Here is a 226,489-nt window from a genome sequence, read left to right as displayed (position 1 = left end):
CAGCGGGGCAGTGGCTTGGAGCGTGGGGTTCATGGACGACAACTCATTCGGACAGCGCGACGACTTCGACCCAGATCAAGAGTTCAGGTTTCAGAGGCCGAGCGCGTGCGGCAGCCACAGCGACAGCGCGGGCACATAGGTCACGGCGATCAGCACCACGAACAGCGCGACCAGGAAGGGCGCCGCCGCCCGTGTGACGACCCCGATCGGCAACTTGGAGACCGCGCTTCCGACGAACAGCACCGTGCCGACCGGCGGCGTGATCAGGCCGATACCCAGGTTGACCATCATGATCATGCCGAAGTGCACCGGATCGACGCCGAGCAGCTTGACCACGGGCAGCAGGATCGGCGTGAGAATCAGGATCAGCGGGGACATGTCCATCAGCGTCCCGAGGACCAGCAGCATGACGTTGATCAACATCAGGATCACGTACTTGTTGTCCGAGACGCTGGTGAAGAAGGTCGTGACCTTCAGCGGAATCTGCATCAGCGTCATCATGTAGCCGAAGCTGGCCGCGAAGCCGATCAGGATCATCACGATCGTCACGGTCTTCACCGTGCGATGCACCAGCTTCGGGAGGTCGCGCCACTTGTAGTCGCGGTAGATGAACATGGTGACGAAGAATGCCCAGACCACCGCGATCGAGGCCGATTCATTGGCGGTGAATACGCCCGACAGGATGCCCCCGAGGATGATCACCATGGTCATCAGCCCCCACATTGCATCGAGGCAAATCTTCAATGCCTGTCGCAGCGGAATCACCTCGCCCTTGGGGTAGTTTTTCCGGCTGGCAATGACCAGGCACAGGACGGCAAGCGTCAGGCCCATCAGCAGCCCCGGCACCACGCCCGCCACGAACAGGCTGGCGATCGAGACCGAGCCGCCGGCGGCCAGCGAATACAGCACCGCGTTGTGGCTGGGCGGAATCAGGATGGCCTGCACCGAGCCGCTGACCGTCACGGCGGTCGCGAAATCGCGCGGATAGCCTTTCCTTTCCATTTCGGGAATGAGGACCGAGCCGATGGAGGCGGTGTCGGCCACCGACGATCCGGAGATTGCGCCGAAGAAGGTGGAAGCCAGGATGTTCACCAGCGAAAGGCCGCCACGAATGAAGCCCACCAGCACGCCCGCGAACGCCACCAGCCGGCGCGACATGCCGCCCTCGGCCATGATGGCCCCGGCCAGCACGAAGAAGGGGATGGCCAGCAGCGAGAACTTGTTGACGCCGGATGCGAGCTGGATCATCACCGCGTCCAGCGGGATGTCGATCCAGAACGCGCCGATCAGCGCCGACAGCCCCAGGGCGTAGGCGATGGGCATGCCCACCATCATCAGCAGCGCGAAGCTGCCGAGCAGAACGAGGGCGTCCATCAGCGGGCTCCCTCGGCGTCGGCGAGTTCCTCGTAGCGCACGACGTCCCGGTGCGCCTGGCTGCCGAAGACCATGCGCTCGATCACGAAGACGAGCGTTGCGGCGGAACCGATGGGCAAGGCGGCGTAGGTGACGCCGACGGGCAACCAGCTCAGTTCGCTGATCGACTGGTGCCACGTCTCCATGCACAGCCGCGTGCCGTAGTAGGCGACGAACGCGCACACGAGGATCATCAGCAGGTCCACCAGCACCGAAATGACCTTCTTCAGGGAGTCGCGCAGGAGGTCGGTGATCATCGACACGGCGATGTGCGCACCGGCCCGATAGCCCGCCGCGGCCCCGACGAAGGTGAAGACCATCATGAACAGGATCGCGACGGGCTCCGGCCACTGCGAGCCGGTGCCAAGCACATAACGCGTGAACACCCCCCACGGAATGATCAGGGACATCAGGAAGATGGCGAAACCGGCCAGCCAGATGCAGGCCAGGTACAGCCGATCGCAAACGCGCACGAAGAGGGGGTCCATGGCGGAGGGCGCTCCCTATTTCGTCGCTTCGATGCGCTTGATCAGGCCTGCGTAGTCGGCACCGTACTTGGCCCGGACCGGCGCCGTCGCGTCATAGAAGGGCTTGTTGTCGATGTTGATGAATTCGACGCCCGCCGCCTTCAGCTTGGCCGTGTAGTCGGCCACGCTCTTGTCCCACAGCGCGCGCTGCTCCAGTTGCGCTTCGCGCGAGAACTTCTTCACCAGCGCCTGGTCGTCCTTCGACAGCTTGTCCCAGGTGACTTTGGACATGACGAAGATTTCGGGAATGATCAGGTGGTTGGTCTGCGTGTAGTACTTGGCGCCGGCCTGGAAGTGATTGGCGGTGAAGAGGGTTGGCGGGTTGTTTTCCGCACCATCGACCACGCCCGTCTGGATGGCGGTGAAGACTTCGCCGTAGCCCATCGAGATGCCGTTGCCGCCCATCGCGTTCATCGTGTCGACGAACAAGGGGTTGCCCATCATGCGGATCTTCATGCCCTTCAGGTCGGCGGGCGTGCGTACCGGCTTCTTCGTATAGAGGCTGCGCGAGCCGCCGTCCATCCAGCCGAGCCCCACGAGCTTGGCGGGCGACGCCGTGATCTTGTCGAGCATTTCCTGACCGATCGGCCCGTCGATCACGGCGCGCATGTGGGCTTCGTCGCGGAACACGAAAGGCATATTGAAGACGTTGACTTCAGGCACCACCGGGCCGATGGGCCCGAGCGAGGTGCGCAGGATCTGGATCGCGCCCACTTGCGTCTGCTCGATCATCTCCTTCTCGCCGCCAAGCACGGAGCCGGGGAACATCTGGATCTTGATGCGCCCCTTGGTCGCCTCTTCCAGCTTCTTGCCCATGTGTTCGATCGCCACCACGTTGGGGTAGCCCGCGGGATGCACGTCGGCGGCCTTGAGCGTCATCGTCTGGGCGGATGCCAGCCCGGGAAGAGTGGTCCAGGCAATGGCCGCCGCGGCTGCGCAGGCGGCCATGAGGGTGCGAGAGAGCGTCATGAAAAGTCTCCTGTGGGTGTGTGTGATCGTGGGACGCGAGAAAAAGAGGTGCCCGGCGACTCGCCGGCGTCTTATCCGAAGGGGCCCTGGGCGGTGAAGGCGCCGCCTTGGTAGATTGCGTTGGGGTCGTCGGCGGCTACGGGCGGCTGCGCCTCGACCTTCGCGCGGAACACCTCGGAGCTGTCCTGTGGCTGGAAGCCGAGGTGCGCCGCGGCGTGGTTGTCCCACCAGACATCGCGGTTGGCCGACATGCCGTAGACGACCGTGTGCTTGACGTCCGGCGTGAAGAGCGATTTCTCCATCAGTGCCGTCAGGTCGCGGAAGCTGAGCCAGGTGCTCATCATCCGGCGGTTGGCCGGCTCGGGAAAGGAGGAGCCGATGCGGATGCTCACCGTCTCGATGCCCCATCGGTCGAAATAGAACTGCGCCATGTCCTCGCCGAAGGACTTGGACAGGCCGTAGTAGCCGTCGGGCCGGCGCGCGGCGTGGGCGTCGAGGCGCTCCGTCTGCTTGTAGAAGCCGATCACATGGTTGGAGCTGGCGAAGACCACCCGCTTCACGCCGTGGCGGCGCGCGCCTTCATAGATATGGAAGACGCCCTTGATGTTGGCTTCGAGGACTTCCTCGAAAGGGCGTTCGACGGAGACGCCGCCCAGGTGCACGATCGCGTCGCAGCCGGCGACCAGCGCATCGACCGCGGCCTTGTCGGCCAGGTTGCAGGGTACGACCTCCTCGTGCGGGCCCATGGCCGGCGCGAGCGCGGCGATGTCGGACACGCGCAAGATGTGGGCGAACGGGCGCAGGCGCTCTCGCAGGACCTTGCCCAGGCCGCCGGCGGCCCCCGTCAGCAGCAAGCGGTCGAGGCGGGGAGGGGAGGAAGGAGCGCTCATCGTTGCTTGTCTCTCTGAGTCATAGGTTATCTGTTGTCGTACAACGCTCAGTTGATTATCATCACCGCATGTCGAACCTGTCAACGGGGACAACCGCAGCCGCCGAGCCGGCCGCCTTGGGCGCAAGACCGCGCCGTCGCGGCCGCGGACTTGCGCATGGCCTGGTCGACGACCTGGGTGAGAAGATCCGCAGCCAGCAGCTGCGCCCCGGCGACAAGCTGCCCACCGAGTCGGCCATCATGCAGGCCTACGGGGTCAGCCGCACCGTGGTGCGCGAGGCGCTGTCCAAGCTGCAGGCCGGCGGGCTGGTCGAGACGCATCACGGCATCGGCACCTTCGTGCTGCAGCCCCGCGCGGCGGGCATGTTCCGGCTGGAGGGCTCCGACATTGCGACCACGGTCGACGTGCTGGCGGTGCTGGAGCTGCGCATCAGCCTGGAGACCGAGTCCGCCGGCCTGGCCGCCACCCGCCGCAACGAGGAGCAGCTGGCCGCCATGCGCGGCGCGCTCGACGACTTCGAGCGCAACGTGGCTGTGGCGGGGGACACCGTGGCACCCGACTTCCGCTTTCACCTGCAGATCGCGCAGGCCACGGGCAACCCCTACTTCGCGGACATCATGAGCCACCTCGGCACGACGATCATTCCGCGCACCCGCATCACGGCCATCCGCAACCATGACCGCCGCGGCGAGTACCTGAGCCGGGTCAACCGCGAGCACGAAGAGATCTATGCGGCCATCGCGCGAGGCGATCCTGAATCGGCGCGGGCGGCCATGCGCATCCACCTGACCAACAGCCGGGAGCGCCTGCGAGTGGCGCAGGAAGCGGCCCAGCGCGATGCAGAGGCGCCCGTGCATGGCGGCGGGGTCTCTTCCACCTGAGCGGCGCGCGCGTCGCGCTGGACATCGCAAAGATTGAGTTGTACGATGACTGATAACTTAGAACAACATCACCGTTTTTGCGGCGCATGCATGCGCCTCCCATTCCTTCATCCCAGGAGACCCAAGTCATGACCTTGAATCGACGCGATCTCGTGCTCGGCGCCGTTGGCGCGAGCCTGCTGGCCGGCTCTGCCCAGGCAGCCGATGCCTGGCCTTCGAAGCCCCTGCGCATCGTGGTGCCCTACCCGCCGGGCGGCTCCTCCGACATCATTGCTCGCGCCATCAGCCAGCCCTTGTCGGTGGCGCTCAATCAGTCGGTGATCGTCGAGAACCGCGCGGGCGCCAACGGCAATCTCGGCGCCGACCTCGTGGCCAAGGCGCCCGGCGACGGCTACACGCTGCTGCTGTGCGACGTCGGCGCGCTCGCGATCAGCCCGTCGGTCTACACCAAGCTCGCCTTCGATCCGTCGAAGGACCTGCGCGGCGTGACCATGCTGGCCTATTCGCCGCACTTGCTGGTGGTGCATCCGTCGGTGCAGGCCAACAGCCTGAAGGAACTGGTCGCCCTGTCGAAAAAGGCCGACCTGAACTTCGCCGTGACCGCCACCGGCAGTGCACCGCACCTGGCCGGAGTGGCGCTCGAGCGCGCCAGCGGCGCGCGCTGGCAGTACGTGCCCTACAAGGGCGGCGTGCAGGCCATCCAGGACACGGTCGGCGGCCAGACCCAGGTGCTGATGAACGGCATGCTCGCGACCCTGCCGCACGTGCAGAGCGGCAAGCTCAAGGTCCTGGGCGTTTCCAAGTCGACCCGCATGCCGCTGATCGGCGACGTGCCCACCATCGCCGAGCAGGGCGTACCGGGCTTCGAGTCGGGCACGTGGCAGGGATTGCTGGCGCCTCGCGGCACGCCCGAGGCCGTCATCCAGCGCCTCAGCAAGGAACTCGTCACCATCATCCGCTCGGCCGACATCCGTTCGCGGTTGGCCGGTCAGGGCGCCGAAGTCGTGACCATGACGCCGGCCGAGCAGGAGCAGTTCTTCAACAAGGAGCGCGCGCGCTGGGCCAAGGTGGTCGACGCGGCGCAGATCAAGCTCGACTGAAGCTCTCCCCCAGGGTGGCTCACTTCGTATAGCCGCCCACCCCCTCACCCGGGGCAGCACCAGCGGTCCGCCAAAGCCGGTTCCGTGGTTCCCTTCACCTTTCCAGGATCTTCAGATGAATCCCCAAGAACTCAAATCCATCATGGGCTCCGGCCTGTTGTCCTTTCCGTTGACCGACTTCGATGCCGAGGGCAACTTCGACAAGAAGGGCTATGTCAAGCGCCTCGAATGGCTGGCCCCCTACGGCGCGAGTGCGCTGTTCGCGGCCGGCGGCACCGGCGAGTTCTTCTCGCTCACCGGCGACGAGTACCCCGAGATCATCGAGACGGCGGTGCAGACCTGCCGCGGCAAGGTGCCGATCATCGCTGGCGCGGGCGGCCCCACGCGCTTCGCCATCCAGTGCGCGCAGGCGGCCGAGAAGGCCGGCGCGCACGGCGTCCTGCTGCTGCCGCACTACCTGACCGAAGCCGGCCAGGAAGGCCTGGCCGCGCACGTGGAGGCGGTGTGCAAGAGCGTGAAGTTCGGCGTCATCGTCTACAACCGCGGCCAGAGCAGGCTGTATCCCGATACCCTGGCGAAGCTGGCAGAGCGCTGCCCCAACCTCGTCGGCTTCAAGGACGGCATCGGCGACATCGAACTCATGAGCTCGATCCACCTGCGCATGGGCGACCGCTTCGCCTATCTCGGTGGCCTGCCGACGGCCGAGGTCTATGCAGCGGCCTACAAGGCGCTGGGCACGCCGGTGTATTCCTCCGCCGTCTTCAACTTCATCCCGAAGACCGCGATGGACTTCTACAAGGCGGTGGCGGACGACGACATGGCGACGCAGCACCGGTTGCTCAAGCAGTTCTTCATGCCTTACCTGGAGATCCGCAACAAGGGCCAGGGCTATGCGGTGAGCATCGTCAAGGCCGGCGCGCGCATCGTCGGGCACGATGCGGGCCCGGTGCGCACGCCTCTCACCGAGCTCAAGCCGCAGGAGTACGACGCGCTGGCATCGCTCATCGGCCAACTCGGGCCGCAGTAGGGTTGCAGGGGCGGGCACTGGCCGAGGCGCCGCGGCTCGCCTATTCTTGAGACAGCGTGCGGGGCCGCCGAGAGGGCCCCGCACTTTTTTCCGACCGACACAAGGACTGCCATGCAGAACTTCGACAACCTGATCAATGGCGAATGGCGCGCCGGCGCGAGCTACAGCCCCAACACCAACCCGAGCAACCTGCAGGACGTGCTCGGCCACTATGCCCAAGGCGACGCCGCCCAGGTCGACGAGGCCGTGGCGGCGGCCAACGCCGCCTTCCCGGCCTGGTCCATCGGCAGCGTGCAGGCGCGCTCGGATGCGTTGGACAAGATCGGCAACGAGATCCTGGCGCGCAAGGACGAGCTGGGCACGCTGCTGGCGCGCGAAGAGGGCAAGACCCGCGCCGAAGGCATTGGCGAGGCCACGCGCGCGGGCCACATCTTCAAGTTCTTTGCCGGCGAATGTCTTCGCCTGGCGGGCGAGGTGATCCCGTCGGTGCGCCCCGGCATCGGCGTCGAGATCACGCGGGAGCCCGTGGGCGTGGTGGGGCTGATCACCCCGTGGAACTTCCCTATTGCCATCCCGGCATGGAAGGTTGCGCCGGCGCTGGCCTACGGCAACTGCGTGGTGCTCAAGCCCGCGGACCTGGTGCCGGGCTGCGCCTGGGCGCTGGCCGAGATCATCAGCCGCTCGGGCATCCCGGCCGGCGTCTTCAACCTGGTGATGGGGCGCGGCAGCGTGATCGGCGATGCGCTGGTCAACCATCCGGGCATCCAGGCCATCAGCTTCACGGGCTCGGTCGGCGTGGGCCGCCGCATTGCGGTGCAATGCGCGACGACGCACAAGAAGGTGCAGCTCGAAATGGGCGGCAAGAATCCGCAGGTGGTGCTCGACGATGCCGATCTGAATCAGGCGGTCGAGCTCAGCGTGCAGAGCGCGTTCTATTCCACCGGGCAGCGCTGCACCGCGTCCAGCCGGCTGATCGTGACCGAGGGCATCTACCCGAAGTTCATCGAGGCGATGAAGGCGCGCATGGCGAAGATCAAGGTCGGTGATGCGCTTGCGCAGGGGACCGACATCGGCCCGGTGTCCAGCGAGAGCCAGCTGCGCCAGGACCTGGATTACATCGAGATCGGCCAGGGCGAAGGCGCCAACCTCGCTGCTGGCGGTGACCGGTTGAAGCTGGACACGGACGGCTACTACATGTCGCCGGCGCTGTTCAGCGAATCGGTGGCGAGCATGCGCATCAACAAGGAAGAGATCTTCGGGCCGGTGGCGAGCGTCATCCGCGTGAAGAACTACGAGGAGGCGCTGGCGACGGCGAACGACACGGAGTTCGGGCTGTCGGCAGGCATCGCGACGACTTCGCTGAAGTACGCGACACACTTCAAGCGGCACAGCCAGGCGGGGATGGTGATGGTGAACCTGCCGACGGCGGGGGTGGATTATCACGTGCCTTTTGGGGGGCGGAAGGGGTCCAGCTATGGGGCGCGGGAACAGGGGAGGTATGCGCAGGAGTTTTTTACGGTGGTGAAGACGGCGTACACGCTGGCCTGAGTTCTTCGCTCTCCCTCTAAGAGAGGCGGGTGGGGCACTTTGGCGTCGATTTGTACGTTGCTGTTGTGTTAAGGCTGGAGCCGGGGGTTCGTCCCGGCGGCCGAGTCACTTTCTTTTGCTTCGCCAAAAGAAAGTAACCAAAGAAAAGGCGACCCCACTGCGCGTGACCCTCCGCTTCGCTACGGGCAACCTGCGGTGCTCGCTTTTCGCGGGGTCCGCGCAAACTCGCTTCGCTCAAACACGCGCGGCCCTGATCCGCGAAAAGCTGCGCTCCTCGGCACGCGCAGAGGGGAGTGGGGACCGTTCGGGCCATCACTTCGTTCGGCCAACGACGGCCTCGCTGCGCGAGGCCTAGAACATGTGAATGCGTGACCGTGCGAACGTAAGCACGAGCACGAGCACGAGCATGTGCATGTCATGTGCATGTGCGCGTACGCGTGCGTGTCCGGGGTGTGCGTATGCGTGTGCATGTGCGCGAGAGCCAACGTGAGCGAGGACCAAGCGCTCACGCCCACCTGCATTCCACACGAGGGCGCGCCGTGGCGCGTTGAATTCCAAATCCCCTCTGGCCGCGCCGAGGAGCGGAGCTTTTCGCGGATCAGGGCCGCGCGTGTTTGAGCGAAGCGAGTTTGCGCGGACCCCGCGAAAAGCGAGCACCGCAGGTTGCCCGTAGCGAAGCGGAGGGTCGCGGCCAGTGGGGTCGCCTTTTCTTTGGTTACTTTCTTTTGGCGAAGCAAAAGAAAGTGACTCGGCTGCCGGGACGACGCCCCGGCTCCAGCCTTAAACCAACAGCAACGTACGAAATTGACCGCCCGGTGCCCTCACCCCAACCCTCTCCCGGAGGGAGAGGGAGCAAGACGGGGACCTCACCCCAGCCCTCTCCTCGAGAGAGAGGGAGCAGAGAGAGGTCACCCCGCGCGCCCGCGCCGAAGCAAATACTCGACCGCCTCGAAAACCCCTTCGCTGAACAACGCCAGCACCGCCGCCGGCACCGCCCCCGCCATCAGCAACTCGCGGTCATTCAAAGCCAACCCCGTCACGATCCGCTCCCCGAACCCTCCTGCGCCAATGAAGGCAGCAATCGTCGCCGTCCCGATCGCGATAGCCGTCGCCGTCCGCACACCCGCCAGCAGTGTCGGCAGCGCGAGCGGCAGCAAGACCAGCCGCAGGCTCTGCCCGCCGGTCATGCCCAGCGCCGTGCCGGCCAGCCGCAGCCCAACCGGCACCTCGGCCAGACCCGTCACGGTATTGCGCATGATGGGCAGCAGCGAATAGAGGGTGAGCGCGATCAGCGCAGGCAAGGTGCCGATGGCACCGATCAGGGAGATCAGCACCGCGAGCAGCGCGAGCGACGGCACGGTCTGCAGCAGGCCGGCAAGGCCGAGCACCAGAGCGCGCAGCCGCAGGTGCGGGAACACGGCAATCCCCAACGGCACGGCGATCAGGATCGCCAGACCCACCGAGATCGCCACGAGCAGAAGATGCTGGCGCGCGAGCCGGCCGAGGTCGGGGCCGAAGAGCTTGGCGACGAAGCCGCGCGCACCTTCGCTGCCGCTGGCGCCGGCGACGGCCTTCCCGCCCACGCCACCTTGCGCCAGGAAATCGCGCGCGATCACGTCGAAGGCCGCACCCTGCAGTTCGGCACGTGCGTTCATCGCGATCATGGCGCGCTCGTCGATGCGGCCCTCGAGCTTCTGCAGCGCGGCCCAGGCCGCCGGCCAGCGCGCGGGCACGTCCAGCCGATACAGGACCACCGCGTCGTAGCGCGGGAAGTAGCCGCGGTCGTCGGTCAGCACGCGCAGGCCGAGGTGCTCGATCTTGGCGTCCGTGGTGTAGATGTCGATGACGTCGACCTGCTTCGCCGTCATCGCGTCGTAGGCCAGCCCATGGTCCAGCCCGATGGGCTTCTGTGTGAAGCCGTAGCGCGCGGCCAGGCCTTGCCAGCCGTCGGCGCGGCCGATGAATTCGTTGGACAGCCCAAGCCGCAGCTCGGGATGGCGCGCCAGGTCGCCGAGGGTGCGCACGCCGAGCCGATCGGCATCGGCTGCGCGCATGGCCAATGCATAGCCGTCGTTGAAGCCGAGCGGGATGGCGATGCCGAGCCCGAGCGGCGCGAGCGCTGCGTTCATCGCCTCGCGCGTCATGGGCTGCGGATTCTTGAGGATCTCCAGCGCGATGGTGCCGGTGTACTCGGCGTAGAGATCGATGCTGCCGGAACGCAGGGCCTCGTAGACGATCGCGGTGTTCCCCAGTCCCTGCCGCAACCGCGGCGGCGCGGGCAGATGGGGTGCGGCGGTCTGCGCAAGTACCTCGGCCAGGATGTAGGACTCTGTGAAGCGCTTCGAGCCGATGTCGAGGCTCGCTTCCTGCGCCTGCGAGGATGCGGCAGCGCAGAGCAGGGCCAGGCAGAACAAGGCGAGAAGCCGCAGGGGGTGCAGGCAATGCATCCGGCGCAGTGTATCGACGTGCCCCGGAGTCCGACAGGTTGCGCTCCTACAGGAGATCGTGAGCGGGGCTGATGCGGTGCCGTGCCCCCTGCCAGCAGAGTGCCGATCGTGCTCATCAATTACGTCCGGCGTGGCCAAGGCAAGTCGCTGCTGCTCGTCCACGGACTGGGCAGCAGCTGGCGCTCGTGGCAAGGCATCATGGAACCGCTGGCCGCACAGCGAAGCGTGACCGCGATCGACCTGCCCGGCTTCGGCAAGAGTCCGCCACTGGACGGCGAGGTCTCGCTGCAGACGATGGCCGACGCGCTCGCGCAATTCCTTCGGGAGCACGAGCTGATCGGCACCGATGCGGCCGGCAGCTCGGTCGGGGCGCAACTGCTGCTCGAGCTGGCGAGGCGCGGCGGCGTACTGGGCTCGGTGGTGTCGCTCGGGCCGGGCGGCTTCTGGCTGGGCTGGGAGCGCTTCGTCTTCGCCGCCTCGGCCTGGTTTGCGCACCGGCTGGCGCGCAGCCTGCAATTTGCCATGCCGACCCTGAGCGCGCACGACTGGTCGCGCAGGCTCCTGCTGGCCCGGTTCTCGGTGCAGCCCGCCGCTTTGCCGCCTTCCATGGTGCTCGAGGAAATGCGCAGCTATGCATCCGCGTGCTCGTACGGCGCGATGTTGCGTGCGCTTCTGCGAGAGCCGGCGCTGCAGGGCGCGGCTGCGGGCAGCTTGACCAGCCCCCTGGTGATCGGTTGGGGGCGGCTCGACCGCGTCTGCCTCCCGCGGCAAGCAGCGCGGGCCATGCAGCTCTACCCCGGGGCACGCCTGCACTGGTTCGAGCGCTGCGGCCACTTCCCGCACTGGGACGCGCCTGAGGAGACCACGCGCCTTATCCTCGAAGCCACGGCCGACTGAACAACCCACCCGAAACCCGCGAAGGACTGCATGGCCCCCGAGAACAAGACGCACAAGGACAAGACGCACAAGGCGCGACCGACGAAGAGCAAAAAAAACAGCAGCCACAGCGACGACCGTTTCGCGCCGCCGCCGCCATCGGCTGACATCCATGGAGCCAAGGAATTGCCGTCGGTGCTGGTCGAGGGCTACAGCCTCCAGTTGCGCGGCGAGCAGGGCTTCCTGGGCGACCAGGCCAGCCAGACGGCTTTCCGCGAGCTGCTCGAGCGCTGGCGCCGTCGCGTTCGCAAGAAGGGCAAACGCGACCCGCTGGGGCACCAGCATTCCAGGGATCTGGCAAAGGGCACGCTCGATGCGGCGTTGAAGGCCGGCAAGGCCACGGAGGCCACCGACGTGGTCCATGCCGCCATCGAGGAGTTCGCCGAGTCGCTGGCTGACGTCATCCGGAGCTTCCTGCGGCAGCCGTCATGGCAGGGCGTCGAGCGCATCGTGGTCGGCGGCGGCTTCCCGGAAAGCGACGTGGGCGAGCGCGCGGTGCTGCAGGCGGCCGCGATCCTCCAGGAGATGAAGGTGCAGGTGCAACTTGCGCGAATCTGCCACGAGCCCGACGACGCGGGACTGCTCGGCTGGCTGCACCTGACCCCGCCCGAGCTGCTGGAGCACTACGACGCCATCCTCGCGCTGGACATCGGCGGCACCAATGTGCGTTGCGGCATCGTGAAGACGCGGCGCAAGCGCGCAGCCGACCTGTCGAAGGCGAAGGTGCTGCGGCGCGAGAAGTGGCGCCACGCCGACGACGGCCCGAATCGCCGCGAACTGGTCGCACGGCTGGCGGAAATGCTCGAGGCGCAGGTCCGCTATTGCGAGAAGAAGGGCATCCGCCTCGCACCCTTCGTCGGCATCGGCTGCCCAGGCCTGATCCGCAAGGACGGCTCGATCGCGCGCGGCGCGCAGAACATGCCCGGCGACTGGACCAGCGAGCACTTCCATCTGCCCACCGAACTGGCCAGGAAGATCCCGACCATCCGCGGCATCCCGACCATGGTGCTGATGCACAACGACGCCGTGGTGCAGGGGCTCAGCGAATTGCCCTTCATGCGTGACCTCAAGCGCTGGGCGGTGCTGACCATCGGTACGGGGATGGGCAACGCGAGCTATACCAACCTGGAGCCCGCGAAGCGGCCCAAGGACGACTAGGGTCCGTCACAGCTGGTACGCGATCGTCAGCAGCAGGCCTTCCGCCACGTCGCGCACCAGGCCGGGCCGCCGTGCGCGGTAGGTCTCGCCGGCCGAGGCGGTGGTCTCGATCCACTGCGCGAGCCAGTCGATCTGCTCGGCGCCGTAGAACACGACGGCCGCCTCATGGTTCAGCAGCAGGCTGCGCATGTCGAGGTTGATCGACCCGCACAGTGCCAGCTGTTCGTCCACCACGACGGCCTTGGCGTGCGCCATGAAGGGCAGCATGCGAAAGCTGACGCCGGCGCGCGCGAGGTCGCGCATGGCCCTGGCGCGCACGAAGTCGGCCAACCGATGGTTGGATCGCGCCGGCATCGCGATCGTGACCTGCACGCCGCGCCGCGCTGCCAGCCGCAGCGCATCGCGCAGACCGTCGCCGGGCACGAAGTAGGGCGTGATCGCGAGGAGGCGGTGCTCCGCGCGAAAGCAGGCGTCGATCAGCAGCGCGTGAGCGGTGTCCTCGGTCTGGTCGGGCCCGCTGGGCAGGAACTGGGCGAGCTCGCCGGCTGGCGGCTCGTCGGCTGCGATGGCGCGCGGCTTGCGCCCGCGCACCGAGGCCCAGTCGTGGTCGAACTGGCGAGCCGCGGCGGCGGCCACGCTGCCCCGCAGGTCGAAGGACAGGTCGCGCCAAGGCTGCGGGTGCTCGTGGTTGCCGAGGAAGTATTCGCCCGCGAGGTTGCGCCCGCCCGACCAGAGCCAGCCATCGTCGGCGATGGTGAGCTTGCGGTGGTTGCGCAGGTTGCGTGGCCCCGTGCGGCGCAGGCCGAAGATGGGGCGGAACACCGCGATCTCCGCGCCGGCATCGCGCAGCGTGTCGAAGTGATGGCGCGGCAGCGACAGCGCGCCGAAGCCGTCGAGCAGCACGCGCACCTTGATGCCTTCGCGCGCGCGGCGCGACAGCCGGTTGATCGCCTCGTGCCCCAGCGCATCGTCGCCGATGATGAAGGAGCAGACATCGATGCGCGTGCGCGCGCCCTCGATCACCTCCCACAGCGCGTCTCGCGCAGCGCCGCCGTCGGGGTGGAAGCGTACCGGGCTGGGGCCGGGCGGTGCGAGGCCGAAGCTCTCGATCAGGTCGGCGGCCCAGTGGCCGGCCGGTATCGAGCGCGGGGGCCGGGGCGAACCCGAGGGCCGCAGCTTGCGCTGGCCGAACAACAGGTACGTCGGCAGGATGAGGTAGGGCAGCAGCGCAAGACCCATGACCCAGGCGATCGCCGTGGCGGGCGCGCGATGCTCACGTCGCCCGCGCGTGGTCAGCACATAGACCAGCAACGCGAAGGTGACGACCAGCAGGTGCTGCGACGGCGAAGGCAGCCAGTCCAGCCAGTCGTCGATTCGGTTCACGCGGCGATGGCCCGATTCAGGAATTGACGGGCTCGAGTTGCGACTGGAGGGCGGCAGGTACCGGCCGTCCCTCCGATGCAAGGAAGCGCATCATCGGCCCGACCACGGCACGCACTGCCCCACGCGCACCCACGCGCTCGCGCCAGGCCAGCAGGCGGGGCGTGGCGTCCGTCATGCCGGCCCCCTTGCGGTCGGCGAAGACCTGGGCCATGTAGAACGCGATGTCGGCGAAGGAGTAGGGGCCGGCCAGGTGGTCGGCGTGCGCCAGGCGCTCTTCCATCTGCTCGTAGAAGCGGGTACAGGCGGCGCAGGCCGTCACTGCCGCATCGCTGCGCATGTCGTGCTGCAAGCCCATCAGCTTGATCACGTGCGGGAAGAACACCTCGTCGGACAGGTGCTCGAGCTGGCGGGCCCGGGCGCGGCCGGTGATGTCACGCGGCCAGAGCGGCGGCTCGGGCACCTTGTCCTCGAGGTACTCGAAGATCTGCGTCGAGTCGAACACCTCGACCTCGTCGTCGATCAGCACCGGCACCTGCCGCTTGGGATTGACGCGCAGCACCTCGGGGTGTTTGGGCAGGTAGTTGTCGTCCTTGTCGAAAGGCACCATGACGGCTTCGATCGCGATGCCTTTCTCGAGGGCGGCGATCTGCGCCTTGGCGCCGAACATGCTGAGGGGGCCGGTGAAGAGCTTCATGGAGCGCGATCATGCCGCGACTTCACCGGACCTGCACCTCAGGCGGAGCCCCAGACCTCCTGCGCGGTCTCGACCACCAGCCGCAGCTTGCTGCGCTGGTCCTCGACCGCGATCTTGTTGCCGTGCACCGTGCTGGAGAAACCGCATTGCGGCGACAGCGCGAGCTGCTCCAGCGGCACGTACTTGGCCGCAGCCTCGATGCGCTCCTTGAGCTCGTTCTTGTCTTCGAGCTGGCCGAACTTGGTGGTCACCAGGCCGAGCACCACGGTCTTGCCCTTGGGCAGGAAGCGCAGCGGCCGGAAGTCGCCCGAGCGTGCGTCGTCGTACTCGAGGAAGTACGCGTCCAGGTCCATCTCCTTGAGCAGGGCCTCGGCGACGGGTTCGTAGTTGCCGGCCGCGGCATGGGTGCTCTTGAAGTTGCCGCGGCACAAGTGCATCGCGAGCGTCATGCCCGCGGGCTTCTGCGCCACCACCTTGTTGATGAAGGCGGCGTAGCGGTGCGGCAGCTCGTTGGGGTCATCGCCGCGCTGGCGGGCCGCCTCGCGCATCTTCTCGTCGCACAGGTAGGCGAGATTGGTGTCGTCCATCTGCACGTAGGTGCAGCCCGCCTCGGCGAGCGAGCGCAGCTCGTCGCCGTAGGCGCGGGCCACGTCGTCGTAGAAGACCGGGTCGAGCTCGGGGTAGGCCTGCTTGCTGATCCCCGCGCGGCCGCCGCGGAAGTGCAGCATGGTCGGCGAGGGGATGGTGACCTTGGGCGTGTTGCCGGGCGAGACCTGGCTCTTGAGGTACTGGAAGTCGGCGAGCTGGATGGCCTTGGCGTGGGTCACCTTGTCGATGACGCGCATCACCGGTGGGGCGAGCTCTTCGGTGCCGTCCGGCTTGCGGATGGTGACCGGGATGTCGGTCTTCACGCCACCGAGCTGCTCCAGGAAGTCGATGTGGAAATAGGTCCGGCGGAACTCGCCGTCGGTGATGCTCTTGAGGCCGATGTCCTCCTGGAACTTCACGATCTCGGTGATGGCCTTGTCTTCGACCTTGCGCAGCTGTTCGGGCGTGATCTCGCCCTTGGCTTTCTGCTCGCGGGCTTCGAGCAGGTACTGGGGACGCAAAAAGCTGCCGACGTGGTCATAGCGGGCGGGCAGGCGGGCGTGTTCGGACATGGTGGGCTCCGTCGAAATCTTGGAAAGGAACGAGCGATCGTAAACGGTCGGGAATTGGCTCGGATGGATACAGTGATGTTGGTGTTTTCCCTTAAAAAAGCCACTAGGTATTGGATTTTGACTTCTCAATGTATACATTGCGTATCCTATGAGTCGCTCCAAAAGTCCCTTCCCCCTCGATGCCTGGTATGCGGCGGCCTACGACGTCGAGCTCAAGCACAGCTTGCTCGCCCGCACTGTCTGCAACCAGAAGCTGGTGCTGTACCGACGCAGTGATGGCCAGGTCGCCGCACTGGAGGACGTTTGCTGGCACCGCCTGATGCCGCTGTCCCTCGGTCGGTTGGAGGGCGACGAACTGGTCTGCGGCTACCACGGCCTGGTCTACAACAGCCAGGGCCGCTGCACCCACATGCCGAGCCAGGAGACACTCAATCCGTCGGCCTGCGTGCGCGCCTACCCGGTGGTGGAGAAGCACCGCTTCGTCTGGGTCTGGCCCGGCGACCCTGCCAAGGCCGACCCGGCGCTGGTGCCCGACATGCACTGGAACGACGACCCGGCCTGGGCCGGCGACGGCAAGATGATCCGCGTGGCCTGCGACTACCGGCTGGTGGTCGACAACCTGATGGACCTCACGCACGAGACCTTCGTGCACGGCTCCTCGATCGGCAACCGCGCAGTGGCAGAGGCGCCTTTCGTCGCGACGCACGGCGATCGCTCGGCCACTGTCACGCGCTGGATGGAGAACATCGACGCGCCGCCGTTCTGGGCTGCGCAGATCCGCCATGCGCGTGGCTACGAGGGCAAGGTCGACCGTTGGCAGATCATCCGCTTCGAGGGCCCATGCACCGTCAACATCGACGTGGGCGTCGCGCCGGCAGGCAGCGGCGCGGTGCCGCGCGACGGTGATCCAGGCGATCGCAGCCAGGGTGTGAATGGCTATGTGCTCAACACCATCACGCCCGAGACCGACACCACCTGCCTCTATTTCTGGGCGTTCGCGCGCAACTATTGCATTGGCGAGCAGCGGCTCACGCACGAGCTGCGCGAGGGCGTGGCCGGCATCTTCCGCGAGGACGAGCTGGTGCTCGAGGCGCAGCAGCGCGCGATGGACGAGCGCCCCGGACGCGATTTCAACAACCTCAACATCGACGCCGGCGCAATGTGGGCGCGCCGGTTGATCGACCAGTTGATCGCGAAGGAGCGGCCGGTTGCGCCCACCATTCCGATCCGGCCGGCGCCGGTGACGGAGGGCGCGTGAGCGTCGGCGCGGAAGGCAGCGAGGCCGGCAGCTCGCAGGCCGTGAAGGCCCAGCTGCGGCTGCGCGAAATGGTGCTGGCCGGCGAGCTGCCGGGCGGCACGCGCATCGCCGAGGTCGCGATCTCGGAGCAACTGGGCGTGTCGCGCACACCGGTGCGCAGCGCGCTCATGCGGCTCGAGCAGGAAGGCCTGCTCGAGGCCCTGCCGAACGGCGGCTACGCGGTGCGCACGTTTTCCGAGCGCGACGTTGCCGACGCCATCGAGCTGCGCGGCACGCTCGAAGGCTTGTCGGCGCGGTTGGCGGCCGAGCGCGGCGCGGCGCCCGTGGTGCTGCGCGAGGCCCGCGCCTGCCTGCGCCGCATCGACGAACTGCTGAGGGAGCCCGCGCTCGACGACGCGGCTTTCTCGCGCTACGTCGAATTCAACGGGCAATTCCATCGGCTGCTGTCCGAGATGGCCGATAGCCCGCTTCTTGCGCAACAGATGGAGCGCGTGATCAACCTTCCATTTGCATCGCCCTCCGCCTTCGTGGTGGTGCAGGCCAACTCGCCGGCCGCGCGCGACATGCTCGTGATCGCACAGGACCAGCACGGCCAGGTGCTGGACGCGGTCGAGAACCGTGAGGGCTCGCGTGCCGAGTCGCTGATGCGCGAGCACAGCCGCCTCGCGCAGCGCAACCTGCGCGAGGCGCTGCACGGCGCGCACGGCCATCCGCTGCCGGGCGTGCAGCTGATTCGCCGGCGGGCCTGAACACAACATTCCTGCGATGAACAGCGAAATCCACTGGATGCCTGCGCGCATCACGGCCTGCCGCGATCTGACGCCCACCGTGCGCGAGTTCGAGCTCACCCCCGAGTCGGGCATGGCCGGCGGCTACGAGCCGGGGTCCCATCTCCAGGTCCAGGTGCTGGTCGGGGTGCCGGGCGCAGGCCGGGTGCAGACGCGCCACTACTCGCTCGTGGGCGAGCCGGACGGGCGCACCTGGCGCATCGCCGTCAAGCGCCTCGACGACGGCCGGGGCGGCTCGCTCGCGATGTGGCGACTGGCGCCCGGCGATCGGCTGCTGCTGACGCAGCCGCAGAACCACTTCGGGCTCGACATCACGGCGCCCGGCTACCTGCTGGTCGCGGGCGGCATCGGCATCACGCCGATGGTGTTGATGGCGCAGCGCCTCGGCGCGCTGGCCGCACGCAAGGGTGTGCCGGTGCGCATGCTCTACGGCGCGCGCAGCAGCGAGGAGCTGGCCTATCTGCCATTGCTGCAGGCCGCGCTGGGAAGCCCGGAGACCAGCAGCGTCCAGACCCACATCGGCAATGCGTCCATCGATTTCGCTGCCGAGATCGCGGCGCTGCCCCACGGAGGCCAGCTCTACACCTGCGGGCCCGTGCCGATGCTGGAGGCGGTGAAGCGCGCCTGGATGGGGGCGGGGCGGGCACCGGCGGACCTGCGCTTCGAGACGTTCGGCAGCAGCGGCCGGCTGCCCGTGCAGGCATTCGAAGTCCGCATTCCGCGCCATGACCTCCGCATCCAGGTGCCCGCGGAAAGCAGTCTGCTCGAAGCGCTCGAAGCCGCGGGCGTGCAGACGCTGTGGGACTGCCGCCGCGGCGAATGCGGCCTGTGCGCCATGGACGTGCTCGCCGTGGACGGCGAGATCGACCACCGCGACGTGTTCCTCAGCGAAAAGGAGAAGCGCGAAGGCCGGCGCATCTGCGCCTGCGTGTCGCGCGCCGTCGGCAGCATCACGCTCGATTCCGCCTGGCGACCGGACGCGCCGTGACGGTCAGGAGCTTGCGCGATCATCGCGCAAGTGGTCGATGTATCGCGCAGAATGCAGAACCGTGGATCGATGACATGGGCGCCTTAGGTGTTTGCCAAGGCGCCAACATGATTTTGATTGATCACAATACGCCCCGTTCAGATCCCCATCACAAGGAGACTTCCATGCAACGTCGCCACCTCCTGCAGGCCGCGAGCCTCACGGCCCTCGCCCTCGCCATGCCGCTGGCGCAGGCCCAGGGCAACACCTTCAAGATCGGCCTGGTGCTGCCGATGACAGGTCAGCAGGCCACCACCGGCCGTCAGATCGAGGCCGCGGCCCGGCTTTACATGGCGCAGAACGGCGACACCGTGGCGGGCAGGAAGGTCGAGCTGATCGTCAAGGACGACACCAGCCTGCCCGACGTGACCAAGCGCCTGGCGCAGGAGCTGGTGGTGAATGACAAGGTCAACGTGCTGGCCGGCTTCGGCATCACGCCGTCCGCCATGGCCACCGCGCCGATCGCCACCCAGTCGAAGACGCCAATGGTGGTGATGGCCGCCGCCACCTCGAGCATCACCGAGGCCTCGCCCTACGTCGTGCGCACCAGCTTCACGCTGCCGCAGGTCTCGGTTGCCATGGGCGACTGGGCGCCCAAGAACGGCATCAAGTCGGTGGTGACGTTGGTCAGCGACTATGGGCCAGGCAACGACGCCGAGAAGTTCTTCGCCGAGCGCTTCCAGCTCAACGGCGGCAAGGTGCTCGACAAGCTGCGCGTGCCGCTGCGCAACCCGGATTTCGCACCCTTCCTGCAGAAGGTGCGCGACGCCAAACCCGACGCACTGTTCGTTTTCGTGCCCTCGGGCGCCGGCGCGGCGGTGATGAAGCAGTTCATCGAGCGCGGCATGGACAAGGCCGGCATCAAGTTGATCGCCACCGGCGACGTGACGGATGACGACCAGCTCAACGACATGGGCGACGGTGCGCTGGGCGTGGTCACTTCGCACCATTACTCGGCGGCGCATCCGTCGGCGGCCAACAAGAAGTTTGTCGAGGCCTTCCAGAAGGCCAACAAGAACATGCGCCCCAACTTCATGGCGATCGGCGGCTACGACGGCATGCGCGTGATCTACGAGGCCCTCAAAACAACCAAGGGACAGGGCGGCGGTGACGCGCTGCTGGCTGCGATGAAGGGCCAGCTCTTCGAAAGCCCGCGCGGCCAGGTGCTGATCGATGCGCAGACGCGCGACATCGTGCAGGACGTGTACCTGCGCAAGGTCGAGAAGAAGGACGGACAGCTCTACAACGTCGAGTTCGACGTCATCAAGGCGGTGAAGGATCCCGGCAAGAACAAGCAGTGATGCATCCAGCGACCGCGCGCTCCAGGGGCGAGCCATGTTGACTATCCTCTTCGACGGCATTGCCTACGGCATGCTGCTGTTCGTGCTCGCGGTCGGGCTGGCGGTGACGCTGGGGCTGATGAACTTCATCAACCTCGCGCACGGGGCGTTCGCGATGGCGGGGGGCTATCTCACCGTGTTCGCGATGCAGAAGGCAGGCGTTCCCTTCCTGGCCTGCCTGCCGCTCGCCTTCGTGCTCGTGGGGCTGCTGGGCGCGCTGCTGGAGCGCACGCTGTACCGGCCGATGTACGGCAAGTCGCACCTGGACCAGGTGCTGTTCTCGATCGGGCTGGCGTTCATGGCGGTGGCAGCGGTCGACTATTTCGTCGGCTCCTCGCAGCAGAACGTGCACTTGCCCGAGTGGCTGCGCGGGCGCACCGAGATCGGCGACGGGGCGCTGCTGCTGGGCATGGGCCATTACCGCATCTTCATCATCGTGCTGTGCGCGCTGCTCACGGTGGTGCTGCAGCTCATCCTGTCGAAGACGCGCTTCGGCAGCCGGCTGCGCGCGGCGGTGGACGATCCGCGCGTGGCGGCGGGGCTGGGCATCAACGTCAACGTGGTGTTCCTGGCAACCTTCGCGGTGGGCTCGGGCCTGGCCGGGCTCGGCGGTGCGCTGGGCGCCGAGATCCTGGGCATGGACCCGACCTTCCCGCTCAAGTACATGATCTATTTCCTGATCGTGGTCTCGGTCGGCGGCACCTCGTCGATCACCGGACCGCTGCTGGCCGCGCTGCTGCTGGGCATCGCCGATGTAGGGGGCAAGTACTTCATTCCCAAGATGGGCGCGTTCACGGTGTACCTGCTGATGATCCTGATCCTGATGTGGCGTCCGCAGGGATTGTTCACGCGGCGGGGAGGGCGTTAGCAGATGGATTCACGCGACGCGCTGCTCGCCAGGACGCGCTGGCGGCCATGGGAGTTCGTCTTCTGGGCGGTTGTCTTCGTGCTGCCGGCGCTGCTGCCCTCGAAGGCGCTGATGATCAACGAGATCGCGATCATTGCGCTGTTCGCGCTGTCGCTCGACTTGATCCTCGGCTACACAGGCATCGTCTCGCTGGGCCATGCGGCTTTCTTCGGCTTCGGCGCCTACACGGCCGCGCTCTTCGCCAAGCACGTGATGCCCGACCCGACCGTGGGCCTGGTGGTTGCCATCGTCGCGTCTGCCGCGGTTGGCGCCTTGGCCAGCGTCACCATCCTGCGCGGCAGCGACCTCACGCGGCTGATGGTCACGCTGGGCACCGCGCTGCTGCTGCTCGAATTGGCGAACAAGCTGGACTGGCTCACCGGCGGCGCCGACGGGCTGCAGGGCGTGGTGATGGGGCCGGTGCTGGGCCTGTTCGACTTCGACCTCTATGGCCGCACGGCAGCGTGGTACTCGCTGGCCGTGCTGCTGCTGCTGTTCATCGTGATGCGGCGCCTGGTGCAGTCCTCCTTCGGCGCCACGCTCAAGGCAATCCGTGACAACCGGCTGCGTGCGATGGCGATCGGCATTCCGGTGGTCTCGCGCATCGCGGTGATCTACACGGTCGCGGCAGGAGTGGCCGGCGCGGCGGGCGCGCTGCTCGCGCAAACGAGCGGCTTCGCCTCGCTCGACGTGCTGGCCTTCGACCGCTCGGCCGACGTGCTGCTGATGCTGGTGATCGGCGGCGTGGGCTGGCTCTACGGCGGCATCGCAGGGGCCATCGTCTTCAAGCTGCTGCAAGACGCGTTGTCGACGGTCACGCCGCAGTACTGGATGTTCTGGGTCGGATTGATCCTCGTGCTGCTGGTGCTGGTCGGGCGCGACCGGCTGCTCAAGCCCTGGACGTGGTTCGGCAGGCGAGCGGGTGCGGCGCGATGAGCGACAACATCGTGCTCTCCGCCACCGGGCTGGTGATGCGCTTCGGCGGCATCACGGCCACGGACAATGTGACGCTGAACCTGAAGCGAGGTGCGCGCCACGCGCTGATCGGCCCCAACGGTGCCGGCAAGACCACGCTGGTCAACCTGCTGACGGGCGTGCTCACGCCGACTGCCGGACGCATCGTCCTGGAGGGCGAGGACATCACGCGCCTGGCACCGCATGCCCGCGTGACGCGTGGCATGGTGCGCACCTTCCAGATCAATCAGCTCTTCGACTCGATGACGCCGCTGGAAACCTTGGCATTGGTCGTGTCGCAGCGCTCGGGCCTCGGCGCGCAGTGGTGGCGCCCGCTGGGCGCCGCAGCGCAGGTCTCGGAACGGGCCGAGCAGCTGCTGGAGCAGTTCCGTCTCACCGACGTCGCGCGCCAGGCGACGCGGGAGCTGGCCTATGGCAAGCGCCGCCTGCTCGAGATCGCGATCGCGCTGGCCTGCGAGCCGCGCGTGCTGCTGCTGGATGAGCCGGTCGCCGGCGTGCCGGCGGGCGAGCGCGAGGAACTGCTGCAAACGGTGTCCGCGTTGCCGGCCGATGTCTCGGTGCTGCTCATCGAGCACGACATGGACCTGGTGTTCAGCTTCGCCGACCGCATGACGGTGCTGGTCAACGGGGCCTTGCTCACGGAAGGCGACCCGGACACGATTGCCAACGATCCGAAGGTCAAGGAGGTCTATCTGGGGCAGGGGGCCGTGCATGTCTGAGCTGTTGCGCATCGACAAGCTGAGTGCCGGCTACGGAGAGGCCGTGGTGCTGCACGACATATCGCTCGGCCTCGGCGAGGGCCAGACGCTGGCACTGCTGGGCCGCAACGGCACGGGCAAGACCACGCTGATCAACACGCTGGCGGGCGCGACGCGCCAGCACGGCGGCAGTATCACGCTGTCGGGTTCGGCGCTGCACAAGCTCTCGCCGCACCAGCGCGCGGCGGCCGGCATCGGCTGGGTGCCGCAGGAGCGCAACATCTTCAAGTCGCTCACGGTGCACGAGAACCTGACGGCAGTGGAGCGGCCCGGCCGATGGAACCCGCAACGCGTCTATGAGATGTTCCCGCGCCTGGCCGAGCGGAAGCGCAACCTGGGCACGCAACTGTCCGGCGGCGAGCAGCAGATGCTGGCCGTGGGACGTGCGCTGGTGGTGAATCCGCGCCTGCTGCTGCTCGACGAGCCGCTCGAGGGGCTGGCGCCGATCATCGTGGAGGAACTGCTGCGCGCAATTCGCCGCATCACGCAGGACGAAGGCCTCGCGGCCATCATCGTCGAGCAGCATCCGCAGGCCATCCTCGCCATTTCCGACCAAGCGGTGGTGCTGGACCATGGCACGGTGGTGCATGCCGATCGCGCCGCGACCTTGCGTGACCAGCCCGAGGTGCTGGAGCGCTTGCTGGGCGTCTCGCGCTGACGGCGCGCCGGGCCTACACTGGTCTGTCAACGACTCGCCACAGGAGACTCGCACATGGCAAGCATTCGGCGTGAAACGCAGGTGGCCGCGAGCGCCGCGCAGGTCTGGGAGGCGGTGCGCGACATCGGCGCCATCCACCACCGGCTGGTGCCCGGCTTCGTGACCGACTGCAAGCTGGAGGGCGATGCGCGCATCGTCACCTTCGGCAACGGCGTGGTAGCGCGGGAGGTGATCGTCGACCTGGACGATACCGCGCGGCGCCTGGTCTGGTCGGCCAGCGGCGGCCGGCTCAGCCATCACAACGCATCGCTGCAGATCTTCGACGAGGGCGGTGGGCAAAGCCGGCTGGTCTGGATAGCCGATTTGCTGCCGCGCGAGATGGCGGGGCCCATCGCCGGCATGATCGATGAGGGGATGCGCGTCATGAAAAAAACCCTGGAGGCGCAGGAGACCGCTCGCTAGCCTGGGCGCCCCCGTTTACCAGCGATCTGAGCTCATCAACGGTTCCCAGCGGCCCCCGCGCGGTCGATAGACGCCGACACTGCCGTACAGCTGCTCGCCGTCGGGCCCGAACTTCATCACGTTGGTGACCGGGGCCATGAAGTCGAGCTCGCGAAGCTTGGTCGTCAGCACCTTGCCATCCACCGAGTTGGCTCGGTGCACCGCGTTGGACAGCAGGTACATCGCGTCGTAGGCATAGTGCGACCCATACACCGGCGGGTGGCCGTACGCAGCGCTGAAGGCCTCGACGAACTTTGCGCCGCGGTAGAACTCCCGCGGCTCCAGCACGGGCGATGTGGCGAAGACTTCGAGCGGGAGCTTTCGTGCGAGCAGCTTGTTCGTCTTGAGCGTATCGCCGCCAACGATCTTGATGTTGGTCAGCTCGGCGGCTGCCAGCTGTTCGATCAATGCGACGACTTGGAAGTCCGCAAGGGTGGTGACGATGGTCTCGACCGAACGGGTCTTCAACTCCTTGACCAGCGAACCGAATTCGGTCGTCTTGTCATCGAAGGATCGGCGCAAGGCGACGGTTCGGCCATGGCCGCTGAGCGATTTTTCCGCAAGGTCGGCCAGCGCCTTGCCATACGACGTGCTGTCGTCGACGACCGCACAGGCACCTGCGCTTTCGCTCAGCGTGGTTGCTGCATACGCGCCCATTGCGCGCCCCTGGATCGTGTCGCTGGCCACCAGCCGCAGCGTGGTCGGGAAGCCGAGCTGCGTGTACTTGGGCTGGGTGGAGATCGCGAGCTGGGGGATGTTCCTTGCGGCGTAGATGGGCGCAGCCTGAATGCTCACACCGGAATTGAGATGGCCGATGACGGCAACGACGCCCTCGTCGACGAGATGGCTGGCAACCTGCGCGCCGACGCCTGGGCTCGATTGATCGTCGACGGCAACGATCTGGAAGTGCACGGTCTTTCCGTCCACCACGACGCCGCTGGCGTTGATCTCCTTCACCGCCAGCTCGACGCCCTGGAGCATGTCCTTGCCCAATGCGGCCAGTGGGCCCGACAAGGGCTGGGCGACGCCGATCTTTACCGTGTCGGGAATCTTGGAACAGGCAATGAGCCCGACGAGCGCGAGTGCTGAAAAGCCGATACCGACGAGTCTCATGTAACCCCCCGAAAAATTAGTAGAAAAAAATTCTACGAGGGGGTCTTGGGAATCCGGGTCGTTCAACAGATTTCGCGACCTTTCACCTCCTTCAGCTCGCTGCGGCGCGCTCGCGCAAGTGCGCCACCAGCAGCTTGGCGGCCGGCGAGAGATTGGCTTCGCTGCGAAAACAGATCGCAAAGCGTCGCTCGGCCCACGGGTCGGACAGCGGCACCACGCGCAGTCCCAAGCTCTGCACCACCGGGTCGACCACCTCGCGCGGCACCACGGCGATGCCCAGGCCGGCACGCACGCAGCGCAGCGCTGCATCGAAGGTCGACACCACCGCGCGGTAGCTGAGCGGACGCCCGATGATGGCGGCGGCGCGGGCCAACATCGTGTGGACCGCAGTGGAGGCTGGCAGGCCCACGTGGTCGAACTCCAGCGTCTCCTCGAAGCTGCAGCGCCGCCGCCGCGAGATCGGGTGCGAGGGATGAGCAACCAGCGCCAGCCGGTCGCGTCGGTAGGGCCAGGCCTGCAGGCCTTCCAGGTCTGCCGCGTCCCAGCACACGCCGACCGGCGCCGAGCCTTCGCGCAACGCGCGCACCAGGTCGCGGCTCAACGCCTCCTCGATGTCGACGCGAATGTCACGGTGCGCCGGCGCCTGCAGGAAATCCGCGATGTCGTCGGGCAGGAATTCGGCGATGGAGGACACGCTGGCCAGCACCCGCACCTGGCCCTTCACGCCACGTCCGTAATCCGCCATGTCGCGGGCCACGCGGTCGGCACTGGCCAGCATGGCGCGCGCGTGCTCCAACAGGATCTCGCCGGCCGCCGTGGGCGTGACGCCGCGACGGCGGCGCTCGAACAGCGTGGCACCGACCACGCTTTCGAGCTGGGCCAGCCGCTTGCTGATGGCGGAGGCGACGATGTGGTGCTGTTCGCCCGCTCGCGCGATGTTGCGGGTCTCGCAGACCGCCACGAAAAGGCGCAGGCTCGTGAGGTCCAGGTCTCGCATGGCGTTCCAGATGGGAATGTTTGGCATGCCAGATTACCGCTTTTGCAAACGATAGGGAACGCCTAGAGTTCTGGCAAGAACCGGTTTCCTGCCGGCCACGAGAGACAAAGCCCATGCCCGAATCGAATCCGCGCCTGCCGAGCGTCGCCGTCATCCGCGAAGTCGGCCTGCGCGATGGTCTCCAGAGCATCGCCACCATCCTGTCGACCGAGCGCAAGCGCGAGTGGATTCGCGCGGCCCATGCCGCCGGCCAACGGGAGATCGAGGTCGGCTCCTTCGTGCCGGCGCGCCTGCTGCCGCAGCTGGCCGACACAGCCGAGCTGGTGAGCTTTGCCAAGACACTGCCCGGGCTGTTCGTTTCGGTGCTGGTGCCGAACCTGCGCGGCGCCGAGAGTGCGATTGCGAGCGGCGCCGACCTGATGATCGTGCCGCTGTCGGCCAGTCACGCGCACAGCGTGGCCAACCTGCGCAAGACACCCGACGAAGTGGTGGCGGAAGTCGCCCGCATCCGCGCGGCACGTGACGCGGCCGGCGCGAAGACGCTGATCGAAGGCGGCGTGGGCACCGCTTTCGGGTGCACGCTGCAGGGCGAGGTCGATCCAGGCGAGGTGCTGCGTCTGATGCAGGCCCTCCTCGACGCCGGCGCCGACCGGGTGAGCCTGGCCGACACGGTGGGCTACGCCGACCCGGCGATGGTGCGCAGGCTCTTCGAGCAGGCGCTGAAGATCGCAGGCGAGCGCTTCTGGTGCGGCCACTTTCACGATACGCGCGGCCTGGGCCTGGCCAATGTCTACGCCGCGCTGGAGCTGGGCGTGAGCCGCTTCGACGCTTGCCTTGCCGGCATCGGCGGCTGTCCGCATGCGCCCGGCGCGAGCGGCAACGTGGCCACCGAGGACCTCGCGTACATGCTGGGCAGCATGGGCATCGCGACGGGGGTGGACATCGGGCCGCTGCTCGCGCTGCGTGCGCGCGTGGCCGGTTGGCTCCACGGGGAGACACTGCACGGCACGCTCTGGCGCGCCGGCCTGCCCAAGACCTTCACGCCCGAAGCCCTGGCGGCCTGACACGAAAGCACCATGAAAAACGAAGCTGATTCCCTGCCCCTCGCCGGCGTTCGCGTGGTCGAGTTCACCCACATGGTGATGGGCCCCACCTGCGGGATGATCCTGGCCGACCTCGGCGCCGAGGTGATCAAGATCGAGCCGCCCGGCGGAGACAAGACGCGCCGGCTGCCGGGCCTCGGCATCGGCTTCTTCCGCTCGTTCAACCGCAACAAGAAGAGCGTGGTGCTCGACATCACGAGCGACGAGGGCCGAGCCACGGCGAGCGAGCTGATCGGCGAGTGCGATGTGATGCTCGAGAACTTCCGGCCGGGGCTGATGAGCTCGCTGGGTCTCGACTACGAGACCCTCTCGAAGAAGTACCCGCGGCTGATCTATGTCTCGCACAAGGGCTTCCTGCCGGGGCCGTACGAGAAGCGGCTCGCGCTCGACGAGGTGGTGCAGATGATGGGTGGCCTCTCGTACATGACGGGCCCGCAAGGGCGTCCGCTGCGCGCAGGTACCTCGGTCAACGACATCATGGGCGGCATGTTCGGCGCCATCGGCGTGCTGGCGGCGCTGCGCGAGCGCGAGCGCACTGGCCGCGGTCAGGAAGTGCAGAGCGCGCTGTTCGAGAACTGCGTGTTCCTGTCCTCGCAGCACATGCAGCAGTTCGCAATGACCGGGGAGCCGCCGCCGCCCATGCCTTCGCGCGTATCCGCCTGGAGCGTCTACGACGTTTTCGCGCTCGCCGGGGGCGAGCAGCTCTTCATCGGCGCGGTGAGCGACAAGCAGTTCCTCACGCTGTGCCGCGTGCTCGAGGCACCCGAACTCGCGACGGACCCGGGGCTGGCGACCAATGCGCTGCGCGTGGCGGTGCGCCCGGCCTTGCTGCAGCGGCTTGGCGAGATCCTGGCGCACCATCGCGTCGACGAACTCGCCCCCAGGCTCGAGGAGGCTGGCATTCCCTATGCCCCGATCGTGCGACCCGATCAACTGCTGCAGGACCCGCACCTGAAGGCCAGTGGCGGCCTCGTGCCGATGGAGACCGACGACGGCGGCATGACCGAGGTGGTGCTGTTGCCGCTGCTGATGGGCGGCCGCCGCCCCGGCGTGCGGCAGGCGCTGGCGCGCGTGGGCGAGCACACCGACGAGGTCCTGTCGCAACTCGCGGCGCGCGCTGCGGCCTGATCGACCCGCCCCTGAACCATTCGACAGAACCAAGGAGACACGACATGAACCCCATCCTCTCGCGCCGCACGATGCTCGGCTTCGGCACGTGCATGTTCGCTACCGCCGCGCTGCCCGCCCTGGCGCAGGGCGGCTCAGACAAGCCGGTGCGCATCGTCCTGCCGATCAGCGCCGGCTCGGGCGTGGACACCATCGCGCGCGCCGCCGCGCCAGCCCTGGGCAAGGCCTTCGGACAGCCGGTGGTGATCGAGAACCTGCCGGGCGCGGGCGGCATCACCGGTACATCGGTCGTGGTCAAGGCGGCGCCGGACGGGCTCACGCTCGGCATGGTGTCGAACAACCACGTGATCAACCCGAGCGTCTACAAGAAGATGCCCTTCGACGCCATCAACGACATCACGCCGATCAGCGTGGTGGGCGCGACGCCGCTGGTGCTGGTGGTGAATCCGAAGGTGCCGGCGAAGAACGTGAAGGAATTGGTGGCGCTGCTCAGGGCGAAGCCCGATGGCTACAACTACGCGTCCTCGGGCAACGGCACCATCATCCACCTGGCCGGCGAGATGTTCATGGACGAGGCCGGCGTGAAGGCGCGCCACATCCCCTACAAGGGCACCGGCCCGATGGTGACCGACATGATCGCGGGCCAGGTCGAGATCGGGGTCGTGGCCTTGCCGGCGGCGCAGCAGCACATCAGGAGCGGTGCGTTGCGTGCCATTGGGCTGTGCGGCCCGGCACGCTCGCCGGCGGCGCCCGAGATCCCAACCATTGCAGAGCAGGGGCTGCCCAACTACAGCGTGGAGGGCTGGTTCGCCGTGATCGGTCCGGCCAGGCTGCCGGCGGCGGAGATCAAGCGCGTGCACGATGCCGTGGTGGCCGCCTTCGGCACGGCCGAGATGCGCGAAGCCATGGACAAGCAGGGCAACATCATCAGGCCGACGACGCCGGAGGAGGCCGCCCGCTATTTCCGCAGCGAGGCCGATCGCTACGCGGCGCTGGTCAAGAAGGCGAACGTGACGCTGGAGTAGCCGGCGCTGTCTCGGGTCCTACCGCGCGGTAGAGTGCGCGCACAAAATCGGACTGCGTGATCATCCCGGTGAGCCGTCGCTCGGCGTCGATGATCGGGATGTGGTGGTGGCCGCCTTCGGAGAACAGCGGCACCAGTTCCACCATCGGCCGCTCCTCGCTGGATACGCGGACCTGCCGCGTCATGATCTGGCCCACCACCTCGGGCTTGCTCGACATCACGCTGCGCGTCGCGCGAATGAAGTCGCGCAAGCGGCCCGCCAGGCCGTCGTGGTGGTCCAGGTCGATATGCCGGAAGAAGTCCGCCTGCGTCACGATACCCACCACCCTGCGGGTGCGGTCGATCACCGGCAGCGCCTTGATGCGGCGTGCCTGCATCAGGGCCCAGGCTTCCTGCAAGGGCGTGCCGAACTCGGCGACCACGGGGCTGTGCGACATGATGTCGGCGCAACGCACAGTGCCCAGGCGACGGCGGTAGGACTCCAGCTCGGTCTCGCGGATCAGCGACTCGAGATCGTCGCGGCTGATGTCCAGCACCTGGTTGTAGCGCGCCAGCACCGCGTCGACGTCGGCCGAGCTGAAGCGTGCGTCAGCCTGCGGCATGCGCGGCGCCAGCTGGACGTGCGGGTAGCGCCGTCCGGTCAGGCTGTTGTAGAACACGCCGGCCAGCACCAGCAGCACCGAATCGATGAGCACCGGGTGGAGCGCAAAGGTGAAATGCGTGGTGTGGTTCAGCGCCACCAGCAGCGCCACCGCCCCGCCGGGCGGATGCAGGCAGCGCAGCGCGAACATCAGCGCGATGGCCAGCGCGGTCGCAGCCGGGCCGACCCACGCGGCATCGGGCATCCAGCGCGCGCAGGCGACGCCGACCAGCGCCGAGAACATGTTGCCCGCAACCACCGGCCACGGCTGGGCGAGCGGGCTGGCGGGCAGTGCGAACACCAGGACCGCGCTGGCGCCCAGTGGCGCGATCAGCCACTGGCCACCGCTGCCCAGTTCGGCCAGCTGCAGGATCAGCACCGTCAGCAGCAGGCCCAACCCGGCACCGGCAACGGCGCGCAGGCGTTCGCGCGTATTGACATTGGTACGGGCCGGCAGCCAGGAGCGGGCGAAGGTCCGCAGCGCCTCGCGCTCCATGCTCAGGCGGCCTCGCCGGCGACCCTGCGACCGATCTCGGGCCAGCGGCCATGCAGCCAGCCCCAGGCCACCAGGCCGATGCCCATCATCCCGATAGAGGTCAGCGCCAGTGCGAGCGTCGAATGCATGACCAGCGGCGCGATCACGCCTGCCACGAGGCCATTGGCGGTCGAGCCGATCACGGCCTGCAGCGAGGAGGCCATGCCGCGGCGCTCCGGATGCAGGTCAAGCACCAGCAGCGTGACCACCGGCACCATCAGCGCCCAGCCGAAGGCGAACACCGCAAGTGGCCACAGCGCCCAAGCCGCGTGCGGGGTGAAGAGGGCATTGGCGATCACGTTGACGATCGAAGTCAGCAGCATGATCAGGAAGCCGTCACGGATCTGCCGCTTGGGGGCCACCTTGCCCGCCATGCGCCCGCTCGCCCAGGCACCGGACATGATGCCACCGATGGTCAGCAGGAAGAACCAGAAGAACTGCGTGGGCGCCAGCGCCAGGTGGTCGCCGAGGAAGGCGGGCGCGGCCAGTACGTAGAGGAACATGCCGTTGAAGGGCACGCCGCTGGCCAGGGCCAGGAGCAGGAAGCGCGGGTCGGAGCACAGGTCCCAGTAGCCGCGCATCAGGTGCCGCACTTCGAAGGGTTGTCGCTGGCTGTGGTGCAGGGTTTCGGGCAGCAGTTTCCAGTTGGCGGCGAACAGCACCACGCCCACCGCGACCAGAAACCAGAAGACGCTGTGCCAGCCGAGGTGCACGAACAGGAAGCCGCCAATGATGGGCGCAATTGCAGGCGCGACGCCGAAGTAAATCGTGACCTGGCTCATCACCCGCTGCGCCTCGGCGGGCGGAAACATGTCGCGGATCACCGCACGCGAGACCACGATGCCGGCACCCGTCGACAGGCCCTGCAGCGCACGGAAGAGGACCAGTTGGCCGATGGTCTGCGAGAGCGCGCAACCCAGGGAGGCGACGGTGAACACCGCCAGGCCCCACAGGACCACCGGGCGCCGGCCGAAGCTGTCGGATAGCGCGCCGTGGAACAGGTTCATGAAGGCGAAGCCGAACAGGTAGGCCGAGAGCGTCTGCTGCATCTCGGCAGGCGTCGCTCCGATGGTCTGGGCGATGCCTGCGAAGGCCGGGATGTAGGTGTCGATCGAGAAGGGGCCGAGCATGCCCAGGACGGCCAGCAGAACGGCCAGCGCCCAGCGTGGCGCGTGCCAGAGTTTGTTGGCGTCGGGATTCATGCGGCCAGTCTCCGTTTCTTCGTCTTGTCTTCGTGTCGCGGCCAAAGAGAACGCCCGCCGCCGGTGAAGGCAAAGCGGGCGTTCGGGCTCGAGGATCCGCTAGGGGATCAGAGCGTATCAATAAAGCTGCGCAGCTTGTCGGAACGGCTCGGATGCTTGAGCTTGCGCAACGCCTTTGCCTCGATCTGGCGGATACGCTCGCGCGTCACATCGAACTGCTTGCCCACTTCTTCCAGCGTGTGGTCGGTGGACATCTCGATGCCGAAGCGCATGCGCAGCACCTTGGCCTCGCGCGGCGTCAGGCTGTCGAGGATGTCCTTGACCACATCGCGCAGGCCTGCCTGCATCGCGGCCTCGATCGGCGCGGTGTTGCTGCTGTCCTCGATGAAGTCGCCCAGGTGCGAATCGTCGTCGTCGCCGATGGGGGTCTCCATCGAGATCGGCTCCTTGGCGATCTTCATGATCTTGCGGATCTTGTCTTCCGGGATCTCCATCTTGGCGGCCAGGATGCCGGCGTCGGGCTCGAAGCCGAACTCCTGCAGGTGCTGGCGGCTGATGCGGTTCATCTTGTTGATGGTCTCGATCATGTGCACCGGGATGCGGATGGTGCGCGCCTGGTCGGCGATCGAGCGCGTGATCGCCTGGCGGATCCACCACGTCGCATAGGTCGAGAACTTGTAGCCGCGGCGGTATTCGAACTTGTCGACCGCCTTCATCAGGCCGATGTTGCCTTCCTGAATCAGGTCGAGGAACTGCAGGCCGCGGTTGGTGTACTTCTTGGCGATGGAGATCACGAGGCGCAGGTTGGCCTCGATCATTTCCTTCTTGGCATCGCGCGAGGACGACTCGCCCTCGTTCATGCGCTTGTTGATGTCCTTGAGCTCGGCCAGCGGCACCACCACGCGCGACTGGATGTCCGTCAGCTTCTGCTGCAGTTCCTGCACCGGCGGGATGTTGCGGGCCAGCACGGCGCTCCAGGGCTTGGCGGACGCGGCCTGCTTCTCCACCCACTTGAGGTTGAGCAGGTTGGAAGGCACGCGGTTGCCGTTCTTGTCGTAGCCGCTGAAGTCGCGGATGAACTCGTCCTGCGGGAAGCCGCACTTGTCCACGATGATGCGGCGCAGTTCGCGCTCTTTCTTGCGCACGTCGTCCACCTGGGTGCGCACCAGGTCGCACAGCTTCTCGATGGTGCGGGCCGTGAAGCGGATGGTCATCAGCTCTTCCGAAAGCGCGTGCTGCGCCTTCTGGTAAGCCGGCGTGCCATAGCCTTCCTTGTCGTAGATCTTGTGGACCTTCTCGAACAGCGAGGCGATGCGGTCGAAGCGGGTGAGTGCCTCGTTCTTGAGCTCCTCGAGCTTCTTGGTCAGCGCCTTGGAGCCGCCCTTGCCGTCGTCGTCGTCTTCCTCGTCGAACTCGTCGAAGTCTTCCTCGGCCACGTAGTCATCGGCTTCATTGGGATTCGAGAACCCGTCGACGATGGTGGAGATGACGACCTTGCCCTCGCGGATCTCCTGGCCCAGGCGCAGGATCTCGGCGATGGTGGCGGGCGAGGCCGAGATGGCCTCCATCATGGCCATCAGGCCGCCCTCAATGCGCTTGGCGATCTCGATCTCGCCCTCGCGCGTCAGCAGCTCGACCGTGCCCATCTCGCGCATGTACATGCGCACGGGGTCGGTGGTGCGGCCGAATTCGCTGTCGACGGTCGAGAGAGCGGCTTCGGCCTCTTCCTCGGCTTCTTCCACGGTGGTAGCCGTGGGGGCCGTGTTGTTCAGCAGCAGGGTCTCGGCGTCGGGCGTCTGCTCGTAGACCGCCACACCCATGTCGTTGAGCATGGTGACCACGACTTCCATGGTCTCGGCGTCGACCAGCTTGTCGGGCAGGTGGTCGGAGATCTCGCCGTGCGTCAGGTAGCCGCGGGTCTTGCCCAGGGTAATCAGGGTCTTGAGGCGGGAGCGGCGCTTCGCCAGGTCTTCCTCCGACAGCACGGTCTCGTCAAGGCCGAACTCCTTCATCAAGGCGCGTTCCTTGGCCTTGCTGATCTTCATGCGAAGCGGCTTGACCTTCTCTTCGGTCGCTGCGGGCTCGTCACCGACCAGCTCGTCCTCGATGTCGGACAGGTCGACGTCGCTGGCGGGCGCTTCGGCGGCAGCTTTGGGCTTGCGGCCGCGCTTGGCGCCGCCAACGGCGGGTGCGGCACCGGCCGCCTTGGGCGGACGGCCGACCTTGCGGGCGGCGGTGGCGGGTGCGGCGGCGACCGCTGCTGCAGCGGTCTTCTTGAGTTCGGCGGTGGGGGACGATTTAGTGGGCACGGTTTTCACTTTCGTTGCGGCTGTGGCCTTGGACGCGGCGGTACCCGTCTTAGTTGCCGGCAGAGCCGCAGCTTTCAACGGTCTCTCTGCAACCGGTTTGCTGGCAGCGGACACGGCAGGCTTCTTTGAACTGGGCATAAGACCTCGTACAACAAGAATTGGACCAACAGAATCACAGGCGCCAACAGCCCGGCGCAGGCAGGAGCACAAAAACGGAAAGAGGCGAACAAAAGGCCGCTGGCGACCCCTCGAACGCACTTCAAAAGACAAGATGTCGGGCGAACATTTGGTGTGCAGTCCTTGCGGTTTTTGACCCGTATCCCGACGTGTATTCATCGGAAACTGCGTTGCGCATCGAGTCGGCCCGGAGGTGCTGCTGTCGCTCTTGCCTTATTTCGCTTGTATGCGAAGCCTTACATTATAGCGCCCTGCGCTTTTTTCAAGCAATTCCAGCCTGGGCTTAGCGTGGATGCAGGCGAGCGCGCAGCTCCAGCCGCCGCATTTCCAGGGCCTTGTAGCGCTCAAGGGCACGCGGATCGCTTCCCACGGCGTCGATGGCCTCACTCTGTTGAGCCTTGAGGCGATCGTCCAGCATGAAATCGAGCACGTTGCGCAGTTCGCGCGCAGCCTCCGTTGCGTGCTCGCCCTCCGGGTCTCCGAGCGGCGCGCCATCCGGGCCGGTCATGACCCGCAGCGCCAGCGCCTCGAAGTCAAGGCCGCGCAAGCCCTCGCGCAGCGCCGCCCAGGGCTGCACACCGTGTTCGTGCAGCTGGCTGTCCAGCCAGGCGAAGAGCTGCCCGTGTTCGCCGGGGAGTTCGCAAAGCAAGGCGTGGAGCTCGTGGGGCAGCGCCTCCCATTCCGCCATGTTCGACAGCAGCAGGCGCGCGGCTACATCGTGGCGGCCCAGGGGCAGGGTGCGGCCGCGCGCAGGGGCACGTGCGGCAGAGCCGCGGGAGGTGTACCGGTCTTCCCGCGGCCGAGCCCGGCCTTCGCGGCGCTCCCGCGGACCGGATCCGACGGGACGGGCGGCGCCGGGAGGGAGCCAGAGCTCGCCCAACTCATGGGCGCTCAACTGGACCATCTCGGCGATTTCGGTAAGCAGCTGACGCTTGAGTGCGCCCTCGGGCAGGGAGCTCCACAATGGCCGGGCGTTGCTGGCCAGGTGGGCGCGCCCTTCCGCGCTGCCGAGGTCGCAGCCCTCGCGCGCGACTTCGACCATGAAGCGGCTCAGCGGCGTGGCCTCGCTCACGAAGCGCGCGAAGGCGTCGGCGCCGAACTCGCGGATGAAGCTGTCGGGATCGTGCTCGGTCGGCAGGAACAGGAACTTGACACTGCGCACGTCGGTGGCGTAGGGCAGGGCGCCGTCCAGCGCCTTGCGCGCCGCGCGCCGGCCGGCGGCGTCGCCATCGAAGCTGAACACCACCGATTCAGTGAAGCGGAACAGCTTCTGGACATGATCCGCGGTGCAGGCCGTCCCCAGCGTCGCGACCGCGTTCGGGAAGCCCAACTGGGCCAGCGCCACCACGTCCATGTAACCCTCGGTCACGAGCGCATAGCCGCGGTCGCGGAAGGCAGCCCGCGCCTCGTAGAGGCCGTAGAGCTCGCGGCCCTTGCTGAAGACCGGGGTCTCTGGCGAATTGAGATACTTCGGCTTTTCGTCACCCAGGACCCGGCCGCCAAAGCCGATGCATTCGCCCTTGACGTTGCGGATCGGGAACATCACCCGATCGCGGAAGCGGTCATAACGCTTGCCTTCGCTGTTCTCGTCGGCCTCGCCGACGATGACCAAGCCGCTCTCGGCCAGCAGCGGGTCGTCGTAATCGGGGAACACGCTGGCCAGCGTGCGCCACCCGGGCGGGGCGTAACCGATGCCGAACTGCCGGGCGACCTCGCCCGAGAGGCCGCGGCCCTTGAGGTAGTCGATGGCGGTCTTCGATTGGCGCAGCTGCTTGCGGTAGGCCTCGCCCGCCTTCTCGAGCACGTCGGACAATGTGGCTTGCTTCTGGCGCTGTCCGGCGGCTCGTGCGCGTTCCTCCGGCGATGCGTCATCTTCGGGCACCTGCAGGCCGTATTGGCCGGCGAGGTCTTGCACCGCCTCGACAAAACCCATGCCGGCATGCTCCATCAGAAAGCCGATCGCATTGCCGTGCGCCCCGCAGCCGAAGCAGTGATAGAACTGCTTCGTGGGGCTGACCGAAAATGAGGGCGACTTCTCGCCGTGGAAGGGGCACAGCCCCATGAAGTTGGCGCCGGCCTTCTTCAGCTGGACATAGCGCCCGACGATCTCCACCACGTCGGCGCGTGCGATCAATTCCTGAATAAAAGAAGGGGGGATGGTCATGTAGGCGGAGAGCGGCAAATCATACGCAAGACCTCATGCCAGCGCGCCCCGGGGCATACTGGCCGATTAGGATCCGGGGCCTCGTCTGCATGATTCGCCGTACCGTCCGCCACGCAGCGCCCTTGCTGCGCCATCCTCTGCGCTTCGCCTGGGAGGCGGTCAAGGCGTTCCGGGCCAACCAGGGGCTGCTGCTCGCGGGGGCGGTCGCTTATTACGCACTGCTGTCGATCGTGCCGATCCTGATCCTCAGCGTGATTGCGATGTCGCACTTCATCGACCAGGCGGAACTGTTGAGTTCGGTGGGCCGCTACCTCGAGTGGCTGCTGCCGGGCCAGTCACGCGCCCTCGTCGGCGAGTTGTCGAACTTCCTGGCGCATCGCGACCTGATGGGGCCGGTGTTGTTGGTGACCATGATCTTCTTCAGCTCGCTCGCGTTCACCGTGCTCGAAAGCGCGATGGCGGTGATTTTCCATCACCGCAAGGCCGACCATTCACGGCATTTCCTGATTTCGGCGGTGATGCCCTATATCTACATCCTCTGCCTGTGCGTCGGCTTGCTGCTGGTCACCCTGGTGGCGGGCGCGTTGCAGGTGATCGGGCAGGAAAGCGTCGAACTGTTCGGCCGCAGCTGGTCGCTCTCGGGCGTGTCGGGCGTGTTGCTGTATCTGCTCGGGCTCGGCGGCGAGATCTTCATGCTCACCTCGCTCTATCTGGTGATGCCGGTGGGCCGGCTGCGGCTGCGGCACGCATTGCTGGGCGGCGTGACCGCGGCACTGCTCTGGGAGGTCACGCGCCGAGTGCTTGTGCTCTACTTCGCCACACTGTCGCAGGTGAACGTGGTGTACGGCTCGCTGACCACCGCGATTGTGGTGTTGCTGAGCCTGGAGATCGCCGCCACGCTGGTACTCTTCGGAGCCCAGGTGATTGCGCAATATGAGCGCCTCGAGCGCACCGGCAGCACGGCGCCGATTCCAGGCGAGATCGCGGCGGTCAGCGCGGCGCCAGCCGGATCGCCCCGTCGAGCCGGATCACCTCGCCGTTCAGCATCTCGTTCTCGATGATGTGCTTCGCCAGCTTGGCGTAGTCCTCGGGCGTGCCTAGGCGCGAAGGGAAGGGCACGCTGGCGGCCAAGGCGTCCTGAACTTCCTTGGGCATTCCGAACAGCATCGGCGTACCGAAAATGCCCGGGGCAATTGTCATGTTGCGGATGCCGCTACGCGCGAGGTCGCGGGCGATGGGCAGGGTCATGCCGACGATTCCGCCTTTCGAAGCGCTGTAGGCAGCTTGGCCGATCTGGCCGTCGTAGGCGGCGACCGAGGCGGTGGAGATCAGCACGCCGCGCTCGCCAGTGGTTTCGGGCTCATTCTTGCCCATGGCGTCGGCCGCAAGGCGGATCATGTTGAAGCTGCCGATCAGGTTGACCGTGACGGTCTTGCTGAACACGGCCAATGCATGGGGGCCGTTCTTGCCGACCGTCTTTTCGGCAGGTGCGATGCCGGCGCAGTTGACCAGCCCGACCAGCTTGCCCAGTTTCTGGGCGGCGGCCACGGCGGCCTGGCCGTCGGCTTCCAGGCTCACGTCGCACTTGACGAAGACGCCGCCGATGTCCTTGGCAACCGCCTCGCCCTTGTCGGCCTGCATGTCGGCTATCACCACCTGGCCGCCGTGGGCCGCCAGCATGCGGGCCGTGCCTTCGCCGAGGCCTGAAGCACCGCCGGTGACGATGAAAACCTTGCCTTCGATCTGCATGTGCTCAACTCCTCAAGAATGCCTTTGTCCGGGGATCATAGACGGCAAAAAAAAAGCCCCGTCCGAAGATGGGGCCCTGAAATTGGATCCCGAAGGACCCAAGGAGACAATCGTCGCCCGCTTGAAGCGGGCTCGTCAGTGATCAGGCGCGCTTGCGAGCAGCGGTCTGAGCAGTGCTCTTGGCGGCGTTCACGGCCGTGTTCGAGACGGCTTGGAAGTTCGCTTCCGCCACATCGCTGGCTTGCTTGACGGCTTTCTGGACCGACTCGAAGGCGTTGTTAGCGGCGGCCACGGCGCTCTTCATCACGGCAACGGCGGTTTCCGAACCGGCGGGGGCGTTCTTCGCGGCGCTGTCGACGAGGCCGACAAATGCTTGCTGGGCTTCAGCGGCCTTGCCTTCGAATGCCTTGCTGAATTCGGCGCTCGTGCCTTGGGCAATCTCGTACAGGTGACGGCTGTAGGCGGCAGCCTTTTCGGCCATCGGCTGGAACAGTCCGGCTTGCAGCGCCAGCAGTTCCTGCGCGTCCTTGGCGCTGAGCAGCGCTTGCGTGGTGCCGGCGGCTTCCGTCAGCGCTGCCTTGGAGGCGGTGACGTTCAGTTCGACCAGTTTCTCGATGCCTTCGAAAGCCTTGGTGGTGAGGCCGAACAGCGTTTCGACGTTGGCCTTGTGGGAGGCGATGATTTGGTCAGCGGTCAGTGCCATGTGGAAGCTCCTATTAAATGGATGGGGTGAACCCGGGAGTGAGCTGCCCCTCCAAAAATTTATGTTGCGGCGCAGCATGGCGGAAGTATAGGCAACGGCATGGGGCTCTCCAAGAGGTTTTTGCTGCTTTGCAGCAATTTAGAAGCGGCTTTCTAAAACCGTCCACGACAATGTTTCCCATGCGTGCTTTTTATTCAGGGCACTTCGTCCTGCCCCTTCCGGCGGGGCACCGCTTTCCGATGGGGCGCTATGTGCTGTTGCGCGAGCAGATGGAGCAGCACTTGCCTGAAGTCGAAATGCTGGAGGCGCCACGTACCAGCGATGGCGAACTCGCGTTGGCCCACACGCCGAAGTGGATTGCCGCAGTCACCGACGGCAGCGTCGACGCCCAGGCTATGCGGGAGATCGGCTTTCCCTGGAGCGAAGCCATGGTGGAGCGCTCGCGCCGCTCGACCGGCGCCACCATTGCCGCCTGTCGCACCGCCTTGGTCGAAGGCGTGTCGGGCAACATGGCCGGCGGCACTCACCATGCCGGCCCCGAGCGCGGTGGGGGCTTCTGCGTCTTCAACGATGCCGCGGTGGCGGCGCGCCTCATGCAAGCGGAGCAGGGCCGCCGCGGCCGTGCGGCGTTGCAGGTGGCGGTGATCGATCTCGATGTGCATCAGGGCAATGGCACCGCGCGCATCTTTCGCGAGGACCCGAGCGTGTTCACGCTGTCGATCCATGGGCAGAAGAACTTCCCGTTCCGCAAGGAGGTGAGCGACCTGGATGTTGAACTGCCCGACGGCTGTGGAGACGCCGACTATCTGGCGGCGCTCGAGCATGCGCTCGATGAGCTCGACCGGCGCTTCTCCCCCGGCCTCGTGATCTACCTGGCGGGCGCCGACCCTTTCGAGCATGACAGGCTCGGGCGCCTCAAGCTGAGCTTCGATGGCCTGGAAGCGCGGGACAGGCGCGTTTTCGACTTCGCATGGCAGCGCCAGATCCCTCTCGCGTTCGCGATGGCTGGCGGTTACGCCAGCGACATTGGTGAGACGGTGCAGATTCAACTCGGCACCTTCCGGGTGGCTCTCGACTATTGGCGCCGATGGCAGAATGCCGCCGCAAAAGGACACCCATGAACCGCACGGCCGCTCCGGAGGCGAATGGCCCGGAGCCGAACGCGACACTCCAATGAACCGCGTGGCCGTTCCGCAGCCAAAGCTACTCGCATGACCGCCAAGCCCCCTCCCAAGCCCACTCCTTATCACCGCAGCGTCTTTCGCGTCTTTCGCAGCATTCCTACGCGCTGGGCCGACAACGACATGTACGGGCATGTCAACAACGTCGTCTATTACGGCTGGTTCGACACGGCAGTCAATGCGCTGCTCATCGAGAGGGGGGCGCTCGACATCCATCACGGCGACATCGTCGGCTTCGTGGTCGAGACGGGGTGCAACTACTTCGCGCCGCTCGCCTTTCCACAGACGGTCGAGGCGGGCGTCCGCGTCGCGCATGTCGGTAGCTCGAGCGTGCGCTATGAGATCGCGCTGTTCGCCGAGGGGGCCGACACAGCCGCGGCGCAGGGCCATTTCATCCATGTCTATGTCGACCGCGCGACGCAGCGACCCGTAAAGCTGCCGCCGTCGCTGCAGGCGGTCGTCAGCGAGCTCCGCCTCAGCGATCGGGCATGAAAAACGGCGCCCTCGGGCGCCGTTGTTGTGGAACTGGCGCCCGGCGCCGTTCACTTCTTCGCGTGCATGGCCTTGATATCCGCCTTGCCCTTGGTCTCGTCGGCCTTCGCCTGCTTTTCGCAAGCGCTCTTGGCGTCGCCCTTCTGGTCGTCGCACTTTTCCTTGGCGACTTCGTAGTTGGCTTTCACCTTCTCTTCCTCTACCTTGCGCGCGTTCGAATCGCTGGGCTTGTATTGCTGCTCGAGTTCAGCCTTGGCCACGTTCTCCTTGCCCTTGGCTTCCTTCTGGCACACATCCTTTGCGTTGTCCTTCATCGGGTCGCACTTGGCTTTGTCAGCCTTGTAGGTCGCCTCGATCTTCTCCTTGGCAGCGTTGTATTCGTCCTTGGTCAGCGCGCTGGCCTGCGTTGCTACCAGGCATGACGATGCGATTGCAAGCATGAGCAGATGTTTTTTCATGGGATGTTCTCCTTGAAGTTGCCGGGATCAATACTTTTCGTACCAGAGTGCTGCAGGCGTACGGCCGTCCCGGCTTTCCCAGTCGGTGACCTGCCTCTCGGCTTCGTCCCGGCTGATGCCATGACGTTCCTGGACGCGTCCGAGCAATTGGTCGCGCTTTCCGGCGATAACGTCGAAGTCATCGTCGGTCAGCTTGCCCCACTGCTCCTTGACCTTGCCCTTGAGCTGCTTCCAGTTGCCTTCGATCGTGTCTTTGTTCATCGACTTATCTCCTTCAGATGAGGTTTCGTCGCTTGCCCAGTACTTGTGTGGCCAGCGTGAAACGACTGTCGCCCGCAGCTCCGGACTCAGCAGTAGGACGCTCGGGGAAGGGACCGTAGGCACTTGCCGACGTGGCCCGTGATAATCGGACGCACGCAGAAACAGGACACCGGCGCGCCGCATCATCATCATGATCATTCATAGCCTGCTCGACACCGACCTCTACAAGTTCACGATGATGCAAGTGGTGCTGCATCACTTCCCGGGCGCGCGTGTGGAGTACCGCTTCAAGTGCCGCAATGCCGGCATCGACCTGGCACAGTTCGCCTCCCAGATCCGCGAGGAGATCCGCCATCTGTGCTCGCTGCAGTTCCGGGACGCGGAGCTGAGTTACCTGCGCTCGATGCGCTTCATCAAGAGCGACTTCGTCGACTTCCTTGGGTTGTTCCGGCTCAACGACAAGTACATCAAGATCACTCCGTTGCCTTCGGGGGAGCTGGACATCCGCATCGAGGGGCCATGGCTGCACACCATCCTGTTCGAAATTCCGGTGCTGGCGATCGTCAACGAGGTCTACTTCCGTAACACCCATCCCGACCCCGACACCGCCGAGGGCCGCCGGCGCCTCGAGACCAAGTTGACGCAGTTGCAGGGACCGGGGCTGCAGGACCTGAAGATTGCCGACTACGGAACCCGGCGCCGCTTCTCCAAGGACTGGCACGAGGAGGTGCTGCGTACCCTCAGCGCCCGGCTCGGTCCGGTGACCTCGCCGCCGCAGCGCAGCCTCGAGAGATCGCCTCAGTTCGCCGGCACGAGCAACGTGCTCTATGCCATGAAACTCGGCCTGATCCCCCTGGGGACCATGGCCCACGAGTACCTCCAGGCTTGTCAGGCGCTCGGTCCACGCCTGCGCGACAGCCAGGTCTTCGGATTCGAGTCGTGGGCGCGCGAGTACCGCGGGGATCTCGGGATTGCGCTGTCGGACGTCTATGGCATGACCGCCTTCCTTCGTGACTTCGACCTCTACTTCTGCAAGCTGTTCGACGGCGCCCGGCACGACAGCGGCGATCCATTTCATTGGGGCGAACGCATGCTCGCCCACTATGCCGCGAACCGCGTCGATCCACGCACCAAGACCCTGATCTTCAGCGACAGTCTCACGTTCCCGCGTACGATCGAGCTCTACCAGCAGTTCCGCGGCCGTTGTCAGCTGGCCTTCGGCATCGGTACCAACCTCACCAACGACCTCGGGTACGAGCCGCTGCAGATCGTGATCAAGATGGTCCGCTGCAACGACCAGCCCGTGGCCAAACTGTCCGACACGCCTTCCAAGAACATGTGCGACGACGAGCGCTATCTGGCTTACCTGCGCCAGGTCTTCGAGATTGCCCAGCCGCCCGCATGACAGCTTCGTACGCGCGCAACAGATTCCTCCGCCCGCTGGTCACCGCCGCACTTACGACCCTGCTGCCCGCCACCGCTCTCGCCGCCGATATCGACGGTGGCAGCTTGTCAGCCTGGTGGGGCTTGCCCTTTGCCGGAATCCTGCTGTCGATTGCATTGATGCCCCTGCTGGCACCCTTGTTTTGGCATCACCACTACGGCAAGGTGGCCGCGGGCTGGGCGCTCGCCTTTCTGCTGCCTTTCGCGGCAATGCATGGAGTGAGCCTGGCTGCCGCGCAGCTCCTGCATGCGCTGCTGGCGGAGTACATCCCCTTCATCATCCTGCTGACGGCGCTGTTCGCGGTGGCCGGCGGCATCCACATCCGCGGCAACCTGCACGGCACGCCCGGGCTCAATACCGGAATCTTGGCGATCGGCGCGGTGCTCGCAAGCCTGATGGGCACCACCGGCGCTTCCATGCTGTTGATCCGACCCCTGATCCGCGCCAACGACAACCGGCGGCACCGTGTGCACGTCATCGTGTTTTTCATCTTCATCGTCTCGAATGTGGGCGGCTCGCTGACACCGCTGGGCGATCCGCCGCTGTTCCTCGGCTTCCTGAAGGGGGTGGAGTTCTTCTGGACGGCGCGCAACATCCTGCCCGAGACGCTCTTCATCATCGGCATCCTGCTGGCGCTGTTCCACGCGCTCGACCGCTGGTACTACGGCAAGGAGGGCGTGCTCCCCTTCGACCCCACTCCGGACACGCGCCGGGTCGGCTTCGATGGCGCGGCCAATTTCTGGCTGCTGGGCGGCATCGTCTGCCTCGTGCTGCTCAGCGGCATCTGGCAGTCTTCGATCGCCTTCGAGATCCACGGCACCGTGCTCGGGCTGCCCGGGCTGGTGCGCGATTGCGGCCTGGTCGCAATCGCGTTGATCTCGCTGCGGATCACCAAGCCCCGAGTGCATGCCGACAACCAGTTCGCCTGGGCGCCGATGCTCGAGGTCGCCAAGCTCTTCGCCGGCATCTTCCTCACCATCATCCCGGTCATTGCGATGCTCAAGGCAGGCGTTCATGGTCCCTTCGGCGCCGTGGTCGCTGCCGTGACGCGGCCGGACGGGCAGCCCGATCCAGCGATGTACTTCTGGGCCACCGGGGCGCTGAGCTCCTTCCTGGACAATGCACCCACTTATCTCGTGTTCTTCAACACGGCGGGCGGCGATCCCCAGGCACTCATGACCACGTATGCGTCGACCCTTGCCGCGATCTCGGCCGGCGCCGTGTTCATGGGCGCGAACACCTACATCGGCAATGCGCCCAACCTGATGGTCAGGGCCATCGCAGAAAGCCGCGGCGTGCGCATGCCGAGCTTCTTCGGCTACATGATGTGGTCAGGCGCCATTCTGGTGCCGCTGTTCGTCCTCTCCACCTTCATCTTCTTCCGTTCATCATGAGCAAACCCAAGATCCTTGTCGCCCGTTCGATCTTTCCCGAAACCATTGCGCGGCTGCAAGCGCATTTCGAGGTCGAGTCGAACCAGGACGACCAGAGCTGGAGCAAGGCCCAGCTGATCCAGAAGCTGCAAGGCAAGCAGGGCGCCTTCACCACCGGCAGCGAGCGCATCGATGCCGAGGTGCTGGCTGCCTGCCCCGAATTGAAGATCTGCGCCAACATGGCGGTCGGCTACAACAACTTCGATGTCGACGCGATGACCGCCCGCGGCGTGCTGGCCACCAACGCGCCCGACGTGTTGACGGAGACCACGGCCGACTTCGGCTTCGCGCTCCTGATGGCCACCGCGCGCCGCATCACGGAGAGCGAGCATTTCCTGCGCGCCGGCAAGTGGGAGAAATGGAGCTACGACATGTTCGCCGGCTCCGACATTCACGGCGCCACCCTGGGAATCATCGGCATGGGACGCATTGGCCAGGGCATCGCCAGGCGAGGCGCGCATGGCTTCGGCATGAAGGTGATCTATCACAACCGCTCGCGGCTCGATGCGCAGCTCGAGGCCGAATGCAAGGCCAGCTACGCGAGCAAGGAAGAGCTGCTGAAGACTGCCGACCACGTGGTGCTCGTGGTGCCTTACTCGCCGGCTTCGCATCACACCATCGGCGCCGCCGAACTGGCCCTGATGAAGCCAACGGCCACGCTGGTCAATATCGCCCGCGGCGGCATCGTGGACGATGCAGCACTTGCGCAGGCGCTGCGCGACAGGCGCATCGCGGCGGCGGGGCTCGACGTGTTCGAGGGCGAGCCCAAGGTGCATCCGGCACTGCTCGAGGTCCCGAATGTCGTGCTCACGCCGCATATCGCGAGCGCCACCATCCCGACGCGGCGTGCGATGGCCGAGCTGGCGGCGGACAACCTGGTCGGATTCCTGGTCCAGGGCAAGCCGGTCACGCCTCTCAACCCCTCGGTACTGGGAAGCAAGTAGATCCGTCATGCCTTTGCCGGAATCCTGGATCCTGATCGGCCTTGCGGCGCTCAACATCGTCCTGCTGCTTTGGCTGCTGCTTCGCAAGCCGCCGGCGCCCGACCACAGCCCGCTGGTCGCGACGCTCGGCACGGCCAACGAACGCATCGAACGTGAGCTGCGGCGCGAGATCAGTGAGTCCTCTCGCGGTGCGCGGCAGGAGACCAGCCAGGCCTTCGCCACCTTCCAGCAGGCGCTGGTGCAGCAGGGGGCCGAGGCCACCCGCACGCAGAACGCGCAGATCGACGCCTTCGCGCAGCAGCTGGCGCTGCTGCAGAAGACGCTGGCCGACACGCTGAACACGCAGCTGCAGGGGTTGTCCGAATCGAACGCACGGCGGCTGGCCGAGGTTCGCGCGACGATGGAGACCCAGCTCGCGCAGCTCCAGCAGAGCAACACCGCCAAGCTCGACGAAATGCGCAAGACCGTCGACGAGAAACTGCAGAGCACGCTCGAGGCCCGGCTGGGCGAGAGCTTCAAGCAGGTGGCCGACCGGCTGGAGCAGGTGCACAAGGGCCTGGGCGAGATGCAGACCCTGGCGATCGGCGTCGGCAGCCTGCAGCGCGTACTGACCAACGTGAAGACGCGCGGCATTTTTGGCGAGGTGCAGCTCGAGGCCTTGCTCGAGCAGGTGCTCACGCCCGAGCAATACGCGCGGCAGGTCGAGACCAAGCCGCGCAGCGGCCAGCGGGTTGATTTCGCGATCCGATTTCCGGGCCGGGGCACCGATGGCGCGCCGGTCTGGCTGCCCATCGACGCCAAGTTCCCGCGCGATGACTACGAGCGCCTGCTCGATGCCCACGAGCGCATCGACGCCGGCGCTGCCGAGCTGGCGGCTCGCGCGCTGGAGGCGCGCATCCGCACCGAGGCGCGCTCGATCGCCGAGAACTACCTCGCGGCGCCACACACCACCGATTTCGCGATCCTGTTCCTGCCGGTCGAGAGCCTGTATGCCGAGGTGCTGCGCCGCCCGGGGCTGATGGACGCGATCCAGCGGCAGCACCGCGTGACGCTGGCGGGACCGACCACGCTGCTGGCAATGCTCAACAGCCTGCACATGGGCTTCCGCACGCTTGCCTTGGAGCAGCAGGCCTCCGAGGTGTGGAAGGTGCTCGGCGCGGTCAAGACCGAGTTCGAACGGTACGGCGAATGGGTGGCGCGCATCAAGGAGCAGGTGGCGAAGGCCTCCGACACGCTCGACAAGGCCGACACACGCGCCAAGCAGATGCGCCTGGCCTTGCGCAAGGTGGAGGCGCTGCCCGAGGCGCAGTCGCAGGCTCTGCTGCCGGCTGCCGACGACGGCGAGCTGGCCACGTGAGCGGTGAACTTCTGCGCCTGATCGCGGCGCAGGTGCTGCTGCATGCGGCCATGACCGGCATGCGCCTGGGCGCTCCGTTGCTCGCGCTGCAACAGGGCTACAGCGCGGCGGCCGTGGGCCTGCTGATCGCGCTGTTCGCGCTCACCCAGGTGTTCCTGGCGCTGCCGGCCGGGCGCTTTGCCGACCGGCACGGGCTCAAGCGCCCACTGATGCTGTCGGTGATCGCAGCCTCGTCGGGAGCCGGGTTGGCCGCCGTGCTGCCCACGTTCCCGGTGCTTTGCTTGTCGGCCCTGCTGACCGGGGGTGCCACCGGTGCGGCCGTCATTGCGCTGCAGCGCCATGTCGGGCGCGCCGCGGCCAATCCGGTGCAGCTCAAGCAGGTGTTCAGCTGGCTGGCGATCGCCCCGGCGGTGGCCAACTTCGTCGGCCCCTTCTGCGCAGGCCTGCTGATCGACCATGCGGGCCGGAGTCCAGCGGACCTGCCGGGTTTTCGGATCGCCTTCGCCGCGCTGGCACTGCTGCCGCTCGCCGGCTGGTTCTTCGGGCGCCGCACGCGGGAGCTGCCGTCGATCGTTCACGCGGTAGGTGGGTCGAGGCCGCGTGCGTGGGACCTGTTGCGCCAAGCCATGTTCCGCCGCCTGCTGTTCGTGAACTGGCTGCAATCCTCCAGCTGGGACGTGCATGCCTTCCTGCTGCCCATTCTGGGCCACGAGCGCGGACTCGGTGCGTCGGTCATCGGGTCCATCCTCGGCGCCTTCGCCATCGCTGCTGCACTGATCCGGATCGTGCTGCCGCTGGTCGCCGCCCGGGCATCGGAGCGCAGCGTGATTGCCACATCGTCGGTGATCACGGCGCTGATGTTTTCGATTTACCCGCTGCTGTCCTCGGCGCTGGCCATGGGCATCTGCTCGGTGGTGCTGGGCTTCGCGCTCGGCGCCGTGCAGCCGATGGTCATGAGCATGCTGCACCAGATCACCCCGCACGAGCGGCACGGCGAAGCGCTCGGGCTGCGGCTGATGGCCATCAACGCCTCCAGCGTCGCCATGCCGATGATCTTCGGCTCGATCGGCGCGCTGATTGGCATCGGTGGCGTGTTCTGGCTGGCCAGCGGAGTGTTGGCACTGGGGACGCGGGCGGTCTGGGGCCTGAAGACGTGAGCTCCCGCCCGGCCTTTCCGAAGAAGGCTCGCGCCGCGGCCAAGACGAGTTGCCCGGGTGGGCCCGCGCGCGCCTGCCCGGGTCAGAGCTTGTAGAAGCCCTTGATCGCGTCCCACGCGTCGTGCGGCGTGTCCACGTACTCGATCAGCTTCACGTCGTCGGGCGAGATCACGCCTTCTTCGGCCAGGAAGTCGAAGTTGATCAGCTGTTTCCAGTAGCTCAAGCCGAAGAGCACGATCGGCACGGGCCGGGCCTTGCGGGTCTGCACCAGCGTGATCACCTCGAACAGCTCGTCCAGGGTGCCAAAGCCGCCCGGAAAGGCCACCAGCGCCTTGGCCCGCATCATGAAGTGCATCTTGCGGATGGCGAAGTAGTGAAATTTGAAGCTCAGCGCCGGCGTGACGTAGGGGTTGGCTTCCTCCTCCATCGGCAGGGCGATGGCCAGGCCGACCGAAAGTCCGCCCCCCTCGTAAGCGCCGCGGTTGGCCGCCTGCATGATGCCGGGGCCTCCGCCGGTGCAGACGAAAAGCTTGTCTTCCGGGTCCTTGTCGTCGCTGTACTCGGCGACCAGCTTTCCGAAGGCGCGTGCTTTCTCGTAGTAGTGCGAACTGCGCGCCAACCTGCGCCAACGTGCAGCGGCGACCGCGTCGCCAGCGGCATCCGCCTGGGCAATCAGGGCACCGGATTCCTCCTCGCTGCGGAAGCGCGCGCTGCCGAAAACCACCACCGTGTTCTCGATGCCGTGGGCACGCATCTCGAGATCGGGTTTCATCAGCTCGAGTTGCATGCGCAGGCCGCGCGTTTCGCGCCGCAACAGGAACTCGGGGTCGGCGAAGGCGAGCCGCGAAGGGTCGGCGTTGAGAGGAAGGCCCTTGTCGGCATGGGCCTGGAGCGTGGCCCAGGCATCGGCAAGGCGCTTGTTATGGAGGTCGTGTGCGTTGTTGGGCATGGTCTGTGCGGAATTCGGCCTAGGATTGTGCGCGCTGCAGCCTCATCGATCTCGTGCGCAAAAAAGGCTCCCGAAGGAGCCTTTACAGCGGATGCGGGAGCGCTCAGACGCGCTTGCGGTATTCGCCCGTGCGGGTGTCGATCTCGATGCGATCGCCCTGGGAGACGAACAGCGGCACCGGGACCTCGAAGCCTGTGGCGATCTTGGCGGGCTTCAGCACCTTGCCCGAGGTATCGCCCTTGACGGCCGGCTCGGTCCAGGTGATCTCGCGTTCGACGCTGGTGGGCAGCTCGACCGAGATGGCCTTGCCGTCGTAGAACACCACTTCGACCGGCATGCCGTCTTCGAGGTAGTTGAGCGAGTCACCCATGTTCTCGGCCTCGACCTCGTACTGGTTGAATTCACTGTCCATGCAGACGTACATGGGGTCGGCGAAGTAGGAGTAGGTGCAATCCTTCTTCTCGAGCACGATCTGCTCCATCTTGTCGTCAGCCTTGAACACGACTTCGGTGTTGAAGTTGGCGATGAGGCTCTTGAGCTTCATGCGGACAGTGGCGGAATTGCGGCCGCCGCGGCTGTACTCGGTCTTGAGCACGACCATCGGGTCCTTGCCGTGCATGATCACGTTGCCGGCGCGGATTTCTTGAGCGATTTTCATAGTCAGGGTTTCTGGATGTTGGCCGCTCGGTGTGTCTGGGCCTGGATCCATGGACACATTCACCGCGGCGGGTTCAGCGGATGCAGCGGCACCTGAGCAAGGCCAGGCCCGAAATCCGCAAAGCCCATAATTCTAACTTTGTTGGACGACGAACCGCCGCAAACGGGTCAGAAGGCCATCCTGCTCGAGCAGGCGATCGCGTGCGGCGGCCGCGACGGCCTGCCACTGCGCCAGTGCCTCCGGGCCAAGGTCCGGCAGCTCGCCCTCGGCGATGCCGTTCCAGAGGTGGTGGAAGCGGCGCAGCCCGGGCGGAGCGTCCAGCCAGTCCAGCAAGGCGTCGAGCTTGGCGTGGTGTGCGTCATCGTCCTGGGCGTAGATCTGCCAGATGAAGGGCGCCCCGGCCCAGAGGGCGCGCACCAGCGAGTCCTCGCCCCGCACGAAATTCAGGTCGCAAGCCCACAACAGATGGTCGAAATCGGTTTGGGACAGGTATGGCAGCCATTGGATCGACAGCGCGCCGCGCTTTCCGGGTCCGGGCGGCAAGGCATCGGATGCGCGGCCGGCCGTCACCAGCAGGCGAGTGGGCTCGCTTGCCTGCTCGAAGTGCGCCAGCAGAGCGCCGAGCGCCGGCGGTTCGTAGCAGAAGAGGCAGACCAGTCGCTCGCCGTTCCAGTCAATGTTCTGTTGCGCAAGCCAGGCGGAGCGGTCGAAGCGCACACGGCGCGCCGGCAGGTCATCCTCGCGCAGCAGCCCGCCCGTCGCGCGGGTGAAGCCGGGATAGAAGAAGTGCTTCGTCAGGCCCGCGCCCGGGCCCTTGAACACGGGCGAAGGCAGCTTGTGCAGGCGCTCGACGTAGGGTTCGGCGGAAAGGTATTCGAGATTGAGCCAGACCCGGCGCGGCGCTCCCTGCGGGACGGGTTCCGCAAAGCGCGCGACGAGCTCCGGCGCGGGGTCGCAGCCGAAGGCCTCGATCAGGACATCCGGCGGTGGCGCAACGCCGGCTTCCTGCGGGGCGCCGGCCTCGGTCCACGTGACCACGCTGACCCCCGGGTGGCCTTGCGGCGCCATCCATGCCAGCGCCGAGGGGTCGTCGATCCAGAGCCGGACCGCGTCGCCCGTGTCCGCAAGCCCGCACGCCAGCCTCCAGCACACGCCAGCGTCGCCATGGTTGTCGATGACCTTGCAGAAAATGTCCCAACGCATCCCGGGATACTCTACAACCCCTCCCCGGCGACCGGCCGCGCTCGCGCCAGCACAATAGCGCCCGATGTCAGACATGCATTCCGATCAATTGCTCAGCGAGGTTGCGGCGCTTCCACAATTGCCGGGCGTCTACCGCTATTTCGACGCCGCGGGCGCGGTGCTGTACGTGGGCAAGGCGCGCAACCTGAAGAAGCGCGTGGCCAACTATTTCCAGAAGAACCACGCCGGCACGCGCATCGGCCACATGATCTCGAAGATCGCGCGCATGGAGACCACTGTTGTGCGCTCCGAGGCCGAGGCGCTCCTGCTCGAGAACAACCTGATCAAGACGCTCAAGCCCCGCTACAACATCCTGTTCCGGGACGACAAGAGCTACCCCTATCTGAAGATCGCCTCGCACGCCTTTCCGCGCCTCGCGTACTACCGCGGATCCGTCGACCGCAAGCACCGCTACTTCGGCCCGTACCCGAGCGCCTGGGCGGTGAAGGAATCGATCCAGCTGCTGCAGAAGGTCTTCAGGCTGCGCACCTGCGAGGACACGGTGTACGCGAACCGCACGCGCCCCTGCCTGCTCTACCAGATCAAGCGCTGCACCGGACCCTGCGTGGGCTACATCACGCCGGAGGCCTATGCACAGGACGTCGCAAATGCCGAGGCCTTCCTGCTCGGCGATACCCAGGCCGTGCTGTCCCAGCTCGAGGCGCGCATGACGGCGCATGCCGAGAAGCTGGAGTTCGAACAGGCGGCCGAGCTGCGCAACCAGATGTCGGCGCTCTCGCGCGTGCTGCACCAGCAGTCGATCGAGATTGCCTCCGACAAGGATGTCGACATCCTCGCGGTCAAGGTGCAGGGCGGCAAGGCCTGTGTCAACCTCGCAATGGTGCGTGGCGGCCGGCACCTGGGCGACCGCGCCTACTTCCCCGTTCACATCGAGGACGCGGCGCAGATGGAGCGGGGTGCCCAGGGCGCCGAAGGCGAGGAGGCGCCCGGCGCCTTTGCCGGGTCGGTCGAGGTCCAGGTGCTCGAGGCCTTCATCGCCCAGCACTACATCGACGTGCCGGTCCCACCCACGCTGGTGCTGAGCGAGCTGGTGGGTCGCGAGCTGATCGAGGCCGTCTCGCAGCAGGCCGCCACGCGCGTGACGGCCGTGTTCCAGCCGCGGGAGCAGCGGCGTCACTGGCTGGAGATGGCGCAGACCAATGCGGGCCTGCAGCTCGCACGCCTGCTGGCCGAGGAAGGCTCGCAGCAGGCGCGCACGCGCGCGCTGGTGGACGCGCTGGAGCTCGCGCCCGATGACCTCGACAACTTCCGCGTGGAGTGCTTCGACATCTCGCACACGGCGGGCGAGGCCACCCAGGCATCCTGCGTGGTCTTCGAGCATCACGCGATGCAGAACCGCGAGTACCGCCGCTACAACATCGAGGGCATCACGCCGGGCGACGACTATGCGGCGATGCGACAGGTGCTTCATCGCCGCTACGGCAAGCTGGCCGAGGCGATGGCTGCGGAGAGCGATGCGCCACCGGCGGGCGATGCAGCCGGCGTGGGCAGCGATGCCCGGCCAGGTACGCGCAGCGCGCGCATGCCGGACCTGGTGCTGGTCGACGGCGGCAAGGGTCAGGTATCGATGGCGCGCGAGGTGTTCGGCGAACTGGGGCTGCCGCTGTCGCTGATCGTCGGGGTAGAGAAGGGCGAGGGCCGAAAGGTGGGCCTGGAGGAACTGGTCTTCGCCGACGGGCGCGACAAGGTGTACCTCGGCCGCGACTCGGCGGCGCTGATGCTGGTTGCACAGATCCGCGACGAGGCGCATCGCTTCGCCATCACCGGCATGCGTGCGAAGCGCGCCAAGGTGCGGGTGGGCGGCAGCCAGCTCGAGGACATCCCCGGCATCGGGCCCAAGCGCCGGGCGCGGCTGCTGCAGCGCTTCGGCGGCATACGGGGCGTAGCGGCGGCGAGCGTGGAAGACATTGCGTCTGTCGATGGCATTGCCTTCGAGCTGGCGGAGGAAATCTACCGGGCCTTGCACTGAAGCGGCCAGCCCGGAGGCGAGCCATATACTCGTCGCCATGTTCTGGACGCTCCCCACCATCATGACGTGGACGCGCATCGTCGCGATCCCGCTGATCGTGGGGGTGTTCTATCTGCCCCTGAGCGAGCCGATGCGCAACATCGTGGCCACGGTGCTGTTCATCTTGTTCGCCGCCACCGACTGGCTCGACGGTTTCCTCGCACGGCGGCTCAATCAGACCTCGGCCTTCGGCGCCTTCCTCGATCCGGTGGCCGACAAGTTCCTGGTGTGCGCCTCGCTGCTGGTATTGGTGCACCTGAACCGCGCCGACGTGTTCGTCGCGCTGATCATCATCGGGCGCGAGATCGCAATTTCCGCCTTGCGCGAATGGATGGCGCAGATCGGCGCCGCCAAGAGCGTGGCGGTCCACATGATCGGCAAGGTCAAGACGGTGGTGCAGATGGTCGCGATCCCGTTCCTGCTTTTCGACGGCATCCTGTTCGGTGTGATCGACACCGGCACCTGGGGTCAGTGGCTGATCTGGATCTCGGCCGTGCTCACGGTCTGGTCGATGGTGTACTACCTCCAAAAGGCCGTTCCGGAGATCCGGGCCCGCGCCAAATGACGGTGGCGACGGCGTCGGCACCGGTATCGGGGTGGGTGCGGGCCATGCCCGCGATCTTCGTGTTGATCTGGAGCACCGGCTTCATCGTTGCGCGCTATGGCATGCCCTATGCCCCGCCGCTCAAGTTCCTGGCGGTGCGCTATGCGCTGTCGGTGCTCTGTTTCCTGGCCTGGGTGTGGGCGGCGCGCGTGCGCTGGCCACCCGGGCGCGCGCAATGGGGGCATCTGGCGGTCACCGGCATCCTGATGCAGGCGGGCTACCTCGGTGGGGTCTGGGCCGCCGTCCGGGCCGGCATGGGCTCGGGCCTCGTTGCGTTGCTGGTCGGCATCCAGCCTGTGCTCACGGCCATCTGGCTGTCGATGCATGGCGGCGCGATCTCGCGCCGCCAGTGGGCCGGCCTTGCGCTGGGCTTCGCCGGCCTCGTGCTGGTGGTGCTGCGCAAGCTCGGGCAGGGCGGCGAAGTGAGCGCGCTGACCATGGGGCTGGCGCTGATGGCGCTCATCTCCATCACCGCCGGAACCCTGTATCAGAAGCGCTTCGTTGCGCCCTGCGACGTGCGCGTCGCCGGCGCGATCCAGCTCGCGGCGGCGCTGCTGGTCACGCTGCCCTTCGCGGCCCTGGAGGCCGACAGCATCCAGTGGAACCTGTATTCCGGCGGCGCGATGGCCTGGTCCGTTCTGGCGCTGTCGCTGGGCGGCAGCTCGCTGCTCTACATGCTGATCCAACGCGGCACCGCGACTGCCGTCACCAGCCTGCTGTACCTCGTGCCGCCCTGCACGGCGCTGATGGCATGGCTTCTCTTTGCCGAGCCCATCACGGTGGCCACGCTGGTGGGCATCGCGATGACGGCGGTGGGCGTGAGCCTGGTGGTGCGCTGCGAGCGCTGAAGCGCTCGCGCGCGGCGGAGTCACCGGACCATCTTCGCCCTCGAGTGACCGGGCGGCTCACGCACACGCTGAGCTGCTGTGCGATCGGCACGCCGTTCACCCGTGATCAGGCTCCTTCTACGGGCCCGTCCTCATCCTTTTTCCATGCGTGTGGTCCCCGGCACGCCGGATTCCGGCTCCGCCGGCGTGGCCGATTCGGTCTCCTCGTAGTAGGTGTAGATGCCCACACGGATCCGGCCCGATGCGTTGCCGGCCGCCGAGGTGAAGGCCCGTGTCATCTCGCGCGTCAGCTCGTGATGCAAGCCGCTCCAGCGTTGCCGGACCAATTGCTCGATCGCTCGGCAATCATCCATGGACACGCCGTGGGCGTAGACCGCGCGCTCGAGCATGGGCGCCCGTTCGCCCAGCGTGTTGGAGACGGCGGCCAGCAGGTGGTCGCGGGCGTTGTCGCCGAAGAAGGCCAGCATGGACTGCAGATCCTTCGCAGGCACGAAGGCGTCGGCGGTGAGTTCGACATGGCCTTCGTGCTCGGCCACCATGTTCAGGCGGGCCAGCTCGTCCAGGATGGCGCGGTGGTGCATGTTGCCGCGGCTGGCTTGCCTGGCCACGGTTTCGAACGAAGGTACGCCGGCTTCGGCCACGATCGGCAGGCGCCGGTGTTCGGGATGCTCGGCCAACATCTGAAGCCACAGGGTGAAGGTCTTGGCGGCTGCGGACATTTCGGTATGGGGCAGGGGTTCGCTCAGTTCGCGGACCTTGGCCGTGACCGCCTTGCGATTGAGCCCGGTCGATACCGAGAGTTGACTGATGTTGGGGTTCTTCACGCCCTGCGCCTGCCAGGAACGCCGCGCCTCGGTCAGCAGCAGGTCGCGCAACATCTCCTCCAAATGGGGATGCTTGACTCCCATGGCCAATGCGAGCCGGATCACCGGGCGCATCACGCGTGCGCAGGCGGCCAGTGTCCAGGCGAGCTGGTTTTCCATGTCAGTGAGGGGCCCGCCCCATGCCCATGTTCCTTTGTCGTTGGCGCCGAAGGGGACTCGGCCGGCCGATTTTGCAAGTCGTCGAGGATCGCATGAAAAATCCCTCGCCGCCTTTCAGGCGCGGGTCCGGGGCGCCGTCCGCGGTGGAGGCCCGCCTGGCAGTGCTGGCCGCCAGGGCTCCGGGCGAAACTGTTCGACCAGGAAGTCGACCAGCAGCCGGACCCGGCGCGGCGTCCTGGCCTGCCAGGGCGCGATCCACTGGATGTCGGCATCTGGCATCGACCACTCCGGCAGCACGCGAATGAGTTCGCCCGAACTCAGCTGCGGCGCGATGTCCCACAAACTGCGAAGCACGATGCCGTGGCCGGCAAGGCACCAGTCGCGCACCAACTCACCGGAATTGCTGGACAAGGGGCCACTGACGTGAACGCGCGCGGAGGCGCGATTCTTCGCGTTGCTCAAGGTCCACACAACGGAGCGTCCAGCCGGCGCAGCCTCGTTCTCGTGCACGACCAGGCACTCGTGCCCGGCAAGATCCTGCACATCCCCAGGGGTTCCGCGCCGTCGCAGGTAAGCCTGCGAAGCCGCCAGCACGCGCTGGTTCCGCGCGAGCCGCCGTGCCACCCAATCGCCCGCGTGACGGGCCGGCGCGGACCAGAGCCAGATGGCGCCGTCGTAGCCTTCTGCGCCGAGGTCGGGAAGGCGTTCTGTCAGGTGCAGTTCGATTTGCAAGGCGGGGTATTGCTGCCCGAACCGGGCGAGCGCGGGGCCCAGCCAGCGTCGCCCGAATCCGAAGGTGGCGGCGATCCGCAACGCGCCGCACGGCTCCTTCTGCCGTTCGCGCAGCTCTGACTCGAGTGCCCCGAAGCCTTCGAGCAGGCGTTCGGCATGTGTGCAGACGGCTTCGCCTTCGGCAGTGAGGTTCAGGCGGCGCGTGGTGCGTTCGAAGAGTCGATGCCCCAGGCCCTGCTCGAGGTGTGCGAGCCGCTTGGTGACGACCGAGGGCACCACGCCCAATGCGGCAGCCGCGCCTGCCAGGCTCCCGGCGTGGCGCACGGAGAGAACCAACTCGAGATCACTGCGTTCCATTCGTTCCTTGGCGGAAAGAGTCAATTCGCTGATTGTTTCTTGATAAGTCTCAGTAGCGCAACGCACAATCACGTGATGCAGAACGGTTTTCCCTCCTTTCACGTGTTTCGCGACGGGGTCCGCCTGCATGGGCGCGTCGGGGGTCAGGGGACACCCTTGCTGCTATTGCATGGCCATCCACAGACCCATGCCATCTGGCATCGCGTGGCGCCCGCATTGGCCCACCGCTTTACGCTGGTGATGATGGATCTTCGCGGCTATGGCGATTCGGATCGGCCGGCGGCTGATGACGCGCACGTTGCTTACAGCAAGCGCGAGATGGCAAGGGATGCAATCGCCGTGATGCGCAGCCACGGCTTCGACCGTTTCCATGTTCTGGCGCACGATCGCGGCGCGCGCGTTGCGCACCGGCTCGCCATGGATCATCCCGAAGCTGTCGAGCGGCTGATGCTGCTGGACATCGCGCCCACGCTCGCCATGTACGAGCAGACGTCCAATGCCTTCGCCCGTGCGTACTGGCACTGGTTCTTCCTGATCCAGCCGGCGCCGCTTCCCGAGGCTCTCATCGAGTCCGATCCGGCGCGCTATGTGCGCAGCGTGATGGGCAGCCGGCATGCCGGCCTGGCACCCTTCGCATCCGAGGCACTGGCCGAGTACGAGCGCTGTGCCGCCATCGCCGGTACGGCGCGCGGCATCTGCGAGGACTACCGTGCTTCGGCAACGATCGACCTCGAGCATGACCGCGCCGATATCGCCGCCGGCCTGAAGCTTGCGCAACCGCTGCGCGTGTTGTGGGGCGAGCATGGCGCCGTCGGGCGCTGCTTCGATGTGCTGAGGCTCTGGCGCGAGCGCGCGGTGCGCGTCTCCGGCGCTGCGCTGCCCTGCGGCCACTATGTTCCCGAAGAGGCATCCGAGGCGCTGACCGAGGAAGCATTTCAGTTTTTTGTTTGATACATGAAGGAAGACATCATGAGCGGCAGGAAGCGTATCGCCGTGATCGCCGGAGACGGCATCGGCAAGGAAACCATGCCCGAGGGGCTGCGCGTGCTCGATGCGGCGGCCCGCAAGTTCGGCATCGATCTGCATTTCGATCACTTCGATTTCTCGAGCTGGGACTACTGCGAGAAGCACGGCAAGATGCTGCCGGACAACTGGAAGGATCAGATCGGCGGCCACGACGCGATCTATTTCGGGGCCGTCGGGTGGCCCGAGAAGATTCCGGACCACGTCTCCCTCTGGGGATCTCTGCTGCTGTTCCGCCGCGAGTTCGACCAGTACATCAACCTGCGGCCTGCGCGACTGATGCCCGGCATCGTCGCGCCTGTGGTGCGGCGCGACGGCACGGCGCGGCAGCCGGGCGAGATCGACATGTACATCGTGCGCGAGAACACCGAGGGCGAGTACTCGAGCATCGGCGGGCGGATGTACGAGGGAACGGCGCGCGAGATCGTGATCCAGGAGACGGTGATGTCGCGCACGGGCGTGGACCGGGTGCTCAAGTTTGCCTTCGAGCTGGCGCGGTCGCGTCCCGGCAGGCACCTGACCAGCGCTACCAAGTCCAATGGCATCTCGATCACCATGCCGTACTGGGACGAGCGCGTCGCTGCGATGGCGAAGAGCTATCCGGACGTCAGGCTCGACAAGTTCCACATCGATATCCTGACGGCGCATTTTGTGCAACGCCCCGACTTCTTCGACGTGGTGGTCGCCAGCAACCTGTTCGGCGACATACTGTCCGACCTCGGCCCCGCCTGCACCGGCACGATCGGCATCGCGCCGAGCGCCAACCTGAATCCTGAGCGCAGCACGCCGTCGCTGTTCGAGCCGGTGCACGGCTCGGCGCCGGATATTGCAGGCAAGGGCATCGCCAATCCGATTGGCCAGATCTGGTGCGGCGCCATGATGCTCGATTTCCTGGGGCACAGGAACGCGCACGACGCCATCCTTGCCGCGGTCGAGAAGGTCCTGGCGCCGGAAAGCGGGGCGCCGCGCACGCCTGACATCGGGGGCAGCGCAAGCACCATCGACCTGGGCCGCGCGATCGCGCAAGCGCTCTGAACGAAGCCGTCGCGGAAAAAGGGACCGCGCAAAACATCACTAGAATCGCGGGCCTCGCTGGATTCCGCGGCGTCCTGTCGTATTGACACCCCGTGGACCAGTGGTTGTAATCCTTGTCGGCAGTGCGCTGCCGGCGCGTCAGAACTGCCATCCTTTCTTCTTAAACGAACCCCGTGGCTTCGTCACGGGGCCGGCACTGCCTCTGACGCTACCCGATCAACTATTTATCCTGCAAGGGGTCCTTGTGAACAAAACCGAACTGATTGAGCACATCGCAAAAAACGCCGACATCTCGAAAGCCGCTGCCACCCGCGCACTGGAATCGACCATCGGCGCCATTCGTACCACGCTCAAGAAGGGCGGCTCGGTCTCGCTCGTCGGTTTCGGCACTTTTGCTGTGGGTAAACGCGCTGCACGCACGGGCCGCAATCCGCGCACCGGCGACGCGATTAAAATCAAGGCCGCCAAGATCCCGAAGTTCCGTCCCGGCAAGGCGCTGAAAGATGCGCTGAACTGAGAATCGGATCACGGTTGGGTGCTTAGCTCAGCTGGTAGAGCGGCGCCCTTACAAGGCGTAGGTCGGGGGTTCGAGCCCCTCAGCACCCACCAACCGATGCAAAGGCGAACAGTAGTTCGCCTTTTTTGTTTTTCGCTGGAGAGACCCCATCCATGTTCGATTTCATCCGACAGCACAACAAAATCCTCATGGTTGTCTTGTTCCTCTTGATCGTTCCGTCATTCGTGGTGGTCGGCGTGCTGGACCGCTACAGCAGGTCCGGCGATCAGGGCGAGAAGGTCGCCAGCGTAGCGGGCGAGAGCATTCGCCGTCCGGAGTGGGATGCGCAGCATCGCAACGAGGTCGATCGCATTCGCCAGCAAAAGTCGGACGTGGATCCCGCGATGTTCGATACCGACGCGCAGCGCTACGGGACGCTGGAGCGGATGGTGCGCGACCGCGTGCTGGCCGCCGCTGCGGCCCAGGATCATTTCGTGGTGACCGAGCAGCGCCAGCTGGAGATATTCCAGAACGATCCCGGGCTGGCGACCTTCGTCGTCGTCAAGGATGGCAAGCGCCAGTTCGACCGAGAGCTGTTCTTGCGCGCAACCGGCATGACACCGGAGCAGCATCAGGCCGCGCTCGCTGCGCAGATGGTGCGCCAGCAGGTACTGAAGGGCATTGCAGATACGGCCCTCGCGACGCCGGCACAGACCGCCGTCATGCTCGACGCCTTTTACGACCGGCGCGAGATCCAGGTGGCGCGCTTCGCTCCAGGTGAGTTTGCGACGAAGGTCGCCGTCAGCGATGCGGACCTGGAGACCTATTACAAGCAGCACGTCGCGCAGTTCCAAGTGCCGGAGCAGGCGAGCGTCGAGTACCTTGTGCTGGACCTCGACGCTGCCAAGAAAAACATCGCCGTCAACGAGGCCGACGTGCGCGCCTACTACGAACAGAACCGCGAACGTCTGGGCACGAAGGAGGAGCGGCGTGCCAGCCATATCCTGATCACCGTGCCCCCGGGTGCCCCGACGGCCGAGCGGGACAAGGCGCGGGAGAAGGCACAGGGATTGCTGGCAGAAGTCAAGAAAGCGCCAGGCAGCTTCGCGGACATTGCGCGCAAGAATTCGCAGGACCCGGGGTCGGCGGAGAAGGGCGGCGATCTCGACTTCGTGACGCGCGGCGCCATGGTGAAGCCGTTCGAGGACGCGATGTTCGCGCTCAAGAAGGGCGAAATCAGCGACCTGGTCGAGACCGAGTTCGGCTACCACATCATCCAGCTCAATGACATCAAGCCAGGCGTGGTGCCGCCCTTCGAGCAGGTGCGCGCGAAGATCGAGGACGAGGTTCGCAGCCAGCAAGCGACGCAGGAGTTCGCCAAAGCTGCCGAGACCTTCACCGATGCCGTCTACCAGCAGCCCGACAGCCTGAAGCCCGCGGCCGAGAAGCTGAAGCTGACGATCCGCACCGCCGACAAGGTGACACGCATGCCGGCACCCGGCGCGACGGGGGCGCTGGCGAGCCGCAATTTCCTGAATGCCTTGTTTGCAGCCGATTCGTTGGACCGCAAGCACAACACGGAAGCGATCGAAATCGGTCCCAACCAGCTCGCTTCGGGGCGAGTGACGCAATATGCCCCGGCACGCGCTCAGCCTTTCGAAGAGGTCAAGGACAAGGTGCGCGCACAGCTCGTCTCGGAACGCGCCGCGGCTCTGGCCAGGGCAGAAGGCGAAGCCAAGCTCACGGCTTGGCAATCGAATGCGGCCGGTGCGAACCTTGGTGCGGCGCTGACGGTTTCTCGGGTGGAGACGCAGTCGCAACCGATGCCACTGATCGAGGCGGCACTGCGCGCCGATCCGGCCAAGCTGCCCGCGCTGGTGGGCGTGGACCTCGGGTCGCAAGGATATGCCGTTGTTCGCGTCAACAAGACCGTGCCGCGCACGCCACCCGCGACCGAGATGGCGCAGCAGGAAACCCAGCAGGTTGCACTGGCGACGTCCGCCGCGGAGGCGGCTGCCTACTACGAGCTGCTCAAGAGCCGGTTCAAGGCCGAGATCCTGGTACCGAAACCGGTCGATGCGGGCATTGTCGTCGGACGCTAGCTTTTTTCCGGCTACAATTACTGGCTCTGCGGTGGCTGTAGCTCAGTTGGTAGAGTCCCAGATTGTGATTCTGGTCGTCGTGGGTTCGAGTCCCATCAGCCACCCCAAACCCATTCAAAGCGCCGGTCATTCGACCGGCGCTTTTTTTTTGGCTCACGCGGTGCTTGCGGCAATTCTGACTTGAATTAGAATTCGTGCTTCCTAATTCGGAGGAACTTGTACCAATGGCCTCAACACTTGCCGACATCAATTCCCAGATCAAGAAGCACGACGAGCAGATTGCGCAATTGCGCAAGCAAGCCGAGGAACTGCGCAATCAGGAGCGCTCAAGCGTGGTCGAGGAGTTGCGGAAGAAGATCGCAGAATACGGCCTGACAGCAGCCGATTTGAAGCTCGCGAGTCGCGGCGCCACCAGGCGAGGACCTTCCACCGCCGCGCCAAAGTCCGCCGCAAAGTACCGCAGCCCGACCGGAGAAACCTGGTCAGGCGGCCGCGGTCGCAAGCCGCGCTGGATTACCGAGGCACTGGCCGCCGGCAAATCGCTGTCTGAGTTCGAGATCCACTGAGGACTGGTTCCTCGCATAAAAAAGCCCGCGCTGCGGGCTTTTTTTTATGGCGGCGCGGGTCATCAGTTGACCATGACGAGCTTTCCCTTCACCCCGCGCGAGCCCATGTGAGCATAGGCTGCCTTGAGTTCGGCCATCGGCATGGTGGCGTCAATCACTGGCTTGATCTTGCCTTGGGCGTACCATTTCACCAATTCGGCCATCATCTGCGCATTGGCCTTGGGCTCGCGCTTGGCGAAATCACCCCAGAACACGCCGACCAGCGATGCGCCTTTGAGCAGCATCAAATTGAGCGGCAGCGAAGGGATGGGTCCGGCGGCGAAACCCACCACCAGATAGCGTCCCCGCCAGCCAATCGAACGGAACGCGGGTTCTGCGAATTCACCGCCCACCGGATCGTAAATGACGTCGGGACCTTTGCCGTCAGTCTCGGCCTTGATCGCATTGCGAAACCCATTGGGGAGCGCATGCGTGGTGTAGTTGATCGCGAGGTCTGCGCCGATGGATTTGCACAGCTCACATTTCTCGTCCGTCGACGCGGCGGCAATCACCTTGGCGCCGGCGTTTTTGGCGATCTGTATGGCGGCAGTGCCGACCCCGCCGGCTGCGCCGAGCACCAGCACGGTCTCGCCAGGCTTGAGCTGAGCCCGATCCATCAGCGCGTGCCAAGAGGTGGCATAAATCATGATGAAGGCGGCCGCATCGACATGGCCGAAGCCCTCGGGCAGGGGCATGCAGAGGGCCGCGGGCGCCAAGGTGTGGGTACCGAAGCCGCCAGTGCCCGACAGACAAGCAACGCTTTGGCCCACGCGCAAGTGGGTGACTCCTTCGCCGACGGCGGAGACCACGCCGGCGTACTCCGATCCCGGTACGAAAGGCAGCGGCGGTTTTATCTGGTATTTGTTCTGCACGATCAGCAGATCGGGAAAGTTCAGGCTGGCCGCCTTGATCTCGATCAGCACCTGGCCCGGGCCAGGCGTTGGGGTTGGCAGTTCCTTCCAGGTCAGCGCATCGACGCCGGTCGGGTTTTCACAGAGCCATGCGTGCATGCTCGGGTCTCCTTGGGTGAATCAGGGGGCAACGGATCCGGTTCATGATAGGACGGGCTGCGGGCGGGCATTGTCCCTGTCGTGACGCGTCCGCCGCCTACAATCGCGCGCACTATCAAAGCCATGAAGATACTGATTTCGAACGACGATGGCTTCCAGGCTCCCGGCATCGTGGCATTGCACGATGCGCTCAAGGACGTAGCGGAAGTCGAAGTGGTTGCGCCAGAGCACAACAACAGCGCCAAGTCGAATGCGCTCACACTCGCGGCACCGCTATACGTGCACAAGGCGCACAACGGTTTTCGCTACGTGACCGGCACGCCGGCGGATTGCGTGCATATCGCGCTCAAGGGGCTGCTCGACTATCGGCCCGATCTCGTGGTGTCGGGCATCAATAACGGCGCCAACATGGGCGACGACACCATCTATTCAGGCACCGTCGGAGCCGCAATGGAGGCGTACCTTTTCGGCATTCCGGCGATTGCCTTCTCGCAAATCGAGAAGGGCTGGGCGCACGTCGACGCCGCAGGGCGTGCGGCGCGAAGGCTGGTAGAGCAGATCGAGCGGGATCGCATGCTTGGTGGCCCGGCATTCCTGCTCAACGTCAACGTGCCGAACCTGCCCTTCGAGGAGCTCAAGCCCGTCAAGGTCTGCAGGCTAGGGCGCCGTCATGCCGCGGAGAAAGTCATTACCCAGGACAGTCCGCGCGGGGAGACCATGTACTGGATCGCCGGCGCGGGCGGCGCCAAAGACAGTGGTGAAGGCACCGATTTCCATGCGACGGCCGCCGGGCACATTGCGTTGACGCCGCTGCAGATCGATTTGACCGACCACGCCAATCTGGAACAGTGGCGCCAGACGGTCGCGCGACTGGGTGGGCCTCCCTGACCATGGCGAGTCAACGGCCAGGGTTTCCGGTGCGGCTCACGCCCACCGCATCGGCGGCGACGCGCGGCCGGCCTTCGGCTGTTCCCGCGAAGCCGCTCGTTCATCACACGCCATCGATGGCGTCCGAGGCAGTGCGCGCCCGCATGGTCCAGCGGCTCGCTGCGCAGGGCATCGCCGACGCGCGCGTGGTGCGTGCCATGAGCACGGTCGAGCGTCACCGATTCGTCGACAGCGCCTTGGTCAACCAGGCGTATGAAGATACGAGCCTGCCGATCGGACTGGGCCAGACCATCTCGAAGCCCAGCGTGGTTGCGCGCATGATCGAGTTGCTGCTCGGTGCGCCGGCCTTGGCGAACAAGCCTGGCGATCGGCTCGGACGCGTGCTTGAGATCGGTACCGGCTGCGGCTACCAGGCCGCGGTGCTGAGCCATGTCGCGACGGAGGTCTACAGCATCGAGCGCCTGCGCGGCCTGCATGAGCGTGCACGCGTTAATCTGCGCCCCTTTCGCCTGGCCACGGTTCACCTCCTCCTTGGCGACGGCATGATGGGCTATGCGAAGGGCGCGCCCTATGCCGGCATCATTGCCGCAGCCGGCGGCGAGGCGGTGCCGGAGACATGGCTTGCGCAGCTCGCCGTCGGCGGCCGCATCGTCGCGCCGACGCAGTCGTCGACGGGCGGACAGGCCCTCGTCGTCATCGACAGGACGGCACGCGGACTGGAGCGCCGCGTTCTTGAGGCGGTTCACTTTGTCCCCCTAAAATCGGGAATTGCTTGAAGGAAGAACACATGCAGGGTATTGGCAATCGGGGCTGGCTTGCTGGCGTGATGCTGCTGGTCGCACTCTTGATTGCGGGGTGTGCCGCGAAGCGCGGGCCCGTTCCCGTCGAAGACCGCGGCACGATGATCGGTGCGCCAGTTGCTGCCTCATCGACGGCTCCAGGCGCACCTTCCATCACCACCGATGCATCGGGCAAGCCGCTGCCCGGTATCGAGAATTACGGCAAGCCTGGCTACTACGCGGTGCGTCCCGGCGACACCATCCGCCGCATCGGCACGGAGACGGGCCAGAACTGGCGCGACATCGCGCGCTGGAACAACCTCGAGAATCCCGACCTGATCGAAGTGGGTCAGGTACTGCGCGTGATTCCGCCTGCCGGCGCAGCCACGACGCCGGCAACGACGCCTGCAACCCTTGCGTCTGATGCAGCGCGGAGCGCAGCGCCCCCGGCTGCCCCCGCATCGGCCGCTTCTTCCGCGCCGACTCCCGCTGCTGCTGTGAGTGCTGCCGCCAAGCCGACGCCGTCCATCGTGACCGCCTCGCCTGCAACACCGGCCGCAACGGGCTCCGGGGACGAAGACGTCGGCTGGATCTGGCCTGCGCAGGGTTCGCTGATCGCGGGCTTCGATGAGGCCAAGAACAAGGGCCTCGACATCAGCGGCAGGGCCGGCGATTCAGTGCTCGCCGCGGCCGATGGGCGCGTCGTCTATGCCGGGGCCGGGTTGCGCGGCTACGGCAACCTGATCATCCTCAAGCACAACAATACCTATCTCACCGCCTACGCCCACAACCGCACGCTCCTGGTGAAAGAGGACCAGTCGGTGCAGAAGGGCCAGAAAATTGCCGAGATGGGCAACAGCGACGCGGACCGCGTGAAGCTTCACTTCGAAATCCGTCGGCAGGGCAAGCCTGTCGATCCGGCGCGCTATCTGCCCGCCCGGTAGGACCATGCATGGCCGCCTCTCGCCCGCGTCGCATTCAGATCGTGCGGCGCGCGGCGGGCAACGGTAGTGCCGCGCCCATCAGCGCTTTCGGATCGGCGGTTCCTGCGGCGGAGGCAACCGAGCGTGCCGACAGCGAGGTCGCACGAGACGTTTCGCGTGATGCCGCCGCGCTCGATCTAGGTGGCGAGGGCGGCGATTCGCTGACGCTCTACCTGCGTGAGATCCGGCGCACCGAGCTGTTCACGCCCGATGAGGAATATCGCACTGCCTGCGCGGCGCGCAGCGGGGACTTCTCTGCCCGACAGTCGATGATCGAGCACAACCTGCGGCTCGTGGTGAACATTGCCAAGGGCTATCTCGGCCGCGGTGTACCACTGGCGGACCTGATCGAAGAAGGCAACCTCGGCCTGATGCACGCGATCAACAAGTTCGAACCCGAACGCGGTTTTCGCTTCTCGACGTATGCCACCTGGTGGATCCGCCAGTCGATAGAGCGCGCAGCCATGATGCAGGCGCGCGCGATTCGTCTGCCGGTGCATGTGGTGCGCGAACTGCAGCAAGTGATGCGTGCGCGGCGCGCACTGGAAGGCGATGCCGACTTCATTGCCCGCCGTCCCGACGGCGTGCGGGTGGAAGACGTCGCGGCGCTGCTGGGCCGTGAGGTCCAGGCGGTCGCCGATCTGTTGGCGCTGGCCGAGGCGCCGCGTTCGCTCGATGCCGGCGGTGAACGCAGTGAGGACAGCTTCAGTCTGGCAGACACGGTGGCATCGGAGGACGAGCACAGTGATCCGACGGGCATCACCCAGACGCATGAAGTCGAGAAGCTCCTCGATCAATGGATCCTGGCATTGAGTGAGCGCGAGCGCGAAGTGCTGGAAGGGCGCTACGGACTGCACGACCGCGAGCCCGAGACACTCGAAGTGCTGAGCGTGCGCCTGGGTCTCACGCGCGAGCGCGTGCGGCAAATCCAGAACGAGGCCCTTGCCAAGATGCGCCGCCAGCTTGCACGAGCGGGCGTCCAGCGCGACGCGCTCCTGTAGGCGTCTTCGGGGCGGGCGTGCCGGCCTGAGACAATCCATATATGACGGATTCGATAGAAAAGAAAGAGGCGCAGCAGCAGCTTCGCGATGAATGGCTGGAGGTCGAGTCGCTCGACCTTGACGCACAGGGCGTGGCACACAAGGCCAGCGGCATGGTGGTGTTCATCGAAGGCGCGCTGCCTTTCGAGGAAGTGCAGCTCAAGGTGCAGCGCAGGAAGAACAACTGGGAACAGGGCACCGTGACAGAGATTCGTCGAGAGTCCTCGCAGCGTGTGCGTCCCGGCTGTCCGCATTTCGGACTGCATGCCGGTGCTTGCGGCGGCTGCAAGATGCAGCACCTCGACGCCGCAGCGCAGGTGGCGGTGAAGCAGCGTGCGCTCGAAGACAACTTGTGGCATCTGGGCAAGGTGCGGCCGGAGAACATGCTGCGGCCGCTCGAGGGTCCCACCTGGCACTACCGATATCGCGCTCGCCTGTCGGTGCGTCACGTGATCAAGAAGGGGGCGGTACTGATCGGCTTCCACGAACGCAAGAGCCGCTATCTCGCCGATATGCAGGTGTGCCCCGTGCTGCCGGCGCGCGTCAGTGCCATGCTGATGCCGCTGCGTGAGCTCATCGGATCAATGGACGCGCGCGATACCTGCCCGCAGATCGAACTGGCCTGCGGCGATGCACCCGATGGGGCAGGGCTCGGCGTGATTGCGCTGGTACTGCGGCACCTCGAGCCCCTGTCGACCGGGGATATCACGCGGCTCAAGACCTTTGCGGCCGTGCACGAGGGGGTGCAGTGGTGGCTCCAGCCGAAAGGACCGGAAACGGTGCGCCCGCTCGAATCCGACGAGCCGATGCTGGCTTACCAGTTGCCGGAGTTCGGCGTTACGATGCCTTTCAAGCCGACCGATTTCACACAGGTCAACGCCTCCATCAATCGCGCGCTCGTCAGCCGCGCCTTGCGCTTGCTGGACGTGCAATCGGAGGAGCGCGTCATCGACTGGTTCTGCGGGCTGGGCAATTTCACGCTCCCGCTCGCGACCCGTGCGCGGGAAGTCTTGGGCATCGAAGGCAGCGCCGCGCTCGTAGCCAGAGCGACCGAGAACCTGACGCGCAACCAAGCGCCGGCGCCCGGCCGGGAGGCGCTCGCTCCGACGCGCTTCGTCGCGCGCAACCTGTTCGAGATCACGCCCGCAATGCTGATGGCAGATGGGTCAGCAGACAAATGGCTGGTGGATCCGCCGCGCGAGGGCGCTTTCGCGCTGGCGAAGGCCCTGGCCGATCTGCACCAGGAAGCCGATGATTTACCGAGGGACGGCTGGACGCCGCCCAGGAGGATCGTCTACGTCAGCTGCAATCCATCGACGCTGGCGCGCGATGCGGGCCTGTTGGTCCATCAGGCGGGCTATCGTTGTACTTTCGCCGGCGTGGTCAACATGTTCCCGCACACCGCGCATGTCGAGTCGATTGCGGTGTTCGAACTGCCATAGAAATTGGCCCCCACGCTCCCTCACTTCGAGTGGTCACTGTTCACCGAGGGGGCTTTCATCTTGGGGCCTGCAATGAAAAAAGGGCCCGAAGGCCCTTTCAGCTGAGGAGCCGGCGATCAGTCGCGCTCGCCGCCGAAGATCCCGAGCAGGGCGAGCAGACTCTGGAACACGTTGAACATGTCCAGGTAGAGCGCCAGCGTGGCGCTGATGTAGTTGGTTTCGCCGCCGTCCATGATCTGCTTGAGGTCATACAGCATGAAAGCCGAGAAGATGCCGATTGCCGCGACCGAGATCGCGAGCATGCCGGCGCTGGAGCCGACGAACACGTTGATGATCGCGCCGATCATCAGCACCAATGCACCGACGAACAGCCACTTGCCCATGCCGGACAAGTCGCGCTTGATCACCGTGGCCAGCGAAGCCATCACGAAGAACACGCCTGCCGTACCGCCAAAGGCGGTCATGATCAATTCGGAGCCGTTGCTGAAGCCCAGCACCATTGCGATGAGGCGCGACAGCATCAGGCCCATGAAAAAGGTAAAGCCCAGCAGAACGGGGACGCCGGCCGCGGAGTTCTTGGTCTTCTCGATGGCAAACATGAAGGCGAAGGCACCGCCCAGGAACACCATGAGGCCAATGCCGCCGCTGAGCGCGCGGGTGATTCCGGTCGCGACGCCGAGCCAGGCACCCAATACGGTAGGCAGCAGGCTCAACGCGAGCAACCAGTAAGTGTTGCGCAGGACGCGTTGCCGCTCGGCTTGCGGCAGCGCCTGTCCGTAGCCGACGGAAGTGGCAAGGGTGTTGACGCGGTCGTTCATTGCTGAAACTCCTGATGTTGGCTGCAAAGCAGCAGTTGGGGGCATTCTAGGGGGCTGCAAGGATCCGGCCGGGAAAAGACCCGCCTCTTCATGGCGCTAAAGCGCACCGCAGATTTCGGAGGCTCGGGCGCTATGCTTGGCGTTTGCTCATTACTTGCAACAACCATGAAGACCAAGTCCTTTCTCGAACTCGCCGATGTCAAGGTGATCGCCGCCGCAGCTGAGGCCGAAGCGCTCAAGAACAACTGGGCCGTGACCATCGCCATCGTGGACGATGCCGGCAACCTGCTGTGGCTGCAGCGATTGGACGACGCCGCCGCCATCTCGTCGCATATCGCGCCCGCCAAGGCCCACACAGCGGCCATGGGACGGCGCGAGAGCAAGGTCTACGAAGACATGGTCAATGGCGGCCGTACGTCCTTCTTGTCGGCGCCTGGCATCGACGGCCTGCTCGAGGGTGGTGTGCCGATCGTCAAAGACGGCCAAGTGATCGGGGCCGTCGGCGTGAGTGGCGTCAAGTCCAACGAAGACGCACAGATCGCCAGGGCGGGCATCGCCGCGCTCGGTCTCTGAGGTCAGCCCATGCAAAACGCCGACGTTGGGTCGGCTTTTTTAAGTTCGACGTGAAAAAAAGCTTGGCTAGTGGCAAAGAAGCCGTTGGCTAGCAAAAAACGACCCTTTGGAGATCAGATCTCCTCGAGTCGCCCCACGATGAAACTTGAAAGAGGGGCGAACCGACCTACTTCGTGAGGATCAGCTTGCCAAGTTTGGTGGCCTGGAGCCGGTACAACGAGCCGTTGTGCATGATGCCTATGCTCTTGCCGCCTTTGAGAAGCTCTGCGCTCTCGAGTAGAGGGGCAGGCCGCGGAGGCTCGCTGCTTGCGCGGCCGCCGCCCGAATGATCGAGTGAGGGATGGCTCAGGACAGTGAACGCGTTGGACACGGCTTGCATCGTGATTCCTTCATCGAAAGTTGATTGAATGATAATGATTCTCAACTAAAAGTCAATCACACCGATGAGTTTTTTCCGGTCGCGCGTGGCTATCTGGCTTCCGGTTCGGTAATAAAGCCGATCTTGCGCACGCCCGCTTCGCGTGCCGCCGACATGGCTTGCGCCACACGCTCGTAGCGCACTGCCTTGTCGCCGCGGATGTGCAGCTCGGGCTGCGGGTCCTTGGTGGCCTCTGCGGCCAGGCGCCCCTTTAATTCGCTGTCCTCGATCCTCTGCTCGTTCCAGTAATAGCTGCCATCGGCCGCTACGGTGAACAGGATGTTCTGTGGCTTGGTCTGCTCCGGTTCGCTGCTGGCGCGGGGAAGGTCGATATTCACGGCATGCTTCATCACGGGGACAGTGATGATGAAGATGATGAGGAGCACGAGCATGACGTCGACCAGCGGCGTCATGTTGATCTCGTTCATGACCTCGTCGGGTTCGTCCTGGGTACCGAAAGCCATGGTATTCCTCAGCTTTTCTTGAGCGGGACCACGGTGGCCTCGACGCCGCTTTGCACCCGCGCGCCGGTGACAAAGTAGGCATGCAGGTCATGCGCGAAGCTGTTGAGCTTGGTCAGCACGAACTTGTTGCCCCGCACCAGGGCGTTGTAGCCCAGTACGGCCGGAATGGCGACCGCCAGGCCCAGCGCCGTCATGATCAGCGCTTCGCCGATCGGCCCGGCCACCTTGTCGATGGTGGCTTGACCCGCCGAGCTGATGCTCATCAGGGCGTGATAGATGCCCCACACCGTCCCGAACAGGCCGATGAACGGCGCCGTAGAGCCGACGGAGGCCAGGATGGCGAGGCCCGTCTGAAGGCGTGCGGTGAATTCGTCGATGCCGTTGCGCAGCGCGCGCGTGATCCAGTCGCTGACGTCGAGCGCGTCGTGCAGATGCGCCTTGGTATTGCGATGGTGCGCCGCGGCCTCGCGACCCTCCAGGGCCAGCGCACGAAACGGGTTGGCGTCAGCCTTGCCAAGCTTGTTGAGCGCGGTAGCAAAGTCTTCGCTGTGCCAGAAGTCCTGCGAGTGCTTGGCGAGGCGCTTGTACCGGATGATGTCCAGCGCCTTGATCAGGATCACGATCCACGACGCGAGCGACATGCCGATCAGGAGCAGAGCCACCGCCCGAGTGACGAAGTCGCCCTGGTTCCAGATGCTCATCAGGCCAAAGTGGGAATCCATAAGCGCTCCAAAGAAAGATCAATTCAGTACAAAGTTGACGGGAGCGTCGTAGGACATCGTTTGCGCGACGCCGCCGACCTTACCGGGTGAGAAGCGGCACCTCAGCATGGCCTCTCTTGCGGCCTCATCCAGGCGATCGAAGCCGCTGGATTTGCGAATATCGACCTGCTTCGGCAAACCATCCGCGCCCACGACGACCTTGACAACGACCTTGCCCTGCTCGCCCAGACGCCTGCTCATGGCGGGATAGTTAGGCTTGCAGCTCTGCGCGTACTCCGCCTCGGCCGAAGGCAACTGCACGGCGGGTGGTGCCGGCGGAGCGGGCGGCGGTGCAGGAGGTGCCGGTGGGGCGGGTGGCGCGACAGGGGCTGGAGGCGGGGGAGATTCCATCGTGCCGACCGGGGCATTCGGCGCGGGCGTGGGTTTGGGTTCGCGAATCGCTTGAGGCCGCGGGGGGGGCGGCGCCTTGGTGACCTGAGGCTTCGGTGGGGGTGGTGGTGGCGGAGGAGGCGGCACTTCCTTGGGTTTGGGCGGTTCGATGAATTCGCTCAGGATTTCCACCGGGATGACCACCTCGGCGGCCCGCCGCAGCAGGCCGCTTTGCAATGCCCAGAGCGCCGCGACGTGGAACAGAACTACGCCCCCAGCGATGAGCGCATTGCGTGAGAGGCCTAGTACGGTAGGAGGCTGCGGGGAGAAGCGGTCAGACACGATCAAACATTCAAGTGCCGGACACCGTCGAAGGCGCCCGATGCAGCAAACCGCTGTCTGTTACCTATGGAAGATCCACCATGCGGAGCCGCTGACGATGATCAGGCTGATGCCGAGGGCCGAGAAGAGTTCCATGTCCTGCTTTCCGTCATGGCGCTCGCAAGCTGGAACGAACTCGGCTCCGATTCGCGGTTGAGCGCTGCGATCGGCTGAGAGGCGCTGCACTGCGCGACCACGTCGCGTGCACAGGTCTCGCATTGGCCGCACTGGGTGGCGACGCCCAGCTCAAATTGCACTTCGTCGAAGGTCATTCCGGCCCGCACGTGGCGCGCGATCTCACGATCAGACACTCGGCGGCATACGCAAACGATCATGGCAGTGGGCGGCAGTCTGGCTGGCAGTTGGTTGGACAAGTGATTATAAATACGAATTCCTCGCATTTGCAATAACTATGAGGCCCGACTGGGCAAAAAAAAGCGGGGCCCCTGCGGGCCCCGTCGTCTGAGCGAGTCAACTGTCCTAATCGACCTCGCCCATCTGCGACTGAAGGTAGTTCTGCAGCCCGACCTTGCCGACCAGATCAATCTGGGTCTCGAGGAAGTCGATGTGCTCTTCAGTGTCGTCCAGGATCTCTTGCAGGAGATCACGCGAAACATAGTCGCGAACCGCCTCGCAGTGTGCAATTCCGTCCTTGATGGTGGCCTGCGCGCCCGTTTCGGAGGCGAGATCGGACTGCAGGATTTCGGGTACGTCCTCGCCTACACGAAGCTTGGCCAGGTCCTGAAGGTTGGGCAGGCCGTCCAGCATGAAGATCCGATCCATGAGCTTGTCTGCGTGCTTCATCTCACCGATGGATTCTTCGTATTCCTTCTTGGCCAGCCTGTCCAAGCCCCAATGCTTGAGCATGCGGTAGTGCAGGAAATATTGATTGATCGCAGTCAGCTCGTTTTTCAATTGGGCCTGCAAATGATCGATGACTTGGGGATCGCCCTTCATGGTTCTTCCTTGTTCTAAAAGCATGGATTGTGTGAGCGGCACCAAGGCGCAGGCAAGAGAACCCATGTTGGAGCGCTCTGCATGCGTGTGATGTTGATAGGTGTTCGCATTGACCGGGCTGAGGCATAGGGCGTACTCATTCTAAGCATAGCCAGATCCTATCGATGTCTGGTCTACCATTGGTTATACTAGCAGTTCGCTATTTACATCAAGTCTTACTAAGGAACCTACATGTCCCTGATCAACACCGAAATCGTTCCGTTCAAGGCCACCGCTTATCACAACGGCAAGTTCGTCCCGGTCAGCAACGAAAACTTCAAGGGCAAGTGGTCGGTCGTGGTCTTTTATCCGGCTGACTTCACCTTTGTGTGCCCGACCGAACTCGGTGACTTGGCCGACCACTACGCTGAATTCCAGAAGCTCGGGGTCGAAATCTATGGCGTGTCCACCGACACACACTTCACCCACAAGGCCTGGCATGACACGTCCGACACCATCGGCAAGGTGAAATATCCCCTGATCGGCGACCCGAGCCAGCAGCTCGCACGCGCCTTCCAGGTCCTGATCGAGGAAGGCGAAGACGCCGGCCTTGCTTATCGTGGCACCTTTGTGATCGACCCCGAAGGCAAGATCAAGACCATCGAGGTGCACGACAACGGCATCGGCCGTGACGCCGCCGAACTGCTGCGTCGCGTGAAGGCGGCCCAGTATGTCGCCGCCCACCCGGGTGAAGTCTGCCCGGCGAAGTGGACCGAGGGTGCCGAGACGCTCAAGCCGTCGTTCGATCTGGTCGGCAAGATCTAAGCCGCCCATTCGCGCCAAGCCCGGGCGCATTCGCACCCGGGCTTTTCTATTTCTGTCTTCCGATTTTCAAAGAGGAGAGTTCACCATGCTCGATGCCGGCACCAAAGCACAACTGAAAAGCTATCTCGATCGCATCACACAGCCCGTTGAAATCGTCGCTTCGCTCGATGACAGCAAGGCGTCGATCGATCTGCAATCGCTGCTGAATGATGTGGCGGAGTCGTCGTCCCTGGTAAAGGTCATCGAGAGCCGCGATGACAACCACCGCAAGCCATCGTTCTCGATCAATCGCCCGAGCCAGAGCCACGGTCCGCGGTTTGCCGGCCTGCCCATGGGCCACGAGTTCACCTCGCTCATCCTGGCGCTGCTCCAGGTCGGCGGCTACCCGCCCAAGGTGGAGCAGGCCGTGCTCGAGCAGATCCGCGCGCTGGACGGCGATTTCGAGTTCGAGGTCTATATCTCGCTCACCTGCCACAACTGTCCCGACGTCGTGCAGGCGCTCAACCTGATGGCGGTGCAGAACCCGCGCATCAAGACCACCATGATCGACGGCTCGCTGTTCCAGGACGAGGTGAAGGAACGCCAGGTCATGGCCGTTCCCACGGTTTTCCTTAACGGTACCGAGTTCGGCCAGGGCCGCATGAGCCTGGAAGAGATTCTCGCGAAGATCGACACCAGCGGGGTTGAGCGCGAGGCAAGAAAGATCGCCGGCAAGGCCCCCTTCGATGTCCTCATCGTGGGTGGTGGCCCCGCCGGTGCGGCAGCGGCGGTGTACGCCGCGCGCAAGGGCATCCTGACGGGCATTGCCTCCGAGCGCTTCGGCGGTCAGGTGCTCGACACCTTGGGCATCGAGAACTTCATCTCGATCAAGGAAACAGAGGGGCCCCGCTTCGCCTTGGCGCTGGAAGAGCATGTGCGTCACTATGACGTCGACATCATGAATCTCCAGCGCGCATCGGCGCTGGTGCCTGGCAAGGATCTGATCGAGATCAAGCTGGAAAACGGCGCCTCGCTCAAGAGCCGCTCAGTCGTGATCTCGACTGGCGCACGTTGGCGCAACATCAATGTGCCCGGCGAGCAGGAGTACAAGAACAAGGGTGTGGCCTATTGCCCCCATTGTGACGGGCCGCTCTTCAAGGGTAAGCGTGTTGCGGTGATAGGCGGCGGCAACTCGGGTGTCGAGGCCGCGATCGACCTGGCTGGGATCGTCGGCCATGTCACGCTGATCGAGTACGACACGCAGCTGCGTGCGGACGCGGTGCTCCAGCGCAAGCTCAAGAGCCTTGCCAATGTCGAGATCATCACCAGCGCGCAGACAACCGAGATCACCGGCGACCAGCAAAAGGTCAACGGCCTGATCTACAAGGATCGCGTCACGGCCGAGGCTCGCAATGTGCCGTTGGAAGGCGTGTTCGTGCAGATCGGCCTGGTGCCCAACACTGACTGGCTGAAGGGCACGCTCGAACTCTCCAAGTACGGCGAGATCGTGGTCGACGCGAAGGGCCAGACGTCGGTGCCCGGTGTGTTCGCGGCGGGTGATGCGACGACAGTGCCGTTCAAGCAGATCATCATCGCAGCCGGTGACGGCGCAAAGGCGGCGCTGAGTGCCTTCGACTACCTAATCCGGACTTCGGCGCCGGCGGAGAAGGCCGAAACTGCCGCCGAAGCGATGGCTTGACCGGCGGTTCGGGAGGGAGCCGTCGCGACTCGGCTGCTGCGAGCAGAGCCACGATCCCCAGCATGGCGACCTTCGAGTCGGGTCCGGAGTAATGCTGCAGCCCGACAACCGGCCACACCGGCACCAGTGCCTGCGACCGCGGCACGGTCGATCCTGAGTGAAACCCAGCTCTGAGACCGACGCTCAATAGGTCAGCCGCTCAGGCCGCAGTTCCTGCAGGATGGTCGTGGCGATCTCCTCGATCGACTTGGTTGTGGTCGACAGCCATCGGATGCTGGCGCGCCGCATCATGGCCTCGGCCTCGCTCACCTCGTGCCGGCAGTTCTCGATGCTCGCGTAGCGGGAATTCGGCCGCCGCTCGTTGCGAATCTCGCTGAGGCGCTCGGGCTGGATCGTGAGCCCGAAGATCTTCTTGCGGTGCGGCATGAGCGCTGGCGGCAGCTGCCGGCGCTCGAAGTCCTCGGGAATCAGCGGGTAGTTGGCTGCCTTCAGGCCGTGCTGCATCGCCAAGTAGAGCGAGGTCGGCGTCTTGCCGCTGCGGCTGACGCCTATCAGGATCACGTCGGCACTTTCAAGGTCGCGGTTGCTCTGGCCGTCGTCGTGCGCCAGGCTGAAGTCGATGGCCTGGATGCGGGCGTTGTATTCCTTGCTCTTGCTGACGTCGCTGAAGCGGCCGATGCGATGGTTGGACTTCATCGCCAACTCGATCTCGAGGGGCCGCACGAAGGTGCCGAACATATCGAGCAACATGCCCTTGCAGCCGGTCTCGATCACCTCCAGTACATCCATGTTCGCCAGCGTCGTAAAGACGATGGGCCGAAGCCCTTCCACCTCGGCCGTATGGTTGATGCGCCGGACCGCCTGATGCGCCTTGTCCACTGTGTCGGTGAAGGGCAGCCGCACATGGCGGGGCTTGATCTCGAACTGGGCCAGAACGGCGTTGCCGAAGGTTTCAGCGGTAATGCCGGTGCCGTCGGAGACGAAGAAAACGGTGCGTGTGTGCATGCTTGGCGGCCTTGTCCTGCGGCGAGCCGACCCACTCGGCGCCTACAATCCGGCCCATTATCGGGAATGCGCGCGTCCATTCCCATCGCCCACGCCTTCATCCATGCACACCGCCCTTGCGCCCAGAGCAATCAGAACGATCGCGCCGCGCCGTCTGCATGTCGCCCCGGTTTCAACTTCTGGAGCTTTCCCATGTCTGCACTCTTCGAAGCGACCGCCTTGGTCGTACCGTTTGAAAACCTGAGAATGACCGACGTCGAGTCGGTGGGCGGCAAGAACGCCAGCCTCGGCGAGATGATTTCCCAGCTCCCCCAAGGGGTGCGAGTGCCCACCGGTTTCGCGACCACGGCGCATGCGTTCCGGCAATTCCTGGCCCATGACGGCTTGGCCGATCGCATCAGCGAAAAGCTCAAGAGCCTGGATACGGAAGACGTTCGCGCTCTGGCCACGGCTGGGGCCGAGATCCGGGCCATGGTCGAGGCTCAGCCCTTTCCCGCCGATCTGGCGCAGGCGATCACGGCAGCGTTCGCCACGCTGAGCGCAGGCAATACCGAGGCCTCTTTCGCTGTGCGCTCGTCGGCCACGGCGGAAGACTTGCCCGACGCCTCCTTTGCCGGTCAGCAGGAGACCTTCCTGAACGTGGTGGGCATCGACGACGTGCTCCACAAGATGAAGGAAGTGTTCGCCTCTCTCTATAACGATCGCGCTATCAGCTACCGCGTCCACAAGGGCTTTGCCCACGACGTGGTGGCGCTGTCGGCTGGTGTGCAGCGCATGGTACGTAGCGACCTCGGTGCCGCAGGCGTGATGTTCACCATCGACACGGAGTCCGGCTTCGACGGAGTCGTCTTCATCACCTCCAGCTACGGGCTGGGGGAAACGGTGGTGCAAGGCGCCGTGAACCCGGACGAGTTTTACGTGCACAAGCCCATGCTCAAGGCGGGCAAGCGCGCAGTGATACGCCGCAATCTCGGCTCCAAGCTCATCCAAATGGAATTTGCCACTGCCGCCGAGAAGGCGGCCAGCGGCAAGCTGGTAAAGACGACCGACGTGCCGACTGAGCAGCGCAACCGCTACTCGCTCACCGATGCCGATGTGGAGCAGTTGGCCAAGTATGCGTTGGTCATCGAGGAACACTACGGCCGCCCGATGGACATCGAGTGGGGCAAGGACGGCACCGACGGGCAACTCTACATCCTGCAAGCGCGCCCCGAGACCGTGAAGAGTCAGCAGCAGGGAAAGGCCGAGCAGCGCTACAAGCTGCTCGCCAAGGGCGCCGTGCTGGCAGAGGGCCGCGCCATCGGCCAGAAGATCGGCACGGGACCGGTGCGCCTGGTCCACAGCATCGGCGAGATGGACAAGGTCCAGCCTGGGGACGTGCTGGTGACCGACATGACCGACCCGAACTGGGAGCCGGTGATGAAGCGTGCCTCCGCAATCGTCACCAATCGCGGCGGACGCACCTGCCATGCCGCGATCATCGCGCGGGAGCTCGGCATCCCGGCGGTCGTCGGCTGCGGCGACGCAACCGATCTGCTCAAGGATGGCACCCTCGTCACGGTGAGCTGCGCAGAGGGCGACACCGGCTTCATCTACGACGGCCTGCTCGAGACCGAAGTGACCGAGGTCCAGCGCGGCGAGATGCCGGAAATCGACATTAAGCTCATGATGAACGTGGGCAATCCTCAACTGGCGTTCGACTTCGCCCAGCTGCCGAATCACGGGGTAGGGCTGGCGCGGCTTGAATTCATCATCAACAACAACATCGGCGTGCATCCCAAGGCGATCCTTGATTACCCGAATGTCGACGCCGACCTCAAGAAGGCCGTCGAATCGGTTGCTCGAGGCCATGCTTCCCCGCGCGCGTTCTACGTCGACAAGGTCGCCGAGGGAGTCGCCACTATCGGTGCGGCCTTCTGGCCCAAGCCGGTGATCGTGCGCTTGTCGGATTTCAAATCCAACGAGTACCGCAAGCTGATCGGCGGCAGCCGCTACGAGCCGGAGGAAGAGAACCCGATGCTCGGCTTCCGCGGCGCGGCACGCTACCTCAGCGAAGATTTCGGCGAGGCTTTCGCGATGGAATGCGAAGCCCTAAAGCGCGTACGCAACGAGATGGGCCTGACCAATGTGCAGATCATGGTGCCTTTCGTTCGCACGCTGGGCCAGGCAGCGCGCGTAACCGAACTGCTTGGTGACCACGGCCTCAAGCGTGGGGAAAAAGAACTCAAGCTGATCATGATGTGCGAGGTGCCCAGCAACGCGATCCTTCCGGAGGAGTTCCTCGAATTCTTTGATGGCTTTTCGATCGGCTCGAACGACCTGACACAGCTCACGTTGGGACTGGACCGGGATTCAGGCTTGGAACTTCTGGCGGCAGACTTCGACGAGCGCGACCCCGCTGTCAAAGCCTTGTTGGCGCGCGTGATCAAAGCCTGCAAGGAGAAGGGCAAGTACGTGGGCATCTGTGGACAGGGTCCCAGCGACCACCCCGACTTCGCCGCTTGGCTGGCTGAGCAGGGCATCGAATCGATCTCGCTCAACCCGGACAGCGTGATCGATACCTGGCAGCAGCTGGCGCAGCGCTGATCAGCCGTCGAGGGTGCGGCGGGGTTGGTCTTGTCCCGCCGCATTACAACTTTCGTCACAACTCGGGGCTGTAATTTTCCTGTCAGCTTCCGCTTCTCGCAAGTAGATGCTTCTTTGATGTCAAACTTGGCGCCTACCTGGAGGGAGCCACTCGGGGGATTGTTCGACAAGGGCCGATTCGAGCCTGAGAGCGCCCTGATTTCACATGAGGACGCCATGATTCTTGTGAAGACTGACGCCGGTCAGCAGGTGTTCAAGGACCGCTCGGTCCGCCTCACGCCGCGCCAACGCTCCGCCTTCATCCTGTTTGACGGGAAGCGTTCGGTGAGCGATGTGCTCCAGGCCGGCATGGGAATTGCCCGAGCGGACATCGACCAGATGGTCGAACTCGGCTTGCTGGGGCGAGTCGGGAGCTCGGCGGATGCAGCGAATGCCGGGACTGTAGCGGTCCCACCCTCTGGGCCGATCTCGACCCAAACCGTGGACGACCCCGGGCAATCGCAATCGACGATGTCTGGCTTATCTGTAGACCCAGCGGAGCGCTCGAACCAGCAACGCTACAAGGACGCCTATCCGATCGCAACGCAGCTCACTGGCAGCCTCGGCTTGCGCGGTTTTAGGCTGAACCTGTCGGTTGAAGGCAGCTCGGCCTACGAGGACCTGCTTGCCCTGGCACCGAAGATACGCGCGGCCGTGGGAGCGGACAAGGCCGCGCCGTTTGACCGTGCCTTGGGAATCTGACGGCGGCGCGCCAAGGCACTCCAGAATGGCGGTGGCCTGCTACAATAGCCGGCTTTGCCTTGCCACACTGCGACTGACGCTGCGGGTGGCTTTATCCCTTCCACGGAAGATCCACAAGGAGTGCCATGCGTCACTATGAAATCATTCTGCTGATCCATCCGGATCAAAGCGAGCAAGTTCCGGCCATGCTGGAGCGCTACAAGGGCATGATCACCGCCGGCGGCGGAAAGGTCCATCGTGTCGAGGATTGGGGGCGTCGCCAGCTGGCCTACCAAATCAACAAGCTCAACAAGGCGCACTATCTGTGCGTGAACATCGAGGCCGAGCAAGCTGTGATGGCCGAACTCGAGCATGCTTTCAAGTTCAACGATGCCGTTCTGCGCCACCTTACGGTCGTCAAGAAGAAGGCGGAGACCGGTCCCTCGTCGATGATGAAGACGGTGGAGCGCGAAGAAGCTCGCAAGGCCCAACAGGCCGAGTACGCCGCCAACAACAACTGATCGTGTGAGCGCTGCCGCAGTTAATCAGCTCATGCTGACTGCCTGCGTTGCCGAACTCGGTGCCTTGCGTTTTACGCCTGCCGGCGTGCCCGCCATTGATTTACGGCTCGAACACGAGTCGATGGTGACCGAGGCGGCCCAGCCCCGGCAGGTCAAGACGGTTCTGAAGGCCGTTGCGTTCGGCACAGTGGCCGAGCGGCTCGCGAAGCAGGCGTTGGGAAGTCTCTGGCGTTTCCAGGGCTTTCTGGCCACACCGCGCAACGGCAAGCACCCAGTGCTCCACATCCAGGATTTTCAGCAAGATTAATATTCAAGAGGTCCCACAATGGCCACGTTCAAGAAGTTCAACAAGGACAAGCGTCCGAAGCGCAACACCCAATCGCTGCTGTTCAAGCGCAAGCGCTTCTGCCGCTTCACTGTCGCTGGTGTCGAAGAAATCGACTACAAGGACATCGACACTCTGCGCGATTTCATCAGCGAGAACGGCAAGATCATTCCCGCGCGCCTGACCGGCACGCGCGCAATCTACCAGCGTCAGCTCAATACAGCGATCAAGCGCGCCCGCTTCCTTGCGATGGTGCCGTACAGCGACCAACATCGCGTTTAAGGAGGCGAACATCATGCAAGTCATTCTTCTAGACAAGGTCGTCAACCTCGGCGTACTCGGCGAAATCGTCAAGGTCAAGGACGGCTACGCGCGCAACTTCCTCATTCCCTCGGGCCGCGCGCGCCGTGCTACCGAAACCAACAAGGCTGAGTTCGAGGCCAAGCGCGTCGAACTCGAAAAGGCCGCTGCCGCCAAGCTGACCGAAGCGCAGGCGCAAGGCGAGAAGCTCGGCGGCTCCGCTGTCAAGCTGACGCAGAAGGCCGGTGTCGATGGCCGCCTGTTTGGTTCGGTCACCAACCAAGACATCGCGGACGAGCTCAACAAGCAGGGCTACAAGGTCGCGAAGTCGCAGGTGCGCATGCCGAGCGGTCCGATCAAGACCGTCGGCGACAGCACTGTCAGCGTCGCGTTGCATACCGACGTGGTGGTCGACATCACTGTCACGGTTTACGGCGAGAGCGCTTAACACCTTCGACGACGAGAAAACAAGGTCGCCGCTGCGACCTTGTTCTTGTGGGGCCGCCTTCGGGCGGCCTTTGTTTTTTGCAGCCGCAGTTGTCCCTCGCGCTGCACCGATAAGTCACCGCTTATCCACAGCCTTATCAAGTGACGTAGCCGATCGTGCGCCTTAGCATGTGCGGCTGCAAGGAAGTTCATGTCCGCCGTCTTCTCCTATGCCGACAACGACCCGTCGGCCGATCGTCAAATCGCACAGTTGCGCATCCCGCCCCATTCAATCGAGGCGGAGTCGAGCGTGCTCGGTGGCCTCCTGCTCGACAACGGCGCCTGGGACCGCATGGGAGATCTGCTGGTAGACGGTGACTTCTACCGCCATGAGCACAAGCTGATCTACGCAGCCATCGGGGCGTTGATTAACGCCAGCAAGCCAGCCGACGTGATCACCGTCTTCGAGCAGCTGCAGAACCTGGGCAAGGCCGAGGAGGTCGGCGGGCTGAGCTACCTCAATTCGCTGGCGCAGTACGTGCCGAGCGCCAGCAACATCCGCCGGTACGCCGAGATCGTGCGCGAGCGTTCGATCCTGCGCAAGCTGGTGAGCGCGAGCGATGAGATCGCCACCAATGCGTTCAACACGCAAGGCAAGTCCGTCGACAAGATCCTCGACGAAGCCGAGCAGAAGATCTTCAACATCGGCGAGGAAGGCTCGCGTATGAAGCAGGGGTTCCAGAGCATGGAATCCCTGGTGGTCGAGTTGCTCGACCGCGTAAGCGAGATGGCGGAGAACCCGAACGACATCACGGGCGTGCGCACCGGTTTCTACGAGTTCGACAAGATGACCTCGGGCCTGCAGCCCGGGGACATGATCGTGCTGGCCGCGCGGCCGTCCATGGGCAAGACCTCGTTGGCGATCAACATCGCCGAGCACGTGGCTCTCAACGAGGGGCTGCCAGTGGCGGTGTTCTCGATGGAAATGGGTGCCTCCCAACTTGCGGTGCGTATCGTCGGCTCCATCGGCCGCATAGACCAGGGCCACCTGCGCACCGGCAAGCTCAGTGACGAGGAATGGCCGCGCCTGACCGAAGCCATCGAAAAGCTGCGCAACGTGTCGTTGCACATCGATGAGACGCCGGGGCTGACCACCAGTGAGCTGCGGGCGAACTCGCGTCGCCTTGCGCGTCAGTACGGGCGGCTCGGCCTGATCGTTGTGGACTACCTTCAGTTGATGAGCGTGTCCAGCAGCATGAACGACGAGAACCGCGCGACGGCAGTCGGCGAGATCTCGCGCGGCCTGAAGATGCTGGCCAAGGAGCTCAAGTGCCCGGTGATCGCCTTGTCGCAGCTCAGTCGTGGGGTGGAGAGCCGAACCGACAAGCGTCCCATGATGAGTGACCTGCGCGAGTCCGGCGCCATCGAGCAGGATGCCGACTTGATCATGTTCATCTACCGGGATGACTACTACAACAAGGACAGTAAGGAGCCTGGGGTGGCCGAGGTGATCATCAGCAAGCACCGCAACGGCCCCACCGGCACTGTCAAGCTGGCCTTCCTAAAGCCGCTCACGAAGTTTGAGAACCTAGCGAGCAGCGGCGACGATTTCTAGATCTACTGCAATTGCGACGGCCGAGGTTCCGCCGGATCTTGTTGCAGGCGCCGAAGCATCTCGGCTAGCGTCTTGCCGGGCTCATCGCGAAAGCGCTCCGGCAAGACCTCGATGCAATCGATGCGGTCGAGGCGGAACCCGCGAAAGTCCTCCCGCAGCTCGCACCACGCCGAGAAGGTCCAGACCCGGCCCCAATAGAAACAGCCCAGCGGTCGCACGACGCGCTGGCTCGGCGCGCCACTGACGTCGTGGTAGTCCATGCGCAGCTTGTTGCGCGACTGAACGGCTTCGCGCAGCGTTTGCAGGCGCAGCCGCGTTCCATCGTCCAGGGCGAGCGCAGGCGCGAACAGCGCCAGGCTCTCGGCCGATACCCGCGCGGCCGGAGGGAGCACCGACAGGATCTTGCCGAGCGCAGTCTGGATGTCCTTTGCCATGGCCGGATCGACCCAGCTCTGGGCGAGGCGCGCCGACGCCACCAGCGCTGCGGCCTCATCGTGCGTGAACATGAGTGGCGGCAGGTCGAAGCCCGCACCCAATCGATAACCCACACCGGCCTCGCCCTCGATCGGCACGCCTTGGCGCTGCAAGTCGGACACGTCGCGGTAAATGGTGCGGTCCGATACCTCCAGCCGCTGTGCGAGAAAAGCGGCGGTGGTGAGGCGCCGGCCGCGAATCAATTGAACAATCTGGAACAGGCGGTCGGCGCGGCGCATAGGGATGAATGGTCAAGGTCGGGCGAGTTTGTTCGCGAAGTCTTCCACGAAATTGGTGCCGCACCCACCCTCATGGCCCTCGAACTATTGCACTTGCGATCTCACGCGCGTATCACGCCGATGTGAATCGCGACCTGGTCGGGGCCGCTGTAGGCTTCGAAATCGCTGCGATAGCTGCGATGGATGTCGGGATGCCGCTCGAAGTACTGCCAGATCGACTCCCAGAGGGAGAGCACCATCTGCGGCATCTGGCCCCGACCGGTGAAGACGAGGTAGTCGCCGGCTTCCACGTTCACAGCGAAAGGCGCGCCCGAGACCGCGACGCCGGTGGTCAGGTCGAAGGCACCATGCGCGTCGGATTCGTAGGCGGAATACACGCCGTAGAGCCGCATGTCGTTGACTCGGTTAGGTGTCACGGCGTATACGCGTTCGTCGAAGAAGCGCGTCCAGAGCTTGCCGATGCGGGCCGAGTGCTGCTCGTGCTCGGCGTGGTTGCTGGTGCGCACGGTGAGGCCGGCGATATTGAAGCCTCGATGGCGTTGAAGCTCAGGTTGCATGGTTCTCTCTCCAGGTTCGTTTCGTCTCGAAGTGGGCGCCGGGGCTCCTGAGACGCTCAGTGCGTCGGCGATCCAGTGCGTGAAGTCGAGACGCCATGCTGCGCGCTGGCTCCTGACAACGTCGTGTCAGCAGCCCAGCCGGCTTGTCAGCCAGCGCGAGTTACAGTACCTCGCTCGCGAAATCAGCCAGCCGCGAGCGCTCGCCGCGTGCCAGTGTGATGTGGCCGCTGTGGGGCCATCCCTTGAACTTGTCGACGGCAAAGGTCAGGCCGGATGAACCTTCGGTGAGGTAGGGCGTGTCGATCTGCGCCAAGTTGCCCATGCAGATGATCTTGGTGCCCGGGCCTGCGCGCGTAACCAAGGTCTTCATCTGCTTCGGCGTCAGGTTCTGCGCTTCGTCGATGATCACGTACTTGTTGAGAAAGGTGCGGCCCCGCATGAAGTTCATGCTCTTGATCTTGATGCGGCTGCGGATCAGCTCGTTGGTAGCCGCGCGTCCCCACTCGCCAGCGCCGCCGCCGTCGCCCTTCGCCAGGAACTCGAGGTTGTCGTCGAGCGCGCCCATCCATGGACCCATCTTCTCCTCCTCGGTGCCAGGAAGGAAGCCGATGTCCTCGCCCACGCTCACGGTCGCCCGGGTCATGATGATCTCGGTGTAGCGGCGATCGTCCAGCACCTGAGTCAGGCCTGAGGCCAGCGCCATCAGTGTCTTGCCGGTGCCGGCTGTGCCGGTCAGGGTGACGAGGTCCACCTCCGGGTCCATCAGCAGGTTCATGGCAAAGTTCTGCTCGCGGTTGCGGGTGTTCACGCCCCACACGGCATTCTTGATAGAGCCATAGTCCTTGAGCGTCTTGAGCACAGCCGTCCTGTCGCGAATCTCCGTCACGCGGGCATACATGCTGGGCTCGCCCGGGGCTTCGAAATACACGAATTGGTTGATGTAGAGGTTGGGCACGAGCGGACCGCTGACGCGATAGAAGGTGCTGCTGCCGCTTTGCCAGCTCTCGATCGGCTTGCTCTGGCGGGTCCAGAAGTCGGGTGGCAGTGCCAAGGCGCCGGAATAGAGCAGGTCGCCATCTTCCAGTGTCTTGTCGTTCTGGTAATCGTCCGCCGCCAACCCGAGGGCGCGAGCCTTTACCCGCATGTTGATGTCCTTCGACACCAGCACCACCTCCTGTTTGGCGCGCCCCGGCTCGTCCTTGGCGTAGAGGTCCCGCAATGCGTGGACTACGCCGAGGATCTGGTTGTCGGCTTTGCCCTGCGGCAAGCTTGTCGGCAGTGAGTAGTCCAGTGGATCGGTCTGGAAGAACAGCTTGCCCCCGGCCTCTCGATGGCCAGTCGTATCGAGTTTCAGCCCCTTGCCGATGTCGGCGCCCTGCGCTGCGGCGAGCGCATCCAGCGTGCGGCTGGCCTGGCGACCGTTGCGGGCCACCTCGGTTGTTCCCTTCTTATGCCCGTCGAGCTCCTCCAGCACGATCATCGGCAGGAAGATGTCGTGCTCTTCGAAGCGGAACAGGCACATGGGGTCGTGCAGCAGCACATTGGTGTCCAGCACGAACAGCTTGGCCGGGCCATTGGCTTTGCCGCGCTTCGTCTTGATCGGGCTGGCTGCTTCCTTGGCTGCCGTTGCGGGGCGACGCTCCTCCTGGCTGCGCGTCACTGGCGTGACGGGCAGCGGGGCTTTGAGGCTCTGCAGGGCCGGGGCCTCGACGGCAACACTACCTTCTGCTGCGCGCCGATCGAATAATTCGAGCGGCTGAGGTCCGCTGGACCGGGTCTCTTCGGCATGCCGATCGGAGGAGCGACGGCCGCCCTTCCCGTGCAGGGAACGGGCAGGTGCGTCGTGCGCGTCTGGCGAAAGCAGTGCAGCGCGTTTCGTGGGTGCGGGAGGCAGGGGCATGGGGCGGTTCGCTCGCAGGAAAGAAAGGGCCAGAAAGCGAAAAAGCCGCCTGAAGACCCAAGCGGCTTTGTTCGGTGGATGCGGTCGCGGAGCTCAACGGCATGGAACCATTATGCACATCGGCTGCGACAGGTTCCGTGATCGTTGCGCATCGCCAACGCGTGCTGGCAAACGCTCACGCATGTTGCCGATCAGGCGATTACTTCTTGAGCGTCTTGACGGCCTTGAGGACTTCGTCGACATGTCCTGGTACCTTCAGGCCGCGCCATTCGGCCTTGAGCACGCCGTCTGCCCCGATGAGGAAGGTGCTGCGCTCGATGCCCTTGACCTTCTTGCCGTACATGATCTTGTTCTTGACGACACCAAACATGTGGCACATCTTCTCTTCGGTGTCGGCAATCAGCTCGAAAGGAAGCTCGAGCTTGGCCTTGAACTCGTCGTGCGACTTCATGTTGTCGCGGGAGACACCGAAGACGGTGGCTCCGGCCTTCACGAAATCCTTGTAGCGATCGCGGAATTGCATCGCTTCGGTCGTGCAACCTGGCGTATTGTCTTTGGGATAGAAGTACATCACCAGCACTTGCCCGAGGTGCGAGGTGTTCGATACCTTGATGCCGCCGGTGGCGTTGGCGTCGAATTCAGGGATGGGTTTGTTGACAACGATCGCCATGAAACTTGTTTTCTCCGTTTGATTCCATGTTCGAGTCGGGCTTTTGGCACTTGCTCGCGGCTCACGCCTCAAGCGCTCGATACGATGGAGATTGGTCGTTGCTCGACTGGGCAGCTCCCTGAACGTTTACTGGGTGGGGCCCCGGTTCGCAACCCACTATTTTAGCTTGAAACGCTCCTAATTAACCATCGTCGGGTCTCTCGATCAGCAGAGCTGCGACCACGTGCCGGCCTTCGCCTGCCAGGATGTTGTAGGTACGGCAGGCCGCGCCCGTGTCCATGGTCTCGACGCCCGTGCGGCAAGCCATCAGCGGCTGGATCCACGCGGGCTGCGGGAAGCGGATGCGGGCACCGCTGCCGAAGATGACCAGTTCGGCGCCCAGCGAAGCCAGCTGCGCGAAATGCTCGGCGCGCAGCTCTTCGAAGCGGCTGCAGTCCCAGGCAAAGCGCTCGCCGCGCGAGCCCACCACCACGCTGTTCTCGATGCGCTCGTGGTTGACCGCCACCCAGCCAGGACCATGCGCCGTCAGGGTCTGCGCATCGGATTTGTCGGGCTGGAGCTTCATCGAGGAGGGGCGGGAACTGTGGTCAAATTATAGGTTTTCTCCCGCGCACCCAGCCCCTGGAGGGACTTTGAAACCGCTCAAGAAATCGGCCAAGCTGGCCAACGTGCTCTACGACATCCGCGGTCCCATCATGGACGCTGCGAAGCAGATGGAGGAAGAGGGCCAGAAGATCATCAAGCTGAACATCGGCAACCTCGCCCCGTTCGGCTTCGATGCACCTGAAGAGGTGCAGCAGGACATGATCCGCAATATCGCGGTCTCCTCCGGCTACTCGGACAGCAAGGGCATTTTTGCGGCGCGCAAGGCCGTGATGCACGAAACCCAGAAGCAGGGCATCGCCGGCGTCACCCTGGACGACATCTACCTCGGCAATGGGGCGAGCGAACTGATCGCGATGGCCGCCAACGCACTGCTCAACGACGGCGACGAACTGCTGCTTCCCGCGCCCGACTACCCGCTGTGGACGGCCGTCGCGAGCCTCTCGGGCGGCAAGCCGGTGCACTACCTGTGCGACGAGGAAAACGGCTGGATGCCCAGCCTGGCTGATATCCGCGCCAAGATCACGCCGCGCACCAAGGGTATCGTCGTCATCAACCCCAACAACCCCACGGGCGCGCTGTACTCGGACGAACTGCTCAAGGGCATCGTGGCGATCGCGCGCGAGCACGGGCTGGTGATCCTGGCCGACGAGGTCTACGACAAGGTGCTGTACGACGGCGTCAAGCACACCGCCATCGCGAGCCTGTCCAAGGACGTGTTGACGCTGACTTTCAACTCGCTGTCCAAGAGCTACCGCTCCTGCGGCTACCGCGCCGGTTGGCTGGTGGTCTCGGGCGACAAGAAGATGGCCCAGGACTACATCGAGGGCCTGAACATGCTCTCGAACATGCGCCTGTGCCCCAACGTGCCGGGACAATGGGCGATCCAGACCGCGCTGGGCGGCTACCAGAGCATCAACGACCTGGTCGGCCCCGGCGGCCGCCTGAGGCACCAGCGCGACCTGGCCTACGAACTGATCACGGCGATACCTGGCGTCAGTTGCGTCAAGCCCAGCGCCGCGCTCTACATGTTCCCCCGCCTCGACCCGAAGATGTATCCGGTCGAGGACGATCGCCAGTTCTTCCTCGAGGTGCTGAAGGAGACCCGGGTGATGCTGGTGCAGGGCACCGGCTTCAACTGGTCGACGCCCGACCATTTCCGTATCGTGTTCCTGCCCCATGAGGAAGACCTGCGTGAGGCAATCCAGCGAATCGCCGACTTTCTCGAGCGCTACCGCAGCCGCAACGCCTAGCAGACGTGCTTGTGCCCCACTTCCACAGCCAGACGAATCGAATGAAACCCATCCAAGTAGGCCTGCTCGGCATCGGCACGGTCGGCAGCGGCACCTTCAAGGTGCTCCAGCGTAACCAGGAAGAAATCAAACGCCGCGCAGGGCGCGGCATCGAGATCACCATGGTGGCCGACCTCGACGTGGCGCGTGCCAGGGCGGCGGTGGGCGAGGGCGTGCAGGTGGTGAACGATGCCCATGCCGTCATCGCCAACCCCGACATCGACATCGTGATCGAACTGATCGGCGGCTACGGCATTGCCCGCCAACTGGTGCTGGAGGCGATCGCGGCCGGCAAGCACGTGGTCACCGCCAACAAGGCGCTGCTGGCGGTGCACGGCACCGAGATCTTCGCGGCAGCCCACGCCAAAGGCGTGATGGTGGCCTTCGAGGCCGCGGTGGCCGGTGGGATCCCGATCATCAAGGCGCTGCGCGAGGGCCTCACCGCCAACAGCATCCAGTGGATTGCCGGAATCATCAACGGCACCACGAACTTCATCCTCTCCGAGATGCGCGACAAGGGCCTGGATTTCGCCACCGTGCTGAAGGAGGCGCAACGCCTGGGGTACGCAGAGGCCGACCCGACCTTCGACATCGAGGGCGTGGATGCCGCTCACAAGGTCACGCTGATGAGCGCCATCGCCTTCGGCATCCCGGTGCAGTTCGACAGGGCGCATGTCGAGGGCATCACCAAGCTGGCGGCGCAGGACATCAAGTACGCCGAGCAGTTGGGCTATCGCATCAAGCTGCTGGGCGTGACCAAGCGAAAGGCGCAGGGCATCGAGTTGCGCGTGCATCCGAGCCTGGTGCCGGCAAAGCGCCTGCTCGCCAACGTCGAAGGCGCGATGAACGCCGTGGTGGTCAACGGCGATGCCGTCGGCACGACGCTGTACTACGGCAAGGGGGCAGGCAGCGAGCCGACCGCCAGCGCGGTGATCGCCGACCTGGTCGACATCACCCGCCTGCACACGGCCGACGCGGCGCACCGCGTGCCGCACCTGGCCTTCCATCCCGACGCGATGAGCGATCTGCAGGTGCTGCCGATGTCCGAGGTGGTCACCAGCTACTACCTGCGCATGCGCGTGGCAGACGAGGCCGGCGTGCTGGCCCAGGTGACTGGCTTGCTTGCCACCGCCGGCATCAGCATCGATGCGGTGCTGCAGCGCGAGGCCGACGAGGTGGGCGGCGAAGGCTCGACGCAGACCGACCTCATCATCCTGACGCACGACACCCGCGAGGGCACGCTGGACGACGCGCTGGTCCAACTCCAGGCGCTGCCTACCGTGCTTGCCCCGATCGTGCGCATTCGCAAGGAAGAGCTGTCCTGATGCGCTACCTGTCGACGCGCGGCCATCCGGAGCGCCGCCGCTTCTGCGAGATCCTGCTGGAGGGCCTGGCGCCCGACGGTGGCCTTTACCTGCCCGAGCGCTACCCGCAGGTGGACGCCGCCATGCTCGCCCGGTGGCGTGGACTGCCGTATGCAGAGCTGGCCTTCGAGGTCCTATCCCTCTACATCGACGACATCCCCACGACTGATCTGAAGGCAATCTGCGCCAAGACCTACACCGCGGAGATCTTCGGAACGCCCGACATCGTGCCGCTGCGCGAGCTCGAGGACGGCGTGTACCTGGAGGCGCTGTCCAACGGCCCGACGCTCGCCTTCAAGGACATGGCGATGCAGCTTCTGGGCAACCTGTTCGAGTACGAGCTCGGGCGCCGTGGCGAGGAGCTCAATATTCTCGGCGCCACCAGTGGCGACACCGGCAGCGCGGCCGAATATGCCATGCGCGGCAAGCAGGGCGTCCGTGTGTTCATGACCTCGCCCGAAGGACGCATGAGCCCCTTCCAGCAGGCCCAGATGTTCAGCCTGCAGGACCCCAATATCCACAACATCGCGATCGTCGGCGTGTTCGACGATTGCCAGGACATCGTCAAGGCGGTGTCGAACGACCTCGACTTCAAGCGCAAGTACAGAATCGGCACGGTCAACTCCATCAACTGGGCACGTCTGCTCGCGCAGGTGGTGTACTACTTCGCCGGCTATTTCCAGGCCACGGGCACCAACGACAAACAGGTCAGCTTCGCCGTCCCGTCGGGCAACTTCGGCAATGTCTGCGCCGGCCACGTGGCGCGCTCGATGGGCTTGCCCATCCGCACGCTGGTGGTGGCGACCAACGAGAACGATGTGCTCGACGAGTTCTTCCGCACCGGCGTGTACCGCGTACGCTCCGCGGCCGATACGCACGAGACCTCCAGCCCGTCGATGGACATCTCCAAGGCCAGCAACTTCGAGCGCTTCGTGTTCGATCTGGTCGGCCGCGATGCAGTCAGGACGCGGAGCCTGTTCCAGGAAGACCTGGGCAGGACAGGCCACTTCGACCTGAGCGCCGATCCCACCTTCGGCGACGCGACGGCGCGCTTCGGCTTCGCAAGCAGTCGCAGCACCCATGCCGATCGCCTCGCGACCATCCGCGACACCGACAAGCGCTTCGCGACCCTGGTCGACACTCACACCGCCGACGGCCTCAAGGCCGCGCGCGAACACCTTGAGCCCGGCGTGCCGATGATCGTGCTCGAGACCGCGCTGCCTATCAAGTTCGCCGAGACCATCGTCGAAGCCCTGGGCCGCGCGCCCGAGCGTCCTGCGCGCTTCGAAGGCATCGAGGCGCTGCCGCGGCGCGTGGTCCAGCTGCCGGCCGACGCTGAAGCCGTCAAGGCCTACATCGTCCGGCACTGCGCCTGAGAGAAGGTATGAACGACCCCGTCATGCCCGCGTCGAACCCATTCACACCGCCCGAGCCTTCGAGCCGCGCATGAAAGTCATCGGCTTCGCCGGCTTCTCGGGCGCGGGCAAGACCACGCTCGTCGAGCGGCTGATCCCGGTGCTCAGGTTCAACGGCCAGCGCGTTTCGGTGGTCAAGCATGCCCATCACAAGTTCGACATCGACCATCCGGGCAAGGACACCTACCGCCATCGAGAGGCCGGAGCCTTCGAGGTGGTCGTGGCTTCCGACAAGCGGCTCGCGCTGATCCGCGAGTTCGAGCGGCCGACGCAGCTCGGCGTGCACGAGCTCGTCGCCGAGCTCGACGCGGGTGTGGACTGGGTGCTCGTCGAGGGCTTCAAGCACAGCGACCTGCAGAAGATCGAGATCTGGCGCGAGCCCGACGAAGGACAGGCGCCCCGGCCTGCGCGCTATGCCGACGATGCCTTCATCGTCGCGATCGCCACGGACACGCCCGAACGCCTGCCGCGCGCCACCACGCTGCCGGTGTTCGACCTGAACGACGTCGATGGCATTGGCGCCTGGCTCCTGCAGAACGCGAGCCGTTTCGAGTACAAGGTGGATCGCCATGACTGACGCTCCCAGACGCCCTCCCTTGATGCCGCTCGACGAGGCATTGGCGCGGCTGCTCGCCGCCGCCACGCCGCAGATGGGCATCGAATCCGTGTCCACCTTCGAGGCCGATGGGCGCGTGCTCGCGCAGGACGTGCGCTCGGGGCTGACCGTGCCGCCCCGCGACAACAGCTCGATGGATGGCTACGCGGTGCGCAGTGCCGACTGTGCCGCGCCCGGCGCGGTGCTGCGCGTGTCCCAGCGCATCCCCGCCGGCACCGTGGGTGCGCCGCTGGCCGCCGGCACGGCCGCACGCATCTTTACCGGCGCGCAGATTCCGTCAGGCGCCGATGCGGTCGTGATGCAGGAAGACGCCGTCGCGCTGCCGGAAGACGGCGAACTGGGCAGCGTGCGCATCGAGCTCGTGCCGGCGATCGGCCAGTGGATCCGCCGCGCCGGCGAGGACGTGACCGTCGGCGACGCGGTGCTCGCGCGCGGAGAGCGCCTGACGCCCGCAGGGCTGGGGCTGGCCGCCAGCGTAGGCCTCGACCGGCTCCAGGTGGCGAAGCGCCCGCTCGTCACGCTGCTCTCTACCGGTGACGAACTCGTGATGCCCGGCGAGGTGGCGCCCGAGGCGATGAAGCCGGGCTCGATCTACAACTCCAACCGCTTCTTCATGCGGGCCCTGCTCGTGCGGCTGGGCTGCGAGGTGCACGACCTCGGCATCGTGCCTGACCGCCGCGACGCAACCATCGAGGCGCTGCGCAGCGCCTCGGAGCGCAGCGACCTGATCATCACGACAGGCGGCGTCTCGGTCGGCGAGGAGGACCACATCAAGGCAGCCGTGCAGGCGCTGGGGCAGCTCGATCTTTGGTCGCTGTCGATGAAGCCGGGCAAGCCCTTTGCCTACGGCCGCATCGGCAATGCCCATCTCACGGGGCTGCCCGGCAATCCGGTCTCCAGTTTCCTGACCTTCCTGCTCCTGGTGCGTCCCTTCCTGCTGACGCTGCAGGGCGCCATCCGCGTGGCGCCGGCGCCGGTCGCGATGCGCGCCGACTTCGACTGGCCGCGAGCCGATCGGCGGCGCGAGTTCCTCCGGGCCCGCCGCAACGCTGCCGGTGGCCTCGACCTGTTCGCCAACCAGAGCTCGGGCGTGCTGACCTCCATGGTCTGGGGCGATGGCGTGATCGACACGCCGGCCGGCCAGTCCTTCAAGGCCGGGGACATGGTGCAGTTCATTCCGTTTTCTTCCTTGCTGGGCTGAGCATGAAGGTCACCGTGCGCTACTTCGCCTCGGTGCGCGAGGCCCTCGGCACCGGCAGCGAAGCCATCGAAACCCGAGCCGCCGACCTGGGCGCGCTGCGCGACGAACTGATTGCACGCGGTGAGCCGCATGCCAGCGCACTGGCCCGCGGCAAGGCGGTGCGCATGGCGCTCGACCAGGTCATGAGTGCCGAAGGCGCCGTGCTGCGCGAAGGCCAGGAGGTGGCCTTCTTCCCTCCGGTCACGGGCGGCTGAGCGCCAGCGCGGTGCCACAATCCCGCCATGAGCGGCCCGCGCGTTTTCATCCAGATAGCTGATTTCGACCTTGCCAAGGAGGTCGCCGCGTTACGCGCCGACGACAAGCGCGTCGGCGCTGTCTGCAGCTTCGTCGGCACCGTGCGCGACCGCAACGATGGCGATGCGGTGGCATCGATGGAGCTCGAGCACTACCCGGGCATGACCGAAAAGTCCATCGAAGCGATGATCGACGAGGCCCATCGCCGATTCGACATCCTCGGCGCCCGCGTGATCCATCGTGTGGGCCTCCTGCAGCCGCTCGACCAGATCATGATGGTGGCCGTGGTCTCCGCGCACCGCGGCCAGAGCTTCCAGGCCTGCGAGTTCCTGATGGACTACCTCAAGACGCAGGCGCCGTTCTGGAAGAAGGAACAGACCTCCACGGGCGCGCGCTGGGTCGATGCGCGCGTCGATGACGATGCGGCCCTGGCGCGCTGGGGCATCCAGGGCAGCAACGCCTAGGCGCGACCGGCCTATTGCGGCGTGAAGCCGCTCGCCTTGATGATCTGTTCCCAGGTCTGCGTATAGGTGCGCACGCGGCCCGCGAACTGCCCTTGCGGCTCGTACGCCACCGTCAAGCCCATGGTCGTGAGCTTCTGCTTCACCTCGGGCATGGCCAGCACCTTGGCCAGGGCCTCGCCGAAACGGTCGATCACCGGCTGCGGGGTGCCCACCGGCGCGAACACGCCGTAGTACGGCAGGTCTTCCAGATTGGCGAAGCCCAGTTCGGTGAAGGTCGGCACCTGCGGCAGCAGCGCCTGGCGCTTGGCGCCGATGGTCGCGACGATGCGCAGCTTGCCGGCCCGGTGGTTCTCGATGAAGTCGGGCACGGAGGCGATGCCGGCGCTGATCTGGTTGCCCAGCATGTCGGCCGTCATCGGTGCGCTGCCGCGGTAGGGCGCCGCCTGCACGTCGATCTTGTACTTGGCGCCGATCATCTTCACCAGGAACTCGGGGATCGAGGCCGGGGCCGGCACGCCGATGGTGTCCTTGCCGCCGCGCTGGGTACGTACCCATTTCAGGTATTCGTCCAGGCTCTTCGCCGGGGTTCCGCCCGAAACCGCCAGCACGTTGGCGAAGGTCGCGAAGCCGGCCACGGGCACGAAGTCGGTGGCCGAGTTGTAGCCGGGATTCTTCACGACCTGCGGCAGGATCGAGATGGTGTGGTCGTGCGACAGCAGCAGCGTGTGACCGTCCGCCGGCGCCGCCTTCAACGCCTGGGCCGCGATCTGACCGCCGGCGCCCGCCCGGTTCTCGACCACCACCGGCACACCCAGCTGGTCCTTGAGCTTCTCGCCCAGCGTGCGGGCAATCGCGTCGGTGCCGGCGCCTGCCGGGAAGCCGACCAGCAGCTTGATCGGTGCGCCTTGCTGCTGCGCTTGCGCGAGGCCTGCGAGGCCAGCCACCGCGGCGGCCAGTCCAAGCGCGAAAACACGGCGCGACGCGCGCGGCAACCTTGTAGAGAACATGAGCGACTCCAGTCGATGTGTAAAGGGAACGAGACGAGGAGACGAGCAACTGGCGTGACCGTCTTCCGGCAGGGCGCTATTCTGAACGAGCTGAGCGAGCGGAATCGGCCTTCAGCGGCGGCGCAGCCGATGCGCCATCGAGACGAACGCAGCCAGCGCCGGGTTGTTGTTGGACGGACGGAATGCCAGCCCGAGCTGGTATTTCACCGGCCCATTGCGACGGCGCACCTGGACGTAGTTCACGTGGTCCATCTGCACGGCTTGCATGGCCTGCGGGACGAGCGCGATGCCGATGCCGCCGCCCACCAGCGCGAGGATGGTCTGCATCTGCGCGGCCACCTCCACGAAATGGGGAATGAAGCCGCAGTCCTGGCAGGCCGCCATCACCACGCTTTCGAAGCCCGGCCCTTCCTTGAAAGGAAAGCCGACGAAGCTCTCTGAAGCGAGGTCGCGCAGCTGCACGCGTGGCTGCTGCGCCAGCGGATGCGTGTCGGGCACCGCCAGCATCAACTCCTGCTCGCAGTGGGGCTGGACCCGGAAGTCGCCTGCGTCGTGCAGCGGTGGCACGACGATCCCCACGTCGGTTGCGCCGCTGAGCAGGGCGGCCATCTGTTGTGCGGTGGTGTCGCCGGTGAGGACGAGCTTGACGTCCGGGTAGTCCTCGCGAAAGCTGCGCAGCAGCTGCGGCACCACGCCGAGTGCCGCGCTGGGCACGAAGGACAGGCGCAGCGTGCCGACCTTGCCCGCGGCAGCGCGTTGCGCGATTTCCACCGAGAGCTGCGCGTGGGCCAGCGTGCGCCGGGCCTCGCGCAGGAAGGCTTCGCCGGCGACCGTCAGCCGCACATGGTGGCGCGTGCGGTCCAGCAGGACTGCACCCACCTCCGCCTCGAGCCGCTGAACAGCCACCGAAAGCGGCGGCTGCGAGACATGCAGGCGCTCCGCCGCGCGCCGGAAGCTGCGCTCTTCCGCGACCGCGACGAACTGCCGGAGCTGGCGAAGATCCATCGGGCGATTCTAGGGATGGTGATCGCAAGGCCCTATCACCAGGGCATGAAAACGGTATTGGACGGAACACGTGCCATGCCGGAGCATGCGTCCCGCAAGCCTTCAATTCAACACGAAAGCCCCACGATGCAGCCATCCCTCCTCGAAGAACTCACGCCCGTGCCCAATCCGTACCCCATCAAGTCCGAGATCGAGTACCCCGAGGTCTGGCGCCTGTGCGAGCAGTCGCGCGAGCTGGCCTGGAATCCGGCTGCCATCGACTTCTCCGACCTGCGCGAGGCCGAGCTCCCGATGGAGGTGCGCGAGGCCGGGGCCGAGTGGTGGAGCCTGCGCGCCTGGATGGAGCACGGCGCCATCTCCTATGGCACCGAGCGCCTGCGAGAGGCAGTGTTCGCCCACCAGCCCTTCGAAATCAAGCAGCACATCGTCAACTTCATCGCCGAGGAACTGCGCCATCACGAGGCGTCCTTCCTCGTTGCGCGGAACCTGGCGGGCTACCAGGACGAGCCGCGCGCCGATTACTTCAAGGCCGTGATCCCGCGCTTCCACGACGAGCGCGACGAGAAGGCGATGTCCTTCTTCGCCGGCCTGGCGGTCAACACGCTGTTCGAGCAGCTCTCGGGCGAACTGCTGCAGGCGCGTTACGAGAATGCGCGCTTCAAGTCGATCCGCAGCGCCTGCCAGCTGATCCTGCGCGACGAGGCACGGCACATCCAGTTCGGCCGCATCATCATGCGCCGCTTCTTCTCGGAGCTGTCCGCGGACGACCGCCGGCTGCTGGGCGAGAAGGTGGCCAAGAAGCTGCGTGGCAGCCTGCTCAATGGCGTCTACGCGGTGGTCAACCTGCCGGACGACGAGCGTGCACGGGCCGGGCGCAACCGGGCCCTCGCGGCCGAGCACGGGCTGGGCGCCACCCATCCCGACCAGGAGATCGCGATCATCCGCCGCGCACTGGAGCAGATCCGCGGCGATGTCGCTCCTTATGGCGTCGAGATTCCGGAAGTGCCGGAAGTCGACCGTGCCGCCGTCGCAATGCACTGAGGAGCACGTCATGGCCCGACTGTTGAAGATCCTGGGCTGCTGTGCGCTGGCGCTCGCCGGTGCGTTCGTCCTCGCCCCGCCCGCGGGTGCGCAGGGCGCCTATCCGGGTCATCCGGTCACGATGGTCGTGCCTTACCCCGCCGGCGGGTCGGCCGACATCCTTGCGCGCACCTTGGGCCAGAAGCTGGCGGAGCGGCTCGGGCAGCCGGTGGTGATCGACAACCGGGCCGGCGCCGGCACCGCGATAGGCGCCAAGCATGTCGCGGGCGCGCCCGCCGACGGCTATACGCTGTTGATGGGCACAGTCAGCTCGCAGGCCATCAACCCCGCGATGAACAAGGTGGGCTACGACCCGGTCAAGGACTTCACGCCTGTCGCGCCGCTGGCCTCCATTCCCTTCGTGCTGGTGGCTCATCCCTCCTTCCCTGGCAAGAGCGTGGCCGATGTGATCGCGCAGGCCAAGGCAAGGCCGGGCGAGCTGAGCTACGCCTCGGCCGGGCTCGGCACCTCCAACCACCTGGCCGGCGAGCTGCTGGCCTCGGCCGCCGGCATCCGGCTGCTGCACGTGCCCTACAAGGGCAGCGCGCCCGCGCTCAACGACGTGGTGGCGGGGCACCTGCCGCTGATGTTCGACCTGCAGGCCACGGCGCTGCCCTATGTGCAGTCCGGCAAGCTCAAGGCGCTGGCCCTGACCGGCAGGGCGCGCAGCGCACTGCTGCCCGACGTGCCCACCGCGATCGAAAGCGGCCTGCCCGGCTACGAGGTGAGCGCCTGGTTCGGCGTGTTCGCCCCGGCCGGCCTGCCTGCGCCGGTGCTGGAGCGGCTCAACAGCGACATCAACGCCGTTCTCAAGGCACCGGAGATGCAGAAGCGCCTGCAGGAGCTGGGCGCCGAGCCCGAGCAGGGCAGCGCGGAAGCCTTTGCGAAGTTCACGCGCGACGAGGCTGCCAAGTGGTCCGCCGTGGTGAAGAAGGCGGGGCTGGTGCAATGAGAGCCCGGGCCGGTCCCGAGTCGAATGGCGCCGCACCACGTTGCGCGCAGGCCGCCTGGTGAGCGCGGCCCCGGATCGATGATGGAAGGCCCCGAGGCGCTGCGCGCCCTGATGGCCGACATCGGCCCGCGCTGGGGGACGGACCTGCCTGGCCACAGCCAGCAGGTCAAGGAGGCCTATGCGCCCCTGCTGGCCGCCGCGCCCAGGGCGCCGCTGAGGGTGGCCCGCAACATCGTCTACGGCAGCCATCCGCGCCAGGTGCTCGATCTTTTCAGCCCGGCTGGCGCGATGCGCTCGCCGGTCGTCGCCTTCGTCCATGGCGGCGCCTTCGTGCGTGGCGACAAATGCGTCAGCACCGAGCTCTACGACAACGTGTTGCACTGGTTCGCGCGCCAGGGCTTCGTCGGCGCCAACATCGAGTACCGGCTGGCGCCCGAGGCGCCGTACCCGGCCGGCGCGCGGGATGTTGGCGAGGCCATGGCCTGGCTGCACGAGAACGTGGCCCGCCATGGCGGCGATCCGCAGCGAATCCTCTTGATCGGCCATTCGGCCGGCGGCACGCATGTGGCCAGCCATGCCCTGGACCCGTCGCTGCGCAGCGGTGCCTGCCATGCACAGGCCATCGTCCTTATCTCCGCCCGCCTGCAAGCCGACCAGTCACCGCGCAACCCCAATGCCGCCGCCGTCAGGGCCTATTTCGGCGAGGACATCTCGTTGCACGAGGCGCGTGCTCCGATGCGGCTGGCAGGCCGCAGCGAGATCCCGACCCTCATCGCGATCGCGGAATTCGAGAATCCGCTGCTCGATGTGTACGGACTCGAGTTTGCGCACCGGCTGGCAGCGGCGAGCGGCCGGGCGCCGCGCTTCCTGCAGATGCGGGGCCACAACCATATGTCCATCGTGGCCCATTTCAACAGCGGCGAGGAGCGGCTGGGCCGGGAAATCGTGGAATTCTTTTCGTCACTGTCTTCCTCCCTGTAGGGCGCGAAACTGGGCCGACGAAGCCCGGAATTGCCTCGCTCCACGCTTGAAATGCCTGCTCTGGCCCCCCACCTCCCGGGAAACCGGAGTCATTCATGCGCCAAGACAAACTCACCACCAAATTCCAGGAAGCCCTCGCCGATGCGCAGTCGCTCGCGCTGGGCAACGACAACGCCTACATCGAGCCGGTCCACCTGCTGGTGGCCATGTTGCGCCAGGGCGAGGGGCCGCGCGCCCTGCTCGAGCGTGCGGGCGCCAACGTGCCGGGCCTGCTCAATGCGGCCGAGGCGGCGATCAAGCGGCTGCCGCAGGTGCAGGGCCACGACCAGGTCCAGGTCGGACCCGAGCTGGGCAAGCTGCTGCAGGCCACCGAGAAGGAGGCCATCAAGCGCAACGACCAGTTCATTGCCGGCGAGCTCTTCCTGCTTGCCCTGGCCGACAGCAAGGCCGACATCGGCAACCTTGCGCGCAGCCATGGCGTGACGCGCAAGTCCGTCGAAGCCGCCATCGACGCGGTGCGCGGCGGCCAGGGCGTCAACAGCCCCGAGGCCGAAGGCCAGCGCGAATCCCTCAAGAAATACACCCTCGACCTCACCGAGCGCGCCCGCCTGGGCAAGCTCGACCCCGTGATCGGGCGCGACGAGGAGATCCGCCGCGCCATCCAGGTGCTGCAGCGCCGCACCAAGAACAACCCCGTGCTCATCGGCGAACCCGGTGTCGGCAAGACCGCCATCGTCGAAGGCCTCGCCCAGCGCATCGTCGCCGGCGAGGTCCCCGAGTCCCTCAAGGGCAAGCGCGTGCTCTCCCTCGACATGGCCGCCCTGCTCGCCGGTGCCAAGTACCGCGGCGAATTCGAGGAGCGCCTCAAGAGCGTGCTCAACGAACTCGCCAAGGACGAGGGCCAGACCATCGTCTTCATCGACGAGCTGCACACCATGGTCGGCGCCGGCAAGGCCGAGGGCGCCATGGACGCCGGCAACATGCTCAAGCCCGCGCTCGCGCGCGGCGAGCTGCACTGCGTGGGCGCCACCACCCTCGACGAGTACCGCAAGTACATCGAGAAGGACGCCGCCCTGGAGCGCCGCTTCCAGAAGATCCTGGTCGGCGAGCCCAGCGTCGAGGCCACCATCGCCATCCTGCGCGGCCTGCAGGAGAAGTACGAAGTGCATCACGGCGTCGACATCACCGACCCGGCCATCGTCGCTGCGGCCGAGCTCTCCGACCGCTACATCACCGACCGCTTCCTGCCTGACAAGGCGATCGACCTGATCGACGAGGCTGCCGCCAGGATCAAGATCGAGATGGACTCCAAGCCCGAGGTCATGGACCGCCTCGACCGCCGCCTGATCCAGCTGCAGATCGAGCGCGAGGCCGTGCGCCGCGAGAAGGACGAGGCCTCGCAGAAGCGCTTCGGCCTGATCGAGGAAGAGATCGCCAGGTTGCAGAAGGAGATCGCCGACTACGACGAGATCTGGCAGGCCGAGAAAGCGCAGGCCCAGGGCAGCGCGCATGTGCGCGAGGAGATCGACAAGATCAAGTTCCAGATTGCCGAGTTCACCAGCAAGGGCGACTTCAACAAGGTGGCCGAGCTGCAGTACGGCAAGCTGCCGGGCCTGGAGAAGCGCCTGAAGGAAGCGCAGGACACCGAGGCCACCAAGGGCAAGTCCAGCGCGCCCACGCTGCTGCGCACGCAGGTTGGCGCCGAAGAGATCGCCGAGGTGGTGGCGCGCGCCACCGGCATCCCGGTCTCCAAGCTCATGCAGGGCGAACGCGACAAGCTGCTGCAGATGGAAGACAAGCTGCACGAGCGCGTGGTCGGCCAGGACGAGGCCATCAGCGCGGTCGCCAACGCGATCCGCCGCTCGCGCTCGGGCCTGTCGGACCCGAACCGCCCCACCGGCTCGTTCCTCTTCCTCGGCCCCACCGGCGTGGGCAAGACCGAGCTGTGCAAGGCGCTCGCGGGCTTTTTGTTCGACAGCGAGGACCACCTGATCCGCGTCGACATGAGCGAGTTCATGGAGAAGCATTCGGTCGCGCGCCTGATCGGTGCGCCGCCCGGCTACGTCGGCTACGAGGAGGGCGGCCACCTGACCGAAGCGGTGCGCCGCAAGCCCTACAGCGTGCTGCTGCTCGACGAGGTCGAGAAGGCGCATCCGGACGTGTTCAACGTGCTGCTGCAGGTGCTCGACGATGGCCGCCTGACCGATGGCCAGGGCCGCACCGTGAACTTCAAGAACACGGTGATCGTGATGACCAGCAACATCGGCTCGCCCATCATCCAGTCGATGGTGGGGCGCCCGGCCGAGGAGATCAAGGATGCGGTGTGGGGCGAGCTGAAGAACTACTTCCGCCCCGAGTTCCTGAACCGCATCGACGAGACCGTGGTCTTCCATGCGCTGGACGCCAAGAACATCGAGGCGATCGCTGCCATCCAGCTCAAGGTGCTGCAGGAGCGCGTCGCGAAGATGGACCTTGCGCTCGAGGTCTCGCCGGCGGCGCTGGCGGAGATCGCCAAGGTGGGCTTCGACCCGGTGTTCGGCGCTCGGCCGCTCAAGCGGGCGATCCAGCATCGTATCGAGAACCCGCTGTCGAAGCTGCTGCTCGACGGCACCTTCGGGCCGAAGGACACGATCGTGGTTACCACCGACCCGATCCGCAACCCGGGACAGTTCGACTTCCGGAAAGCCGGGGAACCTCGCACCGAGGCCGTGGCCTAATCCGGATGAGGAATTTTCTCCTGCGCTTTGTGCTGTTCCTGCTGGGCCTGGTCTTCGCCGCGAGCCTTGCTGCCGCGGTGATGCTGTTGGCGGCCGTGTGGGGTCTGCGCTATGGCTGGGCCCGCCTCACCGGGCAACCGGTGCGGCCCTGGGTGATGCGCTTCGATCCGCGCCACGGCTTCGACCGTTTCCGTGCAGCGGGGGCGCGAGCCGAGCCCACGGCAGCCGACATGGCGAGCGCCCGGGCACGTGGCGAGGCCACGGGCAGCCCGGTGCGTCTGCGTGACCGCGGCGGCAATGTGACGGACGTACAGGCGCGCCCTGCGACGCGCGCCGAGTAGCCGCCGGTCCCCAGCCCGGGAGGTATCCGTGCGCAACGCCTTGTGACGCGATGTAAGCGCTTGGCCGACCTCGGCCCGTGATCTCCGCTGACTGCACCGTCGATTGCATGGGTCTTCAATCGCGCCACTCTCCGACGCGACGAAGCCGCATCGTGCGGCTGCCGTGTCGGGCAAGGAGCGAGACATGGGCGATGGCCGAGACGGCAAGGACACACCTGCATCCACTGAGGATCGCGACACGATTTCCCGTCTTGCTCCCGAGCCATCGCGGCGATCGTTCATCCGAGGAGCCGTGCTCTATGCCATGTTCGTCGGCAGCGGCGTCAGCGTGTCGGGCTGCGGCGGTGGAGGCGGAGGTGGTGGGTTCGGCGGCGGCGTTATTGGCGGTGGAGGTGGAGGTGGCAGTGGCAATGGTGGTGGTGGCACGCCAGAGGGTGCCGCACCGCTGTTCTCGCACGGCGTCGCCAGCGGCGATCCGCTGACGGATCGCGTCATCCTGTGGACCCGCGTCACTTCGGCGAGTCCCGGCGCCCTCAACCTGAGCTGGGAAGTCGCGAGCGATGCAAACTTCGGCGTCATCGTGGCCCGCGGCACGACCAGCACGGGGCCCGAGCAGGACTACACCGTGAAGGTAGACGCCACCGGGCTGCTGCCCGCGAGCGAGTACTACTACCGCTTCTATGTCGGGTCGGAGCGTTCACCGGTCGGACGCACGAAGACCCTGCCGACCGGCAACGTCTCGCAGATCCGGCTCGGCGTGCTGTCCTGCACGAACTTCCCGGCGGGCTACTTCAATGTTTGCGCCGAACTCGCCAAGCGCAGTGACGTCGACCTGGTCCTGCACCTGGGCGACTACATCTACGAGTACGGGGTGGTGGGCTTCGCGTCGCAACTGGCGATCGCGCTCGATCGCGAATCGCAACCGTCGCATGAGATCCTGACGCTCGAGGACTATCGCCGTCGTCACGCGCAGTACAAGTCCGATCCGGATCTCCGCGCGCTGCATGCGCGGATGCCGATGATCGCGGTGTGGGACGACCATGATCTTGCCAACAACGCGTGGGCTGGCGGCGCGGCCAACCACGACCCCGATAGCGAAGGCGCATTCACCGCCCGGCGCCTGGCCGCAGTACAGGCCTATCGCGAATGGCTTCCGATCAGGATGCCTGACCCTGCCAATCCGCTGAAGATCTACCGGACCTTCGACTTCGGCACGCTCGCGTCGCTGCACATGCTGGACACGCGGATCATCGGGCGGGATATCCAGGTCAATCTCGACGCCTACCTGGAGGGCGCGGCCGACAGCCCCTCTCGCCAGTTGCTCGGCGCCGAGCAATCGGATTGGCTGTCAGCGCGCATGGCCGCTTCCAGCGCCACCTGGCAGGTGCTGGGGCAGCAGGTGTTGATGGCGCGCATGGAGATCCCGCTCAGCGTTGCAAGCGCCTTCACGCTGGAGACGGTGAGCGACTATGTGCTGGCACAGTCCACGCCGGAAGCCTTGCGCAGCGACAGCCAGCGTGCATTGCTGGCCCAGCGCCGCGTTCCCTACAACCTCGATGCGTGGGACGGCTACCCGGCCGCTAGGGAAACGGTGCTCGCGGCGGCCCGTTCGATGGGCAAGAACCTGGTCTCGCTCGCCGGCGACACCCACAACGCGTGGGCCAGCAACCTGACCGATGCGTCCGGGCAACGCGTCGGCGTCGAGTTTGCAACGCCCTCGGTCAGCTCGCCTGGACTCGAGATCCTGCTGCCGCTGATCTCCGGGCCCGTCTTGACGGACGCCTTCCCCAAGATGGTGAAGGACCTTCGCTATGCAGAGACGAGCAAGCGCGGCTATGTCGTTCTCACTTTGACGCCGTCCGAGGCCCGGGCTGACTGGACGGAGGTCAGCACCGTGCTGAGCCGCTCGTACACGGCGCGGCTCGCGATGAGCCTCCATGCGCTGCCGGGCGCGAACAACCTGGACGTGCTGCCGGTGTAGCGTTCGCCCCGCGATCGCACCGGTTCGGCGGCGGCAAAATGGCGCATGCCCGCGCCGCGCCCGCTCGTCCCCATCGACCCCTCGGAGGTCGAGTTCAGCGCCATGCGCGCGCAGGGCGCAGGCGGCCAGAACGTCAACAAGGTGTCGAGCGCCGTGCACCTGCGCTACGACATCCGCGCCAGTTCACTGCCGGACGCTGTCAAGGAGCGCCTGCTCGCCCTGCGCGACAGCCGCATCACCCAGGAAGGCGTGCTGGTCCTGAAGGCGCAGCGCCACCGCAGCCAGGACATGAACCGCGCCGATGCGCTGGCGCGGCTGCAGGAATGGGTCGACAGCGTGGCACTGCCGCCGCGCGTGCGCCGGCCGACCAAGCCGAGCTATGGAGCCAGGCAGCGCCGGCTCGAGGGCAAGAGCCAGCGCGGGCAGATCAAGCGTCTGCGCGGGCCGGTGCAGGACTGAGCGCCGGCGCGACTTCGTCGGAAACCTGCATGGTGCCCAAAGCCGCAAGCGCATCGGCGTCGGTGCGGTAGATGAACATCATCGGGCCCGGCGCCAGCAGCCCGGCGCGCTCCAGCACCTGCTGCACCGGCAGCTTGAGGCCGCTCAGATGGAGCCTGACGCCTTTGGATTCCAGCAGGCGGCGGATTGCGCCGAATACCTCGGCGCCGGTCACGTCGATGCGGTTGATGGGCTGCGCGAAAAGGCAGATGTCGGTGAGCTCCGGCCGCATCGCCAGCGTGACCGTGATGGCGCGCTCCAGCGTGCTGGCGGTCGCGAAGTCGAGCTCGGCGTCCATGCGCATCGCGTGCAGCTGGGGCGCCACTGGCGGCAGGTTCCAGAGGTGGCGGTCGCGCAGGCTGCCGTCCGGATGCAGGCCCACTTCGATGATTCGGGGATGCAGGTGCCCGTACATGTAATGGCTCAGGCTCATCAGCAAGCCGGCGAGCACGCCCCAGTAAATGGAGGGCGAGGTGGCGATGGTGAGAACGAAGGTCACCAGCGCGGTGACCGCCTCCACGCGCGAGATGCGCCAGAGCGACACGAACTGCCCGGGCCGCACCAGCCCCAGCATCGCAATCACCACGATGGAGGCCAGCACCGCCTGGGGTACGTGGTAGAGCAGCGGCATTGCCCACAGCAGCGCGGCCCCGATCAGCAGCACGCAGAACACGGTGGCCCAGCCCGTTTGGGCGCCGGCATAGAGATTGATGGCCGAGCGTGAGAAGGAAGAGCTGGTGGGGAAGGCGCCCGAGAAGCCCGAGGCGATCTTTGCGAGCCCCTGGCCGATCAGGTCCTGGTTTTCGTTCCACAGCTTGCCGGCGCGCGCGTTGTCCACCTTGGCGCTCGAGGCCGTTTCGAGGAAGCTCACCAGCGTGATCATCAGCGCCGGCAGCAGCAGGGCCCCGAAAGTGCCCAGCGGCTGCGTGCCGGGCCAGTAGAAGGCGGGCAGGCCCGAAGGCAGGGTGCCGACCACCGCGCCGCCGCGCAGCGCGTAGCCGATGGCAGCGCTGATCGCCGCGCAGACACCCACCACCACCATCGCTGCCGGAAAGCGGGGGAGGCGCTCCTTCGCGATCCATAGCGCTGCCATGCTGCCGAGTCCGAAGGCGATCGCCAGGAAATCGGGCGGCGGCCCGTGCCACAGCTGGCCGATGCTGCGGCCGGTAAAGCCGAAGAGCGCCGGCACCTGCGACAGGATGATCAGCACCGAAGCCGCCTGGGTGAAGCCCATCAGCACCGGCGAGTTGACCAGGCGCAAGACCCAGCCGAAGCCGCCTATGCCCAGCAGCAACTGGATCGCGCCTGACATGAAGCACAGCCACACGGCCAGGGCGACCCACTCGGCACTGCCCGGAATCGCGAGCGGGCCGAGGGAGGCCGCAACGAGCAGGCTCGACAGGGCGGTCGGCCCGACCGAGAGCCGGGTCGATGCGCTGAACAGCACGCCGATGAGCGCAGGCAGGAGCGACGCGTAGATGCCCGTGACCAGCGGCATGCCGGCGAGCGCCGCATAGGCAACGCCCTGCGGGATCACCATCAAGGCGACCGTGATGCCGGCCAGCGCCTCGCCGGTGAGAAGGGCGCGGCTGGGGCGGGGCCAGCCGAGGAAGGGGAGCCAGCGCGCGAGCTGGTCGCGGTTCAGGGCCATGCCTTCACCGCGGGAAATGATTCGGGGTGCACCCGCCGATCATACGAAAGCGCCTCGAGCCTCAAGCCTTCGCGGTGCCCGAAGCGATCTTGCGTGGTCTTGTCCGGTAGGTCGCAGTCGGTTCCTGCAGCAAGCCAGCCGGCCTCGGCGGGGGAAGCACCACTCGCTACTTCTTCCTCTTGTGCTGGAAAGCCGTCGGCGATTGACCGGTCGCTGCCTTGAACATCGCACAGAACGCACTGTCGGTCGCATAGCCGCTGGCCGACGCCACCTGGCTCACGGCCATGCCGCGCGCAAGCAGCGGCAGCGCATGGGCGAGCACCGCTTGCTGGCGCCACTGCTGCCAGCTCATGCCCAGCTGGTCGCGGAACAGGCGCGCGACCGTGCGTTCGCTGGCGCCGATGGTCTGAGCGCGCTCTGCCAGCGTGGCGCGGCCGGCGGGGTTGCGCAGCAGCGTCTCGCAGAGTTGGCGCAGGCGCTTGTCGGCGGGCAGCGGTACGTCGATGCGGATCTGCGTCGCGCGTTCCAGTTCGTCGACCAGGAGCGGTGCGATCCAGCGTTCGCGCTGCGCCGCATGCGGATCGGCCGGCGGCGTGCCGTCAGGCGTGGTGTCCAGCGCCAGCATCAGGGCGCGCAGCAGCGGGCTGATCTCCAGCACCTCGCATTTCTCCCAGACAGGGCCGAGCCAGCTGTGCAGATAGACGGTGCGCAGCTCCGCGTCCTCTATCAGTGTGATGCTGTGCGCCATGTTGGCAGGCACCCAGAGTGCGCGCGAGGGCGGCACGATATAGCTGCCGTCCTCGGTGCTGAGGCGGATCACGCCCTTCGTCGAGAACGTGAGCTGCGGCCAGGGATGCGTGTGCAGCTCGACAATGGTGTCGGCTTCGAGGAAATGCTCCTTGGCGCGCAGCGGTCGCAGCGCATCGGGCACATAGCGCTCTGGTGTGAGCGGGACCACCACATGGGCCGGCGGGGGGACTCCCGGCTGCACGGCGCGGCGGCGTGCGGGCATGTCGGGTGCAAAGGCGGGCGACGGCATGATTTCGACAAATGTTGTCTCTGTATCGCCATTCTGCCGCGGCCTCTCGGCATACCATCCAGGCCTCCCACGGTTTCTTGTTGCAATTCATGTCTTCGATCGACGCTTCTCCCGCCCGCGATACCCTTCGTTCCGACGCAAGGCTGATCGGCGTCGTCGGCCTGGCACACGCCATCAGCCATTTCGCGCAGCTGGTGCTGCCCCCGCTGTTCCCCTGGCTCAAGGATGCTTTCAACGTCAGCTATACCGAGCTCGGCGCCGTGCTGACGGTGTTCTTCGTGGTCTCGTGCGTGGTGCAGGCGGCCTCGGGCTTCCTGGTCGACCGGATGGGGCCACGGCCGGTGCTCTTCGCTGGCCTCGGATTGCTGGCGCTGGCGGCCATCGGCTACGCGCTGGCGCAGAGCTATTGGATGCTGCTGGCGAGCGCGGTGGTGGCCGGTGTCGGCAATGGCGTGTTCCATCCGGTCGACTACACGCTCTTCAACCAGAAGGTGGCGCCGACCCGGCTGGGCCATGCATACAGCGTGCACGGCATCACTGGCAGCCTGGGGTGGGCGCTGGCACCGGCCTTCGTGGTGCCGCTGGCGATTGCCTTCTCGTGGCGCGTGGCACTGGCCTCCGCCAGCGTGCTGGCCCTGGTCGTCCTGCTCGTGCTCTGGCTCAATCGCGCCGTGCTGGCGCTGGATGTGAAAGCCGTGCACAAGGCGACCGGCGCCGACGCCGCAGCCGGCGGCGAGCTGGCCTTCCTGAAGATCCCGGCAGTGTGGATGTGTTTCTGCTTCTTCCTGGTCTACGCGATGGTGCTGAGCGTGGTGCAGACCTTCGCGCCTGCGGCCGCCGGGCACCTGCATGCCGTGCCGGTCGCCCTGGTCGCGATCTGCCTCACCGTCTACATGGTGGCCAGCTCCGGCGGGATGCTGGTGGGCGGCTTCCTCGCCTCCGACCCCAGCCGGTGCGAGCGCATCGTGGGCTTCGCTTTCGGCGTTGCGGCAATGCTGGCCTTGGTCCTTGCGCTGGTGGATTTCCCGCCGGTGCTGGTGCCTGCGATGTTCGGTGCCATGGGCTTCGCTTCAGGTATCGCCGGGCCCTCGCGCGACCTGCTCGTCAAGCGCTCGACGCCGGCCAATGCATCGGGCCGCGTCTACGGCGTGGTGTACGCCGGCATCGACATCGGGCAGGCGGTGGCGCCGCTGATCTTCGGCCGGCTGATGGATCACGGCCAATACATGAGCGTGATCATCGGCCTGGCGGTGGTGCAGGCGCTGCTGATCGCCAGCGCCTTCAACGTGCGGCGGGTGCGGCGCGAGGCGCTCGTGCCCGCGTCGGCCTGATGGCCCCCCAAGCTCGGCACTGCGTGTCCTCTCTGCTCCCCGAGGGGGCTGCGGCCGCCTTGGGGCGGCCCTGCGGCGTCTGGCCTCCGCATTGGATTCGTCGCTCTATCTGATCGTCGCGCTCGGCGCGATCGTGGCTGGCTTCGTACAGGGCCTGTCGGGCTTCGCCTTCGGCCTGGTCGCGATGTCCTTCTGGGCCTGGACCGTGGACCCCCGGCTGGCCGCGGTGCTCGCTACTTTCGGCGGGCTGACGGGCCAGGTGATCGCCGCCGTCACGGTGCGGCGCGGTTTCGACCGCGCCTTGCTGCTGCCCTTCGTGCTCGGCGGCCTGATGGGCGTGCCGCTGGGTGTATGGCTGCTGCCGCGCCTCGACGTGCCGCTGTTCAAGGCCTGCCTTGGCGGACTGCTCGTGCTCTGGTGCCCGGCCATGCTGATGGCGCGCAACCTGCCGCGGGTGAGGGCTGGCGGGCGCGCGGCCGATGGCGTGGTCGGCATGATCGGCGGGGTCTGCGGCGGGCTCGGCGGCTTCACCGGCGCCCTTCCGACGCTCTGGTGCACGCTGCGCGGGCTCGAAAAGGACGTGCAGCGCTCGGTGATCCAGAACTTCAATCTCTCGATGCTGGTGGTGACCTTCTCGCTCTATCTCGGCACCGGCCTCGTCGCCCTCCCGATGCTGCCGCTGCTGGGCATCGTCGCCCTCGCGGTCCTGGTGCCGGTGCTGCTCGGCGCGCGGGTCTACGTCGGCATCAGCGAGGCGGCCTTCCGCCAGATCGTGCTGAGGCTGCTGACGCTGTCGGGCGTGGCACTGCTGGTGTCCTCGTTGCCGGTATTGCTGGCTCGCGGCCCGCTCAATTGAGGTAGTCGAGGAAGGCCGGAATCACTTCCCGGAGGAAGGCGATCTCGGATTCCTGGATGCCGCACGGCTCCAGATCGAAATGAATGAAGGTGCCGTACGGCGTGCCATCCGCGCGCGTCAGCAACTGGCCGTAGTAGGACTCGACGAAGCCCGCGTAGGGGCGATTCGTGAGGCGCTGGTCCTTGGACGCGTGCCGGGTCACGAACTCGCCATGCTCCATGGCGTACTGGCAGAAGCTCCTGCCGAGCGGCACGACCTTCAGCCAGGTGCGGTATTCGGAGGTGCGATCGAAGGCGTGCGCCGCGTGCATCACTTCGCCGTTGAGCTTGTAGATGGCGGTAAACCGGTAGTCGGTCCGATCGTTGAGCAGGGCCAGCGCAGGGGCGATCCCGCGGTTGGCCAGAACGCTGCGCACTGCCATGGCGGGCGCTGGCAAATCAGTGTCGAGCATGAAATTCTGAAATGGCGTGGGGCGCGAATCTTACGAAATTCTTACGGTCCGTGCGCACCGTTTCGACCCCCAATTTGTCAGCGCAAACCCTTGGTCGACGCCCGGTGCAGTGGTTGTTCATCGCGAACGCCTGCGCCTGCAAGACGTCGCGATGAAGGAGCCGGGCCTCCCGGGGCTTTCCTCAGGCGGACACCAATGCATCGATGCGCCTCAGCGCCTCCAGCGTCTTCACACAAGCCTCGGCCACCTCGGTCCCCTTGACCGCGAAGTGGCGGTGAAAGTACTTGCGATGCTCCACGTGTTCGTGGAAGTGGTGCGGCGTGAGCACGGCCGAGAAGACGGGCACGTCGGTTTCCAGCTGTACCGCCATCAGCGCGTTGACCACCGTGCCGGCGACGAACTCGTGGCGGTAGATGCCGCCGTCCACCACCAGCGCGCAGCCGACGATGCCCGCATAGCGCCCGGACCGCGCCAGCCGCTTGGCATGCAGCGGGATCTCGAAGGCGCCGGGGACGTCGAAGATGTCGATGTCGGCCCGGGGCACGCCCTGGCGTTCCATCTCTTCGAGAAAGGCGTCGCGCGCCTGATGGACGATGTCTGAATGCCACTGCGCCTGCACGAAGGCGATGCGCTTGCCGCGCGAGTTGCCGGACGCGCCGACGGCAGAGAGGGGAAGGTCGTTGATCTGACTCATGGTTTGCCTTTGAAGAAGGGTTGCCTGAATCAGGGCGCACGAGCCCGCAGCAGCCAGGCGCATGGGGATGCGCCCGCCCGGCGGCGGGATCGCGCTCTCTTTCATCCGGACTATGAGGTCTTGTGTGGCCGCCACTGACGGCAACACGAGCCCTGACCGTCGGCCCCGGGATCTCACCAGGTCTGCTGACCCCGTGGCGCACGGGGCGCCGCGGGCGCTCGCGGGCTCGTGCGAACAGGTCGCCATCACCGCCGGTGGGGAATTCCACCCCGCCCTGAGAACGCTTTGCCGCAGCGCTCTCGCGCGGCGGCCCTGCGATTCTAGGACTGCCGCGACACGGGCGTTGTCGCGTGGGCGGCAGACCCGGTCAGACCACGCTGCGGTGGCGCTCGATGCAGATCGCCAGCGTTTCGTCGCCCGGCCGCTGCCACCAGTCGAGCGCCGAGAAGATCTCGACCTCGCTGAAGCCGGCGAAGCCCGCTGCCTCGATCCAGCCGCGGATCTTGCGCAGTTCGACCACGCCGTCGCCCATCATGCCGCGGTCGTTCAGGAGGTCGCGGGTGGGCGTGAGCCAGTCGCACACGTGGTAGGCCAACAGGCGCTCCCTGCCCGCGCGCGCGATCTGCTGCTGCAGCTTCGGGTCCCACCAGACGTGGTAGACGTCGAGCGCGACACCCAGCATGCCCGAGCGCTGCGGGTCGAGGTCGTCGCAGAGGTCGAGCGCCTGCTCGAGCGTGTTGATGCAGGCGCGATCGGCGGCCTGCATGGGATGCAGGGGCTCGATGGCGAGCGGCATGCCGACCTCGCGCGCGTATTCGAGCGAAGCGGCAATGCCGTCACGCACCTCGCGGCGCGCACGGGCGATGTCCTTGTACTGCACCCGGCCCTCGAGCGCGCCGGGCAGGGCGCCGACCACCAGCACCAGGCAGGGCGCGTCGAGCGTCTTGGCTTCGTCGATGGCGCGGCGGTTGTCTTCCAGTGCCGCCTTCAGCCCGGCGGTGTCGGATGCAGGAAAGAAGCCGCCGCGGCAATAGCCGGAGAGGCCGATGCCGCAGGCCCGCAACTGCTTGCCAATGCGCTCGAGCCCGACTGCGGCGACCTGGTCTCGCCAGGGGCTGATCGCGCGGATGCCCTGCGCTGCGCACTGGTCGATGAGGCGGTCCAGCGGCACCTCGACGCCTTGCTGCTTGCGGATCGTGGCGGTGTTGATGGAGAGCCACTCGTGGCCTTGGGAGAAATCGCGCATGGAGCCGGAAGTTGAGGGAGAACGAAACAAGCAAAGGGGCTCAGCAGGACATCGGCTGCATCGCATCGAAATCGGGCATGGCCGCGCTCGCAAAGCCGGCGCAATCCAGCGACCCGAGGCGGATGCGCCCGTCGCGGATGCGCAGGCGCACCGCGCCGTGGGAACGCTCGTAGACATCGCCGTGCGCGTCCAGGAAGGCCTGCTGCTCCGCGAGCGGCAGCGCGGCCATGCCATTGACGTAGTGGTGGCCGTTGCGCTCGACGTGCGTGATGCCGAGCAGGCTGACCAGCGCCAGGTCCTGCTGCACGGCCAGGCCGGCCTGCGTCGTCAAGTCTTCGCCTGACATGAAGTAGTGCGTCTGCGACTGCTGCGAATTCCACCTTGCGCAGCGTGCGGCATTGAGCAACGACTTGTAGAAGCCCTTGCAGGTCTTCGAGGAAACGCCGGCATAGCCGCGTGCACGCGCCTGCACGAAGCTGTCGAGCTCGCCATCAGACTCGTCGATGATCACCGGCTTGCCGATGCTCGCGCTGCGCACGTCGCGAAGGTCGCGCTCGAGCGCGACACTGCGCGCGATCGGCTGTTCGACGAAGAGGATCGACGCATAGAGGCGCGCCAGTGCAGGCGTTTCGCGCATGCGTGCCATCAGCTCCGCAATGTCGGCTGCGTCGGCGTACTGCTCGTTGCCGTCGAGCGAGACAAAGTAGGGCTCGCCCATTCGGTCCAGCACGTCCTCGATGGCGCCGAGGCGCTCCAGGTCCGATGCAAGGTCGCCGCCCACCTTGAGCTTGAAATAGCGGTGGCCGTAGACGCGCACCACCTCCTCGAGCGTCTCGGGCAGGCCGTCGGCTACCGGGTGCTTCAGGTCGGCCGCGGTGATCGCATCGAGCATGCCGACCGTGTGGCGCGCTTCGATGGTGCCGGCCGGGCTCAGGCTCGCCAGGAAGGCTTGCATGTCCAGTCCGCCGAACTCGGGTCGGCCCGGGCCGATGCCCGCGACGTTGCTGCGCACTGCGGCGTAGAACGAGGTCTGCAGCGCGCGGCACAGCGCATCGAGAATCGCACGGTCGAGCAGCGCGGGCCCATAGCTCGCGAGCAAGGGGTTGAAGCCGAGCCCTGTGGCAGCCAGGCGGTGCGCGTCATGGTGCCGCGCAAAGTGGCCGAATGCCGTCGCGGGCGTGGCGTCGCTCAGGTAGGCCTCGCGCGCGAGCGCGGCAACGCGGCGCAGCTGGTCGAAGTTGTCCTCATTGCTGAGCGCGAGGTTCTTGTCGAACCACTTCGGCGCCATCAGCTCCGCGGCGGCCCCCCAGGCGCTCGATCCGTCGGCGAATTCGATGCGCACGCGTGCGAAAGCCTGGGGGCATTCGGTCAGCGTGACCACGCCGAAGCGGAAGGGCAGGCGCAGCACCACCGGCCGCTCGTACAGGGCGATCTCGCGTACGGCGAAGCGCGGCGCGTCATGCATGTCCAGAAGCCTCCTCGAGCCCGCGCAGATAGCCGATGGCTCGCGCCGCCGAACCCATGCCGTCTGGCACGTAGTCGAAGGGTTCCACGGCGACGATGCCCTCGTAATGCCCGGCTGACTTCATTTCTTCCAGCGCTGCCAGGATGGGAGCGAAGCGCATGTGGCCCTGGCCGGGGCCCCGGCGATTGGGATCGTTGACCTGGACATGGGCAATGTGGCCGGTGGGCATCCATCGGCGCATGAGCGCGGGAATGTCCTCGCGCTCCATCTGGCCGGCGGCGCTGCAGTCGATCATGGTCCTGAAGGCGGGCGAGTCGACGGCGCGGACCAGTTCCACGGCCTCTTCCACCGTGTTGAGAAGGTCGGTCTCGGCGATGGAGAGCGGCTCGATGCAATAGATCACGCCGCATTGTTGCGCGGTTCGCGCTGCAGCAGCCAGGCATTCGCGCGCACGCTCCAGCGCTGTAGTGCGCGTCTCGCCGGGCGGCACCGAGCGCTGCTTCGGCGAGCCGTGCACCAGGTAGCGCCCGCCCATGAGCGCGCAGAGCTCGACGAGGCGCTGCATCACGGCGGTGCTGCGCTGCCGCAGGGCGGCCTCGCGGCTCACGATCGAGAGACCGGCCGGCGCCACCAGCAACCAGTGCAGGCCGCTGATCTCGAGGCCATGCTCGTGGGCGATGCGGCCGAACTCGCGCGCCTGCGCATCGCCGAGGTTCATCGGGTCGGTCGCGAGCGTGAACGGCGCCACCTCGAGCGCGTCGTAGCCCAACGCGGCAGCGGCCCGGCATTGTTCGGGGAAGGGCAGTTCCTTCAGCACTTCGTTGCAGAGCGCGAACTTCATGGGCTGGCGTCCTTCAGGCACTGCGATGGAACGCGAAGCGCTTGGCAGCGCCCCAAGCCCGTCGCACGCGCGCATTGACTGCGGGGATGTACATCAGCATCGTCAGGATAGTGACTGCCGCCAGCGCCGCGCAGATCGGGCGCGTGAAGAAGGGACCGATGCTGCCGTCCGACAACACCAGCCCGCGGCGCAAGCTCTTGTCCAGCAGGTCGCCCAGAACCAGCCCAAGAACGAAGGGAGCCATCTCGTAGCCGCGGCGGCGCAGGAAGAATGCCCCGATACCAATCGCGAGCATCGCGTAGACGTCGAAAAGGCGCGATGCGATGGCGTACGCGCCGACAGTGCACAGCACAAAGATGATGGGCATGAGCACGGAGCGCCTCACGCGCAGCACAAGCATCAGCGGTCGCACCAGAAACAGGCCGAAGAAAAGAATGCTGATGGTCGCCAGCGTGGTCATCGCCACGACGTCGTAGATGAAATGCGGCGTCTTGATCATGAGCATCGGGCCCGGCTGGATGCCGTGGATGATCATGGCGGCCATCAGCACTGCCGAGGGAGCCGAGCCAGGAATGCCGAGCGCCAGCGCCGGGATGATGCCGCCGGGAATGGCCGACATGTCGCCGGTCTCCGCCGCCATCAGGCCGTCGATCGAGCCCTTTCCGAACTGCTCGCGCTCGCTGCTCGCCGCCTTGGCGGCCGCGTAGGACATCCAGGCGCCGGAGTCCTCGCCGACGCCCGGCAGGATGCCCGTCACCACGCCGATGACACCCGAGCGCAGCACGGTGCGCCAGTATGTGAGGACTTCACGGAATCGAGGCAGCACGGAATCGCGCAAGTCGATGATCTTGCGCTCGATGGGGTCGGCCAGCGAGGTCAGCACCTCGGCGAAGCCGAAGGCGCCGATCAAGGCCGGTATCAGCGCAATGCCGCCGGAGAGTTCGTCCCAGCCGAAGGTGAAGCGGTCGTACGCATAGAGGCCTTCCTGGCCCATCTGTGCGACCAGCAGCCCGAGGCAGCCCATGAGCCAGCCCTTGAGCGGGTCCTCGCCGACGATGCTGCCGGACATGGTGACGCCGAAGAGCGCGAGCCAGAAGAACTCGAAGGCGCCGAAGGACAGCGCGATCTCCGCCAACGCCGGCGTGAACATGGCGAGGCACAGAACGCCAAAGAGCGTGCCTGTGAAGGCGCCCGAGGTCGCGATGCCGATGGCGCGGCCGGCTTCACCCTTGCGCGCGAGCGCAAAGCCATCGGCGCAGGACGCCGCATTCGCAGCCGTGCCGGGAATATTGAGGAGAATGGCAGTCCGGCTGCCGCCATAGATGGTTCCGACATAGGCACAGATCAGGATCAGGATCGCATCGTTGGGCGTCAGCTTGATCGTCAACGTCGTCAGCAATGCAATGCACAGCGTGGCCGACAGGCCGGGCAGCACGCCGACGATGATGCCCAGCAGGGCTCCGCCCAAGCCATAGGCGAGTGACCAGACATTCAGGAAGCCGAGGTACGACTCCCCCAGCATCCTCAGGCCATCGAACATGCGCTCTCCTGTGGTTTCAGGGCAGGTGCACCAGGAACAGCTCCTGGAACACGAAAGTGACGATGACGCCGGTCCCCAGTCCCACTGCCAGCGCGAACGCCAACCCACGCACGCGCTGGTTCCTTGCGCTGCGTTCGGCGAACTGCAGGACGGCGATCGAGCCAGTGACGAAGACAGCCGTGGCGAGCCAGAAGGCGAGGCCGTGGCCGACGAGGCCGGCAGCGAAGCCGACGCACAGCGCGAGCACTGTTGCAATGCGCCGGAACTCCGCTCGGTTGTTTTCGCCGAGCGCGCCCGGGACATTCGGCGACGCAGCAAGGCGGCGCCAGGAGCGGTAAGCCAAAAGGAGCCCGAACAAGACGATCGCGCCGCCAAGGCAGCCAGGCAGCAGGCCCGGTACCGTGTAGGGGTTGATGTCCTGCTTTTCAAGGCGGTCCATGCGCAGCGAGCCGACGATCGTGGCGACGCCGAGCGCAACCCAGCCAAGCGCCTGACGCAGGTCCGAGCGCGGCGAAGTCCTTCGCGCCAACGCTGCCGCATCGGCCTGTGCCTCCGCCGCCGCGTCGTCGCGGTCGCGCTCGGCCGCTTCGGTCGTCATGGCCGCGCGATGCCGAGCGTTTCGGGCGAGACCTTGGCCTTGCCGCTGTCGAAGAGCAGCCAGGCGTTGGCCTGGATGGCCGGCGTCACCGCGGCCTGCGCCTCGGCGCCGTACAGCGGCGCGAACAGGGCGCCGCGGCTGGTGGCGTACTTCTTCAGCACGTCGCTCCTGGCGATGTTGTCGACCCAGATCTTCTCCACCGTCTTCACCACCTCGTCGGGCACGCCCTTGGGGATGAAGATGCCGAAGTAGTTGGCCGGCGCCTTGAATCCCGGCAGCGTCTTCGACAGCGGCTCGATGGTGCCGAATCCTTCCAGCTCCAGCGCCTTGTCGCTGACCGTCGCCAACGGGCGGATGCGCTTGCCGCGGATCATGTCCGCCTGCTCGACGGCGAGCTGCGTGGTGACCTCCGTCTCGCCGGCCACGGTGGCCACCACGGCCGGGTTGCCGCCGTCGTAGGTCACGTGCCGGTACTTGACGCCGGTGCTCTTGGCGATCAGCTCCATCGCGTTGTGGCCGGCCGAGGTCACGCCCGCCGTGGCGACGCTGATCTGCCCGGGCTTGGCCTTCATGGCATCCAGCAGCTCCTTGGCATTCTTGTAAGGCGCGGCCGCATTGACGCCGATGACCTGCACGTTGGCGACGTTGAGGAACACGTGCCAGTCGGCCATCCTGGTCTTGAGCATGCCCAGGGTTTCGTAGGAGCCGAGGTCCTGCGCCGCGCCTGCCGTCCAGGTGTAGCCGTCCTTGGGTGCGTCGAGCGCGCTCTTGCTGCCGATCGAGCCCGAAGCGCCGGGCTGGTTCACGATCACCACCTTCTGGCCCAGCGACTTCTCCATCTCCGCCGCGGTCACGCGCGTCACCTGGTCCGTCGAGCCGCCGGCCGCCCAGGGCACGATGATGGTGATGGGGCGCGAAGGCTTCCACTCCTGCGCAAGGGCGGGCATGCCCACCGCGGCGAGTGCGGCGGCGAGTGCAAAGCTTCGGATCAAGTGGCGCTTCTGCATGGTGTCTCCGTTGATGTGTTGAAGTGAGGGAAACGGGATGCTTGAAAGGGTGGCTGTCCGGGGCCGTGCTGCGATTCTCCGGTGCGTGCTTCAGCCCTCGATGCCGTGCAAGGCCAGCAGCGTATTCATGCGCGTGACCGCGAGCTCGGGTTGCTCCAGCAGATTGGCGGCGTCAGCCAGCCGGAAGAGCTCGGCCAGGTGCTGTAGCGAGCGCGTGCTCTGCTGGCCGCCCACCATCGTGAAATGCTTCTGGTGGCCGTTGAGCCAGGCCATGAAGACCACGCCCGTCTTGTAGAAGCGCGTGGGCGCCGCGAAGATGTGGCGCGACAACGGCACGGTGGGGCCGAGGATGGCGTGGAACTTCTCGGTGTTGCCTTGGGCCAGCTCGCCCAGCGCGGCGCTGGCCGCCGGCGCGATGGCGTCGAAAATGCCCAGCAGCGCATCGCTCTTGCCATGCGTCGGCTCGCTGCCATGCCCGTCGCCGGCGATCAGCTCGGCATAGTTGAAGTCGTCGCCGGTGTACATGCGCACCCCGGCCGGCAGCCGGCGGCGCATCGCGATTTCCTTGTCCTTGTCCAGCAGCGAGATCTTGATGCCGTCGACCTTGTGCGGGTGCGCCGCGATGATGCCGAGGGCCGTATCCATGGCGGCGTCGACATCCTTGGTGCCCCAGTAGCCGGCCAGCGCCGGATCGAACATGTCGCCCAGCCAATGCAGGACCACGGGTTGCCTCGCCTGCGACAGGATCCGGTCGTAGACACGCTCGTAGTCGGCGGGGCTTCTTGCCACATGGGCCAGCGCGCGGCTGGCCATCACGATCAGCTTGCCGTCCAGCGCTTCGATGGCCTCCATCTGTTCCTCGTAGGCGCGGATCACGTCGTCGACGCTCTTCGCGTCGATCAGGCTCAGGTGATCGGTGCCGCAGCCCGACGCAACCAGGGCGCCGGGCACGTCCTTGGCCGCGTCGAGCGAGCGGCGGATCAGCTCCAGCGAGGTCGGCCAATCCAGGCCCATGCCGCGCTGTGCCGTGTCCATGGCTTCCGCCACGCCGAGCCCCAGCGACCAGAGATGGCGGCGGTAGGCGATGGTCGCGTCCCAGTCGACGGCGCATTGCAGCCATGGGTCGACCGCCGCCAGCGGGTCGGCCACCACGTGCGCGGCCGAGTAGGCGATGCGATTGAAGCCCATGCCGCGTGGCGGCTTCACGGGGGTGGTGCCGCGCAGCGTGTAGGGAGCGAGCGTGCCGGCGGCGGCGGGGAGGGTCAGTGAAAAAGACATCTGCGCTTCAGATGTTGAGTTCCGGCACATCGATCCAGCGGCGGTCCTGCCACGATTCAAGCGCGGCTTCGACCAACTGCACGCCCTTGGCGCCCTCGGGCAGGGTCCACTTGTACGGCGCGTTCTCGACCACATGGCGGATGAACTGCTCCCACTGGATCTTGAAGCCGTTGTCGTAGACCTGCGAGTCCGGGATCTCCTGCCACTGGTCGAAGAAGTTCATCGTCTGCTTCTCGTCCGGATTCCAGACCGGTCGCGGCGTGGCAACGCGCGACTGCGCCCTGCATGACGACAGGCCCGCGACCGCGGAGCCGTCGGTGCCGTCCACGTGGAAGGTCACGAGGTCGTCGCGTCGCACCCGCGTGGCCCAGCTCATGTTGAGCTGGGCGATCACCGGCTCGCCGGCGTGGCCGCGCAATTGGCAGGTTGCATAGGCCGCATCGTCCGCCGTGGCCTCGTAAGGCTGGCCGTTCTCGTCCCAGCGCTTCGGGATGTGCGTCGCCCCGATGCAAGACACCGATTGCACTTCGCCGAACAGGTTGTCCAGCACGTAGCGCCAGTGGCACATCATGTCCAGGATCATCCCGCCACCGTCTTCCTTGCGGTAGTTCCACGACGGTCGCTGGATCGGCTGCAGGTCGCCTTCGAACACCCAATAGCCGAATTCCAGGCGCACCGACAGCATGCGGCCGAAGAAGCCGGCGCGGCGCAGCATGTCGAGCTTGCGCAGGCCGGGGAGGAAGAGCTTGTCCTGCACCGCGCCGTGCTTGAGCCCCGAGCCCTGGGCCAGGCGCGCGATCTCGACCGCCTCGTTGAGGTTGGTGGCGATGGGCTTCTCGCAGTAGACGTGCTTGCCGGCGCGGATGGCCTTGGCCAGCAGGGTGGGGCGCATCTGCGTCGTGCCGGAGTCGAAGAACAGGGTGTCGTCCTTGTTCTCCAGCGCGGCATCCAGGTCGGTGCCCCACCGCTCGATGCCGTGCGCCTTGGCCAGCGCCTCGATCTTCTCGGCGTTGCGGCCGATCAGGATGGGGTCGGGCATCACCCGGTCGCCGTTGGAAAGCGTGACGCCGCCCTGAGCGCGGATGGCGCAAATGGAGCGGATGAGATGCTGGTTCATGCCCATGCGTCCGGTAACGCCGTGCATGATGAGTCCGAGTCGTTGTGTGGCCATGTCAGAAGGTCTGCCGAATGAAGAGGTTGTGCGAGGGAAATGCGTGGGAGCTCACTGGGGTGCGAGGCCGGCGGCCTTCACCAGCTTGGCGTTGCTGGCGATCTCTTCCTTGATGTAGGCGTCGAACTGCTCGGGCTTGAGCGTCCAGGCGTCGGCGCCCACCTTCAAGAAGCGCTCCTTCACCTCGGGGCTGGCGAGTGCCTTCGCCACTTCGTCGTGCAAGCGGTTGACGATGTCGCGCGGCGTCTTGGCCGGCGCCATCATCCCGATCCAGAAGTTGAATTCCGAACCCGGCACGCCGGCCTCGGCAGTGGTGGGCACGTCGGGCAAGGCGGCGGCGCGCTTTGGCGAGCCCACGGCCAGGGCCAGGAGCTGGCCTTCCTTGATCTGCCCGATCACCGGCGCGATCGGCGAGAAGTAGTAGTCGACGCGGCCGGCCAGCACCTCGGTCACGGCTTCCGCCGAGCCCTTGAAGGGAATGTTGGTGGCATCGATGTTGGCCGCCATCTTGAATTTTTCGGCGTTCAGATGGGTGGCGCTGCCTTGGCCCGCGGAGGCGAAGTTGACCGTGCCGGGCTTGGACTTGGCAGTCGCGACCAGGTCCTTCAGCGTCTTGATGTTTTTCGAGGGCGAGATCACCAGCGCGTTGGGCAGCGAGGAGATCGGCGTGACGCCGGAGAAATCGCCCACCGTGTCGAAGGGCAGCTTGGCGAAGGTCGAGGGACTGACCGTGTGCGAGGACGAGTGGATCATGATCGTGTAGCCGTCCGGCGCCGCCGTGGCCACGGCCTGCTGGCCGATGGTGCCGCTAGCGCCGCCGCGGTTGTCGATGACCAATGTCTGGCCCATGCTGGCGCCCATCTTGTCGGCGATGGCACGGGCAATGATGTCGGTGGTGCTGCCGGCGGCGAAAGGCACGATCACGCGGATCGGCTTGTTCGGGTAGGCGCCCTGTGCGCTCACGCTCAGCGCGGTGCAGAGCGCCAGCGTGGCGAAGAAGGCGTGGCGGCGGGTGGTGATGGGCACTGTGTCTGTTCCTGTTGACGTGGACTGAGCGGCAAAGTCGAAACTGCAATTCACCAAAAAGTGAATTGTCAATTCTAGGAAGCCGTTCGCGAGCCCGTCAACGGCTCGGCCCTAGGAGATACCCGCATCAGTGCAGGACGTAGCCCAGCACCAGGTCGGTCATGTGCGACAGGCGCTGCGCCATTGCCTTGGGCGCGCGCAGGTCGCGGCCGAAGATGGCCGAGAGCGTGTCGTTGTTCGAGAGATAGAAGTAGCAGAGCGCGGCGATCGAGATGTAGAGCTGCACCGGATCGATGCCGGCGCGGAAGAGGTTTTTGCGCCGGCCGCGCTCGAGCACCCCGTCGAGCAGCTGGACCAGCGGCGAGTTCATTTCCTGAATTCGCCCGGAGCGCTTGAGGTGCGCGGCGCGATGCAGGTTCTCGCTGTTGAGCAGCGTGATGAACTCGGGGTGCTCCAGGTAGTAGTGCCAGGTGAAGGAGACCAGGCGCCGGATCGCCTCCACGGGTTCGACCTCGTCCAGGTGCAATTGCTGCTCGGCATCGCGGATATCGGCATAGGTGCGCTCGAGTACCGCCAGGAAGAGGTCGTCCTTGCTGCCGAAGTAGTAGTAGATCAGTCGCTTGTTGAGTCCCGCGCGCGCGGCGATGCTGTCCATGCGTGCGCCGGCCAGGCCGCGTTGCGCGAACTCGTCGCGGGCCGAGTCGAGGATTGCGAGCTGCGATCGGTCGGCATCGCGTGAGCGGGGTTCGATGGGCGCTGTCGGCGGCGTCTTCATGGGTGCAATTTAACCAATTGGGGAATTAAGGCAAGTATTCCTGCGGTGTGCGGATAATCGCGGCTCCTTTTGATATTGCAGCAGAGAGGCGCCCGCCCATGAGTTCGTCGCAATCCGCAGGCCACCTGATCGTCGAGTGCCTCATCGAGCAAGGCGTGGAACTTGCGTTCGGGGTGCCGGGCGAAAGCTTCCTGGCGGTGCTCGATGGCTTTCATGCCTATGCCGAGCGCATCCGCTTCATCGTCAATCGCCAGGAAGGCGGAGCGGCTTTCATGGCCGAGGCCCACGGCAAGTTGACGGGCCGGCCCGGCATCTGCTTCGTGACGCGCGGCCCCGGAGCGACCAACGCCTCGATCGGCGTGCACAACGCCTTCCAGGACTCGACGCCGATGGTGCTCTTCGTCGGCGATGTCGGCAGCGACTTCCGCGACCGCGAGGCTTTCCAGGAGGTCGACTACGGCAGTTTCTTCGGGCCCAGCACCAAGGGCTTTGCCAAGCGCGTGGAGCGCATCGACGATGCCGACCGGATTCCCGAGTACGTGGCGCGCGCTTTCGCGACGGCCATGAACGGACGCCCCGGCCCTGTGGTGCTGGTGTTGCCGGAGGACATGCTGCGCAGCATGTCCTCGGCGCGACCGCTGGCACGCGTCGAGGCCGTTCAACCCTGGAGCGATCCGGGCGCGCTGCGGACCCTGCGCGAGCTGCTGATGAAGGCGCAGCGTCCGCTGGTGATCGCCGGCGGCGGCGGCTGGACCGTGCAGGCGGCGCAGGCGCTGCAGCGCTTTGCCGAGAACTGGAAGCTGCCGGTGGCGAACGCTTTCCGCTTCCAGGATACCTTCGACAACCATCACCCGCTCTACGCCGGCGACGTGGGCATCGCGATCAATCCTCGACTGGCCGAGCACGTGAAGCACAGCGATCTCGTGCTGGCCATCGGGCCCCGGCTGGGCGAGATGACGACGGGCGGCTACACGCTGCTCGAGGCGCCACGGCCCGCGCAGACGCTGGTTCACATCCATGCGAGTGCGGAGGAGCTCAACCGCGTCTACCAGGCGGACCTCGCCATCAACGCCGGCATGAGCGCGGCGGCGCGCAGCCTGGAGGTGCTGAGTCCCCCGGCCGAATTGCCGTGGGAGCCGTGGGCCGCGCAGTTGCATGCCGACTACCTCGCCAACCTGGAGCCGCAGGCGCTTGCCGGGTTGCCGGCCGAGTCGCCGCGCGGCGCCGTCGATCTGGTGGCGGTGGTTCGTACCCTGCAGCAGCACCTACCGGCGGATGCGGCCATCACCAACGGGGCCGGCAACTTCGCCAGCTGGGTGCACCGCTACTTTCGCTACCACGGCCTCGCCAAAGGCCACAAGACGCAGCTGGCGCCGACCAGCGGCGCCATGGGTTACGGCGTGCCGGCGGGCATCGGGGCGAACATCGCGACCGGCCGCGTCGCCTTCACCATCGCGGGCGATGGAGACTTCCTGATGAACGGGCAGGAACTTGCTACGGCCACGCAGCATGGCGGCAAGAGCATCATCTTGCTGCTCAACAACGGCATGTTCGGCACCATCCGCATGCATCAGGAACGCGAGTACCCGGCGAAGGTGAGCGGCACGGCCCTGGCCAACCCGGACTTCTGCGCACTTGCGCGCGCTTATGGCTACGTTGCCGAGCGCGTCACCGAGACCGCGCAGTTCGAGGCGGCGCTGCTGCGTGCGCTGGCGGCCGATACGGGCACGCTGATCGAGATCCCCCTCGACCCCGAGGTCATCACGACGCGCGGCACGCTGTCGGTCATCACCAAGGCGGCGCAGGCGCGCGGGGCCCGCTGAGCCGCTGCAAGCGCTGGGCCGCTGCAAGAAAAAAGCCGGCTTGCGCCGGCTTTTTCATTGAAGCGCCTGGTGGCGCTCCGGGAGGTCACTTCACGTGCTTGCCGATCAGCGAGGCCAGCTCGAACATCGAGACTTGCGGCTTGCCGAAGATTTCCTTCAGCTTGGCGTCAGCGTTGATGTTGCGCTTGTTGGCCTTGTCCTGCAGGTTGTTCTTCTTGATGTAGTCCCACAGCTTGCTCACGACGGCGGTGCGCGGCAGAGGCGTCGAACCCACGACGGCGGCGAGCGCCGGGCTGGGGGTGAGGGCCTTCATGAACGCGGCGTTGGGCGTGCGCTTCTTGGCGGGAGCAGCCTTCTTAGCAGCAGCGTTCTTTGCGGGGGCAGCCTTCTTGGCGGGTGCCGCCTTCTTCGCCGGAGCAGCCTTCTTGGCCGGTGCGGCCTTCTTCGCAGGAGCAGCCTTCTTTGCAGGCGCTTTCTTGGCCGGAGCCTTCTTTGCAGTTGCCATGGTTGATTTCCTTTTTAAATTGGTCACTTTTCACCAATGAAAACGGTGTCTCCACTGGCACTGCGGATGCTAAAGGAGAAGAAACGCGTTTCCAAGGGAAAAAGGGACTTTTTCATTGGGAGCTGTTGTTTTTACAGAGGAGAGACGGGAGTGCTTCGCACTCTGAAGCGCCTTCAGGCCCTGTCGCCGCGCTTCAGGCGCGGCGCGAAGGCCAGGTCGCGAGCACCACGCCGAGCAGCGCAAATGCGAAGGCGCACACCTGCAGCAGCGACAGCTTTTCGCCGAGCACGAGCACGCCGACCATGGCCGCGCTCACGGGCAGCATCACCGTGAACACTCCCGCCTGCGAGGCCGGCACCCCCTTGAGGCCCGTCATCCAGAGCCACACCGTCCAGATGCTGGCAGCCAGCGCATAGACCACCAACAAGACCCACAGGCCCGGCGGAACAGCGCCGAAGTCGAAGCGCAACGCGAACCACAACCCCAGCGGCGTCGAGAGCACGAAGCCCCAGAGATTGATCAGCGACGAGATGCGCTTGGGTCCGAGCTTTCCGGTGAGCGACTTGCCGATCACCGCGTAAGCCGCCTCGCAGAGCACCGCGCAGAACACGAGGAGGTTGCCGAGCCAGGCCATGGAGACAGCAGTGGTGCTGCCCGTGGGGGCGGAGGGCTGCGTGGGCGCGAGCGCAAGGAGGCCGATGCCGCCGGCCGCGCAGGCGATGGCGAGCGCGGTCCGTCGCGTGATGCTCTCGCGCAGGAAGACCCGGCTGCCGATCGCGACCGCTGCGGGGATCGTGGCCATGATCACGCCCGCCGATACGGCGCTGGTCAGGCTCACGCCGAACAGCATGCAGATCGAGAACAGGAAGTTGCCGAGGAAGGACTCGAGGAAGACCAGGCCGCGCGTGCGCGCCGTCATCGCTGGCTCGTTGGGGGGACGACGCAGCCAATGCGGCATCGCCAGGGCGGCGATGCCGAAGCGGAGCCAGGCAAGCAGGAATACCGGGAAGGCGACGACCAGTGGTTTGGAGAGGGCGACGTAGCTGCCGACCAGCGACATGCTGAGGGCCAGGCACCCATAGGCGACGAGGCGGCCGGGCGCGGGGAGGGCGGGGTTCAATAGACTGGTCGTATTGCGAGGACGAGCCGATGATGATGCCCCATTCACCCTGCAAGCCACGCCATGTGTTTGTCTACGGCACCTTGCGGCGCGGCGGGCGCAACGACATTGGACGGTTCCGCCCCGCTCCGCGCTACGTGGCTGACGCGCGCATCCAGGGCACGATGTACGACCTGGGCAGCTATCCCGGCGCGGTGCTTGGCGGCAGCGGCGTGCTGATCGGCGAGGTCTACGCCATCGCGCCGGCGCTCGAGCCGCAGCTCGACCAACTGGAGGAGGTGCGGCCCGACGACAGCGGCGAGTACATCAAGCGCGAGCTACAGGTGCAAGCGGGTGCCTGCCAGCTCCTTTGCCTTGTTTACGAGATCCATCCGGCGCGCATTGAGGGGCGGAGCGTGATCGCTTCGGGCGACTGGTTCGATCGCGCGGCCCGGTTTTCATGACCGAGGAGATCTTTTTGTAATGCGGAATAGAGACATGCTGCGTCGCAATATATTTTCTCAATATGAGAAAAAACATTCCGCATTGGGAAAACCCAACTCTAAGTCCTTGAATATAAAGGTAAAAAATTATGTCTTCTATAAGACATAAGACAGGAGCCATGGCGTAAAGTTGGCTTCAAGCCTCAGCGCTCATCCTCAATCAACCCTTGGAGTGACCATGCCTCAAACCATTACCGAACAACTGAGCCGCGAACAGCAGATTGCCGCGCTCGAGAAAGAGTGGGCGACCAACCCGCGCTGGAAGGGCATCAAGCGGGGCTACAGTGCCGCCGACGTGGTGCGCCTGCGCGGGTCCTTTCCGATCGAATACACGATCGCGCGCCGCGGCGCCGAGAAGCTGTGGGACTTGGTGAACAACGAACCCTACGTCAACTGCCTGGGGGCGCTCACCGGTGGCCAGGCAATGCAGCAGGTCAAGGCGGGGATCAAGGCGATCTACTTGTCAGGCTGGCAAGTCGCGGCCGACAACAACAGCTATGCCGCCATGTACCCCGACCAGTCGCTGTATCCCGTGGACTCGGTGCCGACCGTGGTCGAGCGCATCAACAACACCTTCCGCCGTGCTGACGAGATCCAGTGGTCCAAGGGCACCAATCCCGGTGACAAGGGCTACGTCGACTACTTCGCGCCCATCGTGGCCGATGCCGAAGCGGGCTTCGGCGGCGTGCTCAACGGCTTCGAGCTGATGAAGGCCATGATCAAGGCGGGCGCCGGCGGCGTGCACTTCGAAGACCAGCTCGCTTCGGTCAAGAAATGCGGCCACATGGGCGGCAAGGTGCTGGTGCCGACCACCGAAGCGGTGCAGAAGCTGATCGCCGCGCGCATGGCGGCCGATGTCTGCGGCACGCCGACGCTGGTGATCGCGCGTACCGACGCCGAAGCGGCCGACCTGCTGACCAGCGATTACGACGAGAACGACAAGCCCTTCCTCACTGGCGAGCGCACAGCGGAAGGCTTCTACAAGACGAAGAAGGGCATCGATCAGGCTATCTCGCGCGCCATCGCCTACGCCCACTATGCCGACCTGGTGTGGTGCGAAACCGGCACGCCGGACCTCGAGTTCGCGCGTAAGTTCGCGGATGCCGTGCACAAGGTGCATCCGGGCAAGATGCTGGCCTACAACTGCTCGCCGTCCTTCAACTGGAAGAAGAATCTCGACGACGCCACCATCGCCAAGTTCCAGAAGGAGCTGGGCGCCATGGGTTACAAGTACCAGTTCATCACGCTGGCAGGCATCCATTCCATGTGGTTCAACATGTTCGACCTCGCGCAGGACTACGTGCAGCGCGGCATGTCGGCCTATGTCGAGAAGGTGCAGGAGCCGGAGTTCGCGGCGCGCGATCGCGGCTACACCTTCGTGTCGCACCAGCAGGAAGTCGGCACCGGCTACTTCGACGAGGTGACCACCGTGATCCAGGGCGGCAAGTCGAGCGTCACGGCACTCACCGGCTCGACCGAGGAAGAGCAATTCCACTGATAACCCGCTGTCACTGAGGTTGATCCCCGCGCGAGTAATCCGCGGGGATTTTTTTGTCTGCACGGCTTCAGACATCTTTTCGTCGACCGCGGGCACGACACGTGCGCGCCCGCCTGTTCAACGTACCGGCCAGGCCGTTGAGCTGTTGGAGGTGCCAGGGCTTAACAACACGCGCTCCAATCCCGAACTCAGCGGCTAGAATCGCAAGCTTCCGTCAGAGCAGCAACAAGGGCGAGAAAGGCATCCTGGTTATGACACCGCGAACTCCGCCGCGAGAAATGAGCGGCCTTTTCCTTGAAGGAGAAGGCTGGTAGGCCGCGCAGGCTGGAAGTTTCCAGCGCCCTCACTCATAGCCAAGCGCGGTCCGACGACCGCGCTTTTTGTTTTCTCGCCGAGGTTTTTCCATGATCCAGATCACGCTCCCCGACAACTCGCGCCGCGAATTCCCTGGCCCGGTTTCCGTGGCCGACATTGCCAGGTCCATCGGCCCCGGCTTGGCGAAGATGACGGTGGCTGGCAAGGTGGATGGCCGACTCGTCGATGCAAGCGACCTGATCGAGCAGGACGCCAAGCTGCAGATCATCACGCCCAAGGACGAGGAAGGCTTGGAGATCATCCGCCATTCCACGGCGCATCTGGTCGGCCACGCCGTCAAGCAGCTCTTTCCGACGGCCAAGATGGTGATCGGACCCGTGATCGAGGAGGGCTTCTACTACGACATCTCGTACGAGCGCCCCTTCACGCCCGATGACATGGAGGCGATCGAGGCGCGCATGCGCGAACTGATCGCCCAGGACTACGACGTGGTCAAGAAGATGACGTCGCGCGACGAAGTCATCGAGGTATTCAAGTCCCGTGGCGAGGACTACAAGCTGCGACTGGTCGAGGACATGCCCGACGAGAAGGCGATGGGCCTGTATTACCACCAGGAATACGTCGACATGTGCCGCGGCCCGCATGTGCCGAACACGCGTTTCCTCAAGGTGTTCAAGCTCACGAAGCTGGCGGGCGCCTACTGGCGCGGCGACGCCCGCAATGAGCAATTGCAGCGCATCTACGGCACGGCGTGGGCCGACAAGAAGCAGCTGGACGACTACATCCGTCGCATCGAAGAGGCCGAAAAGCGCGACCACCGCCGGCTTGGCAAGGAACTGGACCTGTTCCACATCGATGAGGTGGCGCCGGGCGTGGTGTTCTGGCACCCCAAGGGCTGGGCGATCTGGCAGCAAGTCGAGCAGTACATGCGAAAGGTGTACCGTGACACGGGGTACCAGGAGGTCAAGGGACCGCAGATCCTCGACAAAAGCCTGTGGGAGAAGACGGGTCACTGGCAGAACTACCGCGAGAACATGTTCACGACGGAGTCGGAGAAGCGCGACTACGCGCTCAAGCCGATGAACTGCCCGGGCCATGTGCTGATCTTCAAGAGCGATCTGCGCAGCTACCGTGACCTCCCGATCCGCTACGGCGAATTCGGGCAGTGCCACCGCAACGAGCCCTCGGGCGGCCTGCACGGGATCATGCGGGTGCGGGGCTTCACGCAGGACGACGGCCACATCTTTTGCACGGAAGACCATATCCTGGAGGAGTGCGTGGCCTATACGGGCCAACTGCTCAAGGTGTATGCCGATTTCGGCTTCAAGGACATCCTCTACAAGGTGGCGACGCGGCCCGACAACCGCATCGGCTCCGATGAGCTCTGGGACAAGGCCGAAAGTGCGCTCATGGAGGCATTGCGCCGCTCGGGCGTGGACTTCGTCATTTCGCCCGGCGAAGGTGCCTTCTATGGCCCCAAGATCGAATACACGCTGCGCGACGCCATCGGCCGGCACTGGCAATGCGGGACGATGCAGGTGGACTTCAACATGGCCGAGCGGCTGGGTGCCGAGTACGTCACGGAGTCGAGTGGCAGGGCTCATCCGGTGATGTTGCATCGGGCCATCGTCGGCAGCCTGGAGCGCTTCATCGGCATGCTGATCGAACACCATTCGGGGGCGCTGCCCGCCTGGCTCGCGCCGGTACAGGTGGCGGTGCTCAACATCAGTGAAGGGCAGGCCGATTACGCATCTCAAGTTGCGAAAACGCTGCTAGATCAAGGGCTTAGAGTTTCGCTCGATCTGCACAACGAAAAGATTACGTATAAAATACGGAAGCATTCGTTGCAAAAGCTTCCCTACATCCTCGTCGTGGGCGACAAGGAAAAGGAAGCAGGTGCCGTCGCAGTGCGCGCCCGGGGCAATCTTGATCTCGGTGCCATGTCGGTGGAAGCGTTCTCCCAAAAGATCGCTCACGACATCCAACACAAGCTTTGAATTTGAACGGATTCAAAGGCTGATTTTGATCAATCAGGCTGCTTGTGGGCGTGGACTCGAAGGTGTTCGCTACAGATTTTGTAGCAAATTGATTGAAGGATCCGACCATCGCTACTGCATTTCGCGACCGCCGCCACCGCGAGGAACGCCAACACCGCCTGAACCGGGAGATCATGGCCCCGGAAGTCCGCCTGATCGGGCCCGAGAACGAGCCATTGGGCGTCGTGAGTCTTGCCGAGGCCTTGCGGCTGGCCGGCGAGCAAGACGTGGATCTGGTGGAAGTAGTCGCGGCGGCCAATCCGCCGGTCTGTCGCCTGATCGAGTACGGCAAGTTCAAGTACCACGAGCAGAAGAAGGCCGCCGAGGCGAAGTCGAAGCAGAAGGTCATCGAGGTCAAGGAAATCAAGTTCCGGCCCGGGACCGACGAAGGCGACTACAACATCAAGATGCGCAACATCCGGCGCTTTCTTGAGGAAGGCGACAAATGCAAGATCACGCTGCGCTTTCGAGGCCGCGAGATCACGCACCAGGAACTCGGCCTGGCGCTGCTCCAGCGCATTCGCGACGACCTCGGCGACAGCATTGTGGTCGAGCAGTTCCCGAAGCTCGAAGGCCGGCAAATGATCATGATGATCGCGCCGGGCCGCAAGAAGGGCGGCGGCGGTCCAGCCAAAGCGGCCAGCGAGCCGACGACGGCACCCGCTGCGGCCTGAGGCGCGGCGGCAGTAGAAGGTTCGAAGGGATTTCGCCGCTGCCAGCGTCTCTGGGCGCAGGCAGTGGCGGGATGAAGAAGTGTCTCGGGGCCAACAAGACCGGCGGAATCATCCTCGGCGCCTCACGAGCACAAACGAAAGGAGCATTCACATGCCCAAAATGAAGACCAAGAGCAGCGCGAAAAAGCGTTTCCGCGTTCGTCCCGGTGGTACCGTCAAGCGCGGTCAAGCCTTCAAGCGTCACATCCTGACGAAGAAGACCACCAAGAACAAGCGTCACTTGCGTGGAGCAACGGCAGTGCATGAGACCAACATGGTTTCGATGGCCGCCATGTTGCCCGGCAGCGGCATCTAACACGACGAACAAGGAGTACACACATGCCTCGCGTCAAACGTGGTGTTACGGCCCGCGCCCGCCACAAGAAGGTTCTCGCACTTGCCAAGGGTTTCCGCGGTCGTCGCGGCAACGTCTTCCGCATCGCCAAGCAGGCGGTGATGAAGGCGGGCCAATACGCCTACCGTGACCGCCGTACCAAGAAGCGCGTGTTTCGCCAACTGTGGATCGCCCGTATCAATGCTGCTTCACGTGAACTGGGCCTGACCTACAGCCAGTTCGCCAACGGCATCCGCAAGGCCGGTATCGAGATCGACCGCAAGGTCCTGGCCGATATCGCCGTGCACGACAAGGCCGCTTTTGCCGGCATCGTGGAGCAGGTCAAGGCCAAGCTGGCTGCTTGATCTCGCAAGCAGGCTGCCCCTCCTCGAGAGGCGGCCTGCGCCCACGGTACAAGGGCTGGCGCTTGAAAGGGCTCCAGCCCTTTTTTATTCGCGACACCGGCCTTTCTCTCTCTCACGCTCAAGAATTTCCATGAACGAGTTGGACTCCCTGGTCGATACCGCACGTGCAGCCTTCGCCGAAGCCAAGGCACCGGCCGAACTCGAGAATGCCAAGGCGCAGTTCCTCGGCAAGGCCGGCCGCATCACCGAGCTGATGAAGGGCATGGCCGCGCTGTCCGTCGACGAGAAGAAGTCGCGCGGCGCCGCGATCAACCTGGCCAAGCAGGCCATCGAGGCCGCCCTGGCAGCGCGCCGCCAGCAACTCGCCGACGAAGAGCTCGCCGTCCAGCTGCGTGCTGAAGCGCTCGATGTGACGCTCCCCGGCCGCCGTCGCGCTGGCGGCGGCCTTCATCCGGTGAGCCGGACGATGGAACGCATCCAAGCCATCTTCTCGAGCATGGGCTTCGACGTCGCCGACGGCCCCGAGATCGAGACCGACTGGCATAGCTTCACCTCGCTCAACAATCCTCCCAACCACCCTGCGCGCTCGATGCAGGACACCTTCTACGTCGACATCAACGGCGAGGATGGCATTCCCTACAACCTGCGTCCGCACACCAGCCCGATGCAGGTGCGCTACGCACACCAGCACATCAAGAAGTACAAGGCCGAGTTCGCGGCCGCGGCGGCCGACACCACCGGCACCGTCAAGGCGCCTGAGATCCGCGTGATTGCTCCTGGCCGGACCTACCGCGTCGACAGCGACGCCACGCATTCGCCCATGTTTCACCAGTGCGAAGGATTGTGGTTGGGCGAGAACGTGAGCTTCAAGGACCTGAAGGTCATCTTCACCGACTTTTGTCGTACCTTCTTCGAGACCGATGATCTGGTGCTGCGCTTCCGGCCCAGCTTCTTCCCTTTCACCGAGCCCAGTGCCGAGATCGACATCCAGTTCCAGACCGGTCCCTTGGCCGGGCGGTGGCTCGAGGTCTCGGGTTCAGGCCAGGTGCATCCGCAGGTGGTGCGCAACATGGGCCTGGACCCCGAGCGCTACATTGGCTTCGCCTTCGGGATGGGCCCGGACCGGCTCACGATGCTGCGCTATGGCGTGAACGACCTGCGCCTGTTCTTCGATGGCGATCTGCGATTCCTGAGCCAATTCCAATAAACAGACAGAACGAGAACGCGAGATGCAATTCCCCGAGTCCTGGTTGCGCGAGTTCTGCAATCCGCCCATCGACAGCGACGCACTGGCCGAGACGCTCACCATGGGTGGTCTCGAGGTCGAGGAGCGCCGGCCAGCCGCCCCTCCTTTCAGCAAGGTGGTGGTCGGCGAGATCAAGGAGGCCGAGACGCATCCCAATGCCGATCGGCTGCGCGTGTGCCAGGTCGATGCGGGGCACGGCACCCTGCTCAACATCGTGTGCGGCGCCCCCAATGCGCGCGCCGGCATCAAGGTGCCCCTGGCGCTGGTCGGCGCCGAGCTGCCGCCGGGCGAAGACGGCAAGCCCTTCCTGATCAAGCTTGGCAAGCTGCGCGGTGTCGAGAGCGAGGGCATGCTGTGCTCGGCGCGAGAGCTCAAGCTCAGCGATGACCATGGTGGCCTGCTCGAGCTGCCGGCCGACGCGCCGGTCGGTGCCGACGTGCGCGAGCTGCTGAATCTCGACGACACCCTGCTCACCCTCAAGCTCACGCCGAACCTCGCGCACGGCCTCTCCGTCTACGGCATCGCGCGAGAGCTCGCGGCACTGACCGGTGCGCCGCTCAAGACGCCGCCAATCCCGCCAGTAGCCGCCTCGGTGCCCGACAAGCTACCGGTCAAGGTCGAGGCCCCCGACCTGTGCGGCCGCTTCTCGGGTCGCGTCGTCCGAGGCGTCGATACCAAGGTCGCCACTCCGGCCTGGATGGTCGACCGCCTGGCGCGCTGCGGACAGCGCAGCGTGTCGGCGCTGGTCGACATCTCGAACTATGTGATGTTCGAGTACGGCCAGCCCAGCCACATCTTCGACCTCGACAAGATTCACGGTGGCCTGGTCGTGCGCTGGGGCAGGGCGGGCGAACAGCTCAAGCTGCTCAACGGCAACACCGTGAGCCTGGACGAGAAGGTAGGCGTGATCGCCGACGAACGCAGCCAGGTCGAGTCGCTGGCCGGCATCATGGGCGGCGATGCGACCGCTGTTTCCGACGACACGCACAACATCTACGTCGAGGCGGCCTTCTGGTGGCCCGAGTCTGTCCAGGGCCGGGCGCGCCGCTTCAACTTCTCGACCGACGCAGGTCATCGCTTCGAGCGCGGCGTCGATCCGAGCCGCACCGTGCAGATCATCGATCGCATCACCCAGCTGATCGTCGAGATCTGTGGCGGCCAGCCCGGCCCGATCGACGACCAGACCTTGCGGCAGCCCGAAGCCCGACCTGTCACGCTGCGTGTCGAGCGTGCCGCGCGCGTGATCGGCATGCCGCTGACACAGGCGCAGTGCCGGGATGCCTTGCGTCGGATGGGCTTCCCGGTCGAGGAAGGTAAAGGCACGCTGGTCGTTACGCCGCCGCCGCATCGCTTCGACTTGCTGATCGAGGAAGACCTGATCGAAGAGGTTGCGCGGCTCGTGGGCTACAACAACCTGCCCACCGCGCCTCCGCTGGCGCCGATCGCTGCTCGCGTGAGCCCTGAGTCGCAGCGCAGCAACTTCGGCGTGCGCCATCGGCTCGCCGCGCTGGGCTACCAGGAGACGATCAACTTCAGCTTCGTCGAGGCGCACTGGGAAAAGGAGCTCGCGGGCAATACCAATCCGATCAAACTGTTGAATCCAATCGCCAGCCAGATGAGCGTGATGCGCTCCTCGCTGGTCGGTTCGCTGCTCCAGGTCCTGAAGTTCAACCTCGACCGTCGCGCGCCGCGTGTGCGCGTGTTCGAACTGGGGCGCGTGTTCCTGCGCGACGACGCGGTCGCAACCACGGACAGCACTGTCAAGGGCGTGCATCAGCCGATGCGCGTAGCCGGGCTGGCCTGGGGCGACTCTGAGGCCGAGCGCTGGGACGGCAAGCCACAGCGCGCCGACTTCTTCGACGTCAAGGGTGATGTCGAGGCGCTGCTGGCGCCCCGCGTAGCGACCTTCGAGGCTACGGAGCATCCGGCGCTGCATCCCGGCCGTGCCGCGCGCGTGCTGCTCGACGGCCGGCCGGTGGGCGTGATCGGTGAGCTCCATCCGCGCTGGCGCCAGCAATGGGATTTCCCGCAGCCGCCGGTGCTCTTCGAACTCGAGCTCGATGCCGTTGTCGCGCGAACGTTGCCTGTGGCGCGCCAGGTGCCCAAGCATCAGGCGGTCGAGCGCGACATTGCCGTGGTGGTGGCAGAGGCCGTCACGCACGACGCGCTCATGCGCACCATCCGCACGGCCGTCGATCCGGGGCTGTTGCGTGACGCGGTGCTGTTCGATATCTATCGCCCGACGGTGGGCCGTGATGCGCCGGTCGGTCCCGGGGGACTGATGCAAGGCGAAAAGAGCATGGCCGTACGCCTGCGCTTCAACAGCGGCGCGGCTACCCTGACCGACGAGCAGGTCGAAGCGGCAGTCGCCGCGATCCTCGAACAATTGAGCGCGCGGCTCGGCGCGCATCTGCGGGTATGAAGCTCATGGATTTCACGCTCGAAGCCCTTGAAACGCCGGCACTGACCAAGGCGCACCTGGCCGATCTCCTCTTCGAGCAGATCGGCCTCAACAAGCGCGAGTCCAAGGACATGGTCGAGGCCTTCTTCGACCTGATCGCCGGCAGTCTGATCGAAGGCACGGACGTGAAGATCTCGGGCTTCGGCAACTTCCAGATCCGCGTGAAGGCGCCGCGCCCTGGGCGCAATCCGCGCACCGGCGAGGCGATTCCCATCGGCGAGCGGCGCGTCGCCACCTTCCATGCCAGCGCCAAGCTCAAAGACCAGATCCAGGGCAGCGCTGGCGACGAGGGCTCGCAGGAAGTGGAATGGAGCCTCGGCACCGAATAGTTCTTGGCCCTTGTGCCCGCGGTGGAGTAATCTCTAAGGTTGTTCTCGCACCGCCTTGATTTCAATGGAGAAAACGCTCCTTCCGTCCATTCCCGTCAAACGATACTTCACGATCGGTGAGGTGGGCGAACTTTGTGGGGTCAAACCGCATGTGCTGCGCTATTGGGAGCAGGAGTTCACCCAGTTGCGTCCGATGAAGCGGCGCGGCAACCGCCGCTATTACCAGCACCACGAGGTACTGATGATCCGCCGCATCCGCGATCTGCTCTACGACCAGGGCTTCACCATCAGCGGCGCGCGCAACAAGTTGCAGGAGATGGTGCAAACGGAGCGCGATCGCCGCAAGGCCGGCGAGGTGCCGCTCGAAGGTCTGGAGGCGGTCGAGATCGACCAGGAGGAGTTCGACGCCGCGCTGCAGGAAGACTTCGATGCGTCTCGCAGAACGACCCCGGCCACCGAGCTGTCGCAGCTGCTGCGCCTGAAGCGCGAACTCTATGAAATTCGCGAGCTGCTAAGCCCCAACCACTGAAGAACCGCACGCTATAATTGGGAGCTTCGGTGTGTGGCGCAGCCTGGTAGCGCACTTGCATGGGGTGCAAGGGGTCGAAGGTTCGAATCCTTTCACACCGACCAACATAACGTCCAAGGGCGTCCGGCTTCATCCGCCGGACGCCCTTTTTCATTGGGGAACTGGGCAAATCTTGTCCGGAGGCATACACTGAAATCCGGTGACTGCCAGCCCCAGGCGGGGGTACAGAAGGGGGTACAAACCTCCTGAACCCCCCAGGATGGCGGTTTTGTACCCCCAACCCTTGGATGTACCCCATGCCGTTGACCGATGCCGCATGCCGCAACGCCTCCTGTCCGCCTGATCGCAAGCAGGCACGCTACGCCGACGCAGGTGGCCTCTATCTGGAAGTCTCGACTTCGGGTTCTCGCCGATGGTTCTGGAAGTTCAGGATCGAGGGGGTCGAGAAGAAATTCGCCCTGGGCTCCTATCCCGACGTGAGCCTTGCGGCGGCGCGAAAGGCACGTGACGCGGCCAAGGCCCAGAAGGCTTCCGGAATCAATCCCATACAGGCGCGTCAAGTCGTTAAGCTCAAGGCGGCCGTGAACACCGGCGATACCTTTCGAGAGACGGCGCTCGAGTGGTTCGACAAACACCATGAGCGCTGGAGCGGCCACTACGCCACGCGCGAGAAGCGCAACCTCGAAAAGGACCTGTTTCCGTATTTCGCTGCCCGTCGCATCAGCGAAATCGAGGCCATCGAGTTGTTGGCGGCCCTGCGCCGTGTCGAGGAGCGCGGCGCTCTCGGCGTGGCCAGCCGGGTGCTGATGACGGCACGCGCGGTGTGGCGCTACGCGGTCGCCACCGCCCGGGCGCCGCGCGATATCACGGCGGATCTCAAGGGCGCACTCACGCCCCACAAGAAGCGGCACTTCGCGGCGATCACCGATCCGGCCCCACTGGGGACGTTGATACGCGTCATCCGGGGTTACCAGGGCGGTCCCATTGTGCGGACGGCGCTGCAACTGGCTCCCATGTTGTTTCAACGTCCCAACGAACTTCGCGGGGCCGCCAGGGCCGAGATCGATCTCGACGGGGCGCTCTGGACCGTGCCCGCTGCGCGGATGAAGCGGCGCATCGATGGCAAGCAACATGGTGATCCGCACTTGGTGCCTCTGCCCAAACAGGCTGTGGAGTTGCTGCGCAAGCTGCATCCCATTACGGGCCACAGCACGTTGGTCTTCCCGGGCGAGCGTAGTCATGAGCGGCCGATCTCGGACAACACGTTGCGTGCAGCGCTTCTGACCCTGGGGTACGGCCCGACCGTGCAGACGGTTCATGGCTTCCGAGCGACAGCCCGGACCTTGCTGGCGGAAGTGCTGGAGATCGATCCACTGGTGATCGAAGCTCAATTGGCGCATGCGGTCAAGGACGCCAATGGGCGCGCCTACAACCGGACGCAGTACTTCAAGCAGCGCACGGCAATGCTTCAGCGGTGGGCAGACTATCTGGACGTGCTGGCTACCAGGGCGAGTTCTCCGCTGGCTGAGCTGAAGAAGGTCGCGTGAAAACGACTCCTGTTGGGTGATAGCACGGCACCTTCGATCTGCCGTGGAGCGCCGTCCGAGCAGTACGTCGTCGCGGTGCGCTGGTGCCTGGAGGCGGGCGTCATTGCTCCGGGGGCGGCTCTGCGGGAGCGGCCCTTCGCGCAGGTCAGCCGACACGGACGGCGGCTCCGAACCGGCCATCCAGATGCCAAGATCGGCAGCTGCGGAGCTGCCATTGGCTGCTAAGCCGCAGGCACAGTCTCGGCGGTCTGGTCGTCAAGGTAGCAGCACCCGAGATAAGTCAGCGACTGGCCGAGACGCTTGACTGAATCTGACTATTGCACGTTGCATGTCCTCAACTCGCACAGACTTGTGCAGAATCTGTACACCGCCCGTTGCGCAGTGGCCTCCCTGCAAATTCAGGGAATCTCCGCGACTTTCGGGCCATTCGCACCGATTGCGGAAAAACTGTAGAACTTCGCTGTATCGCCCAGATGGCGAAACTTCTGGCGAGCCAGTTGCAGCAGTTTTTCGTCGCAAGTGGAAATCACAAACTGCTTACTGCCTTCAGGCGAGTTCTGCAGGCCAGAAATTAGGTCGAGAAGCGCATATGTGTTGAGGTCATCGAAGTGAGTCACTGGGTCATCCATCATGACTGAGGAGAACCCCGACCACGTCTGTGAACTGCAGGCCGTCAAGAACAATCCGAGCACCAACGTCTGGACTTGCGACTGACTGAAATAGTCTGTCGGTCGAAGGCTCTCGTCGTTTCTCTTCACCTGCACCGCAATGGACGACCCCTTGCTTGCGACCTCGATGTCTCCGAAGCCGTATACGGGTCGGAGTCTGCGCTGAATGACCGCCGTTCGAGGGCCATACTCCTGGGTGAAATGCTGTGTCGCGGCGGCCCGCTGGCTTCCGAGAAGCTTATGAATGCCCTCGAAGTACTTCACCCATGGCGCGACCCTAGCAAGAGTCGCTTCTTTCTCGTCAGCTACTCGTTTGTGCTCGAGCAGCCGATTGTTGATGCTGGCGAACGCAGCAGAGGTAGCCGCGGCGTCGAGGGCGACTTCCAGTTCGGCCACTCGGGTCGCAAGTACTTCCGCTGAGCCCTGTCGCGCAACAGTCGCTGCAATCGCAGCCAAGATTTCGTCAGCGTTTGCCTCGGCCGAGAATCCGGAGGTAGCCAGCGACGCCGTCAACGCCTGAACCCGGCCCTCCAGCGCGCTGAGGTGACGCGCCGCACTTTGATGCGCAACTCTGGCGGCCAGTAGCCGAGCATGCGATGCAGCGAGTTCCGCGCGACGGGCGTCCGCGGCGTTGCTCGCCGCCTGGGCGGCCGCTGTGGCATCGGCCTGACGACGAACTGCTTCCGAGAGCGCCCGCTCCAGTTGTGGAAGGTCAGTGGCGACGTCGAAGGCTCCTCGGCGCGGGTCGCTGACCAGTGCATACAAATTCTGCTGGCTTGCGGCCAAGTGTTCTGAAAGAGCGTCAACCAATGCACCAGCCGAACGCTCGGCGTCCACACGTGCCTGCACGGTGTTCTCCGCGTCCTTCTTCGCCTGCCTCGCACCCTCTAGCTGAGCACTTGCTTGTTCCAGCGTACCCTTTGCTTGGGCCAGCACCCCGTCAAGCTGGAGCGAGAAGCCGTCTGAGAACTGCAGACCAACGGTCGCCAGAGCTCCATCGAAGGCGACCCGTTCGCGCAGCAGGGCCACGCGTACCCCAGCCACTTGCGCCTTCTCGCGTTCAACCTGCTGCAACTGCTCCTCAATTTGCCGTTGCGACTCCTTGAGCCCATCAAACTTTCTGGATTCTTGCGTCCATTGGTCTGAAATTTGAAGAAGCGCTTCGTTTTGGCCTAGACGCCGGTCGATGGCATCCAAAAGACCTTCCAGCGTCCCGTGGTCATGCCCGCACAAGAGGCAATTTCCGTCGGATACGTGCGACCGAAGCGAAGCTACCTGTTCCTGGATTTCTGAAGCGCTCTGACGTGCTGATGCAAGTTCGCGCCGCACTCTGTCAACGACGAGGTTCTGGTCAGCGACGGCTTGACGCTCCTTGCTCAGTCTCTCGTTCAGTTCAAGGGCTACTTGAGTTAGGCGCTCTTCAGTTCCTTGGACTTCGGTCGTCAGCGCTGGAAGCAACTGGCCGCGTTCGAGCTGGTCCCGCACCGCCTGGACTCTTGCAACACGTTCAGCAGCCGAGCGATGCTGGGCCTCGGCCTGACTCAATAAGTTGCTCGCCGCAGCAACCGCTGTTGCTGCGTCAGACTGAAGACTGCGATGCGTCTGGCGTACAAGCGCCGCTTCCTCCAACTTCGCCTTTAGATCAGCCAGCTCTTGCGAGAGTTGCGCAAACTGAGGGCGGGCTTCGACGACCCAAGCGGCGGCGTCACGGGTCGCCTTGTCGTCGTCCTCCGTGGCCCGGAGGCGTGCAAGGCTGCTCTCTGACTCCTGCACCTGGGTTTCTTGCTCTCTGAATACGGTGTCAGCCCTCGTCAATGTTTCGACGTAGTCTGATAGTGGCGCCGCCTGCGCCTTTAGCTCTTCTTGCGCACTTCGAAGCTCGGTCAAGGACTCGAGGCACTTTTCCAATGCGGGCTTGCTGGACGCAGCCTCTATGCGCTTGCCTTCGAGGAAGGCACGGAGGCTGCGCATGTCCCGCGCCGACCCCATTTCGGCCAGACTGAACCCTGCGTTCTCAATATCCTGCTCCAGCGCTCGAGCGCGAGCGTCTAGCGTCTCGGAAGAACCGCCCGCACTTTGAAGGCCTTGGAGCCTGCCCAGCTCGGCTTGGTCGACAGCAGCTTTGTCAAGCGCCTGCTGAAGCCGCGCTTCGGCGTCATCCACTTGCTTCTTCGCAAGGTCTAGAACCTCCTTGGACTTGTTCAGGCCAACGACGTAGTCATCGAACGCAAGCATCCGCGACACGATGTCTCCTGGCAGCTGGCAGGACTCGGCAATCTCCTCAGTCAAAGCTTGTCGGTCTTGACTGAACAGGTGGGTGGCGCGGAAGAGCGCGACCAAGTTGTCGACACGGTCGCTTACCGAGAGCTCGCCGCCCGTCAGTAAGGCCAGAATGTCTTTTCGCTCCTTGGGCTGGCCGTCTAGCGTCGCCTTGTTTGGTTCAGCAAGGTCCCGAACAATCGTGTGCATTTTGCCGTCGCGCTCGAAGGTCAGCGAAACGGTCGTCGGCTCGTCGCCGCAGTCAAGGTTTTTTGCGACCTTCGCGAACGCAGGCGCGCCTTTCGGGAAGCGATGCACGCCACCGGTGACCACGAAGTCGATCGCATCAAAAAATGAGGTCTTACCGAATCCGTTGGGCCCGTAGAGGACCGTGACCGCGGAGCCAAGAACAAACTTCTTTGGGGCTCGGTATGCGCGGAAGTTCTCAATTGATATTGACCGAAGAATGGACTGGCTCCGCGGCTCTTCCGGGACTGCCTGAACGGCGTCGAACGAACCGGTGGTCAACCCGGACGGTTGTCCGTATTTCTCCTCCAGGCACGCCTGAAGAAGAGTCTGCGCCCCCGTACCCGGCACAACTAGGCGACTTGCCAAATCCGTACTCACATTCCGACTGCGCAGCAACGCCTGTGCCGAGGGTGGGCGGATGGAGGCGCCCTTGATGCGTTCCAGCGGAAGAAAGGGCAGACGTGTCAGGCTGCCGGCGATGTCTTGATGCAGCTGGACGACGAACTTGCGGCAAAAGTAGACGTCGACCTCCACCTTCGAGCAGAACTCCTGCGTCGCCACCAGCCCGCTTGGCAGGCAATAGATGAAGGACACGTCCTTCGTTGCCCAGGACGCGCCCTGTGCCATGAAATGCTTCTTGAACGCCGTGTAGAGCGGCGCGTAGTCAGCCTCACCGCCAAAAGCAAATGCTTCCAACGCGTGCCCACGCTGCATCAAGACCAGCGGAGGGCAGTTCTCAACGAGCTGCATCTCGCTCAGGTCCACGTTGCTAATCGCATCGCCAAGTGCCGCTTTCATGGCGGCTGGCAAGGCATTGAGCTCAGCCGATAGCGTCATGGAGTGCCTTTTCTAGCTCTGAGCGCGCGGCGGCGCCCAGATATGCGTCAATGAACGTGCGATAGCCGACCTGGATAACGGCACTACCCGGGTCGGTGAACTTGTAATCTTTGGACAGCGGTTTGCCCGAATCGAGGAAGCTACCCAGCCTTGTATTCCAGGCAAGGTTATCGGCGTCTCTAGACACCACGACGAGCCTCCCACGGCGCTGTGCTGCCCGTTCCTTGACGTGCTCTGCGCACGTCTCATGCGTCTCTCCGCGCACTGCTATCGCCTCGAAAGTACATGCACCCTTGGTGACGGTAGCTTGAGAGCCCTGACCGTGAAACTGACAGGGGTACTGTGCGGCCCCAAAGATTGAGAACGTGTGAAGCACGTGCTCGACCGCGGTGGACTCTTTGTCAGTCCACGTGTCCGAACTGGAAGGCTTCATACCAGCGGCCGATGCCAGGACCAAGTCCGTGAGTTCCGGCGCAGGCATAGGTCGAAGCGACGACACAACTTGGCTGTGAGCCGTCGCACAGATGCCGGCCAGGTTGGCGCCAGCGTGTCGGAGAGCAAGCGACTTGCTGGCATCGTCCAGGTCATCGTTCATCCACTTGACGACGGCCTGAACAGCTGCGGCAGGGGCTCTGGGGTCGCTAGTCGGCCCGAAGGGATGGACCGTCGCCTCTCTAACGGCGATGTCTTTTCCCGCGTTGCCTGGCACAAGCGAGCGCGGATTGACGACGAGGAACGAGTGCACACATGCACCGCGCTCCCGGAAGACCGCATCGCGGAAGTTGTCCAGCGTGCACCCCGCTCGATAGCCGCCCCCACCGTTGTTATAGGTAGGCATGCAGCTTGGCTTAGAGAACTTCGCAGTGTTGATGACGGCAGAGCACCCATACTCCGATGCCTTGCCCGGTGCCTCCGCTCCCGCGACATTCGCCATTACCAGGCACGTGTCGTCGCGCGAAACATTGAGGAAGGCAGTTCCATCGTAGAAGTTTGCGACCTGGCCCATGAAGGAGGGGTGGGACGGCTGGGGATTGCACTGGGCCACGAACAGCCACGTGAGGGGCAAGGTCGCGTGGATTGCCGCGGCGGCGTCGTTGATGCCCTGGAGTAGCCATGCCCACACGCGCTGGGTTTCGGTCGTGCCAATCCAGTCGAAGCAAAGAAGGGTCGCGAAGCGAAACGGCAGCTGGGTACCGGCAAAGGTTCCCTTGAAGACGTAGATCGAGCGCCCACGATACATCGCCTCGTAGTTGCGGTTGAGCTCAACCCAGGCTGGAACCAACTTCGGCTGAACCCAGCAGTGCACCTGACCGTCCTCAGCCTTGACCCAAGTCATGCTGCTGTTAACCCACTGCCCCGTGGGAACGGATTCCGGTCCGTTGACCTCTGCATCGTGGTTGGTGTTGGGCTGTGCCAGCAACTCCGCGTACTGCGTCCGCGTGAGCCCTTCGACTCCGCCGATGACGATGGTTCCAACCGGCCAGTCATCATGCTGCATCGCGACACGGATGCGCGCAACGCCTTCAATACCGGGTATCGACAGTTCAGGAAAAACGGTGAAGTGCGTCTTATCGGCGCGATGCGCTCTGCTATGAGCTACAGCAAGCGTGGTGTCCACGCACTCAAGCGCCCGCGTGCGCTGAACTGGGAGCCACGTGAAAGGTTCGTACGCGGTGAATTCGACGTAGGGCTGCGCGACGACCATTCCAGCGCCGTGGAGCGGCAACTGAACGCCGAGTTGTCCCAAGTCGATTTCACGAACTCGAATCATCCTCTTTCCTTCTCATTTTTCTGACAGTTTTGCCACGTTCAGTAACAAGTGTAGGCGAGCACACGACGCGCCCGTAGTGCCACTGAACGTCAGGCTTCGCAGAATCTAGCCCAGCGGATGATTTGCGGCGTCGAACGCCCCATGGGTTCAGCAGCCAGCGAGGATGCCCAATAACTGCCGTTCGCGGAGGTTTGTCCTTGGCCGCCCGGCGACACTGACCGCCGGGTCGAATACCCGCTTCCAGTCTCAAGCTGTCGAACTTGGTTGGTCCTAGGCTAGGCCGGGCTACCCCTAATGATCGGCGTGCCGCTCAACGTCTGCCTGCCGAGCCATTCGCGGATGCGGTCACCGGCATGGGGCGCTCATGGTTGGGGTTCGGCCGTCTCCGATATGGATGCATGCAGCAGTCATGTCGCGCGCCCGTTCATGCGCTCCGCGATCCATGATTGCACGGCGCTCTCCGGCCACGCCGCGGTGCGCTGTCCGGTTTTCACCGAGCGCGGAAAGATGCCCCTGCGCATCTGCTCGTAGATGGCCGACCTGCGCAGGCCGGTGAGGCGCTCGACCTCAGGCAGCCTCAGAAGCCTGTCGGAGGCGCGCTTTGCTGTCTGCATCGGCGGCATTGTTGCGTCACCGCGAAGGAGCGCAAGCGCCTCCTGCAGCAGATGAGCCGCCTGAAGGGCCCGTTGAGCGCCAGGGTCAGCGGCGACGCGCGCGCTCGGTTCGTTGTCGGTATGGGGTCGCATAGGCATTGCCTTTCGGTTTCCGCAGCGCGTCTAATGCCGTTGCGGACGTCCATAGGTTGCCCGGGATGTCTGCCGGCACCAACTCGCCATAGCGATGCGAGGCGCACTCCAGCGTAGGCGTGGAAGTCGGAGAAGGGCGTTCCGTGCATAGCGAGTTCGAGCTCTCTGCTCGAAGCGGGTGTGCCCGATCCCTCTCAACGACCTTCGTTCTTCCTTTCCAGCAGGAACGCCTTGCGCTCGGCCCTTGCTTCGGCGACTCGCTTCAGCTCAGGGTAGGACTTCGCCTCAATGAGCGCTCCACTGGGATTCTTGACGTTCGGATTCAAGACGACGGCGTAGTGGGTGGGCGGCGATTTGCGCCCTGCATCGCGATAGATCCGCACCTGCATGCCGCTGTGCACATACTCTTCGACGACCTGATCATGATCGGAAGGTTCTGAGTGCGGGATCTGGATCTTCGCAGGACGCGCACCCTCTTCCGAGGCGATCGGATAGACGTTCAGCTCCAGAACCTGGGCATTCAACCCCACCTGAATTGCCGAGCGCAGTGCGGCCTTGGTTGCCTCCGCGCCCTGGCCAGCGAGCGGGTTCATCTCGATAAGAACGTGCGCAAGGATTCGGCGGTTTTCGGCCATGTCTGGTTTCGATCGTTTCTGCGGAGGTTGGTGATGTGGTGGCATGGGGCGGCGCCTCATTCCGGCCACCAAAGCGGCCGTTCCGGTTGCGCCGCTTCGGCGCGCAATGCGTCGGCCAGTTCATGCACGGGATCCTTGAGGCTGTTTCGTACGAGTGCGATCCATGTGCGCAATGCGTCGTCCTCGGGTTGATCGTCAGCGATCCCCTCCAGGCGCGAAAGCACATTCAGGGCACTGTGATACGCCTCCAGGGATTGGCCGGCCGCGGCGGCGCGAGGCAGTTGATTCGCCCGCGCCTCTCGGCGTTGGGTGCGCGCCTGCTCTGCAGCCATCGCGACGTTGTGTGCCCGGGCTGCTTCGCGCTCCTGCTTTCGTTGGATGGCGGCTTCCTCGGCCAGTAGCTTGGACCTGAGTACTTCGGCTTCCGGGAATGCGATCAGGGCGCGTGTGATCTCCGGGAGTTGCTGCTCCAGCTGTTCGCGGCTGCCTGTCCACTGGCGGGCAATGACGTGCCAGTCTCTCTCCAGCTTCAGCTTGTAGCCATCGAGGGCCCTGTACTCATCTCGATGAAAGAGGAAATCCTGGTGCCTGGGTTGAGCAATCTTCTCAACCTGTTCGGAGAAGTTCAGCTTGATGGCGCCGCCCGCGCGACGGATCTCAACCGTGTTCGATGCGTCTCCCCGGTCGGCGACGACCTGGCAGCCTCCGGCGATCAGTCCACGGATGAGCGCTTCGTGGAAACGGAGGATCCAATCGATGTGGGTCAAGGTCGCGGTGATGCGCAGGCAGCCGCTGCCGGCGACGTACCGGCCCAAGGACATCTTGTGGCTCGACATGCCGCCGAAGAAGGGTCTGCGCAGTCGCCTGGCTTCTTCCGCCTCCACCGCCAACTTCGCCTCGTCGCGCTCAATGGACTGGAAGAAGCGTGCGGTCTTCGCCACCAGCGGGTGGCAGTGGTCGAGCGAGGGCGGGACATCGATGGACTGCAGCACAACGGCGTCCTTCGCCCGGGAAAACGCTTGCTGGATCTGCTGGACCCTCGTGGCGTCGGAGGAACGGGCCGCCGTGGTGTCTTTTTCCGGCAAGTGGACTTCGTGATCGATTTCAGACGGCGGCAGAGTGGTCTGCACGCAGGTCTTGCCGGCCGCAAGACGGGTCCAGTAGCCGACGGGCGGAACAGGGATGTCGTATCGGCGGCAGAGCTTGGAGAGCCCGACGTCGGACAGGCCGAGCTTCGGCCCCAGATGGCGAAGCGGCGTCTGCCAGACCAACGCATACAGTTCGGATCGTTTCACGCACATCTCCATCGTCAGTCAAGAGGAAGGCCACGGCGAAGTCGTCGGGGGCGCCTGAAGACTGGGTGCCCGGCCATCTTGATCGGCATTCCGCACTCCGCCGTCCAGAAGCACCACTGCGCGCTGCGCTTGCCCAATCGGGTGGGAGCGCGTGGTGGGGCGGCTTGCTGGTTTCCTTGATCTTTGCACACCGTTCACGCCGTCAAGGTCTGCGCGTGCTGCGCACGCTGGCGTCCTTCAGCCGTCTGTCGAACCTTGACTGCTGCGCTGCGGCGTGCCGGTTCCGGTCTCGGGCAATCCCGCCCGATCACTGGAGTTCGCCATGTCGCACGATCTGTTCTCTTCCCTCGATTCCTTCGTTGCCGTTTCTGCTGCTTCTTCTTCACTGCTCGTTCGCGATGTCACGGGCGAGTACCGTTCTGCCGATGCAGACGAGGTGCTGCAGGCCGCGCAGCAGGTGCTGGCGGGTCGGGTGCGCGGCGCCAACGTGTTGACGTCGCCGGCGGTGGTCAAGGATTTCCTGCGGGCGCGGCTCGGGGCCTTGCCTCATGAGGTCTTCGCGGTGGTCCATCTGGATGCGCAGCACGCCGTCCTGGAATACGTCGAGATGTTCCGGGGCACGGTGACGCAGACCTCGGTCTATCCGCGCGAGGTGCTCAAGGATGCGCTGGCGCTGAACAGTTCCGCGCTTCTGCTGGTGCATTGCCATCCGAGCGGTTGCGCCGAGCCTTCGCGGGCCGACGAGCATCTGACGCAGACGCTCAAGGCCGCGGCGGCGCTGGTGGACGTGCGGGTGCTGGACCACCTGATAGTCGCGGGCAGCACTGTGCTGTCGATGGCCGAGCGAGGGCTTCTGTGATGCGGGGGCCTTCGGGCCCTTGCGCTGATGCGCCTTATGCGCGACTCATGCGCGCGGCACGTCGGCTTCTGCCGTGCCCTCGGCCTTGGGCAGCAGGCTCACCGACCAATGGCCGCCTTGCTCCTGCTGGGGTGCCAGCAGGTCATAGGTCTTGACCATGTTCAGCAGTCCCGAGTGGCCATAGGTCTGCGGGGAGAACGCCGGGTCGGTGCGCTTGAGGTACTGGCCCAGGACGCCCAGGCCAACCTTGCCTTCGGACGTGTCGCTGGCGAGCAGCGATACGGCCTCGACGAGAAAGCGTGGCCGGCGCTTCGGCGCAGGCTTGGGCGGTTCCTGCTTCGTCGGTTCGGCCTTGGCCGGCTCCGCTTTCGCGGTTGCCTTCGGCGCGACCTCGGCGATGGCTTCCGCGGGTGGCTCGGGACGGGTCCATTCGAAGAACTGGTCGCTGGCGTTGCGCAGGGCGTCGGGCGTCTTCGGCTCGCCCACGATGCAGACCGTGGCGCCGCGTTCGCGCAGCTTGCGGCACAGGTAGGCGAAGTCGGAGTCGCTGGTGACGAGGCAGAAGGTATCGGCCCGCTGGTCGAAGAGCGCTTCCAACGCATCCAGCGCCAGGGCAATGTCCGCGGTGTTCTTGCCGGCGGCGTACTGGTACTGCAGGCAGGGTGTGAAGGCCAGGCGCACCAGGGCGTCCTGCCATTTGTTGCCCAGCGTGCCTTGGTTGCCGTAGCCGCGGCGCAGAACGACGCGGCCGAACTGCGCCACCATGCGCAACGCGTGTTCGAGGATGTCGGGCGGCACGTTGTCGCAGTCGACCAGTACGGCCACGCGTGTCTCTGCTGTTGTCGGGGTGGTGCTCATCCGGAGTTTTGCCTGTCTGGGTTGAACGGTCTGTCACGGTATCCAATTCAGGGGCGTCTCCGGCCAGGCGGACATGGCCGGCCGCGCTGTCGTGCTGCGCATCGAGCCGCCCCTGGCGTCTCACCTCCTTCGGGCTCCATCGTTCCCTCGCGTTGCTCGGCTGACGCCTTCGGCCCGGCTCGTTGATCCGGGCCTGCGCGCTTCGCTTGCGTGGTGCCGGCGCCGAGAGCGGCCGTTGCCGCAGTCACGGTCTTTCCTGGGCCCATCACCTTGTCCGCGACTGTAGCCCGCGGCCGTGTGCCGTCAAGGCGCGCAGGGCCGTGTCCTCGGCTTCGCCTGCGGGCCGCACCAACCCTGCGCTTGTCTCCTTGACCGCCCCCGTCCACGGGCTCGTTTCGTCGCGGGCGATGAACTCAGGAAAGACGGTGGCAACGAGGCCGACCTGGTTCTTCGCGCCGACCCCACCGGAGTCCGAAGAGGGCTCTGAATCTAGGAATCCGGTGGGGGTTCTTCAACAGCCAACTTCATTGGAGAAAGACCATGCAACTCGCTTCCCGTTTCGCACCGCGTTCGCCGGTGCTGCGCTCGGAACATTCCCTGTCGGATGACCAGATCAGGGCCGTCGCCCCATCCATCTTCGCCGACGCGCCCCACGAAAGCCGCTCAGAGCGCTACAGCTACATCCCGACCGTCACGGTGCTGCACAAGCTGCGCGAGGAAGGCTTTCAGCCCTTCATGGCGTGCCAGACCCGCGTGCGCCAGGAGGGGCGGCGCGACTTCACCAAGCACATGCTTCGGCTGCGCCATGCCAGCCAGATCACCGCCCGGGGCGTCGCCCACGAGATCATCCTGCTCAATTCGCACGACGGCACCAGCAGCTATCAGATGCTGGCGGGCGCCTTCCGATTCGTTTGCCAGAACGGGCTGGTGTGCGGCGACACCGTGGCCGACGTGCGCGTGCCCCACAAGGGCGACGTGGCCGGGCACGTCATCGACGGCGCTTATGAGGTCCTGAGCGGCTTCGACCGCGCGCTGGAGTCCCGCGAAGCCATGCAGGCCGTCACGCTGGACGATGGCGAATCCCAGGTGTTCGCTCGCGCCGCGCTGGCGCTCAAGTACGACGACGAGAGCAAGCCCGCGCCCATCACCGAAACCCAGGTGCTGACGCCGCGCCGACTCGACGACCACCGCCCCGACCTGTGGAGCGTGTTCAACCGCACCCAGGAAAACCTCATCAAGGGCGGACTGCAGGGCCGCGCCACCAATGGCCGCCGCCAGAGCACCCGCCCCGTGCAGGGCATCGACCAGAACCTGCGCTTGAATCGCGCGCTGTGGCTGCTGGCCGATGGCATGCGGCGCCTCAAGGCCTGACCCCCGACCCCACGCGGAGGGGCTTCACGCCAACAAGGCCCCTTCGTCCCTTCGTTCGTTGGCTTGTCCTTTTCTTCAACAGGAGTTTCATCATGAATACCGCCACCCTTCACGATGCCACCGCCATCGCTGCCGCCGTGCAGAGCGTGGCCGCCATCGGCACGGGCCAGGACCTGCTGCTGATCCCGCTGTCGCGGCTGCGCCCATCCTCGCGCAACGTGCGCAAGAGCGGCGGCACGTCGATTCCCGAACTGGCCGCGAGCATCGCCCGCGTGGGCCTGCTGCAGAACCTCACCGTAGTGCTGTCAGCCGATGGCGAACACTACGAGGTGGTCGCCGGCCGGCGCCGCCTCGCCGCGCTCAAGCTGCTGGTCAAGCGCCGCAAGCTCGCCAAGGATCATGAGGTGCCGTGCCTGCTGGTGCCGGATGCGGCCGCGCGCACCGTGAGCCTGACCGAGAACGTGCAGCGCGAGGCCATGCACCCGGCCGACCAGTTCGAGGCCTTCGCCGCGCTGGTGGCCGAGGGCCGCGCCGTCGAGGATATTGCCGCCGACTTCGGCGTGACGCCGCTGGTGGTGCATCGGCGCCTCAAGCTTGCCAACGTTTCGCCCCGGCTGCTGGCCGACTACCGGGCGGATGCGGTGACGCTCGACCAGTTGATGGCGCTCGCCATCACCGACGACCACGCGGCGCAGGAAGCCGCGTTCTACGAGGCCTCGCAGTGGCAGCGCGATCCCGAGTCGCTGCGCGATCACCTGACCCATGAGGAGATTGACGCGGGCCGCGACCCGGTGGCGCGCTTCGTTGGGCTGGAAGCCTACGAGCAGGCGGGCGGGGCTACGCGCCGCGACCTGTTCGCCGACGAGCGGAGCGGCGTGTTTCTCGCCGATGCCGTGCTGCTGGACACGCTGGCCCGCGACAAGCTCGCGGCAGTGGCCGACGAGGTGCGCGCCGAGGGCTGGGGCTGGGTGGACGTGGCACCCCGCGCCACCTACGCCGACCTGCACCGCTTCCAGCGCGTGCGCGCGGCACGCCGCGAACCGGGCAAGGCCGAGGCCAAGCGCATCGCCAAGCTGGAAGCCGAGCAGGCCAAGCTGCAGGAGCGGCTGGACGACGAGAACGAGGCCATCGGCGACGACGAGGCGCAGGCACTGCGGGACGCGATGGATGCGATCGGCAAGGACCTGGACGCCATCGAGCGCAAGCTGCGGGTCTACCCGGTGGGCGCGGTGCCGATGGCGGGGGCCGTGGTGTCGCTCGATTCCGAAGGCGCGGTGGTGGTGCATCGCGGCCTGCTGCGCGAGGACGAGGCCAAGGCGCTGCGCGTGCAGCAGCGCGGCGCGGAGGCCGGGGACGATGTGCGCGAGGCTGGCACGCAGGAACAGACCGAGGGCGATCCGCCCGCGCTGACAATCTCCGAGAAGCTGGCGCGCCGCCTGTCGGCGCACCGCACCGCCGCCTTGCAGGCCGAGGTGGCACGGCATCCGCACGTCGCGCTGGTGGCCGTGGTGCACCGGCTCGCGCAGCGCATCGTGCTCGACGGTTACCACGGCTCGCCGCTGAACATCAGCGCCGACCCGCAGGACCGGCTGGAGCAACACGCGCCGGACGTGGCCGAGGCTCCGGCCGCCGTGGGCATGCGCAAGGTGCGGGAGGCTTGGGGCCAGCGCCTGCCCGAGGACCCGGAGGTGCTGTTCGCCGAGTTGCTGGCGATGCCGCAATCCGAACTGCTGTCGCTGCTGGCGGTGTGCGTGGGTTTCACGGTGAGCGCGATCACGTCGCGCGAAGGCGACCGGCCTGGCGCGCTGCTGGCGCAGGCCGTGGGCCTGGACATGAGCCAATGGTGGACGCCGACCGCTGCGGGCTACTTCGAGCACGTGTCCAGGGCGAAGGCGCTGGAAGCCGTGCAGGTATTCGCCCCGGGTGAAGTGCACCGGCTCGCCAAGCTCAAGAAGACGCAGATCGCCGCCGAGGCCGAGCGGCTGGCCGCAGGCAGCGGCTGGCTGCCCGCGATGTTCCACGCGCTTGTGTCAGTGGCGCCGGAAGCCGCGCCGCCGGACGAGGCGCAAGAGCCTGCGGCCGTGGGCGATGACGAGAGCGCCAAAGACGCGCAGGCATTGGCCGAAGCCGCTTGACGTGGCACGTCCCGGCTGACCTCGCAGGTGGGCCGGGGCAACGCGAAATAAGCGCGACGCGCGCGGCAGGTCTGCCGCGCGCGTTTTCACATCCACGGCAACCGCAAACCCGCCGCAGCGCGCCAGCGCACGCTGCGGCGGGTTTGCGGTCGGGCCGCTGCACGGGAGCATCGGCGGATCGGAGGCATTCGCTCCTCTTACCACTATGTCCCATGAACCATGAACCATGAAGCAGTCAGCGCGGTCTTCTTCGAGGAGTCTTACACCGTCCCGGCCGACCAGACGGCGCGGTCGCTTTTCTCGCGGCTGCCGCATGGCCGCGATTACGCGGAGCAGCTGATCGAATGCCTGGCTACCGGCTACCTGGTCGCAGTCATCGAGTCGATGTGTATTCGCGAGATGCAGCAGCTGACGGACGCCGAGGCGGAAGTGGTGGTCGGGCGATCCATCCGAGTCGACCACCTGGGGCCGATCCCTCCGGGTTCGCCGTTGCGCTTGCGCGGATGGGTCGAGCGGCTGAGCGACCGCAGCGTCACCTTCCACGTGCGCGCCCAGGATGCGCATGAAGTCGTCTGCGAAGCCGTCGTCACTCTCGTGGCGACGTCACGCCGAAATATCGAGTCGCGCATCACGGCCAAAGTGAGCGCGCTGCGCGAACCAGGGCCATGAGCCCATATCCGGTGGCGCGCGTCGGAGTGGGCCGCCTCGCCGGGGCCGCCCGTCCAGATCAGGTTGCGGCATTCCCGGTCCAGACAGCAGCAGCGTCCGATGATGTCGAGGCCGGCTTCTCGCGCCGGGCCGGGCCGCCGTGTTCTTCCACGCCGCGCCTGCGCTGCCGGCGCCGATGCCCCGGAGCGGTTCGCTCGCGTTGGGGACCGACTTTGGCGGCAGCAAGGCGTGGACGGTGCCGGCGGTGTTCGTGGGGAGCGGGGCGGTGCGTTGGCCGTGGCTCGTTGCGGTGGCGGTCGCGCCCAGGGCGGCCTTGGCTTGTCGTGAATCCTGGCGATGCACCGGCTAAAGCCTCGGGCTTCATGGCAGCAACCGTCCGGCCCGAACAAATTTCCCCGCCTTTGTCACTGCGTTCGGCGGCTTCCTCGCGAGCCAAATTTCTTCGGGCACTCCCGGTCCTCCACGCTGTTGCGGCCCCTTCGCTGCGCTGCGGGATGCAGCCCGCCCGTGCCTCGCCCTTCGGATCACCGACAAGGCCGCGATGGGCGCGACCTGTCAACCACCGCAAGGAGTTTCATCATGGCCAACATCGGCACCTTCACCGCACAGAACGACAGCTACACCGGCACCGTTCGCACCCTGACGCTCAACGTCAAGGTCAAGTTCGTCCCGAACGACAAGGAGAGCGAGCACGCTCCCGACTACCGCATCGTCGCCGGCAACTTCGAGATTGGCGCGGCGTGGAAGAAGATCAGCAAGGCGGACCGGCCCTACCTGTCGGTGACGCTGGATGACCCATCGTTCCCGGCGACCATCTACGCCCGCCTGGTCGAAACCGAGGACGGCACGCACAACCTGATCTGGTCGCGCAGCAAGGGCGACTGACACCGCCCGCTCCGGCGCCCCGCCCACCGGCGGGGCGCCGGTTCTTTCTCCAGCCAAGACTCGCGGCCTGACTCCTCGTCATCGCCGCCGCATCGGCGGCTTTCCGTATAAGCGGCTTCGTGGCTTCGGTGCTGCAAGGAAAGCCACTTTCGTTCGTTTGTGCTTTTCTGCTTTCCCCCATACACGTGGAATCGCCAAGGCGCCTTCGTGTTGTCCGACGGATGCGGTTTCGAGGATTGGTCCTTTTTCAAGGATCAACAATTCCGCCTCACTTGCGTGCGCGTTGTGAAACGCCCCGGCCCGACGGTTCGGTCTGCGTAGTGAGGTATCAAGCCTGTCTGATGGTTGGAACCCCGGCTTGTGCCAGGAGTGCGTACAGCGGCTGGATATCGTTTCGGTTTCCTCTCGCCGGGCAGTAGGTGAAGACGACTCGCTGCTTGGCGCGCGTGAAGGCCACAAAGAATCCAGCCGTCGATTCCGTCTTCTCCCTCGCATAGCTCCACCAAGCCGCATCGTCCAGGCCGACGAAGACGACAGTGTGGTACTCCAGGCCTTTGCTCTTGTGGATGGTCATCAGGGCTACGGCATCGTGGCCCTCGTAGACGTCGAGTGCGGCCGCCCAGTCGCTTGCCGACGCGGAGCTCGACAGCAGGTGCTGGGCTACGCCGTCTTCGACCTTGGCAAGCCAGTCGCCCTGGGCATAGGCCGGATGCGCCGCCTTCAGCCGGTCCCTCCCGAGGAAGTGGGCCAGCGCGCCGACCAGCGCCGCAGCCTGCTTTTGAGAGGTCGGTGGATCCGGGTAGCGTTGCGCCAGCCGCGAGGCGAAGTCATCGAGCGACTTCGACAAGCGCCGATGGTTGGCGTCAGACGGATCGAAGCCGGCTGGCATCAGGCCCTCCAGCGTACGCAGCGCATCGGCCCAGGCGGCCGCGGCGTTGCGCGTCATCGCCACCCGCAGCAGCAGCATGCAGTCGACCGACAGTTCTTCCGTCAGCAGCTCCTGCAGCTTGAGTGCTCCGGCGCTCGCATCCTCATTCCGCAAGTGCAGGCCGGCTGCCTCAAAATGTGGCGCCAACTCCTGCGCGTAGCCGTCGGCCTTCTGCCGCACCAGCAGCACGAAGTCACGCGGCTGCAAGCCGTGCGCCTTCATCTCGGCGGCCATGTACTTCGCCAAGTGCCGAGCTTCCGCCTTGGGCGAAGGGAAGTCCCACACCGCGCAGCAATCGCCCGACACCGTTCCTGGCGCCTTCGACACCGGTGGCGGCGCGCCCGCGTCCAGAGCCTGGGCGAGGACGTGCTGGATGCGCACGAGGTCGGGCGAGGATCGGTAGTTGTTCAGAAGCGGGATGCGCCTGGCACCGAAGTCACCCTCGAAGGCGTCGAACGGCGCCTCCATCGCCATGGCCCAGCGCATGATCTGCTGCTTGATGTCGCCCACGGCGGTGACGATGGCGTCGGTTCCGAGGAAGAGCGTGTGGATCAGGTCGTACTGCACCTGCGTCGTGTCCTGGAACTCGTCCATGAAGACGTGGGAATAGGTCAGCGCGTGTGCACGGCGCGCCGAATCGTTCACGCGCAGCAGCAACTCAGCCAGTCGTCCGACCATCGGGAAGGTGAGCGTGCTGCGCCTGCCATCGTGGAGCATGTGCTGCCAGAAGGCGTCGGCCGCCCATAGGGCCGGGGAGGGCGACGACCAGCCCGTCTCCGGCAGGCGCTCGGCCACGACGTAGCGGCGCTCGAAGGTGCCGGGCACGATGGCATGAACCTGCGCCGCCGTGCCCACGCGGTCGCGAGACTCGCTGGCGGAGCGCAGGAACTCCCGGAACACATCGACCTTCGGGAACAGGATCTCGTAGTCGGGCGTCGGCCGCCAGCGCGGTGGCAGCGCCTGCCCAAAACGATCGAGTAGGTTCTTGGCGAAGGCGTCGAAGGTCACCGAATCGAGCCGACTGGCATGCTCGCGCTGGCAGCGTTGGGCGACGCGCAGCCCGAGGTTGCGCGCCGCATCGCGCTTGAAGGCGATCGCCAGGATGCGCTGCGGGGATGGGCAGGCGCCGGTCTGCAGCAGAAAGGCGGCACGTTGTGCGAGCAGCTCGGTCTTTCCTGCACCGGGCCCGGCCAGCACCGACCGATGTCCGGTGGAGCGCACGACCTTCAGCGCATTGCTTTCCAGCTGGCTCACAGCCACCGGCGTCCAGGCTTGCGCGTCGACGCGGCGCGGCGGCAGGTTCATAGGGTCTGCGCCGGAAGATGATCCTTGATGTGCTGCAGCACGTTCAGCAAGCACTCGGGCATGTCCTTCTTCAGCGTGGCGGGCGACACGTGGGTCAGCGCGCGCAGGTGGGCCGCGGGCTTGCTGTGGGTGAGGAAGTGGTAGCGGTAGGCGGCCATCTGTTTGGCGAACGGCTCCGCGTCATCGGTGTAGACCTTGACGCCTTCACCACCTGCACCGAGGACGACGGTCGCCGCTTCATCGTTCTTCATCCGCGGGCCACTGCCTTCGATGGTGGCCTTGTATGCCTCTGGGAACGCGTGCAGCATGGCGAGATCTAGATCGAGAGGCCATGAAAAGAAGACGTCGTGTTTCCGAAGATCTCTCAGCCACCCGCTCATGCCCGCCAGGTCCGTCTCCCAGTTGTGCATGTCGTTGAGGTCATCGTCGCTTAGCAGGCCCCCTTCGACCTCTAGCAAGGGGCGCTTTTTCGCGCCGTTCGCCAGCAAGTGCTGGACGGCGTTCTTTACACGGCCGAAGCCACCGCCTTCACGGCCAAGATCCAGGTCAAGCAGCGTGGCGAATGGGATGCCAAGTCCCTTGAGCAGCCGCCAGAAGTGCTGAACGTGCCGGCCGCCCAGCGGCGCGATGGCAACGAACGAGGGATCGAGCAGGAGCCCTTGCGCCTCGGCGAGCTTGGGCAGGACGATCCGCTCCGAGTCGCCTTCGACCAGCAGCACAAAGCGTGCGAAGTACAGCTCGGGATACGCCAGCATCGCGCTGCGCACGAACTTGACAGCTTCGGTGCCGTCTTTCGGCATCGGGATCGCCAGGACCGAGGAAGTAGCGCTGTCGGAGTCGCGGCGGCAGTAGCGCACTCTCTCCGGCGGCACGCGGCTGAGCACCGAAGGGGAGTGGCTCGAAATCAGGGCCTGCCCAGCGCCGCCTTTCACCATGCTGCTGATCTGCTGAATGATGCGCGCGAGGTAGTATGGCGAGAGGTGGTTCTCCGGCTCTTCGATGGCGAACAGCGTGAGTGCGGGAATGCTCAAGGCGTCATCTCGAAACCCTTCGACATCTCCTGCGATCACGTCACGCTCCAGATCAAACACGGCGGCGGCAAGTGCGAAGTAGAAAAGGGATTGCTGGCCGTCGCTCAGTGCCTCCAGCCCCCTGTCTTCGCCGGTAGGACCTTGCTTGAACACGACCCCTATGCGAGCTACGACTTCTTCAAAACGGCGGCTCATGAGGCTCAGCCCCGGCTGCGTGTCGATGTCTCCGTCGTGCAAGTAGCTCCATCGCTTACTCAGGGCTTTGCCGATGGCCTTGATGGCGTCTTCCCCGCCAAAGGCTTCGGTCAGTGTCTTGCTCGCTGCGTCGACGGCATCCTCGGTGTCTTGCGACCACTCGATGGCTTTTAGCAGGCGGGCGGCGAGGGCACCGGTGGTCGCCTTGATCTGCGACTGCGCGTCGCGGTTGGCCGGCGTGTAGTACAGCTGGATGAGGCCGCGCTCGGCCGCCGCGACGCCACTCTTCTGATTCTCCTCGAAATCGTCTTCCAGGCTGTTCACCCAGAACAGTTCCTGGGTGACGGTTCCCTCGGCCGTGCCGTCGTCGTCCCATCGCGCTTCCATACGCAGGCGGCAAGCCGGCACCGCTCCGGGAGCGCTGATGTGGATGCGTCGGAACACTGGGGCGACCGTTGCTGCGGCGGCGGAGCCATCCGCCAGCTCAGGCAGGCGGATTACCACGTCGAGCGATAGCGCCCGGGTGCTCTCGGGCGCCTCTGTTCTCTTTACTCCGCTGGGTGGCGGAACATGAAAGTCGGCGAGCAGGATGGTGCGCTGAGTACGTGTCACGCCGAACAGGCGCATGAGCGCCTGCAGCAACGCGGTCTTGCCCGCTCCGTTCGGGCCGACGATGGTTGTGAGTTCGGCGTCGAGCGCCACTTTCGTCGGCGCGCTCCCGAAGCAGCGGAAGTTCGTCAGTGTCACGCTCTCGACATGCATGCAATATCTCTTCTTATTGGTTGAACGCGCGCTAAGTCTGACATCCTTGCGAAAGAGCAAGGCCGAGGCGTTGTGGCCGTGGCCATTTCGAACAATATCGGAACCGCCATGCCTGCCGAACGCACAAGATTCGCCGGAATCATCAGCGCGCTTCGGGCGCTGGGTGGCTTTGCTGACGATGGAGATCGATCCCGACGAACCGGACCGAACCTTGGGACTGGATGCTTCGAGCTAAGCCGACTGAGCTGTCGGCGGTGCGCGGCCGGCTCGGATTACCGGTAGAACGTGACCTGTACTTTCGCGCCGAAAAACGGGTGAGCGCCTATGCGCGCGAAGCGCGGCTGGTCGGACGCATCGTGACGTAGCAGGTAGAGCAGGGCGCCGCCAGCGGCGCCCTGCAGCGTTCAATCATCGGGGACTTGGTGCAGGGCGGCCAGTTCGCGCTGCACACGCGCGAGCAGCTGGTCCGCGCCTTTGGCGTTGACCCCATAGGTCAGGGCCAGCAGCGTCAGCGGATGCACCTGCATCACTTCGCACAACTCGTCCACCTTGCTGAGCGTTGGGTTCTTCAGACCCCGTTCGAGCGAACTCATGTACGTGCGGCTCGATACGTCGGAGAATGCTTCCTGGCTCAAGCCGCGCGATTTTCGGACGGATCTGAGAGCAGCAGGAAATGAATTCTTCGGAATCATCAATGGACTTGGGACAAGTCCAAGATGACATCGCATAGACACCTATAGGGCTACAATCTATAGGGCTCATTTCTCGGGTTACCCCCGTTGCGCTCCCGTTGGCCCGCTTTATGCTGCCCCCGTGAATCCTTCATGATGCCCCGCCCCAACCCCTATCCGGCGGTCGCCGCGCTTGCGCAGCGACCCGCCTTCCTGCCACCGCTTCCGGGCGGCCGCTCCGCCCGGAGAGGGTGCCGGTGACCACGCTTATCACGGAAGACCAACGCCGCCAGTTGCTGGACAACGGCAAAGCGGCTGCCGGCGGTGTACAAGGCGATCCCTGGCCGGTGGTCAAGCTGTTCACGCCGGATGCACACGCCACCTGGCTGCTGGTGCAGCTCGATCCGCGCGATGAAGACACGGCCTACGGCTTGTGCGACCTTGGAATGGGCATGCCCCGGTTGGACCACGTGCGCCTGTCCGACCTGCAGAGCATCCGCGGTCCGCGCGATCTGCCGGTGCTGCGCGATACGCACTTCGTGCCCCAGCGTCCGCTCTCGGAATATGTGCGTCGCGCCGAGGCCGACGGCTCGATCAACGATTGAAGTCCGCGGCCCGTCGCGGCATGGCTGCCGCCGACTGAGGTCGGGCTCACCCGTATCATGGATGCAGCGGCGCAAGGGCGGCCGCATGCGGCATCGCGTGCCATTTCCCACCTACATACGACATCGAGACAACGACACTGCCGTATTGATGGACCCCTCCTGCGAAGCCGTGGCGGCATCGCCGGACCGCTGCCCGAGGCGCCCCTTTCAAGCAAGGAGGTTTCGTCATGGGCGCAGGCACGCACGAATGGCATCCGTCGGCCGCATATCTCTACGTCCTGACGCTGGACGGACCAGGTCTGGCCTGGGAGTACCTGCGGCGCAATCCGGACTACCGAGCCGACTATGGGTTGCTCATGGACGGCAGCGATGACGAAGCCGACCATGCGGCCCGCTGGGGCCTGCGCCTGCTCGAAGACCCAGCGCGCGATGCGCGCCACGCGCAGCCTGCTTGGCTGCCCGACCCTGATGGCCTGCCGCAGCTCCATCCGGACGCGGCGGCGGTGGCGGATGCGCCGGTCTTCGCGCTATGGCGTATGCCGGGACGCAAGCAACTCGCACATGACGGCAAGCGCCTGCTGCTGACCGCGTACCGCCCGGAGGGCGCGTTGCGCGCGGCATTCTCACCCGCGCTCGAGCATGGCACGGCCTACGCCTACGGCTTGATGGCCGGGGCGCGGCTGCGCGAGCGCTGGCGCGCGGCGACCGACACGATGGAGCGCCTCAACGGCTACTACGGTCGCGACGCCGCGTTGCCGGGCGCCCATGCACACGCGCATGGCCGGCCCGACCGCATTGCGCTGCTGCACATGCGCAGCTTGCAGACGCTCGACGGCCTGGGGGCTGGCGCCACACAGCGAGAGATCGCCCAGGCGTTGTTTGGCGCAGAGGCGGTGGCAGAGCGGTGGCACGACCTGGGCGAGATGCGCGCCCAAGTGCGCCGGCTCGCGCGCCGCGGCCGGGCACTCGTGGACGGCGGCTACCGGCGCCTGCTCCAGACTGAATCTCCCAGGGACGGACGTTCCGGCTGACCCCTGAACGTCCGTCCTCAGGACGCCTGGCTTTCCTGAGACTGCTTCCATCCGGCGGCGATTCGCCCGTCGGCGACCAGCACCGACGGAGGCGACTTTCATGAGACACACTGCGCTGCGGCCACAAGCCGCACCTTCATCGACGCCCCAGCCGGTGTCGACCCACCCGACCACGGCGACAACCTCAGCGCAGTCGCGCTACCTCACCAACGACGAGGCGGCCGCCTTCCTGCGGCTGTCGCCGCGCACGCTAGAGAAGCAGCGCGTGATCGGCGGGGGGCCACGCTTCCGCAAGTTCGGCCGGCGCGTCATGTACGCGCTGTCCGATCTCGAAGCCTGGGCCGACGCCCGCAGCTTCGAGGCCACTTGCGACCCGGAGTACGTCGAGCTGCGCACCGAACGCCTCTCTCTGCGCCGCGACGGCGGGCGTTGACCATCATGGACACCGCAGCCGATGACTTCCCCGCGCAACCCGCAGCGCGAGCAACTCGAACTGTTCCATGCCTTGCCGGGCGAGATGCCCGCGCGCGACGTGCAGGACCTGATGGCCTATCCGTTCTTCTCGCTCGCCAAGAGCCGGCGCTCGGTTCCGATCGACTTCCGCGCGGGGCCGCTGACGGTACGTGTGGAGGGCACGGCCGAGCACGGCATCGCGACGATCTGGGATGCCGATATCCTGATCTGGGCCGCCAGCCAGATCGTCGAGGCCCGCGACGCAGGCCTGCGCAGCTCGCGACTGATGGCCGCGACGCCGCACGAGATCCTGCGTTTCGTGGGCCGCGGCACGTCAGTGCGCGACTACCAGCGCCTGAAGGCCGCGCTCGACCGCCTGCAGTCCACCAGCGTGGCCACCTCCATCCGCCAGCCCAACGCGCGGCGGCTGCACCGCTTCTCGTGGATCAACGAGTGGAAGGAGCGCGCGGACGGGCAGGGCAGGCCGCTTGGCATCGAGCTGATCCTGCCGGATTGGTTCTACGCCGCCGTTCTGGAGGACTGCCTGGTGCTGACCATCGACGCGAACTACTTCCGTCTGTCGGGCGGCATCGAGCGGTGGCTGTACCGTCTGGTGCGCAAGCACGCGGGCTGGCAACCGGAGGGCTGGCGCTTCGACTTTGTCCACCTGCACCGCAAGTCGGGCAGCCTGGCTCGCTTCGCGGACTTTGCCTGCGACGTGCGGCGCATCGTCGCGCGCCAGCCGCTGCCGGGCTACGCGCTCGCCATCCTGCGCTCGCGCCGCGGCCCGGAAGTGCTGGCCTTCCGTCCCGTGCCGTCCACGGCACCGCTGCGTCCCGGCGGCAGCTTCGGCAACGGTGCATGGCCTGTGGACAGTCGGTGAACGGGCTCGTGCTATCAGGCGTACGCGCACTCGTGCTATCGGGCGCAGCGCGCTCGTGCTATCAGGCGTGCCGATGGTCGAGAAATCCTTGTGCGACAACTGCTTGCACGTCCCCTAACGTATCTAACGTATTCAATAGAAACCTAACGATAGTAGGAGGCCGCGCGCGGTGGAAAAGGCGCGGCGAAGCACGGCACGCAGCCGGCACGCACCGCGCGAAGGACGCCGCAAGGCTCACGAGGAAGAAGGCACAAGACAGGTCTGCCAATATGCTTGCGAGGAGCGCGCCGTGATCATCGCGCTGCTTAACCAAAAGGGCGGGGTCGGCAAGACGACGCTCGCCACGCATCTGGCTGGCGAAATGGCCCTGCTTGGCAAGAACGTCCTGCTGCTCGATGCCGATCCCCAGGGCTCGGCACTGGACTGGACGCAGCGGCGAAGCCAGAGCGGCCTGCCGCGCCTGTTCGGCGCCGTCGGCCTGGCGCGTGAGACGCTGCACCAGGAAGCGCCAGAACTCGCGCGCCGCGCCGATCACGTCGTCATCGACGGACCGCCTCGCATCGCGGCGCTTGCGCGCTCCGCGCTGCTTGCCGCCGACCTTGTTCTGATCCCAGTGCAGCCCAGCCCCTATGACGTCTGGGCCAGCGCTGAGATGGTGGCCTTGATCCGCGAAGCGCAGGTGTTCCGGCCGGCGCTGCGCGCGGCCTTCGTCATCAACCGGCGCGTCAGCACCACCGTGATCGGTCGTGAAGCGCGCGGCGCGCTGGCCGATCAGCCGCTGCCCGCGCTGTCGTCTGAGGTGCGCCAGCGCATCGCGTTCGCCGACAGCGTGACCGCTGGTCGACTCGTGCGCGAGCTGGACGACGACGGTCTGGCCGCGCGCGAGATCGCCGCGCTGGCCGCCGAAGTGCTGCGGGGTGGTCCGCCATGAAGAACGGAAAGCGTGTGCCGCGCGTACCCATTGGCGCCCGCCCGCCTGCCAATCCGCAGACCGAAGCCTGGGTGCGCGGCGGCGACGGCAACGACTTGGCAGCGCTCGCCCGCGGCGAGGTCTACACCGCGCGGCTGACGCTGGACGTAACGCCGGCGCTGCGCGGGCGCATCAAGGTCGCGGCGTTCACGGGTGGCATCACGGTGGCGGACATGCTGCGCGCGCTGCTGGAGCGCGAATTTCCGGAGCAACGCCCATGACCATCTCATCTGGGAGCCTTCGAACGCCTGCGACAGTACCGGCGGTCGTGCCATCGGACGTGTCTTCGAACACGTCGATGCCTCGGCAGCCGCACCTGTCGGCGGCGCCGCGCAAGAGCGCGGGCGACACGCCGCTCACGCGCGTCTCGCTCGCTTACGTCGAGCACCGGGTCAACCTGTACCTGCGCTTCGGCGAGCCGCTGCGCGAGCTGCGCCTGGACCGCTGGCGGCGATGTGCGAGCTTCGCGCCCGGCGCGGTCTTCTGCCGCGTGCGCCGGGAGTCCAACGACTACGGCACGACGCGCTGGCAGCTCATGGTGCTGCAGGCTTGCGCACCGGGCGAGAGCATGCAGCGCATCGCCGGCGTTCGCCCCGGCGCGCAGCTGCTGCTGCGCGCCGAAGGGGAAACCGCGGTGCAGGCCGTACTGCGGCGGATCGACGCGATCGAAGCGCTCGCCATCGACCCAACCCAGGCTGCGCCCGCGTACTGGCGCACGCTCGGCAATCGCCTCGCTGCAAGCCAACCGCTGCCGGCCTATGGCGCCGAGCGGCATGCAGCCTGGCTGCGCGGGGAGGGCTTGCGATGAGGACTTCGGCGCATCGCCTTCTGCTAGCGCTGTGCGCGACCTTCGGCATTGCGGCGCTCGCCGCACCCGCGTTGCAGGCTCCGGCTGCGCGCTGGGTCTACAACCCGAGTGACAGCGTGCCGCGCGGCTGGTATCGCATCGACCCGGTGGGAACGACGGCCGATGCGCTGCAAGTTGGCGACATCGTGCTGGCCCGCCTGCCGGTCGAGGTAGCCGCGCTCGCGGCGCAGCGCGGCTACCTGCCCGAGCGCATTCCGCTGCTCAAGCAGATCGGCGCGATGGCGCCGCAACGGGTGTGCGTCGCGCAGCGCACCGTCTACGTCGACGACTTGCCGATGGCGCTCGCGCGCGAGGTCGATGGCCTGGGCCGTGGCCTACCGCAGTGGTCGCACTGCCGCACGCTGCGCGCCGGCGAGCTGTTCCTGCTCAGCGTGACGAATCCGGCGTCGTTCGACAGCCGGTATTTCGGTCCCATCCACGCGGCGGCCGTGATCGGCCGCGCGCAGCCGATGTGGACCTCGGGCGCGCCATGACTGCCGCGATCGGTGCATCGGCGCTGCCGATCCATGTGCAGGCGGCATGCACGCGCGTTGCCGCGCCGCTCGCGGCCGGCGCGCCCCGTCCGTGCAGGCGATCGACACCCGACCGTCGGGGCCGGTCGTGCCAGCGATCGCCAGCATTCGGGAGACGGGCGGAGGGCAAGATAGAAGGGGACGGCACGCACGGGTGCCTCGGGCCTTGTCTGCACGTGGGTTGGCGCGGCACGGCCTTCGGCCGACCGCGTGCCGCAAGCGGCTGGAAGTGCGCGCCGGTGCTCGTGTTCTCACGTGCCGTCTGCGCTGGCTTGCGCCTCGCTGCGCTGGAGCGTGCGCCTTGACGTCGCGCGACGACGACCGCTTCCGCGTCCGGCCGGGGCCGCCGAAATCATCAAGAGCAGGCCAGTCGCGCGGCGGCCAACGCTTTGTCAGTCGCGTGTTGCGCGAGGCTAGCAAGGGCGGAGCCAAAGCTTCCTCGCAGGCCGCGCGACCCGGCGGGCGCAGCGTCGCCAGGCTCGGGCGCGGCCACGTCGCGGCGCAGACGGCTGGCCGGCGGTTGGGACCCGGCGCGCGCCGCGTCGTCATCAAGGCCCGCTACGTGGTGCTCAGGCAGGCAGGCGGGCGCTCGGTAGAAACGCATCTGCGCTACATCGAGCGAGAGGGCGTGGACCGCGATGGGGGCAGGGGCCACGCTTATGGTCCCACTACGGACCACGCGGACCTAGCCGATTTCGAGGAGCGCGGGCGTGGCGACCGGCATCAGTTCCGCTTGATCGTCTCGCCCGGTGACGCACAGCAGCTTGAAGACTTGCGTGGCTTCACGCGCCACCTGATGACGCGCATGGAAGGTGACCTGGGCACCTCACTCGACTGGGTGGCCGTTGATCACTGGAACACCGACAACCCGCACACCCACATCGTGCTGCGCGGCCGCGACCAGACGGGCCACGACCTCATCATCGCGCGCGATTACATTTCACACGGCATGCGCCAGCGCGCCTGCGAACTGGCGACCGAATGGCTTGGGCCGCGCACGGAGCGCGAGATCCGCGAGGGACTGCTGCGCGACGTGGAACAGGAACGCTGGACAAGCCTTGACCGCAGCCTGCAGCAGCTGGCGCAACGGTCGTTTGGCGGCGTGGTGGAATTGACGGCAAACGTCGACGCGGCGCGCCTGCCGCGCACGCTGCTGATTGGCCGGTTGCAGCGGCTGACCGAGATGGGGTTGGCACAGCCGGATGGCATCAATCGCTGGCGGCTGCGGCCCGACGTCGAGCCGACGCTGCGCGCGATGGGCGAACGCGGCGACATCGTGCGTACCATGCAGCGCGCGCTTGGGGCGCGGCAGCGCGAACTTGCGGTGTTCACGCCGAGCAAGAGCGCACAGCCAGTGGTTGGCCGGGTGGTCGGCAAGGGTCTGGCCGACGAATCGCAGGAGCGAGGTTACTTGGTGCTCGACGGCATCGACGGCCGCGCGTACTACGTCGCGCTGCCGGCAGGAACCGAACTCGAACAGTACCCCGCCGGTGCCGTGGTGGAAGCGCGCGGCCCCGCCGGAGAGCGTGGGATGGACAAGACCATCGCCGGGCTCGCGGAGGGTGGCCTGTACCGCACTCACCATCACTTGTCCGTGCTGCGAGGTCGGCCCGGGCGCGGCGGCGATCCACAGGAGACTGTGGCCGCGCACGTGCGCCGGCTCGAAGCGTTTCGCCGAGCCGGCTTGGTCGAGCGCGTTCTCGATGGCGTCTGGCGCGTACCGGCAGACCTCTCCGAGCGGGTGCGCCAACATGACGTGCAGCGCTTCGCCGGCGGCAGCGTGACGCTGCATTCGCACCTGCCGATCGAGCGGCAAGCGCGTGTCATCGGCGCGACCTGGCTCGATCGACAGTTGCTCGGCGGAGCGGCCAGCGTCGCCGACAAGGGCTTCGGCGGCGAACTGCGCAAGGCACTGAGCCAGCGCAGCAACTTTCTCGTCGAGCAGGGATTTGCCGAGCGGCGGGGCGCTCGGGTGGTACTCGCGCGCAACCTGCTGCGCACGCTGCGACAGCTCGACCTTGATGCGGTCGCGCGCGACATCGCTGGCGAAACAGGATTGCCGTACCGGCCAGCGGTGGACGGCGAGCGCGTATCCGGCGTCTATCGCCGCAATGTGCTGCTAGCCAGCGGGCGGTTCGCCATACTCGACGACGGCCTGGCCTTCACACTTGTGCCGTGGAAGCCTCTGATCGAGCAGCATCGTGGGCGATGGGTAGCGGCGATCGCCCGTGGCTCCAATGTGACTTGGGAATTTGGGCGACGTCCAAGTCTGGACATATGAACGCTCGCATCATGGATATGTAGCTCACCCATGGTCAATACCGGCCCATTGCGCGAGATGGCCAGTGCAATCAACTGGCGTTTCTCGCGGCCGCCTGAACGGCGAGGTCGTGGCCGATGCGACTGCGGAAGGCGCGCTCATGCGGACAGCAGCGCGCCCACGCGCGGCGTGGTGGTGAGCGCCAACACATTGCTGGCGCGCAGCGCGAAGGCCTTGAGCGTCGTCGAGTTCGGTACCTCGTTCGCATCTCCACCGTGCGCCTGGCGGCGGCCCTGCGCGACAACGGCGGCGGCCATCTGATCAGCAGCGAGTTCGAGCCATCAAAAGTGGCATATGCGCTGGGTGCGTCCGTCGGGGTCATGGTGAACAGCCAGTAGTTCATCGGCATCGCCGTCACCACCATCTTCATACCGCTTTTGGCGCTGGCGGCTGTCGCCGGCGTGCGCCCCGTGGCACCTTCAGCAACGCATCGCACGCCGTTCTAAAAGGTGCTGGGCGCTGTGTTGTGGCCGGGTGTTGGCTTGGCGCTGTCTAGCGTGGGCCTTGGCTTGATCAGAGCTTTCATCGCACTGCTGACTGCCGTCAAGCACTGGGGCAACGCCTCGCTGGCATTCACGGCGTTAGGCATGGCCTTCATCGTGGCGCGCATCTTCTTTGGACATCTGCCGGACAAGATCGGCGGGGCGAAGATGGCACTCGTGAGCGTCGCCATCGAAGTCGTAGGGCGATTGTTGATCTGGGGCGCGGACCATCATCCATAGCGTACCTCGGAGCGGCACTGACAGGTCTTGGCTACGCGCTGGCTTTTCGTGGCTTCGGGGTCGAAGCTGTGCGGCGCGCCCCGCCGCAGACGCGCAGCCTTGCCACGGGCGCCTATGTGGCATCTCTGGACATTGCGCTGGGCATCACCAGTCCGCTGGCCGGAGCGTTGGCCGGCGTCACAGGGACCGCTTCTGCCTACCTGGCAGGGGCCATTGCCGTGGCGCTCTCGCTGATTGTCGCCTTCAGGCTGCTTCCTAAAGGGCCATCGAAAGGTGCAGCGTGATTGAGTTCTTATGGTCGAAGCGCACACGTGTTGAAGTGCACGTGGTTGCCGTCCAGAGGTTGGCGCCTCAGATGCAATCCATCAAGTTGGGCCGGGCCTGCGCGACGCAGTTCCTGAAGACCGATGGGGCCCATGCACCTGCGGAGTGGGTGACGGTCATTCTGCCCACGGGAGATGCGCGCGCCTTCACCATCCGTGACATCAATCGCGATTCAGGAGCCCTCGTTCTGGAGTTGGCCGCGCTGCAGCCAACAGTTCATTAGGGTTTGATCTTGAGCCCACTTGCACAAAGTGGAGCGAATCAATCATCCTTCCTCGCCGCTGATCTCCAGCGTCCGTCATGGGTGGCTGATAAAGGATCACGTCGAACGTTTAGCCAGCACCGCCGACTGATCCATACAGATTCCCAAAGATCCCCGTGTTGACGGCCTTCGGCTTACTGTGCTTAGATGAATCAACAAATGAATTAACGATTCGTACAGCGAATTAAGGAGACCCTTGCCGATGAGATTTCCCTCTGGTGAACCCGTGATAGGCAATTCACTTTCCTTGCATCGGTTCTTCGCGCCACGGAGTGTGGCATTCGTAGGAGCAACAGAAGATGCGTCGAAGTTCGGTGGCAAGTGCTTCGCGAACCTGTTGAATTTCGGCTTTGGCGGTCGCGTCATGCCGATCAATCCCAAGCGTGATCGTCTGTTCAACCGTCCTTGCTTTGCTTCGGTCGACAAGCTGCCTGAGGTGCCAGACCATGTTGGCATAGCGCTTTCCGGGAGTGCGGCGCTGGATGTCCTTGAGCAATGCGGTCGGCTAGGAATTCCCTTCGCGACGGTGTTCTCTGCCGGTTTTTCGGAGACGGCGACCCCGGAAGGCGAGCGCGAGCAAGCGCGACTGCAGCAAATCTGTCGCGACACCGGAATCCGCGTGATGGGACCTAATTGCAATGGGGTCATCAGTTTCGTAGACCGATTCGCGTTGTCCTCGACCTTTGCAATAAGCGGTGGTCATAGTCCGCATGGCGACATTGCGATCGCCAGCCAGAGCGGAGGTGCTGGACAGATCAACGTCATGTGGCGTGCGATGCAAAGCGGACTCGGCATCAGCTACCAGGTCAGCAGCGGCAACGACGCGGATCTGGACCTGTTGGACTACATCGACTTCATGGTGGAAAGCGAAAGCACCAAGGTTGTCTTGGTGGTTGCTGAACGTATCTCGAGCGGCGAACGTCTGCGCAAGCTGGCCCTGAAGGCAGCGGCGCTGGACAAGCCCATCGTCATGCTCAAGGTGGGGCGAAGCGCGGCGGGAAGCGCGGCGGCCGCATCACATACTGGTTCCATCACCGGAGCGGACGAAATTGCAGATGCGGCGTTGGAGCAGTGGGGCATCTTGCGGGTGCACGATACCGAGGATCTCTGTGAGTTTGCACGGTTGCTGCGGAGAAAGAACCGCCCGCGCGGCCGCAACGTTGCGGCGGCATCCGTTTCTGGGGGTAGCTTGGTCATCGCAGTGGACACTGCCAACGACTACGGATTGGAGTGGCCACCGCTGAGCGACGCTTGTGGCACGCGTCTGCAACAGCAATTACCCAATTTCGGTAAGACAAGCAACCCCCTGGATCTTACCGCCGCAGCAGTTGGACGCGACGACGCGCTTGTGGTTGTCGGTCAGGTCATCTTGGAGGAAGAGCACATCGACACGTTTGTGCCGGTCGTCACGATGACCAAGCGAGTCGAGTTCGATGCGTTGACGGAGATGGCCACCACCGGCGCCAAGCCGACGGTTGTGCTCTGGACGGGCAGCTGTGTTGATGATTCGAGCCTCCGGTTGTCCGACCTCGTGCGCCAGGGGGTGCCGGTGTTCGACGATACCCGCCGCTGTTTTCGTGCCATTGCCGCGAGCGCATGGCTGGCGACCGCGCGAGAGAAATTGCTAGCTGGCGCGCAGGACGTTGCAGCCCCAGTGCGAAGCCTCGATCCCTCCGTGCTCAGCCTTTTGCGGGCCGGCGCATTGACCGAGCGTGAGTCCAAGGCGCTTGTCGCAACTTATGGCGTGGCGGTGACGGTCGAGGCGCTGGCCACTACAGCAGATGCTGCAGCAGACGTCGCGATGCGCATCGGTGCAACAGTTGCTTTGAAGATCGAGTCGCCCGACATCCTTCACAAGACCGAGGCTGGTGCCATCCGCCTGGGCCTTGCCAGCCCAGATGCTGTTCGGGCGGGGTTCGCTGAAGTGATGGACGCTGCCAAACGCTACGCGCCACAGGCAGACATCCGGGGCGTGCTGGTGCAGGAGATGGTGCCGCCCGGGATCGAATTGCTGCTCGGACTGGTCCATGACCCAGTGTTTGGATCGGTCGTGACCGTCGGGCACGGCGGCATTTATGTGGAAGTCATGAACGACGTCGCACGGCGTGTTGCGCCTGTGGACGTAGCGACTGCGCACGACATGCTGCAGTCGTTGCGAATCTGGCCGATCCTTGCAGGAACGCGCGGGCAGGCCGGCTACGACGCCGAAGCGGTTGTAGGAGCCATCGTCGCCCTGTCGCGACTGGGCGTCGACTACGGACCGACTATCCGGGAGATCGACATCAACCCACTGGTGGTTCAGCACAAGGGGCAGGGCGTCCGAGCCGTAGACGCGTTGGTGATTGGCTGTCGTCCTCGTTAGCCAAAACCACATCGGCCAATCCAAGGAGATAAAAATGCGAAACACTTTCAACATCCGGCGCGCGATGCTGGGCGCCTTTGGCGCGGCCTTGCTTCCGGGCGCCTTCGCTCAATCCACGAGCACCTATCCGGATCGCGTCATCAAGTTGGTCAATCCCTGGACGCCGGGAGGTCCCGGCGAAATCGTCGGACGGCCCATCGCGGACATCCTTGCTAAGGCTTGGGGACAACCCGTCATCCTGGATCACCGCCCCGGCGCAAACGCCGTTATTGGCAGCGCCTTCGTCGCCAAAGCCCCGCCTGATGGCTACACATTGTTGCTCGGCCAGACCGGACCAAACACCATCTCCCCAACGATCGGCAAGGGCACGCCGTACGACCCCGTCAAGGATTTCACACCCATCACCCAAATCACGTCGGCAGCGCTGGTCCTGGCGGTGCGGGCGGATCTGCCCATTCATTCCGTCGCCGACCTGATTGCCTACGGCAAGGCACAACCGGGCGCTCTGACCTTCGGGTCCGTAGGCAATGGCAGCACCACGCATCTGGCGGGCGAGATGCTTAAAGCCGCCGGTGGCTTTCAGATGACCCACGTCCCCTACAAGGGCGCAGGCCAGGTGCTGACCGACCTCATGGGTGGCCAGATCAGCATGACTTTCTTGAACATTGCCGGCATCGTGCCTCACGTTGCTGCCGGCCGCATCCGCCCCATCGCCGTCACGACGCTCAAGCGTTCACCGCAGATGCCCAGCGTCCCAGCCATCGCTGAAACGCTGCCGGGCGTGGAAATGGTGTCGTGGTATGCGCTGCTCGCGCCCGGAGGGACTGCGCCTGCCATCGTGGACAAGATATATCGCACTGTTGTCGAGGGCTTGCGCCATCCGGATGTTGCGTCGGTGTACCGCGCAGCCGGTCAAGACTTGGAGCTGAGCACGCCGGCACAGTTCGCGCAGCGCATCAAAAGCGAACTTGGCAAGTTCGCCAAGCTCGTCAAGGACAACAACATCACCACCGACTGAGTGCCAATCCCGCAACTACCGAAGAGCCGTCTCAATGCAAATGGAAATCAACCCCGACCTCGCCGAAGTCCGCAGCGCGCTACGCAAGTTCACCCAGGAGCAGCTCGAGCCGCTGGCGCTGGAGATTGACCGCATCGGCGAAGTCCCTGCCGAGGCCTGGTCGCTGATGCGCGATGCAGGCTACCTGGGCATGCAGCTACCTCAGAACTACGGTGGAGGCGGCTTCGACATGAGTACCTATTGCCTTGCTCTAGAAGAGTTCAGCCGATCAAGCCGAGTCTTTACCATGCTGCTGGACTACACCAGCGGGCTGGCGCCGCTGGCTATTGCGCGCAGCGGCACTGCAGAGCAGCAGGACCGTTATCTTCCGAAGCTGGCGCGCGGCGAGTGGCGCGCCGCCTTCGGATTGACCGAGCCGGGTGCCGGTTCGGATTCAGCCGCGATCTCCACCACGGCGAAGAAGACCGAGAACGGATGGGTCATCAACGGCAGCAAACATTACATCAGCGGGGGCAACAGCGCCGAGTTGATTCTGGTGATCGCCCTCACTGACAAACAGAAACGCGCACGTGGCGGCATCAGCGCCTTTCTGGTCGAGAAAGGTACACCGGGCTTCACCGTCACCCGTACAGACACCACGATCGGCTCGGACGCGATCAAGCTTGGCGAGCTGACATTCGACGACTGTCATGTTCCGGACTCCGCGCTTCTAGGTGAGCCCGGAGACGGCTTCAAGATCGCAATGGGATCTCTAACCAGCGGTCGACTGGGTGTCGCCTGCTCATGCATTGGTGCCGCAGATCGAATGCTTGAAATGGCAGTGCAGCATGCGAAAGACAGGCAGACCTTCGGTAAGCCTCTGGCCGAGCGCCAAGCCATCCAGTGGATGCTCGCCGACTCTGCCACAGAGCTCAAGCTGGCGCGCGCGCTGGTGTACCAAACCTTGCGCAGCGTGGAAGCCGGGGAGGACATCGGTACAGCCGCAAGCATGTGCAAGCTCTACTGCTCAGAAATGGTGGGCCGCATCGCGGACAGGTCCGTGCAGATCCACGGAGGAATGGCATTGATGCGCGGTTTCAACCTCGAACGGTTCTACCGTGACGTACGCCACTATCGCATCGGTGAAGGCACTTCGGAAGTCCACCGCATGCTGATTTCCCGCGACCTGCTGAAGTAGATGTCAGAAAAGGAGACAAGACATGAAAAAGTTACTGCTCGTGCTCGCCCTTGCTGCAATGGCATCCGCCGCTGCTGCCCAGATACCCGCTGCGGAATGGCCGAAGAAGGTTGTAAAGATCGTCGTCGGATATGCCCCCGGAGGACCGAATGACATCATTGCACGGGCCCTTGGCCAGAAAGTATCGGCGGCACTGGGCCAGCCCGTCATTGTCGAGAACCGCCCGGGCGCAAGCGGCACGATCGCCAGCGACTACGTGGCCAGATCGCCGGCGGATGGGTACACGTTAATCATGAATGCGACCACGCATTCCATGGCCAACGCGCTTTACGAAAAGCTGCCCTTCGACGCCGACCGCGACTTCACGCCCATCACCCTGGTCGGCGAAAGCACCTTGGTGTTGGTCGTGCGGCAGGACCAACCGGAAAAGACTCTCGCGGAATTGCTGAACACAGCTCGATCGCAGCCGGGCAAGCTTTCCTTCGCTTCCACGGGAGCCGGTTCCAGCCCACATCTGGCCGGAGAGATGCTGCGGCAGCTGGGGAAGGTGGATCTGACGCATGTCCCCTACAAGGGCTCCGCTCCCGCGATGAACGACCTGCTGGGTGGGCAGGTGACAATGATGTTCGAGCCGCTGCCTTCCGCATTGCCGCATATCAGGGCGGGTCAGCTGCGGCCGGTCGGAGTGACGTCTGGCAAACGCATCCGGGAGCTGCCAGATGTGCCGACGATGACCGAGGCCGGCGTCCCTGGTTTCGACATCACGGTCTGGTGGGGGCTGTTCGGGCCGGCACGCATGCCGCCGGCAGTCGTTCAAAAGATCGGTATGACAGTCAATACCGCGCTATCGGCACCTGATATCCGCGAGAGGTTTGACACCTTGGGCATAACGCCGGTAGGCACGACTTCGACGGAATTCCGCAGTGTTCTGCTCAAGGACATCGCCAAGTACGGCAAGGTGATACGCGAGGGTGGGATCCATGCCAACTGAACGTTCCACAGTGCGCATGGCGTACGCAGACACCCCCGACGGGCAGGTTCACTATGCCGAGGCAGGGGAGGGATTCCCCTTGCTGCTCTTAAGCGCGACGCCGCGCACACATCGCTGCTACCTCCGGCTGATGGCTCTCCTGGCGCCTTACTGCCGACCGATTGCCGTCGACATGCCGGGCTTCGGCAACTCCCACGACCTACCGCAGCCTTTGAAGATCGAGCGAATCGCGCGCTGCATGTCGAATTTCCTGGACGCGCTGGACATCGGGCAAACGGATGTGTTCGGGCTGCATACCGGCAACAAGCTCGCAGCCGCGCTCGCCGCCGACTATCCGCAGCGAATCCGGCGTCTTGTATTAGCCGGCCAGTCGCACAGCATCATTCCGGAAGTGGAGGAGCGCAACAAGGCGATCCAACCGTGGTTCGACAAATACAAGAACCACTATCTCGCTTCAAGCGATGGTAGCAATCTGGTGCGCGACTGGTTGAACGCCCAGATCAACGCTTCCGAAATCTGGTGGCCCAAAGCAATGCTGCACTCGGCAGTGGTAAGCCCTAACGACGTTGAGAACGCCGAAGCTCGGATCATCGACTTTGTACAGGGATGGCGCAGTTGTGTGCCCGTCTACGAGGCGGTCATGGCCTACGACCTCGCGGCTGCCTATGGACGCATCAAAGTTCCCACAATGATTCTTGAGCTCCTGACTGCCCAGGAGAAACACATTGGGGGGCAGGCGTCTCGCATCTGCTCGCTGATCGCTGGTGCCGTAGTGGCGCAACTGACTGAGAGCGACGGTCTGGCTCTCGAAATGCGACCGCAGGAGTTTGCGGCCGCCATCCTCCCCTTCCTTTACCCTGCCGCAGGAAAGTGACCGCTATGACGATCTCAACCGAAAGGCGCGGCGACGTGCTTGTGGTCACTATGACGGACCATGAGCGGCGGAATGCGCTGTCCGTGCAACTCGTTGCCGACACCATCAAGGCCATCCAAGAAAGCCGTGTCGAAGGCGTGCGGGCGATTGTGCTGATGTCTGCATCGACAGTATTCAGTGCCGGCGCCGATCTCGCCGCAATGAACAAGGAAAGCTCTAACAACAGAACCGCACCTCCAGGTAGCCCTTTCGAGCTGTTCGAGGCACTGACGAAGGAGACCCGGCCCGTCATCGCTGCCGTCAACGGCGGCGCTTACGGCGGAGGCTTCGAACTCACGCTTTGCTGCGATGCGATCGTGGCATCCAGCAAGGCATTTTTCGTACTGCCAGAGTTGGGCCACGGGGTTCTTCCCAACACTGCGCTCGCGCGGTTGCCTGCGCTCATCGGCGTCGCGCGTGCAAAAGCTTTGGCCTTCACACGGCGCAAGCTTTCGGCGAACGAGGCTCAGCAGATGGGATTGGTCCACGTGGTGATTGAGCCAGAGGGCCTGGAAGATGCGGCGGTCGCTTTGGCTGACAGCATCGTCGCGAGCGCGCCCCCCACCGGCATCGCGGCCGCCAAGGCGGAGTTCGAACGTTGGATTGGTGTCGATTGGACTTGGGCCCGATCGGGCCGCAGCCGTTCGAATCCAGAGGAGCGCAAGGAAGGTACAACCGCGTTTCTGGAAAAGAGGGCGCCGGACTACGAGCGCTTCTGGCGTGCTCAGTAGCACCGCGCCGCGCCAATCCCGCGTGCGCGCCACCTACATGCGCGGCGGGACGAGCAAAGGGACGTTCTTCCTTGCGGAAGATCTTCCGGAGATCGTGCGCAGCGATCCGGCGGCGCGCGACAGATTCTTTCAGCGCGTCGTCGGAAGTCCAGATGCATACGGCAAACAGATCGATGGAATGGGAGGAGCCACTTCCAGCACCAGCAAGATTGTTGTCATCGCCCGCAGCCAACGGCCGAACTGCGATGTGGACTACACCTTCGGGCAGGTCCCGATCAACGGTGACCATGTCGACTGGAGTGGGAACTGCGGCAACCTGACCGGTGCCGTGGGCCCGTTCGCCATCCACCGAGGGCTGATCGACGTTCAATCGGACGGTCTGTCGGTCGTGCGGATCTGGCAAACCAATCTCCGCAAGCTGATTGTCGCGCGCGTGCCCGTTGAAGCTGGAGAGGTCGTGGAACTGGGCCAGTTTCGGCTCGATGGTGTCACCTTTCCCGCTGCGGAAGTGCAGCTGGACTTCGTTGATCCAGGCAGCGGATCGGACGACGGAGCGGCCTCTTTGTTCCCAACGGGCAATGTGGTCGATGAACTCGACGTTCCCGGCATCGGACGCATGGATGCTACCTACATCAGCGCCGGTAACCCCACGATATTCGTGGATGCGAGCAGCCTTGGCCTGCTCGGCACCGAGCTTCAGGCTGACGTTAACGGCGACGTGGCGCTTCTGAGTCGGCTTGAAGCCATTCGCGCGCACGGCGCCGTCGCCATGGGCATTGCACCGAACGTGCATGCAGCGTCCGCACGGCATCAGCATGTGCCCAAGCTCGCTTTCGTCGCCACACCGCAAGACTACACGGCATCAAACGGCTCTCGGGTGCTATGGACGGATGTTCAGTTGCTCGCGCGAATCCTGTCGATGGGTGTTCTTCACCATGCGATGACCGGAACGGGTGCGGTGGCACTGGCTGCGGCGCTCTCAGTGCCCGGTACCGTCCCGCAGCGGCTCGGAATCAAGACGATGCCCGTCCACTTCGGTCATCCCTCGGGCAAGGCCCGGGTCGGTGCGGAGACGGTTCGGACAGCGAGTGGATGGCACGTCAGGAGTGTGTCGCTCAGTCGTTCGGCAAGGCGTCTCATGGACGGCCACATCTTCGTCCCTTCAGACTTCACCTGAGGATCATTTGATGAGTATCAACGCGGCGGACCAACTGGGTCCTGAAGCCTTTTATCGACAGCGCCTTGCGGAAGGCGTCTTCCAAATCCAGCGCTGTCAGGCATGCGGCAAACATTTTTTCTATCCGCGCGTGCTGTGCCGCCACTGCGGAAGTGACGCGGTAGAGTGGGTAAGCCCCAGCGGCTGTGCCACGGTCTACTCCACTACTGTGGTGCGTCGCAAACCAGAGGACGGAGGCAGCCACAATGTCGCCGTCGTGGAACTGAACGAAGGCCCGCGAATGATGACCCGCGTGGAAGGCATCGCGCCGGAGAGCGTGCGCATCGGATCTCGCGTGTCGGCCCGGGTCGCCCGCGAAGGGGCTGGCACCGTGCTCGTCTTCGACGCGCGCGCGGAGGGCGCATGACAAGTCCCCTGCGCGGCGCGGCCGCCATTGCAGGTATTGGCGTCGCTGGCCTGGGGGAGGCCCCAGGATACAGCGCCTTGGACCTGCTTGGCCGGGCCGCACACGCGGCGATCGCGGACGCCGGTTTGCGAATGACTGATGTTGACGGCCTCTTCTGCAACACATCAGCCCACTCGCACCCGGCGCTGTCCGTGGGCGAGTACCTGGGACTCAAGCCATCCTATTCGGAAAGCTCCAGTATCGGCGGCTCGGCGTTTCTCGGATACGCGCTGACCGCAGCGATGGCGTTGCAGGCAGGCCTATGCAACGTCGCACTCATTTGCTATGGCAGCAACCAACGAACGGCGCTGGGCAAGCTGCAGGCCAAGGGCGGTTCGCAGGACTACGAGGCACCGTACCGGCCGATCCATCCAATCACCAGCTTCGCGCTTGCTACCGCGCGGCATATGCATGAGTTCGGAACGACTCGCGATCAATTAGCTGCCGTGGCAGTTTCGGCGCGAAAGTGGGCGGCCCTCAACCCCGAAGCATTCATGCGCAAGCCGATGTCAATCGATGAAGTGCTGTCCGCGCGGATGATCAGCGATCCGCTCACCGTACGGGACTGCTGCCTCGTGACGGACGGTGCCGGTGCAGTCGTCATGGTGCGAGCCGATCGTGCAAAGGATATGCCCCAAAAGCCCGCGTATCTGCTTGGAGGCGGTATGGCGCATTGGCATATGCAGATCGATCAACTTGAAGACTTCACGCGCACTGCGGCTACTCAATCTGGCCCTGCGGCCTTCACCATGGCAGGACTGAAGCCGCAGGATGTGGACGTACTACAGATCTACGATGCGTTCACAATCAACGTGATTCTGGCATTGGAGGATCTGGGCTTCTGCCCCAAGGGCGAGGGCGGGCGTTTCGTAGAGGATGGCCGCATTGCGCCAGGCGGGACGCTGCCGGTCAATACGAACGGTGGAGGGCTGTCGTGCTGCCATCCGGGGCAGTACGGCATCTTCACTCTCATCGAAGGCACCCGTCAGCTACGCGGGACTGCCGGTGAACGGCAAATCCCGGGTGCGCAGGTGGTTCTTTGTCATGGCAATGGCGGACGGCTGGCAAGTCAGACGACTGCCCTGCTCGGCGCTTCAGTCTGAAGAGGCGATGGCGGCAATTCACGTGCACGACGGAGCTGACCATGGCATGCACGGCAAGCACCCAGGCGGAGACTCGATGTCCGCGACGGGCGATACTTGCGCATTGACCAATGACCGGCCACAAGCGACAGGAGTTTTAGCGCCTCGGAGGCAACAAGCAGTCAAGAGCCGATCGCCCCGAACGGATGGGAGACTGGGTCACTATTCGAAGGCGGCGGCACGCTGGGGCTGCAACAAACCGGCGGCGTGGAGGTCTCCAAGGTGGTCTCGGCCAACATGACTGTGAAGCGCCGGACAACTCGGTTATGGACGTGCGCTGGAGGCAGTTCGATTTTCAGCGCTGTGGAAAACCATCAACGTTGCCAGGTTCTAAAGAACTGCGGAAACTCCGAGGCGCGAGCCGACGCGCTTGGCGAGGTCTTTGAGGGCGTCCGCGACTGGACCGGAGAGGATATCGCGGGTCAGTATCGCAGAGGCCCCTCCAAGGTTCAGCGCCATCACGCGCTTGCGGTCGGCGGAAATGACCGGCACGCCGACGGCGTTTACCAAGGGGTGCATCTTGCCTACGCCGATGACGTGACCCTCAGCGTCGTATTGCGCAAGTGCGTCTTTGAAATTCTGGCGATAGACGGCGAACTTCGCAGGCCGTTCAATCCGGATGTCTTCGAGAACTTGGCGCCGTTCCGGCACGGACAGTCCGCACAGGTACGCCCAGCCCGCGGCGGAATTCATCACTTCATACGTTGAACCGACCTGCAGGTTCAACTGAAGAATGCCTTCACCTGAGGCCCGTTGCACGATCAGCATGTCGGCGCCGAAGCGCGAACTCAAAGAGACGGAGCCACCGAAGCGCTGCGCGAGTTCTCGCATCAGCGGGTACGCATATTCGACGACGCCCGTGTTAGCGGCGGCCGCATGCCCCAGTCGCAGGACGGCCTCTCCGATGCACAACTTGTCCTGTGCAGTGCCAGGCACCAGAAATCCAAGCTTCTTGAGGGTCTGGCAGAGGCGCCAAACCGTCGGCTGCGGCAGGCCCAGCATGCCCGCCAAGTCGGTGGGTCCCAGCTCCCTTCGCTCGGCAGTGAAGCACTGCAGGATCATCAAGCCCCGCGCCAAAGCTATCACCACACCACCGCGTTCTTCTTCCATGGATTCTCCTGTATGAATTGAGGATTCATTTTGCCGCTTAATTAGTGAGGAGGCGTGGCCATCCAAGAAACGCGATCACCTTGGTAAGACGACAAGCCACGACAGAGCATTGCTTTCACTTGACGGGCGAAACCTCGATGTGCAATATGGTTCGTAAAACGAATTGATCATTCGTAGAGTGAATTATGGAGACAGAGCGAGCGTCTCGACTTTGTGAACAAAACCCCACAGGAGACGCCCGATGCTGCACGACTCACCAACTCGGACCACGCCTGATGCTGCCGCGAGCGGGTTGCCCAGTCGCAGCTCAACATTGCTCGGCCGACTGGCCGATTTCGTTGCGGGCATTTCGTTGGACCGTTTGCCGGAAGCAGTCATGGAGAAGGCCAAGTGTCACGTGCTCTACACGATGTGCAATGCGGTGGCGACGGGAACGGTCGCGGACCCGGTGGCGCCGTGCGTCGCCGCCATTGGAACCGCGTTTGGCCCTTGTATGGCTTGGGGCACGACCATGACCGGCGGCGCCGGGGAGATTGCATTCCTCAATGCGGTGTCGGGATCCTATCGCGCGCAGAACGATTTCGATCCGTTGTCCGCCACTCATCCGGGACTGGTCGTCATTCCGGCGACACTTTCGCTCGCCCAAGCCCGAAAGTCGGGAGGAGCAAGCGTGCTCGAAGCCGTTATTGCGGGTTACGAGGTATGCACCCGGCTCGCGGCGCCGATGGCTCAGTCACTGGCCGCGCGTGGAATGCGTCCGACCGCGGTCGTCGGTGCTATGGCAGCAGGTGCCGCGGCGGCGCGCTTGCTTGGCCTGGATGTGGCGCAGACCGCTAACGCGATTGGACTCGCATCGCAGGTGGCATCGGGCACGTTGCAATGTTGGACGGAAGGCACCCCTGAGTGGAGGCTGCAGTTCGGCACTGCCGCAGATGCGGGTATTCGCGCAGCGCTGCTGGCGGAACAGGGCGTTGTGGCGGCGCAGTCAGGGTTGGACGGCAGCCAGGGCCTGTACTGTTCGATGACCGGCAAGGTGCCGGAAATGGGATTCGAAGGCTGGTCCATTCTGGACGTTGAACTTCAGGCCTTCCCGGGCTCAGCGGCGGTACAGCCGGTGCTGCAAGCCCTGGCGCTAGTGCTCGAGGAACGCAATTCGTCTCAAGGCACGGGCGCCGTCGAGATCACGTTCTCAGAGGAACCGGGATTCCGTGGGCCAGCGATGGAAGAGCGCGGTCTCTTCCAGGCACCCGACCAAGCACTCGCCAGTGCCCGCTTCATGAGCGCCGTTCTGGGTGTGCATGGCACCGAGGGGCTGAGCGACTGGCGCCGGTATGTGAACAGCGCAAGGGTAGCGAATGTCGCTGCACGGATCTTGATTCGATCTGGTCAGGGTGGTGGCGACGAAATCAGCATCCGTATGGATGGCGCGGCGCCGGTGGTTGTTCCGCGCAAAGTGTTTGCCGGCCACACATGGCGCCAAACGGTCGCGCTGCTCGCGCCGTCCGCGCGCGCTTGGAGCTTTCCGAAATCGCTGGAGCGTTTCGTCGCGCTCGCCGGAGGCATCGAACGTCTCGAGCGGCTGGACAACGTGGACTGCCTTCTCGAAACGATACGACCCGCTGAAACAACTACAACCAAGGACATGCGATGAAGAGAAGAACCGTACTCGAAGCATTCGCCAGCAGCGTGGCGCTGCTGGCAGGAGCCGCGCAAAGTGCTGACTGGCCGCCACCACTTGTTCGCATCGTCGTCGGGTATCCGCCAGGAGGACCGAATGACCTGATCGCGCGGGCCATCGGCTCTCGGCTTGCCTCCGACCTGCAGGCGACGGTGATTGTGGACAACCGGCCCGGCGCCAGCGGGATGACCGGCGGCGCGCATGTCGCCAAGTCGAAACCCGACGGCGCCACGTTGTTGCTCGACTCCACCACGCTGTCCATCGTCAACGCCCTGTACGACAAGCCGCCCATTCAGGCAGACACAGATCTCGCGCCGATCACGCTTGTAGGGAGGGGCTCGCTGTTCCTGGTGGCCCATCCGTCCCTGGAATTCACGGGCGTCAACGACCTTCTGCGCTACGCGCGCTCCAATCCGGGGAAGCTCGCGTATGCCTCAACTGGCAACGGTACTGGCCCGCACCTGGCCGGCGAACTTTTCCAGCAAATGACGGGCGTGAGTCTCGTCCACATTCCCTATAAGGGCAGCGCGCCTGCAGTGACCGATCTTTTGGGGAACCAGGTGCAACTCATGTGGGCAACTGGCCCAGCCGCACTGCCGCATGTGAAGGCGAAAAAGTTGACTCTCCTGGCCGTCACAGGCAGCGAGCGAACTGGCGACCTTCCCGATGTCCCCACCCTTCACGAATCGGGTGTGAGCGGGTATGAGATGTCCATCTGGTGGGGCGCATTCGGACCAGCTTCTCTCCCTCCTGATCTCGCCTCGAGATTGTCGAAATTCATCAATGCAATTTTGTCGGCACCCGAGGTGCGCGAGCGGTTTGGTGCGTTGGGAATCGAGGCCGTCGGAACCACCCCGTCCGACTTTCAGAAGACCCTTCGCACCGACATGCTGAAGTACGGTGAAATCATTCGACGGGGCCAGATCCGCCCCACCTGACCCCCCGGTCTCTCTCACCCAGAACCCGACATGCAAACGAATCACACCCGAGGTCTACTGAAATCACCGCGCTCGCACGCTTGGGCCCCTCATGGTTGAAGCGATGACAGATTTTCTCCTGACAGACCAGTGCGACGCGGTAATGAGACTGCGATTGAACCGACCCCAGGCAGCCAACGCGCTGAACCGGGCCATGCTCGCCGGTATTCAGGCCGCGCTGGTCGCCGCGCGAGAAGACGGCGGCGTTGGTGCGGTGCTTCTGTGCAGCACAGGTCGCGCCTTCTGTGGTGGTATGGACCTCAACGAAGCCTTCGATCCCGTTGCGGCATTTTCACAGCAAATGCGCCGAGAGATGCTCAGTGCGACGCTGGCAGCGATGGCGGAATTCCCCAAACCCCTTGTCGTCGCCGTCCAAGGCCCGGCTGTCGGTGCCGGTTGCATGCTTGCATTCATGGCGGATGTACTGGTCGCCGATGAGGCCGCAAGATTCTCCCTTCCGGAAGTCGCGCTGGGCATGCCTACGCCAATCGCGGCGACCATCGCGGAATGGCGAGGAGGCGCGTCGCTCGCACGCCACCTCGTTCTGGGAAACGGGACGAGCACCGCCGCAGATATGCGTGTCGGAGCTATCTCGTCGGACACTGGCGCCAGTCTCGATTACTTCGCAGCAGTTCGGACGGCCGCCCTCGCGAGGCAGCCCGCGCATGCGTTCGGGCCAACCAAAGCCTGGCTGGCTCGATCAATCGTGCAACAACTTGAAGTAGCGACCGCGGAAGCAAAGCGGATCGCGGAAAGAACAATGTGATAGATACCCTTGGCGCAACGCTGAGACACAACCTCGAAGCCCGCAACGGCATGCTGGTCCCCGGCGCAGCCAATGCCTTGGCCGCACGTGTGATCGAAGACCTGGGCTTCGACGCGGTCTACATCAGTGGAGCAGGTGTTGCCAACACCTACCTTGGGGTACCGGACATCGGATTGGTCGGATTGGCGGAAATGGTGCAACACACGCAGGTCATTCGCGACGCATGTGATCTTCCGCTCATCGTGGACGCAGATACCGGTTATGGCAACGCGCTGAACGTGCGGCATGCGGTTCGCTCGCTCGAGCGCGCCGGCGCCAATGCGATTCAGCTGGAGGACCAAGTCATGCCCAAGAAATGCGGTCATTTCGCTGGCAAGGCCGTCGTCGAAACCGCAGAGATGCTCGGCAAGATCAAGGCGGCCGTTGATGCACGTCATAGCCGGGATTTTTTGATTATTGCGCGTACCGACGCGCGCGCAATCCATGGTTTGGATGCGGCGCTGGAGCGGGCGGCGGCCTTTGCTGCAGCGGGCGCAGACCTGACCTTTGTAGAGGCCCCTGAAAGCCCGGATGAGCTGGCACGAATTGCGCGTGAGCTCCAATGCCCGCAGGTCGCCAATATGGTGATTGGAGGCAGGACGCCAGCACTTCCGGCCAAGGAACTGGGGGAGTTGGGATTTGGCATGGTTCTGTATGCCAATGCGGCGCTCCAGGCCGCTTTGCAGGGGATGATCCAAGCACTGTCGGTCTTGCGCAACGAGGGAATTCTTTCCGAGTCGTCACACCTGATTGCATCCTTCCAAGAGCGGCAGCGGATCGTGCGCAAGGACGAATTCGACGCCATGGAAGATCGGTACGCAACAGGATCACCGCCGGCCTGAGCAAGTGGCGAGCATTGAGAGGGGCGGGTTAACCTGTATGACGAGGCAAGCATCGTTGGCCGCCTGCACTTTCCAGCGACCTTGACGTCGTCAAGGGCAGGCCCAGGTTTTCTTCGGTAGGGTGGGGCCTCGACGCCATGCGAACGCTGGTCTCGAATTACCTCCATGTTGGAGCACCGCCGCCTCCAAGTCTCGGTGTCGAGTGAGGTGCCCACGAGCCCGGCATGTGCTACCCATGACTCATGGTTACATTCCCGAACTGTAGTGTGCCGCCGCCCCCCCGCTCCGCAGCCTGGGATTCAGAGGGTTTTGAGGGATCCCCGACGGGTCTGTCGGAGTGGCGCGCTGCGCACCGGTACAGTGATGCAGGCTGGCGCAAAGCCGCGCGGATTTTTTCCGCGCCGGTCCCCAAACGCGCTATGGCAAACGGCTGAAAAGCAGCAAGGCCACTCAAGCGGCGCTGGCTCGATTTTCGCAGGCTGCGACGCCCATTCCTCTTTTTTCACGAGGTCACGCAGGACCTTGCACACCATCCAATAATCTGCATCCACGATCTGCCCGATAGCAGCTGCCGGTACGTGAACAACAGTTTGAAGGTTGATGTCCCGGGAAGTGGTGTAAGTCTTCTTTCACTCGCTGCGCGGCAAGGCGCGTAGGGCGTAGCCCGGAGCGGCTTGCCGCGCAGCGACCGCTCCCTTCGGGGGTGGCCATCGTGAAGTCCGGATAAGTTTGAGGTGCGACCCACCAAACCTGTCCATAAAGGAAATCACAATGACCACCGCCACTATGGCATTAGCCGAGCTCGCCGAGAAGGGAGCTGATGTCGACGTCCTGCGCCAGATGGTGCAGTTCATGGCCCAGCGCCTGATGGAGCTCGATGTCGAAGGCCGCTGCGGCGCTGCCTACGACGAGAAGAATCCCGCCGAACGGCTCAACAGCCGCAACGGCTACCGCGAGCGCACCTGGGATACCCGTGCGGGCAGCGTCGAACTGAAGATCCCCAAGCTACGCCAAGGCAGCTACTTCCCCGAGTTCCTGGAGCCTCGGCGCACCGCCGAGAAGGCGCTCACCGCCGTCATCCAGGAAGCCTACGTTCAGGGCATCTCCACCCGCTCGGTAGACGACCTGGTCAAGTCGCTGGGCATGAGCGGCGTCTCCAAGAGCCAGGTCAGCCGACTGTGCGGCGAGCTCGATGAGCGCGTCAACGCCTTCCTGGGACGGCAGATCGAGGGCGACTGGCCCTACCTGTGGATCGACGCCACCTACGTGAAGACGCGCGAGGCCGGCCGCATCGTGAGCGTGGCGGTGATAGTGGCCGTGGGCGTGAATACCGACGGCCAGCGTGAAGTGCTGGGTTTGAAGGTCGGTGCGTCGGAAGCCGAGCCCTTCTGGACCGAGTTCCTGCGCAGCCTGAACCGTCGAGGTCTTCGCGGTGTGAAGCTCGTGATCAGCGACAGCCACGAAGGCATCAAGGCGGCGGCTGCGAAGGTCCTGAAGGCCACCTGGCAGCGTTGCCGGGTGCACTTCATGCGCAACGCTCTGGCGCATGCCGGCAAGACGCAGCGGCGCATGGTCTCGGCCGCCATCGGCACGGTGTTCGTGCAGGACTCCGCCGATGCTGCGCGAGCCCAATGGAGGTCGGTGGCCGACCAGCTCCGAGACAAGTTCCCCAAGCTCGGCACCTTGATGGACGAAGCGGAGAACGATGTGCTGGCCTTCATGACCTTCCCGCGGGCGCACTGGACGCAGATCTACAGCACGAATCCTCTGGAACGGCTGAACGCCGAGATCAAGCGTCGCACGAACGTCGTGGGCATCTTCCCCAACGACGCCTCGATCACCCGGCTCGTCGGCGCCATGATGCTCGAGCAGAACGACGAGTGGTCGCTCAACCGGCGCTATATGCAGTTGGAGGGCTTGCAGACGCTGAGCGATACTGCGCCCACTCGGCTGTCCGCAGTGGCACGCTGAGTACCGTGCAGCTCAGCCTTCTCCGGGCTGTGGAGCTACACCACGGGATGGGACGCGACCGTTTGAAGCGTGAGCCATGTCCGCTTTGATAAGCGTGGTGAACGCGAAGCGCCGATCAGCGCCTGGTGGTGGAGGTCGGCTCAGCCTATACACCCCGTCGTGCACAAATTTCCCGCCGGCCAAGGTGTTCATCGCCTCGCCGGGAATGTCCATCAAGACCCGCGTGCGCTGGGGCGAGACGTACGCGGTGATGTATTGCACTGGATCGCCCCTCTGGTCATGAAGCTGGTGGCTCAGCCTGAGCAGCGGCGCACCGATTGAGGTCTTCGGGTAGTGGCCTCGCTGCGGCCCTGCCGCTTCTGCGCGATGTCCTGCACGACCCGGCCGAACTGCAGTCCGTTCTCCATCAGCAGTTCGTACAGGGCGCATTTCTACAGCGCGGCAAGCGTCAGCCCGGCGCCAATCCGCTCAGCTACCCAGGCGTCGGTCAGCATCAAAGGCATCTCGCCGACGTGCCGCAACCTCTGCGCGTGGACGGCCTTTCTGTCGACTGCCACGTTGTGCATCCGCCCGATTTCCGCGGGAACTGTTTCCGTTGCCAGTCCGATGCCCTGCACCTGTGCTTCGCTATGCGACAGCCTCAAATCTTCCACGAAGCTCGGGTAGGGGCCGGGCAACTCGCCTGGACGTCCTCACTTACGTACGTTCCAACATCGTGGCGCCGTTCGAGCTTCGTGCTGGCGCCCTTCGCGCTGTTGAACAAGACGTCGTTCCTTGCCGAGCGGGTGCTGGGCAACGTGGTCTCGTCGGGCATCAAGGTGCTGGTGCCAGCCGTGATCGTCGGCATCGGCACGGGTCTGTTCGGCGAGTTCACTGCGCCGCCCGGCACGGAGCCGAGCATCGACCACACGCTGACCATCATGCTTGCCTCGCTCGCGCTGTTCGTCTTGGTCATCTTCGGGCCGGGTATCGCCACCGGATTGGTGTCCAGCGCGCCGCAGCTTTAGTGCCGGCGCAGCGGCCGGGACGCCGGGTGGCGGAGCAGGGCTCGCGGTTGCCGGTGGCGCAGCCGTTGCGGCCGCAGGCGCGGCGCGCAGCGCAATCGGCGGTGCGGCGGCCGCAGGCCGCTCGGCCAGCACGCTCGCCGGCGGCGCGCGCTCGGCTTATGAAGCCGGTGTTGCGGCCTCGGGAGGCAGCGGGCTGCGCGCTGCCGGGGCTGGCCTGGCCAACTTCGCGCGCAGTGGCGCCGGGGCAGTCGGCGAGCGCGTTTCCGCCGGGCCAGAGTGCCGATACCGCGGCCCGAACCTTCGCTGCTGCCATGGGCAAATCCTTGAACCAGACTGTGTTCGTTAACAACCGTGCAGGTGCGAGCGGCATTATTGGAGCCCAGGATGTCAAGCGCAGCCAACCCGATGGGGCTAAGGACGTGAAGCAACTCGTGGCGATGGCCAAGTTGCAACCCAATCAGATCGACTATGCGTCCGGCGGGGTCGGCATCACCGTTCATCTGGGCATGGAACTCTTGCAGGTGCGCACCGGCATCCGGTTAAACCACATTCCCCATAACGGCTCGCCGGCCGGGCTTAATGTGGTTATTGGTGGGCAGACTACCCTCATGATGTACAGTGGCGCCGCCGCGTTGCCGCACGTCAAAAGCGGGCGCCTATGGCTGCTGGCCACGACCGGCGCCCAGCGAGCGGTGGCGTTGCCGGATCTGCCCACGCTCGCCGAGCAGGGGGTGCCAGGCTATGAGGTCACGGGTTGGAACGGCGTCGTGGTGCCCAAGCGCACCCCACGGGCGATCATTGATCGACTGAACGACTCGCTGCGCGACGCGAGCAAGGATCCCACGGTCGTCACCAGCTAGCGCCTCGCCGGCGCAGAGGCCATGACCACGTCTTTGGCTGAGTTCACCCGCTATCTTGCAACTGAGTTGCGCCAATGGCGCGAGGTGATGGGCCCGGCAAAGATTTCAGTCAATTGAGCGAAAGAGGGCAGGGGCACGGCCGCTGTGCATTGCGGCGCTGCATGTTCAAGCCCAAGTCCGCTATGCTGACCAGACCATCGTGCACACCATGACCCCAGCATCGCCCAAACTTCTTCGCACACCGGGCATGTCGCTCCACCGACAGCTCTATATGTCCCTTCGCGCCAACATCCTCAACAGGACTTGGCCGGTAGGAAGCGCGCTGCCTACTGAGGACTCACTGAGCGCCCAGTTCAATGTATCCCGCATCACAGTGCGGCGTGCCCTGACGGACCTTGCTGCTGATGGGCTTGTTGTTCGCAAGCACGGCGTGGGCACGTTCGTGAACGGCGGTATCGACCTTCCGCGCCCGAATGCCACGCTTACGATGCTCGACGAACTGCGGCGGGCGGCGGGTGAAACCGATGTGCGCGTCCTGGATGTCGCACACCAGCCTGCTCCTCCAGCGATTGCAAGGATGCTGCAGCTTTCTGAAGCTGATTCGGCGTTCCACGCGGTGCGGCTACGCATTCTGGACCGCATTCCGGTGATGATCACAGACGCGTGGGTGCCCGAGCGCTTCGGGGCGAAGATTACAGCGGCTGCCCTGAAGAAGCATCCCCTTTACGAACTACTGTTGGCCCACGGCATGGTCTTTGGCCGCGTGATCCAGGAGGTCAACGCGGAGGCTGCGAGCCCTCAGTTGGCACAGCAACTCGAGACAGAGGTCGGATCGCCTCTGCTGAGGGTGTCGAGGCTGCTGCACGATCCGCAGGACCGGCCAGTCGAGTACATCACCGTTCACGTGGTGCCTGAGCGCACGCGCCTGCTGATGGAAGTGCCAGGGCAGGCGATGAACACTCTATCTGCAGGACAGTTCGTGCACGACGGGGTTTCCCAGTCACGGGCAAGACGCCCCAAAAAGCACGCCTCAAAGTAACGTCGGAGCGAGCCGGTTCACTTTGCCAGCACTGCCAAGACAGGTCGAGCAGCTTTCCGCTCTGGCCTACCCAGCCGGCCATGGTGGACGGATTGATCGAGACGCCGTCGCGGCCATAGATGCGGCTCGGACATTGAGCCGGAAATCTGCCCAAGGAGCAGAAGCAATACGGCGGGCGGACTGCGCAAGACCGCATGTCGGTAGCTCTTGAAAATCTGAATGACATCCGCTGAATGAAATCCGCGCTCTCAGCAAGTCAGGGCGCCAAACGTTTTTCGATGCCCGGCACCGACTTGATTCCCTGGGCGTACCAACGCATCTCGTTGATCACGTAGTCTCTGAAACCATCGCCCGGCAAGTCCTTGACGTCTACGCCGGTGGCAATCACGCTGGCAGCCACGGCCGGATCCTTGATGGCGAGCGACATGGCAGCCGATATCTTCTTCACGATGCCAACGGGCATTCCGGCCGGCGCGACCATGCCAAACAGCCCTGTGCCCACGATGTCAATGCCTTGTTCTTTGAAGGTCTTGATATCTGGGTAGGTCGGGCTGCGGCGATCGGAGAACAGCACAACCAGCTTGAGCTTGCCGCTGTCGATCATCGGTTTGAGCGTTCCGAAGTTGCCGAGGAATCCATCCACACGCCCGGACACGATGTCCGTCAGCGCGTTGTTTACGCCCTGATATGGAACGCCGATGAGCTTCGAACCCGTGCGGGCGTTAATCACCTCCATGATCAGTTCCGACGCGCCGCCTGCGCCAGGCAAGCCGATCTTCACATCGCCGGTTTTTGATGCGGCAATCAAGTCAACGGCGTTGTTGATCTTGGAGTCACCGTGAACGAAGATGCCGGCTGGCGCTTCGAATGCCAGCCCGATGAAGGTGAAATCTTCAGGCACCCGGTAGCCCAACGAGCCGCCTGTGGCTGCCCGCAGCGCCGGCATCGCAGACAGGCTGCTGTTGGATGCGAATAGCAGGGTATAGCCATCGGGCTTCGATTCAGCCACATACTTTGTGGCGAGCACCCCGGTTGCGCCCGGCTTGTTCTCGATGACAACGGGTTGGCCCAAGGTCCTCGACATGTGTTCGCCGAGCTGGCGCGCATAAATATCGGCATTGCCGCCGGCCGAATAGCCGACGATCACCCGGATAGGCTTGCTGGGCCATGCCTGCTCCGCGTGCAGTAGCGGCGCGGTTGCAAAAAATGTGATGCCAACGCCGGCGAAGAAGGCACGGAAGCGCATGATGTCTGTCTCCTTGTATTGGACCTTATGGTAGGAACTGGGTAAGCCAGCGCCGAGCGTTCCATCACTGTGAACGGGCTGTCTAGGCATGCAAGTGCCTGGCACACTTCTGCATCATCTGAACGATCTGCGCACCTGCTCATGCGTCTGGATTGGCCATCGCGTGGGTATCGATCACGTTGACGATACGCTGTCCGAACAGCAGCTTCTTGCTTGAGGCATGCGCGGCATTGCCGGAACGGCATGGATTTCTCTGGGCGCACAACTGAGCAAACGGCACTGCATGACGCCCGGCTGGAGGGGGAGGTCGCGGGTGGTGACGCGCGGCAAACCAAGCGCGGCCGCGGCACGCCCAGCTGTGAAGACCGATGTCAGCGCGCCGCAGCGACCCGCACGGGTCGTCAGAAGCAGCGTCAGGGCGCCTGCGGGGGAGCAAGCGACGGCCACTCTAGCAAGGTGCGCGCAGATCGCGCGAAGAACCACTCCTTGTCCGTGGCCGACATGATGTCGCTATCGCGCAGGTAGTACAGCAGATCAGCCCAGCAGTTGCCCGTCTGGTTCTGCGTGAAGTCGGTAGCCCACATCAGGTGGTCGATGCCGAAAGCATCCACGGCCCGGCAGAATTGCCGCTGGATTTCCGGGAATGGGTATTCGCCGCCCCAGGTATGCTGCGCCGCGCTCCACTTCATCCAGATGTTCTCGTGCCTGCCGAGCGCGAGGATGTCTTCCCATTGTTGGGGCGAGCGCGTGGAGCCGCAGTGGTCGATGATGAAGCGCACACCTCCCAGGCGCGTGACGGTGCCGGCCAGTGTCATGCCTACGTCGCGGCCCAGCACGCTTACGGGCAGGCCGTGATGTTCGGCGAGCTTGAGCAGTTCGTCGAAGCCGCCTGCCTTGAACACTTCGCGCTCCTCGGGAAGGCGCAGGTCGATTCGCACCGAACGGCACCCCGGCGAGGCCGCGAGCGTGACAAACAATGCTGCAAGGTCTGGGTCACGCCGGTCCAGACGTTGGACGTAGGCAAAGCGCCCAGGGTACTTGAGCGATGCTGCTTCGGCCATCGGGCTTAGGGGCCGCTTTATGCCGCCGGGCAGAAGGGCGCAGGGCGTGCTGTGTCCGTCCGGTTCGATCGTCCAGACCTCGTCGATCAGCACAGAGTTGATGCCGAGTGCATCCATACAAGCGAGCGCTTGGTCCATCCCGATCGTCATGAAGATGTGGGCCTGCGCGTCCAGAATGTCGAGTGCCACTTCAGTTCCTTCCGGTGAAATCGGAAGTAGCGATAACGTCGCCATATTTCGCGATCTCCGATTTCAACAGCGCCCGCAATGTCTCGGGCGTAAGCGCAAGCGGCATGCTGCCTAACGATTCAAGTTTGGCTTTTACCTCGGGCAAGGCCAGGGCCTTGAGCATCGAACTGTTGATCTTCGCGACGACATCGGAGGGAGTTGCCGCCGGCGCGATCAGGATGATCCAGCCGGTGAAGTCGAACCCAGGCGCCGCTTCGCCTACAACCGGCATGTCGGGCATGTCGGGCAAGCGCTCCTTGCTTGTCACGCCGAGCATCCGAAGTCGGCCAGAATTCACAAGCTGCTGCACGTTGGGAATCGTGTCCATCGTGTAAGTGACCTCACCCGTCACCACTGCGCTTATCGAGGAAACACTGCCCTTGTATGGTATCTGCCGAGCCTTGATGCCGGCCGCGCGGTTGAACGATTCAATGCCGATATAGCCGCTGCTCGACGCCGTCGCGAAGGTCAAGCCATCGGGCTTGCGCCTGGCCATTGCGACAAAGTCTTTCAGCGTCTTGGCTTCCGACGAAGCGCTGACCACCAGTGCAGCGGGCGTGCTGTAGACGCCAGCGACGGGTTGCAGGTCGCGGTTCAAGTCGTAGTTTGCATTAGGAAAGAGGAACCTGTTGACCACGATGGCGGGTGCGAAGCTGCCAATTGTGTAGCCGTCGGGTGCAGACTTGGCAACGTACTCGGCGCCGATCTGCGTATCCGCGCCTGGCTTGTTCTCCACGACCACTGGTTGGCCCCAGTCTGCAGACAGCTTTTGCGCCATGAGGCGAGTGACCAGGTCGGCAGCGCCGCCCGGCGGGTATGGAACGATGAAGCGGACTGGCTTGTCGGGCCATCCCGCATTCGCTGCCAGCGATGCGGCGAGCACAGAAATGCCAATGGCCGTGCGGATAGTCTTCTTGACGGAATGCATGCTGGTGTCTCCTTCGATTTTTGAGGTATGGACGGTCAGTGCCGCAGCAGCAGATAGCCTAGGAATATCAGCGCCAGCCACAAGGTGTCGATGAGCAGCAGCGCCAAAGGGTGCCAGCCCAGCTTGACAAGTTCCTCGAACGATGTCTTTATGCCGAGCGCCGCAATTGCCAACACGAGGCAGAAGCGAGAGGCCAGGCTCATGACCTCGCCCAGCGCCGACGGCAGCAGTCCCGCACTGTTGACGAGGACCAGTGCGATAAAGGCAAGCAGAAAGGCCGGGACCAGGGCGCTGCGCGCACCAGGCAGCGCACCGGTCTCACCGGCGCGGTGGGCGCGACGGCGCCAGTACCAAGCGAGGCCGGCAACCAGAGGCACTAGCAGTGCGACGCGAAACAGCTTTACGAGGACGGCCGTGTCGGCGGCCGTGTGCGAGATCATCAGACCTGCGCCGACGACCTGCGCAACGTCGTGAATCGTGCCTCCCAGAAAGATACCGGCCGCCACATCGCTCAGCCCTAGCAGGCGCGCGATGCCCGGGTAGAGGATCATCGCCAGCGTCGACAGGCTGGTCACACCCACGACCGCGAGCAACGTCTGCCGCTCGCTTCCCGGCCCCTTGGGCATGACGGCCGATACGGCCAGGGCCGCCGATGCGCCACAGATCGAAACGGCCGAGGCGCACAGGAGGCCGAAGTCCGTGCCAGCGCCAAACCGCCGGGCCAACCAGGCACCCAGCAACACGGTGCTGGCGACGCCGCCGGTAGCGACGGCTAGTGGGCCGATGCCGAGCGCCCCGATTTGGCCGGCCGTCATGCTTGCGCCCAGCAGCGCTACGCCGGCGCGCAGCACAAAGCGAGTACACCAGTCGATGCCGGGCCGGCAGCGCGCGTTGTCATAGAGGAAATGGAACGCTAGCCCGAAGAATAGGGCGTAGAGCAGCTGCGGGCCACCATAATGTTCGGAGATGAATGTCGCTGCCAGCATGACGACCAGCGCCAAGGCGCTGCCCGGCCAGAGGCGCAGAAAGCACTCACACCATGGGTGGCGGCCGGCGCGCAAGAGAAGGGCATGCATTGGACGCTGGCCTCAGGCGGTCTTGAGCTCCTGGAAGGCTTCCAACGCGCGCAGCGAGTACACGTAGGCCGCACCCGCGTTCAAGGCGATTGCAACGCCCAGCGCATCGCTCATTTCGGCTTCGGTCGCACCGGCCTTGGCCGCAGCTGCTGCGTGCGACGATATGCAGCCATCGCAGCGAGTCGTGACAGCTACAGCCATAGCGATCAACTCGCGCGTCTTGGCGTCCAGTGCCCCGTTGGAACCCTGCGCGGCGGTGAGCCCGCGGTAGGCGTCCAGCATCTTCGGATTGGTGTTCCCGAGGCGTGTGTACGAGCGCTTGAGTGTGCCAAGCAAGTCGGTCCAGTTCATGAACATGGGCAAGTCTCTCTTTCTAAGAGGTGGTTGAGAAAGGGTGCTCAGGCTGCCTGCCGGCGCAGCGCCACCGTGGTAGCGATGTAAGCAGCGATGCGTGATTTGAGGCCAGGGACGGCGGCCGAACGAACCAACTCGTCGAGGTCGCCTGCGGCATTGGTCCGGCGTGCTGTGAAGTTCTCGAGCGCCAGTTCTATGGCTGTCGTCAGCGCATGTCGGTGATCGTCAAGCAACGCCATGGCCAAGCCTGAGTTCAGCGCTTCCTCCGCCGAAATTGCGCTGGCTTGCTCGAGCCAGCGCTGTGCAAGCCCGGGATCGACCAGACTCTTGAGCCGCTCCCTTCCGAGCACAATGCCAAAGCCCCTGAATCCCGGGAAGGCCAGAGTCGGCATGCCATCCAGCAGCCGCAACGAACATGCGGCGAACAGATCGGCACCTACGCCCATGATGCGACCCTGAGCTTTCGCCACTGTGAGAAAAGGTGCTTCGGCTACGCGCTGCAGCATCAGTTCGACGCGAACGAAGCGGGCCAGAAGGCTGTCGTCGGTCTCCGCGTCGAGGCCAGACAGATCGAAGCCGGCGCAGAAGTTGTGCCCCGCACCTTCGATCACAAGCGCCCGCGCCTTGCGTGCGCCTGCCTCGTCGAGCGCGTTGTTGATCCCGCTCACGATGGATGCCGAAACGGCATTGGCGTTGGCTGGCCTGTTGAGCGTCAGGGTGCCCACTCCCGCCTGCCATGAAAGCATCACTTCCGCATCGCTCACCCGTCACTCCTCGGCATGTTGGAGTAACCGGAGATGAAATCCTTTGCGGCGCCCGTCGCTGGATCGAACAGATGGCGGCGCTGCTGGCCAATGTCGGTTCCGTATACATGAATGCTGATCGAAACGCGATCGGCAAATGCATTGGCGACCTGGTGAATGTCCCCGGTCTCGGGCGATACACGCGCGGTATCACCTTGGGCCAACCGCTCTAGCGAAGCGTTTGGCCTGAGACTGCCGTCGATTATGCGAAACCCCTGAGACACTTCCCCGCCGCGCAGCATTCCGATCACGCCCCAGACGCAGTGATCGTGGACAGGTGTCTTCTGGCCCGGTCCCCATACGAAGCTCACCACGCTGAATCGCCCTGCCGGATCGGCATGCAGCAAATATTGCTGGTAGAACTCTGGATGCGGCATCGCAAATGGCGCTGGCAGCCAATCGTCGTTCGCGATCAGCTTGCTGAGAAGCGTGGACACGCCATTCATCGTTTCGATGGCATCACGCGATGTTTGGAGCACGGCCTCCATGCCCTCAATGAAGCTGCGCAGCTTCGCAATTTTTCCATCGGATGTGCACGGGGTGGCTTCGGTATTCGCGAGGGTTCGTTGCATCTCAGTCCCTCTGCCGGATCAGCAAGGCATCCCGCACTTGAGCCGTATGCTCACCCAACGACGGCGGGTTGCTGCGCATCGCAATGCGTTGGCCGTTGATCCGCACCGGCGACGTGAAAGTGCGTGTGCGTGTGCCGCCGGGCAGCTCGAGGTCCTGCACACAGCCCATATGTGTCACCTGCGGATCGGCCAATGCCTGCTCATAGGTATTGATGCGCGAATGGGGCACGCCCGCGCGGTTGAAGACTTCGATCCAATAGGCCACTGGCTCATGCACGAAGTGCGTCTCGAGAATCTCCTTGAGGGCAGTCTGGTTGGCCGCGCGCAGCGTCGGAGAGGCAAAACGCGGATCGTCTGCCAGCTCGGGCCGGCCGACGGCAGCAAGCACAGAGCGCCACAGGCTGTCGTTGCCCGCTGCAATGGCGATGTGTCCGTCGCTGGCCTTGAACGCCTCGTAAGGCGCGTTGCGCGGGTGCGCAGAACCGAGCTTGCCTGGGCTTCGCCCAGTGCCGAAGTACTCGCTGGTCTGCAACGCAGCAATTGCCAGCGTGCAGCCAAACATCGGCACGTCGAGATGGACGCCGATGCCAGTCGCGCGCGCCTTCACGAGCGCGCTGGAAATCGAAAATGCGCCATACAGGCCCGAGGCGAAGTCGGACACGGGAACGCCGCATTTGACAGGGGCTTCCGAATCACCAGTCACGCTCATTACTCCGGCTGCGGCCTGAATCGTCAGGTCGAAGCCGCCCTCGCGCGAGCGCGGTCCGCTCTGGCCGAAAGCCGAGATCGAGCAGTAGACGAGTGCGGGATTGCGCGCTGTCAGCTGTGGCCAGCCAAGTCCGAGCCGGTCCATCACGCCGGGGCGATTGTTCTCCACAACGACATCCGCTTCCGATGCCAGCGCGAGCGCGGTGGCAAGGTCGACAGGATTCTTCAGGTCCAGCACAACGGAGCGCTTGTTGCGGTTGAGTGAGGCGAAGTTTTCGCTGAATCCGGCGCTGATCGGCGGCCAGGCGCGCAGCGCATCCCCGCCCGGGGGCTCGATCTTCGTGACCTCCGCCCCCATGTCCGAGAGCAGCATGCCGCAGAACGGGCCGGCGGCGATGGAGCAGAACTCGAGGACGCGCACGCCGGCGAGCGGCAGCTTGTCGAGGTGGATCTCGGTCATGAAAGTCCTTGTCGGTGGATTGGGCTGCAGTCTAGGTCTGGTCCCTCGCGCAAGCTCGCTGTTCCAGAATGTTGACCGCGCAGCCGGGACGGGGGCGCTGGGTACCATCAGGCTCGACACAAGGCCCACACCAAGCGCCGGGTACTTGGCACCCCACCGACAGGAGACAAGTCATGAACGCCATTGAGGCCTTTGCCCACTGGGCCGCAACTTCCACCGACCGGCATTCGGACAAGGCCGTGCTGCTCGCCACACATGCCATCACTGATGTCTTTGCCTGCATGATTGCCGGCGTCACGGAACCGGGCCCTGTCATTGCGCGGCGCGCTCTCCCGGTGCTGGCCGGCGTTGCCACCGGCCCGAGCACGGTGATGGGCCAAGACGCTGGCGCACCACCGATGTGGGCGGCGCTTGCCAACGGGACGGCTACGCACGTACACGACCTCGACGACACCTTCCTGCCCGCCATCAACCATCCGAGCTCGGTGATGGTTTCCGCGCTCCTGGCGCTGGCGCAGGAGAAGTGCCTGTCCGGCGCCAAACTGATCGACGCCTACATCGTGGGCCTCGAACTGCACTACGCCCTGGCCCGCGGCCTGATGCGCTCGCATGCCGACCAGGGCTTCCACACGACGGTCACCGTGGGCAGCATCGCCGCGGCCGGCGCCTGCGCGCGTCTGCTTTGCATGAGCAAGTTGCAGATGGCCCACGCCATGAGTCTGGGCGTGAGCTTTGCAGGCGGCATCAAGGGCCAGGCCGGCAGCATGGCAAAGCCGCTGCACGCCGGCCTCGCTGCGCAGCACGGCATCGAAGCTGCGCTGTTGGCCCAAGCCGGCTACGAAGGTCGTCTTGCCGTCCTCGACGGCGAGTGGGGGTTCCTGCAGGTGTGCGGCGGGCCCGACGCGAAGGGCTGGAGCGACGAGGTGCTTGCCGAGACCGGCAAGCTGCCGCTGGCCATCGAAACGAAGGGCTTGATGGTCAAGCGCTATCCGTGCTGCGCATCCACTCATCGTGTAATCGACAGTCTGCTGGAGTTGCGCGCCGAACACGGCTTCGGGCCCGACGACATCGAGCGCCTCACCGCCACGCTGCCCATGGGCAACTTTCGCAATCTGATTTATCACGACCCGAAGGCCGGGCACGAGGCCAAATTTTCGATGGAATACACCATGGCTGCCGCGATGGTGCGTGGCAACCTTGGCTTCCTCGAGTTCGAGGCCGAGTCCATCAGCGACCCGGCCATCCGCGCCCTGCTGCCCCGCATGGAGATGAAGGCACGTGAAGCGGGTGCCGAAAAATCCAACGCCGAGATCGTACCGCCGCACAAGCTGCAGGTGCAGCTAAAGGATGGCCGCGTGTTTGAGCGCGAGCGAGCGCACGCCAAAGGGACCGTATTCGATCCGCTGGATGACGTGGAGCGCTGGGGCAAGTTCAGCGGCTGCTGCCTCGGCCTCGTCTCGACGGCAGTCGCCGAAGCGATGTATGCGAAGCTGGCCGGCGTGGCACAGATGATAGACGTGAACGAACTGGTGCCCGCCGTGTTCAAGCCGGTTCGCCAAGGCATGCGCCAGCGCGATGCACGCATCGCGGCCGCATCTGGCGCCAGCAGGCTCAAAGCTGAAGCTGGGGCTGGGGCTGGGGCTGGGGCTGGGGCTGGGGCTGGGGCCACGACGGCCTGATGCGCTGGACAGGACACATCGTGAATCGATTGAAAGATAAGGTCGCCACCGTCATGGGCGGGTCGACTTCCTCTTCACCAACTTTGGCCTGCGGATCAGGGGCGGACCGCTTGTTGCGCGGGCATGTGCCGGTGGACGCCTGAAATGCGGGCAACCGATGGCTCTGCCGATGGCCAGGTCCTTCGCATGGGCCGCTACGTCGCCAGCATGCAGGCGCAAGACCTGCCGCCTGTCCAGCTTGACCGGCTGGCCGCGTGCATGCTTTACAACTTCTCCATCGCTTCGGCCGGCTACGATCCGAGCGACGTGATTCAGTCGGCGATGCTTGCCGTGCATAACGCGCCCGGCTGTTGCAGTCTTCTCGCCGGAGGGGCGCCGCGCAGCGCGGTGGACGCTGCAGGCATCAACGCCGAAATGATTGCCGCCGGCGGCCAGACCGACACGCACATTGACATGGGCGGTCACCTGGGTTGCGTTGTCATCCCCGCCGTGTTGGCCTTGGCCGAGCAACGCAATGCGTCGCCTCGCGACATCGTGGCCGCACTGTCCGCTGGCTATGAATTGCCGCCGCGCATCGGGCGCGGCGCCGTGGCCGAGACCACGGCGCGCGGCTTCCGCGGCACGTCCTTGTTTGGGGTGTTCGGCGCGGCGGCAGGTGCGGCGCGCGTGATCGGGCTGGACCCGCAGCGCACTGCGCATGCTTTGTCTCTGGCCGCCAATCTCGCAGGCGGTATCACGCAGTGCTACACGGATGGGTCGCCCGAAGGCCCATTGCAGGTTGCACACGCCAGTCGCGCGGGTGTGCATGCTGCGTTGCTGGCCGAACAGGGCGTGACTGCTTCGCACCACGTGTTCGAAGGCGGGAACGGCTTTTTCAAGGCTTTCTCGGGCGCCGTGCACGACGTCCCCCTCGACGGCTGGACCTTGCCGGAGGTGACGTTTAAGCCGTTTCCGGGTTGCGCGATCAACCAACTGCCTGTGTTCGTCTTGCTCGACATAATGCGAGCCGAATCGCTGGAAACCGCGGACATTGAAACCGTGGACCTGCGGCTTGCGCCTTCGCATGCTAGCTACCCCGGTATCGATCGCCATGGCCCGTTCGATACCCGGATGAGCGCGGTGATGAGTGCGCCTTTCATGATGCAAGTTGCGATGGATACGGGTACCTTGCACCGAGCCGATTTCTCTCAACGCTTCGGCGCTCATGACAGCGTGCACGGCCGCAGTTCGCGGATACGCGTGCATGCGGACGCCGCGCTTGCGCCCTTTGAAAGTCGGCTGGAGATGACCCTGGTGGACGGCCGCAGGCTGAAGCGCGCTGCGCCTCCCGTCAGTGCGCTTGCCCTTGACTGGGCCCAGACGCTGGCGTTGTGTGCAGGTCTCTCGCGTGGCTGGCCGGTTGCCGATGGCACGGCCGCGTTCGAGCGTCTCCGCGTCGCGGTAGAGGCACTCATGTACAAGCCTGCAGCGGGAAGTCTCGCGAACCTGATGGAAGCGTCACGTGCGAGCGCGCGTGCCTGAGCCGCACAGAAGGAAGAACGCCAATGGATATTCTCGACGCACAGATTCACATGTTCTACACGCTCGGGCTGGACGAAACGATTGCGGCCATGGACGCACTTGGCATCCAGTCGGCTGTGATCGACGAATTCTGGGACTACACGCCCGACCGAAAGAACGGGCTGCCACACGCGCTCTTGCCCGGCGGCGTGATGCGGCCTGTGAGCCCCCTGGCGCAAGCGGCGGCGTTGCGTTTTCCCGAGCGCTTTTCCTGGCTGCAGCGCGTGGAGCGAAAGGACCCAGACTTGGCCGCGGTGTTTGCCATGCTCGCTTCATCCCCCGGCTGTCGCTCCATCCGGATCGACACGCGCGAGCCGGCCGAGCGTGAGTCGCTGCTGGGCGGGGGGCACGACATGATGATGGCGCTGGCGCAAAAGCATGGACTTGTGGTGAGCGTGCTCAGCCGCGAGACAGGGACTGTCATGCACGGCGCGCTCAAGCGCTTTCCCGGCGTGAACTTCGTGCTGGACCACTGTGGTTCGCCCCAGTCGATGGCCCAGTGGGACGAGATCCTCGCGCTGGGTACCTTCGGAAACTGCTGGCTGAAGTGGAGCCACGGCCACCACTTTTTCGAGGCCGGCCGCTTCCCTTACCCCGGCCTGCAGGATCAGTTCGCGCGCGCAATGGACAGCTTCGGCAAGGAGCGCGTGATGTGGGCCAGCGATTTCACGCACAACCGCGCCGGGGCGACATGGGCCGAGTTGTTGTTTTACCTGCGCGAGATCCCGTCGCTCAGCGAAGGCGACAGGGAGTGGCTGTTTGCCCGTGCTGCGCGAGAGTTGTTCCGCTGGCCCGCGCCCGAAGTGCCGGCAAGCGCGCCACACTTTGCCAAGGTGGCTCGGGCCAAATTCTGAACGGCCCGGACGGCTGGAATCAGACCAACGCGCCCCAGCGGTTGATCACGCCAAGCAACGAGGCATGGGGTGCCGACTTCCCAAGGTCGTCCGACAGGTCCTGCGCGGTCTGTCGCACCTGCTCGCTGAGCTCGCCCAAGCGCTGTTCGTTCAATGTATCGTGCGCGCCCGACAAGCCGATGGCCGCGATGACGGCGCCAGTGCCATCGAAGATGGGGGCAGCGATGCCGTTGACGCCCGTGCGCCACTCACCCCGGTTCACCGCATAGCCGCAGCTGCGGATCTTTTGCATCTCGGCAAGAAACGCGGCAGGCCGTGTGATGGTGCGCGGGGTCGCTGCAACAAGTTGCTGCACCGCATGGTCGAGCCAGCCTGAGGTCTTGAAGGCGATCATGGCCTTGCCGGTGGCGACGCAGTGCGCCGGCACGCGGCCGGCGATCTGGCTGTAGGACCGTACCGGGTGTGCATTCTCGACCTTGTGTACGTAGACCACTTGGTAGCCGTCGAGGACCGAAAGATGCACCGTCTCACCGGTGTTCTCCATCAGCGCCTCCATGACGCCGTCGGCCTTGCGCCGCAAGTCGAAGCCGAACAGGGCAGCCGACCCCAGCTCCCACAGCTTGATCGACACCGAGTAGGTGCCCGCACTACGGCGCGAAACGTAATGTTCGGCGACCAGGCCCTGCAGGAGACGGTGAGCGCCGCTCTTGGGCATCCCAATCTGCGCGGCGATCTCGCTCACACCCATGGGCTGAGCGTGGCGCGCCAGAGCTTCTACTACACGCAAGCCTTTGACGAGAGTATTGTTCATAGCAAGTACCGCTGTCCCCGACTAGTTGTATTATGGATAATACAAGAAAACATCTTCGTTCACAACCTTGGAACGCGAGCGCTTTGCGGGGTGTGCTGCCAATATCGTCCACATGAACATTGCATCCGTCCGCGAAGTGGTCAGCGCCGAAGAATGGCAACTGCGTGTTGACCTTGCTGCCTGCTACCGGCTGGCCGCGTTGTATGGCTGGACCGACTTGCTGGCTACGCACATCAGTGCGCGCGTGCCCGGGCCGGAGCACCACATGCTGATTAATCCCTACGGCTTGATGTTCGACGAGGTCACCGCTTCTTCGCTGGTCAAGGTCGATGCCACCTGCAACAAGGTGATCGACTCGCCGTTTCGCGTCAACCCGGCGGGCTTCGTCATCCACAGCGCCGTGCACGAGGCACGGCCAGACGCAGGATGCGTCATGCATACGCATACGCGCGCGGGCTGCGCGGTCGCCGCGCAGAACTGCGGAGTGCTGCCCATTTCCCAGCAGTCGACGTTCGTACTGGCATCGCTCGCGTACCACGACTATGAAGGTGTGGCCTTCCGCAGCGAAGAGCGGCCACGACTCCAGAAGGACCTCGGTAGCGCCAACTTTATGGTGCTGCGCAACCACGGCCTGCTGACCGTCGGGCGGACTGTGGCGGATGCGTTTGTTTGCATGAATGCCTTCGAGAACTGCTGCCGCATCCAGCTCGACGCACAGGCGGGCGGCGAACTGATCCCCATCGATGAGGAAGTCATCGCGGGAACGGCGGAGGCTTTCCGAGTCCAGTCGGCAGGCCAGGGATCGGCCTTCATATGGACGGCATTGATCCGGAAGCTCGACAGGATCGATCCTTCTTACACGACATGAGCAGCGGCCGGGCCTGCTTGTTTCTGCCGAAGTCGCATACACGCATCGCGGTGAGAGCCCAACAACTCCGGCAAGTCGAGCGCCCACGGCGTAACGTGATCGAGATCTTTTTCGCCAATATCGGCCTGAGTGTCGCTTTCAGCCCCTGCTGAATGCATGGCTAGGGCCAGACACCTGATTGCCGGCGCCGGGCGCCATTGCAATGACCCACCTGTTTAAATTGGCCATCGTAGGCGGAGGCAGCATCGGCACGGTCTACCTGCATCATTTTCTACGCGACGCCTTGACCGCTGGAATCCAAGTCGAAGTAACCGTTTATGACCCGCGCCCGCTCGGGCCTGGTGCGCCTTACCAGGAGGACAGCGACTGCGTGCTGCTCAACTCCCCGGCAGCGTATTCATCAGCCGTCTTCAACAATCGGACGCACTTTGTCGAATGGTTGGTCAAGCATGGAATTGCATCGGAGGAAGTAGCGGGGCCGACCTACTTCCCGCGCAACCTCTACGGCCGCTATATGCGCAGCATCGCTGAGGAAAATCGGACTCTGGCCAACGCAACCGGCACTGCCCTTGCGCACCGTCAATGCCGTGCGATCGACGTCGCCCGTCATGACGGCGCTTACGCAATCACAGACGAGCAGGGCAATGTGCGCCACTGCGACCATGTCGTGCTTTGCCTTGGCAATCCTCTGTCCGATCGCTTCAGCCATCTGGCGGCCGTGCCCGCTTTCATCGCGGACCCCTATCCGACCACGAAGCTGGCCGGGATGATCCCCCCCGACGCCTCAGTTCTTGTGCTGGGCACAAGCCTGAGCGCTATCGACACCCTGTTGGCATTGAAGGCGGCGGGACACCGGGGCCCATTACATGCAAGCTCAAGAACGGGACGACTGCCAGTGGTGCGGGGGCGCGCGTTCGGCGCTGTGACAATGCACCGTTTCACATCCGATGAGCTGATGGCTGCAGCGCAAAAGCGTGGTGGGCAACTCGACCTTGAAGTGCTGAAGCAGCACCTTGTCGAAGACTTCCGTATGAACGGCGGCACTGACGAGGAACTTGCAGATGCGTTCCGCGAGATGCGAAGCGACCCCGTCAAATACCTCGATGAGGAGATTGCTGCAGCAACAAGCCACCGTCGCGTTTGGCTGTCTGTGTCGGCTCTCGCCATGAGTTGCATTGAGGACGTGTGGCCCTTGCTCCCGCCAGATCAGCGCGCCCGCTTCCACCGCGACTTTGATAGGCACTGGAAGATGCGCAAGATCAGCTTTCCGATGAGCAATGCGCTGCGTTTGAAGCAGTTGCTCGAGGCGGGCAGCGTGACCATCGGCACGGGTCTGCGCGATGTGCGCCTGTCGGCCGACGGGCGACAGTTCATCAGCACCGAGTTCGGCGGGCGCGGTGAAGTGGAGAGTCACTTCGACCGCGTGGTTGACGCGACCGGCTTCTCTTCGTCTGCAGAAGCGTGCGTCGACCCTCTCGTGCGCGGCTTGCTAGCCGGAGGCACTGCAACCGCTGATGCGTTGGGCGGCCTTACGATCAACCCGGCGAGCGGGCGCCTGGTCAACAGGCAGGGCGCGGAGGAGCAGATCGCCGTGCTGGGCAGTTTCGCAAGTGGCGCCTACTTCTGGACCAACTCGATCGACGTCAATGTGCGTCTTGCCGCGCGCCAAGCGCGCAGACTGGTTAGGGCGGTTCAGGCATGCCCCTGAGTCGCCCAGCTGTTGTTGATCGTTTTCTCGTCCAAGCCGTAGTCTTCGGCGACGCTTGAGAAGCTGCCGGCCGATGACCGAAACCCGGAGTTGGGGAACTTGCTTCTGTCAAGGTGGGAAAAGCAGCGGTGGCATTGACACGAACGGATCCCGGGGATGGTCAGCATCCGTCTTCACCGCGTGAAGTCGATGACAGGCTGATGCGGGGCATCGGGGGGGCGATCTGATCAAGGGAAACAGGCAATAAGTCCTCCTGGTTCTGCTGGCAGTGCGCACGACGCACCTGATGCTGCTGGCACGCATGCTGGACACCATTCCCGAATCTGTGCTTGCCGGTCTCACGGCCAAGCTCCGCCAGCTGGCCAAGAGCCGGACGTTGGCCCGGCACGCTCTCTGGAGCGTTCGGATATCCCGACTGCCATTGTCTTTGCCAAAAGATTCCAGCGAGCCGCGTCTGCATTCTCTTCGGAACATCGCACAAACCGGAAGCGCTTCAACGCTCCGACGAACGACGCAATTGCTGGGCGTCGTCCCACAAATCGGAACGTGCGGCCGGTTTTGCGTCCGGCTCCTAAAGTCGCCACGCCGCTTCCCGAACGGCCGGCGCACACCAATAAAGGAGATCTATGCGATTCATGAAGAAGGCGATCGAGATGCTGGCGCCAGCCAGCGCCACGGCGACGGCGTTGGCACACGATCAGTTCGATGCACTTATCAAAAAACCATCAGAAAGAGACTGGTCAATGAAGCGTTTCCTGATCTCGATCGCCGCCCTGTCAGTGGGCTGCGGAGCGAGTGCACAGTCAACCGTTAATTTGTTCGGCGTGTTGGATGCCGGCATCGCTTTCGGGCGGGGCAGCATAGCGACCAAAACTCAGCTCGTTGGATCCGGTTTCAATTCAAGTCGGATCGGCTTCCGTGGCGTTGAGGATCTGGGCGGCGGCCTTTCGGCCGGCTTCTGGCTGGAAGCGGGCGTTGCTAACGATGATGGACAAGGCGCGGCGTCGAATTCGAACAATCAGGGTAGCGGCGCTGGCGCGGCTGCCCCGGGCAGCCAACCACTTACCTTCAATCGACGCTCGACGGTGAGCTTGGTCAGCGCGAGCCTGGGTGAGCTCCGTCTCGGTAGGGACTTCTCGCCACAGTTCCTCACTACCGTCCAGTACGATCCTTTCGGAGCGACTGGCGTGGGGTCCAATCAGTTGATTCTCGGCGCCACCTCCGCACGAGGTCCTTGGGCCGCCAACGGCGGTAGCGGGGGTCCGGCCATTCGATCTTCCAACGGCATTTCCTACTTGCTTCCGGAGACGAGCTCAGGCGTGTTCGGCATGGTGCAGCGCTATCTTGGCGAGAACACAAGTGGAACGCCGATCGCCAAGGACGGGACCGGGAGTGGCATACGACTCGGATGGCGGGGAGGTGCCTTCGAGGCATCCGTTGCATATGCCAAGACGCAGTACGCGACGGGGGACATCAAGCAGAGCGTCGTCGGCCTTGGCTATACAATCTTCGGTGCACGTTTGACGGCCGCATACCAGCGTGATTCGGTCGCCAGTGCGCTCCCAAGTGGAAAAGGCTGGCTTGTCGGGGCCAATGTACCGTTAGGATCAGGCCAGATTCTTGCAAGCTACTCTGGTTACAAGACCGATGCAGTGACGTCTCCCGCGGCCAATAAGCTGGCGCTCGGGTACATCTACCTTCTCTCCAAGAGAACGGCAATCTATGGCATCGTGGCACGACTGAAAAACGAAGGCACTTCGGCGCAGTCGCTCAACGGTTCGCTGACTGCCGCCGGCAAGTCATCGACTGGCACTACAGTAGGAATACGTCACGCATTCTGATCCGCTGTCCCGATGATCTTGCCCACGCAGTTCATGACAGGGTCTATTGGCAACTTTGCATTTTCTCGGTCTGAACAACACGCTGTTAGTCAGCGCGTCACTGCCTGAACTCCCGGGGTGATTTCATCTTCAATGCCAAGTGCGGATGCACTTTGGATACGTGCTTGAAGGTGGCGGCAACGCGCCATCGCTGTTCTTGCAATGGTCAGTTCTATCGGCTGAGGTAGTCACGCATGCGCGTTCGCATTGGTCGTCAACATCGTGTAGGTGTCGACCGTCTCGCCCGTTTCCGGATCTGTCCATCGACTCCACAACCTTGTCTCGCACCATGGCGCGCCATCGGCCCGGCGGAACTGCCACCCAACGTTCTTACCGCTTTCCCAGTTCGGCTCGTCAAGACTTAAAGCCGGCTTGATGCACCGCTGCCCGGCGCGCCAAACCGATGTGCGCGTCCTGGATGTCGCACACCAGCCTACTCCCGCAGCGATTGCAAGGATGCTGCAGCTTTCTGAAGCTGATTCGGCGTTCCACGCGGTGCGGCTACGCATTCTGGACCGCATTCCGGTGATGATCACAGACGCGTGGGCTGCCGGAGCGCTTCGGCGCGAAGATTACAGCGGCTGCCCTGAAGAGCATCCCCTTTTACGAACTACTGTTGGCCCACAGCATGGTCTTTGGCCGCGTGATCCAGGAGGTCAACGCGGAGGCTGCGAGCCCTCAGTTGGCACAGCAACTCGAGACAGAGGTCGGATCGCCTCTGCTGAGGGTGTCGAGGCTGCTGCGAACAGTTCGTGCACGACGGGGTTTCCCAGACACAGGCAAGACGTCGCAAAAAGCACGGCTCAAAGTAACGTCGAAAGAAACTGACTCACCTCGTCAGCGCTGCTAAGGGGCCTCGGGTTGGTGTGGAACCAGGGGTCCCGCAGCACCGCTTCAGTTATCCGGGGAATGTCCGCGGCAGCCAAGCCCACCTCGCCCAAAGTCCGAGGCAAATCCATCGACCGGATCAATCTGTCCAAGCTTTCTGCCGCAGGACGCCTCTTGTTACCAAGCGCTGTGCGTATGCGATGCTGCTTGCCCGCATCGAAGTCTTGATTGAAGGCAAGGACCGCGGGTGCCGCTATACAGGACGTGAGGCCATGACCCACGCCGAACGACCCGCCGAGCGCGTGCCCTACCGCGTGGCTGAGCCCCATGGGAATCCCCCCTGATAGGGCGATCATGGCCTGCCATTCGGCGCGCAGGCACTCCAAACGGGCGCTGAAGCTTTCTGGGTCGCGTGAACAGGCTGGCAGCGCCGTTGCTAGTGCCCGCAGCGCGCTTTCTGCCAGTGCATCACAGAAAGAATTGGATCGCACGGATGCGAGCGTCTCAATGGCATGGTCCATGGCGCGGACGCCAGTAGAAAGCCAAAGGCGCATGGGTGTGTGCAAACTCATAGCAGGATCCAGAATGATCGCTCGCGGCGCAAGTGCACGGTGCTTGAAGCCAATTTTCTGGCGCCTCTCGTGGTCCGTTGCGGCCGCGACATCACTGAATTCAGCGCCCGACAGCGTTGTGGGAATGGCTATCAGCTGAAGCCGTGCCCGAGTACTTGGGTAGTCTCGATCAGGGGTCTGGCCGCCGATGCGCAACGCAAGGAGGTCTTCGATTGCGTCGAGGTCGCGCTCCAGACACAAGGTGACAATCTTTGCAGCGTCGATCACAGATCCCCCGCCCACAGCTACTAGCAAGTCTGCCTGGCAGTGCCGCACGTATCGAACTGCTTCGATGATGGAGTCCAGCGGGCTGTGAGCGGGAATGCTGGCGAACGTACCGGCGTACCGGTCCCCTAGCGCCTGTTGTAAGCCGGAGATGCACGTAGTGGCTGTCGCAAGTGTCTTGCTCGCGATCATGACCACGCGGTGAGACGACGCCCTGCAGATTTCCTGGTGAAGCGCACCGGCGGCTGTTTTCCCCAGATACACGGTCTCGACGGCCGACTGGGAGAACGTCACCTCCCCGCTATTGCCAGGTCCATCGGCCGAGGCAAATCGCCGGTGTATGACCTCAGTCGTCGACGATCCCACGCCTAGCCTCGTAGATATAGTCCGATCTGTCTCGTCTTCCAAGAACGAATCCCGTGGCGGATGCATCCGATCCAATTGCCGTTTCCCAGCGCATCATCGAATCATGTACAACGGTTCGGCGCGCGATCCGCCAATGGGCGTCCCGCACCTCGAACCGGTCGATGTATCGCCCGATCATGAGCAGGTCAGTTGCGGATTGGTCTCCATTCCTAGAATTGCCCGACATCTGCGACAGCGCCGAACACGCGTTCTCGGGGTATCGCTGCGCGCACCAAACATGGGACTCCACGATCGCTGCTGTCTCACTCTCAAACTCGATGAGGACATTTGCCAGCGAGTGGATGGAGAAAGGTATTGTGAGATGTCGCTCCTCGATCCAACGGGTTAAGCCTGGAATGTCACCTTTGTAGGGCCCGTGGTCATCCGTGGCATCGGGATGAAAGAACTCAGCCACGCGTGTAAGGTCCAATCGGTCCACGGCGCGGCACCAGCGATGTAGTAGATCCAGGATGATGGCGCGGTCACGCAAGCGCTGCGGCGAGAACTGATCCAGTGGTGTCATGTACTTTTCTCAATTGGAATTAGCAGTAATGTCTGCGGAGCGAATCACCTCCGCCCAGCGGTTCGACTCTTCCTGAAACAACTTCTTGAAGCTCTTCACGTCACCCGAAAGCGGCACAACTGCAGGGATGGTGGTCAGCGCCTGCCGCGTCCCTGGATCCGCAAGCGTTTTCGTCAAAGCGATGGAAAGCTGTTCGGTAATGGCTGGGCTGGTTCCCGGCGGCGCAACCAGGCCGCTCCAGGACCCCGCCTCGAAATCGACTCTCTGCTCGCGCAGCGTTGGAACGGTTGGGGTTTCGGCGTCGCGCGATTCGCTGGTGACCGCATAGGGCTGCAGCTTTGGCAGATGCTGGACCACGGCGGCCGCGGGCATCAACCCGATGTCGACTTGGCTGGCCAGCAGCGCCTGTATGGCGGGCGCGGCCCCTTGATAGGGGACATGGAGAAGATTCTTCACACCCAACTTGTTTGCCACGCTGACCATGCCAACGTGCGCCGAGGTGCCGACGCCGAAGCTGGAGTAGGTCAGGCTTCTAGTGCCGGCCAGCGCGACGAGTTCTGTCAGCGATGCGGCCGGTAGGTCGCGGCGTCCGACCAGAACAAAATAGGTGCTTAGCAAACCACCAATCGGTTCGAATCTGAAGGTATCGAATTTGGCTTTCATCGCCAGCGCCACAACGAGCGTGTCCAGGGAGAAAAGCAGGAGCGTATGTCCGTCAGGTTGTGCGCGATAGGCGAACTCGGAGCCAATGACGCCACTGGCTCCTGACCTGTTTTCCACGATAACCGGTTGCCCAAGGTTGGCCTGAAGCCCTTGGGCGATCACTCTCGCGATTACGTCGTTGGCACCGCCAGCGGGGAAGGGAACGATGATTTTGACGGTCCTTGACGGGGCCCATGCGCTTTGCCCGCGTGCCACAGAGGCGACTGGGCCAAGTAATGCAGCAGCTACAAGACCTACGGCCTGACGCCGGCTCTCGATCCATGACTTAGAAGGAACAGTTTTTTTCATGACCTCGTGGCTTCGGTTTGATCGGAACAAAACAGACGTGGGAAACTGATGGAATGCCCTAGCTTCAATCGAGCTTGAACCGCTCTGCTAACCTTGACAGCCGATCCTCCTCGCTTCGCAGCTGAGTAGAAAAATTGGCGCTTGAAACTGCTACTTGCTGTCCACCCGTCGCCTCAACAGCCTTCCTGAAGCCATTTCCTTGGACCGCAGTCCGCATTGCCTTCTCAAGGCTTTGGATGATTGGTGCTGGGGAGTCTTTCGGAGCGAATATTCCGACCCAACTGATTGAAACTAGTTGACCAAGGCCCAGTTCGGCAATTGAGGGCGTATCGGGCAGCGTGGTGGATCGCTTGTGTCCCAAAGTAGCAAGCACGCGCAATGCGCCGGTTTTTTGATGTGGCAGGACTACAGTTAGGCCGCTGATGGCGACATCAACGTTGTTAGCGACTAGATCAGTGACCATTTGGCCGCCCGCGCCGCGATAGGGCACGATAGTTAGATTTGGGATGCCCGCCTCGGCGCTGAGTTGCTGTCCAAGCACTCTGCCAGCGTTATCCACTGTTGCCAGCGAACACGACCTTTTGCTTTTGCACAAGGTCACAAAATCAGCAAACGATTCTGCCGGTAAGCGACCACTGGCAACTAGCACGTTCGCAGCTTCGGAAACAATCGAAACTGGCTGAAGTCGGGCGATTGGATCCACTCCTTTGAAGCCCTGCATATGCTTGGTTAGCAGCACCCCAGGTACCTGAAGCAGTATCGTGTGCCCATCGGGCCGGGCTTGCACCACGCGTTGCGTTCCAATCAACCCGTTGGCCCCGGGTACATTTTCCACAATGACAGGCTTGCTCCAGAGAGCCTCAAGCTCCCGGGCAAGTGCGCGTGCGACTGCATCGGTGCCACCACCAGCTGCGTAGGGAACGACCAATGTCACAGGCTTGGTTGGTGCCCAAGGCGCTTGGGCCAAGGCCTGCGCATGCAGCATCGCACCCAGCCAAATGAATCCAGTGCCAAGTGAGCGTGATCGGGAGCGAACTGACACTTCGCATGCCTTGTTGGCTCGCAGGTCAATGCTTGGCTGCGTGATGGACTTCCGCCAGTTTGCGACAAGACCGCTCAAAGCCGAAAAAACACTGACCAATTGGTCGGCCGTGACATGCATGACGACTCGAAGTGCGTCTGTTGCGCAGGCGCGCGGATAGAGTGAGGAAGGCATTTTTCGGTGTCAAAGCAAAAGGACAGGTTTACCGATCATCCGGCGCGACTCCAGCGCATCTAGTGCCTCATGCACAGACTCCAGCGCATAGGTACCGGCGATATCGATGCGCAGCCAGCCATTCAGGATTCCACCGAAGATGGCGTCGGCGCGCATCTGCACCTCAGCGGCTGTGGTCATGTGATCCCCTAGGCGAGGGCGGGTGAGAAACAGCGAACCGCTTTCGCCCAACTCCAGCGGGTCAAGGTCGGTCACCGGACCGGACACGGAGCCATAGTTGATCACCAGCCCACGGCGCCGCGTGCAACGCATGCTTGAACGCAGCGTGGTGAGGCCCACAGAGTCGAACACCACATCGACGCCCGCGCCGTCAGTTGCATCTCGCGCGCGCTGGTCGAAATCCTCGTAGCCCCATACCGCGTCGGCCCCGCGGCTGGCCACTACTGCGCGCTTCTGCTGGGTGCTTGCCGTAGCAAAAACGCGCGCGCCGCGATTGCGGCCCATCTGAGTGATGATCTGGCCAATGCTGCCTGAGGCGGCATGCACCAGGCAGGTGTCGCCGTCCTTGAGGCGCGCGACGTCATGCACCAAGTAGTGCGCGGTCGCCCCCTGGAACATGGCCGCGGCCGCCTGTTGGAAGGCGATGCCGTCAGGCAGGCGGGCCAGCAGATTCTCGGGCACGGCCGCGAACTCCGCATAGCTGCCCCAGGACAGGCACCAGGCCACGCGGTCGCCGGGGCGGACACGCGTAACGCCAGCGCCAACCTCCACCACCTCGCCGGCGCCTTCCATGCCCAGAGTGCAGGGCAGCGCCACTTGGTATGTGCGCGAGTTTTCGTAGCGGCCCTGGCGCGTGCCGATGTCCATGAAGTTGATGCCTGAGGCGGCCACCCGCACGAGCACCATGCCGGGGCTGGCGAGGGGCATGGGTGCATCGACGATGGACGCGACCTCGGGCCCGCCATAGCGCTCTATGCGCATCGCCCTCATCGTGCGTTTCCCCTTCCGTAGCGCGTCGCCGGATGCGTGGACTTCACACGGCCGCCCGTTCCTGGGAAGAGCTTTTCACGCAGGCTGCCGGGCGCGTACTGCTCTTTGAAGGCGCCGCGGTTCTGCAACTCGGGCACCAGCAGATCGCAGAAGGCCTGCAGCCCCTTGGGTTCCACGGTGCGGATCAGGTTGAGGCCGTCCACGCCGGTATCCTCCGCCCAGGCGACTAGCTTGTCCGCCACGGTGGACGGCGAGCCGACCAGGAAGAGGTCTCGACCCTCTCCGAAGCCCATCAGGTCGCGGATGCGCAGTGGCTTCTGTGCACCAGTGGTGAGTGCTGCAGCGGCTGCCTGGCTGGCATTCGTCTTCTGCACCGAGGGAACCGGATCGTCGAGGCTGTACTTGGCTAGGTCGATGCCAATCAACTGCGAGCGCGTGGCCAGATTGCCCGCGCCGTCCGTATGGTTCTCGTATTCCCGCTGTAGTTCGCGCGCCTGCGCATCCGTGGGCGCGACAATGATGGTGGCGGGCACGAACACTTTTACGTCGTCTTGCGCGCGGCCGTACGCCACTGCCTTCTCGCGAATCTGCCGGACCTGCTTGCGCGCGAAATCCGGGCTGCCGTAGGCGATGAATGCACATTCCGCATGCTTGCCCACGAAATCCAGGCCCGCAGCCGATGCGCCAGCTGAGAACATGAGCGGAGTGCGCTGCATTGAGGGCTCGGACATGTGCACCGCATCGCAGCGGAAATACTTGCCGGCATGGTGGATGGCATGCACGCGGGCCGGGTCCACGAAGGTGCGGGTGGCCTTGTCACGCACCGCAGCGCCGTCCTCCCAGCTACCTTCCCAAAGCTTGTACATCAACTCGACGAACTCGTCGGCCACTGCATAGCGCTCGTCATGCGCCACTTGGTTCTGCACGCCCACTCCGCGCGCCGTCGCTTCCAGGACGCCCGAGACCACGTTCCAAGCCACGCGGCCCTGCGTGAGATGGTCCAGCGTTGAGAGGCGGCGGGCCAGCAGGTAGGGCGTTTCGTAGCTGGTATTGCCGGTGACGCCGAAGGAGAGATTGCGCGTCGCCTGTGCCATGCAGGGCAGCAACAGCATGGGATCCAGCAGTGGCACGAAGCTGCCTGCACGCAGCATGGCGTCCGGCTTCCCTTCGTAAACGTCAGAGACGCCCAACCCATCCGCGAGGAAGATTCCATCGAGCAAGCCGCGCTCGCAGGTCTGCGCGAGCTCCGTCCAGAAGCCCAATGTGTTGTATTCAGTTGCCTTGGAGTCGGGATGCGACCAGAGGCCCGCCCAGGATTGCCCTGGCGAGCCACAGTAGAAGGCATTGGCGAGAAGTTGCGGCATTCAGTGCTCCTTGATAGTGGATGCAACGCTCAGCGCGAGCATGGGGGTTAGGCAGTCCAGGGTGTCGATACGCATTACCAGCTCCTGCAACTGCTGCGCGGCATCGGCATGGATGACGCGGGTTGCGTTCGACAGGTACTTCGACTGCAGCGCCGACTGCGACAGCGGGATCTCCGGCGTTCCCAGACTCACGGGCTTGCGGCAGCGCAGTACGCGTCCGTCGCGCAGGTGAACCACCAACTCGCCCGGAAAATGGGCGGGATAGTCGCTGAGCGGGTCGTCGATGCACCACACCTTGTTCGCCAAAGCGAGGATGTCGGGCGCCTGCAACGGACGGTCATAGAAATCCGCTAGTTCGACCCGACCGCGCAGCAGCGAGAGCGCCACTACGTACTGCATGCTGAAGAGCGCGCGATAGGGTGTTGCCGGCTTCACGCACTCCGCACGCGGCTCGGCAATCAATTTGTGCCAGTCGAGAACCAGCGGGCATTCGATCCGCTCCACGTCACCGACGTCGAACTGCGCGCGCAGTTCCAGTGCTGCGTCGACGAAAGCGTGGATGACGTGGCAGCAGGGGTACGGCTTGAGCGCGATGTCCAACACGCGCCAGCGCTCGCCTAGGGCGAAGGCTGGCATTTCCTTGGGCTGCGGCATGCGACCAACGTGGGTAGCGTAGAAGCCGCGCGTGCCATCCATGCTGGTGGTGGGCCCGACGAAGCCCGCCCGGCCGAACAAGGCCGCTGTTACGCCCGCATGGGCAGCCCATCCCGGGTGGAGGCGCTTGAGCCAGGAGTCGCCCATCTCCAACATGCCTGCGGACATGCTGCCGGCGAGTCCCATGGCATGCACCAAGGTCCTCTCATCGAGACCGTAAAGCATGCCTGCGGCAACTGTGGCGGCGTAGGCGCCACATACTGCGGTGGGATGGAAGCCGCGTCGCGTCAACTCGCCCGCACCTGCGATCGCGATGCGGCATCCAACCTCCATTGCTGCAACATAGGCCACCAGCACCCGAGACCCGTTCGCACCGGTGGCCTGTCCTGCGGCAAAGGCAGCACCCATCGCTGCGGCGCTCGCATGGTAGACGCCGCCAATGTGTGTGTCGTCGTAGTCCAGCCCGTGCGCCAGTGTTGCATTCAGCAGCGCTGCCGATGGCGCGGGAAGCCTGAGGCCGGAGCCGATGGCGGCGGCGTCTTCGCCCCGGCCCATCGGCTGCACCGCGTCCAATGTGACCTTTCCGAAGTCGAAGGCGGAGGATGCAATCGCAATGCCCAGCGTATCGAGCAGATGCCGCTTCGCAAGCGTCAGCACCTCGGGAGGGAGCGCATTCAGCTGCAGTTGGAGGGCGAAGCGCGCAATCTGCTCTGTCTGGGTTCCGGGCAACTGGGGAATCACTTGCATGAGGCACCTTGGCTTCCCGCGAACGTCCGCGCCGCGTCCTTCAGGGCACGCGGGACAGCCCCATCCCAGTCATCCGAGAGACGATCCGCTGGCGACACAACGGTAAGGGCCATCACCATTCGACCCGCGTCGTCCAGAAGGGGGACGCTGAACGCGTTGGTCGTCACACCATGCAGCCGTTCGGCAGGCCAAAGGCCGGCCGCGCGGGCGATCCCCTTTTCGCGGGTCGCTGATATCTCGGCGTCGAACGCCTGCCGTTGCGCGGCAGCGTCTAGCCCTGCCGTGCGGAAGAGGCGCAGGTCCTCGCCCACGAAAGTCTGCGTCACCTGCTCAGGAAGGAACGCGGCGAAGGCCCGTCCTGATGCGGACGCCGTCACGTTCATCACCAGTCCCAGGCGCAGTTCGGAACTGACCGGCTTCGCTGACGGTTCCCAGTGGATCGTCGTCGGACCACGATTGCCCCACACACAGAGGCAGAGGGTATGCTCGCCAAGGCGCGTGGCCAGACCCGGAAGCGCATCCTCCACGCGCCGCACCAGGGTCGCGGAGGGCGATGCCAGTGCGCCTGTGCGCACTTCTAGCGGCCCGACATCATGGGCGTATGCGACGGCATAGCGACCGCCTTCGAACACGAGTGGCCGGAGACCGGAACTGCCGATGCGCTCTACCCGGCCGAGATAGACGGTGTGGTCCCCGCCCGGATACATGGCGATCTTCTCGCACTCGAGATGGGCCGCAGTTCCCTTCAATACGGGCACCCCGCCCACGCCGCTATCGTGATCCAGCCCTGCAAACTTGTCATCTATTGCGGATTTTGCAAACAAGTTCGACAGCGCGACCTGGTCCTCAGCCAAGATGTTGATTGCGAAATGGTCGCTCTCCAGGAACGCCTCATGGCTGCGTGAAGTGTGCGACTGACTCCACAGCACCAAAGGCGGCTCAAGAGATACCGAGCTGAAGGAATTGGCTGTCAGGCCATGGATCGCACCTGAGCGATCGCGGGTGGTCACGATAGTGACTCCCGTCGCGAAAGTCCCTAACGCATCACGTAGCTGGCGCTTATCGAACCGTGTGGGTGAATTCATCTGGGTGTCTCGTTGTAGTCGGGTAGAAAGACCTCCCCGGCCATCAGCCGGCGCGCGGTGCGAGCGAAGCCCAGCACGTCGAACTGCGGCTGGGCCTGAGCAGTAGCGGAGAGTTGCACGCGCACCGGCGTCACGCCCGAGGGATGGCCGATACGCATGACGCCCGATGTCGCTTCTGAGCGCGTCGCATGCACTACGCTGCCGGGGACACAGGCAGCCGCAGCGACGCAAATCGCGCCCGTCGCGGCAATGCTGGGATGGCAGGTGTTCTTGTAGAACAACCGCGTCATGACATCGCAGTCCTCGACGTTTGCGGGTGTCGACACGAGCACCAGCATTGGCATCGCAGGCAACTCCGCATCACGCCAGTCACTCCAGAAGTTCAGGCGGACACCGCACTTGCCACGGATTTCCTGCAGCACGCACTGCTGAGGGGAAGCGTTCAGCGTGGCTGGTGCTTCATCGCCTCTGAGGCCCACGTCCGCAGCGCGCACGAAGACGCAAGGATTGCCCGCGTCACAGATTGACACTTCGATCTGCCGGCCGTCCTCCAACATCAACAGGTCGCTCACGTTTCCTGTCGGCAGCAAATGTCCAGTTCCCGAGCCGATCGCTTCGGCATAGTCCATAAGGACTTCTGCCGCGGTCCCGGGCACGCCCGGAATCGCGCAGTTGCCGAGCACCTGTGCGCGCCCGCCCGACACGGGCACCCGTGCCACCATCAGCGCGCCGGTGTTCACGTTGTGGATGCGCACCACGGTGGACGGCTCCTTCGCCTGCACCAAGCCTTCGTCGATGGCGTAGGGGCCAACCGCAGCGGAGATGTTCCCGCAGTTTCCGTCATGGAATACCTGACGCTGCTCCACATCGACCTGCACAAAGGTGTAGTCCACATCGGCGTCGTCGCGACGCGATGGCGCGATGATTGCCACCTTGGACGTGGACAGATGCGAGCCGCCCAGTCCATCGATCTGCAACGGATCGCCCGCGCCCATCACACGGATCAGCAATTCGTCGCGTGCGGCGCCGGGCGGTGGAAGCGCGGACTCTTGGAAGAACACCGCCTTGCTTGTGCCACCGCGCATCAATACGCAGGGCAATGTGACCTGCTCGCCGAAGCTGCTCATGGCGCTGTTCGCTCGCCAGCCAGTTGCTCGCGGATGCGCTTCTTGTCCAGTTTGCCAACGCTAGTTTTGGGCAATGTCTCGACGAGTTCGATGCGCTCGGGAATCGCGAAACGCGAAATCTCTCCGCTGTGCGCAAAGGCGGCAAGATGATCACGGATCGTCGCAGCCTGCAATGCCGTACCCGCCTTGCCCACGACGAAGGCACAGGGCCGCTCGCCCCAGTGCGCGTCCGGTACGCCCACCACGGCCGTTTCCGACACCTCTGGATGGCGCGAGATGAGATCTTCCAGTTGGATGGACGAAACCCACTCGCCACCGGACTTGATCACATCCTTGATGCGGTCGGTCAGCACCAGCTTGCCGCGCGCGTCCAGTACGCCGATGTCACCGGTGTGCATCCATCCGGACGACCACAGGCTGGCGGACGCTTCAGGATTGTTGAAGTAGCCCTGCGTCAGCCAGGGCGCACGCGCGACGACTTCGCCTGCAGCGCTGCCGTCGTGTGGAAGTTCGTTCATCTGCGCATCCACGACGCGCAATTGCACCAGCGGTGTGGGATAGCCGGCGGCGGTCCGCGCGGCTAGGCTTTCTTCGTCGCCCGTGCCGACGCGCCCAACCGTAACGGCAGAGCAGGTCTCGGACATGCCGTAGCCGGTGAAGATGTCGATACCGCGTGCGCGCGCCAGGGCGGCCAGCCCGCCCGAAAGCGCCGAGCCTCCGATGACGACCTTCCAGCCTCGCAGATCCTGCACGTCGGTGGCTGGATGTGAGAGGACCATATGCAGCACCGTGGGAACGCAGTGTGAGAAGGTGACCTTCTCTCCGCGAATCAATGCCAACAGTCGCTCTGGCGTGTACCGGCCCGGATACACCTGCTTGAGCCCCAGCATCGTGGCCATGTACGGGAAGCCCCAGGCATGCACATGAAACATGGGCGTGATCGGCATGTAGACGTCTTCCCTGTGTACTCGAGCATGGTTTGCACCACTGGCCAGGGCGGCCGTCACTGCAAGCACATACACAACGATCTGCCGGTGGCTGAAGTAAACCCCCTTGGGCGCACCCGTCGTTCCGGTGGTGTAGAAGATCGTGGCGCGCGTGTTCTCGTCGAAGTCGGCGAACTGGTGCTGCGGATCGCCCGAGTCGACCAGTTCTTCGTACTCGCCGCAGAAGCCTGGCGGAATGGCGGCCGACTTACCGTCGTCCAGCAGCACGAAGCGGTCCACCGTGCGCAAGTGCGGACGGATCGCCTCCAGCATCGGCAGGAACTCGGCGTTCACCAGGATCGCTTTGGCGCCCGAGTGGTTGAGCGTGTAGGCCAACTGCTCTGCCGACAGGCGGAAGTTGGCAGTCATGAGCACCGCACCCAACATAGGCACGGCGAAGTAGGCTTCCAGGTAGCGATGGGTGTCCCAGTCCATCACCGCCACGGTGTCTCCCGCGGCGATGCCTAGCGACTTCAGCGCCGACCCGAGCCTGGCCACGCGCTCCTGCAGTTGTGCGTAGGTATGGCGCCGCTCACCGTGCACGATCTCCTGTTCTGCGCTGCAGGTCTGCGCCGATTTCAGGATCTGCCCTATCAGCAGCGGATAGGCATAGGCTTCAGGTGTACGCGGGATGGTGAATGGAGCTTCCATGATGGTGTGACGGAGAGTGGAGATGTCTAGGCGGCGGGGGTGCCCAGCAGAAAGGGCAGGCAGGCGCGCGCGATCGATTCGGCGCTGTCCTGCAGCGCAAGTGGATAGCCCGTCTCCACGGCGGCGGCGCAGCCGTCCTGCATGGACGCGGCGACGCGTTCGGCCTGCGCACCCAGGTGCTGCTCCTGCGGAACGCGGAATTCGAGAACCAGGGCGGGCGCCGCGATGCGCTGGAGGTAACCGGCGAGGTCGAGGTCGAAGACTGCCTCATACATCGCGACCGTGTTGCGCCACCCCTGCACATAGTCGATGGCGTGCGCTTCCGCATCGCCGATGTCGGCATCGGTCACTTCGGCGCCGACCAGCAACCTCTGCGGCCACCACAGGTTGCCCAGTGCTGCCTGCGCCGCCGCCCAGGCTCGCACGCGGTGCGAGCCATGCGCGTCGGCTGCGTATTGCGGGTTGAAGCGATCGAAGATCGGCTTGATGGCCGCGTTGCGTGCCGCGTTCTCCGGGATGATGCTGTGCGGATAGCCCGCGAGCACCACGCGGTCCACCATGTGCGGCCAGTTTGCTGCGAGCACCGCGGCCAGCTTGTTACCCGTGTGCACTCCGAACACTTTCACGCGCTCATGCCCCAGTTGCTGCACGAACTCCACCAGCGTGGCGGCCACGTCCTCAATGCGCACGGGCTGTGCGGGCGGGTCGGAGTTGCCGTAGCCCGGTGTGTCAACCGCGATCGTCTGGAAATGCGGTGCCAGCAAGGGTGCGAGGTGCCGAAACTGCCGGTGCGTGCGGGGCGATTCGCTCAGCAACAGCAGTGGTAGTCCCTCGCCCATTACCTGGTAGTGCACCTGCCCGCTGCGCGTCCGTGCATAGGCGCGACTGCTCGCATGCGCGGTCATGTCGATTAGTCCAGGCGGATGTTGGTGACGCGGATAACCTCGCCCCACTTGCGGTACTCGTCGGAGTAGAACTGTGCGAACTGCGCCGTCGGCAAGCTGACGGGGGTCATACCCATCTCGGCCCACTTCTTCATCATCTCCGGCGATGCCACGGAGTCTTGCAACGCGGCCGACAGCGTCTGCACGATGGGCTGCGGAGTACCCGGCGGCGCGAGCAGTGCACCCCAGGATTCGCACACCACGTTGAGGCCCTGTTCGCGCAGCGTTGGAATGTCCTTGATCGACTCAACGCGCTTTGCTGCCGTCGATCCGTAGGCCTTCAATCGCGAACGATACTGCGGCGCGACGGCGATGGGTACCGGCATCAGGTCGACTTGGCCGCCCGCAATGGCCTGCAGCGCCGGGCCGGCACCCTGGTAGGGCACGTGCAGCAGCTTGATGCCCGCTTCACGCGCGAACAACTCCATGACAACATGTAGCGATGATCCGGTGCTTCCACTGCCATAGGTCAGCTCCTTTTGCTTCGCAAGCGCGATCAAGGCAGAGAGGTTGTCCGCAGGCAGTTCCGCGCGCCCCATCAGCGCGTAGCCCATCTGGGCCGTTCCACCGAGTTGGACAAAGCGAGCAGAATCGAACCCGACCTTGCGCAGGTGTGGGTACATGCCCTGGGCGTCGAGTCCGCCCAGCAGCAGGGTATAGCCATCGGGCGTCGCCCGATACACAAACTCGGAACCGATGGCGCCGCTGGCGCCCGCCTTGTTCTCCACTACCACTGCTTGGCCCAGGCGTGTGGAGAGTTGCTGCGCCAAGAGGCGCCCGGCAATGTCGGAGCCGCCTCCGGCTGGGAACGGGACGACGATAGTGATCGGCCGTGTAGGCTTCCAGGCGTCCTCAGCCATCGACAGTGCCGAGGCGAAGCCGCCGGCTGCGAAACCAAGCACGCGTAGCGCGGCGCGGCGATTGAACGTCAGTTGGGGGCGGCTCGATCTCATCTAGTGTGTCTCCAGGTGTCGCCGTAGCACCGAATGTGCTCGGCTGGTTGTTCTGTCATTATGAGACAGATACAACTGATGGCAAGCTCGAAAGCTCCGTGAAGTCGCATGCGCGACAAAAACGAGGATGCGGTTCCGGGATTGCTGCTGCGCCGTGCTGGCAGCTCACGAAGAAGGAGCAATCCACGGTGACGTTCTGCTGCAAGCTCGTCAATACGTTGGCGCGCCTTGCAGCGCCGTCTGCAAGGCGGCGTTCAAGCACAGTGAGACCCAAGCCCTTGCGGCTAGGCTCGTCCGGCGGCAGGGCTGGGGCCGCAAGTTGCGCATGCCGGCGCCGCTGATGTTGAGCAGCATTGAGACCGAGTCCGCGATCTCGCGCGCGGCCAGTGCTTTGGCGGCTCCGGGGCCAGCATGCCGCTGAGCGCCTCGTCTTGTGGCGACGCGCGGCTGCTGTGAGATTTGGGCCTGGCGGGGGGATGCTTCGGCGGTCGTCAGTCCGAGTTGACGTCGCACCAATCAGCCTCGATGGCGCTGCCACTCGACCTCGGCCGGCTTCGGTTCTCAGTGGCAACGTGCGAACAGAAACCTCGTAGAGCCGGCGATGAGATGCCTGCATTCGCTGAGGTGGAACACCTGTTACCGGAGCCCCAGCAGTGGCAGATGCCCGCATTGTCTGCCAAGCCGACAGTCATTCGATGGGGTATTGCTGTGCCAGTGCCCCCAGCTTTTTGTCCTCTTTGCGAACCAAATCGGCGAATTCGACGGGCGAATTAGCAACCGGTTCGGCGGATGCGGCCGATACGGCCTTAAGAACACCGGCGTCGTTCACCGCTTCACGCACTGCGACGACGATGCTCGTGGTGATTCTCGCCGGCGTTCCCCTAGGCGCGAACAGGCCAAACCAACTCACTGAGTCGTACTGGGGCGAACCGGTTTCAGCTGTTGTAGGGACCTCGGGCAGCACCGCCGCGCGCCGGGGACCCTGCGTGGCTACGATGCGCAGGGTGCCGGCCCGGTGATGCGGCAGTGCAGCGGTGATGCCGGTGACCGCGAAATCAAGGTTTCCGGCGATCAGGTCCTGCACAATGGCAGCAGTGCCGCGGTAGCTAACGACGATGAGGTCCGGCACTCCCGACTCGGCGGCAAGTCGCTTGCCAGTCAGGCGACCGATGTTCTCACCAGCGCCAACGGAGCATGGCTTGCGTGATGTTCTGCAGTACTGAAACAACTCGGGCAATGTCCGGACTGGCAGTTTGCTGCTGACGACAAACGCATTGGGCGCCTGCGCTATCGCCGTCACAGGCTCCAATCGGGCCAATGGGTCGATGCCCTTCATGCCTGGCGTGTACTTCATGAGCACAAGCGATGGCACCTGCAACAGCAGCGTGTGCCCGTCAGGTCGAGCGTCCATCACGCGACGTGTGCCGATTAGGCCGTCCGCGCCCGGCAAGTTTTCAACGACTACAGGCTCGCCCCAGAGAACGGCGAGTTGCCGGGATACGGCCCGGGCTGTCACGTCTGTGCCGCCACCTGCCGCGTAGGGCACTACCAGCGTCACAGGGTGGTCGGGCTTCCAGAGGGCTTGCGCATGGACTGCAGCGGCAGCCAGAAGCGGGAGCGCGAAAGTGAGTAGTGCTCGCGCGTTCCGCGCAGTTAGGTTGGCTTTCATGGTCCCTTGTCTACATGCTTGTGGTCGTTCACATCGGAGGTCGCAGCGGGGTTCGGGGCCGGCCAAGCTCACAGCTGAGCCAGTTTGGGGGAGGCTTGTCATTCGAGGACCTTTCCAGCGCTATCCGGGTTGCTTGTGGCCTATGGCGTGCTTCTCGGTCGCAAATCGGTGCAAAGCATTGCGTCTACACCCGCGGCTGGCCGGTTCGTTAACGTTGGCCGGTTTCGCCAGCTCGCGGCGTGAGCATGCGACAGGGGCAGCTATCAGGGGCGCTGTGGACGAATGCGATAGATGGCATTGTTGAGGTCAGCCGAGACGTAGACCGTACCGTTTTCTGAGACAGCCACGCCGGTCGGAATGTAGGGCGCTGGCGCGCCGGGAAAGGGCGCCTGCCCAATCGCCAGGCCGGCCGCGATCACGCTGATCGCACCGGTCTTGGCATCGATGTCGACCAGTCGCTTCGCGCCCACCTCAGCCACCGCAAGACTCCCCCATGGCGTGCTCGACAAACCTTCAGGCCCTTTGAGACCGGTCGCGATTTCGCGCGGCGGACTGCCGTCCAGCGAAATGCGGGTCAGCTTGCCTGCGGTCGCCTCGGTGATGTAGAGCGCGCTTCCATCCGCCGCCAACACCATCTGCACGGGGCCGCCCAGACCGGTCGCCAACACATCGCGCTTCGCAAAGCCAACTCCACTCGCTCGGGTAACGGTGCCAGTGGCGAACTCTGCATAAACGACGCTGCCATCGTCCATCGGGATCGCATCGTATGGCTGCTTCAACCCCGAGAGCGTCGCCACGCCCTTACGCGTAGCCCGGTCGACCACCACCACCGTGCCGCTGATCCACGAGGCCAGTGCGAACTGCGTAGTGGACAGTCCCGTCCCGCTGGGGGTCAACACTTCCGGATCGCGCAGGCGCCGCAGGATATCGGTCACTGCGCCGGTCTTCAGGTCGACCTCGCGGAAACTGAACACGTCGGACACGAAAAGCGAATTTCCCTCGATTTTCAGGCCTGCGGGCACCGAGAGCTTGCCGTGCAGTAGCACGCGAGTTTCGCCGGTGGATGGCTCGAAGGCCTCCACGCTGTTGTCGGCCATGTTGGAAACGTAGATCGTCCCCTCTGGCGATATCGCCATGTTGTCAATCGTGGGCTTGAGTTGCTTCGTCACCGTCTTTCTGCCCGTGAGCAGATCGACGGCTACGAGTTCGCCCGTGCGGGAATCTACGATCCAGAGATTGCCCTTGTCATCCAGTCCTGCGCCGGTGGGCACCCTGAAGCCGTCGGCGATCACCGTGACCTTGCCGTTCGCCGGATCGACCTTGGCGGCCTGGCCCCTGAACATCAGCGCGCCGTAGAGCATTCCGTCCGGACCGACCTTGAAGCCGTTCAGGCTCCCTATGCCGCGGGCGATGAGACGTGGCTGGGTGGCGCCGGTGCGGTCAATCTCCCAGACGGCATCGTTAGGCCCAGTGTTGGCCGTTTGCGAGACGTACAGCTTGCCATTGCGGGCATCAAACCCGACGCCATTAATGCTGGGCATGTCGCTCGCCAACACGCGGATAGGCGCGGTGTCGCTTTCGCGGTAGTGCAGGATGCCCATAAGCACACTGGTCCATGCCAACTCACCACGTGGGCCGACGGCGATGTCATCGGCCTGGCCTTTCACGCCAGCGATGAATGGCCGCGCGGCCCCAGTCTTGCGATCGACCTCCCATATAGCGTTGCCGGCCACGGAGCCGGCGAGAAGTCGGCCCTGGCGGTCGACTACGAGGCCGTGGACGCCGCTGAATGACGAGGGCGGCACGAAGATCTCGGGCGCGGACCACGCCGAGGGGCGGCCAATGTCCGCTTGATGTGGCGGCACCGCGCAGCCAGCAAGGGCTAAGGCAATCGGCAGGACGAAGGCTGCGAAGCGGGAACATTGCTCGCGTAACACAAGAAATCGAGCGTGCAACTTGCCTCCAAGGTCGATGGTCATTATGACGACAATACAACGGAAGAGTTGCTCAGTATGACGCTTGCGCGACAGGCTGCACCCTGTCTGACGAGACCCCTGTGGGTTGAGAAATCAAAGATGAGCGCTCCCTGGTATCTGCGAAACAGCGCGCTACCAAGGGCGACGCCGACCGCTACCGCACTGGGCAGGCCCCGCGCATATGTGAAGACGTTGAGACGTCGACCGGGCGACATGAATTGAAGCAGTTCGCCAGCATCGGCCGCACCATGAAGGGAGGCAGACGCCGGGGATTACTTGCTGAAAACGGGACGATTCGCTCATTGGGCGTGCTTGAACGCTGTGATAAGCCGCGACACCCAACAAGCGTTCGCACCGGCTACCAGCTTTGCAATGTCTCCTGGCAAGTGGTATTCTCGCTATAACGACAATACATGATAGGAAGACAAGCTTGACTGCATCCACACTTCGCCAGTTGCTCGCCCGCCCAGGCATGCTGGTCGCTCCCGGCGCGCATGACGCAATCGGCGCTCGCCAGATCGAACAGGCGGGCTTCGACGCCGTGTACATGACCGGCGGCGTCACCTCGATGGCGCATGGCTTTCCCGATTTCGGGCTGGTGGACTTTAGCGAGATGGCGGGCAATGCGCTGCGCATCACGCGCGCCACGCGGCTGCCGGTGATAGCCGATGCGGACACCGGCTACGGCAACGAGCTGAACGTGATTCGCACTGTGCGCGAGTACGAGTTGCGCGGAGTGGCCGGTCTCCACATCGAGGATCAGGTCTCGCCCAAGCGCTGCGGCCACCTGGAGGGCAAGGAGGTTATCCCGCGCGCCGAGTTCGTCTCTAAGATCCGCGCGGCCGCGGAGGCACGGCGCAATGCGGACACCGTCATCATCGCCCGCACCGATGCGCGGGCTGTTCTCGGGATGGACGAGGCCGTCGCGCGCATGAACGAGGCGCTCGCGGCCGGCGCGGACATCGCCTTCGTCGAAGCCATGCAGACCATGGAAGAGATCGCGGCCGTTCCCCGGCTGGTGCGCGGGCCCTGCTTTCTCAACCTCGTTCCCGGCGGCAAGACGCCGCTGAACGACCTGCGCGAGGCTGAGGCTATGGGCTACAAGGTATGCATCCTGCCTGGCCTGCTGGTGACGGCACAGATCGAAGCGGGCGACGCGGCACTGTCGCAGGTAAAGGCGACACGGCAAGTTCCCGTGGCTAACACACCCATCGGCGACATATTCCGCCGCTTCGGCGCGGAGGAATGGGATGCTCTGCGCGAGCGCTACGGCGCGGGCGCGGTGGCCACGCGCACGAAGGATGGGCGCTGAAATGGCACGCACTCTCTTCGACAAAGTGTGGGACATGCATGTGGTGCGTGACCTTGGCGACGGATGGGCGTTGCTGCACATCGACAGGCAACTGATGCATGACCTGGGTGGCGGTCCCGCCTTTGCCGATCTCGCGCAGCGGCGCCTGAAACTGCGCAATCCCGAGTTGGATTTTGCGGTGCCCGACCATGCGGTGTCGAGCCAGCCGGGCCGCAGCGCCACGACCTTTCCGCTTGGCGGCAGGCTGCACGCCGCACTGCGTAGGGGCGCCGAGGAAGCCGGCGTACGCTTCTTTGAACTGGGCCAGCCGGGCCAAGGCATCGTGCATGTGATGGGGCCCGAGTTGGGCCTGGTGCTGCCAGGGCTCACGGTGGTTTGCACCGACAGCCACACCTGCACCAACGGAGGGTTGGGGGCGCTCGCTTTCGGCGTGGGTTCGTCGGAGAGCGTGCATGCCCTCGCGACGCAGACGCTGCGTCAGCGCAAGCCCAAGCGCATGCGCATCGTCTGTGACGGCGTGCTGGCGCATGGTGTGAGCGCCAAGGATCTCGCGCTGCACATCGTGGCCGCGCTCGGGGCGGCTGGCGGCGTAGGCTACGCGGTGGAATACGCGGGCGCCGCGGTCGAATCGATGGAGGTCGAGGGGCGGCTCACCCTCTGCAACCTGTCGGTCGAATTCGGTGCGCGCTTCGCGCTGATCGCGCCGGACGCGAAGACTTATGCGTATCTGCGCGGCCGCTCCTATGCTCCACAAGGCGACGCTTTCGATGCCGCGGTGCGCGACTGGGAGCAATTGCCCAGCGACCCAGACGCCGCGTACGATCGCGAAGTTCGCATCGACGCCGCCGCGGTCGTGCCCACCATCTCCTGGGGCATCAGCCCCGACCATGCGATTCGCATCGACGCACTCGTACCCGATCCGGCCGCGGTCGACGGCCCGCGGCGCGAGGCCTACGCCGCCGCGCTCGACTACATGGGATTGCGCGCGGGCGATGCGCTCGCGGGCATGCCGGTGGACTGGGTTTTCATCGGTTCATGCGCCAATTCGCGCCTGTCGGACCTGCGCGCGGCGGCCGACGTCGCACGCGGGCGCCATGTGGCTGCGGGCGTCACAGCCTGGGTGGTGCCCGGCTCTGAGATCGTCAAGCGTGAAGCCGAGGCCGAAGGCCTGCGCGAGGTGTTTGAGGCCGCCGGTTTCCAGTGGCGTGAGCCCGGCTGCAGTATGTGCGTGGCCGCCAACGGCGAGCAGGTGCCACCGCAGGCACGCTGCGTGTCCACCTCCAACCGCAATTTCGTCGGACGCCAGGGGCCCGGCGCGCGGACGCACCTCGCCAGCCCCGCGATGGCGGCGGCCGCCGCGGTGACGGGCCGTATCACGGACGTGAGGACACTCCAATGAGCTTCCAGCCTTTCACTGTGTTGCGGGGCGCTGCTGTCCCGCTGATGCGCAGCAACGTGGACACAGACGTCATCATCCGCATCGAGCGCATGACGGCCCTGCCGAAAGAGGCGTGGGGCCAGTGGGCGCTCGAGCCGCTGCGCTACCGCGAAGATGGCAGCAAGGACACGGAGAGCATCCTCAACCAGCCTCGCTTCCGCGATGCACCCATCCTGCTCGCGGGCCCCAACTTCGGATGCGGCTCGTCGCGCGAGCCCGCGGTAACTGCGTTGCAGGGGCTCGGCTTGCGCTGCATCGTGGCACCGAGCTTCGGCGACATCTTCTTCGCGAACTGCTTCCAGAATGGCGTCCTGCCAATCCGCTTGCCGCTGCCGCAGGTTGAAGCCCTCGCGGCGCAAGCCGGCTCTGGAGCCGCGCTAACTGTCGACCTCGAAAGCCGCGTCGTCGTGGCGCCGGACGGAACCCGCTTCCCGTTTGAGGTCGACGCGCTGCGCCGCGAAGCTCTGTTGCAAGGCCTGGACGACATCGGCCTCACCCTGCGAGACGAAGAGCTCATCACTGCATGGCAACAGGCCGACCGCGCACGTCGCCCCTGGGCCTGGCCGCAGCCGAGCTGAACATCTTTGCCCACAACTACATTAAGGAGACAAGTTATGACATTCACTCGTCGCATCGTGCTGGCGCTGGGCGCCGCCACACTGGCCGCTAGCGCCATGAGCCAGCAGTTTCCCGACCGCCCCCTGCGCTTCGTGGTGGGCTATCCGCCCGGCCAGAATGTCGACATGATGGCGCGCGCGTTCGCCGACGCTATGAGCAAGGAGCTAGGCCAGAACATCATCGTGGACAACAAGGCTGGCGCCAACGGAATCCTGGGTGCGCAGATCGTGAAGTCAGCCAAGGCCGATGGCTACACGCTGCTCTTCGGCACTTCGGGGCAACTCGCAATCAACCAGTCGCTCTACAAGAAGCTGCCTTATGACACGCTGAAGGACTTCCATGCCGTGGGCATCGCCGGGACCGCGCCACTGGTGTTGGTGGCCAATCCTGGATTCGCTCCGAAGAACGTGCAGGAGCTCCTCGCCTACGTCAAGGCGCGCCCGGGGAAAGTTGATTTCGGCTCGGGTGGCAGCGGCATCACGGCTCACTTGGCCATGGAACTGTTCCAAGAGGCCGCTGGCATCAAGCTCAACCACATACCCTACAAGGGCTCGCCCGCGGCAATGAATGACCTAATGGGGGGGCAGATTCCGCTGATGATGGAGCCACTGCCCTCCGTGCTGCCGTACGTGAAAGCGGGGAAACTCAAGGCGTTGGCAATCACCTCTCCACGACGCACCGCATCGCTACCGGACGTCCCGACAGTGGCCGAACAACTGCAGAAGGACTTCGACGTGGCTGCGTGGAGCGGTATTGTGGTACCCGCCGACACGCCAGCGCCGGTGGTGGCAAAGCTGTCCGAAGCCTTCCGCGCCGCCGGCCGTACTCCCGCTGTCCAGCAGATGCTGGCGAACTCGGGCCTCGAGTTTCCAACGATGTCGACGGCGGAGTTCCAAGTCTTCATGGAAGCAGAAGTCAAGAAGTGGGCGCGAGCAGTGCAGCAATCTGGCGCGCAGGTTGATTGACGACAGGAGTTGAATCACATGGACCATTCCCCTGACCAAACCGCGGTGCGCTGCGTGCTGATGCGTGGCGGCACTAGCAAGGCCCTTTTTTTCCACGAGCGTGACGTGCCCCCGCCAGGCTTTCAGCGCGACAGGTTCCTGCTGCGCGCCATGGGCACGCCCGACGTGCTGCAGATCGATGGTCTGGGCGGCTCGCGCCTGGTGACCTCCAAGGTCGCGATCATCAGCAAGTCACCGCGCGCCGACGCGGATGTGGACTACACCTTTGCGCAGCTCGATGTGGAGCGCGCACTCGTGAGTTACGACGCCAACTGCGGCAACATCTCGTCGGCTGTCGGTCCGTTCGCGATCGACGAGGGCCTGGTCGATGCCGTGGAGCCCGTCACCGCGGTGCGCATCTTCAACACCAACACGCAAAAGATGATGGTCGCCAAGGTGCAGGTGGCGGGCGGCAAGGCGCGCGTGCTGGGCGACTGCGCCATCGCCGGCGTCCCGGGCACGGGCGCCGAGATCCTGATGGACTATGCGGGCACGGTGGGCGCCAAGACAGGCAAGTTGCTGCCGACGGGCAATGTGATCGACGTGATCACGCTGGAGGATGGGCGGCGCGTTGAGGTCACCATCGGCGATGCGGCCAATCCTTGCGTATTCATCGCGGCGAAGGACCTGGGCCTTGGCGGCAGCGAGCTGCCGATCCCGATCACCAATGACCGCGCGCTGATTGAAACCATCGGCGAGATTCAGGGCAAGGCCGGCGCGATGATCGGCTTGTACCGGCAGTGGAATGACCAGCATCTGCCCGGCCTGCCGCTGGCGATCATGGTGGCTCCGCCTGAGAACTATGTCGATGTGAACGGTGTCGTGCAGAAGGAGCAGGAAATGGATGCGCGCGAGCGTCTCGTGTTCCTGGGCAAGTGCCATGACAGCATGGCAGGCGCGGGCGCCATGTGTTCCGGCGCCATTTCGCGCGTGGCGGGCTCGGTGCTGCACAAAGTGCTCAACCCCGCGGTCGCCCGGACCCCATGGCTGCGCATCGGCCACCCACTGGGCGTGATGTACGTGAAGGTAGAGCCGCACGCCGGCGCGGTGCAGCCACAGCTGCACTTCGAGACCCTCAGCTTCCCGCGAACGGCGCGACGCCTCATGCAGGGCGAAGTGCTGATACCGAATGACTTTGGGTAACGGGCCGAAAAAGCCAGCGATCCTGAGGTGGTGCGTAGGCAAGCGCTCGCGGCGACTTGAGGGTCGTGTCACGATAGTTCGACCGGTCCAGGAATAGGTGGACTCGGCGGATGCGCCGGTGAGTCGCCGCAGGCCTGGACCGGAGATCGGCTAGTGAGGGTGGCACTGCCGCAAGCCGCAGTCATTCCTTGCGGCCATGGAATCTTCACGGTTCCATCCCCTTTGACGGAGAGCTTTTCTTTGCATAGATCAGCCACAGTTCCGCATCTGTTTCTTCTGGTGGGTGAAGGGTTGCGAGGTGGCCATGATTGAAATACGCCACCTGCGCTACTTCATTGCAGTTGCGGAGGACCTGAACTTTCGCCGCGCGGCCGAGCGAATCCACATCGACCAGACGTCGCTGTCGCGAGCGATCCGAGATCTTGAAGATCAGTTGGGTACGCCTTTGCTCGTCCGACTCCCGCGCAAGCTGCACCCGACACCGGCTGGATTGAGATTGCTGAAGGAAGCGCGCAAGCTTCTCACCCGATTCGAGCGCATCAAACGCACAGTTCGGCAGACGC

Annotated in this window: 212 protein-coding genes, 3 tRNA genes, 4 pseudogenes and 1 riboswitch (2 of these 220 only partly in view); of the genes and pseudogenes, 129 read left to right on the top strand and 90 right to left on the bottom strand. The window is 64.8% G+C overall.

Annotation, left to right across the window (positions count from 1 at the left end):
* The 5 genes from garD to G3W89_RS21010 all read right to left on the bottom strand — a co-directional run.
* Window positions 1-33, bottom strand: partial view of a galactarate dehydratase gene (gene garD / locus G3W89_RS21030; RefSeq protein ID WP_162575992.1) — the 5' end (the start) only. It extends 1,560 nt beyond the left edge of the window; the window shows 33 of its 1,593 coding nt (coding positions 1-33); it begins with the start codon at window positions 31-33; its stop codon lies beyond the left edge, outside the window.
* A gap of 57 nt (window positions 34-90) precedes the next feature.
* Window positions 91-1,374 (bottom strand): TRAP transporter large permease, encoded by a 1,284-nt coding sequence (locus tag G3W89_RS21025; protein WP_162575991.1) that lies wholly within the window; start codon window positions 1,372-1,374, stop codon window positions 91-93.
* Window positions 1,374-1,901 carry a TRAP transporter small permease gene (locus G3W89_RS21020; RefSeq protein WP_162575990.1) on the bottom strand — a complete coding sequence of 176 codons (528 nt, stop codon included), beginning with the start codon at window positions 1,899-1,901 and terminating at the stop codon, window positions 1,374-1,376. The genes G3W89_RS21025 and G3W89_RS21020 overlap by 1 nt, the downstream gene beginning before the upstream one ends.
* A 15-nt stretch (window positions 1,902-1,916) precedes the next feature.
* Entirely contained in the window at window positions 1,917-2,909 is a 993-nt protein-coding gene (locus G3W89_RS21015) for a TRAP transporter substrate-binding protein (protein WP_162575989.1), read from the bottom strand.
* Window positions 2,910-2,980: 71 nt separating this feature from the next.
* The gene (locus tag G3W89_RS21010) at window positions 2,981-3,799 is read right to left on the bottom strand and encodes an NAD-dependent epimerase/dehydratase family protein (RefSeq protein WP_162575988.1); all 819 of its coding nucleotides are present in this window, start codon (window positions 3,797-3,799) and stop codon (window positions 2,981-2,983) included.
* Window positions 3,800-3,867: 68 nt separating this feature from the next.
* On the opposite strand from G3W89_RS21010, the gene G3W89_RS21005 reads away from it, so the two are divergent.
* The 4 genes from G3W89_RS21005 (at window position 3,868) to G3W89_RS20990 (ending at window position 8,355) form a co-directional block, all read left to right on the top strand.
* Complete coding sequence (locus G3W89_RS21005) at window positions 3,868-4,680, top strand: FadR/GntR family transcriptional regulator (RefSeq protein ID WP_162575987.1); 813 nt, start codon at window positions 3,868-3,870, stop codon at window positions 4,678-4,680.
* 128 nt (window positions 4,681-4,808) lie between these two features.
* On the top strand, window positions 4,809-5,780 hold the full coding sequence (locus G3W89_RS21000; protein ID WP_162575986.1) for a Bug family tripartite tricarboxylate transporter substrate binding protein: 972 nt from the start codon (window positions 4,809-4,811) through the stop codon (window positions 5,778-5,780).
* A gap of 115 nt (window positions 5,781-5,895) precedes the next feature.
* Entirely contained in the window at window positions 5,896-6,807 is a 912-nt protein-coding gene (gene kdgD / locus G3W89_RS20995) for a 5-dehydro-4-deoxyglucarate dehydratase (RefSeq protein WP_162575985.1), read from the top strand.
* Window positions 6,808-6,918: 111 nt separating this feature from the next.
* Complete coding sequence (locus G3W89_RS20990) at window positions 6,919-8,355, top strand: aldehyde dehydrogenase family protein (protein WP_162575984.1); 1,437 nt, start codon at window positions 6,919-6,921, stop codon at window positions 8,353-8,355.
* Window positions 8,356-9,263: 908 nt separating this feature from the next.
* Here the strand turns inward: G3W89_RS20990 and G3W89_RS20985 are convergent.
* Window positions 9,264-10,802 (bottom strand): glycine betaine ABC transporter substrate-binding protein, encoded by a 1,539-nt coding sequence (locus tag G3W89_RS20985; RefSeq protein WP_162575983.1) that lies wholly within the window; start codon window positions 10,800-10,802, stop codon window positions 9,264-9,266.
* Between the two features lie 108 nt (window positions 10,803-10,910).
* Here G3W89_RS20985 and G3W89_RS20980 point away from each other — a divergent pair, with 108 nt between their 5' ends.
* Both G3W89_RS20980 and G3W89_RS20975 read left to right on the top strand, forming a co-directional pair.
* Window positions 10,911-11,699, top strand: coding sequence for an alpha/beta fold hydrolase (locus tag G3W89_RS20980; RefSeq protein ID WP_162575982.1), 789 nt, complete (start codon window positions 10,911-10,913; stop codon window positions 11,697-11,699).
* A 30-nt stretch (window positions 11,700-11,729) separates the two neighbouring features.
* On the top strand, window positions 11,730-12,896 hold the full coding sequence (locus G3W89_RS20975; RefSeq protein WP_232076667.1) for an ROK family protein: 1,167 nt from the start codon (window positions 11,730-11,732) through the stop codon (window positions 12,894-12,896).
* Window positions 12,897-12,902: 6 nt separating this feature from the next.
* Here G3W89_RS20975 and G3W89_RS20970 read toward each other — a convergent pair whose 3' ends face one another.
* Genes G3W89_RS20970 through G3W89_RS20960 form a run of 3 tightly spaced genes read right to left on the bottom strand, consistent with a single transcriptional unit; the run spans window position 12,903 to window position 16,133 of the window.
* Window positions 12,903-14,279 (bottom strand): phospholipase D-like domain-containing protein, encoded by a 1,377-nt coding sequence (locus G3W89_RS20970; RefSeq protein ID WP_232076666.1) that lies wholly within the window; start codon window positions 14,277-14,279, stop codon window positions 12,903-12,905.
* A 16-nt stretch (window positions 14,280-14,295) separates the two neighbouring features.
* A complete protein-coding gene (locus G3W89_RS20965; RefSeq protein ID WP_162575981.1) occupies window positions 14,296-14,973 on the bottom strand; it encodes a glutathione S-transferase family protein in 678 nt (225 codons plus the stop codon).
* A gap of 38 nt (window positions 14,974-15,011) precedes the next feature.
* A complete protein-coding gene (locus G3W89_RS20960; protein WP_162575980.1) occupies window positions 15,012-16,133 on the bottom strand; it encodes a 5-methyltetrahydropteroyltriglutamate--homocysteine S-methyltransferase in 1,122 nt (373 codons plus the stop codon).
* Window positions 16,134-16,281: 148 nt separating this feature from the next.
* Here G3W89_RS20960 and G3W89_RS20955 point away from each other — a divergent pair, with 148 nt between their 5' ends.
* The 9 genes from G3W89_RS20955 to G3W89_RS20915 all read left to right on the top strand — a co-directional run bounded on the left by G3W89_RS20955 (window position 16,282) and on the right by G3W89_RS20915 (window position 24,306).
* On the top strand, window positions 16,282-17,391 hold the full coding sequence (locus G3W89_RS20955; RefSeq protein WP_162575979.1) for an aromatic ring-hydroxylating dioxygenase subunit alpha: 1,110 nt from the start codon (window positions 16,282-16,284) through the stop codon (window positions 17,389-17,391).
* Entirely contained in the window at window positions 17,388-18,140 is a 753-nt protein-coding gene (locus G3W89_RS20950; RefSeq protein WP_232076664.1) for a GntR family transcriptional regulator, read from the top strand. The genes G3W89_RS20955 and G3W89_RS20950 overlap by 4 nt, the downstream gene beginning before the upstream one ends.
* 16 nt (window positions 18,141-18,156) lie before the next feature.
* Complete coding sequence (locus G3W89_RS20945) at window positions 18,157-19,167, top strand: PDR/VanB family oxidoreductase (RefSeq protein WP_162575977.1); 1,011 nt, start codon at window positions 18,157-18,159, stop codon at window positions 19,165-19,167.
* Window positions 19,168-19,331: 164 nt separating this feature from the next.
* On the top strand, window positions 19,332-20,507 hold the full coding sequence (locus G3W89_RS20940; RefSeq protein WP_162575976.1) for an ABC transporter substrate-binding protein: 1,176 nt from the start codon (window positions 19,332-19,334) through the stop codon (window positions 20,505-20,507).
* A 34-nt stretch (window positions 20,508-20,541) separates the two neighbouring features.
* Window positions 20,542-21,414, top strand: coding sequence for a branched-chain amino acid ABC transporter permease (locus tag G3W89_RS20935; RefSeq protein WP_162575975.1), 873 nt, complete (start codon window positions 20,542-20,544; stop codon window positions 21,412-21,414).
* 3 nt (window positions 21,415-21,417) lie between these two features.
* On the top strand, window positions 21,418-22,389 hold the full coding sequence (locus G3W89_RS20930) for a branched-chain amino acid ABC transporter permease (protein ID WP_162575974.1): 972 nt from the start codon (window positions 21,418-21,420) through the stop codon (window positions 22,387-22,389).
* On the top strand, window positions 22,386-23,147 hold the full coding sequence (locus G3W89_RS20925; RefSeq protein WP_162575973.1) for an ABC transporter ATP-binding protein: 762 nt from the start codon (window positions 22,386-22,388) through the stop codon (window positions 23,145-23,147). The genes G3W89_RS20930 and G3W89_RS20925 overlap by 4 nt, the downstream gene beginning before the upstream one ends.
* Entirely contained in the window at window positions 23,140-23,844 is a 705-nt protein-coding gene (locus G3W89_RS20920; RefSeq protein WP_162575972.1) for an ABC transporter ATP-binding protein, read from the top strand. The genes G3W89_RS20925 and G3W89_RS20920 overlap by 8 nt, the downstream gene beginning before the upstream one ends.
* Before the next feature lie 54 nt (window positions 23,845-23,898).
* Entirely contained in the window at window positions 23,899-24,306 is a 408-nt protein-coding gene (locus G3W89_RS20915) for an SRPBCC family protein (RefSeq protein WP_162575971.1), read from the top strand.
* A gap of 15 nt (window positions 24,307-24,321) precedes the next feature.
* Here the strand turns inward: G3W89_RS20915 and G3W89_RS20910 are convergent, their stop codons facing one another.
* Together G3W89_RS20910 and G3W89_RS20905 are read right to left on the bottom strand one after the other, a co-directional pair.
* The gene (locus G3W89_RS20910; protein ID WP_162575970.1) at window positions 24,322-25,458 is read right to left on the bottom strand and encodes a branched-chain amino acid ABC transporter substrate-binding protein; all 1,137 of its coding nucleotides are present in this window, start codon (window positions 25,456-25,458) and stop codon (window positions 24,322-24,324) included.
* Between the two features lie 91 nt (window positions 25,459-25,549).
* Window positions 25,550-26,455: a LysR family transcriptional regulator gene (locus G3W89_RS20905; RefSeq protein ID WP_162577577.1), complete on the bottom strand. Its 906-nt coding sequence runs from the start codon at window positions 26,453-26,455 to the stop codon at window positions 25,550-25,552.
* A 113-nt stretch (window positions 26,456-26,568) separates the two neighbouring features.
* On the opposite strand from G3W89_RS20905, the gene G3W89_RS20900 reads away from it, so the two are divergent.
* Genes G3W89_RS20900 through G3W89_RS20890 form a run of 3 tightly spaced genes read left to right on the top strand, consistent with a single transcriptional unit; the run spans window position 26,569 to window position 29,711 of the window.
* Entirely contained in the window at window positions 26,569-27,519 is a 951-nt protein-coding gene (locus G3W89_RS20900) for a hydroxymethylglutaryl-CoA lyase (protein ID WP_162575969.1), read from the top strand.
* A gap of 12 nt (window positions 27,520-27,531) precedes the next feature.
* Window positions 27,532-28,686, top strand: a complete 1,155-nt coding sequence (locus G3W89_RS20895; RefSeq protein ID WP_162575968.1) for a CaiB/BaiF CoA transferase family protein — start codon at window positions 27,532-27,534, stop codon at window positions 28,684-28,686.
* A 44-nt stretch (window positions 28,687-28,730) separates the two neighbouring features.
* Complete coding sequence (locus tag G3W89_RS20890; protein ID WP_162575967.1) at window positions 28,731-29,711, top strand: Bug family tripartite tricarboxylate transporter substrate binding protein; 981 nt, start codon at window positions 28,731-28,733, stop codon at window positions 29,709-29,711.
* Here G3W89_RS20890 and G3W89_RS20885 read toward each other — a convergent pair.
* The 4 genes from G3W89_RS20885 to dnaG all read right to left on the bottom strand — a co-directional run bounded on the left by G3W89_RS20885 (window position 29,683) and on the right by dnaG (window position 36,737).
* On the bottom strand, window positions 29,683-30,846 hold the full coding sequence (locus tag G3W89_RS20885; protein WP_162575966.1) for an HPP family protein: 1,164 nt from the start codon (window positions 30,844-30,846) through the stop codon (window positions 29,683-29,685). The genes G3W89_RS20890 and G3W89_RS20885 overlap by 29 nt on opposite strands.
* A 2-nt stretch (window positions 30,847-30,848) precedes the next feature.
* Window positions 30,849-32,087, bottom strand: coding sequence for a multidrug effflux MFS transporter (locus G3W89_RS20880; protein ID WP_162575965.1), 1,239 nt, complete (start codon window positions 32,085-32,087; stop codon window positions 30,849-30,851).
* Window positions 32,088-32,194: 107 nt separating this feature from the next.
* Window positions 32,195-34,534 (bottom strand): RNA polymerase sigma factor RpoD, encoded by a 2,340-nt coding sequence (gene rpoD, locus G3W89_RS20875; RefSeq protein WP_162575964.1) that lies wholly within the window; start codon window positions 34,532-34,534, stop codon window positions 32,195-32,197.
* Between the two features lie 322 nt (window positions 34,535-34,856).
* A complete protein-coding gene (dnaG, locus tag G3W89_RS20870) occupies window positions 34,857-36,737 on the bottom strand; it encodes a DNA primase (protein ID WP_162575963.1) in 1,881 nt (626 codons plus the stop codon).
* An 89-nt stretch (window positions 36,738-36,826) separates the two neighbouring features.
* Here dnaG and G3W89_RS20865 point away from each other — a divergent pair, with 89 nt between their 5' ends.
* The gene (locus G3W89_RS20865) at window positions 36,827-37,798 is read left to right on the top strand and encodes a YihY/virulence factor BrkB family protein (RefSeq protein WP_162575962.1); all 972 of its coding nucleotides are present in this window, start codon (window positions 36,827-36,829) and stop codon (window positions 37,796-37,798) included.
* On the opposite strand, the gene G3W89_RS20860 is transcribed toward G3W89_RS20865, so the two are convergent.
* The gene (locus G3W89_RS20860; RefSeq protein WP_162575961.1) at window positions 37,728-38,486 is read right to left on the bottom strand and encodes a 3-hydroxyacyl-CoA dehydrogenase; all 759 of its coding nucleotides are present in this window, start codon (window positions 38,484-38,486) and stop codon (window positions 37,728-37,730) included. The genes G3W89_RS20865 and G3W89_RS20860 overlap by 71 nt on opposite strands.
* A 142-nt stretch (window positions 38,487-38,628) precedes the next feature.
* The gene (locus tag G3W89_RS20855; protein ID WP_162577576.1) at window positions 38,629-39,189 is read right to left on the bottom strand and encodes a phasin family protein; all 561 of its coding nucleotides are present in this window, start codon (window positions 39,187-39,189) and stop codon (window positions 38,629-38,631) included.
* 179 nt (window positions 39,190-39,368) lie between these two features.
* Here G3W89_RS20855 and G3W89_RS20850 point away from each other — a divergent pair, with 179 nt between their 5' ends.
* Together G3W89_RS20850 and G3W89_RS20845 are read left to right on the top strand one after the other, a co-directional pair.
* Complete coding sequence (locus tag G3W89_RS20850) at window positions 39,369-40,310, top strand: histone deacetylase family protein (RefSeq protein WP_443083182.1); 942 nt, start codon at window positions 39,369-39,371, stop codon at window positions 40,308-40,310.
* 90 nt (window positions 40,311-40,400) lie between these two features.
* Entirely contained in the window at window positions 40,401-40,862 is a 462-nt protein-coding gene (locus tag G3W89_RS20845) for an acyl-CoA thioesterase (RefSeq protein ID WP_162575960.1), read from the top strand.
* 50 nt (window positions 40,863-40,912) lie between these two features.
* Here the strand turns inward: G3W89_RS20845 and G3W89_RS20840 are convergent, their stop codons facing one another.
* Entirely contained in the window at window positions 40,913-41,320 is a 408-nt protein-coding gene (locus G3W89_RS20840; protein ID WP_162575959.1) for a hypothetical protein, read from the bottom strand.
* Between the two features lie 27 nt (window positions 41,321-41,347).
* Window positions 41,348-41,581 carry a CsbD family protein gene (locus G3W89_RS20835; protein ID WP_162575958.1) on the bottom strand — a complete coding sequence of 78 codons (234 nt, stop codon included), beginning with the start codon at window positions 41,579-41,581 and terminating at the stop codon, window positions 41,348-41,350.
* Between the two features lie 190 nt (window positions 41,582-41,771).
* Here G3W89_RS20835 and pncB point away from each other — a divergent pair, with 190 nt between their 5' ends.
* Genes pncB through G3W89_RS20810 form a run of 5 tightly spaced genes read left to right on the top strand, consistent with a single transcriptional unit; the run spans window position 41,772 to window position 47,916 of the window.
* Complete coding sequence (pncB, locus tag G3W89_RS20830; protein ID WP_162575957.1) at window positions 41,772-42,986, top strand: nicotinate phosphoribosyltransferase; 1,215 nt, start codon at window positions 41,772-41,774, stop codon at window positions 42,984-42,986.
* Entirely contained in the window at window positions 42,983-44,419 is a 1,437-nt protein-coding gene (locus tag G3W89_RS20825; RefSeq protein WP_162575956.1) for a sodium:proton antiporter, read from the top strand. Before pncB ends, G3W89_RS20825 begins: the two co-directional genes overlap by 4 nt.
* The gene (locus G3W89_RS20820; RefSeq protein WP_162575955.1) at window positions 44,416-45,402 is read left to right on the top strand and encodes a 2-hydroxyacid dehydrogenase; all 987 of its coding nucleotides are present in this window, start codon (window positions 44,416-44,418) and stop codon (window positions 45,400-45,402) included. The genes G3W89_RS20825 and G3W89_RS20820 overlap by 4 nt, the downstream gene beginning before the upstream one ends.
* Before the next feature lie 13 nt (window positions 45,403-45,415).
* Window positions 45,416-46,759, top strand: coding sequence for a DNA recombination protein RmuC (locus G3W89_RS20815; RefSeq protein WP_162577574.1), 1,344 nt, complete (start codon window positions 45,416-45,418; stop codon window positions 46,757-46,759).
* Entirely contained in the window at window positions 46,756-47,916 is a 1,161-nt protein-coding gene (locus G3W89_RS20810; protein WP_162575954.1) for an MFS transporter, read from the top strand. Before G3W89_RS20815 ends, G3W89_RS20810 begins: the two co-directional genes overlap by 4 nt.
* 82 nt (window positions 47,917-47,998) lie before the next feature.
* Here G3W89_RS20810 and G3W89_RS20805 read toward each other — a convergent pair whose 3' ends face one another.
* The 3 genes from G3W89_RS20805 to earP form a co-directional block, all read right to left on the bottom strand.
* The gene (locus G3W89_RS20805; protein ID WP_162575953.1) at window positions 47,999-48,865 is read right to left on the bottom strand and encodes a TIGR00730 family Rossman fold protein; all 867 of its coding nucleotides are present in this window, start codon (window positions 48,863-48,865) and stop codon (window positions 47,999-48,001) included.
* 103 nt (window positions 48,866-48,968) lie between these two features.
* On the bottom strand, window positions 48,969-49,523 hold the full coding sequence (efp, locus tag G3W89_RS20800; RefSeq protein ID WP_106560103.1) for an elongation factor P: 555 nt from the start codon (window positions 49,521-49,523) through the stop codon (window positions 48,969-48,971).
* Window positions 49,524-49,655: 132 nt separating this feature from the next.
* The gene (gene earP, locus G3W89_RS20795; protein ID WP_162575952.1) at window positions 49,656-50,726 is read right to left on the bottom strand and encodes an elongation factor P maturation arginine rhamnosyltransferase EarP; all 1,071 of its coding nucleotides are present in this window, start codon (window positions 50,724-50,726) and stop codon (window positions 49,656-49,658) included.
* Window positions 50,727-50,790: 64 nt separating this feature from the next.
* Here earP and uvrC point away from each other — a divergent pair, with 64 nt between their 5' ends.
* The 3 genes from uvrC to G3W89_RS20780 are packed head-to-tail and all read left to right on the top strand — an operon-like array spanning window position 50,791 to window position 54,246.
* Window positions 50,791-52,755, top strand: coding sequence for an excinuclease ABC subunit UvrC (uvrC, locus tag G3W89_RS20790; RefSeq protein ID WP_162575951.1), 1,965 nt, complete (start codon window positions 50,791-50,793; stop codon window positions 52,753-52,755).
* A 37-nt stretch (window positions 52,756-52,792) separates the two neighbouring features.
* Window positions 52,793-53,359 (top strand): CDP-diacylglycerol--glycerol-3-phosphate 3-phosphatidyltransferase, encoded by a 567-nt coding sequence (gene pgsA / locus G3W89_RS20785; protein ID WP_162575950.1) that lies wholly within the window; start codon window positions 52,793-52,795, stop codon window positions 53,357-53,359.
* A 44-nt stretch (window positions 53,360-53,403) separates the two neighbouring features.
* Entirely contained in the window at window positions 53,404-54,246 is an 843-nt protein-coding gene (locus tag G3W89_RS20780; protein ID WP_232076661.1) for a DMT family transporter, read from the top strand.
* Between the two features lie 131 nt (window positions 54,247-54,377).
* Here G3W89_RS20780 and G3W89_RS20775 read toward each other — a convergent pair whose 3' ends face one another.
* Together G3W89_RS20775 and G3W89_RS20770 are read right to left on the bottom strand one after the other, a co-directional pair.
* Window positions 54,378-55,229 (bottom strand): DUF6502 family protein, encoded by an 852-nt coding sequence (locus G3W89_RS20775; RefSeq protein ID WP_162575949.1) that lies wholly within the window; start codon window positions 55,227-55,229, stop codon window positions 54,378-54,380.
* 114 nt (window positions 55,230-55,343) lie between these two features.
* Window positions 55,344-56,318 carry a LysR substrate-binding domain-containing protein gene (locus tag G3W89_RS20770; protein WP_162577572.1) on the bottom strand — a complete coding sequence of 325 codons (975 nt, stop codon included), beginning with the start codon at window positions 56,316-56,318 and terminating at the stop codon, window positions 55,344-55,346.
* A gap of 75 nt (window positions 56,319-56,393) precedes the next feature.
* Between G3W89_RS20770 and G3W89_RS20765 the strand changes: the two genes are divergently transcribed.
* The 7 genes from G3W89_RS20765 to G3W89_RS20735 all read left to right on the top strand — a co-directional run bounded on the left by G3W89_RS20765 (window position 56,394) and on the right by G3W89_RS20735 (window position 61,540).
* Complete coding sequence (locus G3W89_RS20765; protein ID WP_162575948.1) at window positions 56,394-57,269, top strand: alpha/beta fold hydrolase; 876 nt, start codon at window positions 56,394-56,396, stop codon at window positions 57,267-57,269.
* Between the two features lie 18 nt (window positions 57,270-57,287).
* Window positions 57,288-58,376 (top strand): tartrate dehydrogenase, encoded by a 1,089-nt coding sequence (locus G3W89_RS20760; RefSeq protein ID WP_162575947.1) that lies wholly within the window; start codon window positions 57,288-57,290, stop codon window positions 58,374-58,376.
* A gap of 244 nt (window positions 58,377-58,620) precedes the next feature.
* Entirely contained in the window at window positions 58,621-58,893 is a 273-nt protein-coding gene (locus G3W89_RS20755) for an HU family DNA-binding protein (protein WP_007830705.1), read from the top strand.
* Between the two features lie 16 nt (window positions 58,894-58,909).
* A tRNA-Val gene (locus G3W89_RS20750) sits at window positions 58,910-58,985 on the top strand.
* Between the two features lie 60 nt (window positions 58,986-59,045).
* Window positions 59,046-60,974, top strand: a complete 1,929-nt coding sequence (locus tag G3W89_RS20745; protein WP_162575946.1) for a peptidylprolyl isomerase — start codon at window positions 59,046-59,048, stop codon at window positions 60,972-60,974.
* A 31-nt stretch (window positions 60,975-61,005) separates the two neighbouring features.
* Window positions 61,006-61,081: transfer RNA gene (locus G3W89_RS20740), tRNA-His, on the top strand.
* 87 nt (window positions 61,082-61,168) lie between these two features.
* Entirely contained in the window at window positions 61,169-61,540 is a 372-nt protein-coding gene (locus tag G3W89_RS20735; protein ID WP_232076660.1) for an H-NS histone family protein, read from the top strand.
* A gap of 62 nt (window positions 61,541-61,602) precedes the next feature.
* On the opposite strand, the gene G3W89_RS20730 is transcribed toward G3W89_RS20735, so the two are convergent.
* Complete coding sequence (locus G3W89_RS20730) at window positions 61,603-62,589, bottom strand: NADPH:quinone oxidoreductase family protein (protein WP_162575945.1); 987 nt, start codon at window positions 62,587-62,589, stop codon at window positions 61,603-61,605.
* A 123-nt stretch (window positions 62,590-62,712) separates the two neighbouring features.
* Here G3W89_RS20730 and surE point away from each other — a divergent pair, with 123 nt between their 5' ends.
* Genes surE through rlmD form a run of 5 tightly spaced genes read left to right on the top strand, consistent with a single transcriptional unit; the run spans window position 62,713 to window position 67,721 of the window.
* Window positions 62,713-63,477: a 5'/3'-nucleotidase SurE gene (surE, locus tag G3W89_RS20725; RefSeq protein ID WP_162577570.1), complete on the top strand. Its 765-nt coding sequence runs from the start codon at window positions 62,713-62,715 to the stop codon at window positions 63,475-63,477.
* A 2-nt stretch (window positions 63,478-63,479) separates the two neighbouring features.
* The gene (locus tag G3W89_RS20720) at window positions 63,480-64,253 is read left to right on the top strand and encodes a protein-L-isoaspartate(D-aspartate) O-methyltransferase (RefSeq protein ID WP_162575944.1); all 774 of its coding nucleotides are present in this window, start codon (window positions 63,480-63,482) and stop codon (window positions 64,251-64,253) included.
* Between the two features lie 11 nt (window positions 64,254-64,264).
* Entirely contained in the window at window positions 64,265-65,200 is a 936-nt protein-coding gene (locus tag G3W89_RS20715) for a peptidoglycan DD-metalloendopeptidase family protein (RefSeq protein WP_162575943.1), read from the top strand.
* A gap of 8 nt (window positions 65,201-65,208) precedes the next feature.
* Window positions 65,209-66,240, top strand: a complete 1,032-nt coding sequence (locus tag G3W89_RS20710; protein WP_162575942.1) for a sigma-70 family RNA polymerase sigma factor — start codon at window positions 65,209-65,211, stop codon at window positions 66,238-66,240.
* Between the two features lie 41 nt (window positions 66,241-66,281).
* Window positions 66,282-67,721 carry a 23S rRNA (uracil(1939)-C(5))-methyltransferase RlmD gene (gene rlmD / locus G3W89_RS20705; RefSeq protein WP_162575941.1) on the top strand — a complete coding sequence of 480 codons (1,440 nt, stop codon included), beginning with the start codon at window positions 66,282-66,284 and terminating at the stop codon, window positions 67,719-67,721.
* Between the two features lie 116 nt (window positions 67,722-67,837).
* On the opposite strand, the gene G3W89_RS20700 is transcribed toward rlmD, so the two are convergent.
* The gene (locus tag G3W89_RS20700; protein WP_162575940.1) at window positions 67,838-68,539 is read right to left on the bottom strand and encodes a Bax inhibitor-1/YccA family protein; all 702 of its coding nucleotides are present in this window, start codon (window positions 68,537-68,539) and stop codon (window positions 67,838-67,840) included.
* Between the two features lie 165 nt (window positions 68,540-68,704).
* On the opposite strand from G3W89_RS20700, the gene G3W89_RS20695 reads away from it, so the two are divergent.
* Window positions 68,705-69,112: a GlcG/HbpS family heme-binding protein gene (locus G3W89_RS20695; protein WP_162575939.1), complete on the top strand. Its 408-nt coding sequence runs from the start codon at window positions 68,705-68,707 to the stop codon at window positions 69,110-69,112.
* Between the two features lie 166 nt (window positions 69,113-69,278).
* Here the strand turns inward: G3W89_RS20695 and hemP are convergent, their stop codons facing one another.
* From hemP to bfr, 6 genes are all read right to left on the bottom strand, one after another.
* The gene (gene hemP, locus G3W89_RS20690) at window positions 69,279-69,491 is read right to left on the bottom strand and encodes a hemin uptake protein HemP (RefSeq protein WP_162575938.1); all 213 of its coding nucleotides are present in this window, start codon (window positions 69,489-69,491) and stop codon (window positions 69,279-69,281) included.
* 89 nt (window positions 69,492-69,580) lie between these two features.
* The gene (locus G3W89_RS20685; protein ID WP_162575937.1) at window positions 69,581-69,994 is read right to left on the bottom strand and encodes an ExbD/TolR family protein; all 414 of its coding nucleotides are present in this window, start codon (window positions 69,992-69,994) and stop codon (window positions 69,581-69,583) included.
* A gap of 8 nt (window positions 69,995-70,002) precedes the next feature.
* Window positions 70,003-70,716, bottom strand: coding sequence for a MotA/TolQ/ExbB proton channel family protein (locus G3W89_RS20680; protein ID WP_162575936.1), 714 nt, complete (start codon window positions 70,714-70,716; stop codon window positions 70,003-70,005).
* 18 nt (window positions 70,717-70,734) lie between these two features.
* Window positions 70,735-71,433 carry an energy transducer TonB gene (locus G3W89_RS20675; protein WP_162575935.1) on the bottom strand — a complete coding sequence of 233 codons (699 nt, stop codon included), beginning with the start codon at window positions 71,431-71,433 and terminating at the stop codon, window positions 70,735-70,737.
* A 95-nt stretch (window positions 71,434-71,528) separates the two neighbouring features.
* Entirely contained in the window at window positions 71,529-71,801 is a 273-nt protein-coding gene (locus tag G3W89_RS20670) for a (2Fe-2S)-binding protein (protein WP_162577569.1), read from the bottom strand.
* A gap of 145 nt (window positions 71,802-71,946) precedes the next feature.
* A complete protein-coding gene (gene bfr / locus G3W89_RS20665; RefSeq protein WP_162575934.1) occupies window positions 71,947-72,423 on the bottom strand; it encodes a bacterioferritin in 477 nt (158 codons plus the stop codon).
* Window positions 72,424-72,654: 231 nt separating this feature from the next.
* On the opposite strand from bfr, the gene ahpC reads away from it, so the two are divergent.
* Both ahpC and ahpF read left to right on the top strand, forming a co-directional pair.
* On the top strand, window positions 72,655-73,227 hold the full coding sequence (gene ahpC / locus G3W89_RS20660) for an alkyl hydroperoxide reductase subunit C (protein ID WP_126472795.1): 573 nt from the start codon (window positions 72,655-72,657) through the stop codon (window positions 73,225-73,227).
* Between the two features lie 85 nt (window positions 73,228-73,312).
* A complete protein-coding gene (gene ahpF / locus G3W89_RS20655; protein ID WP_162575933.1) occupies window positions 73,313-74,905 on the top strand; it encodes an alkyl hydroperoxide reductase subunit F in 1,593 nt (530 codons plus the stop codon).
* A gap of 183 nt (window positions 74,906-75,088) precedes the next feature.
* Here the strand turns inward: ahpF and ppsR are convergent, their stop codons facing one another.
* On the bottom strand, window positions 75,089-75,910 hold the full coding sequence (gene ppsR, locus G3W89_RS20650; RefSeq protein WP_162575932.1) for a posphoenolpyruvate synthetase regulatory kinase/phosphorylase PpsR: 822 nt from the start codon (window positions 75,908-75,910) through the stop codon (window positions 75,089-75,091).
* Window positions 75,911-76,102: 192 nt separating this feature from the next.
* On the opposite strand from ppsR, the gene ppsA reads away from it, so the two are divergent.
* The 7 genes from ppsA (at window position 76,103) to dnaB (ending at window position 82,403) form a co-directional block, all read left to right on the top strand.
* The gene (gene ppsA, locus G3W89_RS20645) at window positions 76,103-78,496 is read left to right on the top strand and encodes a phosphoenolpyruvate synthase (RefSeq protein WP_162575931.1); all 2,394 of its coding nucleotides are present in this window, start codon (window positions 76,103-76,105) and stop codon (window positions 78,494-78,496) included.
* Window positions 78,497-78,712: 216 nt separating this feature from the next.
* Window positions 78,713-79,237: a hypothetical protein gene (locus tag G3W89_RS20640; protein WP_162575930.1), complete on the top strand. Its 525-nt coding sequence runs from the start codon at window positions 78,713-78,715 to the stop codon at window positions 79,235-79,237.
* A 125-nt stretch (window positions 79,238-79,362) separates the two neighbouring features.
* On the top strand, window positions 79,363-79,737 hold the full coding sequence (gene rpsF / locus G3W89_RS20635; protein ID WP_068683060.1) for a 30S ribosomal protein S6: 375 nt from the start codon (window positions 79,363-79,365) through the stop codon (window positions 79,735-79,737).
* Window positions 79,738-79,768: 31 nt separating this feature from the next.
* Window positions 79,769-80,044, top strand: a complete 276-nt coding sequence (gene priB / locus G3W89_RS20630; protein ID WP_162577568.1) for a primosomal replication protein N — start codon at window positions 79,769-79,771, stop codon at window positions 80,042-80,044.
* Window positions 80,045-80,062: 18 nt separating this feature from the next.
* Window positions 80,063-80,344: a 30S ribosomal protein S18 gene (gene rpsR, locus G3W89_RS20625; protein ID WP_007830781.1), complete on the top strand. Its 282-nt coding sequence runs from the start codon at window positions 80,063-80,065 to the stop codon at window positions 80,342-80,344.
* A 13-nt stretch (window positions 80,345-80,357) separates the two neighbouring features.
* Window positions 80,358-80,810, top strand: coding sequence for a 50S ribosomal protein L9 (rplI, locus tag G3W89_RS20620; RefSeq protein WP_162575929.1), 453 nt, complete (start codon window positions 80,358-80,360; stop codon window positions 80,808-80,810).
* A 189-nt stretch (window positions 80,811-80,999) separates the two neighbouring features.
* Window positions 81,000-82,403 (top strand): replicative DNA helicase, encoded by a 1,404-nt coding sequence (gene dnaB / locus G3W89_RS20615; protein ID WP_162575928.1) that lies wholly within the window; start codon window positions 81,000-81,002, stop codon window positions 82,401-82,403.
* A gap of 2 nt (window positions 82,404-82,405) precedes the next feature.
* On the opposite strand, the gene G3W89_RS20610 is transcribed toward dnaB, so the two are convergent.
* From G3W89_RS20610 to G3W89_RS20590, 5 genes are all read right to left on the bottom strand, one after another.
* Window positions 82,406-83,116: a helix-turn-helix transcriptional regulator gene (locus tag G3W89_RS20610; RefSeq protein ID WP_162575927.1), complete on the bottom strand. Its 711-nt coding sequence runs from the start codon at window positions 83,114-83,116 to the stop codon at window positions 82,406-82,408.
* Between the two features lie 101 nt (window positions 83,117-83,217).
* On the bottom strand, window positions 83,218-83,673 hold the full coding sequence (locus G3W89_RS20605) for a GyrI-like domain-containing protein (protein WP_162575926.1): 456 nt from the start codon (window positions 83,671-83,673) through the stop codon (window positions 83,218-83,220).
* Window positions 83,674-83,833: 160 nt separating this feature from the next.
* On the bottom strand, window positions 83,834-85,573 hold the full coding sequence (locus G3W89_RS20600; RefSeq protein WP_162575925.1) for a PhoH family protein: 1,740 nt from the start codon (window positions 85,571-85,573) through the stop codon (window positions 83,834-83,836).
* Window positions 85,574-85,772: 199 nt separating this feature from the next.
* A complete protein-coding gene (locus tag G3W89_RS20595; RefSeq protein ID WP_162575924.1) occupies window positions 85,773-86,243 on the bottom strand; it encodes a peroxiredoxin in 471 nt (156 codons plus the stop codon).
* 181 nt (window positions 86,244-86,424) lie between these two features.
* Complete coding sequence (locus tag G3W89_RS20590; protein WP_162575923.1) at window positions 86,425-86,808, bottom strand: Mth938-like domain-containing protein; 384 nt, start codon at window positions 86,806-86,808, stop codon at window positions 86,425-86,427.
* Window positions 86,809-86,875: 67 nt separating this feature from the next.
* On the opposite strand from G3W89_RS20590, the gene G3W89_RS20585 reads away from it, so the two are divergent.
* Genes G3W89_RS20585 through G3W89_RS20555 form a run of 7 tightly spaced genes read left to right on the top strand, consistent with a single transcriptional unit; the run spans window position 86,876 to window position 93,492 of the window.
* Entirely contained in the window at window positions 86,876-88,099 is a 1,224-nt protein-coding gene (locus G3W89_RS20585) for a pyridoxal phosphate-dependent aminotransferase (RefSeq protein WP_162575922.1), read from the top strand.
* A 41-nt stretch (window positions 88,100-88,140) separates the two neighbouring features.
* Window positions 88,141-89,463, top strand: a complete 1,323-nt coding sequence (locus G3W89_RS20580; protein ID WP_162575921.1) for a homoserine dehydrogenase — start codon at window positions 88,141-88,143, stop codon at window positions 89,461-89,463.
* Complete coding sequence (gene thrC / locus G3W89_RS20575; protein WP_162575920.1) at window positions 89,463-90,878, top strand: threonine synthase; 1,416 nt, start codon at window positions 89,463-89,465, stop codon at window positions 90,876-90,878. The genes G3W89_RS20580 and thrC overlap by 1 nt, the downstream gene beginning before the upstream one ends.
* A 40-nt stretch (window positions 90,879-90,918) precedes the next feature.
* Window positions 90,919-91,494 carry a molybdopterin-guanine dinucleotide biosynthesis protein B gene (gene mobB, locus G3W89_RS20570; RefSeq protein ID WP_332107462.1) on the top strand — a complete coding sequence of 192 codons (576 nt, stop codon included), beginning with the start codon at window positions 90,919-90,921 and terminating at the stop codon, window positions 91,492-91,494.
* Window positions 91,487-92,734, top strand: coding sequence for a molybdopterin molybdotransferase MoeA (locus G3W89_RS20565; protein WP_232076658.1), 1,248 nt, complete (start codon window positions 91,487-91,489; stop codon window positions 92,732-92,734). Before mobB ends, G3W89_RS20565 begins: the two co-directional genes overlap by 8 nt.
* A 2-nt stretch (window positions 92,735-92,736) precedes the next feature.
* Complete coding sequence (gene moaD, locus G3W89_RS20560) at window positions 92,737-92,988, top strand: molybdopterin converting factor subunit 1 (protein WP_162575918.1); 252 nt, start codon at window positions 92,737-92,739, stop codon at window positions 92,986-92,988.
* A gap of 27 nt (window positions 92,989-93,015) precedes the next feature.
* A complete protein-coding gene (locus G3W89_RS20555) occupies window positions 93,016-93,492 on the top strand; it encodes a molybdenum cofactor biosynthesis protein MoaE (protein WP_162575917.1) in 477 nt (158 codons plus the stop codon).
* An 11-nt stretch (window positions 93,493-93,503) separates the two neighbouring features.
* Here the strand turns inward: G3W89_RS20555 and G3W89_RS20550 are convergent, their stop codons facing one another.
* Both G3W89_RS20550 and G3W89_RS20545 read right to left on the bottom strand, forming a co-directional pair.
* Window positions 93,504-94,499: a Bug family tripartite tricarboxylate transporter substrate binding protein gene (locus G3W89_RS20550; protein ID WP_162575916.1), complete on the bottom strand. Its 996-nt coding sequence runs from the start codon at window positions 94,497-94,499 to the stop codon at window positions 93,504-93,506.
* Window positions 94,500-94,610: 111 nt separating this feature from the next.
* Complete coding sequence (locus tag G3W89_RS20545) at window positions 94,611-95,504, bottom strand: LysR family transcriptional regulator (protein ID WP_162575915.1); 894 nt, start codon at window positions 95,502-95,504, stop codon at window positions 94,611-94,613.
* Window positions 95,505-95,630: 126 nt separating this feature from the next.
* Between G3W89_RS20545 and G3W89_RS20540 the strand changes: the two genes are divergently transcribed.
* The 7 genes from G3W89_RS20540 (at window position 95,631) to arfB (ending at window position 104,015) form a co-directional block, all read left to right on the top strand.
* Window positions 95,631-96,545, top strand: a complete 915-nt coding sequence (locus G3W89_RS20540) for a diiron oxygenase (protein WP_162575914.1) — start codon at window positions 95,631-95,633, stop codon at window positions 96,543-96,545.
* A gap of 10 nt (window positions 96,546-96,555) precedes the next feature.
* A complete protein-coding gene (locus G3W89_RS20535) occupies window positions 96,556-97,536 on the top strand; it encodes a Bug family tripartite tricarboxylate transporter substrate binding protein (RefSeq protein WP_162575913.1) in 981 nt (326 codons plus the stop codon).
* A gap of 78 nt (window positions 97,537-97,614) precedes the next feature.
* On the top strand, window positions 97,615-98,517 hold the full coding sequence (locus G3W89_RS20530; protein ID WP_162575912.1) for an alpha/beta hydrolase: 903 nt from the start codon (window positions 97,615-97,617) through the stop codon (window positions 98,515-98,517).
* Between the two features lie 95 nt (window positions 98,518-98,612).
* The gene (clpB, locus tag G3W89_RS20525; protein WP_162575911.1) at window positions 98,613-101,234 is read left to right on the top strand and encodes an ATP-dependent chaperone ClpB; all 2,622 of its coding nucleotides are present in this window, start codon (window positions 98,613-98,615) and stop codon (window positions 101,232-101,234) included.
* A 5-nt stretch (window positions 101,235-101,239) separates the two neighbouring features.
* A complete protein-coding gene (locus G3W89_RS20520) occupies window positions 101,240-101,575 on the top strand; it encodes a hypothetical protein (protein ID WP_162575910.1) in 336 nt (111 codons plus the stop codon).
* 184 nt (window positions 101,576-101,759) lie between these two features.
* On the top strand, window positions 101,760-103,556 hold the full coding sequence (locus G3W89_RS20515) for an alkaline phosphatase D family protein (protein WP_162575909.1): 1,797 nt from the start codon (window positions 101,760-101,762) through the stop codon (window positions 103,554-103,556).
* Between the two features lie 45 nt (window positions 103,557-103,601).
* Entirely contained in the window at window positions 103,602-104,015 is a 414-nt protein-coding gene (gene arfB, locus G3W89_RS20510; protein ID WP_162575908.1) for an alternative ribosome rescue aminoacyl-tRNA hydrolase ArfB, read from the top strand.
* On the opposite strand, the gene G3W89_RS20505 is transcribed toward arfB, so the two are convergent.
* Both G3W89_RS20505 and G3W89_RS20500 read right to left on the bottom strand, forming a co-directional pair.
* On the bottom strand, window positions 103,984-105,705 hold the full coding sequence (locus tag G3W89_RS20505) for a SulP family inorganic anion transporter (RefSeq protein WP_162575907.1): 1,722 nt from the start codon (window positions 105,703-105,705) through the stop codon (window positions 103,984-103,986). The genes arfB and G3W89_RS20505 overlap by 32 nt on opposite strands.
* A 166-nt stretch (window positions 105,706-105,871) precedes the next feature.
* On the bottom strand, window positions 105,872-106,717 hold the full coding sequence (locus G3W89_RS20500; protein ID WP_162575906.1) for an AraC family transcriptional regulator: 846 nt from the start codon (window positions 106,715-106,717) through the stop codon (window positions 105,872-105,874).
* Between the two features lie 116 nt (window positions 106,718-106,833).
* Between G3W89_RS20500 and G3W89_RS20495 the strand changes: the two genes are divergently transcribed.
* Together G3W89_RS20495 and G3W89_RS20490 are read left to right on the top strand one after the other, a co-directional pair.
* Window positions 106,834-108,075: an MFS transporter gene (locus G3W89_RS20495; RefSeq protein ID WP_162575905.1), complete on the top strand. Its 1,242-nt coding sequence runs from the start codon at window positions 106,834-106,836 to the stop codon at window positions 108,073-108,075.
* Between the two features lie 91 nt (window positions 108,076-108,166).
* A complete protein-coding gene (locus tag G3W89_RS20490) occupies window positions 108,167-108,931 on the top strand; it encodes a sulfite exporter TauE/SafE family protein (RefSeq protein ID WP_162575904.1) in 765 nt (254 codons plus the stop codon).
* On the opposite strand, the gene G3W89_RS20485 is transcribed toward G3W89_RS20490, so the two are convergent.
* The 12 genes from G3W89_RS20485 to G3W89_RS20430 all read right to left on the bottom strand — a co-directional run bounded on the left by G3W89_RS20485 (window position 108,924) and on the right by G3W89_RS20430 (window position 121,023).
* Window positions 108,924-109,382, bottom strand: coding sequence for a GAF domain-containing protein (locus G3W89_RS20485; RefSeq protein WP_162575903.1), 459 nt, complete (start codon window positions 109,380-109,382; stop codon window positions 108,924-108,926). The two genes, G3W89_RS20490 and G3W89_RS20485, sit on opposite strands and share 8 nt — an antisense overlap.
* Before the next feature lie 181 nt (window positions 109,383-109,563).
* Complete coding sequence (locus G3W89_RS20480; protein WP_162575902.1) at window positions 109,564-110,076, bottom strand: 6,7-dimethyl-8-ribityllumazine synthase; 513 nt, start codon at window positions 110,074-110,076, stop codon at window positions 109,564-109,566.
* Window positions 110,077-110,165: 89 nt separating this feature from the next.
* A riboswitch (FMN riboswitch) is annotated at window positions 110,166-110,362 on the bottom strand.
* A gap of 81 nt (window positions 110,363-110,443) precedes the next feature.
* A complete protein-coding gene (locus G3W89_RS20475) occupies window positions 110,444-111,322 on the bottom strand; it encodes a sugar phosphate isomerase/epimerase family protein (protein ID WP_162575901.1) in 879 nt (292 codons plus the stop codon).
* Between the two features lie 40 nt (window positions 111,323-111,362).
* A complete protein-coding gene (locus G3W89_RS20470) occupies window positions 111,363-112,787 on the bottom strand; it encodes an enolase C-terminal domain-like protein (protein ID WP_162575900.1) in 1,425 nt (474 codons plus the stop codon).
* Window positions 112,780-113,628, bottom strand: coding sequence for a sugar phosphate isomerase/epimerase family protein (locus G3W89_RS20465; protein ID WP_162575899.1), 849 nt, complete (start codon window positions 113,626-113,628; stop codon window positions 112,780-112,782). The genes G3W89_RS20470 and G3W89_RS20465 overlap by 8 nt, the downstream gene beginning before the upstream one ends.
* 13 nt (window positions 113,629-113,641) lie before the next feature.
* On the bottom strand, window positions 113,642-115,168 hold the full coding sequence (locus G3W89_RS20460) for a tripartite tricarboxylate transporter permease (protein ID WP_162575898.1): 1,527 nt from the start codon (window positions 115,166-115,168) through the stop codon (window positions 113,642-113,644).
* 16 nt (window positions 115,169-115,184) lie between these two features.
* On the bottom strand, window positions 115,185-115,766 hold the full coding sequence (locus tag G3W89_RS20455; protein WP_162575897.1) for a tripartite tricarboxylate transporter TctB family protein: 582 nt from the start codon (window positions 115,764-115,766) through the stop codon (window positions 115,185-115,187).
* A complete protein-coding gene (locus G3W89_RS20450) occupies window positions 115,763-116,773 on the bottom strand; it encodes a Bug family tripartite tricarboxylate transporter substrate binding protein (protein WP_162575896.1) in 1,011 nt (336 codons plus the stop codon). The genes G3W89_RS20455 and G3W89_RS20450 overlap by 4 nt, the downstream gene beginning before the upstream one ends.
* Window positions 116,774-116,863: 90 nt before the next feature.
* On the bottom strand, window positions 116,864-118,051 hold the full coding sequence (locus tag G3W89_RS20445) for a dihydrodipicolinate synthase family protein (RefSeq protein ID WP_162575895.1): 1,188 nt from the start codon (window positions 118,049-118,051) through the stop codon (window positions 116,864-116,866).
* 7 nt (window positions 118,052-118,058) lie between these two features.
* Entirely contained in the window at window positions 118,059-119,222 is a 1,164-nt protein-coding gene (locus G3W89_RS20440; RefSeq protein WP_162575894.1) for a Gfo/Idh/MocA family protein, read from the bottom strand.
* Window positions 119,223-119,273: 51 nt separating this feature from the next.
* Window positions 119,274-120,242, bottom strand: a complete 969-nt coding sequence (locus tag G3W89_RS20435; RefSeq protein ID WP_232076839.1) for a tripartite tricarboxylate transporter substrate binding protein — start codon at window positions 120,240-120,242, stop codon at window positions 119,274-119,276.
* Between the two features lie 133 nt (window positions 120,243-120,375).
* A complete protein-coding gene (locus tag G3W89_RS20430; RefSeq protein WP_162575893.1) occupies window positions 120,376-121,023 on the bottom strand; it encodes a TetR/AcrR family transcriptional regulator in 648 nt (215 codons plus the stop codon).
* Between the two features lie 98 nt (window positions 121,024-121,121).
* Between G3W89_RS20430 and G3W89_RS20425 the strand changes: the two genes are divergently transcribed.
* Entirely contained in the window at window positions 121,122-122,846 is a 1,725-nt protein-coding gene (locus G3W89_RS20425; protein WP_162575892.1) for a thiamine pyrophosphate-binding protein, read from the top strand.
* Window positions 122,847-122,931: 85 nt separating this feature from the next.
* Here the strand turns inward: G3W89_RS20425 and G3W89_RS20420 are convergent, their stop codons facing one another.
* Window positions 122,932-123,351, bottom strand: coding sequence for an SWIB/MDM2 domain-containing protein (locus tag G3W89_RS20420; RefSeq protein WP_162575891.1), 420 nt, complete (start codon window positions 123,349-123,351; stop codon window positions 122,932-122,934).
* Between the two features lie 193 nt (window positions 123,352-123,544).
* Window positions 123,545-124,471 (bottom strand): DMT family transporter, encoded by a 927-nt coding sequence (locus G3W89_RS20415; RefSeq protein ID WP_162575890.1) that lies wholly within the window; start codon window positions 124,469-124,471, stop codon window positions 123,545-123,547.
* 29 nt (window positions 124,472-124,500) lie between these two features.
* Between G3W89_RS20415 and G3W89_RS20410 the strand changes: the two genes are divergently transcribed.
* The 12 genes from G3W89_RS20410 (at window position 124,501) to G3W89_RS20355 (ending at window position 136,326) form a co-directional block, all read left to right on the top strand.
* Window positions 124,501-124,914 carry a gamma-glutamylcyclotransferase family protein gene (locus tag G3W89_RS20410; RefSeq protein ID WP_443083181.1) on the top strand — a complete coding sequence of 138 codons (414 nt, stop codon included), beginning with the start codon at window positions 124,501-124,503 and terminating at the stop codon, window positions 124,912-124,914.
* Window positions 124,915-125,131: 217 nt separating this feature from the next.
* Window positions 125,132-126,451 (top strand): isocitrate lyase, encoded by a 1,320-nt coding sequence (gene aceA / locus G3W89_RS20405; RefSeq protein WP_162575889.1) that lies wholly within the window; start codon window positions 125,132-125,134, stop codon window positions 126,449-126,451.
* Between the two features lie 404 nt (window positions 126,452-126,855).
* A complete protein-coding gene (gene thrS, locus G3W89_RS20400) occupies window positions 126,856-128,763 on the top strand; it encodes a threonine--tRNA ligase (protein ID WP_162575888.1) in 1,908 nt (635 codons plus the stop codon).
* A gap of 92 nt (window positions 128,764-128,855) precedes the next feature.
* A complete protein-coding gene (gene infC / locus G3W89_RS20395; protein ID WP_162575887.1) occupies window positions 128,856-129,476 on the top strand; it encodes a translation initiation factor IF-3 in 621 nt (206 codons plus the stop codon).
* 151 nt (window positions 129,477-129,627) lie between these two features.
* Window positions 129,628-129,831 carry a 50S ribosomal protein L35 gene (gene rpmI, locus G3W89_RS20390; protein ID WP_028253491.1) on the top strand — a complete coding sequence of 68 codons (204 nt, stop codon included), beginning with the start codon at window positions 129,628-129,630 and terminating at the stop codon, window positions 129,829-129,831.
* A gap of 23 nt (window positions 129,832-129,854) precedes the next feature.
* Window positions 129,855-130,214, top strand: a complete 360-nt coding sequence (gene rplT / locus G3W89_RS20385; protein ID WP_028253492.1) for a 50S ribosomal protein L20 — start codon at window positions 129,855-129,857, stop codon at window positions 130,212-130,214.
* 130 nt (window positions 130,215-130,344) lie between these two features.
* Window positions 130,345-131,421 (top strand): phenylalanine--tRNA ligase subunit alpha, encoded by a 1,077-nt coding sequence (gene pheS / locus G3W89_RS20380; RefSeq protein ID WP_162575886.1) that lies wholly within the window; start codon window positions 130,345-130,347, stop codon window positions 131,419-131,421.
* A gap of 22 nt (window positions 131,422-131,443) precedes the next feature.
* Window positions 131,444-133,882: a phenylalanine--tRNA ligase subunit beta gene (gene pheT / locus G3W89_RS20375; protein WP_162575885.1), complete on the top strand. Its 2,439-nt coding sequence runs from the start codon at window positions 131,444-131,446 to the stop codon at window positions 133,880-133,882.
* A gap of 5 nt (window positions 133,883-133,887) precedes the next feature.
* Complete coding sequence (locus G3W89_RS20370) at window positions 133,888-134,250, top strand: integration host factor subunit alpha (RefSeq protein WP_443083180.1); 363 nt, start codon at window positions 133,888-133,890, stop codon at window positions 134,248-134,250.
* Between the two features lie 64 nt (window positions 134,251-134,314).
* Window positions 134,315-134,779: a MerR family transcriptional regulator gene (locus tag G3W89_RS20365; RefSeq protein WP_162575883.1), complete on the top strand. Its 465-nt coding sequence runs from the start codon at window positions 134,315-134,317 to the stop codon at window positions 134,777-134,779.
* A gap of 27 nt (window positions 134,780-134,806) precedes the next feature.
* Window positions 134,807-134,883, top strand: a tRNA-Pro gene (locus G3W89_RS20360).
* A 192-nt stretch (window positions 134,884-135,075) separates the two neighbouring features.
* Complete coding sequence (locus G3W89_RS20355) at window positions 135,076-136,326, top strand: tyrosine-type recombinase/integrase (RefSeq protein WP_162575882.1); 1,251 nt, start codon at window positions 135,076-135,078, stop codon at window positions 136,324-136,326.
* Window positions 136,327-136,724: 398 nt separating this feature from the next.
* Here the strand turns inward: G3W89_RS20355 and G3W89_RS20350 are convergent, their stop codons facing one another.
* The 5 genes from G3W89_RS20350 to G3W89_RS20330 all read right to left on the bottom strand — a co-directional run bounded on the left by G3W89_RS20350 (window position 136,725) and on the right by G3W89_RS20330 (window position 144,786).
* A complete protein-coding gene (locus G3W89_RS20350; protein ID WP_162575881.1) occupies window positions 136,725-140,339 on the bottom strand; it encodes an AAA family ATPase in 3,615 nt (1,204 codons plus the stop codon).
* Window positions 140,323-142,110 (bottom strand): hypothetical protein, encoded by a 1,788-nt coding sequence (locus G3W89_RS20345; RefSeq protein WP_162575880.1) that lies wholly within the window; start codon window positions 142,108-142,110, stop codon window positions 140,323-140,325. The genes G3W89_RS20350 and G3W89_RS20345 overlap by 17 nt, the downstream gene beginning before the upstream one ends.
* A 407-nt stretch (window positions 142,111-142,517) precedes the next feature.
* On the bottom strand, window positions 142,518-142,724 hold the full coding sequence (locus G3W89_RS20340; protein ID WP_197893572.1) for a helix-turn-helix transcriptional regulator: 207 nt from the start codon (window positions 142,722-142,724) through the stop codon (window positions 142,518-142,520).
* A gap of 326 nt (window positions 142,725-143,050) precedes the next feature.
* Entirely contained in the window at window positions 143,051-143,491 is a 441-nt protein-coding gene (locus tag G3W89_RS20335) for a hypothetical protein (protein ID WP_162575879.1), read from the bottom strand.
* Window positions 143,492-143,547: 56 nt separating this feature from the next.
* The gene (locus G3W89_RS20330; protein WP_162575878.1) at window positions 143,548-144,786 is read right to left on the bottom strand and encodes a hypothetical protein; all 1,239 of its coding nucleotides are present in this window, start codon (window positions 144,784-144,786) and stop codon (window positions 143,548-143,550) included.
* Between the two features lie 322 nt (window positions 144,787-145,108).
* Here G3W89_RS20330 and radC point away from each other — a divergent pair, with 322 nt between their 5' ends.
* Window positions 145,109-145,645, top strand: a complete 537-nt coding sequence (gene radC, locus G3W89_RS20325; protein ID WP_162575877.1) for a RadC family protein — start codon at window positions 145,109-145,111, stop codon at window positions 145,643-145,645.
* A 45-nt stretch (window positions 145,646-145,690) separates the two neighbouring features.
* Here radC and G3W89_RS20320 read toward each other — a convergent pair whose 3' ends face one another.
* A complete protein-coding gene (locus tag G3W89_RS20320; RefSeq protein WP_162575876.1) occupies window positions 145,691-146,503 on the bottom strand; it encodes an NYN domain-containing protein in 813 nt (270 codons plus the stop codon).
* A gap of 540 nt (window positions 146,504-147,043) precedes the next feature.
* On the opposite strand from G3W89_RS20320, the gene G3W89_RS20315 reads away from it, so the two are divergent.
* The 4 genes from G3W89_RS20315 (at window position 147,044) to G3W89_RS20300 (ending at window position 151,563) form a co-directional block, all read left to right on the top strand.
* The gene (locus G3W89_RS20315; RefSeq protein WP_162575875.1) at window positions 147,044-147,874 is read left to right on the top strand and encodes a DUF932 domain-containing protein; all 831 of its coding nucleotides are present in this window, start codon (window positions 147,044-147,046) and stop codon (window positions 147,872-147,874) included.
* 92 nt (window positions 147,875-147,966) lie between these two features.
* Complete coding sequence (locus G3W89_RS20310) at window positions 147,967-150,009, top strand: ParB/RepB/Spo0J family partition protein (protein ID WP_162575874.1); 2,043 nt, start codon at window positions 147,967-147,969, stop codon at window positions 150,007-150,009.
* 219 nt (window positions 150,010-150,228) lie between these two features.
* Window positions 150,229-150,678, top strand: coding sequence for a thioesterase family protein (locus tag G3W89_RS20305; protein WP_162575873.1), 450 nt, complete (start codon window positions 150,229-150,231; stop codon window positions 150,676-150,678).
* A 579-nt stretch (window positions 150,679-151,257) separates the two neighbouring features.
* Window positions 151,258-151,563 (top strand): DUF736 domain-containing protein, encoded by a 306-nt coding sequence (locus tag G3W89_RS20300; protein ID WP_162575872.1) that lies wholly within the window; start codon window positions 151,258-151,260, stop codon window positions 151,561-151,563.
* A 328-nt stretch (window positions 151,564-151,891) separates the two neighbouring features.
* Here G3W89_RS20300 and G3W89_RS20295 read toward each other — a convergent pair whose 3' ends face one another.
* Together G3W89_RS20295 and G3W89_RS20290 are read right to left on the bottom strand one after the other, a co-directional pair.
* A complete protein-coding gene (locus G3W89_RS20295; RefSeq protein ID WP_162575871.1) occupies window positions 151,892-153,796 on the bottom strand; it encodes a UvrD-helicase domain-containing protein in 1,905 nt (634 codons plus the stop codon).
* Window positions 153,793-155,784, bottom strand: coding sequence for an ATP-dependent nuclease (locus tag G3W89_RS20290; RefSeq protein ID WP_162575870.1), 1,992 nt, complete (start codon window positions 155,782-155,784; stop codon window positions 153,793-153,795). Before G3W89_RS20290 ends, G3W89_RS20295 begins: the two co-directional genes overlap by 4 nt.
* A 172-nt stretch (window positions 155,785-155,956) precedes the next feature.
* On the opposite strand from G3W89_RS20290, the pseudogene G3W89_RS33720 reads away from it, so the two are divergent.
* A pseudogene (locus tag G3W89_RS33720) lies at window positions 155,957-156,149 on the top strand (DUF2958 domain-containing protein); the annotation flags it as partial.
* A 39-nt stretch (window positions 156,150-156,188) separates the two neighbouring features.
* Here the strand turns inward: G3W89_RS33720 and G3W89_RS20280 are convergent.
* Window positions 156,189-156,476, bottom strand: coding sequence for a helix-turn-helix domain-containing protein (locus G3W89_RS20280; protein ID WP_162575869.1), 288 nt, complete (start codon window positions 156,474-156,476; stop codon window positions 156,189-156,191).
* Window positions 156,477-156,712: 236 nt separating this feature from the next.
* On the opposite strand from G3W89_RS20280, the gene G3W89_RS20275 reads away from it, so the two are divergent.
* The 21 genes and pseudogenes from G3W89_RS20275 (at window position 156,713) to G3W89_RS20175 (ending at window position 175,322) form a co-directional block, all read left to right on the top strand.
* Window positions 156,713-157,060, top strand: coding sequence for a DUF2958 domain-containing protein (locus tag G3W89_RS20275; protein ID WP_162575868.1), 348 nt, complete (start codon window positions 156,713-156,715; stop codon window positions 157,058-157,060).
* A 227-nt stretch (window positions 157,061-157,287) separates the two neighbouring features.
* Entirely contained in the window at window positions 157,288-158,091 is an 804-nt protein-coding gene (locus tag G3W89_RS20270) for a DNA -binding domain-containing protein (protein WP_162575867.1), read from the top strand.
* Between the two features lie 100 nt (window positions 158,092-158,191).
* Window positions 158,192-158,524 (top strand): helix-turn-helix transcriptional regulator, encoded by a 333-nt coding sequence (locus G3W89_RS20265; protein WP_162575866.1) that lies wholly within the window; start codon window positions 158,192-158,194, stop codon window positions 158,522-158,524.
* A gap of 21 nt (window positions 158,525-158,545) precedes the next feature.
* Window positions 158,546-159,427, top strand: a complete 882-nt coding sequence (locus G3W89_RS20260; RefSeq protein WP_162575865.1) for a replication initiator protein A — start codon at window positions 158,546-158,548, stop codon at window positions 159,425-159,427.
* A gap of 289 nt (window positions 159,428-159,716) precedes the next feature.
* Window positions 159,717-160,358 carry a ParA family partition ATPase gene (parA, locus tag G3W89_RS20255; RefSeq protein WP_162575864.1) on the top strand — a complete coding sequence of 214 codons (642 nt, stop codon included), beginning with the start codon at window positions 159,717-159,719 and terminating at the stop codon, window positions 160,356-160,358.
* Window positions 160,355-160,618: a chromosome partitioning protein ParB gene (locus G3W89_RS20250; protein ID WP_162575863.1), complete on the top strand. Its 264-nt coding sequence runs from the start codon at window positions 160,355-160,357 to the stop codon at window positions 160,616-160,618. The genes parA and G3W89_RS20250 overlap by 4 nt, the downstream gene beginning before the upstream one ends.
* A gap of 77 nt (window positions 160,619-160,695) precedes the next feature.
* A complete protein-coding gene (locus G3W89_RS20245; RefSeq protein ID WP_162577563.1) occupies window positions 160,696-161,205 on the top strand; it encodes a DUF2840 domain-containing protein in 510 nt (169 codons plus the stop codon).
* The gene (locus G3W89_RS20240; RefSeq protein ID WP_162575862.1) at window positions 161,202-161,738 is read left to right on the top strand and encodes a S26 family signal peptidase; all 537 of its coding nucleotides are present in this window, start codon (window positions 161,202-161,204) and stop codon (window positions 161,736-161,738) included. Before G3W89_RS20245 ends, G3W89_RS20240 begins: the two co-directional genes overlap by 4 nt.
* A gap of 340 nt (window positions 161,739-162,078) precedes the next feature.
* Entirely contained in the window at window positions 162,079-164,058 is a 1,980-nt protein-coding gene (locus G3W89_RS20235; protein WP_162575861.1) for a relaxase/mobilization nuclease and DUF3363 domain-containing protein, read from the top strand.
* A 189-nt stretch (window positions 164,059-164,247) separates the two neighbouring features.
* Window positions 164,248-164,396, top strand: a pseudogene (locus tag G3W89_RS33365) (O-methyltransferase); the annotation flags it as partial.
* A 210-nt stretch (window positions 164,397-164,606) separates the two neighbouring features.
* Complete coding sequence (locus G3W89_RS33590; RefSeq protein ID WP_197893571.1) at window positions 164,607-164,819, top strand: hypothetical protein; 213 nt, start codon at window positions 164,607-164,609, stop codon at window positions 164,817-164,819.
* 355 nt (window positions 164,820-165,174) lie between these two features.
* Window positions 165,175-165,366: a hypothetical protein gene (locus tag G3W89_RS20220; RefSeq protein WP_162575860.1), complete on the top strand. Its 192-nt coding sequence runs from the start codon at window positions 165,175-165,177 to the stop codon at window positions 165,364-165,366.
* 241 nt (window positions 165,367-165,607) lie between these two features.
* Window positions 165,608-167,767: an acetate--CoA ligase family protein gene (locus G3W89_RS20215; RefSeq protein WP_162575859.1), complete on the top strand. Its 2,160-nt coding sequence runs from the start codon at window positions 165,608-165,610 to the stop codon at window positions 167,765-167,767.
* 34 nt (window positions 167,768-167,801) lie between these two features.
* Window positions 167,802-168,785 carry a Bug family tripartite tricarboxylate transporter substrate binding protein gene (locus tag G3W89_RS20210; RefSeq protein WP_162575858.1) on the top strand — a complete coding sequence of 328 codons (984 nt, stop codon included), beginning with the start codon at window positions 167,802-167,804 and terminating at the stop codon, window positions 168,783-168,785.
* Window positions 168,786-168,819: 34 nt separating this feature from the next.
* Window positions 168,820-169,962 (top strand): acyl-CoA dehydrogenase family protein, encoded by a 1,143-nt coding sequence (locus tag G3W89_RS20205; RefSeq protein ID WP_162575857.1) that lies wholly within the window; start codon window positions 168,820-168,822, stop codon window positions 169,960-169,962.
* A 22-nt stretch (window positions 169,963-169,984) separates the two neighbouring features.
* The gene (locus tag G3W89_RS20200) at window positions 169,985-170,953 is read left to right on the top strand and encodes a tripartite tricarboxylate transporter substrate binding protein (protein ID WP_162575856.1); all 969 of its coding nucleotides are present in this window, start codon (window positions 169,985-169,987) and stop codon (window positions 170,951-170,953) included.
* Entirely contained in the window at window positions 170,943-171,827 is an 885-nt protein-coding gene (locus G3W89_RS20195) for an alpha/beta fold hydrolase (RefSeq protein ID WP_162575855.1), read from the top strand. Before G3W89_RS20200 ends, G3W89_RS20195 begins: the two co-directional genes overlap by 11 nt.
* A gap of 5 nt (window positions 171,828-171,832) precedes the next feature.
* The gene (locus G3W89_RS20190) at window positions 171,833-172,597 is read left to right on the top strand and encodes an enoyl-CoA hydratase/isomerase family protein (protein WP_162575854.1); all 765 of its coding nucleotides are present in this window, start codon (window positions 171,833-171,835) and stop codon (window positions 172,595-172,597) included.
* A complete protein-coding gene (prpF, locus tag G3W89_RS20185; protein ID WP_269474981.1) occupies window positions 172,587-173,774 on the top strand; it encodes a 2-methylaconitate cis-trans isomerase PrpF in 1,188 nt (395 codons plus the stop codon). Before G3W89_RS20190 ends, prpF begins: the two co-directional genes overlap by 11 nt.
* A 10-nt stretch (window positions 173,775-173,784) precedes the next feature.
* Entirely contained in the window at window positions 173,785-174,180 is a 396-nt protein-coding gene (locus G3W89_RS20180; protein WP_162575853.1) for a Zn-ribbon domain-containing OB-fold protein, read from the top strand.
* The gene (locus G3W89_RS20175; RefSeq protein WP_162575852.1) at window positions 174,177-175,322 is read left to right on the top strand and encodes an acetyl-CoA acetyltransferase; all 1,146 of its coding nucleotides are present in this window, start codon (window positions 174,177-174,179) and stop codon (window positions 175,320-175,322) included. Before G3W89_RS20180 ends, G3W89_RS20175 begins: the two co-directional genes overlap by 4 nt.
* Before the next feature lie 369 nt (window positions 175,323-175,691).
* Here G3W89_RS20175 and G3W89_RS20170 read toward each other — a convergent pair whose 3' ends face one another.
* Complete coding sequence (locus tag G3W89_RS20170) at window positions 175,692-176,471, bottom strand: IclR family transcriptional regulator (protein WP_162575851.1); 780 nt, start codon at window positions 176,469-176,471, stop codon at window positions 175,692-175,694.
* A gap of 241 nt (window positions 176,472-176,712) precedes the next feature.
* Here G3W89_RS20170 and G3W89_RS20165 point away from each other — a divergent pair, with 241 nt between their 5' ends.
* The 5 genes from G3W89_RS20165 (at window position 176,713) to G3W89_RS20145 (ending at window position 182,744) form a co-directional block, all read left to right on the top strand.
* Window positions 176,713-178,122 (top strand): MmgE/PrpD family protein, encoded by a 1,410-nt coding sequence (locus G3W89_RS20165; RefSeq protein WP_162575850.1) that lies wholly within the window; start codon window positions 176,713-176,715, stop codon window positions 178,120-178,122.
* Window positions 178,119-179,087 (top strand): tripartite tricarboxylate transporter substrate binding protein, encoded by a 969-nt coding sequence (locus G3W89_RS20160; protein WP_162575849.1) that lies wholly within the window; start codon window positions 178,119-178,121, stop codon window positions 179,085-179,087. The genes G3W89_RS20165 and G3W89_RS20160 overlap by 4 nt, the downstream gene beginning before the upstream one ends.
* A gap of 91 nt (window positions 179,088-179,178) precedes the next feature.
* Entirely contained in the window at window positions 179,179-179,892 is a 714-nt protein-coding gene (locus G3W89_RS20155) for an enoyl-CoA hydratase/isomerase family protein (RefSeq protein ID WP_332107451.1), read from the top strand.
* A complete protein-coding gene (locus tag G3W89_RS20150) occupies window positions 179,889-180,773 on the top strand; it encodes an isocitrate lyase/PEP mutase family protein (protein ID WP_269474980.1) in 885 nt (294 codons plus the stop codon). Before G3W89_RS20155 ends, G3W89_RS20150 begins: the two co-directional genes overlap by 4 nt.
* 771 nt (window positions 180,774-181,544) lie before the next feature.
* Complete coding sequence (locus tag G3W89_RS20145; protein WP_162573099.1) at window positions 181,545-182,744, top strand: IS256 family transposase; 1,200 nt, start codon at window positions 181,545-181,547, stop codon at window positions 182,742-182,744.
* Between the two features lie 431 nt (window positions 182,745-183,175).
* On the opposite strand, the gene G3W89_RS20140 is transcribed toward G3W89_RS20145, so the two are convergent.
* Entirely contained in the window at window positions 183,176-183,421 is a 246-nt protein-coding gene (locus G3W89_RS20140) for a hypothetical protein (protein WP_162572182.1), read from the bottom strand.
* Between the two features lie 48 nt (window positions 183,422-183,469).
* On the opposite strand from G3W89_RS20140, the pseudogene G3W89_RS20135 reads away from it, so the two are divergent.
* The 3 genes and pseudogenes from G3W89_RS20135 to G3W89_RS20125 form a co-directional block, all read left to right on the top strand.
* Window positions 183,470-184,022, top strand: a pseudogene (locus G3W89_RS20135) (type IV secretion system protein); the annotation flags it as partial.
* On the top strand, window positions 183,910-184,611 hold the full coding sequence (locus G3W89_RS20130) for a tripartite tricarboxylate transporter substrate-binding protein (protein WP_269474979.1): 702 nt from the start codon (window positions 183,910-183,912) through the stop codon (window positions 184,609-184,611). The pseudogene G3W89_RS20135 and the gene G3W89_RS20130, both read left to right, overlap by 113 nt.
* A gap of 208 nt (window positions 184,612-184,819) precedes the next feature.
* Window positions 184,820-185,650, top strand: a complete 831-nt coding sequence (locus tag G3W89_RS20125) for a GntR family transcriptional regulator (RefSeq protein WP_162575846.1) — start codon at window positions 184,820-184,822, stop codon at window positions 185,648-185,650.
* 256 nt (window positions 185,651-185,906) lie between these two features.
* Here the strand turns inward: G3W89_RS20125 and G3W89_RS20120 are convergent, their stop codons facing one another.
* From G3W89_RS20120 to G3W89_RS20085, 8 genes are all read right to left on the bottom strand, one after another.
* The gene (locus G3W89_RS20120; protein ID WP_162575845.1) at window positions 185,907-186,896 is read right to left on the bottom strand and encodes a Bug family tripartite tricarboxylate transporter substrate binding protein; all 990 of its coding nucleotides are present in this window, start codon (window positions 186,894-186,896) and stop codon (window positions 185,907-185,909) included.
* Between the two features lie 413 nt (window positions 186,897-187,309).
* On the bottom strand, window positions 187,310-188,146 hold the full coding sequence (locus G3W89_RS20115) for an amidohydrolase family protein (RefSeq protein ID WP_162575844.1): 837 nt from the start codon (window positions 188,144-188,146) through the stop codon (window positions 187,310-187,312).
* Window position 188,147: 1 nt separating this feature from the next.
* Window positions 188,148-189,113, bottom strand: a complete 966-nt coding sequence (locus tag G3W89_RS20110; RefSeq protein ID WP_162575843.1) for a Bug family tripartite tricarboxylate transporter substrate binding protein — start codon at window positions 189,111-189,113, stop codon at window positions 188,148-188,150.
* Window positions 189,114-189,148: 35 nt separating this feature from the next.
* On the bottom strand, window positions 189,149-190,189 hold the full coding sequence (locus tag G3W89_RS20105) for a YeiH family protein (protein ID WP_162575842.1): 1,041 nt from the start codon (window positions 190,187-190,189) through the stop codon (window positions 189,149-189,151).
* A 12-nt stretch (window positions 190,190-190,201) separates the two neighbouring features.
* Window positions 190,202-190,546, bottom strand: coding sequence for a carboxymuconolactone decarboxylase family protein (locus G3W89_RS20100; protein WP_162575841.1), 345 nt, complete (start codon window positions 190,544-190,546; stop codon window positions 190,202-190,204).
* 41 nt (window positions 190,547-190,587) lie between these two features.
* On the bottom strand, window positions 190,588-191,307 hold the full coding sequence (locus G3W89_RS20095) for an enoyl-CoA hydratase/isomerase family protein (protein WP_232076653.1): 720 nt from the start codon (window positions 191,305-191,307) through the stop codon (window positions 190,588-190,590).
* Complete coding sequence (locus G3W89_RS20090; RefSeq protein WP_162575840.1) at window positions 191,304-191,918, bottom strand: cysteine dioxygenase; 615 nt, start codon at window positions 191,916-191,918, stop codon at window positions 191,304-191,306. The genes G3W89_RS20095 and G3W89_RS20090 overlap by 4 nt, the downstream gene beginning before the upstream one ends.
* Before the next feature lies 1 nt (window position 191,919).
* Complete coding sequence (locus G3W89_RS20085) at window positions 191,920-193,086, bottom strand: CaiB/BaiF CoA transferase family protein (protein WP_162575839.1); 1,167 nt, start codon at window positions 193,084-193,086, stop codon at window positions 191,920-191,922.
* 173 nt (window positions 193,087-193,259) lie between these two features.
* Here G3W89_RS20085 and G3W89_RS20080 point away from each other — a divergent pair, with 173 nt between their 5' ends.
* The 3 genes from G3W89_RS20080 (at window position 193,260) to G3W89_RS20070 (ending at window position 197,179) form a co-directional block, all read left to right on the top strand.
* Window positions 193,260-194,765, top strand: coding sequence for an MmgE/PrpD family protein (locus G3W89_RS20080; protein WP_162575838.1), 1,506 nt, complete (start codon window positions 193,260-193,262; stop codon window positions 194,763-194,765).
* 123 nt (window positions 194,766-194,888) lie between these two features.
* The gene (locus tag G3W89_RS20075) at window positions 194,889-196,286 is read left to right on the top strand and encodes an MmgE/PrpD family protein (RefSeq protein WP_332107450.1); all 1,398 of its coding nucleotides are present in this window, start codon (window positions 194,889-194,891) and stop codon (window positions 196,284-196,286) included.
* Between the two features lie 23 nt (window positions 196,287-196,309).
* Window positions 196,310-197,179 carry an amidohydrolase family protein gene (locus tag G3W89_RS20070; RefSeq protein WP_162575836.1) on the top strand — a complete coding sequence of 290 codons (870 nt, stop codon included), beginning with the start codon at window positions 196,310-196,312 and terminating at the stop codon, window positions 197,177-197,179.
* 19 nt (window positions 197,180-197,198) lie between these two features.
* Here the strand turns inward: G3W89_RS20070 and G3W89_RS20065 are convergent, their stop codons facing one another.
* On the bottom strand, window positions 197,199-197,990 hold the full coding sequence (locus G3W89_RS20065; RefSeq protein WP_162575835.1) for an IclR family transcriptional regulator: 792 nt from the start codon (window positions 197,988-197,990) through the stop codon (window positions 197,199-197,201).
* A gap of 112 nt (window positions 197,991-198,102) precedes the next feature.
* Here G3W89_RS20065 and G3W89_RS20060 point away from each other — a divergent pair, with 112 nt between their 5' ends.
* The 5 genes and pseudogenes from G3W89_RS20060 to G3W89_RS33710 all read left to right on the top strand — a co-directional run bounded on the left by G3W89_RS20060 (window position 198,103) and on the right by G3W89_RS33710 (window position 203,296).
* A complete protein-coding gene (locus G3W89_RS20060) occupies window positions 198,103-198,858 on the top strand; it encodes a class II aldolase/adducin family protein (RefSeq protein WP_162575834.1) in 756 nt (251 codons plus the stop codon).
* A 202-nt stretch (window positions 198,859-199,060) separates the two neighbouring features.
* Entirely contained in the window at window positions 199,061-200,566 is a 1,506-nt protein-coding gene (locus G3W89_RS20055) for an FAD/NAD(P)-binding protein (RefSeq protein WP_162575833.1), read from the top strand.
* Between the two features lie 635 nt (window positions 200,567-201,201).
* A complete protein-coding gene (locus G3W89_RS20050; RefSeq protein WP_232076651.1) occupies window positions 201,202-202,407 on the top strand; it encodes a porin in 1,206 nt (401 codons plus the stop codon).
* 414 nt (window positions 202,408-202,821) lie between these two features.
* Window positions 202,822-202,935 (top strand): annotated as a pseudogene (locus tag G3W89_RS33715) (hypothetical protein); the annotation flags it as partial.
* A 58-nt stretch (window positions 202,936-202,993) separates the two neighbouring features.
* Entirely contained in the window at window positions 202,994-203,296 is a 303-nt protein-coding gene (locus tag G3W89_RS33710; protein ID WP_443083213.1) for a UTRA domain-containing protein, read from the top strand.
* Here G3W89_RS33710 and G3W89_RS20040 read toward each other — a convergent pair.
* The 14 genes from G3W89_RS20040 to G3W89_RS19975 form a co-directional block, all read right to left on the bottom strand.
* Complete coding sequence (locus G3W89_RS20040; protein WP_162575831.1) at window positions 203,250-204,404, bottom strand: iron-containing alcohol dehydrogenase; 1,155 nt, start codon at window positions 204,402-204,404, stop codon at window positions 203,250-203,252. The genes G3W89_RS33710 and G3W89_RS20040 overlap by 47 nt on opposite strands.
* A gap of 52 nt (window positions 204,405-204,456) precedes the next feature.
* Window positions 204,457-205,038 carry a nuclear transport factor 2 family protein gene (locus G3W89_RS20035; protein ID WP_162575830.1) on the bottom strand — a complete coding sequence of 194 codons (582 nt, stop codon included), beginning with the start codon at window positions 205,036-205,038 and terminating at the stop codon, window positions 204,457-204,459.
* Window positions 205,039-205,047: 9 nt separating this feature from the next.
* Window positions 205,048-206,049, bottom strand: coding sequence for a Bug family tripartite tricarboxylate transporter substrate binding protein (locus tag G3W89_RS20030; protein WP_162575829.1), 1,002 nt, complete (start codon window positions 206,047-206,049; stop codon window positions 205,048-205,050).
* A gap of 64 nt (window positions 206,050-206,113) precedes the next feature.
* The gene (locus G3W89_RS20025) at window positions 206,114-207,211 is read right to left on the bottom strand and encodes a tripartite tricarboxylate transporter substrate binding protein (RefSeq protein ID WP_162575828.1); all 1,098 of its coding nucleotides are present in this window, start codon (window positions 207,209-207,211) and stop codon (window positions 206,114-206,116) included.
* 63 nt (window positions 207,212-207,274) lie between these two features.
* The gene (locus G3W89_RS20020; protein WP_162575827.1) at window positions 207,275-208,255 is read right to left on the bottom strand and encodes a quinone oxidoreductase family protein; all 981 of its coding nucleotides are present in this window, start codon (window positions 208,253-208,255) and stop codon (window positions 207,275-207,277) included.
* The gene (locus tag G3W89_RS20015) at window positions 208,252-209,619 is read right to left on the bottom strand and encodes an NtaA/DmoA family FMN-dependent monooxygenase (RefSeq protein WP_162575826.1); all 1,368 of its coding nucleotides are present in this window, start codon (window positions 209,617-209,619) and stop codon (window positions 208,252-208,254) included. Before G3W89_RS20015 ends, G3W89_RS20020 begins: the two co-directional genes overlap by 4 nt.
* Entirely contained in the window at window positions 209,620-211,020 is a 1,401-nt protein-coding gene (locus G3W89_RS20010) for an MmgE/PrpD family protein (RefSeq protein ID WP_162575825.1), read from the bottom strand.
* Window positions 211,011-212,105 (bottom strand): flavin reductase, encoded by a 1,095-nt coding sequence (locus tag G3W89_RS20005; RefSeq protein ID WP_162575824.1) that lies wholly within the window; start codon window positions 212,103-212,105, stop codon window positions 211,011-211,013. The genes G3W89_RS20010 and G3W89_RS20005 overlap by 10 nt, the downstream gene beginning before the upstream one ends.
* Complete coding sequence (locus tag G3W89_RS20000; RefSeq protein WP_162575823.1) at window positions 212,102-213,232, bottom strand: 2-methylaconitate cis-trans isomerase PrpF family protein; 1,131 nt, start codon at window positions 213,230-213,232, stop codon at window positions 212,102-212,104. The genes G3W89_RS20005 and G3W89_RS20000 overlap by 4 nt, the downstream gene beginning before the upstream one ends.
* Entirely contained in the window at window positions 213,229-214,869 is a 1,641-nt protein-coding gene (locus tag G3W89_RS19995; RefSeq protein ID WP_162575822.1) for a fatty acid--CoA ligase, read from the bottom strand. The genes G3W89_RS20000 and G3W89_RS19995 overlap by 4 nt, the downstream gene beginning before the upstream one ends.
* A 26-nt stretch (window positions 214,870-214,895) precedes the next feature.
* Entirely contained in the window at window positions 214,896-215,774 is an 879-nt protein-coding gene (locus tag G3W89_RS19990) for an alpha/beta fold hydrolase (protein WP_162575821.1), read from the bottom strand.
* A 5-nt stretch (window positions 215,775-215,779) separates the two neighbouring features.
* Window positions 215,780-216,766, bottom strand: coding sequence for a Bug family tripartite tricarboxylate transporter substrate binding protein (locus G3W89_RS19985; protein ID WP_162575820.1), 987 nt, complete (start codon window positions 216,764-216,766; stop codon window positions 215,780-215,782).
* Window positions 216,767-217,454: 688 nt separating this feature from the next.
* The gene (locus G3W89_RS19980; protein WP_162575819.1) at window positions 217,455-218,435 is read right to left on the bottom strand and encodes a tripartite tricarboxylate transporter substrate binding protein; all 981 of its coding nucleotides are present in this window, start codon (window positions 218,433-218,435) and stop codon (window positions 217,455-217,457) included.
* Window positions 218,436-218,698: 263 nt separating this feature from the next.
* Window positions 218,699-220,414, bottom strand: a complete 1,716-nt coding sequence (locus tag G3W89_RS19975; RefSeq protein ID WP_162575818.1) for a Vgb family protein — start codon at window positions 220,412-220,414, stop codon at window positions 218,699-218,701.
* Between the two features lie 427 nt (window positions 220,415-220,841).
* Between G3W89_RS19975 and G3W89_RS19970 the strand changes: the two genes are divergently transcribed.
* The 6 genes from G3W89_RS19970 to G3W89_RS19945 all read left to right on the top strand — a co-directional run.
* Window positions 220,842-221,723 carry an isocitrate lyase/PEP mutase family protein gene (locus G3W89_RS19970; protein ID WP_162575817.1) on the top strand — a complete coding sequence of 294 codons (882 nt, stop codon included), beginning with the start codon at window positions 220,842-220,844 and terminating at the stop codon, window positions 221,721-221,723.
* A 1-nt stretch (window position 221,724) separates the two neighbouring features.
* A complete protein-coding gene (gene leuC / locus G3W89_RS19965; protein ID WP_162575816.1) occupies window positions 221,725-223,122 on the top strand; it encodes a 3-isopropylmalate dehydratase large subunit in 1,398 nt (465 codons plus the stop codon).
* Window positions 223,119-223,739, top strand: a complete 621-nt coding sequence (gene leuD / locus G3W89_RS19960) for a 3-isopropylmalate dehydratase small subunit (RefSeq protein ID WP_162575815.1) — start codon at window positions 223,119-223,121, stop codon at window positions 223,737-223,739. Before leuC ends, leuD begins: the two co-directional genes overlap by 4 nt.
* Before the next feature lie 96 nt (window positions 223,740-223,835).
* Complete coding sequence (locus G3W89_RS19955) at window positions 223,836-224,744, top strand: Bug family tripartite tricarboxylate transporter substrate binding protein (RefSeq protein ID WP_162575814.1); 909 nt, start codon at window positions 223,836-223,838, stop codon at window positions 224,742-224,744.
* Between the two features lie 18 nt (window positions 224,745-224,762).
* Window positions 224,763-225,926 (top strand): 2-methylaconitate cis-trans isomerase PrpF family protein, encoded by a 1,164-nt coding sequence (locus G3W89_RS19950; protein WP_162575813.1) that lies wholly within the window; start codon window positions 224,763-224,765, stop codon window positions 225,924-225,926.
* Window positions 225,927-226,230: 304 nt separating this feature from the next.
* On the top strand, window positions 226,231-226,489 hold the 5' end (the start) of the coding sequence (locus G3W89_RS19945) for a LysR family transcriptional regulator (protein WP_162575812.1). The gene runs 629 nt beyond the window's last position; 259 of the gene's 888 nt are visible here — the first part of the coding sequence; it begins with the start codon at window positions 226,231-226,233; its stop codon lies beyond the right edge, outside the window.

Source organism: Variovorax sp. PBL-H6 (assembly GCF_901827155.1).
GTDB lineage: Bacteria > Pseudomonadota > Gammaproteobacteria > Burkholderiales > Burkholderiaceae_C > Variovorax.
The sequence above is the reverse complement of the archived record's forward strand: the minus strand, read 5'-3'. Positions and strand labels throughout refer to the sequence as shown.

Coding starts and splice junctions, on each gene's coding strand:
- G3W89_RS21025 (WP_162575991.1), bottom strand. CDS start 1,374: ATGGACGCCCTCGTTCTGCTCGGCAGCTTCGCGCTGCTGATGATGGTG.
- G3W89_RS21020 (WP_162575990.1), bottom strand. CDS start 1,901: ATGGACCCCCTCTTCGTGCGCGTTTGCGATCGGCTGTACCTGGCCTGC.
- G3W89_RS21015 (WP_162575989.1), bottom strand. CDS start 2,909: ATGACGCTCTCTCGCACCCTCATGGCCGCCTGCGCAGCCGCGGCGGCC.
- G3W89_RS21010 (WP_162575988.1), bottom strand. CDS start 3,799: ATGAGCGCTCCTTCCTCCCCTCCCCGCCTCGACCGCTTGCTGCTGACG.
- G3W89_RS21005 (WP_162575987.1), top strand. CDS start 3,868: ATGTCGAACCTGTCAACGGGGACAACCGCAGCCGCCGAGCCGGCCGCC.
- G3W89_RS21000 (WP_162575986.1), top strand. CDS start 4,809: ATGACCTTGAATCGACGCGATCTCGTGCTCGGCGCCGTTGGCGCGAGC.
- kdgD (WP_162575985.1), top strand. CDS start 5,896: ATGAATCCCCAAGAACTCAAATCCATCATGGGCTCCGGCCTGTTGTCC.
- G3W89_RS20990 (WP_162575984.1), top strand. CDS start 6,919: ATGCAGAACTTCGACAACCTGATCAATGGCGAATGGCGCGCCGGCGCG.
- G3W89_RS20985 (WP_162575983.1), bottom strand. CDS start 10,802: ATGCATTGCCTGCACCCCCTGCGGCTTCTCGCCTTGTTCTGCCTGGCC.
- G3W89_RS20975 (WP_232076667.1), top strand. CDS start 11,730: ATGGCCCCCGAGAACAAGACGCACAAGGACAAGACGCACAAGGCGCGA.
- G3W89_RS20965 (WP_162575981.1), bottom strand. CDS start 14,973: ATGAAGCTCTTCACCGGCCCCCTCAGCATGTTCGGCGCCAAGGCGCAG.
- G3W89_RS20960 (WP_162575980.1), bottom strand. CDS start 16,133: ATGTCCGAACACGCCCGCCTGCCCGCCCGCTATGACCACGTCGGCAGC.
- G3W89_RS20955 (WP_162575979.1), top strand. CDS start 16,282: ATGAGTCGCTCCAAAAGTCCCTTCCCCCTCGATGCCTGGTATGCGGCG.
- G3W89_RS20945 (WP_162575977.1), top strand. CDS start 18,157: ATGAACAGCGAAATCCACTGGATGCCTGCGCGCATCACGGCCTGCCGC.
- G3W89_RS20940 (WP_162575976.1), top strand. CDS start 19,332: ATGCAACGTCGCCACCTCCTGCAGGCCGCGAGCCTCACGGCCCTCGCC.
- G3W89_RS20935 (WP_162575975.1), top strand. CDS start 20,542: ATGTTGACTATCCTCTTCGACGGCATTGCCTACGGCATGCTGCTGTTC.
- G3W89_RS20930 (WP_162575974.1), top strand. CDS start 21,418: ATGGATTCACGCGACGCGCTGCTCGCCAGGACGCGCTGGCGGCCATGG.
- G3W89_RS20925 (WP_162575973.1), top strand. CDS start 22,386: ATGAGCGACAACATCGTGCTCTCCGCCACCGGGCTGGTGATGCGCTTC.
- G3W89_RS20920 (WP_162575972.1), top strand. CDS start 23,140: ATGTCTGAGCTGTTGCGCATCGACAAGCTGAGTGCCGGCTACGGAGAG.
- G3W89_RS20915 (WP_162575971.1), top strand. CDS start 23,899: ATGGCAAGCATTCGGCGTGAAACGCAGGTGGCCGCGAGCGCCGCGCAG.
- G3W89_RS20910 (WP_162575970.1), bottom strand. CDS start 25,458: ATGAGACTCGTCGGTATCGGCTTTTCAGCACTCGCGCTCGTCGGGCTC.
- G3W89_RS20905 (WP_162577577.1), bottom strand. CDS start 26,455: ATGCGAGACCTGGACCTCACGAGCCTGCGCCTTTTCGTGGCGGTCTGC.
- G3W89_RS20900 (WP_162575969.1), top strand. CDS start 26,569: ATGCCCGAATCGAATCCGCGCCTGCCGAGCGTCGCCGTCATCCGCGAA.
- G3W89_RS20895 (WP_162575968.1), top strand. CDS start 27,532: ATGAAAAACGAAGCTGATTCCCTGCCCCTCGCCGGCGTTCGCGTGGTC.
- G3W89_RS20890 (WP_162575967.1), top strand. CDS start 28,731: ATGAACCCCATCCTCTCGCGCCGCACGATGCTCGGCTTCGGCACGTGC.
- G3W89_RS20885 (WP_162575966.1), bottom strand. CDS start 30,846: ATGGAGCGCGAGGCGCTGCGGACCTTCGCCCGCTCCTGGCTGCCGGCC.
- G3W89_RS20880 (WP_162575965.1), bottom strand. CDS start 32,087: ATGAATCCCGACGCCAACAAACTCTGGCACGCGCCACGCTGGGCGCTG.
- rpoD (WP_162575964.1), bottom strand. CDS start 34,534: ATGCCCAGTTCAAAGAAGCCTGCCGTGTCCGCTGCCAGCAAACCGGTT.
- dnaG (WP_162575963.1), bottom strand. CDS start 36,737: ATGACCATCCCCCCTTCTTTTATTCAGGAATTGATCGCACGCGCCGAC.
- G3W89_RS20865 (WP_162575962.1), top strand. CDS start 36,827: ATGATTCGCCGTACCGTCCGCCACGCAGCGCCCTTGCTGCGCCATCCT.
- G3W89_RS20860 (WP_162575961.1), bottom strand. CDS start 38,486: ATGCAGATCGAAGGCAAGGTTTTCATCGTCACCGGCGGTGCTTCAGGC.
- G3W89_RS20855 (WP_162577576.1), bottom strand. CDS start 39,189: ATGGCACTGACCGCTGACCAAATCATCGCCTCCCACAAGGCCAACGTC.
- G3W89_RS20850 (WP_443083182.1), top strand. CDS start 39,369: ATGCGTGCTTTTTATTCAGGGCACTTCGTCCTGCCCCTTCCGGCGGGG.
- G3W89_RS20845 (WP_162575960.1), top strand. CDS start 40,401: ATGACCGCCAAGCCCCCTCCCAAGCCCACTCCTTATCACCGCAGCGTC.
- G3W89_RS20840 (WP_162575959.1), bottom strand. CDS start 41,320: ATGAAAAAACATCTGCTCATGCTTGCAATCGCATCGTCATGCCTGGTA.
- G3W89_RS20835 (WP_162575958.1), bottom strand. CDS start 41,581: ATGAACAAAGACACGATCGAAGGCAACTGGAAGCAGCTCAAGGGCAAG.
- pncB (WP_162575957.1), top strand. CDS start 41,772: ATGATCATTCATAGCCTGCTCGACACCGACCTCTACAAGTTCACGATG.
- G3W89_RS20825 (WP_162575956.1), top strand. CDS start 42,983: ATGACAGCTTCGTACGCGCGCAACAGATTCCTCCGCCCGCTGGTCACC.
- G3W89_RS20820 (WP_162575955.1), top strand. CDS start 44,416: ATGAGCAAACCCAAGATCCTTGTCGCCCGTTCGATCTTTCCCGAAACC.
- G3W89_RS20805 (WP_162575953.1), bottom strand. CDS start 48,865: ATGCCCAACAACGCACACGACCTCCATAACAAGCGCCTTGCCGATGCC.
- efp (WP_106560103.1), bottom strand. CDS start 49,523: ATGAAAATCGCTCAAGAAATCCGCGCCGGCAACGTGATCATGCACGGC.
- earP (WP_162575952.1), bottom strand. CDS start 50,726: ATGCGTTGGGACATTTTCTGCAAGGTCATCGACAACCATGGCGACGCT.
- uvrC (WP_162575951.1), top strand. CDS start 50,791: ATGTCAGACATGCATTCCGATCAATTGCTCAGCGAGGTTGCGGCGCTT.
- pgsA (WP_162575950.1), top strand. CDS start 52,793: ATGTTCTGGACGCTCCCCACCATCATGACGTGGACGCGCATCGTCGCG.
- G3W89_RS20780 (WP_232076661.1), top strand. CDS start 53,404: ATGCCCGCGATCTTCGTGTTGATCTGGAGCACCGGCTTCATCGTTGCG.
- G3W89_RS20775 (WP_162575949.1), bottom strand. CDS start 55,229: ATGGAAAACCAGCTCGCCTGGACACTGGCCGCCTGCGCACGCGTGATG.
- G3W89_RS20770 (WP_162577572.1), bottom strand. CDS start 56,318: ATGGAACGCAGTGATCTCGAGTTGGTTCTCTCCGTGCGCCACGCCGGG.
- G3W89_RS20765 (WP_162575948.1), top strand. CDS start 56,394: ATGCAGAACGGTTTTCCCTCCTTTCACGTGTTTCGCGACGGGGTCCGC.
- G3W89_RS20760 (WP_162575947.1), top strand. CDS start 57,288: ATGAGCGGCAGGAAGCGTATCGCCGTGATCGCCGGAGACGGCATCGGC.
- G3W89_RS20745 (WP_162575946.1), top strand. CDS start 59,046: ATGTTCGATTTCATCCGACAGCACAACAAAATCCTCATGGTTGTCTTG.
- G3W89_RS20730 (WP_162575945.1), bottom strand. CDS start 62,589: ATGCACGCATGGCTCTGTGAAAACCCGACCGGCGTCGATGCGCTGACC.
- surE (WP_162577570.1), top strand. CDS start 62,713: ATGAAGATACTGATTTCGAACGACGATGGCTTCCAGGCTCCCGGCATC.
- G3W89_RS20720 (WP_162575944.1), top strand. CDS start 63,480: ATGGCGAGTCAACGGCCAGGGTTTCCGGTGCGGCTCACGCCCACCGCA.
- G3W89_RS20715 (WP_162575943.1), top strand. CDS start 64,265: ATGCAGGGTATTGGCAATCGGGGCTGGCTTGCTGGCGTGATGCTGCTG.
- G3W89_RS20710 (WP_162575942.1), top strand. CDS start 65,209: ATGGCCGCCTCTCGCCCGCGTCGCATTCAGATCGTGCGGCGCGCGGCG.
- rlmD (WP_162575941.1), top strand. CDS start 66,282: ATGACGGATTCGATAGAAAAGAAAGAGGCGCAGCAGCAGCTTCGCGAT.
- G3W89_RS20700 (WP_162575940.1), bottom strand. CDS start 68,539: ATGAACGACCGCGTCAACACCCTTGCCACTTCCGTCGGCTACGGACAG.
- G3W89_RS20695 (WP_162575939.1), top strand. CDS start 68,705: ATGAAGACCAAGTCCTTTCTCGAACTCGCCGATGTCAAGGTGATCGCC.
- hemP (WP_162575938.1), bottom strand. CDS start 69,491: ATGCAAGCCGTGTCCAACGCGTTCACTGTCCTGAGCCATCCCTCACTC.
- G3W89_RS20685 (WP_162575937.1), bottom strand. CDS start 69,994: ATGGCTTTCGGTACCCAGGACGAACCCGACGAGGTCATGAACGAGATC.
- G3W89_RS20680 (WP_162575936.1), bottom strand. CDS start 70,716: ATGGATTCCCACTTTGGCCTGATGAGCATCTGGAACCAGGGCGACTTC.
- G3W89_RS20670 (WP_162577569.1), bottom strand. CDS start 71,801: ATGATCGTTTGCGTATGCCGCCGAGTGTCTGATCGTGAGATCGCGCGC.
- bfr (WP_162575934.1), bottom strand. CDS start 72,423: ATGAAGGGCGATCCCCAAGTCATCGATCATTTGCAGGCCCAATTGAAA.
- ahpC (WP_126472795.1), top strand. CDS start 72,655: ATGTCCCTGATCAACACCGAAATCGTTCCGTTCAAGGCCACCGCTTAT.
- ahpF (WP_162575933.1), top strand. CDS start 73,313: ATGCTCGATGCCGGCACCAAAGCACAACTGAAAAGCTATCTCGATCGC.
- ppsR (WP_162575932.1), bottom strand. CDS start 75,910: ATGCACACACGCACCGTTTTCTTCGTCTCCGACGGCACCGGCATTACC.
- ppsA (WP_162575931.1), top strand. CDS start 76,103: ATGTCTGCACTCTTCGAAGCGACCGCCTTGGTCGTACCGTTTGAAAAC.
- G3W89_RS20640 (WP_162575930.1), top strand. CDS start 78,713: ATGATTCTTGTGAAGACTGACGCCGGTCAGCAGGTGTTCAAGGACCGC.
- rpsF (WP_068683060.1), top strand. CDS start 79,363: ATGCGTCACTATGAAATCATTCTGCTGATCCATCCGGATCAAAGCGAG.
- priB (WP_162577568.1), top strand. CDS start 79,769: ATGCTGACTGCCTGCGTTGCCGAACTCGGTGCCTTGCGTTTTACGCCT.
- rpsR (WP_007830781.1), top strand. CDS start 80,063: ATGGCCACGTTCAAGAAGTTCAACAAGGACAAGCGTCCGAAGCGCAAC.
- rplI (WP_162575929.1), top strand. CDS start 80,358: ATGCAAGTCATTCTTCTAGACAAGGTCGTCAACCTCGGCGTACTCGGC.
- dnaB (WP_162575928.1), top strand. CDS start 81,000: ATGTCCGCCGTCTTCTCCTATGCCGACAACGACCCGTCGGCCGATCGT.
- G3W89_RS20610 (WP_162575927.1), bottom strand. CDS start 83,116: ATGCGCCGCGCCGACCGCCTGTTCCAGATTGTTCAATTGATTCGCGGC.
- G3W89_RS20605 (WP_162575926.1), bottom strand. CDS start 83,673: ATGCAACCTGAGCTTCAACGCCATCGAGGCTTCAATATCGCCGGCCTC.
- G3W89_RS20600 (WP_162575925.1), bottom strand. CDS start 85,573: ATGCCCCTGCCTCCCGCACCCACGAAACGCGCTGCACTGCTTTCGCCA.
- G3W89_RS20595 (WP_162575924.1), bottom strand. CDS start 86,243: ATGGCGATCGTTGTCAACAAACCCATCCCTGAATTCGACGCCAACGCC.
- G3W89_RS20590 (WP_162575923.1), bottom strand. CDS start 86,808: ATGAAGCTCCAGCCCGACAAATCCGATGCGCAGACCCTGACGGCGCAT.
- G3W89_RS20580 (WP_162575921.1), top strand. CDS start 88,141: ATGAAACCCATCCAAGTAGGCCTGCTCGGCATCGGCACGGTCGGCAGC.
- thrC (WP_162575920.1), top strand. CDS start 89,463: ATGCGCTACCTGTCGACGCGCGGCCATCCGGAGCGCCGCCGCTTCTGC.
- G3W89_RS20565 (WP_232076658.1), top strand. CDS start 91,487: ATGACTGACGCTCCCAGACGCCCTCCCTTGATGCCGCTCGACGAGGCA.
- moaD (WP_162575918.1), top strand. CDS start 92,737: ATGAAGGTCACCGTGCGCTACTTCGCCTCGGTGCGCGAGGCCCTCGGC.
- G3W89_RS20555 (WP_162575917.1), top strand. CDS start 93,016: ATGAGCGGCCCGCGCGTTTTCATCCAGATAGCTGATTTCGACCTTGCC.
- G3W89_RS20550 (WP_162575916.1), bottom strand. CDS start 94,499: ATGTTCTCTACAAGGTTGCCGCGCGCGTCGCGCCGTGTTTTCGCGCTT.
- G3W89_RS20545 (WP_162575915.1), bottom strand. CDS start 95,504: ATGGATCTTCGCCAGCTCCGGCAGTTCGTCGCGGTCGCGGAAGAGCGC.
- G3W89_RS20540 (WP_162575914.1), top strand. CDS start 95,631: ATGCAGCCATCCCTCCTCGAAGAACTCACGCCCGTGCCCAATCCGTAC.
- G3W89_RS20535 (WP_162575913.1), top strand. CDS start 96,556: ATGGCCCGACTGTTGAAGATCCTGGGCTGCTGTGCGCTGGCGCTCGCC.
- G3W89_RS20530 (WP_162575912.1), top strand. CDS start 97,615: ATGATGGAAGGCCCCGAGGCGCTGCGCGCCCTGATGGCCGACATCGGC.
- clpB (WP_162575911.1), top strand. CDS start 98,613: ATGCGCCAAGACAAACTCACCACCAAATTCCAGGAAGCCCTCGCCGAT.
- G3W89_RS20520 (WP_162575910.1), top strand. CDS start 101,240: ATGAGGAATTTTCTCCTGCGCTTTGTGCTGTTCCTGCTGGGCCTGGTC.
- G3W89_RS20515 (WP_162575909.1), top strand. CDS start 101,760: ATGGGCGATGGCCGAGACGGCAAGGACACACCTGCATCCACTGAGGAT.
- arfB (WP_162575908.1), top strand. CDS start 103,602: ATGCCCGCGCCGCGCCCGCTCGTCCCCATCGACCCCTCGGAGGTCGAG.
- G3W89_RS20505 (WP_162575907.1), bottom strand. CDS start 105,705: ATGGCCCTGAACCGCGACCAGCTCGCGCGCTGGCTCCCCTTCCTCGGC.
- G3W89_RS20500 (WP_162575906.1), bottom strand. CDS start 106,717: ATGCCCGCACGCCGCCGCGCCGTGCAGCCGGGAGTCCCCCCGCCGGCC.
- G3W89_RS20495 (WP_162575905.1), top strand. CDS start 106,834: ATGTCTTCGATCGACGCTTCTCCCGCCCGCGATACCCTTCGTTCCGAC.
- G3W89_RS20485 (WP_162575903.1), bottom strand. CDS start 109,382: ATGCTCGACACTGATTTGCCAGCGCCCGCCATGGCAGTGCGCAGCGTT.
- G3W89_RS20480 (WP_162575902.1), bottom strand. CDS start 110,076: ATGAGTCAGATCAACGACCTTCCCCTCTCTGCCGTCGGCGCGTCCGGC.
- G3W89_RS20475 (WP_162575901.1), bottom strand. CDS start 111,322: ATGCGCGATTTCTCCCAAGGCCACGAGTGGCTCTCCATCAACACCGCC.
- G3W89_RS20470 (WP_162575900.1), bottom strand. CDS start 112,787: ATGCATGACGCGCCGCGCTTCGCCGTACGCGAGATCGCCCTGTACGAG.
- G3W89_RS20465 (WP_162575899.1), bottom strand. CDS start 113,628: ATGAAGTTCGCGCTCTGCAACGAAGTGCTGAAGGAACTGCCCTTCCCC.
- G3W89_RS20460 (WP_162575898.1), bottom strand. CDS start 115,168: ATGTTCGATGGCCTGAGGATGCTGGGGGAGTCGTACCTCGGCTTCCTG.
- G3W89_RS20455 (WP_162575897.1), bottom strand. CDS start 115,766: ATGACGACCGAAGCGGCCGAGCGCGACCGCGACGACGCGGCGGCGGAG.
- G3W89_RS20450 (WP_162575896.1), bottom strand. CDS start 116,773: ATGCAGAAGCGCCACTTGATCCGAAGCTTTGCACTCGCCGCCGCACTC.
- G3W89_RS20445 (WP_162575895.1), bottom strand. CDS start 118,051: ATGTCTTTTTCACTGACCCTCCCCGCCGCCGCCGGCACGCTCGCTCCC.
- G3W89_RS20440 (WP_162575894.1), bottom strand. CDS start 119,222: ATGGCCACACAACGACTCGGACTCATCATGCACGGCGTTACCGGACGC.
- G3W89_RS20430 (WP_162575893.1), bottom strand. CDS start 121,023: ATGAAGACGCCGCCGACAGCGCCCATCGAACCCCGCTCACGCGATGCC.
- G3W89_RS20425 (WP_162575892.1), top strand. CDS start 121,122: ATGAGTTCGTCGCAATCCGCAGGCCACCTGATCGTCGAGTGCCTCATC.
- G3W89_RS20420 (WP_162575891.1), bottom strand. CDS start 123,351: ATGGCAACTGCAAAGAAGGCTCCGGCCAAGAAAGCGCCTGCAAAGAAG.
- G3W89_RS20410 (WP_443083181.1), top strand. CDS start 124,501: ATGATGATGCCCCATTCACCCTGCAAGCCACGCCATGTGTTTGTCTAC.
- aceA (WP_162575889.1), top strand. CDS start 125,132: ATGCCTCAAACCATTACCGAACAACTGAGCCGCGAACAGCAGATTGCC.
- thrS (WP_162575888.1), top strand. CDS start 126,856: ATGATCCAGATCACGCTCCCCGACAACTCGCGCCGCGAATTCCCTGGC.
- rpmI (WP_028253491.1), top strand. CDS start 129,628: ATGCCCAAAATGAAGACCAAGAGCAGCGCGAAAAAGCGTTTCCGCGTT.
- rplT (WP_028253492.1), top strand. CDS start 129,855: ATGCCTCGCGTCAAACGTGGTGTTACGGCCCGCGCCCGCCACAAGAAG.
- pheS (WP_162575886.1), top strand. CDS start 130,345: ATGAACGAGTTGGACTCCCTGGTCGATACCGCACGTGCAGCCTTCGCC.
- pheT (WP_162575885.1), top strand. CDS start 131,444: ATGCAATTCCCCGAGTCCTGGTTGCGCGAGTTCTGCAATCCGCCCATC.
- G3W89_RS20370 (WP_443083180.1), top strand. CDS start 133,888: ATGGATTTCACGCTCGAAGCCCTTGAAACGCCGGCACTGACCAAGGCG.
- G3W89_RS20365 (WP_162575883.1), top strand. CDS start 134,315: ATGGAGAAAACGCTCCTTCCGTCCATTCCCGTCAAACGATACTTCACG.
- G3W89_RS20355 (WP_162575882.1), top strand. CDS start 135,076: ATGCCGTTGACCGATGCCGCATGCCGCAACGCCTCCTGTCCGCCTGAT.
- G3W89_RS20350 (WP_162575881.1), bottom strand. CDS start 140,339: ATGACGCTATCGGCTGAGCTCAATGCCTTGCCAGCCGCCATGAAAGCG.
- G3W89_RS20345 (WP_162575880.1), bottom strand. CDS start 142,110: ATGATTCGAGTTCGTGAAATCGACTTGGGACAACTCGGCGTTCAGTTG.
- G3W89_RS20340 (WP_197893572.1), bottom strand. CDS start 142,724: ATGCAGACAGCAAAGCGCGCCTCCGACAGGCTTCTGAGGCTGCCTGAG.
- G3W89_RS20335 (WP_162575879.1), bottom strand. CDS start 143,491: ATGGCCGAAAACCGCCGAATCCTTGCGCACGTTCTTATCGAGATGAAC.
- radC (WP_162575877.1), top strand. CDS start 145,109: ATGTCGCACGATCTGTTCTCTTCCCTCGATTCCTTCGTTGCCGTTTCT.
- G3W89_RS20320 (WP_162575876.1), bottom strand. CDS start 146,503: ATGAGCACCACCCCGACAACAGCAGAGACACGCGTGGCCGTACTGGTC.
- G3W89_RS20315 (WP_162575875.1), top strand. CDS start 147,044: ATGCAACTCGCTTCCCGTTTCGCACCGCGTTCGCCGGTGCTGCGCTCG.
- G3W89_RS20310 (WP_162575874.1), top strand. CDS start 147,967: ATGAATACCGCCACCCTTCACGATGCCACCGCCATCGCTGCCGCCGTG.
- G3W89_RS20305 (WP_162575873.1), top strand. CDS start 150,229: ATGAACCATGAAGCAGTCAGCGCGGTCTTCTTCGAGGAGTCTTACACC.
- G3W89_RS20300 (WP_162575872.1), top strand. CDS start 151,258: ATGGCCAACATCGGCACCTTCACCGCACAGAACGACAGCTACACCGGC.
- G3W89_RS20295 (WP_162575871.1), bottom strand. CDS start 153,796: ATGAACCTGCCGCCGCGCCGCGTCGACGCGCAAGCCTGGACGCCGGTG.
- G3W89_RS20290 (WP_162575870.1), bottom strand. CDS start 155,784: ATGCATGTCGAGAGCGTGACACTGACGAACTTCCGCTGCTTCGGGAGC.
- G3W89_RS20280 (WP_162575869.1), bottom strand. CDS start 156,476: ATGATTCCGAAGAATTCATTTCCTGCTGCTCTCAGATCCGTCCGAAAA.
- G3W89_RS20270 (WP_162575867.1), top strand. CDS start 157,288: ATGGGCGCAGGCACGCACGAATGGCATCCGTCGGCCGCATATCTCTAC.
- G3W89_RS20265 (WP_162575866.1), top strand. CDS start 158,192: ATGAGACACACTGCGCTGCGGCCACAAGCCGCACCTTCATCGACGCCC.
- G3W89_RS20260 (WP_162575865.1), top strand. CDS start 158,546: ATGACTTCCCCGCGCAACCCGCAGCGCGAGCAACTCGAACTGTTCCAT.
- G3W89_RS20250 (WP_162575863.1), top strand. CDS start 160,355: ATGAAGAACGGAAAGCGTGTGCCGCGCGTACCCATTGGCGCCCGCCCG.
- G3W89_RS20245 (WP_162577563.1), top strand. CDS start 160,696: ATGCCTCGGCAGCCGCACCTGTCGGCGGCGCCGCGCAAGAGCGCGGGC.
- G3W89_RS20240 (WP_162575862.1), top strand. CDS start 161,202: ATGAGGACTTCGGCGCATCGCCTTCTGCTAGCGCTGTGCGCGACCTTC.
- G3W89_RS20220 (WP_162575860.1), top strand. CDS start 165,175: ATGCAATCCATCAAGTTGGGCCGGGCCTGCGCGACGCAGTTCCTGAAG.
- G3W89_RS20215 (WP_162575859.1), top strand. CDS start 165,608: ATGAGATTTCCCTCTGGTGAACCCGTGATAGGCAATTCACTTTCCTTG.
- G3W89_RS20210 (WP_162575858.1), top strand. CDS start 167,802: ATGCGAAACACTTTCAACATCCGGCGCGCGATGCTGGGCGCCTTTGGC.
- G3W89_RS20205 (WP_162575857.1), top strand. CDS start 168,820: ATGCAAATGGAAATCAACCCCGACCTCGCCGAAGTCCGCAGCGCGCTA.
- G3W89_RS20200 (WP_162575856.1), top strand. CDS start 169,985: ATGAAAAAGTTACTGCTCGTGCTCGCCCTTGCTGCAATGGCATCCGCC.
- G3W89_RS20195 (WP_162575855.1), top strand. CDS start 170,943: ATGCCAACTGAACGTTCCACAGTGCGCATGGCGTACGCAGACACCCCC.
- G3W89_RS20190 (WP_162575854.1), top strand. CDS start 171,833: ATGACGATCTCAACCGAAAGGCGCGGCGACGTGCTTGTGGTCACTATG.
- G3W89_RS20180 (WP_162575853.1), top strand. CDS start 173,785: ATGAGTATCAACGCGGCGGACCAACTGGGTCCTGAAGCCTTTTATCGA.
- G3W89_RS20175 (WP_162575852.1), top strand. CDS start 174,177: ATGACAAGTCCCCTGCGCGGCGCGGCCGCCATTGCAGGTATTGGCGTC.
- G3W89_RS20170 (WP_162575851.1), bottom strand. CDS start 176,471: ATGGAAGAAGAACGCGGTGGTGTGGTGATAGCTTTGGCGCGGGGCTTG.
- G3W89_RS20165 (WP_162575850.1), top strand. CDS start 176,713: ATGCTGCACGACTCACCAACTCGGACCACGCCTGATGCTGCCGCGAGC.
- G3W89_RS20160 (WP_162575849.1), top strand. CDS start 178,119: ATGAAGAGAAGAACCGTACTCGAAGCATTCGCCAGCAGCGTGGCGCTG.
- G3W89_RS20155 (WP_332107451.1), top strand. CDS start 179,179: ATGGTTGAAGCGATGACAGATTTTCTCCTGACAGACCAGTGCGACGCG.
- G3W89_RS20145 (WP_162573099.1), top strand. CDS start 181,545: ATGACCACCGCCACTATGGCATTAGCCGAGCTCGCCGAGAAGGGAGCT.
- G3W89_RS20130 (WP_269474979.1), top strand. CDS start 183,910: ATGAAGCCGGTGTTGCGGCCTCGGGAGGCAGCGGGCTGCGCGCTGCCG.
- G3W89_RS20125 (WP_162575846.1), top strand. CDS start 184,820: ATGACCCCAGCATCGCCCAAACTTCTTCGCACACCGGGCATGTCGCTC.
- G3W89_RS20120 (WP_162575845.1), bottom strand. CDS start 186,896: ATGCGCTTCCGTGCCTTCTTCGCCGGCGTTGGCATCACATTTTTTGCA.
- G3W89_RS20110 (WP_162575843.1), bottom strand. CDS start 189,113: ATGCATTCCGTCAAGAAGACTATCCGCACGGCCATTGGCATTTCTGTG.
- G3W89_RS20105 (WP_162575842.1), bottom strand. CDS start 190,189: ATGCATGCCCTTCTCTTGCGCGCCGGCCGCCACCCATGGTGTGAGTGC.
- G3W89_RS20100 (WP_162575841.1), bottom strand. CDS start 190,546: ATGTTCATGAACTGGACCGACTTGCTTGGCACACTCAAGCGCTCGTAC.
- G3W89_RS20090 (WP_162575840.1), bottom strand. CDS start 191,918: ATGCAACGAACCCTCGCGAATACCGAAGCCACCCCGTGCACATCCGAT.
- G3W89_RS20085 (WP_162575839.1), bottom strand. CDS start 193,086: ATGACCGAGATCCACCTCGACAAGCTGCCGCTCGCCGGCGTGCGCGTC.
- G3W89_RS20080 (WP_162575838.1), top strand. CDS start 193,260: ATGAACGCCATTGAGGCCTTTGCCCACTGGGCCGCAACTTCCACCGAC.
- G3W89_RS20075 (WP_332107450.1), top strand. CDS start 194,889: ATGTGCCGGTGGACGCCTGAAATGCGGGCAACCGATGGCTCTGCCGAT.
- G3W89_RS20070 (WP_162575836.1), top strand. CDS start 196,310: ATGGATATTCTCGACGCACAGATTCACATGTTCTACACGCTCGGGCTG.
- G3W89_RS20065 (WP_162575835.1), bottom strand. CDS start 197,990: ATGAACAATACTCTCGTCAAAGGCTTGCGTGTAGTAGAAGCTCTGGCG.
- G3W89_RS20060 (WP_162575834.1), top strand. CDS start 198,103: ATGAACATTGCATCCGTCCGCGAAGTGGTCAGCGCCGAAGAATGGCAA.
- G3W89_RS20055 (WP_162575833.1), top strand. CDS start 199,061: ATGACCCACCTGTTTAAATTGGCCATCGTAGGCGGAGGCAGCATCGGC.
- G3W89_RS20050 (WP_232076651.1), top strand. CDS start 201,202: ATGAAGAAGGCGATCGAGATGCTGGCGCCAGCCAGCGCCACGGCGACG.
- G3W89_RS20035 (WP_162575830.1), bottom strand. CDS start 205,038: ATGACACCACTGGATCAGTTCTCGCCGCAGCGCTTGCGTGACCGCGCC.
- G3W89_RS20030 (WP_162575829.1), bottom strand. CDS start 206,049: ATGAAAAAAACTGTTCCTTCTAAGTCATGGATCGAGAGCCGGCGTCAG.
- G3W89_RS20025 (WP_162575828.1), bottom strand. CDS start 207,211: ATGCATGTCACGGCCGACCAATTGGTCAGTGTTTTTTCGGCTTTGAGC.
- G3W89_RS20020 (WP_162575827.1), bottom strand. CDS start 208,255: ATGAGGGCGATGCGCATAGAGCGCTATGGCGGGCCCGAGGTCGCGTCC.
- G3W89_RS20015 (WP_162575826.1), bottom strand. CDS start 209,619: ATGCCGCAACTTCTCGCCAATGCCTTCTACTGTGGCTCGCCAGGGCAA.
- G3W89_RS20010 (WP_162575825.1), bottom strand. CDS start 211,020: ATGCAAGTGATTCCCCAGTTGCCCGGAACCCAGACAGAGCAGATTGCG.
- G3W89_RS20005 (WP_162575824.1), bottom strand. CDS start 212,105: ATGAATTCACCCACACGGTTCGATAAGCGCCAGCTACGTGATGCGTTA.
- G3W89_RS20000 (WP_162575823.1), bottom strand. CDS start 213,232: ATGAGCAGCTTCGGCGAGCAGGTCACATTGCCCTGCGTATTGATGCGC.
- G3W89_RS19995 (WP_162575822.1), bottom strand. CDS start 214,869: ATGGAAGCTCCATTCACCATCCCGCGTACACCTGAAGCCTATGCCTAT.
- G3W89_RS19990 (WP_162575821.1), bottom strand. CDS start 215,774: ATGACCGCGCATGCGAGCAGTCGCGCCTATGCACGGACGCGCAGCGGG.
- G3W89_RS19985 (WP_162575820.1), bottom strand. CDS start 216,766: ATGAGATCGAGCCGCCCCCAACTGACGTTCAATCGCCGCGCCGCGCTA.
- G3W89_RS19980 (WP_162575819.1), bottom strand. CDS start 218,435: ATGAAAGCCAACCTAACTGCGCGGAACGCGCGAGCACTACTCACTTTC.
- G3W89_RS19975 (WP_162575818.1), bottom strand. CDS start 220,414: ATGACCATCGACCTTGGAGGCAAGTTGCACGCTCGATTTCTTGTGTTA.
- leuC (WP_162575816.1), top strand. CDS start 221,725: ATGGCACGCACTCTCTTCGACAAAGTGTGGGACATGCATGTGGTGCGT.
- leuD (WP_162575815.1), top strand. CDS start 223,119: ATGAGCTTCCAGCCTTTCACTGTGTTGCGGGGCGCTGCTGTCCCGCTG.
- G3W89_RS19955 (WP_162575814.1), top strand. CDS start 223,836: ATGAGCCAGCAGTTTCCCGACCGCCCCCTGCGCTTCGTGGTGGGCTAT.
- G3W89_RS19950 (WP_162575813.1), top strand. CDS start 224,763: ATGGACCATTCCCCTGACCAAACCGCGGTGCGCTGCGTGCTGATGCGT.